The organism is Lactobacillus sp. ESL0791 (assembly GCF_029433255.1).
Classification (GTDB): Bacteria; Bacillota; Bacilli; order Lactobacillales; family Lactobacillaceae; genus Lactobacillus.
In genome coordinates this window covers 115343-346028 of sequence record NZ_JAQTHU010000001.1, presented here as the reverse complement: position 1 = coordinate 346028, position 230686 = coordinate 115343, and the positions used below count along the sequence as shown (strand labels likewise).

Here is a 230686-nt window from a genome sequence, read left to right as displayed (position 1 = left end):
GACAATTGTCCGCGCATCCTCAAAGACAAAAGCTGCATCGGTGTCACCATTTAAAACGTTCAAAACCGCCTGATCCTGCCCCGTTACCGTAACTAACTTACAGCTTTTAAGAACATTCAGGCCCTTTTCTTTTAATTCGGCAATCGGAAATACATATCCAGCACTAGAAGTCGGATTTTGAATGGAAATGCTCTTACCTTTTAAGTCTTTCCAGCTCTTAATTTTTGAACCCTTTTTGACTAAAATTTCTGAATGATAAAACTTAACCAAATTTTTCGTGCGTTTACCACCGGGCTGCTTAACACCGTAGCGTTCTGCCTGCAGCAGCAAATCAGCTGCTTTTTGCTTGTGAGCCAGAATATAGCCATCAGGCGGCAAAAAGCCAACATCAACTTTTTTAGATTTCATAGCTTCCACAACCGTGTTATAGTCGGTCGACATTGAAACATGAACCGGAATCCCCAGCCTTTTCGAAAGCATCTTTTCCAGCGGCTTGGCCCGGGATTCGAGCTTATCCGCTGCCTGACTAGGCACAAACTGCACATTCAGCGACTTGGGTGTGTAATCTTCCTTGCTTGAATTTTTATTGGCTGAACAAGCTGCCAAACTAAACGCAGCTAGGCCAACAGCAAGCCCTGCCAATATTTTCTTAAGTTTTTTCATACGTCCTCCTAAATGGCTTCAAAAAATAAAATCAGAAAAAAAGACTCAAGGCGAAACACAAAAGTGAAGCGCATCAAGTCTTTCAATATAAATAATTTTAATTAGCAAGCCAGCAAATACTAAACTTTCAAGGGATACAGCTGCCAGGGCCAAGAAAAAATTTACAGCAAATTTTACTTCTCTGTATACCTGCATAGCCCCTTACTGCCTCCATAAAATTCAATTATTATTTGCTACATAAATAATACCAGAAATCTGTGCTGAAACAAAGATTTATCTCTATTTTCCGGCTACTATTTTGTCGTATTTCCGAATAATATCGAAGTCACTATCTTTAGCGTAAACATAACCTTCATGATTATATACGCTCTCAATTACCTTCTTACCTTCCTTGGACTTACCAATAGCAATGAAAGCATCTGCCAATTTTTTGCGGAAAGCCTTCGACATTGATGGTGAAACTGAGATAGTATCGTTCGGAATTTTCTGTGTAAAGTAAATTGGAACAACTTCACTCATGATCTTAGGATTGTCCTTTTGTACGATTGTCCGTGCATCTTCAAAGACAAAGGCAGCATCAGTATCGCCGTTAAGAACGTTTAAAACTGCCTGATCATGGCCAGTGACGGTAACTAACTTACAGCTCTTAGGCACATTAAGACCCTTTTCCTTTAATTCAGCTACAGGAAAAATGTAGCCGGAAGTAGAGGTTGGGTTCTGAACTGAAATGCTCTTACCCTTAAGATCCTTCCAGCTTTTAATCTTTGAACCCTTTTTAACTAAAATCTCAGCACGATAATAATTAACAAGGCTCTTGGTTAATTTGCCGCCCGGCTGCTTAATACCGTAACGCTCCGCTTGCAGCAGCAAATCGGCAGCGTGCTGTTTGTGCGCTAAGATATAAGCATCTGAAGGCAAGAAACCGACATCAACTTTCTTCGACTTCATGGCTTCAACCACCGTATTGTAGTCAGTTGACATCGTCACATGAACTGGAATGCCCAATCGTTTTGAGAGCATTTTCTCCAGCGGCTTAGCCCGTGCTTCCAATTTGGTAGCAGCGTTACTAGGTACAAACTGAACATTTAAAGATTTGGGCGTAGAACTGTCCTTAGTTGAACTTTTGCTTGAACAAGCAGTTGCAACCAGGGCAGTCAACACAGCAACGAACCCTACTAATACTTTTTTAAATTTTTTCATTATGCCCTCCTACATGACATTGAAAAATAGCAACCCGAAAATGCAAAAAATAAGCTTAACGTCAAACACGAACGTGAACTACGTTAAGCCTATTTTCGACACCTTTAATTAAAAACTGAACAAGCATAAAATTGCTAAGAGAGTCGGCGGATCTCCTTACAAAAGCACTACTAACGAATATTGCTTTTCCACATGCATGCATAACCTAAACTCCCTTAAGCAATCAAATGATTAGTCCATAGCAATAATAGCAGAAAGTTTAAACTTATGAAAGAGGTATTTTGCTTTTTTGCGTATTTTTATATAAGGGCTAAAATTAAAGACATTAGGAGAAAACAAACATATGGAACAAATTAATAATGATTTACGCTGTCCGTGGGCACGAAGCCAAGACAAATTAATGCAGAACTACCATGATCATGAGTGGGGCAAGCTGAATTTGGCTGATAATTATCTCTACGAAATGCTGGTTCTTGAGGCATTTCAATCGGGGCTAAACTGGGCAATTGTTTTGCACAAACGCGAAAACTTCCGGCAGGCATTCAAAAATTTTGTCCCCGAAGAAGTCGCCCAAATGACCGCTGATGATCTGCAAATGCTGCTTGAAAACAAGGCGATCATCCGCAATAAGATGAAAATCACGGCAGCAATCAACAATGCCAAAACTGTGCTGATGATTCAAGCTAAGCACGGCAGTTTTACCAAATACTTGCAGAGTTTTATTGTTAATCCCATTATTCACCATCCAGAAACATTGGCAGATATTCCGCCAACTAGTGAATTAGCCACACGCATTGCCAAGCAAATGAAAAAAGATGGTTTTTCCTTCGTTGGCCCCGTGACCACCTATTCTTTTTTACAAGGAGTTGGCTTGATCAATGACCACCTTGAAAGCTGCCCGTTTAAATATAAAGGATAAAAAATAACGGATCTCCGGTTAAATAAACCAGAATTCGTTATTCAATGCATTTTCATTAAGCATTAATTATTTCGGCTTAATTGGGTTATTGTCAACATCAGTGCGCACGATCAAGACGTCCGCCAAGGCATGCTGGTTGACATATTCGGTCACCGAGCCCATCAGCATCCGTTCAACCGCGTTTAAGCCGGTTGCTCCAATAACAATCAGGCTATCGCCATGATCCTTGATGAAGTCATAAGAAATAACCGCCTTCGGGCTGCCATAACGAATGTGGTAATCAAGATCGTCAAAGTTAAAATTATCTTTGGCCCACTTTTGCAGACTTTTTAGATATTTTTCGGCGTCCTGTGTCATTTGGTAAACAGTGTCGCCTGAAATCAAAGTATCCTGCATCTCGCCTAAGAATTGCCGTGTATCAATCACATTAAGCACATCAACATGAGCATCATCCGTCATTGCAATTTTAATTGCCTTGTCAAAGGCACGTTCAGCTGATTCAGAGCCATCAACCGGCACTAAAATACTTTCTTTTCCCATACTCACGTTCCTCATTTCCTAAAAAACATTTTCAAAACTTCTTTCCCTTATTTTAGCATAATTTAGAGCGTTACTACTTTTTTATAATTGTTTACTTCCTTATTTGTTGCTAGAATAGATGATGTGCATTAAATGATAAAGGTGGAATTTATGACTAACGAAATTGATAAAAAATTAACCGGCGTTAACCATGGCCGCAACTTTCGTGAACTGGGCGGCTATCAAACTACCGACGGCAAGACAATTAAAAAGCACAAGCTGCTTAGGACCGGAAATTTAGCTGAATTAACTAAAGACGAATTAGCTTATCTCAGCCAATACGGTGTTAAGTATATTGTTGACTTTCGCAGCAAGGATGAAGTCGACGCGCAGCCAGATCCAATCCCTGAAGGCGCTGATTATGAGTATGATCCCGTATTCAGCGATGACTTAACCGATTCTTCCAAAAGTATGAGCGAAATAATCCGCCAGGCTAATCAAGACGAAGAATTTGGCTTTCAGCATATGCTGCTGGCTTATGAAGACATGATTACCAGCAAGGTTGCTAATGAGGCTTACCGGAAGTTTTTTGCTTTGCTGCTGGCAAATAAAGAACCGGAGCAGAGCGTGCTCTTTCACTGTACAGCGGGCAAAGATCGCACCGGGTTTGGTGCAATTCTTATCTTAAGTGCGCTGGGTGTTCCTTTTGAGACAATCAAAAATGACTACCTTTTAACCAATGTTATCACTAAGGATTATGTCGCCAACTTTTTGAAGCAGGCAAAACTCAGAGGAGCAAGTGATAGTTCCCTGCATGTGCTGCGTGATTTTCAGACCGTTCATCCTGAATACTTCAATCATATTATGGAGACGATCACTAAAAATTATGGCAGCATTGACAATTATTTGCATAAGGTAATGCAATTATCCGACCAGGATATTGCGGACTTACGCAGTATCTATCTTGAATAAGGCTTAACATTAGAGGAGAAAACAATGACAAAAAAGAGGAGAAAACAATGACAAAAACAAAAACCGTTTACTTTGGCGCCGGCTGGTTTAACGACAAGCAAAACAAAGCTTACCAAGCAGCAATGAAGGCTTTAGAAGAAAACCCAACAATTGACCTGAAAAACAGTTATGTTCCGCTGGATAACCAATACAAAAATATCCGGGTTGACGAACATCCGGAATATCTCCACGATATTGAATGGGCCAGCGCAACTTATCAAGGTGACTTAATTGGTATCAAGTCTGCCGACATTATGCTTGGTGTTTACCTGCCAGACGAAGAAGATGTTGGTCTAGGAATGGAACTGGGCTACGCGTTAAGCCAAGGCAAGTATATTTTGCTGGTGATTCCCGATGAAGATTACGGCAAACCAATCAACCTGATGAGCTGGGGCGTTTGTGACGGAGTAATTAAAATTAGCGAATTGAAGGATTTTAATTTTAATCAGCCGCGTTTCAACTTTTATGACGGTGCCGTTTATTAACAAAGTTAGCCCTACTAAAAAAGATTCTCTCACGAGAATCTTTTTGTTTACGTTTTATTAAATTATGCCTGATAACGTGATTCACCGTTCAAATACGTCTCCTGCAGGGTCATATCCGGATTCAGTACCAAGAAATCCGCGTCCTTATCCGGTGCAATCGAACCGCACTTGTCTAAAATGTGGGCACTCTTAGCTGGAACATATGATGCCATCATCACGGCCTCTTCCGGTGTTGCTGCGTTCCAGTCAACCACGTTCTTGACCGCATTCTTTAGTTGCAAGATACTGCCGGCTAAATTATCATTGTCCTTAAGCCGCGCCATGCCATCCTTAACATAAACCGGTAATTCACCCAGGCTATAATCGCCGTCCGGCATCATCCCGGCTTCCATACAGTCGGTAATCAGGGCAATATGCTCAGGACCCTTAACTTTAATCAAGGCACGCACCATTTCTTTTTTGACATGGTGACCATCACAAATCAATTCATCCGTGACATTATTTAGTGCCATGGCAGCATTGGAAATACTCGGTGCATGGTGCGATGGATCCGGCATCCCGTTAAAAGTATGGGTAAACATCGTGGCACCGGCTTCAACTCCGGCCGCAGCCTCGCGGTAAGTTGCACTTGAGTGTCCCAATGCCACAACTATGCCTTCATTTGTCGCTGCCCGAATAAATTCCTTTGCACCCTTTCTCTCCGGTGCAAGGGCAATCTTGTTGAGTAAACCAGCGGAAGCAGCACGCCATCCATTAAACTGGTTAATATCCGGATCAAGCAGGTACTTCGGGTTCTCGGCGCCAGCATGTTCCGCCGTGAAGTATGGTCCTTCAAAATGCAGGCCCTGAATCTTCGCTCCTGTTTCTTCGCCCTTATGGGCACCAAACATTTGACAGATTCTCGTTAAGGTATCAGCTCCGGCAGTATAAGTTGTCGGCAGCCAACTGGTTACCCCCGCACGTAAAAAGCCTTCAGACAAATGCTTTATTCCTTGCCAATCACTTTTCATGACATCTTCTTTCAAAGAGCCGTGAACGTGCGTGTCAACATAGCCGGGAGCAATCCATTTGCCAGGATAATTCACAATCTTACCCGTCGGTTTATTTTCTTCAGGGTAATAAAAACCAAACTTGCCGTTATCTTGAACTTCCAAATAGCCGCCAAGTTCGGTGGTATTTTCCAAGAAAAATTTATCTGCATGAATATAATAAGTCATCGTTTTTCTCCATTTCAAAAATAATTTTTTCAATTTATACTGCTATTTTAATCCGAATAATTGGTCTTTACCAGTTTTAATTCAAAAGCTAATAAAAATGTAACTTTTTTGGTTATAATAGACATAGTAAGTTGATAGGAAGAACAAATTATGACAAAAGACATGCAAGTAAATAACCAGCAATTAGGTCGACTTATCGGCGCAAACAAACGCAGCAATTACTATGAACTGCATTATTCTACCGGCGAAATTGCCCGGTTTTATATTATCGGCAACGGAATTTTTCGCTATTTTCTTGACCCTGACCAAACTTTTACACCGAAAAAAACTGCTCTTATTAATTTGCCCAAAATCAACCAGCAATTTTTTGATCAGTCGACGGTCCGCGCAACCAGTGATTCGTTGATCATCCATTCTGCTAATTTGCAAATTATTTTTAACCAAAATCCGGCAACAATCAGTGTCTTTGACGAAGAATTACACCGAACACGAATGGAGCAGAGCAGTCCACTGGAATTATCAGAAAACATGACCACTGAATTTCTAAAACAAAACAAGAACGAATATTATTTTGGCGGCGGTATGCAAAATGGGCATTTTAGCCATAAAGGTCAACAAATCGAAATCAGATGCGATCATCTTACCGGTAAGGGCGGCGTTCTGACGCAGGTACCGTTCTTTTGGTCTAATTCCGGTTTTGGCGAGCTGCGTAATACACTTCAACCTGGCAGATATAATTTTGGTAAAAATGCAGAAAATGTCACAAAACTCAGCCACGATAGTGGTATCTTTGATAATTTCTATCTAATTGGTAATTCAGCAGAAGACTTTTTGCGAAAACTTTATTTATTGAGCGGTCAGCCACTGATGCTGCCAAAATATGCGCTCGGATTGGGACATGTTGGTAATTTTGTAACGACAATGTGGCAGCCTAGCCAAGCAAAAGAACGCAATGCCAGCAAGTTTAACAATAATTATTTTGTTCGAACCACCAATCCTGAACAAGCAAGCGGAAAAGCTTCACTTAATGGTGAAGAAAAATATCAATTTTCGGCACGGGCAATGATTGATCGCTACCAAAAAGCACACTTCCCACTTTCCTGGTTTGTGCCTAACTACCAAGTTGCAGACGCTGATCAGAATTCTTTGACCACTTTTAATGATTACGCTGCTAAGCACAACATTCACGCTGGAATCTGGAGTCAAAAGGTTCCTGACAAATTACCCGCCAATACTTCTTTTATTTTTAGTGCTTCAAGCGAGCCTGCCACTTTAACTGCGGACGCTGAGCTTTTGCAAAGCAAATTAAGCAAGCAGCGGCCGTTAATTTTGGCAAACTATGGCATCGGAAAAAGCCAAGGCAAAACTGCTCTTGCCTTCGGCACTGCTGGCGGCAACTGGGATAACATTGCAACCCAAGTTGCCAGTTTTTTAGGTGCCAGTTTATCCGGCCAGCCTTTCATGGGGGCAGCCGTTGACGGCATCAGCGGTGGTGGCAATGCGCAAATCAGCGTTCGTGATTTTGAATGGAAGATCTTTACGCCGCTCCTTTTTTACATTGACGATCAAGGCAACTATGATAAGGAGCCATTTGCTTACAACAAAAAAATGACGCAAATTAATTGGGCTTACCTCCAATTGCGGCAACAGCTTAAAAGTTACCTCTATACTTTAACCTACTCCGCACAAAGCGGAAGTCCTATTTTGCGGCCCCTTTTTATTGAATTTCCCCACGAACAGGTCAATTACAGCGAACAATTTGGCAGCGAATTTATGCTGGGAGCAAATTTGTTAATTGCTCCCATCACCAACGGGCGTGAAGATGCTGAATGCAATTCACGCAAGGATAATTTGTACCTACCGGGGATACGGACGATCTGGATTGATCTATTTACCGGGCAAAAATTTATGGGCGGACAAGTTTTTAATAAATTATCATACCCCACTTGGCATCTGCCTGTTTTTGTGCGCGGCGGTGCAATCTTTGATTTAGGCGAACGCAATTTCTTATTTTACCCGCAAGGCACAAGCAGCAGCACAATATACAACGACAACAGCTCAACCGATTTTACTTACAATCACAGCGAAACAGTCATCAGCAGCAAACTTAGTACCAGCAATTTAGCAATCAAAATCGAACCGGTGCAGGGCAACTTTAACGGAATGAGAACTGAAGACACTACTAATTTAAATATTATGTGTGACTCTTATCCCGAAAAAATAAGTGTCAAAATCAATGACGAAATAATTGAACTGCCGGAATACGGCACAAATGATTCATTCGCACTTGCTAAAGAGGGCTTCTTTTATAATACCAACTACCGTCCTTTTCCTGCTTTTGCCCAATACACCAAACATGGGCAAACAGCGCTGCAAATCAAATTAGCTAAGCGTAATATTGCAAATGCCAAAATTGAAATCATTATTGCAAATTTTAATTACGGTAAAAAAGTCATGGTGCACGCAATCACGGATTCACTGCTGCGCGTACCCAAAATTCCAACAGTTGATCCCGCAAAAATCACCGCACATTCATTCTCACTCGCCTGGCCACGGGTTGCCCAGCGGGTTCAGGTAGAAATTAATGGTCTTTTATATGAAGGCATTGATGGCAATTCGTTTACTTTTCATGAATTGGCGCCAAGCTCGCGTTACATTATTCGCATGCGGTATGCACAAGGCAGCAAAGTTTCTCAGTGGTCAGAATATTTTGGCATTATTACTAAGCGGTCTGCAACAGACTATGCAATTAAAGACCTTCAGGTAGAAAGCAATTTTGACAGTAAGCCAAATTATCCTCTCAGCTATTTAACCGATCTAAAAGAAGCAAGCGAGTGGCAAAGCGTTAGCGGCATTAGCGAAGAAAAGCCGCTGCAGCTGATTTTTACATTTGCCAAGCCAGAACAGTTGAGCAGAATGACCTTCGTTCCGCGAAACATTGACCACGGTGGTGACCCAACCTCCATCAGCATTGATGTTTCCGCCGACGGCGAAAACTTTGCACCATACGGTGAAAAAATGCCTTGGAAAGCAGACAGCAAAAATAAAGTCATCGGTTTACGCGGTTTGACGGCGAAAGCAATTAGACTAAACATTTACCAAGCAGTTGGTAATTTTGCTGCAGGGAAAGAAATTATCTTCTTCAGAGCCAAAAGATAAAATTCATTCGGAACAAAAAATGCATCTCACAATTGAGATGCACTTTTTGTTTTAACTTTTATGTCTTATCAGATGTGCTTGGAGCTGCCTACTTTTTGCCCAATTGGTAAAAAACATTACCCCAAAAATCACAATCGAGGTCACAGCCAAAAAGATTGTCGAATCAGTATAACCGTTCAGGTTAATCACTTGCTCGTTCATAAGAAAATGATTTGATCTATCTAGTTGATTGCATAAACCAAAGAATAACATGACCAAACCGCTCAAAGTTAGCAAGCCACTGATAACTGTTAAAATTTTAATCTTGATTAACTTCAAAAAATCATGTCCTTTCTTTTCGCTATAAATACCGGTATTATATACCATCTATCAGGAAAAGCAAGGACTTTGCATGAATTTCTTATATTTTTTTACATACTTTCTGAAACATTAAAATACCTTCGTAATGATCTGAAAAGCAAGTTTTATTAGCATTCAATTGTTTACGAAAAACTCGAAATAATATGTTACCCTCTTTTTTAGCTAAAAGTATAATCAAAGATCTAAAATTAAATATTATTTACCCCATTCACTGTTCAGCCACTCAATTGCAAGATCGAACCAGTGGCCAGCGTGCGGATTGTCCTGAAACTCGCGGTCTTTGATAACCATATCGGTTCGCGCAAGGGAAAAGCCGTGGCCGCCCTTGTTAAAAATATGCACCTCACACGGAACTTCTTTGGCATGAAGCGCTTTAATATATTCCAAAGTGTTAGTCACCAGAACCATCGGGTCATCCCAAGCGTGAAAAATAAAAGTTGCCGGTGTTTCACGTGTTACACCCGTCGAACTATCCTTCAAAAATTGATCATCTGGAACTAGATCCTCTTCATCATCTGGAACATCAAAGCCAATTTTTTCAATATTAATCAATGGGTAGCCCAAAATGGTTTTATTGGGGCGAACCGCTGCTGCTTTAAAACCATATTTTTGTTGATAATCATGCGCATTCGCCATCGCATTGGCAATACTGGCCACATGACCGCCAGCGGAAAAGCCGATCGTAACGATCTTTTCAGGATCAATATTGTATTTTGCAGCACGTTCACGAAAATACTTCACGGTTGTCAAAACATCTAACCCCGCGTCGGGATAAATATCGCCCTCTTGAACCAAATTATATTCCATCACAACACTGTTAAATCCACGATTATTAAAGGCTAGGGCAACAGGTTCGCCCTCCCTTTTGGACAAATGATCAAAGCTGCCGCCCGGAATCACAATTGCCAGCGGATGCATTGGCGTCACCAAGTCACCAATATTAGCCAACATGTAATTATGAATCTTGAACTCTCGACCATTAAAGTTTGTTAACGTTAAATTTTCTACTTTCATTTTTTCACCTCATTTTTTCCTATTCCCCGTGCCAAGAAATGAGTTGACAGGGGTACCGTCAACAGCACACCAATTAGCGAATACATGATGATTAATGCCTCATTGACAAATAGTTTTTCGTTAAAAACTTCGCCCAAACTGTAATGTAGGCGGAAATACCATAAAAATAATGATAAAAAACTGCCAAACATCCCAAACAAAATAGTGTTCATTGCTGTTCCCAAAACATCGTTGCCAATCTTTGTCCCACTATTGATTAATTCATTGCGGCTGATTTCAGGATTATGTTTTTTAATTTCAAGCAGACCCGAACTCATTGCCACAGCCGCCTCGGCAACCGCACCCAAAGCCGAAAAAATTGCAACTGCAACCGCAATCATGGGGTAGCTTAAGCCTGGCATCTGTGACAGTCCAACGAGCACTTCCCCCGCTTCCGGGCCAAGTCCGGCAGCTTGGGCCAGCCATTCGCACCCTAAGATCAGTAAACTAACCAGCAAACAGACAATAAAAGCTGCGTAAAAGGAATTTTTGGCCACCTGATAATCATGTGTACCCAAAAAGATAATTGTAACTAACTTAAGCGGAATAAAAATTAAAATCAAAATAGGAATACTTATTCCCCAAGAAATTAGTAAAGCCACCAAAATCAGTAATGCTGTATTAATTAAAACACTAAAGAAACTGCGAATTCCAGTTTCACCACCTACAATTGTCATTAAAATTGCTAAAATAATAATTAAAGCAGTCAAAGTACTCATTTTATTTTACCCCACTTTAATTTTTTATCGTTTAGAAATACGAGGCTGCAGCCCGTTGCAAAAATCACCGTCAACACAATTCCGATAGCTGAAATCACGCTTTGGGTTGCACCAAGTGAGAGGGTAAAACCAAAGGCGGAACTGAGTGAATTATTATCTCGCAGGTAGATGATCGTCATCGGTAATTCGCCGGCCATAAAAATCAAAACCAAGACATTGATCAATGGACCCATAATTTCCTGACCCATCGTGCGGCCGCTGTTAATTAGCTGCTGTGCCGTTAGTCCCTTTTTGGTCTGTACCAATTCATACAGACTGGAAATAATATCTGTGGCTTCGTCCATCACCGCACCCAAAACTCCCAGTAAAGTTTGCGCCAAAAAAATGCCCCGCGGATCCTGAGTTGCGTAATCACCTGTTTCATACTTCATTTCTGTTTCACCTGTCAGTCGCATCACGAGATAGCAAAGCGCAAACGAAACAAAAACGCCAAGCAAGGTTGCCAGCCAAGTTGCCAGCATTTTTTTATTCAGACCTTGCACAAGCAGTAAACTGAAAAAAGAAAACACAATATCGGCTAAACTGAACAGCAAGATAATCTTGGCACCATTCATTTTTAGATTACAAGCAATTACCAGATAAAACAGCAGCCAGCTGATTGCCATCGAGATCGCCAAATTAACGGCATGTTTACCCGCAATGGCAATCATCAGTGTCAACGTAATCGTTAAGGTCAAAACCAAGACCCAATCCCGCTTGGGATTCTGCAAGGCCGGATCACCTTTTTTAATATTAACGAAAATTCGCTGCCGCGCCCGATACTTCTGTGTAACTAGCTGTGATGGGTAATAGATATTTTTGACAGTAAAATGCTGTCCGCGATAGCGACCCGACAAGACCTTAATATGCAAAATTTGCTGCCGTGTCTGATCGGCATTATTATAGACATCCTTATTTTTTTCAATTAAGCGGTCCGCAATAACATGATCCGTAATCACGGCTACATCATCCTTCTGGTAAATATCCGTTGCAAAATAAGTACACGCAGTCAAGACCAAGCCAATTATTGCTACTGCCGCAGCCCAAAGATAACGCCGTTTATTTTTGATTTTCATCTTTTACTAACCCCGCAAACTAACCATAATTTTAAAACAAAAAGGTGACTATTAAGCCACCTCAACATTTTAGTGATCCAACAACTTTTGCCACCAGTGTTTTTCTTTGGGCAACTGCATGTCGGCAAGTGTCCGGTATTCCACTCCCGGACCCCTTTTTTGTGCGTTTTCTTTTACTTTACTTAAAATTTCCGCATGAACTTCTTCACTGCTTTTTTCTATTTTCTGGGCAGGAGGGGTTTTTTTGCTTTTTTCTGACGGTTGATCAGCTTTCGACTTAGTTTTTGCAGCTGAGTCAAATATCTCCGGGACAGCAGTAGTACTCGTCGGTTTTACTTCATCTGGTAGAACTGCATCTGTAGTATTTTTTTGCTCAACTCGTTCAAGCTGCGCCTGCAGTGAAGCAATTACCTTACTTTGGGCTATAATTGTTTGCTGCAAGGATTGCAACAGCTGCATCATTTCTTGTATTTGTGCCGGCTTTCCCTGTGCAGCTTCACGATCCGGTGCTTCTGCTTTTTTGTTATTAACCAAATAAACTTGTCGTGCGGCCTCTTCTACAGTCAAATTATCCTTAACGATCAAGTCATGCAAAATCGCTAGATCAGTGAGATCTTTCTTGCTGTATAAACGCATCTCTTGTTTAGTCCGCTGATAATAATTTTTATTTGTCGTAACTTTTTCAATCATCAAGGAATATTTACGCAAGGCAGCAACACTAATGTGCAGTTTTTTAGCAGCAGCGGCCGGCGCCATTAATTCCTTGAAATCATGCCTATCGCTTGCCATTGAAATACTCCTTACAGCAATTATAAATCTATTTTATGAAGCAGCGTTTTCTTATGATTATAGCGCTCTATTCCAGCCTTAATTAAGCGTGTAATCAATTCCGTATAAGGGATTCCGGACTCTTCAAACAGCTTTGGATACATGCTGATATTGGTAAAACCCGGCAAAGCATTGACTTCTGTTAAAATCACCTTATTATCACTAGCACGCAGCGTCGAATCAATCCGAGCCATCCCGCTGCACTCAGTTACCTGGTAAACTTTTAATGCGTTGGCACGCACCTTGTCAACAATTTCTTTTGGCAAATCTGCCGGAATCTGCAATTTGGTTGTTGAATTGTCATCGTATTTATTTTGATAAGAATAAAAAGTACCAGCAGCATTAAAGATCTGACCGACGCCGGACACCAGCGGCTTGTCGTTGCCCAAAACGGCCGTTTCAACCTCTGTCCCTTGAATTGTCTGCTCAATCAAAACTTTATCATCATACCTAAAGGCGTCGGCTAATGCCGCAGTAAATTCGGCTTCATTGGTCACATGGTGGACCCCAACTGAAGAGCCCTGATTGGACGGCTTAACAAACAAATCTGGTCCCAATTTTTCACTAACTTTTCCATAGTCATGTTTAGCACTGGCAGCATCTTGATACTCAAATCGCTTAATCGCAATCCACGGGGCTACCGGCACACCAGCACGCTGTGCCAAAATCTTGGTAAATTCCTTGTCCATTGTCACGGCAGCGGCTAAAACATCGTCACCGACAAATGGCTTATCCAAAATTCTAAACAATCCCTGCATGCTACCGTCTTCACCCAAATTACCATGAACAATTGGAAAGAAAACATCAATTTCCGGCAGATGAGCCAATTCAGCCAGATTTGCAATATTGGCTATTTCATGCGGCGTTTTAATTTTGTATGATGGATTTTTTAAAACCTTAAAGGATTCTTCTTCATTAGCAAAGTAGCCATCATTGGTAACCCAAATGGGATGAACTTCAAATTTATCCTTATCAATTGCATTATAAATATTATGTCCAGACAAAATGGATACTTCATATTCTGAAGAATTACCACCAAAAATCAAGCCTACTTGCGTTTTCTTAGTCATTACTTTTTACCTCTTAATTATTATTATCAACTTTTAATTATACGTAATAAACTTTCCAAAAACTGTAAATTACGGTAAATTTAACAATATTTTTTAATAAAAAATCTGCCGCTGTTCTATAATTACTTTATCAAGCAAAGAAAGGTCGTATAAGCATGCCGCACAAATTTACACGAACACTGACCACACTGCTTTTGACAGTATCGATAGTATTAGGCAGCACCCAAGCGGCTCAAGCAGCCTATACCCCAAATGAACAGGAACAAATTCAGCACCTGCAAACAAAATATGCCGCTTTGGATAAAACCGAATACAATGCAAATAACATTTACCTTAAACAGCCCGTACTTAAAAATAAAATTAACGCGGGCAGGCTCGTTCCCGCTTACATTGACAGCCAGTTAAATTATTTAAACTTTTATCGCAGCCTTTTTAACTTGCAGCCAGTTAGCGAAAATTCGCTGACACAAAAAGAGGCCCAAAAAACCGCAGCTGTCATGGCCGCAATTGGTGCCAATCCATTTATTAACCAGCATGGGCTGCCTTACGAAAAAAGGCCTGCCTTTATCAGCGGGGGGTTGTGGCAGCTTGCTAAAAATACTTCTGCAGCAGCCAACCTGCATTTTATCAGCTGCCAGCAAACATCTGCCAGCATCATTAATGCCCTCTTAACCGACCAATATAATCTGACAGGCAGCGACACCGGCCACCGCGCGTGGCTTTTATCACCGCGGCTCTCCTCTGTTGGGATCGGTGCCACTTATGGCAGCAATAATTACTGCTATTATGTCCAAAAAGTCGTTAATCATGCGGACACTTATAGGCCGGCATCTGCCCCACTTGTAACTTATCCATCCAGCGAACTTTTTCCACTTGAATTATTAGACGGAGAAAATATCGCATGGTCAGTATATTTAGCAGACAAGCGCATCAACAATTGCCCCAAAATTACAATTACCGACAAAGATTCAGGAAAAACCTATCAAGCAACCGACATTAATAATTACAGCAGTGCCGGCTACGGTAATTTCAAAACGGTGATCACCTATTCACCCGGAAAAACCCCGCTGATTTTAGGTCACGAATACCAAGTTAATATTGCTGGAATCAGTTCTTACAAATTTAAATTATTCAGCCTAAAAGGAAATTAACTAAAATCGTTTGCCCAAGATATCTAAATCAATGACTTGACCAGCCATATCCGCTACTTGCGGCAAATGGCCATACTTTTGATAACCAGCTGCAGCAAATAGTTTTTGGCTGGCAGTATTTACACTAAAAATATAAGCGAGGATTGTCGTAATCCCCAGCTTTTTTGTTTGTCCAGCAGCAAATGCTAGGGCCTTACTGCCAAGTCCTCTGCCTTGAAAATGACGGTCGATATAAATGCTGATTTCAACTGTCGCATGGTAAGCCTGGCGGCCATAAAAAGATTCTAGACTCAGCCAGCCAACTTTTTCACCATCATTTTCAATTATCCACAGCGGCCTGTGGTCATTATGTGCGGCAAACCAAGCTTCTCTTTCTGCAATCGTTACCGGCTTAAGATCCGCTGTCACCTTTTTACTAGCAATGTTTTGGTTATAAACCGCGACAATGAATGGTAAATCTTCTTTTTGCGCCTGAACGTATTCAACTGCCATCAAATTAACTCTTTCTAGACATAAAAAGCCACAGCTCCTTGCGAGCCATGACTCAACTTTTAATTATCTTCTGCTGTAATCTTCCATGGAACTGCACAAATGACATATAGCAGTGCACCCACAATCACGTTATACAGAAACACGCTGCTGCTGATTTCCAGCAAAAAACCGAAAACAGCGATTGCTTCAACATTAAATGCCACAGGAATGAGTGCCAACAAACCAAAAATCAAAATCAGCCAAAAGCCGGCCCACATCCCAGCAGCAGTAACATCATGAACCAACATTCTCGTAGCCATTCGCGTCATCATATCCGTAATTAATGAATACAAACTAATGCCCGTACAAACTATAAGCACAAGATTCACCACTAACAGTACCACAGCAATATTGGCTCCAAGCATGATCGTGTTTAAATTAAAGGCCTCCACGATAAAATAAGGAGCGTTATTATGCTGTTTATTTAATTTATCATCTATTCGCTGTGCCACACTTGAAGAATCTTTATCAATATTTAAGTCAATATCATGCAGAATCTGCTTAGCTAGACCCAAACTATCGGATCTAAGCCAGTGAATCCCTAAAGAATAGTCGACAACGTGATCAGCAATCGGCTGTGTCTGCTTAACCGTCAACAAATTTGCATCTTCATCTTCGCTGGCACCGATAAGACCGGCTAAAATATTAAAATTAACATTGACTTTCCGCACCACTGTTGCTTGATTATTATCGGTTCTAATCTGTCTCTTCATAAAAAAGGGGTTGAGAAAAGTTCCGGTGAGCATCACCAACGCCGTAAGTAGAAAAATAATAAAAGTCAGTATTCGTTTGTATTGACTGTTTTGTTCGCTATTTACTCGCCTGGCAGCTGAGCGCGTGCCGTCAGCCATTCTTATCCCTCACTAACCGAAAAATTCTTTTCCTTTGTTAAACATTGTGTCAACTGCCTTATAAATTGCTTTTACATCAGCCTTTTTAACCATTTCATTGCCCAGCTTCAGCGCTTGGTCAACCTGCTTTGTAGAGCAATGCATAAAGCTATACATAAATGCTTTGGTTGTATAATCGGCAATTTGCTCAGGTGTAAGATTAAAATGCCGACGATTACAGTAAAGCCGAACCATTCCTGTTGTCACAAACGCAATGCCCGCATTCACTTCTCGTTCATTAGGATTAACTTCGTCAAAAAGGCCGGCCTCACTAACCCATTCACAAAGCATTCCGCACCATTTGTTCAATGTTTCATTTCTGGTGAATACGTCCGTGATAATTCTGTCAATCCCGTCGTCATATTCCCCCAAAAGAGCAACTGTATAAACAAAAGACTTGGTAAAAGCAAATGGTTGATTTTTAACGATATCGTTATAATCTTCAATTTGTGTACCTAAAGTATGAAATAAGTTATGGATGATATCGGAAATCAACTTTTCCTTATGCGGATAATATGATTGCAGTAATGATTTAGAAATACCCGTTTCCTCCGCAATCATTTGAAAAGAGACACCATCCATCCCGTATTCTCTAATCAACTGAAAAGTATTCCTTAAAATAACTCTTCGTCTTTCCATATTTTTTCGTCTTGCCATATTATCATCCTCTAATTACTTTCAAACAAATTTGTTATATTATATCAAGGGTTAGTGCCAAATGTACACAAAAAGCGAGCAAATTATAATAAAAAATCCTCCAGTTTAAAAGAGGATTAACTTTTTTGGGCAGAATTATTTTAATCTATCCTGCTCATCAAAAATTTTATGAATTGAACGGTCATTATAAACATAATCAATTCCGCGCGCTAAAAGAAGGTCAACAGACATGCGAACCATTCTGTCTGGATAATGACTATGCTTAATTGTATCGGTTACAACAATCTGCTCAATTGGCAGTTCATTAAGGACATCCGTTGCATTCTGTGAAAGCAGAGCGTGGGTTGCGGCCACATAAACTTTTTTAGCTCCAGCAGCCATCACCGACTTAGTTGAAGACGAAATTCTTGATCCTGTATCAATTAAATCATCAACAATAATACACTTCTTGTTCTTAACGTTGCCAATCATGTCATGAACTTCCGTATCATAACGCGCAGTACGCTGGTCAACAATCGCAATCGGCGCATTAAAATACTGGCCAAAATCACGCGCAATTTTAGCACCAGAATGGTCAGGGGAAACGACCACTAAGTCATCATCCTCACCAGCGGCAATTCCATTATCTAAAAAATATTGCGCCAGAAGCGGCATTGCGTGCAAGTGGTCAACCGGAATATTATAGAAGCCTTGGATTTGCGAAGCATGCAAATCAAGCACAATTAAATGATCCATTCCGGTAATCTGCAGCAAATTAGCAACCAATTTGGCCGTAATCGGCTCCCGTGAGCGTGTCTTGGTATCCGAGCGCGAATATGCCAAGTAGGGAATGACAACATTAATGCGGTGAGCCGATGCCCGATGCAGTGCATCCAACACAATTTCCAGTTCCATGAAGTTTTCATTTACCGGATCCTGAATTGATTGGATGACAAAAACATCGCAGCCCCGGACGCTTTCACCGATATTTACCTGAATTTCGCCGTCACTAAAATGGTGTACCGCAGTCTGAATCAGCGGTTTTTTCAAAATTCCGGCAATTTTTTCGTTTAATGCGGGATTGCCACCGAGCCCAATTAACTTCATTGGGTGTAATAACTGCAAGATTTCTTCCTTGTTCATTGTTACCTCTTATATTTAAAACTATCATTAAATATATTATAACTAAAAAAAGAATTTAATGTTGAAAAAGCACCCAAAAATAAGCTAATTTTTTTCAAATTTACCAAAAAATCATTTTTAACTCTAGCTAAACTATTAAATGCTGCAATATTATATTAATCTTAAATTTTTATGTAGTTTATAAATAGAATAACACAGTTGGAAAATAATATATTAGATTTTGGTAGTATTTCGGATAAATCAGCAACCAAAATAACAGACAAATATGTTATGTGTGTAATTAATAATTTTGGACGAGAAGTGCTTTCCGAAGATGAGACCGGCACAACAAACACTGCAAGGAAAAACCGCAAAACGTAATTTTAAGTCAGCCATGGCTTAACATATAAGCCTGAACTTTAGTCTGAACTTCTGCTTGGGTCTTAATTATGATTTCTGGTTTTTCTTCTGTATAATAACGCTCGGAAAAAACTACTTCGCCATCATTTAAGAAAATCTCAATTGAACTGGTATCAATAAAAATTTGCATTTTTAGTTTGGCGCTTGGCTTTAAGCTGCCAAACCTTTTTTTATCTTCTTTTTGCTTGTCGGCACGCTCAAGAACCACTTCATTCGCTGCATTATTCCAAGTTAGTGAAACTAGTTCATTGTTATCATTTTTTAAGATAAAACTTATTTTTTTACCTGACCAATTGCCAACGAAAAATTCAAGCAGAAGCTCAAGATGCTGCGAATCGGGCACAGCAAGTTGTTTTTTGCTAATTAGTTCTTCTTCATTAATAATTTCTTGTTGACGCAGGCTCTTCAGTTCAGCAACCGGCCTCATATACAAGTGATCGTCTTTCAAAATTAATTCACGTGGCAGCGTTAACGCTCCTGCCCAGCCGTCTGCTTGCTCCGGCATTTGCGCGTGCCACATATCAAGCCAGCCAATGACAATCCGGCGCTTGTCCGGAGCAAGCATTGTCTGTGCTGCATAAAAATCATGCCCGTGATCCAGCTCTTTAAAAGAGCCATGCGTAAATTTGTTTTTACGATAATCTAGACTGCCAATAAAATAACCAGTTTCATCTTTATTCAGGTATTCCTTAGCAGTTGCTTTAATTCCTTTGGGCGAGCACAGCAAGATATCTTTCCCATCCAAATTAAATAAATCTGGACACTCCCACATATTGCCCTCTTTTTCAGCATTGTCAGCCGCAGCAATTGGACCCAAGTATGACCAATGCAGTAAATTTGCAGACCGATAAAGCAAAGCCCGGCCTAAGCCCCTTTTATTCTGACTGCCCAAAACCATGTAATAATTATTTTCGTGTTGCCAGACTTTAGGATCACGAAAGTGCTCAGTGTTATCTTCTGGGGCTTGAGCAATTACGGGGTTATTCTCATACTTAGTGAAATGAATTCCGTCCCTGCTGCAAGCAATGTTTTGTGTCTGCCAAAAGCGACTAGGATTATTGGCATCGTAATAATGCTGTCCTGTATAAAATAAGTATAAACAATTATCTTTGACAATGGCACCTCCAGAATAGCAGCCATCCCGATCTTCAGCATCCCCCGGCGTGAGCGCAACCGGCAGCTCCTCCCAGTGAACCAGGTCTTTGCTGCGGTAATGTCCCCAATGCATCGTGCCCCATTCAGCAGAATAGGGATAATATTGGTAAAAAAGATGGTAATAACCTTTAAAATACGAAAAGCCATTGGGATCATTCATCCAGCCGGTTGGTGCCGCAACATGATAATTTAAGCGATAACGCTCGTTTGTGATCCCAGAACTTTTGGTTGTAGTTTCTTTCCCCATTATTTTTCCTCTCAGTCTTCTGCTGGTCTTTTTTTAAAATAATACAACGAACTACAAAAAAAAGCGCAAAGCTAATCTCTGCACCTCGCAATTATTTAAAAGAATTTTCAATTAAGTCCAGCATTTTCAAGCTCTTAACCGCATAACTGTTATGCGTCTGCCGCGGCATCAAGATCAGCTGGCCCTGCGGAATAATTTGGCTGTACCAGCGCACATGTTCCACCTTGACCCAATCTTTTTCACCAACCACACAATAAACGGGAATGGTAATTTTCTTCAGGTTGTCTTCAGACATAAAACTTTCGGTCAATTCAACCCGGCTGTCGCGGTCAAGCCGCAGGAAGCGCAAGCAACCTTCTGTCAAGTAATGGTAGGGGCGAATACCCGCACCGTTAACAAAAACACCAGCCACAATTATTTTTTTGAAAATATCCGTCTGCTGACTGGCAAGCATCATGGCTACCAGGCCGCCGGCATCAAAACCATAGCAATAACAGCCCTGGATGCCAACTTGCTTGATAAAAGCAGAAACATCTTCAACTTCTGTCTGGTAGTGCTCGGCAACGTCACCCTCGCTTAAACCATGGCCCCGCATGTCCAGCACATAAACCGTGTAATAAAGCGACAAGGGCGCCACCAGCTTATCAAACATCTCACCGTCAAGGTGATGGCCATGAAGCAGCAGCAGGGGCGTCCCCTTACCTAACTTATGATAATAAAGTCCAACACCGTTAACCTTTTCAATCATGATTGTTTCCTTTCACTAGCCTGAACCAACTTCTGCTTGTCAGTCCGTGCCTTTTTTCGCTCCCGCCAAAGGCTGTGTAAAATGATTTTAAGGATTAAATAATTCGCCTTAAAATCATCCGGGATCATCTTTAAGTTAAAATCGTGGACCATGCTGTCTTTACGTTGAAAATAATGATACAGCGGCCGACTCGTGCAATAAAAACCGGAAGTAAGCGCCAGATACTGCACGTTAAAAATTTGATCTTCCATAAAAGTTAGATTTTCAACAAAGCGCAGCTTGTTTTTACGTACAACGCTGGTCTTATAGCCTTTATTCCAGGTATAGCCTTTTACCGGGGTAGTCAAAAAGCGGCTGTTAAAAAAGGAGCCCAGCGGATTAGTCACCAGCTGGTAGGTCCGTAACCGGTTTTTCATCCCTGCCGCTACTTTTTTAGTACTAATAACAGATTGAGGTTTATTTTCATAATCAAGCCAAAAACCACACGAAACCATTGCGCTGTCGGGATAATCATGAAAGGCTTGAACAAAAAAAGCCGTATAACCGGGATCAACCCAGTCATCTCCGTCGTGAAAAGTAAAGTACGGTGTATCAACATTTGCCATCCCGACATTGCGGGCATCGGATAAGCCGCCATTGGGCTTATTAATAATTTTAAAATGATGAAACTGCTGGCGGTAACTTTCTGCTATCTGCCTAGTTTCATCAGTAGAACCATCGTTAACAATTAGCAATTTGAAATTGGGGTCTGTCTGGTTAGCTAGATGATCCAGCGCGCGGCCCAAATAAGCTTCAACATTGTAAACCGGCATAATGACGGTTAATTCAGGTTGCTTTAACATAGCATCCTCCCTATCTTGGTCTTATTATATCATCTAATGAAATTTGCGCATGGTCTAGACAAATTTTAAGCAGTTAATAAAATTATCTAAATTTACCTGTCCAATAATATTTCTAGGCAAATAGAACTATGGTACTGGCAAAATGATTTTACATTTGATCCATAAAAACATTCAGGGTGTGATCAACGAATTCATTTCCGCGATTATTAGCGTGGCCCTTCGTCCATTCAAACTGACTGTCCGGAAATTGTTTCAGCAGCTGCTCAAGCTGCTGCCATTCCAAAACATTGGCCAGCTTACCTTTGCCGCGTTTCCAGCCGCGCCTTTTCCATGATTTAAGCCATCCTTTATTGATTGCATTCAAGACATACTGTGAATCAAGCACAAACAGCAGGTGCTGTTTGTTAAAACCAAGTTCAAGCAACTTTTTCAGTGCCATAATCAGTGCTGTTTGTTCCATTTTATTGTTGGTCGCACCAAACTCACCGCCTGAACCATGAACTTCCTGGCCGTTCCACTCAATCAGATAGGCCCAGGCAGCCTTATCGGTTTTCCGCACATGACCGCCTTTGTAATTTCCGGTGTTGCGGGTGCCGCCATCGGTATAGGTCACAGCAAAATAATCGCCGGGGCTGCTATTTATTACCTTGCTTTTTTTATTGACACGCTTAGATGTTTCCGCAGCAGGTTGTTTTACTCGTTTACTTTCCGCCTGAATTTTTTTGATTGCGTTCTGCAATGTGTCCTCGCCCTTTTGTAAAATTTTCTTCTGAGTCTGTTCGTCCCAATCCAGATAGGCGGTGGCATCAGTAATCTTGCTAAATGACTTATATTCGGCCCCTGAAAAGCCGTCTACCTGTTTTTTAGCGGCATCCCAGCTGCGATAAATGCCGGGAATGCGACCCTTTTTTACTGCATAAAATTTCATATGTACCTCTCATTCACTAAAAGCAATGGTCAATGTTAGAATATAGTTATTGTTAATTTTAAGGTGGTGGCGTATGTTCTTCAATAGTAAAAAATATAAAGAAGAAGCGGAAAAAAACCGCAAGCATAATCTTTCTGAAGAGCCCAGCAAATTTAACATGATTTCCCTGGCAATTCTTGCCACATTCGCTCCCACCCGAATTTTCCTAAAAATGCATCATCGGCAAATTGAAGATGAAGCCGTAATTGAAAAAAAACACGGTTCCTTTGAACAGATACCGGTAATCTATTTTCACGGCTTTCGCGGCGGCGATTACACCACCGAAGTAATGGTCAAAACCGCGTGTAAAGATAAGAAAAATGGCAAATACTTAAAGATTACCGCCGACTTGCTCGGCAATTTCAAATTAGAGGGTACCTGGACCGGCGATCGCAACCCGATCGTTCAGGTTGTCTTCCGGCAGCGAATCATCGGTGTTTACGGTATTGATTATTATTTAAGTTTTGTTCTGCCTTTTTTAGCCCAAAAATACAATTTTTCACATTACAGTGCCGTGGCCCATTCACTTGGCTGTCCCTGCATTGTCCGAACAGAAATGAAATATTACCGCAAGGCTAAGTTCCCGCACCTAATCAAATGTGCATTTGTCGCGGGACCGTTCGATGGCGTAACTTTCTTGGGGGACATTCCGAATGTTAACGGTCTTAACCAAAATGGGCGGCCCAGCGTGATTAACCCGCACTACCTTTACTTGATGATGCGGCGCCGGCATTTTAATCCTAATATTTCCGTTTTAAACATTTATGGTAATGTTTTAAACAACACCAACACTGACAGGTTCGTTTCGGTTATTTCCGCCAAAAGCATCCGTTACATTTTAGCAGCTAACGCTCATTCTTACCACGAAGTTGAAATTCGCGGTGAAAAATACGCGGAACACAGCTGGATGCATGACAATCCGTTTGTCATCAACATGATTGATGAATTTATCGGTCTCAAAAATTCTCATAATTCGTAGTAATCACCAAAATTTATTTGGAGGGGTTCCGTGTCACTGCTACATAATATCTGGCGCATACTAGTTATCACCAACACAATCTTAGCTTTTTATATCGTCTTTCACCGGCGCCGGTCCGTTTCCACCACTTGGGCCTGGTTAATTATTTTACTTGTTTTTCCCGTAATCGGCATGATTGCCTACGGCTTTTTCGGCCGGGGAATTTCGCAGGAAAACCTCTTTGCCATCAACAGGCAGCACCATATCGGCCTGCGCAATGTGCAGAGATCGATCACGCAGGCGCCACGAAAAACCAGTCCGTCCGACACTTCTAACAAGGCGGATATGGTGATTCGCCTGCTTAACAAAAACGGCGAGTCACCTTTAAGCAAAAACAATCAAGTTAAGCTTTATACCGACGGTCGGCCAATGTTCAACGACATGATCAGGGATATTGAGCACGCTAAGCAGACAATCAACATTGAATTTTACACTTTCTATAATGATGATATCGGCAATGAATTTCTTAACCTGCTGATTAAAAAAGCCAAGGAGGGTTTGCAGGTACGTGTGCTTTACGATGCCTGGGGCTCATTAGGTGCAACCAAAGCTTGGTTCAACCAATTATGCAAAGTTGGCGGGCAGGTTTTGCCGTTCATTACCTCGCGCAACATGATTTCCAGATACCGGATCAATTACCATCTGCACCGCAAAATCGTTGTAATCGACGGTAAAACTTCATGGACCGGCGGTTTTAATATCGGCGACCAGTACCTCAGCCGCAAAAAGAAATTCGGTTACTGGCGCGACAGCCAGGTGCGGATTGTGGGTTCGGCTTCACTTCTTTTGCAGGAACGTTTTGTCATGGACTGGAATGCTTCCATCCAAAAAGACAATCAGGTGATCACTTTCAGCCAACTGTTCTTTCCCGATTTTGACGAAAGTGAAATTCATCCCGGCGATGTGGCAACGCAAATTGTGTCGGATGGTCCGGATCGCTATGAGCCGTACATGCGCAACAGTGTTTCCCGCTTGATGCTCTTAGCGAAAAAACGGCTGTGGATTCAAACCCCTTACTTGATTCCCGATGATTCAATGTTTGCTACCTGGCAGACAATTGCTATGTCAGGCGTTGATTTACGTATCATGATTCCCTGCATGCCCGACCATCCCTTCATTTACCGCGCAACGCAGTGGTATGCCAACGAATTATCACGTTACGGTGTCAAAATTTATATTTACAATAAGGGCTTTATTCACGCCAAGACGATAGTGGTCGATGATAAGTTTTCAACTGTCGGTTCAATGAACCAGGACTACCGCTCCTATGACCTCAATTTTGAAGATATTGCGGTTTTTTATGACAAAGAATTTACAAAAAAAGTGGCAGCGTCCTTTGAAGATGACATGAAAGATTCAACGCTTCTGACACAAGAAATGATCCAGAATCAGGGGCGCTGGCTTAAAACTCTGCAGAGTTTTTCCCGAATGCTATCGCCAATTCTATAGCAAACATTACTTAAAGGAGATTGATTTTTGATGAAAAAGAATTATCTAATTTCGCTGATGGCTGTATTAACGATCAGCGGTGCATTGCCGCTGACCACTATGCAGGCAAATACCGTAGTCGCGGCTAAAAAAACGAAAAAGCAAAAACGGAAAAAGAAGAAACAGCGTGCCGTCAAAAAACAAACGGAATTGTACGAAGATGAAACGACCGCAACAATCGCTGCTACACCGAAAATTAGCTACTTTACCCCTGAAATAATCAGTCAATACCATTTGTCTACACATGCTTTTGCTAAAACCACAATTACTTATGACGATACCGCCCTGCCGTCCGAGCAGCAAGAAGTTTTTGAACAAGTCATTAAACAAATTAACGACTTGGACTTGGTCAAACTGGTCGCAACAGTCGGTGATGCCGACATTACAGTTGTGGATACAACTAACAATGATGAAAATAACAGTCATTGTGCAGATACCAGTATTAGCTACAGCCACGAGCAATCTAAGGGGCTCTACCTCAACGAGCATGCCGCTATGAGTATCTACCTGAATTCAATCAATGCCATTTTCACTAAGGCAGGCAGCCATACACTGGGGCAGGAGCAGCATTATTACAAAATAATATTTGCCCACGAACTGGGACACGCACTAGGATTAGAGCATAACCCTGCTTCTAGCATCATGAATGCAGAGGCTACCTATGACGCCAATACTAAATACAAGGCAGATTCTACCAAGCCAATCTTAGATCAGGAATACATTCAAAGTTTGGCCATACTTTATAAATAAGTTAAAAAAAGCAAGCACCTGCAACAGTGCTTGCTTTTTCAACTGTCTAATACTTTATTTACTCTTACCCATGTCAATTAGATTAGCCGCCTTAATATAAAGATATTTATTAAAAGCTAAACTAGAATAACCATAGATCGTATTCGGAACTGCAGCATTAACCTTGTAATACTTTTTGCCTTTAATCTTAATCGGTGCACCAAAGGTGTAGAAATCATCACCATCCTTAGCCAATAACTTTTTGCCTATTCGTTGACCCTTCCTGTTATATTGATAAGCATTATGAATAAGATTCTGTCGTTCACCGTTAAATTCGGTTTGATTAATTCGGTAATCTGGGCTAAAAACATAGTCCTGCTCATCAACTACCACCATATTTTTAGCTGTATACAACTGGCCATTCATATAAAGCACATAGACATTTGAGCCATGATTCGAATTACCAGGAATAATTTCGGCTTTACGCAGGTTACGAAACTTGTCAAAATTTATCCCGCTAGTAGTTTTCTTGAGCTTGCGTGTGGTTTTATCAGCAACATCGGCCGCATCAAGATAAGTTTGATTACCAAAATCATAATATTTTTTGCCATTAATTGTTACTGGGCTGCCATAAGTCACAACCGCTGAACCAGCCAGCAAAACTATGTGTTTATCACGGCGCTGGCCATTTTCATCATATAAATAAGCATTATGCGTTAACTTTTTTGTAACTTGGGCAACAGGCGTCCGCGACATTACATAAGTTTTGCCATGGTCTGCAGGGACAGTTACATCCTTTTGCAGTTCGGCAGTCGTCAGCTCTGAAGAATTGGAACTATTAGCTATTTGGATATGATTCATATTAATACCAACCTGATTGTCGCTTGGTAGCGGGTACTTCCCCAGTATTAGCGTAAAACCGGCAAAGTCACCCGTATTATCAAGGAGCCCCGCCGTTTTCTGAGCCTTGCTGATATTAAATTTTGTCAAGTCCAGCTTAGACAACGAAAAACAATTTGCAAACATTCCTCGAACATCAGTCGCATTACTAAAATCAAGGTTAGACAGATCGATTGCTTTTAAGTTCTTGCAATTAGCAAACAGGTTCCAAGCAAAAGTGACCTTGCTTGTATCCCAACCAGACAGATTAACACTTTCTAAGTTACTGCAGCCATTAAAAACATAGCCCATTTCTGTCATGTTGTGCGTATCAAAGCTATGTAAATCAAGATTAGTCAAACTCGTACTATTCTGAAACATTCCATTAATTTCCGTAACCTTACTGGTATTTAATTTTGACACATCAATGCTGGACAGCTTAGGACACTCAGCAAACATGTTGCTCATGTTGGTAACATTTGCCGTATCAATATTACCAAGATTAATACTTTGCAAATGATAGCATTCAGAGAAAAGCTCCGACATATCCGTTACCTGACTAGTATTCAATTTAGATAGATCGGCCTGCTCCAACCCGGAATAGTTAAACATGTTGCTCATATCAAGAAGACCAGCGGTATTAAGACCGCCAAGGTCAAGCTGTTTCAGCTTGCCACATTCATAAAACATTCTCGCCATCGTCGTCACATGACTGGTATCAATACCGCCAAAATTCAAGTTTGCAAGCTGTTGACAATCGGCAAACATTTCACTCATGTCGGTAACATGACTGGTATCTAATCCCGTCAGATCAAGGCTCTTAATTCCGGTGTTAGAAAAAAGGCCGCTCATATTAGTTACTTGGCTAGTATCAAGGTTACTTAGCCCGGAAACATCCTGCAAGTCATCCAGCGGAGTTTTAATTTCATTGTCATCATCCCCGTCAATTTCTGGCACACTAAATTTACTTTTAGAATCTGGAGCTAACGCAACGCCCTTAGTGAAAACCAGGTGTTTAACGCCGACCAAATTCTTTCCAGTCGAAGCCCACTTATAAACTGGCGTTGAAGACATCATGCCGCCCTTAGTTCCAGGTTTAATCGTTAAAGTGGCCGTTTTCTTATTAAATATCCACATACACTGCCCATCTGTTCCTGTTAGATTAGAACTAATTGTAGTACGATGTGCAGCAGCAACCGGCTGATCGGTAAAAGTGAGGCTGACGCCACCAGCTAGCAAAGCAATTAGGCTCACTGCAACTAATTTAAAACGTTTTTTTGTTTTCATAATCTTCTCCTAATAGAAAACTAAATATACGATTTTTATTAATTGTAGCACAATTGTGACTAACCACACTGCTATCTATACGATTACAAATAATGCTAATGCGTATTTTAAAAACAAGCACCTGCAACAGTGCTTGCTTTTTCGTCATCTATTATTCTTACATGATGTTCTGAATCTCAATCTGAATATCATGTTTGACATACTTCTTTAAGACGGAAACAATCTTGCTCACGCCCTGAGAGAAGCGGATATAATACTGCCGGTTTTTCTTTGTCGTCACCAGACAAATTACGTTTTCTTTTTTCACACCGGGCATTGCGATCAAAGTTACAGTGACAACTTCGGAATAGCGAATCGTTCGCTTAAAATAGCCGGAAACAACAATCCGCTTAGGTGCAAAACCAGCGAAGCCATCGATAATGCTAGTCAGTAAAAACAGCGCTAAGAAAAAGTTAAGACTCTGATCACCCTTTTCCAGGTAATTCCACATAAACCCAATCCAGATGAAAATCAGCGCCCAAATAATTGACGAACTGCGATAAGTTCCCCGCAATTCGATATTTGCCTGCCAGTACCAACTGTAGCAGGCGTACGCAATCAATAAAGCATCAATAATAAGATAAAAAATTGCCGTTTCGGTCATGTGTATTCTCCTAAATAATTCTTGTTTTATTATAACAGACTTGTAATTCTTCGTTTGCTTAAGATTTTAAATTAGTTTTTACTTGCATTATGATTAAAAAAGTTGTTTAATATTTATTAAATTTAAATGCAATGAAAAAGAAGAGTAGATAATTTACCTCTTTCAAGTGAGTTAACGATAGTGAGAAGTTAGCAGACCCTGAATTATTGAAAAACACTTTTAGCAGCTCGCTGAAATAAAATTATTAGAGTAAGCAGAGACGTAGCCAGTACGTTACCTCGCTGGTAAAGCATGTTTGTGCTTTATTGAGTTGGCCCAAGTTTTGGGCAATTTAGGTGGTACCGCGGAAAAAGCCTTTCGTCCTTGATTAAGTTTAGGGGCAAAGGGCTTTTTCTTTGCCTCACGATTTCACGGAGGAAAAGAAAATGTCCCTAATTTTACCTAAAAGCTACCACCCAACTTTAAGCATTCGCGATACCGAAGCCGCAATCGTTTTTATCCGCGAACACTTTCAACAAATATTGGCCGACAAGCTTAACCTGCAAAGAATGTCTGCACCCATGTTCGTCGAAAAAAGCACGGGGATTAACGATAATCTCAACGGTGTTGAACGCCCAGTTGCCTTTGACATGAAAGCTTTGCCTAAGGAGGACACGATTGAAATTGTCCATTCTCTTGCCAAGTGGAAACGGTTGGCACTGAAAAGATACGGCTTTGGAATGCACGAAGGCCTTTACACTAACATGAACGCCGTTCGACGTGATGAAGACTTAGATAATTTCCATTCAATTTATGTTGACCAATGGGATTGGGAAAAAATCATCAAAAAAGAGGAGCGAACAACAGAAACCTTAAAGGCAACTGTCGAAAAAATTTTTGCCGCAATCAAAGAAATTGAAAAAGAGAGTACTAAACGCTATCCGGGCTCAATTTACCGCTTGCCTGATAAAATCCATTTTATCACCACTCAGGAATTGGAAGACAGGTGGCCGGAAATCAGTCCCGAAGAACGCGAAAACAAGATTGCCAAAGAAAAGAAGGCCGTCTTCTTAATGAAAATCGGCGACAAGTTAAGCCGCAGCGGTAAGCCGCACGATGGCCGGGCCCCCGATTACGATGATTGGCAATTAAACGGCGACATCATTTTTTGGTACGAACCGCTAGAACAAAAAATCGAAATTTCTTCGATGGGTATCCGCGTTAGTCCTGAAAGCCTTCGCACCCAGCTGAAAAAGGCGGGCTGCGAAGAGCGGGCCAAGCTGCCTTTCCACAAAATGCTGCTTGCTGGCGAACTGCCATACACAATCGGCGGCGGTATCGGTCAATCACGCTTGTGTATGCTTCTACTCGGCAAGGCTCACATTGGTGAGGTCCAGGCCAGCATCTGGCCAGAAGCCACACTTAAAGCCTGCAGTGAACACCATATTCCAATTTTATAAGAAACAAAAGGCAACGTCGTGCAGGCGTTGCTTTTCTATTGCACAAGAAGTTAGCCCTCAAGCAAACTCTTGTAGTAAACTTAACGATAGTAATTATTTTTTAGAAAGGCAGAAAATTATGATTGATTCTAAGCAAATTACCCAATTACAAACTGATATTAAGGATGCTAACCACATTACTTTTTTAACCGGTGCCGGCGTTTCCACCCACTCCGGCATCCCTGATTACCGCTCCAAAAACGGAATCTATGACGGTGTGTCCGAAAGTCCGGAAACAATTTTGAGTGACGAAACCCTTTACCACCGTCCAGAATTTTTCTATGATTTTGTCATGAAAAACATGTACTTTCCTGATGCCCAGCCCAATTTGATCCACAAAAAAATTGCCCAAATCTGCAACCAAAAAGGCGACTTGATTACCCAAAATGTTGATAACTTGGACCATAAGGCAGGTAACCAGCACATGACCGAATTTCACGGCAGCCTCTACAATATTTATTGCACCAAGTGCCAAAAGGCGGTTTCCTACGAAGAATATGCTCAAGGCTATGAACACAAGGATTGCGGCGGCATCATTCGTCCAGGAATTGTCCTTTATGGTGAAGCAATCAATCCCGACAATTTGTCCAGGTCGGTTAATGCCATGGAAAATTCCGACCTAATCATTATTTCCGGCACCAGTTTCGTAGTTTATCCCTTTGCCCAACTGCTGGCCTACAAGCAGGCAGGGGCCAAGGTCTGGGCTATCAACAAAACGGAAATTCCGGCTTCCGGCATCAATTCCATTATCGGTGATGCCTTGGATGTTTTCGCCAAGCTTTAATACCCGCAATGACCTTTTATTACGATTATTTACAAATCGGCAGCACACCATATTGCTTGGCAGCCGACACTTCCGGATTAGTCTATGTTGGCAAAAAGAATGATCCTAAATATGACATTGCCAATTTTTATCCTAACGAAGAAAAGTTACTGCACGATTCGCAAATGCTTGCACCTTATATTAGAGAATTAACCGAATATTTTTCTGGTAAACGGCAAAAATTCACCGTGCCAATTAATATCAGCAAGTTCGGCACGCCCTGGCAGCGTCAGGTGCTTGAACATGTTGCCAAAATTCCTTATGGTAAAACAATAAGTTATGGTAGCTTGGCACAAGCAGTAGGTAAGCCGCTGGCTGTGCGCGCAGTTGCCCACGCTGTCGCGCGCAATCCTGTTCCCTTCTTTATTCCCTGCCACCGTGTGATTCTTACCAGCGGTCAAATTGGTAATTATCGCTTAGGTCCGGAAGAAAAAAGACAGCTAATCAATTTAGAAAAGAGTTATTTGTAGATGGCAATTATTAAAATGTATGCCCCGTTTTTCAGTGGAAGCAACTGGCTGCACGTCTTAACCAGCGGCAAAGACTGGATGGTAATCCTAACTTTGATCCTGATGGAATGCTTGCTATCCGTTGACAATGCGGTCGTGTTAGCTGCACAAACCAAAGTTTTGCCCACGAAAAAGCAGCAGGAAAAGTCGCTGTTCTATGGTCTTTGGGGCGCATATCTTTTCCGCTTTATCGTGATTGGTATTGGCACCTATCTGATTAATTTTTGGGAAATCAAATTAGCCGGCAGCATCTACCTTTTTTATTTGGCCTGGAAATTCTTTTACGATGAGCGGCACCCACAAAAAGCGACAGCTAAAGCAAAAAACGCGCAAGTAAAAATTGCGCACGAGCAAAAAAAGAAGAAAAAGCACTGGCTTTCTCTCTTCTGGCGGACAGTTATTTCAATTGAAGCAATGGATATTGTCTTCTCCATTGACTCTGTTTTAGCCGCACTAGCTGTTTCCAACAATCCTGTTATTGTGCTGATTGGCGGCATGATTGGCATTCTGTGTATGCGGGGCGTTGCCGAAATTATTATTAAATTAATGGATATTATTCCAGAACTGCAGCCGATGGCCTATGTCTTAATCGCGATTATCGCTCTCAAGCTGCTGTTATCACTGCCGCCGCTGAATTTCGAACTGCCAAATACAGTTTTTGCCATAATTGTTTTCAGCATTTTGGGGATCACGATTATTTTTCATTTCTTGCGGGCAAAACACAAAAGCAGTAACTAATCAAAACTGACTTACAGTATATTCCTTAAGCACAACCGCCTGGTTGTGTTCTTTGTTTTTGGCACCAAACAAAAACAACACATCCTGCTTTTTTAATTGGACCTGTACCAACTGGATGAAGTCGGGTGTAAAATCATTGTTAGCAAGTTCAGCCAAGTAGCGCTTTTTAAATTCTGGATACTTTTCATCTTCATGATTGAACCATTGGCGCAGCTCTTTAGTTGGACCAATCTCTTTTGCCCACATGTCCAACTTAGCATTGACCTTACTAATGCCGCGCGGCCATAAACGATCAACTAAAATACGGTAACCCACCGGTTGATCATGGTCATAAATTCTGACTAATTTAATTTCATGCATAATTTTCACCTCAAATTAAAGTTTACTACGAGAAAGACAAAATGAATTATTCAACTTATTTTACTAACCGTTCAACAGCAGAAATCACAAGGGACCTGCTTGGCAGGCCGCTCACTTTTAACGATGGCAAAGAGATCTTAGGCGGCTACATCGTTGAAGCCGAAGCTTATTTAGGTAAAAATGACCGCGCGGCCCATTCTTATGGCGGCCGCCGCAGTCCGGCAAACGAAGGCTTGTACTGCGCGGGCGGTACGATTTATATTTATGCCCAGCGACAATATTTCTTTTTCGACGTTGCAACCCAGGCAAAAAATGAACCACAGGGAATTTTAATCAGAGCAATTGACCCCGTTTGGGGCATCGAGCAAATGATTGATAATCGCGGCGGTAAAAGCGGCGTTTTATTAACCAACGGACCAGCAAAAATGATGCAGGCTCTGGGCATTCACAACAAGATTTGGGATCAACACTTGTTAGTTGATTCCCCATTTACAATCGATCTTGATGATAAAAATAAGAAAATAGCCAAAAAAATCATCACAGATAAACGCATCGGTGTTAACCAAGATGATCCTGAGTGGGCCAACAAGCCGCTGCGCTATTTTGTTGGCGGCAATTCTTATGTTTCAAGAATGAAGAAACGGGATTATGCAGAAGATAACGGATGGCAGCAATTGTAATGTAATTTGCATTGCATAATGTTGACATTAACAACATAAAATCATATTATTAACCAAAAAGGAAGGCAATATTATGACATCAGCAAATTTAAATATTCGCACGGATAAAGAAGTTAAAAAGCAAGCTGAACATATTTTTAATGAATTAGGATTAAATATGTCAACAGCAATCAATATTTTCTTACGCCAAACTATTAGAGACAATGGACTTCCGTTCAAATTGACACTAAAACCAAATTATGAAACTGTAACAGCAATTAAGGATGCAGAAAAAATTGCAAAAGATGCAGATATAGTTGGTTATGACAATATGACAGATTTACGCAAAGCACTTGAAAAATGAAATATCAGGTTAAATTTACCAAGCAGTTTAAAAGAGACTTCAAACTTGCACGCAAACAAGACCAAGACATAGAAAAGTTATATCAAGTAATTGAGCAATTAGCAGAAGGCAAACAACTTAAGGAACAATTTAAAGATCATAGATTAACAGGCGAATATTCCGGCACGCGTGAATGTCATATTGCACCTGACTGGTTGTTGATTTATAAATTAGACGATGAAATTTTAGTCCTAATTTTAACCAGAACAGGTTCTCATTCTAATTTATTTAAATCATAAATGCTCAAAAGTATTAGTTCTTCAATATTTACCAAAACTCCTAAATGCTAGATGAAATTAGGCAATTAGGAGTTTTTCATAAATTAAACTATTTATGTAGAAAATCGCCATTTAAGAAATCTAAAAATAATAGGACAACTACTAATAACAGGGAAATAATAACATGTTGAATTTCTCTATAACATGAAAAATGCAGCCAACAATCAATAACAAGCCAGTAATAACATAAATTATGCTATAGGTCCGTAATTCAAAGTCAGGATTCCTAAGTCCGCCAATCTCATTAAAAAATAGCCATAATCCGAATAATGTTCCAAGCATTTCCAAAATAACTGAAAAAATTTTTATTACTTTTACAATTAAGTTTTCCTCCCTTTTATTCCATAAATATTAATTTAACTATACCAGATTAATGAGATTATTTATGATATTTTAAATATAAAGCTCTTATCGCAACACAAAAATTATCATAAGCCTATACTAGAAGTAAAAACAGGGAGGCAATCTAATGAGACAAATTAAAATTGGTGACACTAACTTTATAGGTTCGGCCATCGCTTTGGGTATCATGCGCATGAACGCCTTAACCGTTAACGAAGCGGTCAAAACTTTGGAAACTGCGCACGATGTTGGCATTAACTATATTGATTCGGCCGATGTTTATGGTCATGGCAAATCTGAAGAAATTTTTGGTCAGGCTTTCAAAAAATCTTTACTGACGCGTGACGATTTTTATATTCAATCTAAAACCGGCATTTACGAAAATCCCGACTTAAATTATAAAACCACGCGCTACGATTTTTCCCAAAAATATATTATTAATGCTGTTGACGACATTCTGAGCCGCATGGGAATTGATTATCTTGACAGCCTGCTTTTGCACCGGCCGGATGCCTTGATGGATCCTGCTGAAATTGCTGCCGCTTTTGATGAGTTACAAGCAGCAGGAAAAGTGCGCCACTTTGGCGTGTCCAACTTCAACCCCATGCAGGTTGAACTGTTGCAACAAGGTCTGAGCCAAAAATTATTAATCAACCAACTCCAGTTCAGCGTTATGCATACAGGACCGATTGATTTCAACATTCACACCAACATGACCGATGAGCGCAGCATTGATCACGATCGCGGCGTTCTTGATTATTCGCGCCTGCATAAGATGACCGTGCAGGCCTGGTCACCTTTCCAGTATGGGCAAATTGAAGGCAATTTTATCGGCAATCCAAAATTCCCCGAAGTTAACGCCGCCCTGCAAAAACTGGCTTACCAAAAAGGTGCATCCAAGAATGCAATTGCCGCCGCTTGGATTTTACGGCATCCTGCAAAAATCCAAGTCATTATCGGCACGATGAATCCTGAACATATTATTGATAGTGCCAAAGGCGCAGACATCGCATTGACTGCCCAAGAATGGTATGACATCTATTTAGCTGCAGGAAACGATTTACCGTAAAAATTGATCTAAAACAAATAGTCTTAACAGAGTTTTCCTTCTGCTAGGGCTATTTTAAATTACTTATTTTCTACGGCTTTAGTAAGAACAACAAAAAAACTTTTATATAAAGATAATATGTTCTGGTTAACATCACTTTTACCTTTACATTTATCCATTATCTAATATAACAATATCAGAGCAGCTAAATATTTTATATAATTTAACTTTCGCTAGATTCTACGTTCATTCTTGATAATAAAGCAATTTTTATATTAACTTTCTATTATAATAGTTCATCCGCGCAACACCATCACGCACCGAAAACTTGACTAAAGCACAGTTATCGATTGTCTCAAAATGATTCATGTCGCCATGCGTCAGGTAATGGGCCGCCATCATCCTAATTAATGTTCCGTGGCAGATAACCAAAACTTTATTTTCAGGATATTTCTGCGCCATATCGTCTAAAAATACTCCGCAGCGTTTATCAAAATCTGGAAAAGTTTCACCTTTTTTAGCGTACTTAATAAAATGCTTATTAACCTTGCCCCACGGATCGATCGCATCCGGATATTTTTTTCGGATTTCGGGCAGCGATTTCGCATCCCATTCGCCGAAATCAAATTCAGTCAGCCGCTCATCCAAAATAATATCTCGTTGTCCTTTAGTAAAAATCTTGGCCGTTTCTACAGCTCGTTTTAACGGGCTGGAATAAACAACATCAAACTCACTAGGATCAAAGTGGGCAGCAGCTTTTTCAGCGTACTTTCTCCCATCTTCATCCAAGCTGAGATTAACAGAAGCACCCTGCAAATAATTTTTCTTATTTAAAGCAGTTTGACCGTGGCGCACAAAAACTATCTCCATTAAATAAACCTCTATTCTTAACACAATACTTCTATTTTACTATTTACTAAAGCAGTTTTTAAGTCGAGATTTAATGTCTTTTAAAATCAAATTTAGTTCGAAAAATAAAATGATCGGCTGTGCTGATTTTCGGTTCAAATTGAAAACCAAAATCATGAAAATCTTGAAGTTCTTCAGGCCGTGTCAATTGTTTTTCCGCGATAAACTTGCTCATCTCGCCGCGAGCCATTTTGGCATGAACTCCGACTGTCTTCCAGGTACCATTTTTCTTTTCCTGAAAATCAATGGCTATCATTTGGCGTTTACCGTTTAAATACGGTGCAACTACTTTGGAATACTCTTTAGATGCCAAATTAATTATCACATTGTCATCCTTAAACAAAAGATCAGCAATACTGCTGCCCCAGAATTTATACAAACTTGGGTCAGTAAAGCCCATCAACTTGTTCTTCATTTCTAGCCGGTACGGACAAACTCCGTCAAAAGGCCGCAAAGCCCCGTAAAAGCCAGATAAAATCCAGAAATTTTTCTGCAGATAGGTAAGAGCTGGCTTAGTAAACAAATCCGGCATCATATATTGGTACTGAATGCCGGAAAAGGACAACACCGCTGGCGTCAATCCCTTGGTCAGATTCATCACTTCTAATTGCTGCTGACTTTCCCTTATAACCCGGTCACTTGCATGCCAAATTTTTTTCAGTTCATCATAACTGCGGTTTTTCAAGAATTCCTCTAGAATTTTCGTTTTTTCTAGAAAAACTGGTTGTGACTGTACTGGAAAAGTATCTTGGTTCACTTTCATTTTCATTGCCGGTGAGATAATAATTTTCATCTTTCGTATTTCCTGCCTTTTAAGGTAAAATTAGTTAGTAATCTATGTAAGGAGATAATTTTATGAATCCCGATTTTGCTATCGTCTTAAATTTTAAACTAAAAAACGCCAAGAACATAGACTTTGATTCTTTAGTCAAAACCGCCCGTGACATTGGTGCCCGCGCAATTAGCGCTGATACGAAAGCGGCAAATTTCAAGAAAGCATGCGCAAAATATACCATCCACTTGCTTAACAGCACCTATGGGACAAATTTAAATGCGGCAAATGTCATCGACACAATGATGGCGAGCCGTCAAAACGGTCAGCCGACAATTATCAATATTGAAATTGAAGAAGACGGAAAGATTGCCGCTGCCGCCAAAGAAACACTTAAAGTAGTCAACAGCTGGATGCACATGTTCGGTCATGCTTTTAACGAAGGCCAACTAAGCAGCTTAACGGTTGACCATGACGGCTTTATTTTAGAAAACCGCCACATGCCTTACCAAAAATACATCTTCTTGAAAAGCCCACTGCCAGAAAAAGTAATGGTTAATGGCTTAGAACAGGACCCCAACCTCATCGAAATGATTGAAAAGCGCATCGAACCAAAATTTACTTTTAAAAATGGACAGCTGGAAATTGTGCTAGATCAGCCTAATAATTCATTTTCGTGGCAGGTTGTCCGTATTCAGGCGCACCGTCCGGAAGATGATATTAAGGAAACAAAATTTTAGTCAAAAACAAAATGAAGTTCCAAAAATAGAGCTTCATTTTTCATTACATTCAAAATCAAAGTAAGTAGACATCGGCAACATCCGTACCATGTTTTAGTAAGAAATTAATATTCAGCCGGCATTTTACCAACTAAATCAGAATTAGCTTTTTCTGGAGTCATATTTAGCAAAGTCTGTTGAGCCTTATTTAAAAGCCACAGCGCCTGCTTAACCTCAACTCCACTTGCTGCCTTTGAGGCATAAACCTCTTTAGCTTTAGCAAGATAATTATCATACTCGTCAGCATACCCACTGTATTCTTCATTTTTATAATTAGCTGCAGCTTTAACTATAGCTTCCTGAGCAATTGCTTTTTGTAAGTCTTGTTTGTCAGCTTCAGTAGCCACTTTTATATCTTCTTTTGCTTCTTCAGCTGTATTAATTGGAGTAAGTTGTGGTCCTGAAACATATTTAACATTTTCAGCTTTGATATAGAAAAGATTATTGTCAATAGCATCAGTTACATCTACTGTGTCATGTATTGTAGCAGATCCTAAGCGATAAAATAGTTCAGCTTTATTATTTTGTGGTACCCAAATATAAAGTAATTCAATTACTTGTTTGTAATCAACCAAATCTTTATCAATTGTAACAACTTTACTGTTATTACTTGGGTTAAGAATATTTTGGAAATTATAAGCAATAGTTGGTTTAATGAATTCAATATAAGTATCTTCTGTTTGTGTAGCTAATCTTTGTCGCGGTTTAGTTTTAATATATCTAGCAACAATAAATGCATCCTTTGTATTTGATATATGGTAATAATTTGCTGTACCGTTACCACTGATATCTGAAGCAACGTAATCTACTTTAATTGATTGATTATTTTTAATAGTAACTTTATTATCTGTTCCAAGCGTAATTGGCTTGTTATCGGCTGCTTTTAAATCTGCCTTAACAGTCGTTTCAGAAATATATAGTGGTTGACCATTAACTTGCTTAACATTAGCCGCGTTAATATACCCTCCATGTCCAATGCTATAATAATAACTTCCTTTGACTTTTTTATAAGGTAGCCACGATTGATTGTAATTATCGTTGTCTAATAGATAAAAATGTTTACTATTGCGTTGAATAGGTTCAACTTTGCCTGTATATTTTACTACAGCTCCTTCGTGAAAGTGGGTTTTATATTTACTACCAAGGTAAGTTCTTAACCGCTTGCCTTTTTTGCTATAAACATACGCTCCATGAACTAACTTTATCGTATTTGTAGTTGCTGCAGACACAGTCTTTAGGTTGACTGGTACAGGTGTTGCCACTAAAGCACTAACAATTATCCCTAATATGAATTTTTTGCCAATTTTCATAATATCACCTCAAGTAATATAACTAAATAATTTGGTCATCTTTAGTATAGAAAAACAGCAATTCAAAGAAAACAGATAAATCTTATTGTTTGCAAATATAATTTGCTAAAAATAATACTAGTCCTTAAATACTGCCGAGATCAATTCAAAAGTTCTATTCCAAATTGGCATGCCGGGGAAACATACTTTCAGACGTTTCACCCGTTAATTCCATTAATTCCAAAATAATTGCATCATAAGTGAGCCAGCTCAGCTGCTCAAACAATGTTCCCATTGGCTGAATTGATTCAGCAGTATCATGATCAACGGATTCATTTTTAGGCGTTTCACCAGGGATAATGATTGATCCATCAGCTAATTTACCAATTGTCGCATCCGGATAAATTGTTAGTGTTGCAATTTGGGCACCACACTTTTTTGCCTTCTGGGCATCAACCACAAGGCTCCCCGTACTACCAGAACCAGAACCAATCACAAGCAAGTCACCCTTTTGAATCGAAGGGGTCGTTGTTTCACCGACAAAATATGCAGTTAATCCCAGCTGCATCAAACGGTTGGCAAAGCCCCTTGCAGCAAAACCTGATCTGCCTGCACCCGCAACAAAAATTCGCTTTGCCTGATGGCACAATTTTGCTACTTGTTTCAATTGTTCATCATCTATTTTTTGACTATATTTTGCGATTTCCTGCGAAATAACTGCTAATTTCTCTGATTTCATATTATTTAACCTCTATTGATGAATTGCTTCTGAAAGCTGTCTTGCTGCTTCAACCGGGTCTTCGGCATGATTAACTCCGCCGCCAACAATCACAATATCTGCACCCGCAGCAACATATTGATCTATGGTTGCCGGCTTAATCCCGCCAGCAACAGAAATTAATGATCCCTGACTGATTTCCTTAACTTCTTTTAAGGCATTTAATGGCGTTTGTCCTGCTGCCTGTTCATCAACCCCAACATGGACACTGATACTGTTTACGCCCAGTTCTTTTTCTAATTTCGGAATTCTGTTTTTTAAATCAGAAGCATTGATGGTATCCACAAAAACCTTTTTCCCATATTTATTCGCTGCATTAATGCAAGCCTTAATTGTTAAGTCATCGGTAATTGCGATGACGGTACAGTAATCTGCGCCGGCCGCAAAAGTCAAGCCTGCTTCATATTCACCAGCATCAGCAATTTTAGTATCCGCCAAAATCTCTTTTTCAGGAAACTTTTTTCTGAAGGCGCGCACCGCATGCATTCCTTCCTCAATAATAAACGGTGAGCCAATTTCAAAAATATCAACGTAATCTCTTACTTTTTCACCCAAACTCAACGCATCAGTCAAGCTAATGTCATCAAGTGCCAATTGCAATTTCATCTATCTTTCCTCCTTACAACTTGTTAAATTCTTTACAAGTTATAATAGCACTTTTGTGCTATTATGCAATTTTTTATTGCAATATTACACATTATTTTAAACGATTGCTTTTTTGGTATTCATTAGCTAGGATAACTTTAATAACTAATCGCTGTTTTGAGGAGAATAGCACATGTCAAACAAAATTGAGGAAAGAGAAAAAAAACTCCAAGAATACATTGCAGAAAATGGTGCAGTCAAAATAAGTTCACTGGCTGCTAAGTTTGCTGTTTCAAGAGAAACCATCCGAAGAGATATTTTAAGTCTCGAAAAAAAGGGAAAAATCACTAAGTGGTATGGAACAGTGATGCCCAAAAATGATTTTAATATTCCCGCCATCGAAAAAAGAATGGCGGTTAACCAACTGCAAAAAAAAGCAATTTGCAATAAAGCAATTGAATACATGCCAAAATCCTCAGTTATTTTTCTGGATGCCGGGAGCACTCTGCTGTGGTTAGCCAAAAAGCTAAAAAATATGACTGGCTATACTATTCTTACCTCTTCAATATCAATTGTGAACGAGCTTGTAGGCAGCAAAAATCGCATCATTATTCTTGGCGGGGTTGTCGATCCAGCCACAATGTCGATTATGGGAGCGCAAACTTTAGAATTTTTGGATGAAATTAAAATTGATACTGCTTTCTTAGGAACTTCCGGCTTTGCTGAGCATCAGGGGCCAACGGTTAACAGTTTTAATGACGGACAAATAAAGCAAAAAGTGATCAAAAATTGCCAAACAAGTATCGTTTTAGCTGATAGTTCAAAAGCTGTTTATGCGTCATTGAGTCAGTATTCTTCTTGGAATGATATTGATATTTTAATCACTGACAGAAGTCTTCCCAAAGATTCGTTGACTAAGTTAGAAAAGAGAGTAGCAGTAGTTATATCTAAGGCTTAGTACCTTAAAAATACAAACTTATGCATATTAAAACCTCTACATTTTATTGATCCAAATATAGAGGTTTTTAATTTATGCTATTTTTCAGTTTTTTGATTAAGATAATCTATTTTCTTTTGGTAATCATCAATTACCAGGTTGACATTCTGCCGGCCGCGCCATTGACCATAGCCAAAAATCAGCATGCCGATAATTCCAATAACCAGGAGGATGATTCCAAGGGCAAATAGCCAGACGGTTTTTGCATGAAAGTAGTAAATTAACACAACACCGATTGCACTGACTGTGAAGAAAAGCTGAAACCAATACTGAAGATTACGCAGCATGTGTTTTTGGTATTCCACTTCATTTTGGTAGCCTTTCGTTAACTCTTCAATTGTCATTTGCATCCTCCTTCTTCGTTTAGTATTTCAGACCTGGGTTGAATACGCCAAGGACAACACCAACTAAGGCAACACCGATTAGAATAATCATCGTCCAGATTGCTGAAACGTGCTTCTTGGCCATCAGCCACCAGCAGAACAATGTGACAATTACGGTTAAAATTCCCGGAAAAATTCCATCAAGCTGGTTTTGTAGGTTCAGGAAAACATGCCCGGTTGTGTCTTTTAGCTGCAGGGAGGTCGTAACGTTGACCCAAGTGGCCAAAACGCCGCCGACTACCATCCCGCCGACAATTCCGATTGCCCGGCGAACAGCCTTGCCTTGCTTACCAACTAAGAAGCCAACCGCTTGGTCGCCCAGCTTGTAGCCGCGGAAATAAAGGAAACGTTGTCCAAAGTAAGCAATTAAGTCCCAAACAATAATGTAGAAAATTGCCCCGACAGGTGACCCATTTCTGGACATTCCTAACGCAATTCCCAGCAAAATCGGAATCAAGGTACCATCAATCAGCGAGTCGCCGATACCGGCAATAGGCCCCATCAGACCGGCACGCATATCGTTAATCGTCTGCCCGTCAATTCCGGCACCGTTTGCCCGCGCTTCTTCCAAACTGGCAGTTGTGCCAATGATTACCGAACCCAGCATCGGGTTGGTGTTGAAGAAGGCCGTGTATGCTTGAATGTTTTTCTGCTGAGTTTCATTATCATTAGGATATAATTCCTTAATAATCGGCAGCATCGAACACAAATAACCAAATGTCTGCATGTGCTCCTGTGAGAAACAGGTTAGTGCGCCCCAGAACCATAAATTAAATGATTTGCTCAGGGTTTTATGACTTATTTTCTTCTTTTTTACATCCATTATTAAATGTCCTCCTCATCATCGTCATCAATTATTGTTTCCGAAGCAGAAACTGTCGCTGAGCCGCCATTATTTGAACCTTTTGCCATTTCAATTTCATACATAATTGCGGCAAATAATAAGGAAATAATCGTAATTGAAACCAAATTCAGATGCAGTGAAGCAGCCAGTGTAAAACCAACAAGGAACGGAATAAAGTCAAGTGCCTTATTGATAATCTGCCGCAGCAAGATCGCAATTCCGACACACGGAAGCATTGCTCCAACCGTGAACAAAGTCTTCATCGGGATACCATCCATCGGCAAAGCATCCCGCAGCGCAGTAACGGCTTGTGCACCAAAGTGTGTCATCAACAATGTCGGCAGAAATGAAAATACAAGGTGGGACAGCCATGGCCAGCCAAAATCAACCGCATAGAGCCGATCCAGTTTACCCTTTTGAATATCTTTCCAGCCAAAAGCCTGCCAGATCAAGTTCATGAAAGCAACTGCATAGAACAAAACCGAACCAACAGTTCCTACTAATGTAGCAAGAGATTTTGCCATATTAGCGGCATCTGTTCCCATCGGGTTCAGGCCCCGAGAAGTAATTGCCACCATTGCCAGCGGAATCCCAATATAGGAAATTGCCCGCACATCGGCAGCAACCGTACCGCCGGGGGTAACTAACGCAATGTAAACCAGCTGTGTGGCAACACCGCAGGCGATGCCCAGAGGAATATTCCCTAAAACAATCCCGCAGACAAGGCCACCAACTAATGGCCGCCCAATCGTATAATTACCGATTGCCTGCCCGGCCATACAGGAATTTGAACATAAACAGGCAAACAAACCCAAAATCGCAGCCTGTAACCAACTTATTTGCATTTTTTCTCCCTCTTTTTCTTAAAAAAAATTTAATAACCAAATTTTCCCTTGAACTTATCCCAATAGCCTAGCTGCTTGTCGGGAAGAAGTGCAAAGTGAACCTTATAACCTTTTTGACTAATTGCTTCAAAGGCATCACCTTCCTCTTGTGTAAAAGACTGATTGCTGCCCAATTTAATTGCACCGGGCCGGTCGTTACCGGGCCCGACAATCAATTCTTTTTGGTCGCTTGGCACAAAATTCATGTCGACTAGAATGTGTTTCATATCTAGTGGACTCTTGGTAATCAGGAAGTAACGTGTCTTAGAATTAAGCACCTTATCCTGAACTTGTGCAAAGTGCTCCATTGTCCACACAAAAGTTTTTTTACCCTGATCTTCACCAGCCGATTTGTAAGCAGATTTCAAAATCGGGTTGGTGGCAGCCTTATCATTAATCGCAATAATGCCGTCACATGGGCGTTCCTTGGCCCAGCGCGTGGTAATCAAGCCGTGGATAATTCGGTCATCCACTCTAATCAGTGAAATTGTCATTTCTTACCTCCTAAAAATTAAATATCATCTTCATCAGCAGTTGCAGTTGGTATTTGGTATTGCTTCAAAGCCGCCTTGGCCTCACTCAGTGCTGTTTTGGCCAGTTCATCTTTATCCATTGTGTCCAGTGAAACCGTGGCAGTTAGGGCCATTGTAAAGTTCATCCCGCCTAAGATAACTGCTTGCTCAAGGTAGCCTTGCGCAGCAAACACCTCCAAGAATGTTGTCAGCGGACTGCCGCCGATAATATCTGCTAAAACCACAAATTCATCGTCTTCTTTGAATTGTTGTTCTTTCAAAAATGTCTCAACGTCAGCCTTAAAATCTGCTGCCGACTTGCCGTTGTGCAAACATAAGGCAAAGACCCGTTCAGTAGCATTCCCTGCAAACATTTCCAAAGATGTTTTAACGCCTTCCGCAAATTGCCCGTGAGAAACCAAAATTATATATTTCACTTCCCCATCTCCTCCTTTTTAAGTTATGTTAAAACTATCACATTTTTAGCATGCGCTTACAGTGTCAAATGTAACCAAACCCGATATGACATTTGTCACTTCTTGGAAGCGATTACTATAAATCATGGTCCAACTTATTGCCCCTTCAGTCATTTTTAGCGATAATTAAGATAGTAGTAATCATCACGTTTAACTTTGTAGATAATTTAAAAATAGCCAGGTGCTAAAAATGAACGCTCAGCAAACAAAAAAACTGCAAATAAGAAAAAATTCGTGGCGTAATCATAAATTTATGATTCTTGAATTTCTTATTGCAGTTTTTTTCATTGCCGTGGTTTGGCTGCTGTTCATTGCTAATCCCGCACAAAAACGCCAAACCAAAATCGGTGCCAGCTACATGACAATGAACAACAGTTTTTATCCCGTGCTAAACGAACAGGTGGCCAACTACGTCAACGACCACCACGGACGCCTTTACAACCGCGATCCCGCATTAATTGTCAGCAAACAGGTAAAAGAGATTGACACGTTTATCGCACAAGGCGCTAACGCAATTATTTTAAATCCCGTCGATGGTAACAGCAGTCAAATCGAACACGCCTTGCACCGAGCTAAAAATAAGGGCATTAAAATTATAATCGTTGATTCACAGATGAAATCCACCCGCTACGTTGACTGCACAATTTTATCTGACAACTACCGCGCCGGACAATTATGTGCCAAACATCTATTAAAAACTAAAAGGCACGCCAAGATCCTGCTGCTTGAACATTATTCAGCTTTTTCCGCCAACAACCGCATTCAGGGCTTCACTGACACAATCAAGCGGGCACCCAATGCCAAGAATTACCGCTTTGTTGCCAAGATCAACACTTATGGTCAATCGGAAATCACCTTGCCGCTAGTTGAACAGGCGCTAACGCACGGTCAAAAATTCGACACAATTATGGCGTTGAACGACCAGGCGGCAGTCGGCGCCCTCGCTGCAATCGATGAAACCAAAATCAAGCGGCCAATCGCGGTTTACGGGGTTGATGGTTCCGAAAATATGAAAAAATTGCTCGGGGTCAATCCCAACGCCATCGCTACTGCAGCACAGTCACCGGTTAAAATGGGCAGAATTGCTGCTCAGACGGCTTACCAACTACTTGCAGACAAAAAAGTCCCCAAGAAAATCATTTTACCGGTTTACCTGCTCACCAATAAAAATATCAACCAATATAATGTTTTGGGGTGGCAATAATGGTTAATTCAAAAAATTTTACTATTTTACGGATTACAATTTTATGGTTGAACTTCTTTGCCGTTCTCTTTAATGCCAGCCTCTTTCTTTACACAACCAACTATGTCATCAAAAGTCAGCAAAGTTACCAGCTATTAGCGGCCCTGCAGCACGTGCCCGATTCGCCTAGCAAAATTTTTTGGCAGAGCATGTTCAGCTTCTTACTGCTAGCCGCCGTAATTTCCCTGCGCCACGATAACAACTACCTTAAAAATAATCCGCAGCTAGCTAATTTAGTCATTCTACTTGAGTTCATCTTGGCAGTCATCGTTTTCATCGCCTTGAGAATGACTTACAATGGCGTCTTTTTGCTGGTATTTGTCGACTTCCTGATCAGCAACCGCAATTACTATAACTTTCGCAATTATCCCATTTGGATTCTGGTTGCCGCCGCCCTGCTGATCATTTTTCTGGTAACCAATTATTCAATTTTGAGTTACTTTATTACCCTGCCCAACCTGACAACTTACCTCAACTTTCTGCCGGCAAAAATTGGTTCCCCATTAATTTTCCTAAAAAACTTCATCACCAGCTTAAATCTTGTGCTGTTTATTTTAATTCTGGTCTACTTTGCCGTTTACCAGCTGAATCAAGAAAACGAAATTCAGAAAAAACTTGCCCTCGCCGATAAGGCAAACGTCGAACTTAAAAACTATGCCGCACTTTCCGAGCATATTGCCCAAGACCGTGAACGCAAGCGCATTGCCCGCGATCTGCATGATACAGTCGGTCATGCCTTGACCGGAATTGCCGCGGGAATTGATGCCACGATGGTCCTGATTGATATCGATCCCGCAGCCACTAAAAAGCAATTAGCCAAAATCCAGGTGGCAGTTAAACAAGGTTTAAAGGACGTTCGCAAGGCCCTCAACCAAATTCGTCCCGGTGCACTCAAAAACTACACGCTGGAAGATGCCTTAAAAAAGATGTTGAAAGAATACGCCGATATTTCCCGGATTAAAATTAATTTTACTTATCAGTGGGGCGAAACCGATTTTGAAAAAACCACCGAAAATGTTATCTTTCGGATTATTGAAGAATCGATCACCAATTCGTTGCGGCACGGGCATGCAAGTGAAGTAACCATTACCTGCAGCCGCACTGCCAAGCAAAATTACCAGCTGCAAATTCAGGATAACGGCAAGGGGTGTGCCCAGATCAAGCCAGGTTACGGCATCACCCAAATGAAGGAAAGGGTGGCGATCATCAATGGCCAGATTAACCTTGACGGCAAAAAAGGTTTTATAACAACTGTAGAAATTCCTAAGGAAGGTGAAACAAATGATTAAAATTATGATTGCCGACGATCAAGAACTAATCAGGGATTCTTTAAAAATTATTCTGGATGCTAATCCTGACTTCACAGTTAGCGCGACGGTCGCTAATGGGCAAGAAGTGCTGGAAGAAATCAAAAAGAATGTGCCTGACATTATTTTAATGGATGTGCGTATGCCCAAAATGGACGGCACGGTCTGCACCAAGTATGTTAAAGAGAAATATCCTAACATCAAAGTAATTATTCTGACAACCTTTGATGATGACGATTTTATCTTCAGTGCCCTAAAATACGGTGCTTCCGGCTACTTGTTAAAAGGAGCTTCAACAAAAGAACTATACCAAGCAATTAACACGGTTTATCACGGCGGGGCGATGATCAATCCCGACATCACAGAAAAAGTATTCAAACTCTTTTCCAAAATGGCCCAGTCAAACTATGCAATCCAAGTTAATGACAAAGACACAAAAAACTTTTCCAAACATGAATGGGAAGTAATCCAGCAAGTGGGGCTAGGTTTATCAAATAAGGAAATCTCCGCCAAGTTGTTTTTATCGGAAGGAACCGTCCGTAATTACATCTCAAAAATCTTGGACAAATTGCAGCTGCGAGACCGTACCCAATTAGCAATTTGGGCTGTGCAAACTGGGGTAACCAGTGAAGCAATCGGTAGTGATAATGAATAAAAGCAGAAAGCGACTTTCACTAATCGGTCTTTTCTTGCTGCTCATAATTGGCCTGGGAATTTGGGACAGCCATATTCACCAGCAAAAAAAGACACTGACTATCGGCATTTATACCAGCAGCAGCTGGAATGTACCTAACGGACAGCAGTACCACATTATTGACTACGCCATCAAAAAATTTAAACGTAACCATCCCAATATCAAGGTAGAGTATGAAAGCGGGATTCAGCTTGATGATTATCGTAATTGGTTAAGTGAAAAAATCATCGAAAATAAGATGCCCGATCTGGTGATTGTCCCTAGCCACGACTTTAATTTGTTGGCCAGTGAGGGCGCCTTTAAAAATTTAACGCCGCTGATGAATCGGGATAAAATTGCTCCCAACACTTTTTACCAGAGTACGCTGCAAGCGGGCCAATATAACAACCAGCAACTGGCCCTGCCTTACGAAGCCAATCCGACTTTAATGGTGATGAACAAAACTTTACTCAAAAAGCTGCGGCTGACGCCGCCCAAAAGCAGCTGGACACCGCGTAAATTTTACCAGTTGTGCCACCAAGTCACGCACAAAAGAAAAAAAGGAAAATATTACGGGGTAACTTCGAGCTACAGCTGGCAGGATGCCCAATTGGCGTACGGCAGCAGTCTTTTCGCTAAAGGTGATAACAGTGTGCAGCTAACTTCTGCTAGAGCACACCGCGGCTTTGCCTTAAGTGAAGATTTGACCAACGATGCGTCATCTGATAACGTGACTTCCCAATTGTTTGACAAGGGCCAAGTAACTTTCATGCCGTTGGGCCTCGCCCAATACCGCACCTATACTTCATACCCTTTTTATGTGACACGTGACAACAACTTTTTATGGGAATGCACCAAAATGCCGGGCACTCCTGGAGTCAAATCCACCCCAATGGAAACCAGTATGTTTGCCATCTCCAGCAAAGCCAAAAATTCCGAAATGGCTTGGCAATTTATGAAATTACTTTGCACCAACAAGGACGTTCAGCGTGAACTGATGCAAACCAATATGGGAGCTTCGGTTTTGCCCAGCGTTATTAAAAGCAGACAGGCACAAAATATTCTTGATGATAAAGTGATCAATTACCATAATCTGACCGTCACAAAATTAGATGAAATTATGCGCAGCGGCGCGGTAAATCCCAAATTCAAGGATTACAATAATAAGTTGGAAACATTGGATTACAAAATCCAAAATGCACTAAAAGCGGGAAATTTGGAAACACAACTGTTCAACATTCAACTGCAGGTGAATCAAAGCCAAGAAAAATAAACACTTAGTTAATAAGTATTTTATTGTTTAAAGTATTTGAAAAACTTTTCTATAAATTATTATTTAACAAATTCAACTTATTTATGATAAAATATTTCCATAAAATATGAAATCTAATATTGTATTAGGAAGGCTCTGAAAATTTTAAGCAATTAATTAGTATTAAGCTTACTATTTCTTTACTATATGTAACCAGTATTAAACAAATTATAATCTTAGTTGTACTCAATCATAGATATAAACGATAATTTCGTAACATATATGGAATAATTATCTGAGCTTTAATAAAACCAATTCAATAATTTAAAAGATCTAAAAAGAAAAAATATTACACCGACAAATATAGAAGCATGTTTAAAACATAAATAGTAACTGTTATAAAGTCAAAGCGAAGAAAACTATTGCTATTACTTTTGCCAAAGGTTTAAAATGCTTTTTTGAAAACATTTATTGAATAATCAGATACAATTTTAAAAATTATTATAATTAAATATTACAAATAAGGAGCCTAAAATGACAACTGATACAAGTGGTGCAACCACACAAAGAGGATTTTCTTTTCAAGATCTTTCTGCACTTTACCTTTTTTTACAAAGCATCAAAACTTTAAATTCATTTAAAGTTGAAGGGAACGAAGATATCGATTTAAACTGGAAAGAAAACAAAATATCACTCATTCAGGCAAAAGAAACTGTAGATCCTCTTCAGAGTTTCAATACAGTATATATAAAAGACGCATTAAGTCTCCTTTCAAAAGATTTAAGCACTTATAAAAATAAACCTATTAAAAGTATAATTTTTTTGACTAATTCACATTTCCCATTTGGGAAAAAAATAGAAAGCAAAAATGGAAATCAATTTAATAATGAAAATTATTGTAAATATTCATATAAAAACTTATCAAGTGAAATAAAAGAAAAAATACAAAGTTGGCTTAAATCTGATAAAAAGTTAAAAAATATCACCATAGATTTGTCAAAATTGTATATTATTAAAATTCCATATCAAGGTGATGATACTAAAACAAGAGAAATTGAATTAGAAAAAGAAATTGAAAAATTTATGGGACAAGCTCATATAACACTTGATAAATATATTCCATTAAAAAGTCAATGGAATGAAATGATTTGTCAAAATAAAATAATAAAAGATCCAGATAAGGTTATAACAAAAGAGCAATTTATGGGAAATACGTCACTGATTTATCTGTATGACCAAACACCCATAAATGAATTTATCCAAGAATTTCAGCCTAGTATTTCAATAGAAAATTATATTAAAAGCAATTATATGCAACATTTACAAAGCCTGACCATGGATATGAGTATAGTTAATATTATAAATTCACTTATATGTGATTACAAACAGGAAAATCCTAATCCTACTAAAAATTCAAAAAGAGAAATACAAAAAGACTTTATAAATAAAAAATGTAATAAATTTGCATCATTAATAAAATTGAAAATTAACAATGAAAATTTATTTTTATCAAAACTCATAATGTGGATACTCATTTCTAATGAAATAAATTTTAACTTTATAAAGGATGCAATAAATTGAAAATTAAAAAACTTACAATAGGAGAAAAAACTTTTAAATTCACTAGTAAATATAATCTTATATATAGCCGAAAAAATAGTGCAGGCAAAACCTCATTAATCAGATTAATTCTATATTCCTTAGGATACCCTATTCCATCAACAAAAGGAATCAATTTTTCTGATCTTAATACTAATATAATAATAAATTCAGATAAAAAAGACATAAGCTTGCACAGAAAAGATAGATTAATAAAAATTAAACAAAATAACAATAAAGATTTGCTATATTCTCTACCTGATAAACAAATCGAAGTAATTTCATGCATTACTGGTGATATCACTGAACCTAAAGTTTTAGAAAATATATTAGGTATCACCTACTTTGATCAAGATAAGGGATGGTCATTGTTAAACAGAGGAATTGTTATAGGAAAATATCCCTTTAAAATTGAATCCCTAATAGACGGTTTAGCTAATAACAATTTATTAACTATGCAAAATAAATTATCAGAAGAAAAAGAAAAGCGAAAAGCTTATTTAGAAATGTCTAATCTTCTAAAGTTAAAAGAAGAGAGGAAAAGGAATCTTTCAAATATTAATTGGACTGACATTGATGACTTACAAAGTCAGGTTAGATCTATATCATTACAGTTTGACAGAAAAAAAGAAAAAATAGATAATTTGGAATATGTATATAATGGTAATATTGAGCTGGGAGAATTATTAAAAAGATTTAATTTTGTAATAGAAATAGGTAAGGAAAAAAAGAAATTAACTTCTAGTGACATTTATTCTTACGATACAACAAATGCAGTTCTAAGTGCACAAATTGCTAAAGAAAAAAAAGAACTTGATTCAATTCGAATTAAAAAAAATAATTTAGAAACTAAATTAAATAACCAACAAAAACTTATTAGTTATGATGATCAAATTGAAAAATTTAATCAAGAAATAGATAAAATAAGTATCACAAATGAAATGATTGATAACAAGCTAAAAGAAAACAGAAAAAATATATACGATATTAATAATAAAATCACCAACCTTTTATCTTCAACTTCTCAAACGCAAGAAATTTATAAAGTTTTAATAAGATTTGCACAAATTTTAGATATAACTGATATTATCAAGAATAATAAAAATGTTATTTTTACAAAGAATCTTAAGATATATAGTGGAGCAAAATTGCATCTTTTTGTGTTTGCTTTAAGATTATCTTTATTAAAAGTTGTACAAAGGCAATTTCATAAAACTTTCCCAATAATAATAGATTCACCAATGTCTGGAGAAGTGGACGACAGCAATATTAAAAAAATGTTTAAATTGTTAGATAACGAATTCTCTGATAATCAAATCATTGTGGCAAGTATTTATAAATTTAAAAGAAATTGGGAAAATATAATTTCATTAGCTCCTAATAATATTTTATAATGCCAAAATTATAATTGTGAACATCATCTAATTAAATAAAAACACGACTTTTAATTACAAGAAAATCGTGTAACATCGAAAACAAGTTACAGTAATTAAAGTGTAAGCACAAAATAACCACATGTACTTGAAAGCATACAAATAGCAGCACAAAAGCGTCAAGATTCTTCTTCTTTTCTTGACGCTTTCTGCTGCTCAAGCGACTTCTTGACTTGTGGACTTTTGTTCCCACGGCATATATGTATTCAATGCTTCTTCTTGGAGAAAGGCTCCTAATTTTTGCAGCTCTTCTAATAAAAGCTTTAGATATGTAAGTGCATCTATGCCATTTTCAGTCACACTTTTAATTAGCGTTAACCAAATTGCATTGGCTTCTGCACCTTTAAGACTTGTACTAAAAAGGAAATTCTTGCGGTCAATCACTAAAGTCTTAACTGCTTGTTCACAAGTATTGTTGCTTAAATCGACTTCACCATAATCTAAAACATGGTTTAAATACTCCTGTTGTCCATTTGCATAAGCAATGGCTTTACCTAAACGTGACTTAGGCAATACCCTGATTTCTGACACACATTTCCAAAATTCAGCTAGTAATGGTTGCAGTTCTTTTTGCCGCATCGCTAAACGCTCGGCTGCTGGTAATTCTTGTCACATTCGTTCTTTAGCGAACATTTTTTGAATAATGTCAAATGGCGCTTGAGCCTACTCGTCAGCTTTTAAAGCATCAAAGAATTTTCGTATCGTATGAGCCCAGCAGCCAACCCATGCCTTGCTAGCAACTTGATTGTAATCGGCGTAGCTGTCACACTGCAAAACGCCAGTGAATCCTTGATATAGTTCTTGAGCAAAGCTACTAGCACGCGTGGGGTTATAAGCATAATAAACTGCTGACTGCTTAGCTCTTTCAACCGTTCGCATCACCCAAGCATATGACTTGGACTGGGCTGGACGCTTTGCTTCACGCAAGACCTTGATAGTTGTTTCATCACCTTGAAGATATGGCTGTGTCAGCAAATGCTTATGAATTGCATCATAGACTGATTTGACAAGCTTAGCACCATTAATTACCCAGTTGGCTAGAGTTGCATTACTAGTCTGCCAGCCTAGGCACTGCCAGTTCCGTAGTTGCCGGTGTACCTAAACGCTAGGCTAGTTTATCATAAACTATCTCGGCTACTAAATCCGGTGTTGCTAAGCTATGGGCGAATAAGTCTGTAGCTGCTTGAGCTTGATAAAAGATAGTCTGCTCATCGTCTGAATCTTCAATCACCTCAAAAATCATTTCTTGAGATAATTATCACAAAACTAACAGATTAGCAGAAGACGGCCAGTTATTTTGTGCTTACATTAAAGTTACTAATTCATCTCTCTTAGCCATAATTCTATACTATAAATCAAGCGAAATGAAGCGACAATTTACTTCTTTAGGTATTGCAGTAATTCGTCAATCTCTTTTTTCTTCTCCAGCTCTGACAGCGTCTCGTCATCAATTATCGTAATTGCCTGCTGTGCCACGGAAAAGATGGGCTTATCGTTATCATTATCGTTGATCAAGTAACTAATTTTTAGATACGATTTCAAGTTGCTCGTACTGCCCGTCTCTAATGCTGCGTTAACCAGCGAACGTAAAACCAATTTTAGGTTGCGTGTTCTTTTCTTCTTTTCCTGCCTTTTTTCATAATATGGTAAAAACAGGGCAACACAGACGGCCGCAATTTCTGCGGCCGCCGTTACCCACTCTGATAGAGATCCGATTTCCATAATTTCACCTCAGTGTTTATTATACTAAGGAAATTAATGGAAAAACTAGTTTCAGCCTTTCTCTTGCTAGTTACTCAAATATCCCCTTCCTCAACAAAACTTGCCATTAAATCATTCAGCGTCAAATTTTTCTTTTCTTCGTTAGCGACATCCCGCACGATTTGTCCGTCATGCAGGGCAACCAGGCGGTTGCCGTATTTTAAAGCATCTTCCATGCTGTGCGTAATCATCAGGCAGGTCAATTTTCGTTCTGTCACAATTTGATTCGTTTTTGCCAATAAATCCTTGCTGGCCTTGGGATCCAAGGCTGCAGTATGTTCATCCAGCAATAAGATGTCGGGGTGGTTCAGCGTCGCCATTAAAAAGCTCAGGGTTTGCCGCTGCCCACCGGAGAGATGTTCCGTTGGGGTATCCAATTTTTTCGTCAAAGAATTTCCCATCAGGTCTGTCATCTTTTTTAATTCCGGTCTATGCGCCGCCAACCTACGGAAACGCAAACCACGCTTTTTACCACGTTTATTGGCCAGCAAAAGATTTTCCGCCACTGTCATTCTGGGTGAAGTGCCCATTTTCGGATCCTGGAAAACACGGCTGATAAACTGCGTTCTTTTTTCAACCGACAGGTGGGTTATCTCCTGGCCCTCATGGAAAAGTGCCCCGGAATCAGGCTCAATTATACCTGCAATCGTGTTAAAAAGGGTCGATTTACCGGCACCATTTGAGCCAACGACGGTGATAAAATCACCCTGATTAACAACCAGATTAAGATCACGCAAAATTTTCGTTTCATTAGGTGTATTGCGGTTAACCACTGTATTGACATTTTTTAATTCTAAAACTGCTTCGTTATTTTTCATGATTAGATAGTCCTTTATGCACAATCCTGTCTAGTTTCAACGCATGCCGCAAAGTCGGCAGCATCAGGCACAATGCCAAGATAATTGCTGAAATCAAATTCAAGTCGTTGGTCGAAAAACCAAGCTGCAAAACAATCAGCAAAACAAAACGGTAAATGATACTGCCCAAAATCACGGCCACTAGCCGCTCATTCAAAGTTAAGTAGCCAAACACCACTTCACCAATAATGATGGATGCAAGTGCAATCACGATTATCCCGATCCCCATATTGGCATCGGCATAGCCATTGCTCTGGGCAATCAAGGCTCCGTCTAGGCCAACCAACCCGTTGGAAAGCATCAGGCCGAGGATCGTCATCTTGTCAGTATGAATTCCCAGTGAACGCGCCATGATTTCGTTATCACCGGTAACGATGAAGGCTTGCCCCAGGTCCGTCTGTAAAAACAAGGCAATTAAAAGAGCAATAACAATGACGGCAATACCGCCGATAACCACACCGTCAAAATAGCGCGGCAGTGTTTGAAAGATTTTGGCAGAAAAGAAAGTCTTTTTGCCCAGCAGCGATACATTGGAACCACCCATAATACGTAAATTAACCGATAAACAAGCTGTCATCACTAAAATTCCGGCAAGTAAAATGGGAATTTTACCCTTGGTGTAAAGCAGGCCTGTGATCAGACCACCGGCTGCCCCGCCTAAAAAACTCAGAATAGTTGCCACAAGCGGGGAAACACCGTTAACAATTGCGGTCACAGCAATTGCCGCGCCCAAGGGAAAAGTGCCTTCCACCGTCATATCTGGAAAATTTAAAATCCGGAATGTCAGGAACAAGGCAATTCCCAAAATAGCCCATAATAAACCCTGACCAATACTTGATGTAATTAAGTTCATTTGATGATCCTCCCGCTTTTTTCTGCCTGTTGCATAATCTGCCGCGGAATCTTGATGTGCAATTTCCGCATTTCTTGCAGATTCACGATGTAGTAACCTTTCGTGACATGTTCCACCGGATAAGTTGCCGTTTTTCTCCCCCTCAAAACATTGGCCGCCATGATACCGGCAATCCGGCCCTGTTCACGCTGGTTAATCGCATAAGAGGCTAAGCCGCCATCAGGAACCATCGTTTCTGCACAAGGGAAAACGGGAATATTTTCTTTATTGGCAACATTAGCCAAGGTTTTCATTGCCGACGCCACATTATTGTCTTGCGGGGCGTAAACGGCATCTACTTGCGTCACCATCTGGCTGGCAACCTGCTGCAAGTCGTTGGTATTGGAAATTGTATACATTTTGGGAGTCAAACCCGCCTTTTTCACCACTTGATAAAAGGCACGGGCATTAGCCTGCCCACCATGATCCGATGAGGTATAAATAATCCCGATCTTCTTGGCATGGGGCATTACCAGCCGAATTAGTGCCAATTGTTTTTCCACCGGATTGATGCCCGACGAACCGGTGACATTGGCCCCCGGTCGTTGCTCGGTTTTAACCAGACCGCTGGTTGCCGGTGTGGAAATTCCCGCTAAAATTACCGGTGTGGTTTTCGTTGCACTGTTAACAAGTGACTGTGCTGCAGGAGTTGCAATCCCCACCAGTAATTTGTCCTTATTTGCCAGCTGCTGCGACATTGTCTTCAGGTTGCTCTGGTCGCCTTGGGCATTTAAAAAATCAATTTTCAGATTTTTGCCCTCAGTAAAGCCCCCTTCTTTAAGTCCATCAACTACTCCCTGATGAATTTGGTCTAAAGCAGGGTGAGTAATTAGTTGCAAAATTCCCACCCGAACAACTTTTTCCTTCTGCGTCTGTTGATTGTCGTTTTGCGGGTGCTCAGTGAACAAAGCAAAACCCAAAAATGCAACAATTGCGCTAATAAACGCGATCATTCGTTTCATTTTTCTCTCCTTAAAAAATATTTTTGGGCTAAGCTGCAACAAAAAAGGCAAACCAGCGAACTCTGGTCTGCCCAATTAGACGCAAAGCCTGCTGCATGTTTTCCATGCAAACAAACTTTGTCAATGAAAAAAGTAGTCAGCACGGACACAAACTGTTTGCCAGATCGTATCCGTCAATGACAAGATTACGATCAATCATGCTGGCTTTGCCAAGTTAAATTTAGTAAGTTTAACGATTGCATCATAATTTTCCTTTCTTTAACTAAATTTCATTTGTCTTACTTTAATATCATTTTTAATTAATGTCAAGCACAAATTTAAAAATTTTAACCAGCAAAGGCTTGAAACGTTCAAAAGACAAAGATAAAATTATCAAAAATAAAATGTTAGTTGCTTAATTTAAGAAGGTTAATCATGATCAGAACCGCAACAATTGCAGACTGTCCTGCTATCCAAAAAATTAATCAGGAGGAGCTTAGCTACGACTATCCGGTTGATAAAACCGAGGGCAGCCTCAAGCAGATTTTAAATGCGTCTACCCACTACCTGCTGGTTTACGTAAATGATCAAACTAGCCAAGTTGAAGGCTACGTGCATGCCGAGCTTTTCTTAGAAACATATTTTTCACCAATGTTTGATATTCTCGCTCTGGCTGTTGCTAAAGATGCGCAGCAAAAAGGCATCGGCAGCCAATTGATGACTCAAATTGAAGAAAAGGCAAAAAGTCTAGGCGTCGACAGCGTCAGGTTAAACTCAGGTGAGGAACGCACGGGTGCTCACCGTTTTTACGAAAAAATCGGTTATACATGCACCAAAAAGCAAAAACGCTTTTTCAAGAAATTAAGATAAAATTAATAAAAGCTTGAATTAAATTTCTAAAGCCCGTATACTTTCTTTATCATATTAAAATCATTTGAATGAATGGAGGTTTCAAGATGATTGGCTGTAGCAGTTTTACAATGGAAACAAAAGACAAAAAACATTTTTTGTCACGAACAATGGACTTTATGATGGAGATGGCCGAACAAGTCGTCTTCACACCAAAGAACAAGACTTTTGCAGTTTCGTATAATGATGCGCAAGAAATTACCAGCAAGCACGCCTTTATTGGCTTAGGCGTTATTCAGGATACCGACAACGCCCCCGTTACTTTTGACGGTGTCAACGATGCAGGTGTGATGGGTGCTACTCTGTATTTCCCACGCTATGCAAGTTACCACGAAAAGGCAGAGGCCGGAACCGTTGCCGTTTCACCTGATAAAATCATCTCCGTAATTTTGGCTCAAGCCGAATCGTTAGCCGAAATTGAAGAATTATTTACAAAACAAATCACAATTGTTAATGAAGCTAGTCCGTCGCTGAAGGTCGTTTCACCGCTGCACTTCATTTTTTCCGATGCTTCTGGTGCAAGCGTGATTGTTGAACCACAGGAAGACGGCGTGCACATCATCAAAAATTCCGTCGGCGTCATGACCAACAGTCCTGACTATCACTGGCACGAAACTAATTTGCGTAATTATTTATGTGTTACTCCGAAGCAGCATGATGATGTCGAATTCTTAGGCAAAACCTTAACACCCTTCAGTCAAGGATCAGGAACTTTCGGCCTGCCGGGTGACTATACACCGGTATCACGTTTTGTCAGAACCGCTTTCATGAAGAACAATGTTGAGCAAGCAAAAGACGAAATTGCCGGTGTGAGTCTTGCCCACCACATTTTGGAATCGGTCAGCATCCCGCGCGGAATTGTGGTTACGCCAGATAAAACTTTCGATTACACTTGTTACCAAGCTTATATGTGTGCCGAATCAAGAAGCTATTACTACTCAACTTACGGCAACCAGCGTATCAGATGTGTCCGGTTGACACCAGAACTAGAAAAAGAAACGGATTACCGTGAATTCAAGGTTAATCCGCAAGAAGATATTGAATACCAAAATTAAAATTTTTAAAAAATAAAGCGTAAAGAATCTATCCACCAAAAAGGCCATGTTGTGAAAAGCATGGTCTTTTTACGGGCAAAAAAGCTTGGCTATACTAGATATAAACTTGGATAAAGCTAATATTTATAAAACTAAAGATAAAAAATAAGCGTCGGCATCACCAACGCTTATTTTTGTCTTAATCATTAAGCTTCTGCAATATACTTCCCAGCTAACCGGCCAAAGGTCAGGGCATGACTAGCTGTTAAGCCCGGCACATGATCCGGATATGATCCCCAGAAGAAGCCACCAGAACAATTTCCTGCGGCATACAGGCCAGCAATTACCTCCCCTTGCTTATTAAGCACCTGCATCTTGCTGTTTACACGTAAACCATCAAGTGTCGCAAGCAGCCGGCCACCAACAATTGCTCCATAATACGGAGCCTCTGTAACTGGCTCTAAACGATAACTTTCCTTACCGAAATCATCGTCTTTATCAGCTGCAACCATTTCGTTATACCGTGTTACACTATTTTGTAAGTTTACAACAGGCAGGCCCAGCTTTTCGGCAAGTTCCTTAATTGTATCGGCTTTTTGCACCAAACCTTCGCTTAAGCGATCATTGACTTCCTTGCGCGCCTCATCACCGGTGAAAATTCCCGGAAAGCCTAAGCGTGAGCACCCAAGAGTATGGTACTTCCTGAGATTTTCATCGGACATCGTCTTTTCAGTCCAAATCATCGCACTCAGATAACCCGGCTGCTTGGAAGCGGCATTCATCTGGAACTGGTACGGGGCACTTTCATTAAAGAACCGTTCACCATTAAGATTTACTTTCAGCATTGGGTATGAGCCAAGCCACAAATAGCCAGGATCATCCGGCGGTGTCAGGTCAACCTCATAGAAATCATCTGTGTTAGTAGCCGTCGGCACAGCACCACGGTTAAACACGATTGATGCCGGTTCCTCATCTTTGGCAGCGCCAACTTCCATTGCTGCCACAATTCCCGAACCATCATCTCTTTGACTGTCAGTGTAAACATTCGTCTTTAGGCCTAACGGATTCCATTTTTGCATCAACGCTTTATTGGAACCGTAACCGCCAGTACACAAAATAACACCCTTTGTTGCCTTAACGGTCGTCATCTTATTGGTCTTCACATCTTTAACATTAACACCAACAACCCGGCCATTTTCAACAATTAGCTTCTCTAACTTAGTCCGCCAGGCAAATTCGGCGCCAAGTTCCTCGGCCTTGGCAATTACCCAATCACCATAGCCCATTTGCCAATATTTGCCATCCGGTGCCGTCACTTCATTTCCTGTAGGAAAAGCCCGATTGCGCTCAGTCTCATAATAAGCATCTGGGGTAGCTTGAATATAAGCACCATGAGGACGTAAGATTTCATCATCAAGCCAGTCCATCATCTCCGAACTATTATCAGCCCAAATATTTAACAGGTTTTGATCAACATTGCCCTGATTAAACGTTGACAAAAAATTAACCAGCTCATTACGGTCAACGCTAACCCCAGCCTTTGTTTGCGCCTTGCTATGAAGAGCCGCAATTGTCTCACGGTATAAATAGCCTGCACTTCCAGCCTTGTCAATCACTAATACCTTGGCGCCTTTTTCAGCAGCAGCAGCAGCGGCCATTCCACCGGCATTGCTTGCACCAACAACAATCACTTCATACTCGTTATTTTTCATTACGTTCCCCCTAATTACTCTTTACTTCAAAATGATGCTTGGAAATTACCACTATCAAAACAATAATTAAAACCGTAATAACCGCAAAAAAGATATAAACCGCATTAAAACCGCCAAACTTTTCAGCAATCATATTATTTACAGGCATTGCAAAGGCCCCGATCAAAAATGCAATTGAATTAACATAAGAAAAACCTTTGGCAAAGGCACGTTTACCCAAAACAGCCGTAGCAATAGTCGTAATGCCCGTTCCTAAATAAACATAGAAGATATCATTAACCCCTGCACTAAAAATTGCCAAATTAGCTGAATGAGTATTAGTTGCAACAATTAATAAAACATAAGAAACAACAGAAATTGCCATCCAGACCAAGCTTGCCTTTTCAGCACCGTACTTATCACAGGTGGATCCTACTAGCGGGTTCAAGAAAATATCAAATAGCATTGCGGCGGTAACCATAAAACCGCCAACCGCAGCATTAAACCCAGTAGTTGCAGCATAAGTTGGAAACATTTGATTCAAAACTGCCGGAAACTGTAACAAAATGACAATTGCCAGCAATAACCAAAATGTGGCTGACTTGAATAATTCATTATTGGAAACCTGCTTAACTTCTTCATCTTCTTGGGCCTGCTCCTGCACTTCGCCGTAGCCATATGGCTTGCGGCCCTCTTGTTCGGGTGAAAAATCAACCCCAAACAACGCACAGGGAATGCTTAATACAGCTACAATAATCGCCAAAATAGTCAGGCTTTGCTCCCAGCCGTACTTATTAATTAATACCGATAAAATTGGGCTCATGATCCCCTGAAAAACCGAGGTTATTGCCCAACACAATCCGATTGCAAAGCCAGCTTTCCTAGAAAACCAATTGTCTAGCAAAATTCCCACAGGGGTAAAAGACATAAATGAAATTGCAACCCCGATGACAATGGCAATCAAGAAAAACATCCAAACGTTCGTAAAATGCGGCATCAAAAATAGACTTGCGGCAACCGCCAAACTGGCTACAGCAAATAATATCCGATTATTAACCTTAGCCAAGATTTTAGGCACATTTGGTGTCATCACTGCCATCGCCAGTACCAAAACTGTATAGTAATAAGACAGCGTTGAGATCTCTGTATGCAGAGATTGACTCAATGGGGCCAAAAATGAGCCCATTAAAACCATGCTTGAGCCAAGACATGCTGCCGAAATCAATCCCATGCAGAACATAACTACCCAAGGCCTAATATTCCTTTTTTGCTTACTCATAACATAACTCCATTCTCAATTATTAAATTCATCTTGATAATACACTGTTAACAGCGGTAAGATTAACTAAATAGCGAATAGCATTATGCCAAAAAGGAATTATAAAATGAATTCTACCCAAATAAATTGTTTTTTATCTTTAGCTAAAACACTCAATTTCACCAAATCGGCCAACAACATGTATCTCTCACAATCCACGGTATCCAAAAATATCAAAAATCTGGAAAAAGAGTTGCACGTTACCCTATTTGAACGCAGGTACCACAAAATTTATCTAACAGAAAAAGGCAAAATTTTTTATAATCAGATGCTATTATCTGTTTCAGAAATCAATGATACAATCCAGAGCATTCAGCAAAATCGGAATATCGAGCGTCTTAAAATAAAAATGGGTTACACTGATTTACCATTTGAGAAGAAGTGGCTGCCAACGGCGCTACGGTTAATTAATACCAAAACTAAACTGGCATTAGTCCCAGCTTTTGTTGATCCGGGACATGAGAATAACATCAGCAAGCTGATCAGCGATGGGACAATTGACCTCATGATTATGCAAAAAGACATTATTAGCAAAAAAACGGAAACACAATATTTTGAAATTTTACAAAAAGGCTTTTCTGTCGTGGTTCTGCAAGGTGATGCTTTATATATTAAACGCAGCATCAATTTTGATGATCTTGTAGGAAGAAATATTTATTTATGGAACGGAAATGATAATTTTCCCGCAATTGAAAGTTTGAAATTCAGCATTAGGAGTAGTAATAAAGACATTAACTTTGAAGAAGTAACCGATTCTTCTATTTTAATTGCCTATGTTCGAGCAAAGATGGGCATTGGGATTGTGCCTAGCATTTTATACAATAAAGATGATTCCGATCTGCGTTACATTCCGTTAAGTACCTCGCAAAAGTTGTCTTACGGTATTCTTTCCTCAACCAAGTCAGATAAAAGAAAGGCAATCAATGTCATAAACAAGTACATTGCACAAGCAATCAACATTTCCAAAACGCAGTGGTAACATAAATAACAAAATAAGTGCTGGTATCACCAACGCTTATTTTGTTTTAATAAATCATGCTCTAATATATACTAAATACAATCCGTTAACCTTAATGTTTTTATAATTACACTGTTCTAAAACTTGTATTCTACACCAATCTTTTTAGCCTTAGCCTGATCAACAATCTTACCGGCAACCATAATATCCAGCGCAGCAGTGCCAACCGTTTTGAAAATTGTAATGTCATCTTCATTTTGGCGGCCTGCAATATCACCGTTAACCAACTGACCTAATTCACCCGTATACTGTGCCTTATCAACATAGCCAGACTTCAGCGGTGAAATAAAATCACCGGCTTCTGCAAGCACGCCATCCATCATATCAAAGATTATCGGCTTAGCAATCTTGATCAGCTCTTTAGGTATCTCACACATTTCCGGCGTGTAAGCACCGATCCCGTTAACATGCGCACCCGGTTTAATCCATTCTGCCGCAAAAGTTGGTTTTCGAGAAGTCGTTACCGTTGTGATAATATCCGCACCTTCAACACACTCTTTGCTTGTTTTCTTAGCCAAAACTTTGACAGCAAACTTCTTGGCCATGGCAGCAGCAAATTCAGTTGCCCGTTCAAAATTAATGTCAAAAATCCGCACTTCTTCGATTTTTCTAACCGTTAACATTGCTTCTAACTGTGAAGCGGCCTGGCCGCCAGTACCAATCAGTGCAGCAATTTTGGCATCTTTGCGGGCTAACAGATCGGTAGCAGCTCCTTGAACGGCTCCAGTGCGCAGCTGCGTCAAATATGTTCCGTCCAAACAAGCGGAAACAATTCCCGTTTCTGGATTCAAAACAACCATTGTTGCCGGCACACTCGGCAGACCATGCTTAATATTTTCGGGATAAACAGACACAATTTTTACGCCTAACGTTCCGTGCCTATCATCAACATAGGCCGGCATGTAGAGGCTCTGTCCATGATACTTAGGAATATCAATATTTGTCCGCAAAGGTACCGAAGCTGCGCCCATGGAATACAACGATAGGGCCTCTTTATCGGCAGCAATCGCATCCTTCATCGTAAAACTTTTTTCAATATCTTGTTTATTTAAAAGTAACATCTATTCTCTCCTGCTTCATTAACTTTGGTGCTTAAATTGGCCAGCAAGCATTGAATAAGCACTGTATAACAACACAAAAATAACCAGCCATTTTAGCATATAAACATTTAAGGCCTTAACAATAAACACCGCCACAAGTACACCTAATACCCCAAAAACAGAGGCAAACAGGGTAATTCTTCGACTGTAATCCCCGTATTTAATAAACTGCACACTGCCAATTGGAAGCGAAAAAGCACACGCGCCCATCATAATCGGAAAAGCAGCCGCCGGATTCAATCCTAAAAGATAAACTGTTACCATTGTTAACGAAAACGAGCCAATGCCAATATTATTCAACGCACCATACAAAAACATTAAAAAACCAGCCAAAATAAGTTTACCACCATAAAGTTCTGTGGCAGTGCCATTGGTAGGTATCCATTTCATTTGCCCCGCAAAAATTAAGAAAGCGGCAATAATCAGACCAATACCTACAAAAATTTTGATAGTTTTTTCCGGCAGCTTGACGACAAAGCGCGGTCCAATATATGCCCCAATGATCTGGCAAATGATGCACACCACTAATGTTTTTATCCCCACACTTATTGCGGTAATATAGAATAATGTCATTGCTGATACCGGAATCGCACACTGCGCATTCAAAGTCCCCGGCAATTTTTTTATGCTTACCCATTTAAAATGCGAGTATATTGCCGTTCCGATAGCAAAATCTGAAATGCCAAAGGTTGATAAAAAGAAAATCAGGAAAGACGTAAACGGTAAAGCATAATTATTTCCTGGATCTGCTTGAAATTCAGCTTTATTTTTGACTAAATCGCGTACAAAATAAAACAAAAAATACCCATCAATTAGCACAATTAGTGCCAAAATAATATTTTTGGTCATAAGATTTCCTCTCCAAATTATCAAATTCAAAACACTAAGTAATTTTAGTATTTATTTACCTCATTAGTTTTCAAATTTTTAAAGCAACTGTCTGTTACAAAAATTTGAATTGCCGGTTTTGTAGTTAGTTTTTTCATCGGTCCAGCAGTTTGTTTTGAATGAACTTAAAAATCCACCGCACATGAACACTCTTGCTCTCAGCTAATTCCAACTATGATATAGCAAATTCACATCAATCAATTATTACCTATCTATGCTGGGTACACAAATAAAAAAGCCTAGTTACACTATCTTAACTAGGCTCTCACATTTAAATCAATAATAACAATTTAATTCGGCTCAATAACTAAATTAAAATCTTTATGACTTCCAGCCGGAAGAATTGTATTCCCTAACTTTTTATACCAATCTACTGGCTTACCAGCTTTATCAGGTAACCCGGCAAATGGTTCTATACAAATAAATGGGGCACATTTCTTTTCAGGACTCCACAAAGTTAAATAAGGAAAATCAGCAATATTAAGTTTTAATATTTTTTCACCATTTTTCCGCTTAAGCACAGCGTACTTTACACCATGAGCATCTAAAATAACCAAACCATCATCTAAAAAGGAATAACTTAGAGGAATAGTCTGTCCCTGTGCACCATCAAGAATATCAATATTACCATTTCGCAGGGGAGCAGGATCAATACCATAATAAGCAATAGGAGTGTCATTTCCCACTAAAGTTAACTCATAATTACTAAGATCATCAGCAATATTCCATCCGGGATGGAAGCCGAATGCAAATGGCATACTATAAAAATCAACATTTTCAATTGTAAATTCAGCTTTTAAACCTATTTGTGTTAACTCATAAGTTACTTGAATCACATAATTAAAAGGAAAATTCTCCTTAGTTTTAGAAGTTGCATGTTGTTGCAATACAACTTTTGTATCGCCATATTTATGTATTTCATCAAATGGATAATCTCTAGCAAAACCATGCTGTTTCATACTATAACACTTGTCTTTGATAAAATACTTATCTTCGTTAGAACCGCCAATCGCAGGAAAAAGAAGTGGTGCATGACGTTTCCAAATAGTTCCATCTGGATCATTCCATATTAAATCTTGATTAGTTTCTTTATTGATAAAATGCGTTATCTCTGCACCAAGCTCATTTATTTCTACCATATATTTCTTATTTTCAATTTTAATCAACAATATCACCTATCTTTTAATAATTATTCATTCTTAACAAATTCATTAATGACAAAAGGCAGCAAATTTCTCATTCATCTGTGAAATTTGTTCAAACTTATTATACTAAAATTGTATCATTAAACATAATAAAACTTCGAAATTAATTTCCATAATTCGAAGTCTATATTAGTATTCAATTTCCAAATCTTGTTAATTAATATCCCTTACTCCAATTAAAGAACGTTAATTATTTTAAAGATCTGTAAAAGCCCTATGCAAATAATTACAATACCTAATATCAAATATAGCCAATCATAAACACCGCTTCTTTTTTTAGTCATTAAACTTGTAACAACCAATAAAATACCAACAGCCAAAGTAATGAAATTATTTACACTCATCTTTTTCAACTGCTTTCTATCTTAAAATACCTAGCCAGTATCCTAAAATACCAACACCGAATAAAACGAAGATCAGCAGAATTGGACTTACACGTTTCTTCAATAGGTACATCATTAATAAAGTCATACCTAATGCTGCCAGGCCCGGACATAATTGATCCAAAATATTTTGCACTGTCGTAATGGTTGTCTTTCCAGCAACAGTCGTCTTTGAGATAACAACCGGAATATTAATGGTTGTCCATTTGTTAACTAAAACTCCCATAACGAAAAGTCCCAGAATTGTTGCACCCTCTGTTAATTTTTTCAGTAAATTGCCGGAAAGATCTTGGACCAGCGACATCCCTCGATCAAGACCAATTTTTAATCCATACCATTTAAATGCTAAACGGATTAAGTTAAACACTACAAAAAAGACAATCGGACCCAGCCATGAACCCTGTAAAGCAAGCGTTGCACCCAATGCGGCTAAGATTGGTCTTAAAGTTCCCCACATTACGGGATCACCAACCCCGCAAAGAGGCCCCATTAACCCAACTTTTAAACTATTGATTGTTTCAACATTGATATCCTCACCCTGAGCCTTAGCCTGCTCCAACGCACTTGTCATTCCGACAACAGGGCCACAAAAACCAGGTGTAACATTAAAGAAAGTATTGTGTCTCTTCAAAGCAGCTGCTTGATCTTTTTTATTTTTATAAACTCGTCTAATAGTTGGTATCATGTCAACACAAAACGCTAAGGCATGAATTCTCTCATAATTAAACGAAGCCTGTTGAAAGTTTTCAAATACAAAAGTTTGAAAGATATCCTTTTTAGTTAACTTGTTTTCAATTTTTTTGTTACTCATCGCTCTCACCTAATCTCTAATCATCCAGTTCATCTTCAGCCAATTCGGCATCTGAACTCGTTTCAGTAACTGCAGCTTGTGTCTTCTTCTCGCTAAATTGAGGATCTAATTGTACGTACACTAAAGCTAGAATCAATCCGACAACACCAAATGCAAGCAGGCTGAGCTTCAGATAGCCACTAAGTACAAAACCTAAATAAAAGAATGGCATTAAATACTTTACGTACATCATATTTAAAATCATTGCATAACCAACAGTTACAATAAAGCCACCGGCTACTGCTAAACCACCAGTTACGACTTTAGGCAGAGCATTCAAAGCTGTTTGCACCATTGCAGGACTGACAAAAATTGCAACTAACGTTGTTGGGATTGATACACGGAATGCTTGAACAATTAAAGCAGAAAAATGCAGCCACTCAATTCCTCTAAAGTTAGCTTTCTCCACTTCCTTATCAGATGCATGCTGAAAGGCAACTGCAATCGTACGGGCAAAAACAGTTAAGACCTGACCGGCAGCGGCAACTGGTAAAGCAATCGCAATTCCTTTATCAATACTTTGGTGCCCAATAATTACCAAAATAGTAGAAATTGTGCTGGCAAGAGCCGAATCGGGTGACTGAGCCGCCCCAACATTCATCCATCCTAATGCAATTAACTCTAGCGTTCCTCCAAGAACAAGGCCTTTCACTGGATCCCCTAAAATTAATCCCATGACCGAACAAGCAATCAATGGCCTGTGTGTTTGCCATTCATCTAGAACACTTCCACAACCAACTATTGATGACCAAATAAATACTAATATAATTTGTAAAGTTGACATAATTTTACCTCTATCATTATTTACTAAATTTTTGATCTATTAGTTTTAGTATGTCTTTTTTAGAGTCATCAGCTAAAACCCGCAAATCAAGCTCAATTCCCAATTTATCAAGTTCTCTAAATGCCTGTGCGTCTTTTTCAGTCAGTGAAATTGCTTTGGTAATCTGCGTCTTACCTTCGCCAAAGCTCATTCCGCCAATGTTAATTGACTTTAGCGGGACCCCGCCCTTAACCAACTCCAAGACTTCTGTCGGATTAGTAAACAGGTAAAAAACTGTATCTTTTTCATATTTAGGATTGTTGTAAACTGCAATTGCTTTGGGAACATCAACAATATTAACTTTCATTCCTGCCGGTGCAGCCTGCTTAAGCAGCTTCTTACGAATATCGTCATGATAAACTTCTTCACTTACTACAATAATTCGTTTTGCATCAGCCATTTTTGACCATACGGTCGCAACCTGACCGTGGATTAAGCGGTCATCAATTCTTGCAAACTTAATAATCATTAAAAATCATCTTCCTTTTCTGCCTTATTCAATTCATCACTTAACACCTTGGTATAACTTGATGAATCCTGTAAAATCGTTGCAGCTATTTCTTCAACAGATTTAGTAGTCATATTAGTAACAATATCTAACAATATCGGCAATGACATACCGGCTATAACATCTTTGACTTCGCCTTTTAAAGCTAACTCAGCTGCCGCATTGTACGGTGTTCCCGAAAAAAGATCAGTAACTACTAATATTTCTTGTGGATCGACCCCTACAATTGCATTCTGAATTTTTTTATTTACGTCTTTAAGGCCTTCTCCGGGTAAAAACGTTAGCGGCAAAACATCATCAGCCTTGCCAAAAATCATTTCAATTGCCTCTTTGAAAGCAATCCCGGTTTTGCCATGTCCAATTAAAACTATCTTCATAACTAACCTCTGGATTTGCCACCGGCTACATTAATCGTTACACCAGTGATATAACTAGCCCTGTTCGATAATAGATAATTTACTAGATCAGCAACCTCAGATAGCTTGCCGCTGCGACCCATTGGTGTAGTTGATGTACTGGAATAACCTTTGCGTAATTCATCAACTGTAATATTTCTTGTGTATGCAAGAGCATTCTCATATGATGGTGTTCTAAGACCCGTTGCTTCCAAAATACCAGGCGCAACACCAACTACACGAATATTAAATTTGCCAAGCTCTTTTGCCCACGAACGTGTAAAGCCGTTAATTGCACCCTTCGTAGCAGAATAAACACTCTGGCCCTGTGAACCTTCAAGACCAGCTTCAGACGACATATTAACAATTACACCAACTTTATTTTTAACAAGTTCCTTAGCAACTGCCTGTGACATCAAATATACACTTTGAACGTTGACAGCAAACATTTTTTGAAATTCATTCAAATGAATTGTATATTGGCTATCAGGTTCCTTAACATCAACAAGTAACCTAGGTAAATTAATGCCTGCATTGTTAACTAACCCATCAATTTTTCCAAATTTGCTTTTAGCAGTATTGACTACATTTGCCACATCTTCAGGTGAAGATACGTCGCATTTTACAGAAAGCAAATTTTCATTTTCAATTGCTAACGGGTTCAAATCCGCATTTACAACTTGTGCACCGTTGTCAAGCAGCTCCTGAATAATTGCTTTTCCGATACCTGAAGAGCCCCCAGTTACAATGTAAGTTTTTCCATGTAATTTAATCCAATCCTGCATATTTCTTTCTCCTATTCTATTAAATAAATTTTGTGAATTATAATTTGTTGTTTTTTGCTAGCGCTTTCTTCACTTATTAAATATAATGATTTTAAGGAAATAGTCAATCCGTAAACACGTATTTTCACAAATGTGATTTGCTTGTTAAAAAATTAACGATGGAAACTTGAGGTACATATTATGGAAAAAAATTTAATCAATCAGCTAATTTCAGTTGCCGAATTATATTATTTAAACGGCAACACCCAAAAAGAAATTGCTGATAAAGTTCACATTCATCGAAGCGAAATTAGCCGAATGCTTAAGGAAGCCCGTAAATTAGGACTAGTAAAAATTTCAATTAATCGACCAAATAATAATTTGGAAGGATTACAAAAATTTTTTATTAAAAGATTTGGTTTGAAAGATGCACTGATCATTCCGGAAAACACAGATGATCTAAACTTAAAAACGCTAGGAAATTTTGCTGCTAACTATCTAGAAAAAAATATCCAAAGTAATTTCACGATCGGCATCTCATGGGGAAGAACACTAGCTCATACTTTTCAAGCGATGCCTTCCAAAAGCACCCGGCACGGAATTACAGTAGTGCCTTTGATTGGCGGCCCAACAGGAATCTTAAAAAATGACTACCAGTCAAATCATTTAGTATATACCTTAGGAGAAAAGTTAAATGCTAAGTGTGAGACATTAAACTGCCCTGCGATCGTCAGTTCTGAAAAAATAAAGAATGAGCTAACCGCCAATCCGAATAATCAGGTTGTTTTTAATTATTGGAAAAATCTTGATTGTGCAATTGTCGGTATCGGCAGCAGCCTTATCACCGACTTATCCCAATGGAAAGAATTCTACAAAAATTCAAATTTTAATAACATCTTTAAAAAGACTAACACAGTTGGCGACATACTTTCTCAGCCTTTTACAGCTGAAGGCAAAATTATTAATTCATCGCAATATCATGTTATTGGAATGAATTTAGCGGAAGTTAAAAAAGTACCACAAGTAATTGGAATTGCCTGCGGTAAGAACAAGATCAAATCCATATTGGGTGCTTTAAATACCGGTGTTTTAGACGTTTTGATCACAACAGATATTACTGCTCTAGGTGTTAAAGATCTCTGTAATTGAAATCACATATGTGAATATTGCACCGAAAGCATTGAAATCTAAGCCTATCTTTACTATTATCATTTGTGGAGCTAGCGTTTTCTCAAAACATTTAAAAGTAACAAGGAGTTCAAAAATGGTTTTAAGCAAAGCTTTACGAATCTATGGTAAAGAAAAGATGAAGATCGACGATGTGGAGTTGCCTGAAATTAAAGACAACGAAATTTTAGCCGAAGTAGTTTCTGATTCAATGTGTATGTCATCTTGGAAACTGGCAAAAGAAGGAGAAGACCACAAAAAAACACCAGATAATTTGGCTGAAAATCCCGTGATGATTGGTCATGAATTTTCAGGAAAAATTTTAAAAGTCGGTGCAAAATGGAGTGATAAATATCATGCTGGCCAAAACTTTGTTGTTCAGCCTAATCTGGCTCGTGACGATACCCCATTTGTCCCCGGCTACTCATACCCATATATCGGCGGTGATGCCACCAAAATTATCATCCCTGATGAGGTAATGGAATTAGGCTGTTTAATTCCGTTTGAGGGTGATTCTTATTATGAAGGTTCACTGTGCGAGCCGGTAAGCTGTGTCATTGCTGCATTCGATGCGCAATTCCACTTGATTCCACATACTTATGAACCAAAAATGGGAATCAAGGAAAACGGCAACATGTTAATTGTCGGTGGTACGGGGCCAATGGGACTTTTGGCTATTGACTATGCTATCCATGCTGATGTTAAGCCAAAGAAATTGGTTGTTACCGACATTGACCAAGAAAAACTTGCTCGGGCTAAAAAATTATATCCTTCAGATGAAGTGGACATTGAGTTTGTCAACACTAAAGGGCTATCAGTTGAAGAGCAAGAAAAATTATTAAGAGAAAAAACAAACGGCACAGGCTATGATGATTTATTCTTAATGATCAGTGTTGCCCCATTAGCAGAAATGGCTGGCCGCTTAATGAATCCTGACGGCTGCCTTAACCAATTTGCTGGACCGGTGAACAAGGATTTTTCTGCTAAGCTTAACTTGTACGACGTGCACTACAACTTTACTCATCTTGTTGGTACTTCAGGTGGTAATGCAAAGAACGAAATTAAAGCGGCAAAATTAATCGCTGAACACAGATTAAATGTTGCTAAAGTTATTACCCATGTTTTGGGATTAAATGCGGCAGCGGAAACCACGTTATCACAGCCAGAGATCGGTGGCGGTAAGAAAGTTATTTATACACACCAAAAATTTGACCGGATTGAATTGGCAAAAGTTGATCCTAAAACTGAGTTGGGCAAAATTTTAGCTAAACATGATGGTTTATGGTCACATGAAGCAGAACAATGGATTCTAAACAATGAGCCAAAGATCTAATTGAATCTTGCTGTTGATTAAAAATTGAATAAGTTAAAAGGCACTTTGACAATGAAGTGCCTTTTTTATTGCCAATCATCCCTTTCAAGCGACCATTTATCCAAAAATCATAGCAATTGCAGCGAAAAAAATTTATATTTAAATCATTCACAGAAAGAAGGAAACAAGATGATCGTCAACTTTAACTTGAGTGAAAAGTTTAAAATTCCGTTCATTTCCATCAATGCCGCAAAAAAGACGCCATCATTAGAAAAAATGGCGTCATCAATTAAGCAGATGGTCAACAATCAACAGATTAAGGCATACAGGAATGGTCGAGAGAAAATCATTCCTCTTTATCAAGTCAGCAGGTTTTACACGCAAGATAAATATGTCGTTTGTGAAGTGCAAGGAGAAATTTATCGCGTGCACAAGCGAATATACGAATTGAGCAAAAATTTGCCAGCAAAAAATTTCGTTCAAATCTCTAGTGCTGAGTTAGTCAACATGGCCGAAATCGCCAATTTGGCACTGACCAAAACCGGAATTTACCAAGTTAATCTCACTAATGGTGAAACAACCTATACGTCAAGAAGATACGTGAAAAAAATACGGGAGGCGTTTTTAAAATGAAAAACAGTAAAAAAATTTTAGTTCAAGGAGCTGCAGCCATGCCGATCGGTGTTACTGTCGGGATCATAATCGCATTATTCTTCGATTTACTCTACAAGTTACCGGACTTCTATCCGTCATCACCAAGATTTACGTCACATTTTCCCAGCCTAACAGTTGCTACTCTGGTTGCGGCAGTCTTATGGGCACTGATGGGCTTTGTCTTTGGGGCTACGGCAATTATTTTTGATCAAGAAAAGTGGAGCATTACCAAACAGACTGTAATTCATTTTCTAGTGACGTTCATTTGTTTTACCGCGCTGGCAATTTTGGCAGGCTGGTTTCCGTTAAATGCAGAATGGCTAACATTTTACACAATTATTTTTATCATCATTTATGTCATCATGTGGTCCATTTCGATGAAAAGTGCTAAAAGAAAAATCGCTAAAATCAACCAAGCAATTCAGGCAAGTAAAAAATAACTTTGCTCAGCAATTTTGTATTATCTAAGCTTTATTTATGACAACAAATTACTATGTAAAGTAAGCAAAAACTTTCAATAAAAAAAGTGTCTGGGAAAAAACTCAAATCAAAAAGGAATGTTAGAATAACAAACTAACATTCCTTTTTTGATACAATCTTTTGTCTAGATTACACAACAAAAAGTTACAAAATTTAAAGATATTTACAATAACATTCGACTTTAATAATTGCTCTTAAACAATATTTTTCAAAAGCATAGTTTTTTCCCAGACGCTAAAGATTTTAAATACGTTAAGCAATTCCCAAAAAGGCCAATCCTAAACTCAAAATGATTACTAATATCATTAAAAGTGTAAAGTTCATATTCTTTTTTGATAATAAGTAAAAACAGCCTAAGGTTAATAATAATGGAATTAAACCTTGAAAGATTTGGTCGAGAATACCTTGCAGTTTTAGAACTTGACCTCCACCTAAATGGAAGACCATTTTTGCTTTGAAAGATACTAAACTACTAGTCATTCCACCTAACATAATTAATCCTAGAGTACTAGCTGCTTTCGTTAAAACATTCATCATTCCAGATTCATACATTTCTTCAATGTATTGCGAGCCAACAGAGAAACCCAATTGTCCTAATTCCCATCTACACCAAATTGAAGGTATGTTATAAACCAACAAGAAAATAATCGGTGCTAAAAAATTGCCTTGAGCTCCTAAAGTCATTGCAATACCCGCTGCAACCACACGCAAGATCCCCCAGAATAATGTATCACCGATACCGGAGAATGGCCCCATCAAACTAGCTTTGGTAGCGTTAATGCTGTCGACGTCAAAATCTGGGTTTTTGCTTGCTTGCTTTTCCATTGAAGCAACTAGTCCCATAATAAAGGTGCCCACATTCTGTGTTGCATTATACCAGACTATACTTCTTTTTAAAGCATCTTTCTTTTTCTCTGGCTGATCTTTATAGTAATAATTAATAAATGGAAGAACAGAATAGCAAAAACCACTACCGCCTTGAATTCCATAATTAAATGGTGCAAAAACTGTAAAAGAATGCCAAAACATCGATTTTAAAAGTTTTTGATCGGTTTTTGAAATTTTTTTGTCACTCATGATAAAAAGTCCTCCTCTTCACTCTTACTTGAATTTACTTCTGTATCAGAATCTACCTGCTTATTCTTTTTTCCGAGCTTTAAAATGTCACTATCTAAAAAGGCAATTGACAGGGCAATTGTTAAGCCAATAATTGCAAGCGCAATTAAAGGTAATTTCATATATTCAACCATTACAAAGCCAAATAAATAGAAAATTGCTAATTTGTTCGACCAAACCATTTTTAATAGCATTGCAAATCCAACTGCTGGTAATAGACCGCCAGTCAGACCAAGGCCATTTTGAACAAAGGGTGGTAAGTTCTTGACAAAAATTGACACTGGCTTAACACCAATAACAATAGTTACAAAAACAGCAACTGCAAAAATTAAGTATTTAAAGAGCCACGCGAGATAATGGACTCGAACAATCTTTTTATCATTGCCTTCTTCAGCTGCCTTATTCCAAATTGGAACAAAGAATGAACATAAAGCATCTGCACCAACTTCAAGCAAACCGCCTAACAATCCCAATGGTATTGCTAAAGCTACAACTACTGAATTAGATGCTGAACCGCTAACAATTGCAAAAGTTACTGCTAATGTAGTTGCCATAGACGGATTTAACGAAACAGCACCACCAACATTTACTGCACCAATAAAAACAGCTTCTAGAGAAGTCCCTAAAATAATACCTGTTTGCAAATCTCCCAAAAGAAGACCAACGACAGGACCAACCACTATTGGCTGATCTGCCATATTTTGCCCTAACAGCCAGTCCCCGCCAAAACAAAGAAATTCTGCTAGTGCAGCTAACAATCCTGTAACAACAATTGACATGTAACTCAGATCCTTTCTAATCAGCAGCTTTCAAAATATCATCAAATTTTTTAGCCTGATCCTCAGGAACAACTTGATGAACAGTATTAATTCCTGAAGCAACGATATCTTTAGCAGCATTTAATTCGGCTTCACTCAAAACTAAACTAGAGCCTAACTTCTTTTTCTTTGAATTATCAATACCATCGAACCTTCCCGAATTTGCAATATTAACTCGAGAAATGAGTTTTCCTAAACTCTTAACTAATGTATTTGCATCAGCAACTGACGAAACAATAACCATCATATCTATCTGCTGTGCCTTTTCATTTGCGAACAATGAAATTGTATCTTCAACTGAACGAATCAGTACTTTAATGCCTGTTGGCACAGCCATTTTTAACGTCATCTGCTGCATTTTATTTGCGCTTGCTTTGTCGTTGGCAACTACAATATGCGAAACATGCAAAGCTTTTGGCCAGGTCAAAGCTATTTGCCCATGAATAAGTCTATCGTCTACTCTAACTTCTTTAATCATATTAATTTCCTTCTTTTTATAATATCTATTTAAGTATACTATTTATTCAAGAAAATCTTCCTCATTATTTTCTGAACTCTCCTGTAATTCGACCAAAGAAAGACTATTTTTAGCTTCATCAATCATTTTTAAAATTCTGTCCTTAGTAATCGGATTCGTTGACAACACACATTGCAAAACAATAGGTAAATTTACTCCGGTCACTAATAAAAAATCATACTTTGCCTTATATTGCGTTATTTTTTGGTTTACACTGCCACCGTAGATATCAGTAAAAACAACATAACTTTCTTTATTATCGAAATCTGAAAAGAATTCATCTACTTCTTTAGTCCAATCTGAATCGTCCACATAAGCATCAATGTAACGTATATCTTTTACATTACCCACCAAAAACTTGCAACTATTGACAATTCCTTGAGCCATTGTACTATGAGTAGCTATTAAAATTTTTGTCATTAAGAACCTCTTTCCAATCAGGCCTTATTTTCTGAACCAAAGATTGAAATCTTTTCCTTCAGATCATTTTTAACTAAGTCAATTATTTTCATATCAACATCGTAAAGAAATGTTTGGTCTGTTCTTTCATTTAAATATTTTTTTAAACCATTAACAACATTAAATGACATTACTGAATAATAATTGATTTTTGTAATACCATTTTCGACTGATTTACGATATTCTTCCGTTGACAGTCCAGAGGCGCCATGCATAACCAGTGGCACAGGTACTGCTTCAGAAATCTCCTTTAAGCGCTTAAAATTCAAATTAGGCTTTTCACGATAGACCCCGTGCACCGTACCGAATGAAACTGCCATTGCATCAACATTTGTACTTTCATAAAATTTTTTAGCATCGGCAACTGTTGTATAATTATCGTCTAAATGATTATAATCTGGCTTTCCCTCACCGGTATCTGTGGTCATTACACCTATTTCGCCTTCAACAGTTGCATTCACGTCATGTGCATACTCAACAACTTTGCGTGTTGCTTCAATATTTTCTTCAATTGGCTTTGTAGAGAAGTCCAACATAACTGATGAGAATCCCATATTCAATGCTCTAATTGCCGTCTTAATATCTACACCGTGATCTAAGTGAACCACAACTGGTACCTTGGCATTTTGGGCTAAATAAATAGCCTCTTTACCAGCTTGCTCTAATGAAATGTACGGAAAATGCGATTCTGCAACTTGTAATACAACAGGTGCATTTTCCTCTTCCGCAGCTGCAACTATTCCCCTTGCAGTACTGAAATCTGTATAATTAAATGCGCCAACCGCATACCGGTTCTTCTTAGCATCCCTCAACACTTCATTCAAATTTACCATGGTCATAATAAATTCCTCCTTAACCATTATCTTTATATTTGTTATCGCTTTCATGTTAAAATAAAGAAAACATCGTGTAAATACATGGCGCAAATTGCTGTCAATAATCTTTTTTTGACTTTTTTCAAGCAATTTTTGATTATTTTTGCGCAGGAGGTAAAAATGCTTAATTTACGACAAAAGAAAATTTTAGAAATTTTGAATGATAAAAAAGTAGCCCGAGTTAATTCTTTAGCTGAAAAACTACATTACAGCTCTAGCACAATCAGAAGAGATTTAAGTGAGTTGGGCAAAGAAAATTTAGTCCAAAGAATACCTGGTGGAGCAATATTAATTGATGAAGTTAAAAATGAAGCACCGCAAAGTTTTAAAGAAAACATTCATAAAAAAGAAAAAGAATATATTGGAAACCTAGCAATAAATTTCATTCAAGAGCATAATTCAATTTTTCTAGATGGCAGCAGCTCCAGTTATTTTTTCGCTAAATTATTATGCATATTTAAAAATTTAACAATCATTACCTCCAACCTACGAACTGCCTTATACCTAAAAGAAAATTCATCTAATACCATTTTCTCTCTCGGAGGAAAAGTCGAAGATGTCTTTTGTAATGGTACTTTTACACAAAAAAATGCTTTAAATTTTTATGTCGATCTTGCTGTGGTTTCATGCCGTGGTATAACGGAAAATGGCACATCTGATCATATTGAAGATGAAACTGTACTAAAGCAAGCTATGCAAAAAAATGCCAGAAAAACTATGGTTTTAGCAGACCATTTTAAATTCGACCAAAATTTTTTATATTTAGGGTTAGACTTAAGTCAAATCGATATTGTAGTCACTGATCAAAAACCAAGAGATGAATACATCAGCCTTTTTAAAGCCAACAATATTACTTTAGCTCATTAACTTAATATATAGTAATAGTATAAAATTATAAATTATCGTTACTATTCACGGAATCCTCATTTACCTGTAACTTATCCTGTTTTTAAGCTCGACTGCTTTCTTATAACAGATTTTGTCTTTAACCTTATTTAAAATTTCGATATAATGTTACTCAATAAATTCACGAGGACTTTACTAATGGCTGAAGAACTAAATTATCATGCTTTATTTAGTAAATATCACAAGGCACTGAAAAACATTGAAAAGTCTAGCTAAAACTAATGGCACCGACATTGGGATACCTACTAGTCAGACTAGGTATAATTAAGATAAAGTAATTTCTAATTCGCGAGTTAAAACTTGGCGAAAACGTGGTGGGCAATGCGGTCATGTCAAACATGGCCTAGCTCCATTTAAAGAAGCTGAAGTGACTGAAACTGTAGTTCATGAAAATCACAGGACAATTTTAAAATATTGGTAATGCACAAAATTATGCCACAATTCGAAGTTACAATGAAACCTGTTATCGTAATGGAAAGAATTCAACAGAAGCATTGCAACAATTAGCGATGACAGGCCATATAAATTAACTGAATTATTAAAAACTAAAGCGGAAAAAGCTCTAGCTTATTTGAGTTAGAAAAAGATGCAGATAAATTAGCTGCATCTTTTTTTGCATATAAAGGATTATACATAAGCACCACATTCAGCAAGATTGGCAGACAACAAAGCATAGTCTACAAAGAAATAATTTATACAGCACCTTTCCGTGAATAGTAACGCTGTTTTTGCTTTAAAAAGAGGCCTTTCACCCCTCTTCCATTCTTGGCTCTATGCCTATTTTCCTGCAGCTATAGATGCGTCTGCCTTCTTTACTCGGAAGAGTGGTTTTGACTTTTGCCTTGAAGTATTGCCAGTTGGGATTGTATTGGATCTGTCTTTGATGTCCACCTTTAGTCTTAGATAGTTTGATTAGTTCATCTGCTTCATATATTTTAAGATCAGATACTAACCCCGTACTCTTATTTTTACGTTTGCTATATCTTTTAAAATTGAAGCGAACGCCTTGCCAGCCAATGTAATAATCATCTTTTTCCTTATAGGTCCAATTAGGCAGCTTAGTGGGATCTTTACGGTACTTTCTAGTTTGTTCCTTGTCGTAAAGACCGTAAGGAATATAGTACCGCTTATCTTCATACTTATTTTCAAGCATGGAGTAATTATACTCGCTGCCATAATCATCATCGGCAGATTTTCTTCCAGCATTCTTTCAATCTTTCTGCCGGAGAAAGCACGTCTAAAATAGGCAAAGAGTAGAATCTTAAGCATCATTGCTGGGTGATAAACCGGTCTACCAGTATACGTTTTGTCAGGTTTATCTTCTAGCATAACGTCATCAGGAATAGAATCCACAAAGTTACTAATAACATAAGCAAGATGATTTTTAGGGATAGAAAAATCTAAATTGAGTGTCAAAGAAGTTTGACCTGTGATATAATTTTGATACATGAAAAGCCCACCTTTTTTATTTTTTGTGATGATTTAATAGTAACAAGGCTTGGCTAGAATGTATATAAAAAATCCGCTAGAATTTGAAGGTTCTAACGGATTTTTTGCTTTTTAGCGTCTAGTCTTCCCTCAGACACTTTTTGATTCAGAAGTGAATTTTTCCCAGACATCTAATTTTTAAATCATAATTTTTACAATTCGAGCAAAGCTTATTACATTTCTGGGGAAACCAAAATCTTTACCTGTGATTTATCTGACATCAATGTCTTAATTCCCGCAACTACATCATCTAAAGGAATTTTTTTCGTAATTGCCTTTCTAAACAAATCTTGGTTATTGTTAATAATATTAATTACGGTTTCAAAATTATTTTCATAACCAAGGGTCGTTAAAATATTATTGCCTTTACCTGTTGCCATTAGCATATTAACACTGACTTTTTTAGTAAACATTGCAATGACCTGGATTGTTCCGGCCATTGCTGTTACTGCGGCTGCCGTATCCAAAGTAGCTTGAACACCAGCACAGTCATAACTGATGTCCACCCCATGCGGTAAATCTTGAAAAATTTTCGTGACTGCATCTTCTTTAGCAGAGTTAATTGTATGGTCAATTCCCATTTCCCGCGCTTTAGCTAAACGGACATCAGAAACATCTGTAATATAAACCTTAGTTGCACCCGCAAGTTTAGCCAAGGTTGCTGTAAAGAGTCCAATTGGTCCAGCACCCATGACAGCAACCGTCTGCCCCTCGGTCAGGCCGCTACGTTTAATTCCTTGATAAGCAACCGCAACCGGCTCAGTCAGGGCGCCTAAATCATAGTCCATCCCTGCTGGTAATTTATAAGCAGCCTCAGCTGGGACACTACAGTATTCAGCCATACCGCCGTCTGCTGATTCGCCAATAAAGTTACCGCTCCCGTTACGGTCAATTGCGTTCAAGCAATAATTGTATAAGCCACGCCTGCAGTTGCGGCAGTGACCGCAGTATAAAATCGGTTCAATGGCAACATTGTCACCGACTTCGAGGCCCTTGACATTTTTGCCAATTTTAACAACTTTACCAGAAATTTCGTGACCTTCAATTATTGGTACAGTCTGACCAGATAAGGGATTCGGCTTATACGGTAAGAAAGCCCCTGCCCCATACATATGAATATCGCTGCCGCAAATCCCTACATATTTAACTTGAACCTGAACTTGATCATCACCAACTGAAGGGCGTGCAACTTCTTCTATGCGAATATCTTGTTTACCATAAATTCTTGCTGCTTTCATAGATATGTCTCCTCTACATAAACTTTAATCAAATATTCATGTCTCAACTAGTAATTTTTTCATTATAATTTACATATGCTTCAGTGGATCTTCAAACTTCGGCTGCTGCCGTTTGCTGCTGATTCCCATATAAATTTCATGGGTCTTAGGATCAGGGGTAAAGGTATCTTTAATTTGCACCATATGGTCAATGGCCTCTGCAAAACTGGCATATTGCTTGGTATAAACTGCCGCACAAATAGCTGCGCCCAAGCTAGCTGCTTCATTGATGACATTGCGTGAAACCGGCATGTTAAACACATCGGCAATCATCTGCAACAGTAAATCGCTATTAGACCCTCCGCCAGTTACAATTATCCGGTTAATCTTTCTATCCAATTCACCAATCATCCCGTCAACATTTTTCTTCATTTCCAGGGCAATCCCTTCAAGAATTGCCCTGTAAACTTCAGCCCGGCCATCTTTACGTTCAATCCCCAGAAGCACACCGCCACCTTGATACGGTGAGCCGGAATCAAGAAACATTGATAAACCATTGGCGCCAGGTGCTACTTTAACAGCTTCCTGGTTCAAAACTTCTTCTGGGATCATACCTTTTTCTTTTGCATACCTGGCAAAAGGCTCACCTAACAAATCCTTGAACCAACTAATTGTCGACATGCCGCGCCAAATGCCCATACTTTCATAAGCGTATTTATTCGGTTCGCAAAACAGGTTAACCCAGTAATTTTTCGGATTTTTATTATTCTTATCACCAATTACCATCGAGGCAATATAAGTCCCAAGTGAAATAACCAGCGTATCTTCTTTTTCTAGACCAGCCCCTAGGCCTTCAACCGCCTTATCATTAGCTGTTGCTACCACGGGAATGCCTTCAGGCAAACCCGTGGCTGCAGCCGCTTCGGCACTTACAGTACCCAAGCTTTCACCCGGTTTTACCAAGTCAAAAAGCATATCCCTAGTTAAATTAAACTTCTTAATTTGCTCATCCGTACCCCACGTAAAATTATCCTTATCGATTGGGAAGTTAAGGCAGTTAGCGATTGTATCCCTAAAATTACCCGTCAACCTAACAGCCATATACCCGGTTGCCGTTGACATATACCTAATATTAGTTTCTTTTTCATTCTGTGGTAGACCAACCCGATAATCCAGCCAACTAATAACTGGATGGGCCAGATGACCGTTTTCATCCAACAAGGTCCTGCAAAAACGGATACTGCCTAAGCCAATTGCAATAATATCTTTCTTCTCTCCAGGAAACTTTGCTAATAAATCTTTGCTTGCCTCAATTAAGGAAGTCCATAAGTCATCATCCTGATACTCCACTTGCCCAGGGGCTGGGGACAATGTCGGCCGTAGATTTACTTTGGTTTTGACAACAATATTGCCTGTCAAATCAAATAAAACCAATTTGGTACTCTGCGTACCGCCATCAATTCCTAAAATATATTTACCCATAAATAGCGCCTCCTTTTATAACAGCGCTTACATTAGCTTAAAAAATATATGCAGCCGCTGGCTGCTTATCGTACTTATATTGGTGCGTTACTTTTTAACGCCTAAATTCCCAGGGCTGAAAGTATGCTTAGGATCAATTACTTCTTCTAGACCCGCTAAAATTTCGTGTGATTCATGCCCAATCTCTTCTTCATACCACGGCAATCTTTGCTTACCAATACCATGATGATGCGCACCAGAACCGCCAATTTCGTAGACAGCTTTCATAATCGTATTCCAAATGTCGTCATACTTGGCTAGCACATCTTGATTATTTTCACCTTTAGCAACAACAATAAAGTAAATATTACCGCCGCTTGCATAAAAATGTGAGCCGTGAGCCCAAAGCATTGCTACTTTACCTTCTAACCGCTTAGAAACTAGAGCAAGCATTTTTGGTAACTGTGTCCAATTGCCTGATACTTCAATCGCATCACCAATATAATTACCTGAATTACCTGCTTTCATCCAATCAGCATTATAACGGGTCTTTTCCCAAATGTTGCCGATTTCTGGGCCAATATCTTCACCGCCACGCTCTTTGGCAGTTAGCAATACCTGTTTTAATACTTCTGGGACAACTGTTTCTGCGCCCACGATGCCAATAATCATCAACACCTTCCCCTCCGAAGCTTTATGGTTAATTTTGGAGAAAAAGTTTTGCGATTCGGCGGGATTGTTGATCCGGATTACTGCAGGGACAATGTCTCTGCGGTAAAATTCACGAGCGGTATAAATCGCATCTTCCCAGCTTGAAAATTCAATTCCCCTAAATTCCCTGCGCTCAGGCAGCTTGGACATCCGTAAAGTTACTTTAGTAATAATGCCTAAAGTTCCTTCTGAACCAATAAATAGCGTAGGGATATGCGGACCAGTAGATGAACGTGGGATATTGCGGTTACTTAAAATTTCACCATTAGGTAAAACTACTTCCAGCGCCTGCATTACATTTTCAATATTACCGTACTTGCTGCTAAAAGTACCAGCTGATTTAGTCGCTACTAGACCACCTATGCTAGCTAAATAAAGGGATTGCGGATAATGACCTATAGTATAGCCACGCTTATTTAGATAATCTTCCAGTTCACTGCCAATCATCCCAGCATTAACTGTGACTAAGTGATCATCTTCATCAAAATCGACTACGCCGGTAATTTGCCGCATATCAATCGTCAAAGTTGGCTTGATAGGTATAATCCCGCCCAAAACGCCGGATCCCCCACCGTAAGGAATTACCTTCAGGCCATGCTCATTAGCGTACTTAACCGCTGTTTGCACTTCTTCCACATTTTTAGGGATAGCGATCGCTGTTGGCAAATGTTTCTGGATTTCTTCTTCCGACCATTTATGGCTAACAGCCCACCAATCAATCGCATACTTTCTTCTTACTGCTTTGTCTTCAATAATTTCCATGACTAACCCTCCATCATATTTTAAAATTATAGATTTCAATGTAACTATACAGCCTATCTGCCTAAATGTAAATATATTTTTATAAATTTATTAACTTTAATTGTTGTGATTTATATAACTAATTTATATAAATAAATATATATATAAAAATTAATAATTAAGTGATGAAGCGCTTTCTTTTTAAGAGAAACTTTTCGCAGTAATATCATATTTTACGTTCTTTAGTAGTCAACTAGCTTTTCTTCAAAGCTGAGTACAAGCATAGCTAATTTAGTTATCTTTGTGAAGATTTTTGCAATTTACATTCCCAATAATAGCTTAATTATGGGCATTTTAATTCTATCCATGATTTATGATAATGTAATTTTATTAATATTAAAACTATGGCAGTAGTCTACTGCCATGTGCCCATTTGTCACTAGATCAATTTTTAGTTTTTAAAGTTTTTTAAATTAAAAAATATTAACATGTTGCTTAATAATAATTTATCTATATATTTACTTAAAACCTAGAAATAGGAAAACTAATTAGTTTCATTGTAGGATCCAACTTTTAACCCTCTAAGCATAGTTGCCTAAAGTGCTTCAAATTAAATATTATTTTCAATCAACAGCATTTTACTTTGGGTCACTAAAATTTTTGACTATCAAATGATAATTTCAGAATATGATTGCAAATTGCACGCTCTAGACCTTCTAATTAATTTTCAAATTGCCTGATTTTTATCCACAAGCAATAAGCATTGATATAGCAGTGCTTTAAACTTAAAATTAGCACTCTAAAAATAAAAGTGCTAATTTCTTTCATTCTAAAAAGCAGCGGCCTATAATAATAATTGTAAGGAATGAAGAAGACAAAAACATCCCCTACCAAATAATGAAAACAATTTTTGAAAGGAAGCTTTTTTACTATGGCACATGACATTATGAATCGGCACAATGATATTTTTGACGCAATGAATGATTGGTTCGATCTTCCAAGAAACTTTTTCGATGATCGGGAATTGGCAAAGGTAATGCAGGCTGATGTCGCTGAAAACGACCACGAGTATGTTGTCAAAGTAGATATGCCCGGCATGGACAAGGATAAAATCGAATTAAACTACAATGATGGTATTTTAAGTGTTGCCGGCTCAAGAAAGTCCTTTAAAGACACTAGCGACAAAGATAAAAATATTATTCATAAGGAAAGAAGCGAGGGTCATATTTCCCGGAGCTTTAGATTACCAAATGTAGTTGCAAGTGACATTCATGCAAAGTATGATAATGGTGTATTGACGATCACATTGCCAAAGCAAAGTGCGGACAGCAATGATAATTCGATTTCAATCGATTAACTTATTTAGACAAATGCAAGAAGTCCCAAATTAAGCTGTCAATACAAAATAATTCTCTAGGAGCGAGTTCAACATTGAACTCGCTTCTTTTTTGGCCTAAAATATATCTTAATTTAAAATTAAATTAAAAAAGGAGCATTAAAAAATGAATCATGAAATAACCAGCCAAGAAATCGAGAAATTTTCTTCGGCTTTTAACAGTAATCCGCAGAACCAAACAATTGCCCGGGCTGTCCAGCGCAGCGGGATTCTTGAAGCTTCATATAATGAACGGGCGCAAACAGATCTGAATCGCGTTTTTTCAACCGAATTGGACACCGAAAATGTCACCGCGCAAAAGCATTCCGGCCGCTGCTGGGAATTTGCCACACTGAACTTTTTGCGCCATCTGTTCGGCAAAAAATACCATATTAAGAATTTCACCTTCTCACAAGCCTACAACTTTTTCTGGGATAAGATTGAACGGGCCAATATTTTTTACAATAAAATCATTCAAACTGCAGATCAGCCGCTGGATGCGCGCTATGTCAGAAATTTCTTGGATAATGCTGGGCAAGACGGCGGCCACTTCCAGCTGGCCACAGCCTTAATTAAAAAATACGGCGTTGTACCGTCTTCAGCCATGCCCGAAACTTTCAACACCAACGACACCGACGGCCTGCAGATTGTTCTGGGCAAGAAGCTCAGAAAAGATGCGTTGGTTTTGCGGCAGTTAAAACAAGAAGGCAAAGAAAAAGAAGTAGCCGCTGCGCAAGAAGAATTCTTAGGCGAAATTTACCGCATTGTTGCAACTGCGATTGGTGAACCGCCAACCAAGTTTGACTTTGAGTACCGCGATGATGATAAAAAATATCATCTGGACAAAGATTTAACACCGCTGTCCTTCTTACACAAATACTTAGGTGATGCTGACCTCGATGATTACGTTGTCTTGACCAATTCGCCTAACCATGAATATAACAAGCTGTACGGCTATTCCGCTGACAACAATGTCGAAGGCCTGTGCGAAATTCGGTTGCTGAACGTACCAATGGAATATTTGACTAACGCTGCCGTCAGCCAGTTAAAAGACGGTGAACCCGTTTGGTTTGGCAACGACGTTCTGCAGCAAATGCACCGCAAGAACGGTTATCTAGATTCTAAGCTCTATCAATTCAGCGACCTGTTCGGCGTTGACCTAGAAATGTCAAAGGCCGACCGCTTGCGTACGGGCGAGGCCCTCTATTCACACGCTATGACTTTGGTCGGCGTTGATGAAGATCAAGGCCATATCCGCCGTTGGAAAGTCGAAAATTCTTGGGGCGATCAAGTCGGTGACAAGGGCTATTTCGTCATGGACAATAGCTGGTTTAACGATTACGTATATGAAGTGGCTGTCCACAAGAAGTACCTGACAGAGGAACAAAGAAAACTTGCTGAAGGTCCAGTAGCGGAAGATTTGCCGGTATGGGATCCGCTGGGTTAGTTTTTAACATTAATTTACAGATAAGCAGCCGCGAATTTTATGTGGAATATTTTTCAAGAGTTAAGTGACAACTTAACCCTTTTTCTTTATAAATAATTGAAAAGATATTTGGCGTGACAGGTTAAATTGCTAAATTTGATTAATTTTCAACCTTATCCATTTGGTATAATACCTAAATAGGCAAGTTGTGCTTTTCTACCTAATATTTTTATTTAGAGATAGGCATAATGAGAAACAATTACTTAATATTATTAAAGGTACGGAAATTCAGATGGAAATAACAATTTTAAATAAAGGACTCTCTCCTTTGGTTGAGTTAACTTTAGCTAACGGCGAAACGGCCAAAATTCAGCGTGGCAGCATGGTTTACATGCAGAATGTCGAACTTCATGCTGAAATGAATTCAAATAATCATAACGGATTAGGCGGTTTAGTTCGGTCGGTTGCACGCAGTAAAGCAACGGGTGAAAGTATAATTATCAATGAGGTTAAAGCAACCGGCAGCAAGGCCTTGGTAGGAATTGCTCCTAATACAATTGGTGCAATCGAAACCCTAGCCCTTGATCAAGACCAGCAATATTATTTAAATACTGGCGCTTTTTTAGCAGCAGATGCAAATACAAGCTATGAAGCTGTGAGACAAAAGGGGCTTGACAAGGTTTTCTTTGGTGGAACTGGTGGTTTCTTTATCCTGCATACCACAGGAACCGGAAAATTATTAATCAATGGCACGGGTAATATTGTTAAAATGGAATTGACAGAAGACAACAATCTGCAAATTGACAATACCAATGTGTTGGCGTGGGCTGATTCGCTAGATTATAAAATCGAATCGGCCAGCGGCAGTATGGGTTTTATGTCAGGCGAAGGTTTCGTGGACAGCTTTTCCGGCCGTGGCATTGTTTATCTTCAGACCAGTAATCTTGAAGGATTAGCTCACTCTTTAAAACCATTTTTGCCAAGCAATTAGATAAGTTACCTACCAATACAGTAATTTTATTTTAAAACGCAAATAGGATATAATTTAAGAATATATTAGTACAGATAGGAGAATTTTATTAATGGCTCATAAATTAAGTATTCAAGAGCTTGAACAATTTCAAGCGAATTTTGCTAAAAATCCGAAAAATCAGGTAGTTGCCCGGGCTGCAATGCGCAGCGGCGTGCTGGAAGCATCCCGTAACGACCAGGTTCAGAGCGAACTAACCCGTGTCTTTTCCACCGAACTGGACACCGACAACGTCACCAACCAGAAACAATCCGGCCGTTGCTGGGAATTTGCCACACTGAACATTTTGCGTCATTTGTTTGGTAAAAAGTACAAGGCAAAGGATTTCACATTTTCCCAAGCCTACAACTTTTTCTGGGATAAAATCGAACGGGCAAATATTTTTTATGACAATATTATTGCTTCGGCCGATCAGCCAATTGATTCACGTGATGTCCGCAGCTATTTAGGCGGTGCCGGTGAAGACGGCGGCCATTTTCACATGGCAGCAGCGCTAATCGAAAAATACGGTGTTGTTCCATCATACGCAATGCCGGAGACTTTTAACACTAACAACACCAATGGTTTTGGCACGGCCCTGGCGGCAAAGCTGAAAAAGGATGCCTTGGTTTTACGGCAATTAAAACAAGATGGTAAAGACGGCGAACTGGAAAAGACCCGGGAAAAATTCCTTGGCGAGGTCTACCAAATGACCGCCATTGCTGTTGGTGAGCCGCCAAAGAAGTTTGACCTGGAATACCGCGATGATGACAAAAAATACCACCTTGACAAGGATTTAACGCCGCTGGAATTTTTGCATAAGTACTTGGGTAATGTTGACTTTAATGATTATGTGGTCATTACCAACGCTCCTAACCGCGACTACAACAAGCTGTATGCCGAGCCGGCTTCAGACAATATTGAAGGTTCATATCATGTTCAATTTTTGAACCTGCCGATTGAATTTCTTGAGCAGGATGCTGTCAGCCAGTTAAAAGACGGTGAAGCAGTTTGGTTCGGCAACGATGTCGGTAAACAATCCGACAGGAAAAAAGGTTACCTTGATACCAACCTCTACAAGTTAAACGAATTATTCGGTGTTGACCTCGACTTATCAAAAGCTGACAGGTTAGCCACTGGTGCCGGGTACGCTTCCCACGCCATGGCCTTAGTCGGTGTCGATGAAGATGAAGGCACAATCCGCCAATGGAAAGTTGAAAATTCCTGGGGTGAAAAGAACGGTGAAAAAGGCTACTTCGTGATGACCAATGACTGGTTCAAGGAGCACACTTATGAAGTTGTTGTCCACAAGAAGTACCTGACCGCTGAGCAAAGAAAGATCGCCGAAGGTCCAGCAGAAAAACTTGCTGCTTGGGACTCACTCTGTTAATTTTAATCAAAAGGAGAATTTAATTAATGACTCATCAATTAAGCAGCGAAGAATTAGCCAAATTTTCAGCTGCTTTTAACAAGAACCCGCAAAATCAGGTAATCGCCCGAGCTGCGCAAAACAAGGGTATTTTGGAAGCATCTTATAACGATCGTGTTCAGGCTGACTTGACCCAGGTCTTTTCCACCGAGCTTGATACCCAAAATGTAACCGATCAGAAAAAATCAGGCCGCTGCTGGGAATTTGCCACACTAAATATTTTGCGGCACATTTTTGGTAAAAAATATCACGTTAAGAATTTTACCTTCTCACAAGCCTACAACTTTTTCTGGGATAAGATCGAACGGGCAAATATTTTTTATGACAACATTATTGCCACGGCGGACAGGCCAATTAAAGATCGCGAAGTTCAAGCATATTTAGAAGAAGCTGGTGAAGACGGCGGCCAATTCCATATGGCTGCTGCATTAATCGCTAAATACGGCGTTGTACCGACCTATGCGATGCCTGAAACCTTCAATACCAATAATACAGATGGATTTGCCACCGCTTTAGGTGATAAGCTCAAAAAAGACGCGCTCGTTTTACGGCAATTAAAGCAAGACGGCAAAGATGCAGAACTTGAACAGGCACACAAAACTTTTCTAAACGAGGTCTACCAAATGACCGCCATTGCAGTCGGTGAGCCGCCAAAGAAATTTGACTTGGAATACCGTGATGATGACAAAAAATATCACCTCGACAAGGACCTAACGCCGCTGGCATTTTTACATAAATACTTAGGCGAGGTGGACTTTAATGACTATGTCGTTTTGGAAAACGCACCCGATCATGAATACGGCAAACTGTACGGCCTGCCCTTTGAGGACAATGTCGAGGGTTCTTACAGAATCAAGCTGCTTAATGTGCCGATGGAATACCTAGAGACGGCTGCTGTCAGTCAATTAAAGGACGGTGAAGCTGTTTGGTTTGGTAACGATGTCGGTCAGCAATCCGAGAATAAGACGGGCTACCTTGACACCGAACTTTACCAGTTAAACGATTTGTTCGGCGTTAATCTCAGCATGTCCAAGGCTGATCGCTGGCGCACCGGTGTCAGTTGTTCAACTCACGCAATGGCCTTAGTCGGCGTTGACGAAGACAACGGCGAAATCCGCCAGTGGAAAGTCGAAAACTCTTGGGGCAGCAAGTACGGCAAGAACGGCTTCTTCACCATGAACAATGACTGGTTCAAGGAATATGTTGATTCTGTAGTTGTCCACAAGAAATACTTGACCAAGGAACTGGTTGCTTTAGCCGAAGGACCAATCATTGATCTTCCTGCATGGGACACATTGGCTTAATTATCTTTAATCAAAAAAGGATCTGCGCTTTTTGACAGCAGATCCTTTTTTTCATTTATTTATTTTCTAAAGCCAGCAAAATTTTGTCCGTTGCTTCAGGCGGCATCAAATTAACCTTTTTTAAGTCAGAAACTTTAACAAAAGCCGGACGATAAATGTTGTCTTTATTTGAGCGCCCCACTTCCTCACCACTGATTTTGGGTGCGACTGTCACGGTGGTTTCCGCCCAAAATACCGGTTGCACTTCATCTTCTTCAAGCGTAAAAATCTGCTTAAGCTGTTCTGGCCGATACTTAAGCTGCAGTTCCTCATCAATTTCCCTAATTGCCGTTTCCACCGGTGTTTCGGTTCCTTTGGCACCGCCGCCGGGAATAACCCAGTAATTGCGATCCTTTTTTATTCTGTTAATCAGCAATATTGCTTTTAATTGTTCGTTATAAATTACAACTCTTGCACGCATTTTTTCACCTCATAGCTAAAAGATTCTCCTGCCCAAAGACAGGAGAATTTATTTTACTTATAATTAGGAGCTTCCTTGGTTATCTGCACATCGTGTGGATGCGATTCACGCAGACCCGCATTGGTAATCTGCACAAACTGAGCCTTGGCAATCAATTCGGAAACGGTAGCCGCACCGACATAGCCCATGCCGGAACGCAGGCCGCCGTCAATTTGGAAGATAATATCAGACACATCGCCCTTATATTCAACCCGCGCTTCAATCCCCTCAGGAACCAGCTTGTTGGCTTCATTAACACCGCCTTGAAAATAACGATCCGATGAGCCGTGTGCCTGCGCCATTGCACCCACAGAACCCATCCCGCGGTAAGCCTTAAACTTCTTGCCGTCAGCGGTAAAAATTTCGCCCGGCGCTTCTGTGGTTCCCGATAACATGCTGCCCAGCATCACGGCATTGCCGCCAGCTGCCAGTGCCTTAACCACATCCCCGGAATATTTGATTCCGCCATCCGCAATGATTGGTTTGTGGTATTCATGGGCTGCGGTTGCCGCATCATAAATTGCCGTGATTTGCGGCACACCAACACCGGCAACAATCCTAGTTGTACAAATCGAACCCGGCCCGATGCCAACTTTGACAACATCAACTCCAGCATCAAACAGAGCCCGCGTGGCATCACCCGTAGCAACATTACCTGCAATCAAGGTCACGGCTGGAAAATGCTCGCGAATTTCCTTGATTTTACGTAAAACACCTGCCGAATGACCATGAGCCGTATCGATCACAATTGCATCAGCACCCTTTTCAAGTAATGCCTCGGTCCGTTCAAATGTGTCACTGGTAACACCGACGGCGGCTGCAACCAGCAAGCGGTTTTCATCATCAACTGCTGCTTTGGTCGCATTCGATGGAACTACGACACTTTTCACATTAGCAACCTCACCGGCTTGAGCAGCAATCGACATGTTCTTATGCACAACTCCTAGTCCGCCCTGAAGAGCCATTGCAATCGCCATCGCTCCTTCAGTTACGGTGTCCATTCCTGCACTGATTAACGGAATATTCAATTTAAGATTATCCGCAAGACGTGTGCTTAAATCTACTTCATTAGGTAGGACGTGGCTTTCCGCCGGAATCAATAAAACATCATCAAAAGTTAAACCTTTTTTGGCAAATTTCGTATTCCAATCTGACATAAATGAACTCCTTCTATTACTAAAAATAATTAAATTAGTTCTACTTTACTAGTCAGAGCAATGCAGGTCAAGAATATTTCGACTAAACGTCCCATTCCTGCATAAATTCGTTAACAAAATCCTTCATGTAATTGGTCCGGCGCTTGGCTTCAGCCTCACCGCCAACAGTGTTCATCGTTGCTTCCAATTTAAACAGCTTTTCATAAAAATGATTAATTGTCGTTTCCTCATGATTGCGGTACTGGTCGTGGTTAACAATTTCTTGGGGTTTAATCTGCGGATCATAAATAACATTGTCATGCTTACCGCCATAGGTAAAGGCACGGGCAATACCGATTGCACCTAAACTCTCAATCCGGTCGGCATCCTGCACATATTGTCCGCTCACAGGCAGCTGATAATGCTGCTCAATATTTTTCGAAAAGGACATATGCTGCATCGTAAACAAAATATCTTTAATTTCTAGATCCGTAAAACCAACCTCAGGCAGCAGCTGCTTAATCTTGGCAATCACCGTCTTAGGAGCCGCACAAATTTTTTCGTCAATCGTATCGTGCAAATAACCAGCGGTCATAATGATGGCAACCATGCGGCTGTCTTCATGGGCAGATTGGTGATCAGCCAAATACATTTTTTTAGCTAGATGCGCTACCCGTTGCCCATGATAAAAATCATGCCCGGTCTTTTCACCCTGCAGCTGCTGTTTAACAAAATCTTTTACCTTGCTGATATCCATGAATTTTGCTCCTTATAAAATCTATTTTATGGCTTTTAGAGGTTATCTAAATAAATTTTAGCATCTCTTATTTTTATGAAAAACTATATTACTTTTCAACTTTATTCGACAACAAGGCTGCGGACATTTAAAATAAAAGACAAACAGCAGATTATTTGGGGAATGATTATAAATGAAAAAAGATAAAAAATTAATATTAAGTTTGGCGGCAGCTTTAGCACTTATCCCAACTGGGGCCATCACAATTAATGCTAATAAAGCTTACGCAGTGCAAACTGATGACCAAACTACAAAGAGAACATTAACATTAAATCATAATACCCGTATTTATAATAAGAAGGGGCAAAAATTATCTTCTTATCAAAGAAGTAATGGCTTGCTTAAAAAGGGTAAAACAGTCAAATATGCGGCCAAAGCACAAGCAATTATTGATCCAAGCACCCAAAGATACTCTTTCCATGATGATGAGTGGAATTGGTTTTATCTGCCATATAAAACAATTAAAGGAAAAGAATATTATAGTATTGGCAATGGTGGCTATATTAAGGCAGCAAATGTTGATAGTGTTGATAATAACGAATTATTTATTAATCAAGTTACTGCTACAGTTAAAGATAAATTTAAAGGTAAGCTTACCGTATTAAATAATGACGAACGGGCAATAAACTCAGATATTAAAATTGGCAATAAATTTATTATAAACAGAGAAATAGACCCTTCAGATTTACTTACGCGGTCTGATGGTGACACTTCTTTATATGGTATTAAGTCTAATACAGACAGTTATATACCATCATATGAAGTTAAAATAAAGAGAAGACACCCTTTGCTTCCTTATAGTAATTGTATGAAATTATTGATTACTAACCCTACAAATTATTATACAGAAGATGGCACAGTATTTACCCGTGAAGTCGATCCTTCCAAGGAAGCAATTATTGGAGATGCCTCTAAAGAAAAGTTTACGACCACACCCGCACTTGCCAAAGGCAATCAAATAGCAGCAGACAAAGAAGTATATATTTATGTGCCTGAAGATCAGAAAAAAGAAAAGTTTTACGAAGTTTACAACAATGCAAAAACTTTGAATGACAACACTACTTTATTTGTTAAAGTCGCAGATACTAAATATATTTACGGTTTGCAAATAAAAAATATCGATAGCAAAAACTAAAACTATAGATAAAAAAGCCTTCTGCAATAACTTTTTCTAAAGCCGCTTCCCAGATTTGAACTGGGGACCTCCTCCTTACCACGGCGGTGCTCTACCTCCTGAGCTAAAGCGGCAAACTTATTGTATCAATTGTACCAAAAAAGCATCCCTCCATATCGAAGAATGCCATTTCTAATCTAAATTATTCAGCCGTCACATACCTCACCGCCGTGCCATAAGCAACAACAGATTGCATATCGCCGCCAATTGAACCGGAATCAAAGCGCATCATAACAACGGCATCGGCGTCCATGTCCTGTGCAGATTGCCGCAAGCGTTCCAAGGCCTGAACCCGCGAGTCCTCTAACATCTTGGTGTAACTGCGGATTTCGCCGCCGACCATTGATTTTAAACCAGCTCCCATGTCTTTAAACATATTTTTGGATTGTGTCGTCAAGCCAAATACTTCGCCAATAATTTCGTAACTTTTACCAGGAATCTGCTCCGTCGTTGTTACCAAAATCTGTTCTCCCGCCATCTAAAAGTTCCTCCTTAGTTAATTTAACTTAATCATAGATAATTAAACCCAAATCAGCAACAAAATGTGCAATAATTAACTATTTTTTACCAATCAATGCGATTTTTTGGTCGTAACAAATCGCAGGTAATCTTCTTGCTCGCCCGTTTCTGTGACGGTGATTTCTTTGCGGTCAAATTCTGCCTCATGCAGCTGCTCTTCCGGTATTTGAATCTGGTGGGTAACGGTGGCATTACCAATTAATTCCAACCAATAGCCTTTTTTTTGTGGGTGAATTTTTGTTTGCACGAGACCGCCAGGATTATAGACCGTGATTAACTTATCAACATCTACTTGGTCAGGATAATTCAAATAAAAGGCTAGACTTGTAGCCGACATCCCCGTCCCGCAAGCATTGGTAAAACCAACGCCGCGTTCATAAGTTTCAACAAACAACTTATTTGGTCCTAGTATTTGGGCAAAACTGACATTGACACCATCCGGAAAATAAGGATTAGCCTGATTCAGTTTCTTTCCTAGCCGTCCTAATTCAGCATGTGCCTTCTTGATATCAGGCACAAAACTGATCAAGTGCGGGTTAGGCACCGCAATCGCCGTAAAAGTTAATTCAGAACTCAATTCTGGCAATCGCCGGTTAATTATCTTTTCTGTGTGCAAATTCTGAAACAGCAAGTCTTCCTTAGCAAAACTCACAGGTCCAATTTCTACACTGAATGCAGGCACACCCGGTGCTAGTTCGGGATATTTCTTTACCTGCAAACTGGCCTCAGCCGTCTGCACCCGAAAAGCATTCTGATGATATTTTTCCGCTAGATAACGGGCCACCGTCCGTAACCCGTTTCCGCACATCAGTGCCTGCGACCCGTCACGGTTAAAGATCAGCATGCGTGCCAAAGCCCCCTCGCATGTCGACGGCTGAACAACCAACAAGCCGTCGCTGCCGCCCAGCAAGCCCTTATGTGCATCCGTCAAACTGACAGCTAAACACTGCAACTCGGGCACTGTCAGCGGCGTTTGTAAAAGTGTCTGATCTAATAGAAAAAAACTGTTCTGTGAACCGTGGACCTTTTCTATGTTAACCATTGACTGTTTCTCTCCTTTTAAAAAAATTTTGATAAATCTGCTTTACTGCTTCCGGCGCATCTGCCCGTTTCATCCCAAGCATAATTGAAATTCTGGAAGCACCCTGATTAATCATGTGCAGGCCAATATTTTTTTGCGCCAAGGCATCAATAATCCGCTTGGTTACGCCCACCTTGTTGCGCATCCCCTCACCAACAACCATGATAATGGCATAATCATCAATCCAGGCCAAATCGTCTGGCTGAAGTGCCTCACGGATATCTTGACACATCTTCTGCTTAATTTCCGGGGTAAATTGCCGCTTATCAAAAATAATGGTCAAGTCATCAATTCCGGAAGGCATATGTTCATAGGAAATATGGTATTTATAAAAAATCTCTAACAGTTTTAATGTAAAACCAACCTCTTTGTTCAGTAAATATTTGTGAATATATAGCGCTGAAAAATGATTATCACTGGCGACACCCGTAATCAAGTGATCGGCGTGAAAGCCCTTGGCGGAAACAATCATTGTACCCGCAAGCTGGGGATTATTGGTGTTTTTGACGTTAATGGGAATATTGGCAGCAATCGCCGGTAGAATGGCCTCATCATGGAAAACGGAGAAGCCCGCATAAGACAATTCCCGCATCTCCCGGTATGTCATCTTGGCAATCGGCTGCGGATGAGCCACGATTCTGGGATCAACCGCATAAATCGCATCAACATCGGTAAAGTTTTCGTAAACGTCTGCCTTGAACCCGCGGGCCAAAATCGCTCCCGTGATATCAGAGCCGCCCCGAGAAAAAGTTGCAATCTGCCCGGCAGCCGTAAGACCGTAAAAACCGGGAACAACCAGACAGCCTTCTGGCAGCTGATAATTTGCCAAATTGCGGTAGGTATCGTCTAAGACTGCCGCATCACTGGGAACAGGCGTGACTCTAATCCCTAGTTCACCGCAGCTGGCAAAATGTGCCTTCACCCCTAATTTTTGTAAAACCAGACTCAACAGTTTTGCATTCAAAATCTCGCCGTGCGCCTTAAAAGCAGCCAGTAAATATTCCGCATCAGGATATTCATTTTCCGCCAATTGCCATAAAACCTGTTTTAACGGTGCCAGTTCCTCTGCACCAACAGAAAAATAATCAGCAATTGCTTGATAACGCCACCAAATCTGCTGGCGGATTTCTGCCACATCCTGTTTTTGCAGAACCATTTTCGCATATGTAATTAACAGATCGGTCACTTTATTGTCGGAAGCAGACCTTTTGCCCGGTGCCGATGTCACAATTATCTGCCTGGCGGGATCAGCCTGAATAATATCAATTATTTTTTCAAAATGCGGCCCATCCGCCAGCGAGCTGCCACCAAACTTAACTACTTTCATTTTGTCAATTCCTTTTACAAAACTTATTATTTTTCAAAACCTGAAAAGTTAAGTTGCATTTTAGCATTAATTTTATAATCTGCAACTCAATTATTTTTTATTTTTAACAAATGGCAAAGTTTTTTCTTAATATTATTGACAGTGATGTAAAAATAATATAATATTTATGCAATCGAAGAGGTCGCAACGATCATCAGTAAGTTAGCGGAGCTTTGCTTGGCCGAGAAGCTAACTGAAAGGGAGAGCTGCCGAAGCGTTAATTCACAAGCTTGGATTAGCAGCTGGGTCATAGGTGAATAAGCTATGGACTGTCGTAGAATTCTACGGAGCGCTTCCGACAAATTGATACCAGATAAATTAATCAGGTTCTTTTGTTTCAGCGCAAACAAAAGAACCTTTTTTATTAGCTAATTTCGGAGGGACAAAACTTGGTCAAAGTAAATTCACAGGGACACTTAACAATCGGCGGCTGCGATGCGCTTACCCTAGCAAAAGAATTTGGGACACCGCTATATGTATACGATGTCGGCCAAATTCGCAAACAATTTCGGCAGCTGCATCGCGCTTTTGCCCAAACCGGGTTAAAATATGCCATCAGCTATGCCAGTAAAGCCTTCTCCGTCAAGGCAATCGATCAGGTTGTCGCCCAAGAACACGGTCACCTTGATGTTGTTTCCGCCGGTGAATTAATGACCGCGGTAGCGGCTGGCTTCCCGATGAAAAATATCAGCTTTCACGGCAACAACAAAACCCCCGCGGAACTGGAATTGGCACTTAAGCAGCACGTGGGGACTATTATCATCGATAATTTTTATGAATTAGAATTACTTGCCCAATTGCTGGACAATAAAAACACGCGAGTAAATGTCATGCTGCGGCTAGCCCCCGGCATCTCGGCTCATACCCATGAATACATCCAAACCGGACAGGTGGACAGCAAATTTGGCTTTGACCTTGCCTCCGGTCAAGCGGAAAAAGCCCTGCAACTGGTTCTGGCTAATCCACATCTTAATTTGCTTGGCTACCACGCACACATCGGTTCACAGATCATGGCAGTGGACGGCTTCACCGCACTGGTCAAAAAAATGGTCCAGCTAGCCAATACCTGGTACGAAAAATACGGCTACCAGCCACAAGTTTTAAACTTCGGCGGCGGCTTCGGCATCAAGTACACTGCGGAAGACAAGCCGCTTGAACCCGCAGCTTTCGTTTCCAGCATGGCGAAAACCTTAAAAGACGAAATTGCCAATACTTCGTTGAAACTGCCGGCAGTCTGGATTGAACCCGGACGGTCAATTGTCGGCGAAGCCGGCTACAGCCTCTACACGATTGGAGCACGCAAAGAAATTCCTGGTGTACGCACTTACTTGAGTGTCGATGGCGGAATGGGCGACAATATCCGCCCCGCGCTCTACCAGGCGCAGTACCGGGCTGTTTTAGCCAACAATCCCTTGGGCAAGATCCATGAAACGGTAACTATTGCCGGCCGTTATTGCGAATCGGGCGATATTTTAATAGAAAAACAGGAACTGCCGGTCAATGCCCCGGGCGATATCTTAGCCGTCCTGGCGACTGGAGCTTACGGTTATTCAATGGCCTCCAATTATAACCGGGTGGGCCGACCGGCCGTGGTTTTTGCCGAAGATGGTCAAGCCAAATTGGTAGTCAAACGAGAAAACAGCAGCGATTTAACTAGGTTAGACCTAGATTATGAATAAGGAGTTAACAATGGGACAAAATGCACAGGAAATTATTGATTTTATCGGCAATGCAAGCAAAAAAACACCCGTTAAGGTTTACCTCAAGGGGGATTTACAGAATCTATCCGTTCCCGACAGCATTCAGGCCTTTTTAGACGAGCGGGTCGGAATCTTATTTGGGGATTGGCATGAAGTTGAACCCTTTTTGAAAAGCAATGCAGACTTGATCAGTGCTTATCACATCGAAAATGAAGCCCGCAATTCGGCGGTTCCTCTGCTTGATTTTAAAAAAATCAATGCCCGGATTGAACCCGGTGCCATCATCCGCGACCAGGTAAAAATCGGAACCCAGGCCGTGATCATGATGGGCGCAGTCATCAATATTGGCGCTGAAATTGGTGCTAATTCAATGATCGATATGGGCGCCGTCGTCGGCGGCAGAGCCATTGTCGGGCAAAATGTTCACCTTGGCGCCAACGCTGTTTTAGCTGGCGTGATTGAACCGGCTTCTGCTAAGCCCGTTACCATTGGCGATAACGTCCTAATTGGGGCCAACGCCGTTGTGCTTGAAGGTGTTCAGGTTGGTAACAATGCCGTGATCGGGGCCGGAGCCGTCGTCACTGAAGATGTGGCTCCTAATACCGTCGTCGCGGGTGTGCCGGCCAAGGTTATCAAGCAGGTGGATGCTGAAACAAAAAGCAAGACCGGCCTAGAGTCTAAGCTGCGGAAATTGTGAAAATGACCCAGCTTACAGAAAAAGATCTGATTCAGATTCGGCGCAAATTACACCAAATTCCGGAACTGGCTCTGAAAGAAAAGCAAACGCAAAAATTATTGTTGACCGCAATCCAGGACATGCCGCAAGACTATCTGACAGTTAAGACCTTTCCTGAACTGCCAACCGCAATTATGGTTCACGTAGAGGGAAAGCAGCCGCAAAAAACCATTGGCTACCGGGCAGATATTGACGGACTGCCAATCACGGAAGACACCGGGCTTCCCTATTCGTCAACTCATCCCGGTGTCATGCATGCATGCGGGCATGACCTGCACATGACGGTTGCAGTTGGGGCTTTGAGCTACTTTGCAGCCAACCAGCCCCGTGATAACCTTGTATTCTTTTTTCAACCGGCCGAAGAAAGCGAAAGCGGTGCAAAACTGGCATACGACAAGCAGCTTTTTAGCAAAGAATTTGCCGTAGACGAAATCTATGCCCTGCACGACACGCCCGAGCTTGACACCGGCACAATTGGCACTAGACTGGGCACACTCTTTGCTGGGACAACCGAAATCGACGTTGATTTTTACGGACAGGATGGTCATGCAGCCTATCCCCAAAATGCTAATGACATGATCGTGGCCGCGGGCCAATTCATCGGCCAGGTGCAAACCATTATTTCCCGCAGCATTGATCCGCTCAAGGCCGGGGTAATTACCCTCGGCAAGATCCGGGCTGGCAGCGTGCGCAACGCGATTGCCGGTTATGCGCACATCGAAGGAACCATCCGCGGATTAACCCAGACAGTCATTGAACAGATCAAACAACGCTTGGATGAAGTAGCCCAGGGAATCGCCACCAGCTACCAGGCCCAAGTTAAGATCAAGTTTAATCAGGGAGGTTACTTTCCCGTTGAAAATGATCAGCACTTAACTAAAAAACTGATCTCTTTCTTAAAAAAGCAGCCGGAAATTACTTATGTTGAAACCGCACCAGCCATGACCGGAGAAGACTTCGGCTATCTGTTAAGCAAAATTCCCGGTGCCATGTTTTGGCTGGGTGTCGGCAAACACGGTGCACTTCATTCGGCAACTTTTGCCCCAGACGAGGCAGCAATCATGCCCGGAATGAATACCGTGATCAGTTTTTTAAAGACAAGAATGCAAGATTGATTAATTTAGATGTAGAAAGGCAAAAATATGTTATTACAAGACGCCGAAATTTTAACGGCAATCATTACCCCTTTTAATGAAGACGGAACAATTAATTATGCTGGTTTATCCGAGCTGGTCAACCACCTGATTGACCACAGCAGCCAGGGCTTTATCGTTGGCGGAACAACCGGTGAAGTTGCGACCTTGACCAACGATGAAAAAGTGGCCCTTTACCAAAAATTTGTCGAGATCGTTGACGGACGCGTTCCGATCGTGGCAGGAACCGGCTCAAACAATACCCAGGCAACAATTGATCTAAGCAGGCGGGTCAATCAGATTGACGGAATCACCGCACTGCTGGTGGTTGTTCCTTACTATAACAAACCTAATCAGCGCGGGATGCTGGCTCATTACACGGCAGTTGCTGATAATTCGGCGCTGCCAATCATCATTTATAATATTCCCGGCCGCACTGGTGTAACTATGGCTAACGAGACGATTTTAGAATTAGCTAAAAATCCGAAAATTATCGGCGTTAAGCAGTGTACGACAATTGAAGACCTGGAATATTTGGTTGAACATGCACCTAAAGGTTTCTTAGTTTACAGCGGCGAAGATGATCAATCGTTAGCCGCCAAGGCAATCGGGGCGCAGGGAATTATTTCGGTTGCTTCACATGTTTACGGCGACCAGATGCGGCAGATGTATGACGCTCTCGAGGCAGGAAATGTTGCCGAAGCAGGCGCATGGCAGCGCAAGTTGACCCCTAAGATGGATGCCTTGTTCATGTTCCCGTCCCCATCTGGAGTTAAAGCACTGTTAAATGCGCAAGGCTTCCATACAGGCGGCTGCCGCCTACCGATTGTTGACCTAACTGCCAAAGAAGAACAGCAATTAGCACATCGACTGGGGATGCCGCACGACGACTTACACCAGCCAATAGTTTTAGAATTAGGAGAAAGCAATGATTAAGGTTTTAGTTGCCGGTTTTAATGGTGCCATGGGTAAGCAGGCAGTCGAATTAGTGCAGTCAATGCCCGGTTACCAAGTAACTGCTGTCTTTGCTCCCAAACTGGCAAGCACCAAGCCAAGTGATTATCACTTAAACCAAGACGTTAAAATTTTTCAAACTCTAGCGGCCATTAGCGGCCAATATGATGTTTGGATTGACTTTACGGTGCCAAGTGCGGTTTATGAAAATACCAAGTTTGCCCTTGAACATAAAATTCGCCCCGTGATTGGGACCTCGGGCCTAACCGATGATCAGGTAGCAGAATTGACTGCCCTGGCTAAGCAAAACAAGGTCGGCGGGCTCATTGCCCCTAACTTCGGGCTATCTGCAGTTTTATTAATGAAATTTGCCCAAATCGCGGCGGCCTACTTTCCCGATGCCGAAGTTATTGAGATGCACCACGCAGATAAACAGGATGCACCTTCGGGAACCGCACTCAAAACTGCACAAGTAATTGCCCAAAGCCGTGATCCCAAGGTCAAGGCCAATTTTAACGATAACGCTGCCCGCGGCAAAGACTGCTACGGCGTTCCCGTCCACTCTGTGCGTCTGCCCGGCTATATCGCCCACGAACAGGTGCTGTTTGGCGGCGACGGCGAGGCTTTAACCATCAGGCAAGATTCATTTGACCGCCATTCCTTTATGCACGGAGTTGAACTTGCGTTAAAAAATGTTATGCAACTAACGGGATTAGTCATTGGCTTAGAAAATATCCTTTAGTAATCAATAAGGAGGCTTATCATGCCAGAATTAGCAATAGATTTAGAAGAAATACAAAGCCGGCTATTAGCCGGAACAGAACCATCAGGTATCCGTAAGTTTGACCAAGAAATTTCCGATATTCCGGGAATCATTAAACTAACCTTGGGCGAACCGGATTTAAATACACCGGAACATGTCAAACAGGCGGCAATTGCCAGCATTGCCAACAACGAATCGCATTACGGCAAACCTACCGGCAATCCCAAACTGCGGGCAGCAATCAGCGCTTTTTTAAAACGGAAACAAAACCTGGATTATGACCCTGATTCAGAAATTATCGTTACGGTTGGGGCAACGGAAGCCTTGGCAGCAACCTTTTTCTCCCTCTTTAATCCAGGCGATGAGGTCTTAGTGCCAGCACCGTCATATGCCCTATACTTTTCCCTGTTAGATTTATTGGGAGCAAAAACGGTGGTGCTTGATACCTCTGGCAGCGATTTCTTGCTGCAGCCGGAAGACCTGAAGCGGGCCTTGGCAGAACATCCCCAGGCAAAAGGCATCATCTTAAATTACCCGAACAATCCTACCGGCCGGGAATATCCGGCTAAGCTGCTCAAAGAATTGGCTGCCATTCTCAAGCAGCACCAACTCTATGTAATTGCGGACGAAATTTACTGCGAGCTAGTCTACGGAATGGAACACTATTCTATTGCCCGAGACATTCCGGAACGAACAATTTTAATTAACGGCTTGTCCAAGTCGCACGCAATGACCGGCTATCGTGTGGGCTACATTGCAGCACCGCAGGCAATTGCGAAATCATTTGCTAAAATTCACGGCTTGCTGGTAACGACTTCACCTAATGCAACCCAGGCAGCCGCAACCGAAGCATTGTCAGTTAAGGGCGATCAGGATCCTAAAGAGTCAGTCAAAATTTACCGCAAGCGGCAGGAACTAATGAGTACGGGTCTAACTGACTTAGGTTTCAAGGTCATCCCTCCAGAAGGCGCATTTTATCTTTTTGCTAAAATTCCGCAGCAATATCATGATGATGACATGGAATTCGCCAGACAACTGGCACACAAAGCACTTGTCGGCTGCGTGCCCGGCAGTGTTTTCGGCAACGGCGGCGAAGGTTATATCCGCTTTTCTTATGCAGCCAGTCCAGAAAATATTCAACTGGCATTAAGCCGCATCAAGAATTTTTTAAATAAATAATAAGGAAGTAATTACAATGAATGGTTATAATGTTGCGATTCTAGGAGCGACCGGCGCAGTGGGCGGCAGGCTCATCAGTCAATTGGCCCAATCAGACATTCCCGTAAAAAATCTGCGACTACTGGCTTCAAAACGATCGGCCGGAAAAACATTGAAATTCAAGGATCAGGAGCTGACGGTTGAAGAAACGACCCCCAATTCATTCAAGAATGTTGATCTAGTGTTGGCCTCTGCCGGCGGCAGTGTCTCACAAAAATTTCTGCCAATTGCTGTTAAAAACGGGGCGGTCTGCGTTGATAACACTAGCGCTTTCCGCATGGATCCCGAAGTGCCATTGGTCATTCCTGAAGTTAACCGCCAGGCACTAAAAAAGCATCACGGCATCATTGCCAATCCTAATTGTTCAACTATTCAAATGGTATTGGCATTGGAACCGATCCGGCAGGCTTATGGCTTAAAACAGATAATCGTTTCAACTTACCAAGCTGTTTCCGGAGCGGGCCAGGCAGCGTGGAATGAACTGCTGCACCAGGCGCAGCAGCGCTTAAATAATGAACCAATGACTGCCGAAATCACCCCGGTCAAAGGTGAGGCACACCACTATCCTTTGGCATTTAATTTATTACCGCAAATTGATGTGTTTGAACCAGATGGTTATACTCATGAAGAATGGAAAATGATTCACGAAACCAAGAAAATCATGTTGGATGATATGGACAGCCCAGAAATCAAGGTCACTGCCACCTGTGTGCGGGTACCCGTTGAACTGGGTCACGGCGAATCTGTTTACTTCACGGTTGACGACAAGACGGCCAAGCCAAGCGACTTGCGCCGCGTTTTAGAAGGTTTCCCAGGAATTGTCGTTCAGGATGATCCCGACGAGCAGCTTTATCCGCAGCCGTTAACTGCTGCTGGCAAGCGGGAAACTTTTGTTGGCCGCCTGCGTGCTGACGCGGAAAATCCGGGCGCCTTTAATATGTGGGTTGTTTCCGACAATCTGCTAAAAGGTGCAGCCTGGAACACGGTCGAAATCGCGGAATGTTTGGTCAAGGACGGATTGATTTAAAGATAATATAGCAAAATAGGATGAATTGAAAAAACAACCACTAATTATGTAACGTTAGTGGTTGTTTTGTTGCATCAAAAAACGATCCCTAAGGACCGCTTTTTGCACCTGTGACTGATCAGATCTCACTAGTACGCTTACGTGTTTCTGTACATGATCTGTGAACTGCTTAAACAAGCTACAACTGGTATAGCTAGTTTTTATTAATTTTATCCATTACTTTATTTGACTGTTTTTGCAACACAACTTCTTTATGCCATATATTTATTAGATCTTTTATAAAGTCGTATGTGGCTACAATGACTAGTATTGTTGTCCAACATATCAGCGTCTTGTTTTGCGAATTAATGCCATCAATAAAGCAAAAGATTGATCCAAGCAAAACCCAAAATGATAGTGTCTTCAAACTATCTATTACAATCCATTTAGCTTTTTCCATAATACTTGCTCCTATTGTTATATCTAAAAATTTCAACTCAATCTGAATTATACTTTGAATCAAAATCTTTATTTCGTTTTATTTTCTTATAATCGAAGGGAATTTCAACTATTGCAACTATAAATACTATTACTAGAAAGATTGCAAACAATAAAAGAAAAACTTTAAAAGCAAGGACAAAAGTGTAAGTTAATGCAGTTATGTAAATTACCTCTACTATCAGTAATTTTTTATCTAATTCCCTTTGATGTATATAATTACTTATAGTAACAACCTTGTTGATAAAACAGGCGCTCACTTGAGCGAATATCACGTATTCGCTTCTGTAAATTTTTGAAATAATCCAAATTATCTATCAATTTAGCAGTATTTAAAGCCGCTCCTGTGATTAAATAATCCTTTAGGACAGTAGATGCATATCGCCTAAATTGTGCCCCCCGCGCTGAACGCACACGATAGCCTATTGCCAAAATCATATCTAAATTATAAAATGCAATACTTCTAGAGATTTGTCTGTTACCTTCATTTTGAACTGTCAACTGATAGTTGACAGTTGCCTTTTCATCCAGTTCACCATCATCCAAAATTACTTTAATATGTTTACTAATATTTTGCTTTGAAGTCTGGAACAACTCGGCAATTTCCAATTGCGACAACCAGACTGTCTTATTTCGAAGATGAAGCTCAATTTGTGTTTCACCATCTTCAGTATTGTACATAATTACATCGTTTGACATACCGACCCTCTTTTAAAACCTATCAATTTTCTATGCTAATCATAAAATATTTTTAATGTACTGCAAGCAAATTTTTTCTATCCTTCCCCCTGAAAAATTTGATATTTTCTTGACTAGAACATTATAATTTGACATTTTTATATATTATTTTATCACATATAATCAGTATATATAGTTTTTTATTAGAAGTAAATCACTACGACAACTTCTCACGCGCCTTTTTAACCAGTCGTGGATTCACCATGATTTCGGTAATAAGAGCACAACCAAAATTGGCAATTGCAAAGACGAAAAATACGCCTGCGGTTCCTAGTGCATTCATCAACACTGGGAAAATTAGGCTAATAACAAAATTGGTAATCCACATCACCGCGGTTCCAATCGAATTAAAAGCCGTTTTTAAATGCTGCGGAAAAATTTCTGCTAATAACAGATATGTCACCGGACTGACAATGCCTTGCTGGGTAGATAAAAACAAGGCCAAAAGCAGCAAAACCAAAACATTGATCTCACTTTGCGGCAATGATTTTGACCGCATCACCAAAGTCAGCACCGTTAAAGTAACAACATTGGCGCACAATCCAACAACCAGCAAACGCTGATGCGAAAAATTGGCTAAAATTCTTGTTCCCAGGGTTATCGCCAGTGACGAAACAAGACCAATCAAAATATTACCGTAAAGAGATGCACCGGCACCCATGCCGACTTTTTCCAGCAAAACTGTGCCGTAATACATGACCGTGTTGATTCCCGATGCCTGTTGAACAAAACCAATGGCAATCCCTGCAAGCAGCAAGTACAACATATAGCGGTTTTTAAGGACTTTTTTCCATGAAAAAGTCTTTTCTTTAGCACGAATCGCTTGCTTGGCCTCACTGATTGCCTCGTGCACATCCAGTTTAGGAAAGCCTAGCTTAGCAAAAGTTTTCTTAGCAGAATTACGTGCCCCTTCAAGCAACTGCCAGAAGGGACTATTGGGCAGATTGAAGGATAATACCCATAACAAGAACGCTGGAATTGCCGCAACCGCCATCATGATCCGCCAAACCGGATGCCATGTTGGAAAAATCGTGGCCAAAATTGCGTTAACTGTAAAAGCCGTCAACTGGCCAAAAACGATTGCCTTGGAATTTTTATTAACATTTTCTTCCTTTAGTTTATCTGGAGAAACTTCATTTAAATACAAGGGCGACAGACTTGAAGCACAGCCAACCGATAATCCCAAGATAAAGCGTGAACCGATTAACATCCAAGAATTAACCGCAAGCGAACAGACCAAGGTGGCAACTGTAAAAATCACCGCAATCCACTGCAGCAATTTCTTCCGGCCAACATTATCAGCCAATTTCCCCACAGCCATGGCACCAAAAGCGCATCCCAATACAAGTGAACTGGAAACAAGTCCTTGCTGCGATGATGTCAGATTTAACTGGTCAGGCGCACTCAAAAAGGTGAGCGCACCGTTAATCACCCCCGTATCATAGCCGAAAAGAAACCCGCCTAATGCAATAACAAAGGCCGTATATCGTAAAAACCAACTACTTTTTTGCTTTTCTTTGTGCAAATTTTTCAACTCCCTATTCTCAAAACAGCATGCACAAATAACCCTTACCCGCGATCCAGAGATCGTGTTTAAGAGTCAGTGCAATATATCTATTATAGGAGTTTTGCTTAAAGAAGTTGCAGTAAATGCTTTTTATAAGAAGTTCACATTTTCGTTTCTTGGCAATTTATTATTTCACTGCGTTAGATTTTTTGAACGATTTTGAACGAAAATGAATGAATTTGAACGATTTTGAATCATTTTGAACAATTTTAATTTACTACATCAGCAAGCCCTGAATTTTCCGTAAAAGAATAATCAAGGCCGCGAATGCGCACAACCGGAATACTCGTTCCACGCTGTCCCATGATTAAACCAGCCGCAGCCGCCAGCATGTCACACAAAGTTTCAATATTTTTCTTTTTTCCGTCATTAGAAACACGCAAGCCCTTTATTCCATAGAGACCAACCGCAATTTGCGTCGCACCTTTTTTATCAATCCGCCCATCGCTATCTGTGATGATGACCGCAACTCTTTTACCTGTCGCTGTAAAAAATGCTGTGCCGATTTCCTTGGCAGCAGCGTCGCAATCCTTAGGCAAAGTAATCGCTGTTTTATTTTCACCCTTATCCACACCGCCGCTAGTTAAAAACAAGCCGTTCGGCAGCCAAGCGCCAAGATAATTATCCGCAAGATCTAAGCGTTTGCCCGTCGCATCTTGGGTCTGTTCTAAAATCACCTGGATCAGCCTGGCATCCTTTCTTGGCATTTGCTGATGAATTTTTTCTGCTAATTTACTTGGCTTAATCTTTTTTAAATCAACTATATTACCTTGTGCCTTTGAACAAATTTTGGAAGCAACACACAGAATATCGCCATCCTGAATAGAAAAATTTTCTTTTTGTGCTGTTTTCACCAATACTTTTCCCAAATTACAAGGTGCAGCAATCTTGGGAACATTTCGTAAACCAGCTAGTTCAAGCATTTGTTTTCTCCAAACAAAGAACCCTTCCCAATTAATTTAACTTAACATGGTCCTTTTTCGATAAAACCAATTCCGTGAAGCAGAGGTAGGAAGCTAACTCCAAGGCAGCAATCACAAACATTAAGCCGCTATCATAATTAATCCCCAGCAAAAACTTGGTATAGCCAGCCAAACTCGCTAAAACTGAAATTACCGCAAGCGGCCGGACTTTACGATTATTAATTGCTAGTAAAACCAGCAGCAGATCAGCAAAGTAACCGTAGCGCTCATGCATGGACGGCAAAAACATTGTGCAGGTCCAAAAAGTCCAGGCAGCAAGAACAACAAATTTTTCGCCATACATGTCACCGGTATTCATTTTAGTTAAAATTATCAGATAACCGCAAAGCAAAATAATAAAGGTCAACAGAATCATAAAATTCCGCAGCATCCCGTAATTGTCTAACCCCAATGCATACTTTGAATTATAGAAAAAGGTTGAAAAATTGAACAGGTTGAAAAAAAGCCCCTTAAATTCCACCGTCTGAGTTTGATAAACCTTAAACGGTGTCAGAATGCTCCTGCCAAAAATAAAGCCCGGAAGGTTGCAAAGATAAAGGGAAAGCAGCGAGATAAGGAAATTAAAAATACTGAAATCTTTGCGTATTAAATAAACCAATAAATAAAATGGCACCAGAAGCACTGCCTGCAGCTTAAAAGCAATTGCAACTCCTAAAAAAGCAAAAGAAAGGCCGTACCTGCTGATAAATAATAACCAAAGCGCAATCATCAAAAAGCCGGCATAAATTGAGTCGGCTTGAGCCCACATTGCCGAATTCAGGATGACAGTCGGCAGCAGCAGCACTAATGAATAAGGAACTAAGAAGTTAATTTTATTATTAACGCTTGTGACCAGTTTAGCAGCGAAAAACGCCAAAACAAAGTCAAACACGACGGAAAGCAGCTTGTACAAATATAAATCATTGACATGCAAATACGTAAACAGGGCTATCACAAATTGGTACGGCACGCTGTAATCACCGATTTGTGTGCGCAGTGCTCCCAGCCCGCCTAAACCACTGATAGCTTTGTACCAGGGTTTCAAATAGAAAATATAGTCACCTGATTTAAAATTAAACAGCGTCAGCCTAATTATTACAAACAACAAAGTAATTATAATTCCAAAAATAAGCTGCTTTTTCTGCAGCAACGCATCAATAAACTTCTTTTCTGCTTTAGTAATCATTCAAAATCCCTTTCACTCCTACTTTCAACCAAGAATTACAATCTTTTTATTTAGTTAATTATAGCTTATTTAAACCGAGATTTATATCGAATTTATTTTGTTGCTAGTCAATTTGTACAGATAAAAAGGACTAATTATTCTTTTTTTTGCAAAAGTTAAAGAGTAAGATTGTTATTAGTTATTGATAAAGGAATTAGCAAAACGGGATAAATGAAAATCATAAATCTAATCAAAAAATATTGGCAAATATTTTCTTACCTATTATCTGGCGGATTAACCACCCTAATTAACCTGCTGGTTTTTAATTACCTATACACATGGCAGCATCTAATTGGTTACCAGCTGGCAACTTTCATTGCCTGGCTCCTATCCGTTATTTTTGCCTACGTCACAAACAAATTATACGTATTTGACTCCCATCAGAAAACAAGTAAGGATGTCTGGAAAGAAGCCGGTTCGTTTTTCTTTTGGCGCATCCTAAGTCTCCTGATGGATTTTGCCATTTTAAAGGTGGGCATCGGCATCATGCATAAAAATGCGTTCTGGGTAAAACTGATTGACAATGTCATCGTTGTCATCGCCAACTACCTTTTCAGCAAAATCTTTATTTTTAAAAGCAAATCTTCAAATAAATAAACTTTAAGGAGCGAAATAAAATGGGACAAAAAATTACATTCTGGGTCAGCAAAATTCTTCAAATCTGCCTAGTGCTTTTCAGTGGAATAATCATTATCGGCATTGGAAATTACTGGATTAAATTTATCCAAGAGCAAGGTCTGCACCTTAGCTCACGCTCACTAATCATCTTCCTGATTTGTTTAATTGGCGGCTTCATCGCGATCAGCGGCTGCTGCTATCTCTTAGCAAAAATTCCCGATCAGCCTAACTACAACCGTTGTGTTTTACTGGGATTACTTCTTTTATTTGCTCTTATTTTCATTTTCTGGCTTCACATCACACCAACCGTGCAGTATAGTGACTACGGCGAATTTTGGCAGTCCAGTATCAAAGTACTAAAAGGGCAGCCGCTTTATCAGACAGACAATGATTACTTTGCCAAGTGGGCCTACCAAACAGGTTTTTTGTCTTATGTTATGCTGATTGTGAAATTATTTGGGGCACATATCCGGATTGTGCAGCTGTTAAATGTGTTCTATCAGTTAATTATTTTGCTGCTGACATATTGCTTATCCCAAAAACTGTTTCACAAAGTAACCGTCAGCCGCTGGAGCGTTTTTCTATTAGGGATTAACCTCGAATGGTTTGTTCTGAACAACCGTGTGACCGACCAGTATATTGGGTTGATTTTTTTCTTATTGACTTTAATCCTGATTATTGACGATCACCGTTTCAGTTGGCCAGCTGCCGGAATCACTCTCGCTCTAGCCAACTACCTGCGGCCCTTAGGAATAATTTTTATTGCCGGAATTGTCGTTTTCGGTGTGGTTTACCGCTTGCTTGCACTTCCAAAAAATAAATTGCGTAGTTGCGGCCGCATCATTGCCTTCGCTGCCGTCTACTTTCTGCTGACAACCTGCCTAGCCGGTGCAGTTAAACACTCCGGATTAAATGAGTATGGCCTCAGTAACCGCGATCCCGAATGGAAACTAGTAATGGGACTAAATTACCGTTCCAACGGCACCAACAAGGCTTTCATCAGCAAGCAGTTTAACCAGCACAGCCGCCGCCGTACAATGCAGACAAAAGAGCGGGATGTGGTTAAGAAAAACGTGCAGCAGCTAAATCGGCAGCACCAGTGGCTTAGTTTACTGATCAACAAGTTTTATTTGCTGTGGGCCTATCCATCAAACAGCCTTGACTACACATTATTCAGGAAGAATCACAGCCAGCAGCTTTACCAATTGCTGATCGATGTCGCGTTTGCAGTTAATGCCATTGAAATGCTGCTGCTTTTTATTGCTGCGATAGCGGGACTGCGTAAAAAAATGCCAGTCCAATCCTACCTACTGTTGCTAACTCTTTTTGCCTATGCCGCAGCACAACTGATAATTGAGGTGCAGGGCAGATACCGCATCGAATTCACACCAATTTTAATCATCTTCGCTTCACTGGGAGTGCAAGTAGTTCTATCTAAAATACATGAAAGAAGGGTAAAAGGGTGTCACTAAAAAAGTTAAGTATTGTTGTCCCCTGTTACAACGAACAGGAAGTCTTACCCAAGTCTGAACCAGTTTTAAAAGAGGTTGTTGAGCAATTAATTACCGACAAACAAATTGCCGATAGCAGTCAAGTCGTCTTTGTTGATGACGGCAGCCGCGATAATACCTGGCAACTAATCACGCAGTTCTGTACCAGCGAACATATTTCTGGTGTTAAACTCAGCCGTAATTTTGGCCACCAAGGAGCGCTGCTCGCCGGATTAACAACCACCAGCGACTCGGACATGGTCGTCACAATCGATTCTGACCTGCAGGATGATCCGCAAGTAATTAAACAAATGGTTGCAAAATATTACGAAGGCGCTGACGTTGTTTACGGTGTGCGCAATAACCGTAAAAGCGATAGCCATTTTAAGCGGGCATCAGCAGAATTATTTTATAAACTAATGAATTGGTTGGGCGTAAAAATGATTCCGGATGCAGCAGACTTCCGATTATTAAGTAAGCGCGCTGTAGCCACCCTCTTGTCGTATCAAGAACGCAATCTCTTCCTGCGCGGCCTGGTTCCGCTAGTTGGTTTTCCATCAGCCAAGGTCTACTACCGGCGTGAGGAACGGGCTGCCGGTAAATCAAAATATCCGCTGCGTAAAATGTTGGGGTTGGCCTTAGACGGCATCACCTCGTTTTCAATTGTTCCGATCAAGTTAATCATGGGGCTGGGCTTCATCATCGTTTTAATCGCTTTGTTCTTATTAATCTATACCATTATTCAAAAAATAACGGGCAACACGGTGTCGGGCTGGTCATCACTCATGATTTCAATCTGGGGCCTAGGCGGTATTCAATTAATCTGTATCAGCGTGATTGGCGAATACGTCGGCAAAATATTTAATGAAGTTAAAAAACGACCGCGCTTTACAATTGAACAAGATCTATATCACAAAAAGCAGCATTAATAAAAGGCATTCTCTGTTGCGAGAACGCCTTTTATTTTACTTAATTGTCACTAATGTATAATTACGTTTACCCTTGCGGACAATGACATATTGCCCGGAAAAAGCTGCACTAGGATCAACCGCAAAGTCGACTGACTGCTGCCTGTCACCATTAATATAAATTGCCCCATTTTGCACGTCTTCACGGGCCTGCCGCTTTGATGGCTCAATCTTGGTATCAACCAGAAAGTCAACAATGTTTTTACTTTCCGACCCGGATTCCGCACTCGGAGCACTCTTCAAACCTTCGGCAATTTGCTTGACCGACAAGTTTTTAATATCGCCAGAGAATAATGCATCAGTGATCATTTGCGCTTCTGCTAAGCCGGCTTCACCATGGACAAACTTAGTAACTTCTTCCGCCAATTTCTTCTGTGCAGCCCGTTTCCACGGTTCTTTCTTCACCTGTTCAGCCAACGCATCAATTTCCTCATGACTGAGGAAAGTAAAGTACTTCAGGTACTTCACAACGTCACGGTCATCCTGGTTAATCCAGAACTGGTAGAATTCATACGGACTCGTCTTTTCGGGATCAAGCCAGACCGCACCGCCGGCAGACTTGCCAAACTTGGTACCATCGGCCTTAAGCATTAACGGAATCGTCAAGCCGAAGACTTGCCGCTCGGGCCCCTGAAGTTTGTGAATCAGGTCAATGCCGGCAGTGATGTTGCCCCACTGATCGCTGCCGCCAATCTGCATTTCTACACCATAATCCTTATTCAGCTCATAAAAATCAATTGCCTGTAAAATTTGGTAAGAAAATTCGGTAAAGGAAATACCATTCTCAAGCCGACTGGCAACAACATCCTTATTTAACATATTGTTGACTTGAAAATGCTTGCCAAACTCACGCAAAAATTCAATTAAGGTTAATTTGTCAAGCCACTCAGCATTGTTGACGATTTCAAAGTTTTCTGTACCAAACAATTTTTCCATCTGTTTGGTTAAGGCAATCTCATTTTCGTGCAGCTTTTCCGCACTGAGCAGCTGTCTTTCGGATTTTCGACCCGAGGGATCGCCAATTGTCCCCGTGCCGCCGCCGATAACAATTACAGGATGGTAACCAGCTAGCTGAAATCTCTTCAAAATCATAAACGGAATCAAGTGCCCAATATGCAGCGAATCACCCGTTGGGTCGGTACCGCAGTATAAAGCCAGATTATCATGATCCGTCAAATACTTGCGCAGGCCTTCTTCATCCGTCTGCTGGTTAATCGCACCCCGCCATTTTAAATCTTCTAAAATATCAAAATTAGCCATTTTTTCCTCCGTCAAAACAAAAACGTCCCTAGATTCCGAAGAATCTAGGGACGACCAAATTATTTTCTCTTAGCCGTGGTACCACCCACGTTTGCACCAAATGGTGCCTCATAATAGTTTTTACGGGAACAACCCCACAGTATTTCATTAACTTAACCTGCCTAGTTTCCAGCAACCACTAGTTTTCTTTAACACTGAGTTAAGCAACTACTCATTTATGATAATGATTATAGTATAACTAATCAAAGTTAGCAATCACAAATTGCAATCAGTAGTAATTAAAAATTACTTGTAAAAGCCCTTAGCCTTTAATCCATAAGCTTTCCCGGCAGTCATATCATACTGGATTAACTCATAATCTTTCAGAATCGCTTGTTGCTTCTTGGACAAACTCTTCGGATCGACAATCTCGCCCCGTTTATTAACCAGTTCAAAGCCCTTGCCGCCGTCAAAGTTAATTGTGATAGCTGGAAGCTTTTGGTGAATTTCCGTCAGCAAAGCTTGGTATGGCGTAACTTTCGAATTAGTCTGCTCAAGCATCATGGCAATGAAATCACTGGAATTAACGAACTCATTCTCTTTTGTTCCTAGTTTTTCCTTGGCACCATGTTCCCGTGCGTACTTGTTCGAATAAATAAAGTAACGCGTTGAGTGCATTTGTACCGGATATTCCGTGGTATAGCTCTGTGACAAAATACTTGGATAATGGTCGCCGTAAAAGACAAGCGTGATTGGTTTCTGAATTTTATCAATTTGTCCAATAAATTTCTTGACCGCCTGATCCGTGTACTGAGTTCCCTTCACATAGGTTTCCATCTGTGCCCGAACCGCTGCTGAATTAAACAATTTACCAGAGATCTTGCCCAGATATTCATTCTTCGGATACCAATCATTATATGGCATATGGTTCTGAATCGAGATCAGGTTGATAAACTGCCCGCCTTGACGCGCATTGATTTGCCGCAAACCGTTAGCATAAGTTGTAAAGTCGGAATTATACTCATTCTTTCCTAACTTCTTTTGGTCAATTATTTGATATTTTGAACCAACATAGACAAACTTATTAAACTTAAAGCGGTGATAGTCTTCCACCCGCGAGTAATAAGTCCCAATAAACGGGTGAATTGCTGACTTGTAATTAAAGTTCATTCCAATAGTTGGGTAAAAATCATAATTCGGAACAACTTGAACATAAGGTGTCAGGCTGGACTTAAACATCCCCATGTTAAAGCCTGTCAGAGTTTCCCACTCCATGTCGGCCGTGCCGCCGCCATAACCGGCACTGAGCATCGTTCCGTAAGTTGAACGTGGCTTCATCGACTGGATAAACTTAACCGGATTTGGCGCAGTTTTATCAATCCGAATCTCCGGGAAGGTGCTAGGATCAACAAAACTCTCACTCAAGTTAAAAATCACGGTCTGTTTAGCAACGTCATTGCTTCTCGTCTTATTAATCTGGGCAGCAACCCCCTGATATTTTTTATCCAAGCGATTAATTGCTGCCTTCGAATAATTGGTCGGCTTATCCATGACCTGTAGGTCTATATAATTCAAGAAGTTTAAAATTGGTCCGTTAACCTGAATGTCACGTTCCGGGTTTCTGAAGATCTGCTTATTGTCAAAGCCCCGGTTGATCCGGTAAATAATTCCGCTGTCATGGTTAAAGCGCAACGGCGTCATAAACAGCAGCAGGCTCAAAAGTGCCCAAATACCGCGTTTTTTCCACGAACCTTTCTTTGGAATTTTAACTTTCAACTCAAGGAAAACATCAATAGCAACCACAACCACTAGCGCCACTAAAATGATGATGACTAGTTTCTTGCCCACCATCGGCAAGAGCGTGCGCCAATTGACAATTTCACTGAGTTCTGAAGGATAGATTGGTTCTGCTCGCAGCGTCAGCTTAATTTTATTGGCAACGGCCCAGCCAATAGCCAAAATGCTGACAATGGTAGTAGAGGTCCAGTAGCGTGTCGTCACGAAGTACAGAATTGAGAACAAGGCATCAAGGAAAATTGCTGTTAAAATAATGGCAAAGAAGTGCGTGCCCAGCAGGTATACAATCGCGTTAATATTCTTATCCGTGCCGATCTGAATTCTAAAATTGTCCGATTCAATTAAGAACGAGGCAAAACTCAGAATGTAAAACCAGGCCCATGTGTAAAGATTAATTCGATGAGCTACCAGCCATTTCCAGACTTTGTTGGCAGCGACCTGTAAATCCTCAACCAGATTGTCATGGTGCTCTAAATAAGTCACAATCTGCGCAAACGGCTGCAGTTTAAACAAGTACTGGTGGCACAACAGCCCCCAGGCAATTGCAACAATCAGCAGCAGGATCATCATCAGCATTTTGTTGACAAGCGATGAACCTGTGAAGCGGAATGAGTTCATGAATGACGCTGAAATCGGCGCATCCATAAAGATAATTACTGGAATAAGGTAACGCAGCTGAACCTGATTAAAGCTGACGATAACTTTCTTGAAAACAAGAAAAACCGCAATAACCAGCAGCAACATAAATGGTGAAGACGGGTTATTCAAGAATTGATTATTCCAGTTACCGCCACTACCGGCAATAACTTGCGACCAATAGACGGCATCAAAACCCGATACCCCAATTACAACCACAACAAAGGAAATTAATCCGGCCAAAATTGAATATCTGACCAGCTTGCCGCTAACCTTAACATTTGCTAAAAACATGCCCCAAGCAAAGAACAAAATCAAATAGAAGCCATAAATTGAGTAAATAAAGGGAAGCGTGCCAGCACTGAGAGCAAAACCCAGCAGGCTGAGAGTGCTAAGTACCAATAAATTCTGCTTGGTTGTCAGCTTATGCTGCAGTTCAAGCAAAGACGGCTGCACCAACAGACTAAAAATCAAGCCTGACAAGAGAACCGAAGTGCTGGTGATAATCGGAAACAATGCCCCAAAAACACGCCACATATTAAAGTGCCACGGAGATTTCAAGAAAAAGAGCAGGTAATAGACAATTAACGTGACAAAGGCAATTGCCCAATACCTAAAGCTTTCACTTGGATGGACTTTTTTCTTGCTGAAAACCGCACCAAAGACCATGGGTACCAGAATTAAGGTCGCATTATGGGCCATCTGCGGCAAAAAGCGCAAAAACGCAAAATGTGCCTTACCTGCTGCTCCCCGAAAACTATACATTTGCAGCAGCATAAAGAAAGCCGCAGCGAGCAAACAAATAATTTGAATGACTGTTGATGATTTCTTATTTTTATTCATTTTCCTAGTTTATATCCCTACTAAAAATTGCTGTTTCACGATTGAGTCTTGCTGCCCCATCGTTTTTTGATTGTGGACAAAATATCAACTTTTTTGCCATGACCCGTAAAGAAAGCCACAAGGTCATGCCGAAATTGCCAGGCCATGATGATGGCAATCAAAGAAAAGACCACACCTGCTTCCTGCATCTTTACCAGTTCATAGCCACTAAACAAAATAATAAAGACCAGCGGCGGAATCGTCAAATTTTTCATAATAATTATTAAAAATAAAGCGATCAGCAAGGTGATAATTCCGGCCGGTAAATCATAAATCAGGGCGAGGAGGGCAGCAACCGCAACGCCCTTTCCGCCCTTAAAATCGTTTAAGACGGGAAAGCAGTGCCCAAGAACTACACCTAAGCCAGCATATGCTAAATTAATTTTCCCTGGCAAAAGGAAAAAGACAAGCAGCAAGGCCAGAAAGGTTTTTAAAAAATCGCCCAGACAGGTGATGACCCCCCATTTCTTGCCGTAAACGGCACCAATATTAGCGGTTCCAGGATTACCCGAACCCACTTTGGTCGGATCGCTGTGAAAAACAAACCGGCCAATAATCATTGCAAACAGGATATTGCCGAATAAGTAACCAATTAAAATTGACCACACCCGTGCCATTAATTATCACCCTCTTCAACATAATCATCGTAAATATTATAATTTTGTGCAGTTGGATTTTTAAAACTAAAGCCATTAGCAATATTGCGCTGATTTTGGTAAGTTTCATTATTATTCAGCAACTGCTTCTTAAGTCCTAATTCACCGCGTAAATAATCCGAAACACGCTGCAGCTCTGTAGTGGACTGAACTTGGTATGCACTTCCGTCAATTGTCACATTGCTGCCATGGAGATAGTCATTTTTAACTGTCCGGGCACAGCCGCGGTAATTAAGAACAATCTGCCGCAGCGCATCAAATGTTAGGTTGGTTTTCACGTTGCCGGCAATGGCTTCTAAAATTGCATCAATCTTGGACAGCGAATTCAGTGAGATGGTTTTTTCTACCAAAGTAGTAATTACCTGCCGCTGGCGCGCTTGCCGGCCATAATCACCATCAGGATCATCATAACGCATGCGGGAATAGGCCAAGGCGCTTGCGCCGCTCATATGGGTGAGCTGTCCCTTTTGAAAAGAATATCCGCCGTAGGCAAAAGTCAAAGTCGGTCTGATATCAATTCCGCCAACATAGTGGATAATCTTCATAATCCCCTCCATGTTGACAATCGCATAATATTTAACCGGTACTGCAAGCAGTTTGGAAACACTGGTCATTGCCATCTTGGCGCCGCCAATTGGGTATGCCGCGTTGATCTTTTCAGCCTGAAAATTTTTGGTTCCAACCATCTGCGCCATCGTGTCGCGCGGAACTGACATTAATGTGTAGCGTTTCTTCTGAGGATTGACTGCCGTTAAAATTATCGTATCGGTGTTGCCGATTTTTTCTTTGCGGTCAAACGCACCCGTATCCGTGCCCATTAATAACACTGCAAACTTATTTTTACCGTTAAATTCGCCGTCCCTTATTTCAACGCGATTGTTATTGTCATACACGCTGTCGGCTGTCTTTTTTGTTTTAAAATAAATATAAGCTGAATAAACAGCAGTCGCAGTAACAAGTGCTACCAGTACTGCCAGAATGCGAATTAAAACCCGATGCTTTACGCGGTAATCTTTCGCATGCAATTCAACTCGAGATTTCCCCGGATGGTTATCGTTATTCTTCATATTATTACCTGTGTGTCAATTGACAATGAACGTATTATAACAAAAAAAGCAAATCACTGCTGATTTGCTTTCGATATCTTATTAAAATCATTACATTCTTCAACTTAACATTAGGGTCAAAGTAAAACGCTGGTTGCTGTCGGCAGCCAAAGTCAAATTATCAGCCGCAGCAATTACACTTTTGTCTTTTACAGCCAAAGCAAAGTCTACGGATGCGAGCTTCAGCTGGTAGTCCTTCTTTTTGGTTAACGTAACCCCATTAATTTCGCCACTGCTGGTCCAGCCAGCAATAATTGGAACAATTGCTGTCAGCGAAAACGGCATCTCCTTATGTGAATTATTTCGTAAAAAGAAACCGACTTTCAGCTGATTGCCCTCAAGCTCATACGTAATCACAACTTCAAAATGATACGGAAAAACCTGATAGCTTTCTTTGGTATCAATCAAAGTAAGGCTGACATGGGTATCGCCCTTATCAACAACCGTCCATGGTAATAAAGCCGCCCAATCTTTTTCGCTGCTGATTGCTGGAAAAGCAATTGTTATTTTTTGCTGCGCATTATTATCCTTAAAATAATCAAATTGGGCGTTTTTTAAAACAAGATCTGTTATTTGTGCGCCATTTTCGGCAACAGATGCTTGCAGAAAGGAATTTTCAATTGTTTGCATATTTCACCCCAAACTTTCTCCCTCTATAAAAATAGCACTTTATAAGGGTGAGTGTCAATTTTTCTTAGCAATTCCATCACTTAACATCATGTTATATAACAAATAATTGCTAAAATTGGACTAAATCATTTAAACAGAATTATTGTAAATTTCCCTTTGTTATAATATACTTAACTTGTTCCTTAAGTATAATTGCTCTTGGAACAAGTTAATAAAAAATGGCATCCTAATGTTTAGGGTGTCTTTTTTTATTAAATTTGGTAATCCATGCGGTCACGTGATGCCTCTGTGAGGTCGGCAGAAACCGAAACCACAAACGAGCCATCATCAGCAAGTTCAATTTCATCAGGTACACTGCTTTTGGGCAGAGTCACCTTATTATATAATCTGCTTGCAAGGGTGTCTGCAGCCATTTTTAACGCATCTTTTAACCCTTGTCCCTCAGTAATCGCACCCTTAACATCTGGAAAACTAATAACATAAATATCATCTTCCAGCGGTTTAAAGATTGCTGGATAAGTTACAATTTTATGATTCAAGTTACTTCCCCCTTATTGTCACAAGTCTCAATATTAATGATACCGCTAAAATTCACAAAAAGAATATCAAATATCCTAAAATTTTACTTGCTTATTTTTCTGTAAGCGTTATACTATAGCTATAAACGAATAGGGATAGTTACAGGTAAAGCTGGCGTGGCCTACTAAATCATGATGGTTTGGTGGGCCTTTTTTCGTTTTTATTGTGAAAGGAGTAAGCAAATGACAGAAGGAGCTTGAAATGATTATCAAGAAAAAGTTAAACAATAATGCAGTTATTGCCTATGGTCAAGACGGGATTGATCAGATTCTAACTGGCAAGGGCATCGGTTTTAAAAAGAACAGAGGCGATAAAGTAGCAGAAGAAAAGCTGGAAAAAGTGTACAAGTTGAGTTCCGCGGAAAGACAAAATAAATTGATCAGCATAGTAGGAACTATTCCACTGCAATATTTGGATTTTACCGACCGCATAGTTAAAGAATTGACTATCAATTTAAACGAAAAGTTTGACGACAATATTTATATTGCTTTAACTGATCATATTTATTTTACGATTTCCCGCTATCGCAATAAGGAAAATGTAAATACTTCTCTTTTATGGGAAGTCAAAGATATTTATCCTAAAATTTACAAGGAATCACTGCGGATTGTCCACGAAATAAACGCGACATTTAACGTTAATCTTCCGCTGGAGGAAGCCCGTCTTTTAACATTTCATATTGCAGATAATCTAAAAACAAACCTGCAGAACTTCGACGTTGGTGAATCCATCCGGATGGTAACGGATATGCTCAATATTGTTAAATATTATTTCAACCTCGATTATGACGAAAATTCACTTGAGTACACTCGTTTTGTAATTCATTTGAAGTTTTTAACTAAACGGATATTAAGCAAGGAGAAGCAAACTTCGGAAGCAGTCTTTTTCTACTCCGAGTTACCGGAAAAAATGCCACAAGCATTCAAGTGTATGCAAAAAATAAAAGAATACATTCTCAAAACGCAGAATTTCTCATTGTCGATTGGCGAACAATCATATTTAACAATTCATATCCAACGAATAATTTTAAAGCAAAAGTAAAGAAGGAAATAAATTGAATAATCAAGAAATTGCCCAAAATCTATTAAATGATTTAGGCGGTGAAAGCAATGTCTTAACTTACACACATTGTGCAACTAGATTGCGTTTCACTTTGAAAGATGACAGTAAAGCTAAGACAGCAGAAATAGAAAAAATTCCTAGTGTGATTTCTGTTGTCCAAGCTGCCGGCCAATACCAAATTGTTTTTGGTCCCAAAGTAATTGATGTCTACAATGCAATGAAGGAAATATTGAATACAGATGCTGCCCCTAAAACAGAGGCCGAGCCTAAGCATAAAAATATTTTCAATGCATTAATTGACTTAGTATCCAGCATTTTTACGCCAATTTTGTATGTGTTAATTGGCTCAGGAATCATCAAAGGATTGTTGTCCATTTTTACTTCATTAAAATGGATGAGCACAACTTCAGGTACTTATGAAATATTTAATGCTGCAGGCGACAGTCTATACTACTTCCTGCCGATGATTCTAGCCATCACCTGTTCTAAAAAATTCAAAACCAATATCTTTGTTTCAGTCACCATTGGTGGTGCATTAGTTTACCCTAATATCGCTGCCCTCTATGGCAAGACCGTTCAATTCATGCACATTCCAATTGGTATTGCTACTTTTAAGAGCAGCGTTTTCCCAATTATCTTTGCAATTTTTACTCTGTCGTACTTGGAAAAGTTTCTAAAAAAGGTCATCCCCGCTTCGGTTGAAAGCATCTTTGAACCATTAATCTCACTCTTAATCCTAGTGCCTCTGACAATTATTGTCTTTGGTCCAATTGGTTCAGCACTCGCTGATTGGATTGCCAGCTTCTACATGTATCTTTACGGCTTAAGCAAAGTGATCGCCGGCGGCTTCATTGGTTTCTTTGCCCAGGCAATGGTTGTTTTCGGCATCCACTGGGGCTTATTCCCAATTATTTTTTCCAATATTCAAAAGTACGGCTTTGACACAATCCTGGCAGTTTTTGGCCCAAGTATTATTTCCCAATCGGGAGCCGCTTTAGGTATTTTCCTGAGAACCAAAGATGCCAATATGAAGAAAATTTCCTCTTCTGCTACCCTAATGGGTTTCTTCGGTATCTCCGAACCCGCAATTTACGGTGTAACATTAAAATATAAGCGGGCCTTCTTAATGGCTATGATCGGTGGCGGAGTTGGTGGTGCCATTGCTGGTGCTGCCGGCTCACGTGCTACTGCCGTCGCCGTTGCCAGTGTGCCAAGCTTCCCCGTTTACTTCGGACACGGCTTTTTGCAATTCGTAATTGGTTACTTTGCTGCCTTCTTTATTGCCGCAATTTTAACCTATCTTTTCGGTTATGACCCAAGTGTTGAAGCCAGTGCGCAATCTGCTACCACAAAGACAAGCAAGCAGACTGCAGTTCCTGCCAGCACTTCAAATACATCTAACGTTGAAGCTTGGAGCGACCAAGACATCATTGCACCGGTCACTGGAAAAGCTATTTCTTTAAAAAAAGTCGGCGATGAAGTATTTTCATCAGAATCACTCGGAAAAGGCATGGCTTTTTCTCCTGAATTAACTAAGCAAAATGTTATTGCACCAGTTGCAGGTGTTGTCACCGCAACCTATCCCACCAAACACGCATACGGAATTACCGGCAAGGATGGGCGGCAGTACCTTATCCACATTGGCATCAATACTGTTGATTTAAAAGGAAAATATTTTACCGACGCAATTGCCAAAGATAGTGCAGTAAATCAAGGTGATACACTCTGCAAAGTTGATTTTGCCGGTATTTCTTCTGAAGGCTACGACCCGACCGTGATCGTAACGTTAATTAATTCAACGGCAAACACCAGAGCTATAATTAATGAAAAAGACCAACTGCAGTCTGGGCAGCCGGCCCTAACCTTTTCTGAAAATTAGTTACGGAGATTAACAATGATTATTAAAGATTCAGCTTACGGCAACATTTGGGGGCGACTTGACCCGCAGGTTTTAGCGCGGACAAAGAAAAAGAAGGCTTTTTCCGACGGTGAAGCAAACCAGGTAATTGATGTGACACAAGTTGATTTTGCTCAAGCAAGAAAGGGGATGGGCTCTCCTAATAAAGACATGACCAGCACGCCAATCGATGTGAAAAGTATCCTGATTAAGTGTAAAAACAGGTACATTCCTGCACTAGTTTGTCATCCACATGACCTAAAAATGGTAACTAATGCCTGTCTTTATTTGCATGGCGGGGGCTTTATCGGTGGTGACAGTACAATTATGCTCAATCAATGCCGCTTAATTGCCGAAAAAGCAAACTGTACGGTGATCTCGCTTGATTACCGTTTGGCACCGGAAACACCTTTTCCAGGCGCATTAAACGACACAATTGAGACAATTACCTGGATTATTGAGCACCAACAATCTTTAGGTTTTACTAATTCAAAAATATTTGTTGCTGGCGATAGTGCAGGTGGGAACCTAGCTGTAGCCTGCGGCCTATTAGACAAACTCCACCAAATCAAGCAGGTCATTTCAATCTATGGTGCTCTTGATCTGCAAGAAGTAGACAAGACCATCTATCACTGGAATTATGAACTTTATCAGATGGCTAATGAGGAGCAAGAATACATTCATACTAGGCTAAACAAAATCATGTACATTACTAATTTGATGCGTCCCCTTTATAGCGAGAATGAAGATGTTACCAACCCTTTGATCAGCCCCGTCTACGCAACTGATTTCACCAACATCCCTCCTGTAATAATGATCGAAGCGGAGTTTGATTATTTTCTGCAGAGTAATAAATACTTTGCTAAATTGCTAAACGACAATGGAAAAGAAGCACAGGAAATTTTGTACAAGGGCCTTGACCATGGCTTCTTTGACCGTCTAGGCTATTTAAAGCAAACCGAACAGGTCTGCGATGATATTGCCAAAATAATTAATAAATAATATTTTCAACTCAGTCATACTGAGCAGATCAAAAAAGATTATCCCAAGCGATAATCTTTTTCTTTACACTAATTTACTTTAAAATTTGGCAACATCATAATGATACATGTCACCTGATTGAACAAATGTACAATTAATTTTATTATCAAAAATTTCAGGCAAATACTCAACCATATATTTCATGCCAAATTCTTCTAGATTAAAATGTCCAATTGTAACTAATGCTTTGTTTAATCCTAACATACTACTATCTCTTATATATTCACTTAAAGTAAAATCAATTGTTTCCATTTCTAAAACCAAATCGATATTCTCTTTATCAACTTTAGTAATAATATCTTTTGCATCTCCCAAATTATGTCCAGGTATAATTATATTTTTAACTTTTGTTTTGGGATTACCATAGATCTTTGTTCCATTTAAATTACCTACTTTTATTAATTTTTGAGATATATCAAAAGCAGTAGTTTCTGGGATAGTAAATTGTCGATATCTTGTTAACCCATATCTAGGACTGCTATCTTTTCCTTCAACAACATATTTATCCCAGCCAAGTAATTTAGCGACACCATAAAATATACCGTCAACCATTTTGCCATTGACTGGTATTCCCGCATAATGAACATGATCATGATCTCGCCAAACCGTTATTTTATGCTCGTTCAATAATTTTTTCTTTAATAAATAAGTCGCATTATCTTTATATTGAAGCCAATCAGTATGATCACCGTGATTCCAAAATAATGCTTCATGAGAAACTATCAGATTAGCTCCAAGCTTAATTGCTTTTTTTATAACATCAATACTAGCCCAGGTAGTTATAACAATTCCTGTACATTCCTCTTCAACATGGTTAAAAAGAACTTTATCTCTAGTAGTATTTTTATTTATATTGTTTTCAGTATGATATTCTTTTATTTTTTTAATTACTTCTGATACTTTCATTTGTTTACTTCCCTTTTTAAACTATTTGCTTAGTTATCTGCTGTAAATGCATAATCAAATACAATTTTTCAGAATTAGTCAACTTATATCCAAATTTTTTATTTAAATATTCTATAATTACAGCAATACAATTTTTTAATTTAGGATATAGTTTAGCCATCTCGAAATATAAAATTTTATCTTCATCAGAATCACTAAAATGTTCTTTTTTTTGAATCCTATCAATTAAAAATCTTAAATGAGTTGTTAATCTTCTACTATTGATTTTCCTATTATTTAAATCTATTCTTAGTTCTCGAGAAATTATTTGCTTAATTCTTATAATAGCTTGATCTTCTTGATCTAAAATAATCCTGTTATCATTTTTATCATCTTTTTTTTGATACTCATTTTCAATAAAATGGATAGTTAAAAAGCCTATTTCACTATCATTTAATTTGATATTAAATTCACGCTCAATCATCAATTTACTCACAATCGCTTGATTATATTCTTTCGGATATGCTTCTTTAATATCTTTCAAAGCAATATTATTATTTTCATTAGAACGTTGAACTGCAAAATAAATATGATCAGTCAAAGAAATCAATAAAAATGGATTGAATTTTACGTTTAATTTATTTTCTGCTTTTTTAACAATTTCTTTAGTTAACTCAAAATATGAAAGAGGAATTTCATCACTAAGCGAAATAAATGATCTTACCCATTCAGACTCAGATTCTTTAACAAACAGTGAATCTCCTTTATTTATCTCTATGTTTTCACCTTTAGATTTTTGAAACCCAACTCCTTTGCCCCAGAGAATACTTTCCTTGTCAGTTTCCTCATTTTTTACAAGAATTATATTATTATTGAAGATTCTTAATATTTTCATAAACATTCTCCAACAAAAAGCATTTCTTACTCATCATCATAATCGGCTTTATTTTGTTTTAAATAATTATTTACAAATACCAACTGCTTTCTTGCTTCTTTAACCATTTCTTCTATTTTTTTGTTAGAGACTTTTTCTTCAGGAAGTAATACTATCTCCAAAGCAATAGACAAGTTAATCCCAGTAATTAAATAAATATTTTTATCGATATATCTAGACGCATGTTGATTGACACTACCACCTAACATATCTGTTAAGATTATAATTTTATCTTCTGGTTTACTATTTTTTAATTCATCTGCTAACTGTTTTTCTGGAAAAACATTATTATCTTCATAAGCTGATATAGCAACAATTTGATCGTTTACTCCTGTAAAGAAATTAAGTGAGTCCTTAAATCCTTCTGCTAATGATTTATGCGTTACAATAATTACCTTTTTCAAAACAACTTTCCACCTTATTAAACTGTAAACAATCCAATTGCGGCTCCTAACATTGAAACCAAAATAACTAAAATAATTAAGGCTGACATCTTAACTTTCTTTTTTAATAAAACATATAAAGTAGCAACAAGTACAGCGGGCAACAAAGACGGACATATCTTATCAAGAATACTTTGTAAACTAATTTTCACACCGCCATTGCTAAAAACCCAACCGGTTTTAATGCTAACAGTTGATGAAACTATTGATCCAATCACCATTATTCCAAGTACAGAAATGGAATCAGTAAATGCTTCCATTTTATTTCCTAATTTATCAATTAAACTAGTTCCTGAATTATAGCCAAGAATATATACATAAGGTCTTAATAAGAAAAACATAAAGTAAACTAATAAGAATAACCACATTCCCAGTGGATTACCTTGTTTTCCCATTGACCCGGCAATTGATCCAAAGATAGTTGGCATCATTACCCAAATAATAGTATCACCTATTCCTGACAAAGGGCCCATTAATCCAGTTTTCAGGCTTTGAACTGCTTCGAGTGAATCAGTTCCATCTTTTTCCTCCATTGCAAGAGTAGCACCGGTAATTAATGGTGATAACCATGGATTACAATTATAATATTTAAAATGGTTATTCAATGAAGCAATTAAATCATCATCATTACTATAAATTTTTCTTAGTACAGGAAACATTTCCCAAACAAGGCTAGAAGCTATTCCCGTGTCATAATTAAACGTTCCCACACCTATAAAATGTCTAAAAGCAGTTCTTAAAAGATCTTTTTTTGTGATTTTATATTTATTATTCATCTTCCATATCCTCTTCTGTTAAAGAATTATTATTTCCATTGATAGCAACATTCTTGGAATTATTGTCAGAATTTTTATATTGATGAATAGCTGCAGCTATTCCAAGCAAGGCAACCCCTAATACAGGGACACTTAAAAACGCCGTAGCCACAAAACCAACTATTAACCAATATCCATATTTTTTCATTGGCATATAAACTAATAACATTGCAAATCCAACTGCTGGTAACATACCTCCAGCTACGTTTAATCCAACAGTAAACCACGCTGGCATAAAATTCAAAACGGCTTCAACAACTGCTTTTCCAAACACTACAGCTAGAAATACTGGTAAAGCAGCTTCTAAAGGAATTAAAAATGTTGAAATAGGAATGGTTCTTCGCATTTTCTTAAATTGACTTTTATTAGCATAATTTTGTGCTTTTTTAGCTATAGCTGAATTCAAAATTTGAAACATAACATCTAAATTCATTACTAACATTCCAACTGGAATTCCAATTGCTAGTCCAGCAGCCATACCCTTGCCAGTTGCAACAGCTATTGCGGCAGAAATAATTGCAGCTACTGGATAATCAGGCATAGAAGCACCACCTAAATTGGCTACACCTAATGACATTAATTGTAAAGTTGCACCAACTTCCAAACCTGTTTTAAAATCCCCTAATATCCAGCCAGTTAAGGCTCCATATAAAATAGTAATCTTACCTGCAATTTGTGTCGATTTTCTATCTAACTCATAAACATATGCTAGTAACGTAATTAAAATAGCTTGTGGAAATGTTAATCCCATTACAGTTCACGCTCCTTTTTATTTAATATTGTTGATACACTTATTGGCTTATCTTTAGTTGTATACATTGAATTGATTTGAACATTATTTTTTATTAATTCTTTATATACATTGATTTCTTCTTTTTTTATGTACGCACGCTTAGTTACTTGAATAGAATCTTCATAAGTTAAAGTCCCACCCAAAACTAATTCTTTAATTAAAACTCCCGCCTTAACCAAATCTAAAAATATTTTTGGTGTCTTAGCTAAAATATAGACTTTCTGTCGATCATATTTTCCGTTTTTAAAATTTTGTAATGCTACATCCTCCGTAATGACTGAAACTGCCATGCCAGCCGGCCTCCCAAGTTTCATAGCATTTTTTAACGCTGGATTTGTCGCAACCTCATTATCAATAATCATTACTCTTGTTGCCCCAGACTGAGGAGCCCAAGACGTTGCAACAACACCATGCAGTAATCGATTATCAATTCTTGCACCTACAACTGTCATAATCTTTCCTCCTATTTCAAATAATTAATTAGGATCATAACAAACAAAAAAACCAAAACTAATATAGTTCTCTATTGACTATATCAATTTTGGTTTTGCTCACATTACTTTTTATGTATGCGATTACAATCCTTAATTTAGATTTATCATAATCCTATGTTATAAGCTTGTCAAATTTTTTTATACTAATTTACTTTATGACTTTTGCAACTGCTTCATTAACAGCGTCTTTTTCTTCTCTAATCAAATCGACCTTGGTCGCAATCACCTTAGTATCCATTTGAATTTCACGACCCAAACCTGGCTGGTTAATTTTTGGTTCAAAGAAAGCCTTAAATTCGGCTAATCTTTCCGGCGTATGGAAAACGTTCGCGATCACCTTAATATAACTGGTGAATTCCATGTCGCCACCGACTGTTTTTTCAAGCCAGGACCATTCATCCCTGATCCAGTTCCAAGCAGCCTGCTCACCTTTTCTGTTTAACAAAACATTGTAGTACCAGGAAGTTAAATCTTGCGGCTTAATAAGATTGGCATTCTTAAAGTTAGCAATAATTTCGTTCAACTCAGCGGCATTTTCTGTATCGGTGATTGCCGCCAACAAATCATTTTTATAAGCTGGATCAACTGCTGTCTGATACTCGCCAACTAATTTAACCTGCAAATCATGACTACCAAAATGTTTAACCTCGTTCATTAAAACATAAGCACGAATATCTGCACTCAAACCATGAAGATCAGCTTCATTCTTCGTAAACAATTCATGCAGTGCTTTAATTGTTGCGGGATTTTCTGCATACAAACTAGCGGAAACTTCATTTGGTCTAATTTGTGTGTCCTCAATGTTTTCTCCTGCTTTGACTTGGAAACCTAAGCGTACAAGTTGCTTTTGTGACAGTTTATCAAACAAGTCCTTTAAATTCTTCTCCGCAGCAGAACCAGGTTCAACAAATTTCCGTAGTTTCCGCGCACTGCCAAACAAAGATTTAATGACAATATTTGATCTGGAATCAGCAAATTTCGGCAGCAATGGCACAATTTCGGCATAAGAAATCTGCTTACTGTCTGCCAAAAAGCCAAGATCTTGGAGCAGCTGCAAATGATCAACTGGCTTTAATTCGTTTAATTCATTCATAATATCAGTCATTAAAGTATCATCATACTTAACAATGAAGTGTGAATCGTTGCCAACATTCAAGCGCAAGGCATGACCAGCTTTAGCCCGCAATTCTTGATATGAACCTAAATCCACTTTCTTTTCGGACATAATCTGCGGTGCGTCAAAGTTGGCATTCAGCGGAATTGCCCAAGTTCTGCCAATATCTTTACCTTCACCAACAAAGAATTGCTTTTGACTTAAAATTAGATGTCCATTTTCAACCACTTTGGCACTAACAACGGGGTACCCCGGTTGATCAAGCCAAGTGTGCATAATTTTACCAATATCCAAATCCGTTGCTGTCGATAAAGCATTCCACAGGTCATCGCCAGTGGCATTGCTATAACTGTGCTGCTCAAAGTAGTATTTGAGACCCTTTCTTAGAGCGTCATCACCGAGCAAAGTCCGTACCATGACCAGCATCCGTGCACCCTTAGCATAAACTATTGAACTGTCAAAAATCGAATCGATGTCTGCCGGATCCTCAACTTGAACGTGAACTGGCTGGACGCCATCGGTTGCATCTCGGTTCAAGGCAGCCGGCACCTCACTGATTTGGAACATGTTATCCCAAATATGCCAATCTGGTTCCATCGCATCAACTGATAGATACATCATCATATTGGCAAAACTTTCGTTCAACCACAGATCGTCCCACCATTTCATCGTGACCAAATCGCCAAACCACTGGTGGGCTAATTCATGAGTAATAACTGTTGCAACATAAGCCTTTTGTTCGACTGTTGAGTTATCTGGATCAATCAAAATTGCTGCTTCACGGTAAGTTACAAGGCCCCAATTTTCCATTGCGCCGGCAGAAAAATCAGGTAAAGCCAATTGCCATGAATGCGGCAGCGGGTATTTAGTTTGATAAAAGTCTTCGTAAAATTCAATTGCCCGTTTAGCAATATCTAAAGCAAAATCTAATTCTTTGGCCTTATGAGCTTTAGTCGCAAAGACGCCAACTTTTACGCCATCTTTAGTTTCTGTCATCTTTGACTGCAAATCACCGAAGCCAAAAGCAATCAAGTAGCTGGACATCCGCACTGTTTTTTCAAAATAGTGCACACCATTTTCGACCTTAATTTCCGGCATATTGGCAATAGTGGTTTCACCTTCATGCTCATCATATTTAAGAGCTAACGAAAAAGTGGCTTTTGCTTCTGGCTCATCGACACACGGAAAAGCTTGACGCGCAGCGGTTGTCTCAAACTGGGTACCAATAATCTCTTTTTTGACCCCGTTAACTTGATAATACGAAGGGTAAATTCCCATCATGGTATCGGTCAGCGGTGCCTCGTAAGCAATCTTTAGTGTCACCTGTCCGGTCTTACCAAGGTTAATCTCAATTGCCTCATTTTTGTCATCAACTGTAAACGGCACATCGCTGCCATCACAAGTAACGGAAGAAATCTTCATGTATTTTTGATGAATTAAAACCGTCTTTTCCTGGGCCACACCAGTAATAGTCGACGTTCCCTTAATTGTTTTATTCTCACGATTCACATCAATGAACAAGTCGTAATGCTCTGGGTGAAAAGTTTCATAAAAATGCTTTTTTGTCATAGTTACCTCCTAATAATCTGTCGTTAACATAAATTTTAGCAAAGATAATCTTGATTAGGAAAAGAAATACTTTAAACGCGATTGTAAGAAGCACGTGTCACTTCTGTAACATCGCTGTCATATTTTTCATGTATTATAAAACCATAGCATTAGGAATTAATTAATGAGGAATGAATAAATTGAAAAAAATTAAATCTATTATTATCAAGTTAATCGCAGCTGCAGCCCTGGCGTTTGTCGCTATCTCTACAGCTCATACCTTTACTAATACCGATTCAACTACACAAACTGTTCAAGCTGCTAGAAGATTATCAAGCAGTGAGCGTGCCGCTAAAAATTGGGTGGCAATGCACGAATCGGGCGGCAATTATTACGCACGCAATGGTGTTTGTTACGGTAAGTACCAATTAAACATTGCTTACTTGCATGGTGACTATTCAAAGAGCAACCAAGATCGTGTTGCAGATAATTATGCGTACGGTCGTTACGGCTCATGGGCTAACGCCAAGAACTTTTGGCTTATTCATCACTGGTACTAAAAATAATTTTCAATTTTAATCTCTAACAAGAATAGACAGCTTAGTTAATCAACTAAGCTGTCTATTTGCTTTTGCTTTTAGTTAAAAAACTTATTCAAACTTATCCCGTTTAATAACGCGATAAATAGAAATTAGCAAGACCATGACGGCACAAGCCATTGCTACATAGGCCATTCCGCCGACAGAAACAGCATTTTGCGCATTCTGTTGTGTCATCTGATTTTCCACCGCATATTCAATCACCCACTTGCGCATCAAGTGCGGCGTCGAGATGAAGCTGACAGTAGAAATAATTGCCGCAATTAAGGTTGAATTTCGTGAATAAGGCTCGCGGAAAAACTGCGCCAAAACACAAAAGGCCGGAGCAATCATCAACAGTAAGACCCACATCACGATTAGCCTGCCGGAATTGCTATTCATCATCTGGGCACTATTAGCGGCGTAACGGTATGAGCCCCAAAGCTGTCCACCTGTTAAAGTATTAAGCAGACCTAAAATATAGGAACCCTGCTGCCCATAAACACCGCCGTGACTGGACAAAATTCCTTGAACAACCTGCAGACCATCGGTCGAGCCGGCGGAAGGAAAATTAACTGTCACAACCTGCTTCATATAGGTCGCCAAAAACATCACAATTGCCCCGCCAAATTCCAAGGCGCGTAACATACTCAGCTTTCTAGAAGCCTTCATCTTGAATTCAATGCTCAAAATGCGGTCAGGATGATGGCTGTGGGCAATAACAAAGATGCCAACAGCAACAATCACCGCTAGGACAAGTAACAGCCACCATAATTTTGCCATAATGAAAAAGAGTGCCAAAACTACAATGGCAACCGAAATATAGGGCCGATCAGAAAAAATTTTCCAAAAGTTTAACCTAACATGGGTATAGTCGGAGCGTGATTCCGAAACAGAATTTGCATCACTAAGAGCTGTTCGTTTAACCGTACGTTGCTTTGTGGGGGGATTAACCGGTTTCCCTTTTTGCTTAAGGTACCTTTGACGATAATCATGTCGCGAGATATGCGATTTTTTAGCCATAAATAGTCCTCCTCCAAGTTTACTATCCTACCATGTTTACCTTACTTGAACACCAATAAATAAAATCTTGATAGAATTTTTAGCAATTATAATATGTGCTAAAATAAAAAAGATGTTGTTTTAATTAAAAGGAAGTTTAAATTGATACAATCTAATAAATTACCTGCCGGCTGGCACAAGGCCTTCTACACTTTATGGCTAGGATCCTTTATTACTGGTATGGGCTATTCAATGACGATGCCCTTCATCTCATTATTTATTGCTGATTTAGGTCATTACAGTAAACTGCAAATCAACTTTTATTCTGGACTGGCATTCGCCGTTACTTTTATTGCCCAAGCGATTGTTTCTCCATACTGGGGCAATCTGGCTGACAGAAAAGGACGCAAATTAATGTGTATGCGGGCTTCCGGAGTCATGGCCCTGACAATTACCGCTACCGGTTTTGCCCCCAACGCAATCTATATTATCGTGATGCGATTTATTCAAGGCGCATTTTCTGGTTATATCAACAACGCTACTGCATTAATTGCTGGTGAGACACCTCATCAGCGCAGCGGCTGGGTCATGAGCCAAATGATGACCGCGGGAACCGCCGGCAACTTAGTTGGCCCGCTCCTGGGCGGCCTTCTTTCCAGTTTTTTCGGTAACTGGTTAGGCGGAGCCTGGGGTTATCGTATCCCCTTCTTTATCACCGGTTTCCTAATGTTCCTTGTCTTTTTAGGAACAACCCTTCTGGTTCACGAAAACTTTACACCAATTTCGCGTGCAGAAATGAAACCAATGAAAGAAATTATGCACGAGCTGCCCAATGTCAAATTGATTGTCGTCATGTTTGTCACAACTATGTTAGTTCAGGCCGCCAACATGTCAATTGACCCGATTGTTTCTTTATATGTCAAATCCATGATGCCGGGTAGCAAAAATATCGCGTTTGTTGCCGGAATTGTTGCCGCCACACCCGGCCTAGGCACCTTAATTGCCGCTTCCAAAATTGGTCATGAGATGGATGATATTGGTCCGCTGCGGGTACTGCGTGTCGGCCTGATTGTCGGTGCAATTTTATTTGTGCCCATGGCACTGACACATTCGCCGTGGATCTTGGCTGGTTTGCGTTTCTTACTCGGTATCGCTAGTGCCGCAATGCTACCGGCAGCCCAAACTGTTCTTACTTTGAATACACCAGCGGAAAGTTTTGGTCGTATCTTCAGTTACAACCAGTCTTTTCAAGCAGTCGGTTCTGTCCTTGGTTCGATGATGGGCTCAACAATTTCTGGCCTATATAACTACGCAACTGTTTTCTGGACCACTGGTACCACGTTATTAATTAATTTCATCATTGTGATCATCTTCGCCTGGGGTATTTCCTACCGGCGTAATCGGTAAAACATGGTCTCAACAACTAACCGTTCGGAAATGAACAGCCGCATTGCAAAATATTATTGTCAAAAAAAGCAATCTTCTCCTATCCACATGACCAAGAGGATTGCTTTTATCGTATGTTATACGCCTAATTAGAACCATTTTTCGTTTGGTACAAAAAGCTCTTGAGCTTACTGCATTTAGCTTTATACAAAACTAATTTTTATTGACTTACCAAAAGCTAAGCCTATTTTAGACATAGTGTCTATGCTAGTATTAGCACCACTTTCAATTCTAGCAACAGTTGATTGTGGTATACCAGCTTTATCGGCTAATTCTCTTTGTGTCCAACCGTACTCTTCTCTTTCCAGTCTGACGGCTAAAGCACTTTCCAATTTATTTGATTCAGATTCATATGCTTCTAAGAATTCAGGATCTTTCATATCTTTCGCAAAAATTTTATCTACGTCTACTAATGCATCTTTTCTCATAATTATCTTTCTCCCCTTTCTTGCCAGAACTCTGCTCTAATTACTTTAGCATGTTCAATTTCACGTTTAGGAGTTTTATTTGTTTTTTTGGTAAACCCATGAGTAATAATGTATTGTTCATCTTCAACATGAAAATATATAACTCTTTGAATGTTAGAACTAGTTTTAGTTCTAATTTCATAAAGATTTTTATCTATTTTTTTAATCCATTCCATTCTTGCAGCTATAGCTAATCCATATCTTTGAATTTTATCAATTAAAATGGCTAATTTCCCTCTATCCTTTTCAGACAACTTTTGATAAAACTCAATGAACTCATTATGTCCATTTAATCGCTTATAACTTTTAAATTTTGGATTTTTCATGCATCTACTATATCATATTATGAGCAAAAATCAATATATGCTATCAAAACTTTTGATGTCTTTTTTCATTCATGATCCAACTAACATATAATAAATATAAAAACATAATATCTAAATTTTACTAAGCACTAAAAAATCATTCTCGTTAATAAGAATGATTTTTTGCTTAATTATTTATTTTTATCCTAAGTCTTGACCATTTGAAGCAATCACCTGCTTGTACCAGTCAAAAGACTTCTTCTTGTAGCGCTTGAAACTGCCCTGTCCGTTATTGTCTTCATCAACATAGATAAAGCCATAACGCTTGGACATTTCTCCTGTTGATGCACTGACTAGGTCAATACAGCCCCAAGGAGTGTAACCCATCACATCAGCACCATCATCAATTGCCCCTGCAATTGCCTTAATATGCTCACGCAGGTAATCAATCCGGTAATCATCAGCAACATAGTGATTAGCATCAGGTCGGTCAACCGCGCCCAAACCATTCTCAACAATAAAAAGCGGCTTTTCATAACGGTCAGACAGCTGGTTCAACGCAATCCGCAAACCAGTCGGATCAATTTGCCAGCCCCAATCACTGGACTTCAGGAATGGATTCTTGACGCCGCCCATCAGATTGCCGTTAACCGTTTCGTGTTTTTCATGAGTCACATCAACAACCGATGACATGTAGTAACTAAAGCCAATATAGTCAACCGGATATTTAGCAAGCAGGTCTAATTCTTCTTGGGTGTAATCAAGATCGCTTAGTTGCACACCGTTGCGTGCAAGCAAGCTCTTGGTGTAAACCGGGTAATGTCCCCGCACTTGCACATCCGCACAGAAGAAGTTATTAGCTTGATTATCCTGCAATGCTGCCAATTGATTTTTAGGATCACAATCATAACTATACGTCGTCGCATACAAAATCATGCAGCCGATCTTCAGATGAGGATCTAATTCATGCCCAATTTTAACCGCCTTGGCGCTCCCAACAAACTGATTATGCCAAGCCTGATAAACATTCTTCTTATCATCAGCACCGTTGGCAGTAACAAGTCCCTGCCCCATTACTGGGAAATGCGCAGCACTGTTGATTTCATTGAAAGTCATCCAGTACTTAACTTTTTTGTAATAGCGCGTCAAGACAGTCCGGGCAAAGCGCTCATAAAAATCAATCAACTGCTTATTCTTCCAGCCGCCATATTTCTTAGCCAAAGTTAATGGCAATTCATAGTGCGAAATTGTAATAACCGGCTCAATCTGATACTTCAAACATTCATCGATTAATGCATCGTAGAATTTCAGGCCCTCTTCATTAGGCTCAGTTTCATCCCCGTTAGGATAAATACGTGACCAAGCAATTGAGAAACGATAGCACTTGAAGCCCATTTCGGCAAACAAGGCAATATCTTCTTTAAAATGATGATAATGGTCAATTCCAATATGATTCGGATAAAATTTTTTCGGATCAATTGAAAAATCAAAATCAGGTTTATTAACCAAATCAATCCGGTCACGGCCTTCAGGCAAAACATCGGCAATCGATAAACCTTTGCCGCCTTCTCGATATGCACCTTCTAATTGGTTGGCAGCCGTTGCGCCACCCCATAAAAAGCCATCAGGAAAGTCTATTGAACTCATTCTTATCTTCCGTCCCTTCTCAAAACGTTTACTGTAAATCTAAGAATTTATCACTTATCTTTATTTTACCAGAAGTCAGTACTTTTACATCATGGTAGTTCTTCATATTAGTGACAATTACCGGCGTGGTAACTTCATAGCCGGCTTCTTTAATTGCATCTAAATCAAATTCAATCAGCGGTTCGCCAGCTTTGACGGTCTGATCTTTTTTAACCAGCGTCTTGAAGCCTTTGCCGTCAAGTTCCACAGTATCCATCCCAATATGAATCATGATTTCAGCACCATTAACGGATCTCAAACCAATTGCGTGTCCGGTTGGGAAGACCATTGCAATCTGCCCATCAACCGGCGAGCAAACCTTGCCTTCGCTAGGTTCAATTGCAGCTCCTTTACCCATGGCGCCACTTGAGAAAACTTCATCTTTTACTTCACTTAAAGGAACAACTGTCCCAGATAATGGGGCAAGAACAACTTCTGCTTCATTGTATGAATCTGCAGCAGCATTTGACTTTTTAGAATCAGCAATCTCGGTAACTTCCGCATTGGCATTATTTTCAGCCGCAGCAACTGCGGGTGCTACTTCGCCCTCAAGCGGAGCATCAACACTATTCTTGCCAAAAATCATTTGAAAAGCAAAACCTAAAACAGTGGCAACAGCCATTGCAATAATCAAGCCGTATACGCGCATATCGATACCAGATTTACTAATAGCATCAGGAATGGAGAAAATACCCATGCCGGCCATGATATAAACCTTAGTACCAAAACCACCAATCAATGCACCACCAATTGCGGAAGCAATACAACTGAGAATAAACGGCTTTTTACGCGGTAACGTTACACCATAAATCGCTGGCTCAGTAACACCGAAGATTCCTGAAACAAATGCAGGAATCGCAATGCTGCGGGTCTTTTCATCTTTGGTTTGTAAAATAATAGCAGCAACAACACCAGTTTGCGCAAATGATGCAGCAAGGGATAAACCTAAAATCGGGTCATAACCCATTGCGGCAATATTGGTCATCATGACGGCAACAAAGCCCCAGTGAACACCAAAAATAACAAATACTTGCCAGAAGGCCCCCATTAATGCACCAGCTAAGATTGGACTGAAGTTGTAAACAGCAGAAACACCTGCAGCAATTGCATCACCAAGCCAAGTAGCGATTGGCCCAATAACGATAAAAGTTACTGGAATGGTAATTAATAAGACCATAAACGGTACTAAGAATGTCTTAACGACGTCCGGAATAATCTTGCGGGCTAATTTATTAACCTTTGAAGCAAACCAGATTGCCAAAATAATCGGGATAACCGATGAAGTATAATTCATCGAAATTACCGGAATCCCTAAGAAGGTCATGTGGATCGGTGCTTGGAAGATTGTTCCCTTAAACAAAGTATACAAAACGGTCTTACTGCTAGTCATTCCGACAATTGTTGGATAACAAAGCGCTGCACCAATTGTGGCACCAAGATAACCATTAATGCCGAATTTCTTGGCAGAAGAAATCCCCAAAATAACCGGCAAGAAGTAGAACAAACTGTCACCAATTGCATTTAAAACGATATAGGTACCTGAGGTTTGTGTTTCCCAGTTCAAAGCAACAAACATTGCATTGAAACCCTTGATCATTCCGGCGGCACACATTGGTCCTAAAATCGGGTTGAAAATGCCAGAGATCAGATCAATAAACCGGTCCATCAAACTCATATTGCTGGTATCAACGTAATCATCAGCAACTTCGCCGCCGTCTTGAAAGCCACCAACTTTCACCAGTGTATCGTAAACATCGGCCACATTATTGCCAATAACTACCTGATACTGTCCACCTGATTTAACAAGTGAAATAACGCCATCAGTTGCCTTCATGGCATCATCGTTAGCCTTCTTTTGGTCCTTCAACTTAAAGCGCAGCCGCGTCGTACAATGCACAACACTGGCTACATTATCCTTACCGCCGACATTGGCGATAATTGCCTTACTTAAATCTTCGTAAGCCACTTTGCTTCTCCCTCAATTTTTCAAAATAAAAACCCGCAAAGTACTAAAGGACGAGTAAAAACGTCCTTTATACTTCCGGGTTAATGCCTGCTTTACCAGTAACACGCCACTAGCATAAATAAACTAATAACTGTTAAACTTTATCAACTTTGTGTGTATTGTTATCACTCTGCCTGTGCGTTACCCGCCAAACATGCAGTGTCAAATACACTTCATCATCCGGCTGCAATTGCCAGCCGGCCTGTTCATGTAAATAAGTCCCGATCTTCAAAACCGTATCATAGGCTTTAGCATACTTGGATTTCATTAATTCCAGCAATGCCGAATCTAGTTCACTGCCCTTCTCATCTTCTTGGCCAATGATATGGCGTACCATGAAGGCCCGCAAATGGGTCATGAAACGGTTAAAATTAAATGATTCCGTGTCCAGCTGCAGACCGTATTGATACTCAATAATCGCAATTACGCCGCGGATTAATTTGGTAATCTTAATCGTATCCTGCAGCTTGGTCTGACCAGAACCAGCATTGATAAAGTGATAGGTCAAATAGACCGCTTCACCATTCGCTAAAGGCAGACCGCTTTTTTTCCTCATTAATCCCAGGGCTTCTTTTGCTACTGCAAATTCTTTCGGAAAAAGTTTTTTCATCTCCCAGCGAACGGTATCCTCACCAAGCTCAATCTGTTCATTGGCCCGTTTCAGCATAAAATCAATATGGTCTGCTAAAACTAAATACTGGTAATCAGAAAATTTAATTTGCAGCTCAGTCGAAGCCAGATCGATTACATCCGTCGTCAGCGATAACGTGCGCGCGTCAATATCCCTGACACTGTCAACCATCTTGATATTTTTCTCAACGGCAACAAAACGGTGTGTAATTTTTTCTTCATCAACGAGGTCGCCCGGCTTTTTGCCAAAACTGACACCATTACCAACGACCACCCACTTATGACCGGTTTCATCGGAGACTAAGGCAGCATTATTGTTAAAATTCTTGATAAATTTCACTCAGGCTGCCTCCTTAAATAAAAAAACCTACAAATAGCTAACAGCAAATATACCGTTATTGTCATTTATAGGTTTATGCCTGATCGAATCAGTAACACACTTATTTACATTTTATATTATAAATCAGTGCTAAAGCGATTTCAATCTTTATTTACAGAAATTTGGGCAGTAATTCACTAAATCTTTTTTATCAAAAATAAAACGCAACTCGGCAAATCGTGGTAAACTACTCTTAATTAAATATCTAAAAACTAGGGGTGCTGTCAAAAGCTGAGACTGGTGCAAAAGCCTAACCCTTGAACCTGTTAAGTTAGAACTTGCGTAGGGAAGTTTTTAAAGCTCTTTTATGGAAATCTTTTACTCATGCTAATTTAATGGGTAAAAGATTTTTTTCTGAAAGAGGTTTCTAATGAAAAATACCAAATTAAGCAGTTTATTTCTTTTGTGGTTCGGCACGGCGATTTCCATTGCCGAAATTGTTACTGGAACCTTAATGGCGCCGCTGGGCTGGGGCAAGGGGATCACCGCAGTCATTATCGGACACGTAATTGGCTGCTTTTTATTTTTGCTGCCAGCTGCTTATCTGTCAGCTATTCAAAAAAAGACGGCCATTACCGTTACCGGAAATATTTTTGGTAAAACCGGGGTTATTTTGTTTTCACTGCTAAATGCAATTCAGCTAATCGGCTGGACGGCGGTAATGATCGTTACCGCGCAGGTTGCCCTCAACAGCATGACCGGCAAACTTTTTCATTTTCAAAACTCGGTTTTAATGGCAATTATTGTTGCAGCCTTAATCATTGTGTGGCTGCTTTTCAACCATGATTGGCTTTTCAAAATCAACAATACGGTTGTCATATTATTAACCATTGGGGTAATAATTATTGCCTGGATTTTTACAACTAAACACTTTCCTATGGCTGGGACCTTCAGAGGCCATATCAGCTTTGGTAGCGCCGTTGAACTAAACGTGACGATGGCGCTTTCTTGGCTGCCAGTAATCGGTGATTACACGTGTCAGGAAAAGCAGCCTTTCAAAAGCAGTTTGGTCAGTGTCAGCGGTTATTTTCTTGGCAGCAGTGCAATGTTTATTTTAGGTTTGCTAACAGTAGTTAAAACCGGGCAAAGTAACTTTACAACTGCCTTAGCACAAACTAATTTAGGACTAGTTACATTATTGATTATTATTTTTTCAACTGTCACCACGACTTTTATGGATGCTTATTCCGCAGCGACCAGCCTTGACAATATCCTGCACCGCGGGCACGTTAATCTGCTGGCCATTCTAGCAACGATTATTGGTCTAGTTATCTCGCTAGCCGTCTCCCTTAATTACTACCAAAATTTTCTAAATGCGATTGGTGCTGTCTTTACCCCGCTCTTTGCCATTCTTTTTGTCAGTATCTTCATTATTAAGCGGAATTTGGGAACAATTATCAATTTTGGCTGGTGGTTAATCGGGGTAATCGCGTACTCCTTTTTACAGCGGTTAGATTTTGTTTGGGGAACAACCTTCCTATTGCTACTCTTTCTATTGATTGGCCTGCTCGTTACCAGCCTCTTTGTTCAGCGGCAAGTGAAGTAGTCACTGAAAAATTTGATAAAAATAAATAGGAAGCTTTTTGGAAAAAGCTCCCTATTTATTTTGCGCCGCAAGTGTATCTTTAAAAAGACGCGCCGTCTGATGGTCGTAGGCGCACATGGTAACCTGCATTTCATAGTCAGCATTATCAGTTAACCATTGCTTGATTGTCTCAAAGGCGATTCGACTGGCTGCCTTAGCCGGAAAACCATAGGCACCCGTCGAAATTGCTGGAAAAACAATACTATGCAAATTTCTTTGCTTAGCTAACTCCAAACAATTATGGTAACAAGCAGCAAGCAGCTCATTATCCTGCTTTATTCCCGAATAAACCGGTCCCACTGTGTGAATCACATATTTAGCGGGCAAATTATAGCCCTTAGTAATTTTAGCTTGACCTGTAGCACAGCCGTGAAGTGTGCGGCACTCTTCTAACAATTTTGGTCCTGCTGCCTGGTGAATTGCACCATCAACGCCTAAACCGCCTAACAGCGACTTATTAGCCGCATTGACAATTGCGTCCGCCTTTATTTTGGTGATGTCAGCTTGAATAATTGTTATTTTTGTCATTTCAAATACATCTGCCTTAAATGTGCTAAATCTTCTTGACTAAAGCCCAATTCCTTAACAAAAAAGCGGTCAAAATCACCCCAGCCGGCACGAATGGTCTCGGTAATCCCACGAATCGCAGTTCCCTCACCCTTGGTGACATTCATTTTTGCAACCATCTGGGTAATTTCATCGTTACTCGGCAGCTGCCGCGAAGCCGCAAAATCGTACAATTTATTGGTCAATAAATAATCACGTGCAATCGTATCATCGCTGACACCCAGCGCCAGTAAAATTAGGGCTGATACCATGCCTGTCCGGTCCTTGCCGGCACTGCAATGATAGACCAGTGCCTCATTTTCAGGCAAAACGAGCAGCTGAGCAAAAATTTTGGTAAATATTTCCTGGCTATGCGAATTAAGCAAAGTTTCCTGGTAAATTTGCCCAATAAAATTATTTTTCAGATCAGGAATGTGGTGAAGAAAACGGTAAATTTTATTACTGTGGTTGCCATCCCTGCTATCAGCATAAACTGGAACGTCAACATACTCAGCCTTGGGCCAAAGCAAATCCGGTGAAGCATTCTTTTCATAGGCCGAACGCAAATCGCAATCTACTGTAATCCTCAGCTTGGTCAATTTAACTTGATCCCTTGCTGACAAAGAACTCAGTGAATCTGAGCGGTAAATCTTATTCCATTTTACTGTTTGCCCAGACTCGTTCTGGTAACCGCCAACATCACGAAAATTTAACGGCCCATCTAGGCTGACAATGCGATCATGTGCCATTTTATTACCCTCCTGTTTAACAACAAGCTTTATTCCCCGTGAGCATAAACTTGTGTTGCCTTTACAGCACGCTTCCAGCCAGCGTATAATTTTTCACGCTCATTTTTAGCCATTTTGGCCTCAAAAGACTGCCCGATCAGTGAAATACTTTTCAACTCATCTATATCCTTCCAAAAGCCCACTGCCAGTCCAGCCAGAAAAGCCGCACCCATCGCCGTTGTTTCCAAGACTTTGGCTCGTTCAATTTTGGTACCCAAGATATCTGCCTGAAACTGCATCAAATAATTATTATTGGATGCACCGCCGTCAACACGCAATGTAGGAATTTCAATGCCAGAATCAATCTGCATCGTGTCAACAACATCCCGTGTTTGGTAAGCAAGCGACTGCAGGGTTGCCTTGATAAAATCATTCTTATTTGTGCCCCGTGTAAGACCATAAATTGCGCCCCGGGCTTCGGAATCCCAGTACGGTGCACCCAATCCGGTAAAGGCTGGTACGACATAAACTTCATTTTCAGAGTTTGATGCAAAAGCATCAGCTTCGGTTTCGGGCGCCGTTTTAATCATTTTCATTGAATCGCGCAGCCACTGAATAGCGCTGCCGGCAACAAAAATCGAACCCTCAAGGGCATAATTAATCTTCCCGTCCAGGCCGTAAGCAATTGTTGTCAACAGATTGTTATTAGATGTCGTCGGCTTTTCACCGGTATTCATCACGATAAAGGAACCCGTGCCATAGGTATTTTTAACCATGCCTTCCTTCAAAGCCAGCTGGCCAATCAAGGCTGCCTGCTGGTCACCGGCCATCCCGGCCAGCGGAATTTCGCCACCAAAAAAATTGTAAGGCTTGGTATAGCCGTAGACTTCAGAATTTGCCTTTACCTGGGGCAACATTTTTTCCGGAATATTCAATAATTTTAAAATATCCTGGTCCCATTTTAGATCGTGAATGTTAAACAGCATTGTCCGTGAGGCATTGGTATAATCCGTCACGTGCACCTCACCATCAGTCAGCTTCCAAACTAGCCAGCTGTCAATCGTGCCAAAAAGCAGTTCGCCTTTTTCAGCACGCTCCTGACTACCCGGAACATGATCAAGAATCCAGCGAATTTTGGTTGCGCTAAAATAAGGATCAATAATCAAGCCGGTTTTTGCCCGAATTGAATCACTGTACCCTTGCTTGATTAACTTTTCTGCTAGAGGCGTTGTCTGCCGTGACTGCCAAACAATTGCGTTATAGATTGGCTTCCCTGTTTCCTTATCCCAAATAACGGTCGTTTCCCGCTGATTTGTAATACCAATTCCAGCAATTTGGTCAGGGCGAATTCCCGAATCAATTAATGCGGTTGCCATCGTTGTCTGAACATTGTGCCAAATTTCTTCGGCATTATGCTCAACCCAGCCTGGCTGCGGGAAATATTGCGGAAATTCTTTCTGCGACGAAGCAACGGTTTTGCCTTGATGATCAATGATCATCGCACGCGTTGAGGTAGTTCCTTCATCAATTGCCATGATATATTTTTTAGTCATTATTTTTCCTTTCTTTGTGAAAGCGATTTATTATTTAAGATAATGATATTAATAAATGATACCCTTTACAAGCGGTAAATGTAACATTTAAACTATCTGTAAGTTATACTCTATTGTATAAATAAAGCTAACAGAAAGAAACAATTAATGAAAAAACAAATTATTGCCCTAATGGAAAAAGAACAATGACTACAGAAATGGGCCTGAATCACGAGCAATTATTATTGATCAAAGGTCATACCAAAACAATTGAAATCCGCTTAAATGATGAAAAACGGCGAAAGTTATGCGTCGCGGACACAATTAATTTTATTGATACAGAAACTGGTGAAACCCTTGCAGTTAAAATAAAGCAGCTGGAAACTTTCACTACTTTTGCTGCTCTTTTTACAAAATATAAGGGTGCAGAGGTCGGCAGTGCTCCGACTGACAGCCTGGACAAAATGGTTTCTGATATGTACAAAATATATTCTCCGGAACAAGAACACAAATACGGCGCTATGGCAATCACGGTTGCACCAATTTAATTCAGTTTACTTAAAAGGCAGGCACACAATGGCAGACACAACAATAAAAATCGCATATTTATACGAAGATTTGATGAACACCTACGGTGATTCCGGGGATGTCAAAATTTTACGTTTTTTCCTAAAAAAAGAGGGCTACACTACACAAATCGATAATGTTTCTCTGGGCGATCCCTTTAATGCTTTTGACTATGATTTTGTCTTTTTTGGCGGCGGGCAAGACTTTGAGCAAACCGTGGTTGCCAAAGATTTGCCGCGGCACAAAGAAACCCTGACAGAATACATCAATGCCGGCCACCCTATGCTCGGCGTCTGCGGCGGCTACCAGCTTGTCGGCACTTATTACAAAACCAATTCCGGTATCACGATCAAAGGCCTGGGTATTTTGCCTTTTCACACCGTCTTCAAGGCTGACAAACGAATGATTGGCAACACACATTACACGACGCAGTGGGGCGAGGTGCGCGCTTTTGAAAATCATTCGGGACAAACTTATTTTGATGATCAAGAAATGCTACAGCCCTTGGGTGACATGATTGAAGGCTACGGCAATAATCCGCAGGATAAAAAAGAAGGTCTGCGCTACCGCAATTTTATCGGCACCTATTCCCATGGGCCACTACTGCGCAATATCAATGTTGCCAAGGCAATCATGCAAATGATTTTGGAATGGCATGAAAAGCGGGTAACAGCGTAAATATAAAAAATGAGGTTCGATAATGAACTTCATTTTTTTCTTTATAGTTCCAAAATTGCGTTAAACACACTCTGCGGCAACTTGATATTATTTTGTGTTGCCCGCCGCTTATTCATGCTCTGCCGTCTTAATAAGGAAGCCTTTTTCGAAATACTCTTTTTTTCACCTGAAACTGCTGCATTCTTACGCAGTGGCGGTACGTCGACCCGGGCTAGGGCCTTGCCCTCAACAATTGCCTGCACCGGTGTTGGATAAAGCTGCCGCGGTACCGTCATCTTTAATTCACGCACCAGCTTTTGCGTCATCTGTGGCGCGTCCTGCCGGTGCACCACAAAGGCTAGTGAATCAACCGGTGCGTAGTTAATATCCACTTCTACTTTTACCAGGTCGCTTACTTCATAATCCGAAAACTCCGTGTTCAGGCTGGCATAGCCATGCGAAACTGACTTCAATTCCGAAAAGAAATGGTAGGCCACTTCCGACAACGGCATTTTACTAGTTACCAGAATCAGTTCGCCATTATTATCCATGTCTAACAGGCTGCCCTTATGTTGCTCAATCAGTTTTAAGACTGCGTTCAAATTATCGCTGGGAACCGTAATTTCTGCTTCGACAAATGGTTCCTCAACATAGTCAATTAAACCAAAAGCCGGAAATTGGGCCGGATTATTGATCTGCATCTTTTGCCCATTTTTCAGATAAACATAATAAGTTACGTTAGGTGCCGTCGTTAAGACATCTAGGCCGTATTCGTCATGCAGCCGCTCTCGGATAATCTGCAAGTGAAAGGCACCTAAGAAGCCGCAGCGGAAACCCACACCTAATGCCTCTGACCGCTCTTCGGTATACGAAAATGAAGTATCATTCAGACTCAACTTAGTAATTGCCTCTTTTAAGGCTGGAAAATCATTGTTCTTGGGATAAAGTCCAGCATAGACCATCTGCTTAGCCGTTTGGTAACCAGGCAAAGCTTCAGCAGTGGGGTTCTTCTTAGCGGTTAACGTGTCACCAACCCGCACTTCTTTAGGATCTTTAATGCCAGTCACCACATAGCCAACTTCCCCCGCTGACAGTTCTTTTTGTTCGTGCATGTTGGGACTAAAAATACCGATACTTTTTGCCAAAAAATCAAAATTTGTCTGCATAAACTGCAAGTTTTTGTCCTGACCGAGGTGTCCATCAAGCAGCCGCACATAGGCAACAACCCCTTGGTAGGGATCGTACAGAGAATCAAACACCAGGGCTTTTAACGGTTTAGCCGCATCCCCCTGAGGAGCGGGAATTCGCTCCTTAATCGCTTCCAGTACCTCTGGCACACCTTTGCCCGTTTTAGCTGAAATCATTAGAGTATTTTCCTTGGTAAAACTCTCATCCAGTTCATGCAGCTGCACTAGGGTCTGTTCAACATCGGCTGAAGCCACATCAATTTTATTGATTACCGGAATTAGAACCAGGTGATTTTTCTTAGCAATCCGATAATTAGCAATTGTCTGTGCCTGTACGCCTTGAGTTGCATCAACCAATAAGAGTGCACCCTCCGTGGCCGTTAAGCTTTTGGCAACCTCATAGCTGAAATCAACGTGACCCGGGGTGTCGATTAAATTATATTCGTATTCTTGCCCGTCACGTGCCTGATAATAGTTGCGGACCGTTCGCGCCTTAACTGTAACGCCGTGCTCCTGCTCCACTTCCATGTCATCAAGCAGTTGGTTGCTCTTCTCACGCTCACTCACGGTTTTAGTTAACTCCATTATCCGGTCGGCCAAGGTCGATTTGCCGTGATCAATGTGGGCAATAATTGCAAAATTACGAATTCTTGCTTGTTCCATTATTTTCATGCTCCTTTAAAAATTCGGTTAAATAATAACGCATCTGCCGCTGTGCCTCTGGTATTAAATCAATTTCAAAATCGGGATAAATAGTATTGATCTTCTGATGATTAAAACTCGACAATGATGACATATTCATTAAGCCGCTAATAATGCCACTCTGAATAATAAACAGGTGGCTGAACTGTCCCTGTGACAATAAATTTCCAGTTTTCTCTGTTAAATGCTGCCCTAAATCTTTACTAACTTGATACAGTTGGTTCCGTCGCAGTAGTGTTTCGTGCATATTGGCCTTACCTTCTAGCACAGGGCCGCGAATTGCGTTCAACCGTACCAAAACCGAATGACTCTTAATTAAATTTTTGGTCTGCTCTACCATTAACTGAACAAAATCATCTTTACTAATTAATTTCTGCTCGCTGACCCAGCTGCTAATCTTGCCTAAATAAACCTGATAATCTTCCAGCAGAATGCACATGAAGAGGTCCTCTTTAGTTGCAAAATAATTAAAAAGCGTGCCCTTGGAGCTGCCCGCCGCAGTAGCAATTTGCTGCATGGTGATATCCGCATAACTCTGCTTCGCAAATAAAGTAATTGCAGCCTGCATAATTTGCTGACGTTTAGCATTTTTCTGCTCGCTAGTATGAATATTAACCATTCTTGGCCTTCCTCTCACATAAGTTATAAAAATCATATAGCAAAATTGACTATCGGTCAATTTTAAAAGTAAAAAAACAAGTCACCTAAATTTTAGATGACTTATTTTTTATATTTTCGTTTTAACTTAAATTCAGTATTGAATCTTGCTAACCCAATTTGGTCTTTTGCAGTCAAATGCCCTATTTTCTTTACCTGCAAATTCTTATTCTTAAATTCATAAATATTTCCGATATCTATCCAAGATTGCTGCTTCAAGCCCGCTTCTGCCCAATCATGAACAGAATAATACTGCTGCTTAATGTATTCAGACTTATTTGCGTATTTAGTCGTCACTTTAAAAGCCATCAAACCTTGATTACTAATTTTTCTAACTATAACAGGTCGCCGTTTTCCGCCCTTTCCTTCTATGTAGCCAACATACAATGTAATTACATCATTAGTCTTCATCCGGATCGTCCAGCCAATCTTGCACCTCTTCATCGGTTGTAAAGGTAGTTACAGGTGTGTCTTCAGTTTCTTTTAAAAATTGTAAGGTAGCTTTTTCACTTGCACTCAAAGCTGGACGAAAAGGAAAAGCTCCATCTGCAGCTATCTGTTTATAAAGTAAGGTTATTGCGGTTGTAGGCGTCATCCCTAATTCATTTAAGATTTTTTCTGTATCATTTGCTAAATCCTTATCAACTTGTACTTGAATTCTCTTTTTCTCTTTAATCGGCATCATTTTCCTCCTTACTACTATTTTTATACTTATAATTATACTATCTTATAACCGAGGCAAAAAATAGAACACTTTTAGTTTCAGATGCTCTATTACTTAAATTTATTCAATTAAAGCATTACTACATTGAGTCAATCTTAGATTTCTTCTTGCGCGGCATAATATTTAACGCCATCGCCGCTAAAACCACCAAGATTGAGCCAACCCAGTCTAGCGGCTTCAACACCAAACCAAAACACAATACCGAACCAATTGTAGCTGAAAATGGTTCAAAGGCATCAAGCAAACTAGCAGTTGTTGGTTTAATAAAGCGCAATGAATTGGTCATCAATTGAAAAGGAATTAAGGTGCCGATAATAACAACCATGCTGACCGGAAAAATAATTTGACTGGGATGAGCTAAGTGCGGCATTTGCGGATGAACAATAATTAGACAGATGCCTGACGCTAACAAGCCCCAGCCAGTCACTACTAAGCTGGAAACCCGGTGCAAAATATTAATGGGGATCAGAGTATTAGTAGCAACACCCATTGCTGCTAACAAGCCCCACATCAACACCTCTGGCGTAATCGCCAAGTGACTGAAATCACCATGCGTTGCCAGCAAAACCACACCTATAAAAGCAGCAAAAGCGGCAATTAAATCCAGCCGCCGCAAAGTTTGCTTATGCGTCAGTGTCATGTAGGCCATCACAAAAAAGGGGCCAATAAATTGCAAGATGGTTGCAATCGACGCATTAGCCTTTTGCACGGTGATGAAATAAAAGAGCTGTACCGGCAGCAAGCCAAAAATGCCATAGGCAACAAGTGTCAGTGCATCATGCTTATTTTTCAGCGTTGCTAGCGGTTTTTGTCCCATAATTCCCGCAGAAATCAACAAGATAATGCCAGAAGTGACCATTCTCACCTGTGACAGCCAAATCGGTGTAATTTCCGAGCTATAATTAAACAAAGATTTAGCAAATAAGCCGGAAATCCCCCACATCACGCAGGCTAATCCTGCCAAAAATGCCCATAATTGTCTCTGCTTTTGCGTTACCATCAAACCGTTCTCCCTCTTAAAATTTTACCCTATCTATAATAACAAAAAGAAGCAATGAAATTCCAGATGGGAAAACACAATTTTATCTATTGCCTTTATTTGTTTTTGTTCCATAAAATAGATATAATATAGCTGATAACAATAACACGAGGGGTGCCTTTAAGCTGAGATGAAACAAAAGTTTCAGACCCTTTGAACCTGTGAGTTAGAACTCGCGTAGGAACGTGTCAAACAAATTGAACTTTGACACTTTTTATGTGGCAAAGTTTTTTATTTGTCTTCAATAAGTAAAGGTACACTTCTAATTTTTTAGGAGGTTTATATGCAATTAAAATTATTAGATCAGCTGCGGCAACAAAACCCGGTAGTTTTAAATATTTCCAATTTTGTCACCGTGCAAGATGTGGCCAACGGGCTAAACGCAATCGGCGCTTCACCAATTATGAGCCAGGAAATTGCCGAGGCAGAGCCAATGGTCAAAATGGCCGGTGCCGTACAATTAAATCTGGGTACTTTAACTAAAGTACAGATTGCGCAAACGCTGAAAGCGGGAGAATTAGCCAATCAGTTTCATAAGCCTATCGTTCTTGATCCGGTGGCAGTTGGTGCTGTTAACTACCGGTTAGAAGTTGCGCAAAAATGTTTAACTGCATTTCATGCCGATATTATTCGCGGTAATGCTGGCGAGGTTGCTGCTTTAGGCGGGTTTACCTGGAATGCCAAGGGAATTGACGCAGGTGAAGGCAGCGGTAATATTGATGAAATTGCTAAAGCTACGGCCCAGAAATATCACTGTGTGGTCATTTCCAGCGGAGCAACTGATACAATTACTGATGGCAAAAAAGTTGTTCATGTTAACAACGGCACACCGCTATTTCAAGTTCACGTTGGTTCCGGCGATATGCTTTCAAGTATCACGGCCGCTTTTGCCGCCATCAGTCCAGACAATTTATTCGAAGCAGCGCAAACTGCCACTTTAGTTTTCGGTGCGGTTGGTGAATTAGTTGCCCAAGAGCATCCTGAAGCTGGTCCTGGAACTTTTGCTGTCTATTTAATGGATTACTTAGCCAAAGCACAGGTTGCTGATTTAGAAAAAATCGTTTCTTACGATTAAGAGGAGCGCAAAAATGACTGAAGAAATTAATTCATTTCCGCAAGTTTTAACAATTGCGGGTACCGATTCCGGCGGCGGTGCCGGTATCATGGCGGACCTCAAGACTTTTCAGATGCAGCATGTTTTTGGCACAGCTGTGGTTGTGGCAGTAACCGCGCAAAACACACTGGGAGTTCAGGCCTCATATTTATTGCCACTCAAAATGATTGATCAGCAATGTTCATCCCTAGCCGCTGATTTCCATATCCGAGCATGTAAGACGGGCATGTTGGGCGATGCTGCTCACGTTCACCAAGTCGCATTAAATTTGCAAAAGTACGATTTTGGTTTCACAACAATTGATCCGGTTATGGTGGCAAAAGGCGGTGCCCCCCTTTTAAGTGAAGATGCAGTTACAGTTGTCAAAAAGGAACTTTTGCCTCTGGCAGATTTGGTCACTCCCAACCTGCCTGAAGCAGAAAAATTAACCGGACAAAAAGTGACCAAGCAAGAGCAATATCCAGACTTGGCAGCGCAATTGCAAAATTATGGCGTTAAAAATGTCATGATTAAGGGCGGCCACTTTCCTGATGAACAGGCAAAAGACTATATTTTGCTAGAAGACGGCAATTCGTTTTGGGTAAGCAGTCCGCGAACACATACCAAGCGAACTCATGGCACGGGCGATACGCTTGCATCATGCATTACAGCCCAAATTGCCTTAGGTAAAGATCTGCCAACAGCAATTAAACTAGCTAAAAAATACGTCACGGCAACAATCAAAGATACGATCCAAGTCGGTCACGGTCACGGGCCCCTGAACCACTGGGCAAAGGCAAGGTAATTACCAAATGAAAAAATTCAATGCAAAATTACTAGAAGCATATTTCATCTGCGGCACACAAGATTTGCAGCCAAAGGAAAATTTGCCAACAGTTCTTGAACAGGCTCTGAAAGCCGGAATTACCGCTTTTCAATTTCGTGATAAGGGGCAAAATTCTACTTTAGCCGTAAGTGAGCGCGTGCCAATGGCGCAAAAATTGCACCAGCTTTGTCAAAAACATCATGTACCATTCTTCGTTGATGACGACGTTGCGCTAGCCAAGGCTGTTGACGCAGAAGGAATTCATGTTGGTCAAAGCGACGAAGCCATCACTCAGGTGGTAACTGAGGTCGGACAAAAAATGATCGTTGGCTATTCTTGTTCTAATTTAGCAGAAATAGTCAAGGCTAACACAATTTCCGGCATTGACTATTACGGCTGTGGCCCCATTTTTGCCACGCAGTCAAAAGATGATGCGTCGCCAGTGATCGGCATTCCCGGTTTGCGGCAATTAGTGCAAAATAGTAATCGGCCCATCGTTGCAATCGGCGGTATTAAAGAAGAGGACCTGCCGGCTATCGCCCAAACCCAAGCGGCAGGCGCGGCAGTAATTTCCTTAATCGCTCAAAGCAGCAATTATCAACAAACCATTCAAGCGATACGCAATGCACCGTGGATAAATTAATTTTAATGACTTAAAGTCATACGTATTTCCTTAAACAAAACGATTCATACCTGCTATGTGCAAGCATGAATCGTTTTTATTTTAAGCAATTTTCTTTTCTTAATTTCACAAACGAAATTCAATAGGGAGAATTAAGATAGTATTTTTTATAACTTCTTAAAAAATTACCATGTTAAAATTCTTTGCGGATTATCCTTAACCATCTTTATAAAATCTTCTTCTGATATATACTTCAACAGCTCCTCTTTTAGTGTTGTAAGAATATATTTAAGGCCTGGCTTCCCGCCATATGATACGAAATATTTTTTCCGTCCCATGTCACCAGATAAGCATATCTGATCAGCATATCCATTCTGTACAAGTTTAACTATCATCTGTACTTTTAATTCATCATGATTGTCCAAATCTCTTCCAATGTGATCAAAACATACGGAAGCGCCAGTCTGACAAATTTGCTCAATGTATTTTTCATTTTCCATTAGGTCCACATGACTCAAACATATATGTGATAGATCAGCATTATTTTTTTCAAATAATGCTAACTGTTCTAACCCCATTGTTCCTTGGTCACAATGAGTTATTATAGGAATATGTAAGTCGTTTTGAACTTTAGATTCTATAATAATAATTCTTTTTTCATCATCTGTTATATTATTATAGCTTGTACCACATTTCATGCCAGCTGGTAAAAGATGCTGTGAAGTTACACCTGCAGTGATTTCATTAGTCAAAAAATTATAGATATCCGCATCAGTCATATCCTTAATCCAACTTGGTTGAAACTCTTGCTTATGAAAACCTGTTACAAACGCCACATTTATTCCAGCACTGCTTGCGATTTTCTTTAACAGCAATGGGCTACGCCCATAATTAATCGGTGTTAAATCAACAATCGTATTGCCACCAGCATCCTTAAAAGAAACTGCTTCAGCAATATTTTTATCTATATCATCCAATGTATAATCATAATACTTAGGCAACTCATTAGGTACTACATATAAATGTTCGTGAATATAAGTTATTCCCATAGAATTAACAGATATTTTACCATTAACCGTATTAATTTTTTTATTAGTATTTACCATTCAGCAATTGTCCCATCATAGTTTTCCCATGCAGGATTATTCCATATTAATCCTTCTTGAGCAACTTCCTTAATTTTATCTTCATCCATTTCAATTCCCAAGCCTGGCCCTTTAGGAATATCCACGAAGCTATCTTTATATTGAAAAATTTCTTTGTTTTTAACAAAGTCCAATAAGTCAAATCCTTGATTATAATGAATTCCTAAACTTTGTTCTTGAATGAACACATTTGGCGTGCAGGCATCAACTTGAAATGTGGCTGCTAATGCAACCGGACCATATGGTGCATGAGGTGCAACCGCCATATCATATGCTTCCGCCATTGCAGCTATCTTTCTTTCTTCTAAAAGACCGCCACAGAGGGAAATATCTGGTTGAACAATATCAACTGCACCTTGTTTAAAAATGTTTTTAAAACCCCAACGAGTATATACGCGCTCACCAGTAGCTATCGGTGTAGAAACTTCATTTGCAATTTGAGCAAAATATTCTTCATTCTCAGGTAAAACCGGTTCCTCAATAAACATCGGATGATATGGTTCCAAAGCCTTAGCTAAAACTTTAGCCATGGGCTTATGAACTCGGCCATGAAAATCGATTCCGATTGCCATTTCATTACCAAATTTTTCACGAATTGACGCTACACGTTTAACAGCGGCATCAACTTTATCAAGTGAATCAACATAATGCATTTCCGATGTGGCATTCATTTTAACTGCACGAAAGCCTTTATCCCAACGTTCTTGTGCCATTGCAACTACATCGGAGGGGCGGTCTCCTCCAATCCATGAATACACCTTAATACGATCCCGTGCGGCACCACCGAGTAATTCATATACCGGTAAGTTTAGCGCCTTACCTTTAATGTCCCATAGTGCCATCTCAATTCCAGAAACAACAGTACCATTAATAGGACCACCTCGGAAGAAAGAACGATGCAGCCTTTGCCAAATTCGCTCGATTTCAAACGGATTTTTACCAATTATTTTTTGGGCCATTTCTTTAGCACCGGCAACGACAGTTTCGGTTTTGGTTCCAGAAACCATCTCACCCCAGCCTGAAACACCTTCATCTGTATTAATTTTAATAAAAACCCAACGCGGCTTAACCTTATAAATAACAAAATTTGAAATTCTCATAAATTTCTCCTACATCCTACTAAAAAATAGCTTTTATAAGTGCAATTACCTTATAAATTAAGAACCCAATAATATGTGTACCTGCATCTTCAGTAGAAATGTAGTGCATACCTTGAGCTAACTTAAAGCCACCTGCTAAAGCCAATTGAGTATGAATCGGTGCTAAGTTAGTAGCAATTAATAATACACAACATGTAATAACAAAGGTCGACAACAACCCTCTAAAAATATTGCCTTTACCAAATGCTACTGGCCAAGCAGACAACCACATGGCTTGATAAGCTATATCTGAAATAGGTAGAAGTTTATTTCCTGGCAAAATTGCAGCTAAAATTAATGTAATAGGAACCATGATAATACCACATGCAATAACTGATGAATCTGCTACTGTTAAAGCCGCATCAACACCAATAGTAAATTTGTTACCTGGAAATTTCTTATTCAATAACTCTTTAATTGAATTCGCAAATGGAATAAGGCCTTCCATCAATATTTGCATCATTTTTGGTGTTAGCACCATGGTAGCTGCTGTACTCATACCAACTATTAAAATATTGCCCACTTTGTCTTCAGCTAAGATACCTATTAAAACACCGATCACAAAACCCATGAACAGTGGCTCACCAACAAAACCAAACTTTTTTTGAATTTTTTCAGGACGGGCATCAATATTTTTGATACCTGGAATAACACTCCATAACTTATTTAATAACCATGCAATCGGTGCCCAACCAACTGAGTTAGCAGTTGGAAAAGAAATGCCTTCTAATCCAAAATATTTTTGCGCAAGCGGAGCTGTCCAGTCTGCTAATTTAAAGCTAATTGCTGCATCTAAAGCAGCTGCCAATAAAGAAATACCTGCACTTTTTGTCAAATACCAAACAAGCGCACCGGTAAAAATGTAGTGATTATAACTCCAAAAATCCACCATTACCGTATTAGTCATTTTGGTAATTAGCATAAGTGCATTAATACCCAAAACTATAAAAACGACTACAGCTGCTAAAGGAAATGCCCAAGTTGCAGCAGCTCTTGCCGGCCAACCTACATCCATAATACTAGTTTGAATACCCCAATGAGAAACCATCGAATGAACAGAAGGACCAACTTGAGCCACAAACCAATTAATAACTATAGTTACTCCAGCAAAACCTACACCAATAGTCAATGATGATTTGATTAGTGTTGCAAACTTAACCCTAAATATTAGACCTAAAATAAAAATAATTATGGGCATCATTACCATAGGCCCTAATTGACTAATCCAATTTAATGCATTTATTACATATTGCATAACTATTACCTCCTCACATTAATTTTTTAATATTTCTGCAATTTTTTGTTCTGCCCCATCAACATTAACTCCAGTAATAAATGGTGTACCTAAAACCATAGGGACATTGCCCGTTACGTTTTCATTTAATCTACCTGTCGGGACAATCAAATCTACCTCATTCGTTTCTATGTTGCCTTGCACCTCAGAAAATTTGCATTGAATAATTCGAGGTTCTGGTGCCCCTATTTTTTTTGCAATATCTCTCACTTTACCGGCTGCAATAGTTGAAGTAATCATTGACGATGCACAACATACAATTACTGTTTTCTTTTTCATGATAAATTCTCCTCTTTATTATTAAAAAGTGATATTACCTCACTCGTTGAATTCTGTTTAAGTAAGTTTTTTAGAAAAACTTGATCTTGAATAATGTTCATAATTTGTTTAAGCATTAAAAGCTGTTTTTCAGGTTTATTAAATAAAATTAAAAAAATTATAGAAACTTCTATTTCATCAACTGGATTATCCATTTTTTTAAACTTTATTGGCTTACTCAATGTGGTTATAACCAACTGCGTAACATTTGATTGATTATAATCAGTATGTGGTATTGCCACTTTGATTTCTCCAGTATCTAAACCTGTAGGAAATTTAGATTCTCTTACTAAAATACTGTTTTTATATGTATCTTTAATTTTCCCCTCTTCAAGTAAAATATTAGTTATAAAATCATAAAATTGCTTTCTTGAACTAAATTCTTTATTTAAAAATATATCTTTTTTATCTATATTAATATTATTCATCCCATATTCTTTCCTATTCATAATCTTACAAATAAATATTTGAAATTTTAGATATAGGTAATTCGTTAGTATTCATCTATTTATTTTTTGTGAACTATATCGATTAAAGATGCATGCAGTCTTTCAATGTCTAGATTTTCAACATCTTTAGGTTTAAAAGCACCTGATCCTATTCCAATATAATCTGCTTTATTAGTTAAAAACTCATGGATATTAGAGCTGGAAATACCACCAACAGCCATCAATCGAAGATTGCCTAAAGGTGCTTTTATTGCTTTAAAGAATGCTGGGCCAACAGTAACTGCAGGAAAAATTTTAATAATATCAGCTCCATACTGATGCATTTTCCAGGCTTCACTTGGTGTCATTACACCTGGAACTGTAATCACTTTCTTCTTTTTAGCAAAAGACATCATTTCTTTAGTAAAAACACAAGAACTCAATAAAAACTGTGCTCCATTCTCAACCGCTTTTTTTTCACTTTCAAAATCAAGTACTGTACCAGCACCAATGATCAACTTTTCTCCAAATTCATCATTAAAGTTTTTAATCATATTAAACGCATTCGGAGTGTTCAATGTTATTTCTACTGCAAATTCATTTTCTAAACCCTTTAATGCTAATAAAATTGCATGAGCTTGTATTTGCGAATAATTACGCAAAATTATTGTAAATTTGGGATAATCTTCAACTTTCACCTTTATTTTTCCTTTCTATATATATTCTAATAACTTGATATGTTTGATCTGAAGACCGTGTATTAAGAATTTTTTGAATAATCGCTTTATTAGTAGCTAGGTCTGCCAATTGATTAATTGCTTTTAAATAACGATCTCTGTAAAAAAAAGCTATCGGTGCTAAAATTCTCACTTCTTTTCCATAAGGCAATTTAATAGGCCACCGAGATATTAAAAAACCAATTCCATCACCCTCTACACCATTTTCCGGTGAGGAATGTGGTATAGCCATATCTGTTCCCAAAAAGCTATAATTATTTCTATTGGATAGCTGTTTTATTAATTCAGTGTAATAATCATCGTTAACTATTTTTTCTCTAACTAAAGGTTGCAAAGCTTGAAATAAAGCGTCCTTCCAATTAATATTTTTTTGATTTATCACTTGAATATAATTAGGTTTTATATAATCTAATAGATCCGGAAACTTATTAATTTTTGTATTTTCATCATCAGTTATGTTTTGTTCTGATAGAAGGACTTTGGTTATACCTTGACGCAATTTACCAGCATCATTAATTTTTGCATATTTAGAGACAGTATTAATTAGGTTCTCAACTTGCTGATCAGTTTTTTCCAATCCTAAATCATTCAAGACACGATATTTTAAAGCAATTTTTTCTGAATAATTCATATTAGGTTTAACAACATAATTAGGTAAATTTGTTTCTAAAGGTATAGTTGAAAATACTACATCAAAGTTTTTTTCTGATTCTTTAAATTCCCTGTCTGACATCGAAAAAAGAAAATTTATTTCTGGAAAAATATTTTTCAGAATTCGTAATAAAATATTTGACATAATAATTCCGTTAGAGCAAACCACTACAGCTTTATATTGAATAATTTTTTTCTTATCTGTATTATTCCCTTTAACAAGCAAATACCCAAAATAATAAGTTAAAAGCTGTACCTCTTCATCCGAAAAATTTGTACCCAACCAACTTTCTAAAGGAGTAATTAACTCTCTAATAATATTTTCTAAAATTCGATGATTTGAAAACTTACCAATTGTAGAAAACTCAATACTAGGAAGATGATATCTCACACGAAAGCAAGCTGGTCTGAGATGATTTAATAACCTTTTTTCAAAATGTGATTGATCGTCTATATTAACTAAAGTTTTGCTTTTAAAGCCTTCCACAATCTGGTGAACAAAACCAAATAAAGCAATTTCATCAGAACTAATTTCAGAACCAGTTTTATCAAAAACATTAGCTGATAATATTTCTAATGCTATCCATTTAACGTGAGCATTATCTAGTTCTTTTAAAATTGGCATTTTGCGCAAATACTGATATTCTTTTGTCTGACCAATAAATGAATCAACATAATCATCTGTATTACTACCCCTCATACCTCGAGAAATGATAATCTGAATCATCATTTTTAAATTATTAAAATATTTATCAGAAAAAGATGCTTGAAATTTTTCTTCAACATTCATAATTAATAATATTGCTTGCTTAGAAACTTTTTGTTGCAATTTATCGGCATCTGCAGCTCGCTGAAATAGATTACTTGAATTGTTTTGAACCAAATTAGTTGCCAACCTAAAGACTTGCTCCTCATCTCCTTTTATAATATATCCATGCTTTCGATCATAATTTAGTTTTAAATTATATTCTCTAAGCATTCGAGATACTTCTTTTAAATTATTTACAATTGTCGTTTTGCTATAATCGAGAAGTAAAGCTAAATGATCCAGTGATGTATAATTTGGATAAAAAAGCAAATACATTACTATGATTACAGACCTATCTTTTACATTATATTCACCATTTTCTGACTCATAATTTGACAACAACTCTTTTATCCTTGATGAAAATGTAAAACTACCATCAGAATTTCGCTTTATTTTTTCAATTCCTTTATCAATTAACTTGTTGTTAATTAGGCTTATAGCGTAATTGACTTGCCGCCTTGTTAGTGTGAGTCTCTTCATCATCTCCCTTACTTTAATATCAGGATTTTCTAACAAAATGAAAATTATTTCTTGGATTCTAGTATTCATTTCTTCCACCTTGTAGCTTTATATTATTCCAAATTTTCTTAAGAAGTATTTGCTATTAAAGCAAAATTTGTACAGGATAATTGATCAGATATACATTTTATATACTTAAAAATACGAAAAGGCCGCAAGGTTTTGCCTAACGGTCTTTTACATATTTTTTAAAAGCAATTTTTCTAATATTGCTTGATCTTTTACAATTTTTATTATTTAGCATATTAAAAATATGAAACAAGCAGCCATGTTCAGCTCTAGACAAAAATATAATTAATAGCATTTCTTCCTTTGAATATCTATACAAATATTGCTTTAAACAATATTATATATTATTAGTAGCACAACATTTTAAAAATTTTTTTGTTTAACAAATTTTTATACTTATATAGCCTAAAAAATTTACAAATAAAAAGCAGTGAATCAATATTCTATCGAGTATCAGCCACTGCATGATTAGTATGTTTATTTATTTAAAAATTTAATTTATTAGCTCTTACATTAAACTCATAAGTTAAGACAGAAGTCTAGCCTTTATGCAACTTAAGTTATCAAGTGTTTGTAATATTTACTCATAACTGATTATAGTGATTTAAATATGATTTGTAGCAGCATTAAGCAAGATATAACAGCAATCACCGTGTTTCTGATTCATAGCTGCAAAAAATGATGCAAATAATTTATAAAAATCAATTTTTTAGCTGAATTGTTTTTTTATTGCACTAATCAGTCAATTCCTTTTTAAAGGTTTCGTAAACTGGGCACAAATCAAATGGTAGCAGACGGTAAAAGCGGGCAGCCAACTTGTCGGTTGAATCAAACTCACCGGCGAATTTGCTAAACCTGGTACGGCCCCAATTCAGCTGCACTTTCTGCAAAAGATCAAGATATTCCGGTTTGCCACCCATCCAGACAACAGAAAGTGTCTCTTTTTTATCTGCAAACAAAAAATTATAAGCTAAGATTTTAGCATTTCTAAGTATGAGCAGCGGCGCATCTTTCAAAAAATCAGTGAAAGTGATTGCATCCCACTTAGCAGCAGAATATGGCATTACAGGATTGGCCAAGTGATTTTGCCGGTAAACTTCATAATTTAGCCGTGAAAACTTTTTTAGCATGGCAGAATCGTCTGCAATTTCGTCAAAAGTCGCAATTCTGCAACCATCAGGAACAACTACTTGCTGCTGCGGAATTAAAGCAAAAGGCATTTCCGGCTCAATTGTCTTGCGAATCAATTTGAAACCGTGTTTTTGCGCTAAGTTGTTAAAAACCAGCTGTGGTGCATAATCTTTAGTTAACAAGGCACTGACTCCCTGTTTTGTAGCCGCTTGTTCCAGCTCTGTCAAAATCTGCGCAAAGATTTCTTCCTGCTTGGCTTCATTAAGCTCAGGTGTAATCCCAGCAGCAAATTCTAGCGCATACGGATGATAAGGATTCAGCCCGCAGGTACTGGCAGCCACTTTTTTGCCAGCTAAGTAATAGTAACGCTGCTGTTCATTATGATATTGCCACTGTGTCGGCAGCTGCCGCTCAGCTGGTAATTTTGTTAGATCAAACATATTTTTCCTCTAAAATTTAATTCTTATGATTTTCCACTAAAACAAAAACTATTTCCAAAATGAAGCAAAGATTCCAGTAGCCCAGTGAAACAACCGCAATGATGCCCCACACCATGTTTTTGCCGTAAAAAGCGTACACGATAAGACAAACAATCCCTATCAAAAAGATAAAGTTACGCAGCCATTTTAACGTCCGAGCGTCTGCTAAATGTTCAACTAAGTTATCGCGCTCATCGTCTTCAATAACTTTTTTGCCCTTTTTAAGATCTCGCCGGTCACTATCAAGACCAAAGGCAAGGAAAAAACTGACGAGGCAGGAAATAAAATCACCGATACTGCGCATCAGATCAGGCCAATTCCAAGCTGCAGAAGCAATGAAAGACACTCCCATCAGCAAAAAGCAGATTTCTGCAACACTCTTTTTCAAGTATTTCTTGTTCATTCCTTTTCTCCCGTATAATCTTTTAAGCAAAATAATGTTTCAATATCAGTGTCAAAAACGCAGGCGAGTTTATAAGCCAGCAGTAATGACGGTTTATATTTCTCTTTTTCAATTGAAATAATCGTCCGCTGCGTTACCCCAACCAGTTCTGCCAATTTTTCCTGAGTATACCCCTTTTGCTTGCGCAATTTTTTTACTAAATTCGGCATTTTTGCTCCTATAAAAATATGAAGTCGGCTTCACATGAAGTTAGCTTCATAATATCTAAAAAAACAAGTTTGTGCAAGCCCCATTTTGTTTGCTATTAATAATAATTATGATTATTTTGGAGAAAAATATGACTAAATTTGTTTCCTGCCAAACAGAATTGCAAAATTTAAATAAGCAAGCAATCTAAAGCATGAGGTAATCCCTACTTTAATTGAGCGTGCAAAATTAATTTCCAAAATCAAACAAACATACCTTTACTTTTTTGTTAAAGATGCCACAATTGAATTTATCAAGATGGCTAACAACTACAACATAACTGTGGTCAAATACGCTGACTTTTTTGATTAAAATAAGAAATAATCTAATGAATGCTAGCATTACTGAGAAAATATTTATTAACATGAAGAAAGGAACTAATTATGAAAAAATTTTACATAATAGGCGCAATCTTTGCCGCTGCTATATTAAACACTGCCGCACCATTTAACACTAAGCAAGTCTTTGCAGCCGGTCATTCTGCGGTTACGCCAAAGAAGAAAGCCAATAGATCTAAACGCTTTTTTGATCCACAACATCCAGATATTAACAAATCTGCTGCTGATATTAATACCAAAATAAACAGCAGTGTAAGCAAGCTATTTCCCAACACAAACAAAAATAAGCAGGTTCAATTAGCTGCTGACCTATACAGTGAAAAACCATACTATGATGGAATAACTGATAATGGCAATAAAACTTATACCTACACGGAACCTGATCTTCTTGGCGCTAGCAACGATCAAAATATTATTAAACTTGTTAATGATCAAAAATACTCTGGGAAAGCAAAGCAATTATTGAATTTTGAAAAAAAACAGATTACCAAAGAACTAGCTAAACAAGGTAAAAAATTTACTGATTTTAGTAATTACCAGATAGGTAGCTATGTGGTGCCTAAAACAAATAAGAAAAACTATGGAAAAGCGGTTATCTATCTGCTGCCTCCTAAAGCAACCTTGCCTGACCAGCAATTCGTTTATTTTGACCCCGTACAAACCAAGCTGTTTTATTGCATAAGCAGTTCTGCTGTTAACACTGAATTAAACAATGACGTAACTAGGCTCTTTCCAAAAACTATCAAAAATAAGCAAGTACAATTAGCTACAAATTTGGAATTTGGTAATTCAAGTTATACTACTGGAAATAACAATGATGAAGACGATGAGGGCCATCTTGATATTATTAACGATCTTTTAGGAATAAAGAAGCCTAACGATAAAAATTTAGTAGAGATATTTGCTTCCGATTTTTACAAAGGTGATATTAAAACTGACAGTACTAAAAGTGAATTATTTAATAGTATACAGCAGGCTTTAACGAAGGAACTAGCCAAAAAACATAAATCGTTTACTGACTTTAACAACTATAAAATTGGTGCTTCCGTCACATTAGATCCTGATAGTAACCGATTCTATTTATATATGTATTTAGTATCACCAAAGAAGAAACTACCAAAAATCAGCAAGTATACTTTTAGTGTTGACGATGTTCCTATAAATTAATTGAAACTGCAAAAATTATTTCTAAACCCACGATTTTTGATTAAATTGTGGTTTTTTTGTCCTGCATAACAAAAAGCCTAGTTATCACTTTGAAATATTCCATAATTGTTAGACATAGAACTAACAGTTAGGAGCACTTCATCTATCAACTAGACTTTTGCATTAAACCTGACATTATTAAATATTACTGGACACTTTATCCAGCATTACCTTTTTTTACACGAAACGCACACTGCTTAAACGTACTTAACCTCGATATCACCCAGCTTGCTGCTGCCCTGCAGGAGCAAAGTCGGGCCACCACCATTAGAAGTGCCGCTAATCTCCACCTCACCAAACATGGCCTGCAAGTTTTGATCATCAACTGTCCAAGACAGCGGCACATAAATGGTTACGCCGCTCATCGAAGAATTGAGCGTCACGGTCACAGTATCACCGGCTGGCTTTGCCTCATCAAGGTAAACGTTGACCTCACCCATCAGCGAATTAATGGTCACACTGCGTAGATTTTGCGAGTGAATATACCTTGATGCTTCCGACATTTTCTGACTAATCACAATATCTTCTGCGTCCTCATTTTTACTATTACTGGAAAAAATGGTATCGGCATGAAATTTCTTTTCCGTACCTAAATCGGACCAATCAGCATCGACCTTTTTATTATTAATATATACCTTAGGCCGCCATCTTTTCTTAAAAATTAGGTGCAAGCCTGCATCAACCAAAACTGCCGCAATCAAAATCGTCCATGGCACCAGTTTGGTAATTTTTAACGGTCCCGCGTAAATAATTAGTAGGAACGCAACTGCAAAAATTATTTCATCCAAACTGAAATCGAAAATTCCGTCAGCCAAAATAGCTATAAAAATAATGCTCCAGAATACTGTCCAAAATCCTAAATGAAAAGAGAGCATGTTCAACTGATTCAGCACTAAAAAGATTGCTGCAGCGAGTAACCCGATTCCCCAAAATATTTGCTTAATTTTATGCCTTCTCATTATGACAACCTTCTTTCATCTAACCTGTCACACAAATCGTGATAATAATGCCGCGAAACGTAAACCGTTTTATAAGAATCGTGAAATTGAACCTTGCAGTTGGAAATTGACCGCGATAGCGAATAGATCTGTCCAACATTCAGTAAAGTCGACTTCGATACCCGCATGAACTGTCCGCTTAACAAGTTCTCTAGTTCATACAACTTATATTCCACGGTGAACGCATCCTTGGCCGTATGTGCGACCACTTGCTTTTCTTCCGTTTCAAAAAATAAAATATCATTTAAATTCAAATAATAGGAGGCCTCGTCTTTTTCACCTTCAATTTGATCCGGATGCTTGCTGCTTTTTTGAATCTGCCGGTAGATCTGCTCAATCTCCGATGACATTTCCTTAGCATGGATTGTTATTACCGTTTCCGCTAAATCTGGGTCAATCTCAAGTTTTACTTTCACGACTCTCACCTGCCTCTCACATTTGTTAATTGTATTAAACTCTAATTTACTTTTCAAATCTAGTCTATTTGACTAAGTGGTCGATAACTGGAACCAAGTGGTCAAAAAAGACGCCCCATCTGGAGCGCCTTTAATCAACCAAAAGCTGAAATTAAAATTTTACGGCCGATATTTATAGCGTAAATAAGATGCAAGCAACATTAAAGCCACGCCTAGCACAAGAACTAAACCGCCAAGTGCAAAAATCAGAAGTGGAGCGTAAGACATTACCTTCATTGCTTGATCAGTAGGTGTACGTAAATTGCGAATGGCAAAATATGTTCCTAAAATGCAGTCAGTGACAAGAAGCAGCGCTGCTAGCAGTAACTGAAACTGCATCCCGTTTGTATAAAAATTAGCACTAACAAAAAATACAGCAACCAGATCCAATACACATTGAATGCCCAAATAGACCCAAGTCAAACCTTTGTAACGCATCATTCTACCCTCCGGGATTAACAAATACGAGCAAATTGGGCCAGCAGCTCCTGAAAGAAATTAAGCTGCGGATTGACCTTCAACTGACTATAAAGAGGATTGACAAAAACAACTGGTATTTGACCAGCAAAAGCATCAAAGCGAATATAATCACCTGCCGCAACTTTCGCTGTGTACTCACACTTATCAGCTAACGTTTCATAAATACATTGACCGTTTTTAATTACGTGCCACGTAACTGGCCGTTCGCCAAGTGCTTGAAAATGAACTAAGCCATTATATTCGCTTCCAGGCAGAACAGTCTGACCCCGTTCGTCCATGAGCGAGATTTTTGCCTGATAATTGCTTGCAACAATGACATGTCCGTGCCGCATACTTTCTAAAACAGCAGCGATTGAGCGCTGTTCAACATAAATTTTGTTTTGCGGAATTGCCATCGGATATTCCTGCTGGTAACTATTTTTATGAGCATCGCTGCCGCCAATACCAAACAGATAATGCCCTTCTTGCCATAAAAAGTCGAAAAAGCGAATTGCCTTTTTGTTATCAATGATATCTTCGGTAGCATACGGCGCAGAATTAATCACTTCCAGCAGATTGAAGTTTCTTATGTCAAAATCATGCTGTAAAGTCATGCCGTCAGCAAATGGATGATTAATTGACAAAAGATACTTTGCTTTTTTTAAATCCGCAAACATCGCGTTAATATTTTCATTTTTGGTTTGATGATTGTCAAAGTATTTCGGATAATCAATAAACTTGTTCAGACCATAAACGTTGTAATGAACTTCATTGTCTAAAGTCAATTCCGTTCCTGGCAAAAATAATTGGTTAATTTTAGGAAATTTAGTTGTGACAACCGAATGATCCGTTAAAGCAACTAAGTCAAGCTGTCTTTGTGTGGCCCAATTAGAAATATCAGCCAGGTTCACCCGGCCATCAGAATAATAACTGTGGCAGTGTAATTCGGCAGTCAACCAACCAGTCTTCCCTGGAGTTTCTTGTGTAAAATTCTGAGATAAAACGGCAAAAGTTTCCTCTTGGTCATTTATTTGCCGGTCAAAGCGAATTTCTAATTGAATTTTGCCCGTTACTCTTAAAGATGGCTTTAAAATCTCTAACGACCATATTCCCTTAGGAAACGGTCCCGGCAGTCCGCCATTTGTCGTTTCTTTCCAAGTAGGTCCAATAAAGTGGCTTTTAATGCGTGTTTTTAAACTGTACAATCCCCGAATTTGACCATGGGGATCACGGATAATAATCGGCGCGTGCTCGAAACAGCCATCAATAATATTCAGCTGCAGAACTTTTTGCCCAGAAATAACAAACTGGTACTTGAGTACTTCAACTTCCTTTTGGTCAATAAAAGTGTGAAAGAAAAGCATTAATAGCCACCTAATTTATCACGAACATCGACCGCAATTCCGGCAACCTTGGCACCATAAACAATCTGAATACCCTTATCAAGGTGGATTACTCCTAATGCTTCTAAATCGCGCTTCCAAACGGCATCATCGACCACTTTAGTCGGATCCTTCACAACTACTCTCAAACGCGAGATGCAGTTATCCAAATCTTCAATATTATCGGCACCACCTAGTCCGGCAATAATCCGTGCAGCCAAACTATTGTCAGCATCAGCACTTACCGTTTGCCCATTTTTAGCAGCTTTTTCTTGGTTAACTTTTTCATTGTATTCTTCTTTAGAATACAGCTTAACAGTTGCTTCATCTTCTTCACGACCTGGAGTTTTCACGTCAAACTTCAAAATCAAAAATTTAAATAAGAAAAAGACCACAACAAAGAAAATCGGCATTATGTAGAGATATGGCCACATATTTAATTTTTCCGGCCGCAAGAAGAACGGAATCCAGTCCTTCAGGTTACCCTGATAAATCGAAACCTTACAAAATTCTGTGACCACTTCTGCTAAACCGGCAATTGGTGCATAAACTAAGAAATACATCCACGGTGCAATAAATAAGAAAGTAAATAAAATTGGTTCAGTAATGCCAAAGAGCATTGTTGAAACTATCGTTGGAATCAGTAACCCGGCAACTTTCTTCTTATTTTGTGGCAGCGAAGTTTTGTACATAGCTAACGCAATTGCTGGGAAAATAGCGAAATCGATGACGCCCATCCCGGCCATAAAAGCACGAACCAGCAGCTTGCCAGAGCCTGGTGAAGCAAGCTGAGCCAGCTGAATTGCCGCATTACCAACAACTAACTTGCCGTCAACTACCATACGGCCGCCTAGATCCGACCATTCAATCGGCAGACCCAGCATCGGGTGCATTCCAAACGGTACTAATATTTCATAAACTGTCCGGTAAACGAATGTACCAAAGAGCCCTGACTGTTTGACAAATTCAGAGAACCCGCTGAACAGCATTCCGATTGTCGGCCAAACAAAGGAAAAGATAACTCCGACAACACCCCCAGAAAGCAGGGTTAAGATCGGCACCGTTCTTGTTCCTGAGAAGAAGGCCAGCGCTGTTGGCAGCTTAGTCTTATAAAAACGATTGTGCAGCCAAGCAGCAATTACGCCCATCAAAATACCACCAAAAATACCTGTGCGGTAGGTGAAAAAGCCCAGCTCTGTCGTATACAAAGCCGCTTCTTTAGAAGCAGCCAACGGACTCAGTCCACTTTTAATCAGCGCCTGAACAGTCGTGTTAGCGGCTGTTAGTCCGCGTGATGTTAATAAAGATGACATTGTGGCCAGCAAGGCCAAAAAGCCAACCAGCGAAGAAAAGGCAGCCCAACCCTTTTCTCGTTTAGCTAAGGAGAAAGCCACTCCGACAGCATATAGAACAGACAAATTGCCAAAAATTGCATCCCCTAGGGCCTTAATAACTTCAAAAAGTTTAAATATAAATGTAGTTGAGTAACTCGCCCAATTAATTCCCAGAGCCGCTACTGTTGCCTCATTAGTGAAGGCACCACCAACACCGAGGAGTAAGCCTCCTAAGGCAACCAGCGAAATGGGAACCAACATGGCTTTCCCAAATGTTTGCATTTTTTCTTTCATAATTCTTCACTCCCTCATTTCATAAAAAGTTTTTAGAGTTCAGATAACAAATTTTAAACAACTTACCTGCTAACGAAATTAGCAATTAATGCAGTTTCGGCCAATAATTCTTGTTGGCGACAATCAAAGCATCAAGCACCTGCTTGGCTTTATCAGCCGATGGTACAGCCAAATTCAAGGTGAAAGCTTGCAGCGCCTTTTGGTAGGAATGCTCAAAATAAGCATCAACCAGCAGTTTTTCAGCGGCGTCTTGTGCCTCCATCAAGCCTTTATGAAAGTTATTAATTGGCTCTTTCAGGGCAACGGGTTCGGCACCAATGCGGCCAACATAAGCCGGAACCTCAACTACCGCATCATGGCGCAAGTTGGAAATTGAACCCGTGTTTGGCAAAATCAACATGAACCGTTCATGGCTGTCATTCAAAATTGACGCAGCCATGTCGACAATATAATTACCGTGTTCACCGAAATCAAAGTCAAAATCAGCTCTTTGCCCTGCACGCAGCTCTTCAGCTAATTGGTGATTTTCTTTAACCCGCGTGTCCAGCACATAATTGGCCCGCGTATAATTGGAATCGCTAGACTTAACCACGACGTCTGGAAACAGGTAGTATTCGAGGTAATTATTAGGCAGATAATCGGGAAACAAGCGTAAATTTTCACTCAGCATATTCCAGGCATTCTGCCACGATTGATCATTGGCATTAAACGAGGCGACCTTCATTGGTTGCTTTTGCAATTTCTCAATGATTTCTGGCATTACTTCCCGTTTCAGCGACTTGTCATAAATTGAGGTGTACCAGCCAAAATGATTCAAACCATAATACTGGGCAATCCAATTTTTCCGGTCATAGCCAAAATTGCGGCAGATCGTTTCCTCAATTGAAATGGTCATGTCACAAGCATTAAGCATTTTGGCATGCGGGAACTTGCGTCTAACCGCCTCAGCAATCAAGCTTTCCGGATTGGTATAATTCAGAATCCATGCATCCGGTGCGTACTCTTGCACATATTCAACGATTTCTAACAAGCCCTTGATCGAACGTAAACCATAAGCAAAACCACCCGCACCACAGGTTTCCTGTCCGACCAAGCCATACTTGAGCGGAATCTTTTCATCTTTCTCCCGCATAGCTAAGTCACCGACACGAATCTGTGAGAACACAAAATCAACCTGCTTGAAACCTTCCTCAGGATCGGTTGTCTGTATTAGCTTAATGTTTTCCAATTTAAACGCCTTGAGCATTCCCTTAATAATGACGTACATATCATCGTTTTTCTGTTCGTCAATATCGTAAAGCCGAATTTCGGCTACCGGAAATTTTGCTTGACTCTCCAGCAGTGCCTGAATAATCCCCGGGGTGTGCGACGCACCACCGCCGGCAATTGTTACCTTAACTGCGTTTTCGTTCATTGATACCGCCTCCCAAAATATTTACTAACTATAGATAAGATAAAATATTTTTTATTATTTGTATATAAGCGCTTACATTAATGATAAAATAATAGTAAATAGAAAATATTTTCATTCATTAAAAATATTTTTACTTTTCATGGTGGCCTTAAATAATGAAAATCGAAGAATTAATTAATCAATATGCCGACGATCTAACAACAACAGATACACAAATTTTAGATTTTATGCTTAACAACAAAAAATTGGTTCGTTCCTTAACGATCACGGAACTGGCGAAAAAAACCTATACTTCACCTTCGAGCTTGACGAGGTTAGCAAAAAGATTACATTTTTCCGGTTTTTCCGAAATGAAATTTTGTTTTGAAAATGAAAAGCCTCAAGAAAAGGTGCTGTCGACGAATACTTACCAGATGCTGACACAAGATATTAACGCCACAATCAAGTCACTTGAACAAAAAAATTGGCAGCCAATCCTAAGCAAAATTCATGATGCACAAAATATCTACGTTTACGGCACTGACTGGGGTGAAAAAATTGCGGCACAGTTACTGGTCCGTAACTTTTTTGCCCAAAGACAAAATATGATTTTTATTCCTTCGATTACCGAATTAAAGTGGAAAGTACAGACAATTACTAAACAGGATCTAGTGTTTCTAATTTCTTACAGTGGCAAAAACGCTGAACTTAAAGGAATAATCCAGCTGCTGCAACTATCTAAGGCTTTTTCTGTTTCGATCACGCCAATTTCGCAAAATTGGTTGTCGTCCGCAACTGATTACAATATCTACTACTACATTCGCAACTTAAACCTCAACCGGGATAATACTTTAGAATTCAACCATTTTTCACCCCTCTACCTAACAATTGATCTTTTGTTCAGAAAATTTATTGACAGCCCCTACGCCAGTTAGACAAAAACGGCGCCTCCGATGCTCTTGCATGAGGTGCCGCTTTTATTTTCTATTAAAACTAATTATTTATATTCCAGTGTGCCAATCTTTTGTGAATGCTCACTTTCACCCAATTCAGGTTCAGGCAAAACCTTAATCTTATCCATATTAGTATAAACAATCACAACTGTTGGATCATATCCTGCTTCCCTAATCGCTACTACATCCATTGTCGAAATTTTAGTGTTTTGGTCAACTCTCTGTCCTACTTCAACCAAATTTTCAAACGAAGCGCCCTTTAATTCGACCGTATCTAGGCCCATATGGACTAATACCTCTAAGCCAGCCGCGGTGGTTATTCCCAAAGCATGTTTAGTAGGAAAAACGGTTGAAATTTCACCGGCAACAGGCGCATAAATTGCTATTTCTTCAGGTTCAACAGCAAATCCGTCGCCCATCATTTTTTCAGAAAAGACCGCATCTTTGACCTCTGTAATCGGAATTATCTTTCCCGTCACAGGTGTATAAATATCTTCTGTTTTTTTCTTCTTGCCAAATCCAAACATTATTTAATCATCTCCTTTTTCATAATCATACAATACCATCTCGGTCTAGTAAACGATTGCAAAAAAATAAACGTTCCGTTGGAAACGTCCATTTTATTCAAGTCCAACTTTTTTGAAAATTTCGTCAACATGCCGTAAATGATAATGATAGTCAAAGGCATCAGCCACATCTTCGTCAGACAAATAGTTCATAATCTCACTGTCTTCCACTAATTTTCTAAAAGATACCTGCTCGGTCCAGGCCTTGGCAGTTAATTTTTGCACTAAGTCATAGGCCGTTTCCCGGGCTAATCCCGCCTCGTCAATCAATTTTAATAGTAACCTTTGCGAATAGATCAAGCCATAGGTCTTGTCCATGTTCTTCAGCATTGTTTCCGGAAAAACATCTAAATTAGTTAAAATGCGGTTGAAGCGATCCAACATGTAGTCAATGCCAATCGTCGTATCCGGCAAAATAATCCGCTCGGCACTAGAATGCGAAATATCCCGTTCATGCCACAAAGTCACATCTTCATAGGCCGTAATGATATGACCGCGCAGCACCCGGGCCATCCCGCAAAGATTTTCCGAACCAATTGGGTTACGCTTGTGCGGCATTGCCGACGAGCCTTTTTGGCCTGCACGGAAATGCTCTTCAACCTCGTGAATTTCGGAACGCTGCAAGCTACGGATCTCCGTTGCCCAATTTTCAATGCTGGTGGCAATCAGCGCCAAAACCGCAATGTATTCCGCATGCAAGTCTCGCGGCAATACTTGACTGGTAATCGGCTGTTGCGTCAAGCCCAGCTGTTTCAGGACACTAGTCTCAACAGCTGGCGGCACATTGGCAAAAGTACCCACAGCACCGGAAATCTTACCGGATTCTACACCCTTAGCAGCGTGCTCAAAGCGGTCAATATCACGGTTAAGCTCGGCATACCAGCGGGCCAGTTTTAAGCCGAAAGTCGTTGGCTCCGCCTGTACCCCGTGTGTCCGACCCATTTCAACCGTATTTTTATATTTTAAGGCCTTTTGTCTGATCGTTTGTTTTAAATTTTTCAAATCTTGGCGAATAATTTTATCGGCCTGCTTCAAGATGTAGCCCTGGGCCGTGTCTACCACATCTGTTGATGTTAAGCCAAAGTGCACCCACTTCTTTTCGGAGCCAAGACTTTCCGACACCGCCCTAGTGAAGGCCACCACATCATGGTGCGTTACCTCTTCAAGCTCAGCAACTCGGTCAGCCGAAAAACTGGCATTACGAGCAATTTTAGCCGCATCATCTGTCGGGATCGCACCTAATTCTGCCCAGGCATTGGTTGCCGCAATCTCGACCTTAAGCCAAGCAGCATACTTATTTTCATCTGTCCAAATTTTGTCCATTTCGGGGCGTGTATAACGTTCTAACATTTACATTTTCCACGGATCTTGTAACACAATTGTTTGCTCACGGTCTGGCCCTACCGAAACTGTTACCAGTGGCACACCGACAATTTCTTCAACACGTTTTAAGAACTTTTGCGCGTTTTCTGGTAGATCCTGCCAAGTTTTTGCAGCGGTAATATCCTCTTGCCAGGCTGGCAATTCTTCATAGACCGGCTTACAGCGGTAAAGTTCCTTCAGGCTGGCCGGGTAATAATCAATTTTTTGACCATCTAATTCATATGCAGTTGCGATTTTTACTGTATCAAAGCCGCTAAAAATATCTAGCAGGTTCAGGCTTAAAGCGTTAATTCCGGCAACCCGTTTCGCGTGACGCAGGGCGACCGAATCAAACCACCCAATACGACGCGGGCGGCCTGTAACCGTGCCGTATTCATGCGCGATCTCGCGAATGCGGTCACCGGTTGCATCTAACAGCTCTGTTGGGAATGGACCCTCACCTACCCGCGTTGTATAAGCCTTGCAGACACCGATCACGGTCTTCAGGCGGTTGGCACCCACACCGATACCACTGGCAATACCTCCGGAAATAGTATTGGACGAAGTAACATAAGGATAAGTTCCCTCATCAATATCCAGCATCACACCCTGAGCGCCTTCAAACAAAACCTTTTCTTCATTATCAAGTGCGTCATTAACTAAAACCGAAGTATCAGTGACATACTGCCTCAGCTTTTGACCATATTCATAATATTTAGTAAAAATTTCGTCAAATTCAAGTGCCGGTTTACCATAAACCTTGGTAAACAACGCATTCTTTTCCTGTAAGTTAGTTCGTAATTTTTCTTCGAAAGTATCTTTTTCCAACAGATCACAGACCCGGATCCCAATTCTTGAAGCCTTATCCATGTAGGTAGGCCCAATTCCGTTCTTAGTCGTGCCTATCTTATTGGCACCTTTAAATTCTTCTTGGTATTCATCCTGATTGATGTCGTAAGGCATAATGATGTGCGCGCGGTTGGAAATCTTCAGATTGCTGGTATTAATCCCATTTTCTTCAAGATTTGCTAGTTCAGCCAGCAAAACTTCAGGATTAATTACTACGCCGTTGCCAATCACGGCGGCCTTATCTGCCGCAAAAATTCCGGACGGGATTAGGCGCATCTTAAACGCTTTGCCATCAATTTCGATAGTATGCCCTGCATTATTACCACCATTGGATCGGACCGCATAAGCGGCATCCCTACTCAAAAAGTCGGTAATCTTCCCTTTGCCTTCATCGCCCCATTGACTGCCAACAACTGCAACTGCTGTCATTATCTTTCACCTCATCAAAAATTTACAAATCTCACAATCATTAGTCTAGCAGTTTCTTTCCTAGTGGTCAATTAAAAAACGAATTATAAAAGTTTTATAACTATTTATAGTTCGACTTTTATATTGACAAAAAGTATTTTCTCTTTTATAGTAAATTCTGTTTGATAAATTAAAACAAATTAGGAGTTAAGCTACATGAGTAATTATTTTAGTATGGAAGCCTTTGATTATGATGACATCCAGCTTGTCCCCAATAAAGGGATTATTAAAAGTCGGCATGATGCAGATACCAACGTCAAGTTCGGAACCCGAACATTTAAAATTCCCGTTGTCCCAGCAAACATGGAAAGCGTGATTGATGATAATTTGGCAGTTTGGCTCGCCCAAAATGACTACTACTATGTAATGCATCGGTTTCATCCAGAAAATCGGATTGCCTTTATTAAAATGATGCATGAAAAAGGTCTTTTTGCTTCCATTTCGGTTGGTATTAAAGACAACGAATATGCTTTTATTGACCAGCTGGCGGAAGAAAAAATCATTCCGGAATACATCACAATCGATGTGGCTCATGGTCATTCGATTTTCGTCATTAAAATGATCCAGTACATTAAGAAAAAATTACCAAACACTTTTTTGACAGCCGGCAACATCGCAACACCGGAAGCAGTCCGGGAATTGGAAAATGCTGGGGCCGATGCAACCAAGGTCGGTGTCGGTCCTGGTAAAGCCTGCATTACCAAACTGAAAACCGGTTTTGGCACCGGTGGTTGGCAGCTGGCAGCGTTAAGAATGTGCAGCAAGGCGGCAAGCAAACCGATTATTGCTGACGGCGGCATCCGGCACAACGGCGACATTGCTAAGTCGATCCGTTTTGGCGCCACAATTGTGATGATCGGCTCAATGCTGGCGGGGCATGAGGAGTCCCCCGGGAATATTATCAAAATCAACGGCAAAACCTACAAGCAGTATTGGGGCTCAGCCTCCGAGGTGCAAAAGGGGGCCTATCATAACGTTGAGGGCAAGCAGATGCTGGTGCCTTACCGCGGTTCAATTAAAGATACACTGAAAGAAATGCAGGAAGACTTGCAGTCAGCAATTTCTTATGCGGGCGGAAAAACCGTTAATTCAATCAAATTAGTTGATTACGTTATTGTTAAAAGTTCCATTTTAAGCGGCGATAAATAACTTTTTCTTATAAATGTTTAAATCTATATGGAAACAAGGGCGTTTTTTCGCTAAAATAAAGTAGCCCCAGTATTGTTAGGTAGTCAGTACTGGGGTTTTTATTATGCCGTTTTTTAAATTAACAAATAAATTAAAAATTTTATCTATAGCAAAAAAGTGTTTCTCAGCACCAGATCACATCTATCTAGTAAGTGCGGAACACTTTTTGCTTGAATAACTATTTTTTAGGCTACTTTACAAAATTTAGTTGTTATCAGAGCAGGAATTGAGCAAACTAATTCCTTTGATAAACAAAGCCAGAATAGCGTTTTTGTTTATATTGCTGCGCTAATTCAGGAGTACGATATGCATGATAAACCACCCAGAATCCCGCACCTTCAGCGGTAGTCAAAACCTGATTGCCATTTATCCTGGAAACATTATAAGATATTCCATCACCTGCACCTTGATTCCATCCCATAATATTTAAGTAGTATCTACCTTTAATCCGGACCTTAGCCGAAATAAAATCCCAGTTACTGGTTCTCTTTTGATAAGCCTTACTCTCCTTTTCAGGATCATGTTTGATATACTTATGCAAAAAGTCCCCTACTTTTCTCCGACCATGTTCATAACTGCCGTCAATGTTATTATCAAAAAATATTACTTGGATTTTTTTCGAATATTGATCGTAATAATACCAGTTGCCTTGCATTAAGCTTGGATAAGTCGCTTGGGTAATTTGCACATTTGTAAATTCATCCATATTTTCTGCAACACGATCCTTCTTAGTATCCTTAGAATTAGAAGCGGCAGCACTTTTTCTAGCCTTGTCGTGCTTAGATGGTGTCCTCATAGATGACGAAGAAACTACGCGTGACTTATTTAAATGATGTGTAGGTGTACTATTAGTCTTTTTTTGATCGTTAGCGCACCCAACTAGTAAACAGGCAACAATACCAATTAATGAGCTGGCCAATGTTCTTTTGAATTTCATTTTTACTTCCCCCAAAAATTTCAATGCTTTTTATTTAACAAATTCTATTCGACCTGCTGCCCAGAATAAATATACAAACAATATCATGCAGACAACTAAATCAAGCAGATAACCCCACAGCAAGGCAGCAATTCTGCCAATGTGCAGCTTAGTCTGTAACAACGCAGCAAAATAATCGCCCGCATCTAGGAAGAAGAAGCACAGAACACCGACGCTCCAGTCAAACTTTTTAAACCAAGGTAGAATTAGTAAGATCAGCAGACCAATACCGCATACAGTTTTAACAAAGTTATACTCTGTATGCGTCATCCAAGGCAGATTATTTCTTTTTTTAAATTCTGTTTTAACTTCTTCCATATTTTGTCTCTCCTCAAATTAATTTGCGATAACAAGAATTAAAAATATTATCCTTACTATATTATGATCTACCAAATAACGCAATCAATATTATATTTTAAGATGTTTTTTAGCAAAAGTATAAAATAAAAAATATAAGTATATAGGAGTGCCCGACTTTGGCAAAAAACTATCTTTCTGTTTACCGTGACCGACTAAAAGACAAGCAGTTAATTGACACGCACATAAAGAGGCATTGTGACATTTATTTGCCATTTTTCAAAGACTTTATTTTCTGGTTTAGAGAAAATCATCTGCTGTAGATTAATCAGCAAACTTCTTTCGCATCTCTAAAAACGGGTAAACAGAATTGTTCGTTTCTTGTTGGTGCTCCTTAATTACTTTAAAGCCCAATTTTTGATAAACTTTCTGAGCCCGCACATTGAAAGCTGCAACGTCTAAAATAATTTCCTTAACAGAAAATTTATTTAATGTATATTCAATGATCGCTTCTAAAAATTTTTGCCCGCGACCGTGGCCTGTCAGTTCCGGCTTCATCCCTAAGCCAATTTCATAGAGTCCCTTATCTTCGGCAACTTTTTCTACCATAAAAAAGCCAACTAATTTTCCATTATCAAGTACCTGGTAATAATTAGTCCCACGCAAACTTGGTGTGCTTATTTCCTTGTAATCCTCCGGATCGGCTGTCATATCATAGAAAGAATATTTACCCGGATAATGCCATTCATCAGCAATGATCATGGCATTTTCTTGCGTTAACTGCGCAATCTTATATGTCATTTCCTTATTTCCTTTATACGCTAATATTAAAAACAAAATAATGATTATTTAAAAGTATACGCTAAAAGCTATTGACAAACTATTGCTTTTGCCCTATCGTTATAAACAAGTTAATAAATTCCAATGCAATAGAGGTCGCGACAAGCACGAATTTAGTCTGAGCACACGTAATCGCTATGATGACTAATGTAAGGATTGCCGCCGAAATCGAATTTTATACGTGTGAAATTTTGGTTGGGCTGCAGGAAAATATCCTGTAGACTGTCCTGGTTTTCCCCAGGGAGCGCTATACGATTAATTAAACCTCGTTGTAATCGCAGCGAGGTTTTTTATTTACGCTTTTATTGTATTGGCTTTGTTTGAAACATATTTATGGAGGTTTTCAAAATGAAGTCAAGATGTAAATGGATGGTGACTGCAGTAATTGCAGTGTTGCTCAGTTTAATCGTTGGTTTTACCGCCAACCAAAAAACTGAAGCCGCTAAAAAGGATCCTGGTGTATTAAAAATTGCGATGGAGGCCAATTATCAGCCCTACAACTGGACCCAGACAGACAGTTCAAACGGGGCCGTACCAATCGACGGCTCGAACACTTTTGCCAATGGTTACGATGTTAAAATCGCTAAAATTATCGGACAAAAATTGCACCGCAAAGTTGTGGTTGTCAAGACCGAATGGGACGGCCTGCTGCCAGCCTTAACCAGCGGCAAGGCCGACCTGATCATTGCCGGGATGAGCCCAACCCCCGAAAGAGAAAAGGCGATTAACTTTTCTAAACCATACCGGCACAGCACTTTTGTTGTTATAAGCAAAATCAATGGCAAGTATGCCAATGCCAAGACTTTAAAGGATTTTAAAGGGGCAAAATTAACGGCACAGCAAGGCACGTTCCACTACCAATTAATTAGCCAATTGACTGGGGCTCACCGTGAACCGGCAATGCGCGATTTCGCAGCAATGCGGCAAAGTTTGATTTCCGGAACAATCGATGGTTATGTTGCCGAAGACACGGAGGCCACTTCCTTCAAGTTAGTTGATCCCGACATTAAGGCTATTTCAATCAGCAAGATGCCCGGTTTTAAAGCTTCTAAGGAAGAATCAGTTACTTCCATTGGGATTGCCAAGCCTAATAAGAAGCTGTTAAAAGAAGTCAACCAAGTTTTAGCAACAATTCCTAATTCCGAACGTGCAAAGCTAATGACTGAGGCAGTTAAACAGCAGCCCAAGACTGACAACAAAGACAGCAAAGGCAAGCAGGAAAACTGGTTCGTTTCCATGTTCAAGCAATACGGCGGAATGATTGTCAGCGGAATCGGCATGACACTGCTTCTTGCTTTCGTCGGCACCGTTGCCGGATTTTTCATCGGCCTATTTGTCGGAATTATCAGAACAATTCCTACCCCAACGACTCGCGGCAAGAGATGGGTACTTAATTTTGTAAAATGGTTGCTATCTGTTTATATTGAAGTTTTCCGAGGCACACCAATGATGGTTCAAGCCGCCGTTATCTACTATGGTATTGCCCAGTTCTGGCACTTAAACATGGATCGAACACTCGCCGCCTTAATCATCGTGTCCATTAACACCGGGGCTTACCTAGCCGAAATTATCCGGGGCGGAATTATTTCAACACCGCAAGGACAATTTGAGGCAGCTAGTGCCTTAGGAATGACTCATAACCAAAGAATGTGGCACATCATTTTACCGCAGGCGATCAGAAATTGCCTGCCGTCAATTACCAACGAATTTATCGTGAACATCAAGGATACCTCGGTTTTAAGTATTATTTCCGTATCCGAGCTGTTCTTCGTCGGAACAACAATTGCCAGTCAGACGTTCAAGTTCTTCCCAACCTACCTGACAATTTCAGCTATTTACCTGATTTTAACTTTTACCATCACCCGGATTTTCAACTTAATTGAAAGACACCTCAATGGTAGTAAGAACTACAATCTCATGGCAAACCAAGTTCAAGTTGGAATAAAAAAAGATGTGGAGGCAAATAACTAATGACTGAAGCAAATAACACGATTTTATCGTTAAAGCATATAAAAAAATCATTTGGTGATCACCAAGTTCTGCGTGACATTTCCTTTGATATCAACAAAGGGGAAATTGCCACAATTATTGGTCCTTCCGGCGGTGGTAAATCAACCACTCTGCGTTGCATCAACTTGCTTGAAGAGCCGTCGGGCGGCAGCGTTGAATTTCATGGCAAAAATGTTTTGGATCCAAAATTCAACCGCAATATTTACCGGGCAAAAGTCGGCATGGTGTTCCAGCAGTTTGATCTTTTTACCAATAAAAACGTCTTGGGCAACTGCATGGTTGGTCAGCAATTGATTCTTAAACGCTCCAAAGAAGAAGCACATAGGATTGCCATGGAAAACTTGACTAAGGTCGGCATGGAACAATACATCAATGCCCGTCCCAACCAGTTATCTGGTGGTCAGCAGCAACGGGTGGCGATTGCCCGAGCAATCTGCATGGATCCTGAAATCCTCCTCTTTGATGAGCCAACAAGTGCACTTGACCCCGAAATGGTTGGTGAGGTATTAGACGTTATGAAGCAGCTGGCAACCACTGGATTAACAATGATTATCGTTACCCATGAAATGTCTTTTGCCAATGATGTTTCCGATCAGGTCTTCTTTATTGATGACGGTGTGGTCGCAGAACAAGGCACACCTAACGAGATTTTCAACCATACTAAAGAAGAAAAAACGAAGAAGTTCTTGCGCAACTTCCAGAAATAGTTACACAAGTCTATTTAGCTTAGAATGCGTTCCTAGATCAATTAAAACTAAGATTAATTCTTTAGCGTTCACGTCAAAATTGTAGATCAATAGCCAATCGTCATTATATTGTCTATCAATATGCATTTCGCGGAAATTTGCAAATAATTTATGATCTTTGTGCTTATGCAAAAAAATTTGGTCATTAGTTTGAATAGCTTGCAGACAATAACTTATTTTATCCATCGGATAATGCTTTTTAGAATAATATTTATATGATTTTTTAAAGCGTCTGGTCGGTTCAATTTTCATCGTTCATTGCTTTTGTGAAATCTTCAATTGAATCATAGCTGCCAACAAAATCATGATTCTGAGCTTCTTGAATTGCTTCATCAAGCTCAGTTACTGGACGTAATCTGAGAGGAATGCTTTTAGTATGTTGTACTTCCTTAAGGTACATTTTTATTCCGGTACTCAAATCTAGACCGTAATACTTGAAAATAGCTGTAACTTCCTTTTTATCTTTTTCAGCAATTTTAAAATTCACTTGACTAATTTTTTCCATGATAAAATCATCTCCATTTTTAATTTATTATAGATGGTTGATATATAAGAAGTAAAGCAAAATATATATTACTTAAATATTAGCCAATAAAAATGTGTCTGGGAAAAAACTCAAATCAAAAAGGAATGTTAGAATAAAAAAACTAACATTCCTTTTTTATACAATCTTTTGTCTAGATTACACAACAAAAAGTTACAAAATTTAAAGATATTTACAATAATATTCGACTTTAATAATTGCTCTTAAATAATATTTTTAAAAAGCATGGTTTTTCCCAGACACATTTTTTCTTATTCATCATTCTCCTGGTGCCACTGCTTGATCTGCTCCAGCCGTTTTTTAAAGCGGTCTTCATGGCCCTCAGTTGTTGGGTGATAATATTCGTGACCCGCAAGATTGGATGGCATTGTTTTCATATTAGTCAGCTTATCCTTAGCAGAATGGGCCAACTGGTAATCCTTGCCGTAACCTAAATTCTTCATCAGTTTGGTCGGAGCATTACGAATCTGCAGCGGCACGGGTTCATCACTAGTTTTTTTAACATCTTCCGCTGCAGCCAGCCGGGCCTTATAAACTGCGTTAGACTTGGGCGCAAGCGACAGATAGATCACAGCTTCAGTCAAATGAACGTCACATTCGGGCATCCCCAGAAACTGGCAGGCCTGAAAAACATTGACAGCAACGTTCAGAGCATTGGTGTCAGCAAGGCCGATATCCTCACTGGCAAAACGCACAAGCCGACGCGCAATGTACAGCGGATCTTCCCCGCCCTCAAGCATCCGGGAAAGCCAGTAAATTGCCGCATCAACATCGCTGTTGCGCATTGATTTATGCAGGGCGGAGATGATGTTATAGTGCTCCTCACCATTCTTATCATATAAAACCGACTTGCGTGTGATCAGCTGCGATAAATTTGCCAGCGTGACCTTGACCACGTTGTCTTTTTTAACACCATTCAAAACCGCCATTTCCAGTGTGTTCAAAGCTGTCCGGGCATCGCCGTTGGCAAACTTGGCAATAGCCTTAATTTCCTGGTCACCAATCTCAACTTTTAACTTGCCAAAACCGTTGGGATTGCGCAAGGCATTCTGGAGCAATTTAACAATATCCTTGACCTCAAGGGCCTTTAAGACAAAAACTTTGCAGCGCGACAATAAAGCCGAATTAACTTCAAAGGATAGATTTTCCGTTGTTGCCCCAATTAAGGTTATGCTGCCGGCTTCAACGTACGGCAAAAATGCATCCTGTTGAGCCTTATTGAAGCGGTGAATTTCGTCAACAAATACCAAGGTCTTCTGCCCGATTTCACGTTCTTCTTCGGCCTCTTTCATAATTTTGCGGATTTTGCTGATGCTGCTGTCAACAGCGCTGAAATTATAAAAACTAGCCTGTGTTTGCCTAGCAATAATCTTTGCCAGCGTGGTTTTACCGACACCGGGCGGGCCCCAAAAGATCATCGAAGAGACTTGATCGTTATCAATCATCTCCCGCAAAATTTTACCGGGGCCCAGTAACTGTTCTTGACCGACAAATTCTTTTAAACTAGTGGGCCGAACTCGGCTCGCAAGCGGCATGTTCTTCTCATTATCAGCAAACAGTGATTCTTGTTTCATTGTCCCATCTTCTTTTTTATCACTCTGAATCTCATTAAACCTTATTATAGTTTAATTTTAGTAACTTAGCCTAGTCAGCCAAAAACAAATGATTTTTAAATGAAAGGGAAATTGTAAAAGAACCATAAGCAGAGTAGAATAATTGATATAGTAACCAGAAATAAAAGGAGGCAAAAATGATTAGAACAGAATTGAAGCAAAATGCCAAAAATCAGCTGCGCGGTAACTGGACTTGGGCAATAGGTGTTACGCTGATTATCAGCATTGTTAACCTAGTTATTTCAATTGGTTATTTCCAGAAAGCAATTCACGGCACTTTACCTGGTGTTAATTATCAAATTGAAATACGAGCCATCTTACAAACGATTCTTTCAATATTTACCAATTTTTTTGCGCTAAGCTTTGCTATTAGTTTTTTAAACTTAACTGAAGGCAAGAAAGACAGTATTGGTAAGGCAGCTTTTTCAATGTTTTACAATAACTTATTTACCCCCGAGCTTTTAAATTATATAATGCAGCTTCTATTTGAATTCTTCTGGAGCCTGCTACTGATTATTCCCGGAATTATCAAATCCTATTCTTATGCGCTGACGCCGTATATTGTCAAAGACATGGTTGAAAGTGGGCAAAAAGTGACTTATACAACAGGAGTAACCGCCAGCAAAGAACTAATGCAGGGACACAAATGGGAGCTGTTTGTATTAGACTTGAGTTTCGCCGGTTGGTACTTGCTGCTAATTTTTTTAGGCGCAATTATTGGCGTAGTTATCGGTTCTGCTGTTCATTTTAACTTAACTTACATCGCAACTTGTTCAATTGTTGCCGGCATAGCTGCGGGAATTGGCAACCTATGGCTCACTCCATATGTCCAAACAACCAAGGCCAACTTTTATCGTCAACTGGCTGGGGACCAATTTCAGCACTAAAACAGAAAATTTATCTAAAAACAGAACTGATGCAAAATGATGCGTCAGTTCTATTTTTTGCTATTCAATTAATTGCCAACGTCCGCGGCCCCTTGAAAAAGAAAAACCGGAAAGTCATATAAACAGTGGTAAATCATTCCCACAAGAAGGGAATCGGTGTAAAGATAAATTGCAGCTAAAAACAGAGCTGAGCTACCAACCCCAAACATTTGGTACAAGGTTGCCGGCAGCGATTGAAATGATATATTAGATAAATGCCACATGCCGAAAATTAAGCCATCAAAAAATACGGCTAAAACAAGTTGCCACTTATTATTTTGAAAAATCTTCAGCAGTAGATTTAAAACACAATACCGCATTAACCATTCTTCAGCAATTCCTGCCTCCAACACCGTAAAAATCATTTTGAGGTTCAAATTAAACTCAAGGTTAAAACTATAAGTTTGCCACGTTGAATAAAGATAATCCCATGTAGGATTAGCCAAGATTCTCGGAAAAATTTGATAAAAAATATTCAATACCAGCAAACAAATTATTAAAAAAATAATGCCGACTGAAACTTTAGACCCAAATTTAAAATGCGGCGCGTGAAAGCCCCATTCATGCATTGCAAGCAAAGTAATAATAATCAGAGCAAAACAGCCGGCAAAACCTGAATCATAAGCAGCTTCAAGTGCGGCTGTATAGCCTAAATCGGCGGCAGCAATCTGTGCCGCCCCAACCGTATTATTAAAAATAATCAAAGCAAGAAGAATGATCCGGCCCCAGTTATTTTGCACTTTTGCTAACGCAAGTTTAGCCATCGGAATATACATAACTAATGTGTAGATTCCAACAATAATCATCCAAAAAGTTGGATTTAAAAAATTAAAACGCAGGATCAATTTGGAAATCAGGCGTAAGGATTCGGGCAAAGTATAAGTAATGGCAAGCACTTCAAGATAATGATTGATTTTTTGCCATCTTGTCGCCTGTTCACTTTCTGATTTTACCAAGGTAAATTCAAGCAAGCAAAAAACAAAGCAAATTAATAAACTCCATAATCCCCGCTTGTTGATGTTAGGTAATGTCAACAAGCTGTAAACAAGCAGAACAATAAGTTGAATTACGACTTGTCCTAAATGCCATAGGCGTAATCTTTTATCAGCAAACATTTTTTACCCTTCCATACTTAAGTTTAATTTTCGACATTATAACTCTCTTTGAAATATTATGTTAAAATTTTATTAATAATTAATTTTAATCGATTTAAACAAAGGAGGAACTTATTATGCAATCTATTATTTATCTATTCATTAAAGGGGAATTTTATGAGTTTATTCAATTATTTCAAAAGGACAAAGTTCCAATTCATTCTTGTTATTGTTTTAACAGTTATTAACGCTGGCTGGCAGACACTCGGCGGTATTTCCAGTGCCAACGCATTAAGTGCGGTTGCCCAAATGAACGGCAAACAGTTTTTTATCTGGGTAGGAATTATGACCCTTGCATATACCTTTTATGCAGTTTTCGGCAATTGGATTACGGTTAGCACGGCCTATCTCACACAGAATATCGACACACTAATCAGAACCGATGTCGCTAAACGGCTGGCAGCGGCCGATTATCATTATTTTCATGAACAAACAACGGCCACCTATACTTCCTGGCTGACCAACGATATCAACACGATTAATGAATTTGGCATCGGCGATTTGATGATGATTATCCAGCAAATCAGCGAAATCAGCATGAGCGCCGTCACTCTGGCTTACTTTCATTACAGCCTGCTGATTACTACCGCCATTTTGACAATCATTATGGCAATCGTGCCCAACCTGTTCACCAAGTTAATGGCCAAGCGTTCACTTTCCTTCACACATGCCAACGAACGGCTGGTTAATACCATTAATGATCTTTTGGACGGCTTCAACACATTATTCTTGGCAAATGCCGCCCAGGTAATCGTCAACAAAATTAATGATGCTTGCGGTGACGTTAAAAAGCATGCGGTTGCCTATAAAAAGGCAGCCGGTGCCAGCGCGTGGACAACCAACCTGATTTCTTTTGCCTGCCAGAGCATCCTGCCAGAGCATCCTGCTCGCCCAAGCCGGTTGGCTGATCCTGCAGCATCTGACACCGGTTGGGACAATCAGCGGCGCGCAATTTTTTGCCGGAACAATTTTCGCTGAACTCAGCGGTATCAGTTTTAACTGGCAGGAATTCAGATCGCTCAAGCCGATTATGGCAAAATTAGCCAGTGTCAAAACGATGCCATCTAAAAAAGAAATTCCATTTACTGCTAATAGCGACATTTCTTTAAATCATATTTCTTACACTTATCCGCAGAAAGACAAGACAACGCTTAACAATCTCGCTTTCAGCTTTAAGAATAAAGGCAAATATATCTTAACCGGGGATTCTGCCGCAGGTAAAAGTACGCTGCTAAACATCATCAGCGGCCTAATTAAAAATTATCACGGGAAAATTTTTCTTGGCAAGCAGGATTATCACGACTTATCCGACCGGCAGTTTCATCAGCAAATATCTTATGTGCTGCAAAATCCGTATATTTTCAACGCTTCTTTAAGGTGGAACCTGACATTAGGCGAAGATTTTTCTATTGCAGAACTTGATCGGGTGATCAAAAAATGCGACTTAACTGCAACCGTTGCTAAACTGCCGCAAGGTCTAAACACCATGCTCGACAGTAAAGGTTATTCTCTATCCGGTGGGCAAAAGCAGTGCATCGCGTTTGCCAGGGCACTGCTGCGCAAGACACCGATTTATCTGTTGGATGAGGCGACTTCATCATTAGATAAAGAAGCAAGCACACAATTAGAAAAACAAATTTTAACCGATCCCGGAAAAACCGTCATCATGGTTACCCATCATTTACAAAAAGATATAGCAAACTTGGCTGACCAAGTTGTCGATCTTCAAAAAATCAATTCATAAAATAAATAGGCTGGAAAAGAATCACCTCTTTTCCAACCTATTATTTTTTCGCTGTTTTACCCATCTTGGCCCAAAAATAATGGACCAAATAGCAAACTGCAACAAACGGCAGTGTGCAGTACAACGCAATCCGCTGCTTCGGGTCAAACCAAATTAACAGACAAGATAACGCGCTCATCAAGAAAGCAAAGTACGGTACTAATGGCCAGCATGGTGTCTTAAACTTTAATTCACTGAGACTATGACCTTCCTTTAAAAAGCGTTTGCGAAAGTTAATCTCACTCAGTGCAATCGCCATCCACACAAATACTACGGCTAGTCCCGAAATCGAAACCAGCACCAAGTAGACCGTATCCGCAGCTACGACACTGGAAATCAGGGCAAAAATCCCGCCAAGCATGCTGAAAGTCAACGCAACAATCGGCGAACCCTCGTGATTTGTTTTCGCAAAGAACTTCGGAATAGTGCCTTCATTTCCTAATGACCACAACATCCGCGCCGATGCGTATAAGCCAGAATTGGCCGCCGAAACGATTGCCGTCAGCACAACAAAATTCATTATGTCACCGGCAAACGGAATATTCATCTGCTTTAGCACGTAAACAAAAGGACTCTGGGTCACCCCCGCCACCTTATATGGTATTAATGCTGACAAAACTACGATACTGCCAACAAAGAAAATAATTAACCGCCACAAGGTAGTATGAATTGCCTGGGGAATTGTTTTCTCTGGATCCTTGGCCTCTCCAGCAGTAACCCCGATTAATTCTGTTCCGGAAAAAGCAAAGTTTACCGTCAGCATTGTTGTGAAAACACCGTGCCAGCCGTTCGGAAAGAGGCCATTCTTATATAAATTAGTCAGCCCCGGCGCATGATGCATCCCACGCAACGGGATAATCCCCACAATCGCTAAAACGCCAAGAATAATGAAGGCAACAATCGCAAACACCTTAATCGCCGCCAGCCAAAATTCGCTTTCGGCAAAAGTTTTGACGGAGAAATAGTTAACCGCAAAAATTAAAATCATGAAAACAAGACTCCAGCACCAAACCGGAATGGTGGGAAACCATTGCTGCATAATCAAACCAGCAGCCGTAAATTCAGACCCCAAAGCAATGGTCCAGGTCAGCCAGTATAAAATCGCGACAACAAAACCGGTAGCGGGACCAATATAGTTTTTGGCATAAACATGAAAAGAGCCGGTATAAGGCATGGCCACGGCTAATTCTCCAAGGCACAGCATGACTGTATAAACCAAAACCGCACCAATCAAATATGCGATTATTGTCCCAATTGGTCCTGCCTGGTGGATGGTATAGCCCGAGCTTAGAAATAGCCCTGTCCCAATTACACCGCCTAATGAAATCATCCGGATATGGCGCGATTCCATTTTACGGTTTAAATGCATCTTTTTTTCCATAAATTATGCCCCTTGTTTAGCTTGTAAATTATATTATAATTAAAATAATATTACTACAAGAAAAAATTAGCAACGTTAATTTAGGAGAAAAGTATGAATTTAATAGAAGCAATCAAAAACAGGGGCTTGGTTTTAGACGGTGCAATGTCTGACGAATTAGAAAGACAGGGGATCAAAACCAATAATCATCTGTGGACGGCATCCGCTTTAATTACCGATCCGAAAACCGTCTACCAGGCACATATGAATTATTTTCAAGCCGGGGCTCAACTGGTAATTACCGATACCTACCAAGCAAATGTCCCTGCTTTTACAGAATTAGGTTATTCGAATGCACAAGCACAGAATTTTATCGCTTCTGCTGTCAAAATTGCCAAGCAAGCTCGGGAAGATTACGAAAAGCAAACTGGTAAGCATAATTTCGTCGCTGGGACAATTGGCGCTTACGGTGCCTATCTCGCAGACGGTAATGAATATCGGGGCGACTACCATTTATCTTCAAAAGAGTATCTTGACTTTCATCTTCCGCGTCTAACAACGATCATCGCTGAAAAGCCAGATTGTCTGGCAATTGAGACTCAGCCTAAACTTGAAGAAGTTATTTGTTTATTGACTTGGCTCAAAGAACAGCAGCCACAAATCCCAGTTTATGTAAGTTTCACCTTGCAAGACAGCCAAACAATCAGTGACGGCACCAGTCTCAAGACCGCAGTTAATGCTGTCAATAACTTCCCGCAGGTTTTTGCTGTTGGTGTCAACTGTGTCAATCCGCACCTTGTTAGTTCAGCAATTACCTGTATTCAACAAGAAACTAGCAAAGAAATTGTCGTTTATCCTAATCAAGGTGCTTCCTATGATCCCGCCAGTAAAACCTGGCAGAAAATCGCACACCCAATTGATTTTTATCAGGCCACTAAAAAATGGTACAAGTTAGGCGCGCATTTAATCGGCAGTTGCTGCACTACAGGTCCTGCCCAAACCAAAGAAATTGCTCAGGCCTTTGAAGAAATAGTGAAATAGAACTGGCTTTTTTCTAAAAATTTAATGTATCTAACTTGTATGCAAAAAGAAAGAAAGTTAAAAATGCTGCAAAAGTAACGTAATTATCATGTTACATAGCTTAAATACTTAATTAACCTAGTATCAACCATTTTAATAATCTAAAATAAATAATTACATATTAAATATGCGCTATAATTAACTGGAGAATAAACATTTTTTGAGGTGTCATAATGAAATTATTTACCAAGTTAGGAGTTGGACTGACGGCAATCATACTTTCCGTCAGTCTAGTTTTACCCAATACTAACTATCTACAAACAGTTCAAGCAGCAAAAAAGAAAAAAAATACAATTCGCTTGTGGCAAGATGCCTATGTCTACAACAAACACGGTCATAAGATAAAAGAAAAAAAGCATTCAGCTGTATACACTCCCTCAAAACTTGAATCTATCGCTCAAGTTGACACTAATGGCTATCTTTATCTTGAAAACTCTGACCTTGATGATTGGACTTATTCTTGGACAAAGATTGCTACGATTAACGGACAAAAATATTATTATTTAGGAAACGGCGCTTATATAAATGCCGCATATGTCAGTCAAGTCAATGGTAGAAACAGCAAAAAAGGCAAACTAGTGCTCGACCATGCAGCACGTGTTTACCAAAAAAATGGTAAGAAAACCAATACCGTTCTGACTAAAAATACCATTATCAAGTACACTGGCAAAGTTAAATACACCAGTCGTTTGCCCAAATATTTTTACTATACAAAGAAAAATAAACAGGCATATTTGCCAACCCATAAGATTAAAGGTAAAAATTTCTATTCCTTAGGGCACAATCGTTATATCAATGCTTACAACGTTGGCAATATTAATGGTGAAATTGCCCGCTACAATGGTGTTACTTATGCAATTGTTAACAAAACTGCGTTCACACAAGATATTTCTAATGGTATAACCAAGCATAAACTCAAGAAAGGACAAAAAATCAAAATTGACCTTGCCGTTATACCTTGGTCAGAAGATTTTTATGATTATATTTTTCGTCTTCATGATTATCCTGACGAATACATTGAGGAATATCTAATTACCCCAAGAAAGCAGCTGCCTATAAGTGATTATGATAAGCTGTCTTACACTCATGTCAAAGCTCAACCGAATACTAATATTCAACTCTATGACGTTAATGGCAAAGCAAGTAATTATAGCATTAAGGGTACTAAAGAAAACGACAATATTACAGTTGATGGACTCTTCTATATCTACTTGCCCAATGAAAACAAAGCTGAACTATTTTACCACTATTTATATGATTCAGATGAGGAGCAAATTATTGATAAAACTGAACCAGCAACCACTAACGGTATTAACAAAAGTGATAAAATCGACCAAGATATTTTTTCAAACAGTTTCATTAAAGCTAGTGACGTTAAATACGACCGCGGTATTAAATTAGACCCACTTAATACTATCCAAAATGCACAAACAGATCAAAAGGTAGCGACAGCAGCTGACAAAAAAGAACTAAAAGATCTTTTTGCTAAAAGTCAAAACATTGCTGGTGCAGGATCAAGTTTAGCTTCACTTGAGCAAAATTATCATAATGCGATCATTAATGCCGCAACAATAATCAGAGATAAAACTGCAACCATAAATCAGGTAAATGAAGCAGTTTGGCTACTAAAATTAACTGAAAAGCAGCTCAGTACCCTTGATTTTGAACCTTGGAGCTAAAACAACAAAAGAGCAACTCAATCATGAGCTGCTCTTTTGCTACTTAAAAGTAAATTTAGCTTCTTTAGCAAATTGTGGCTTCTTGCCATTATACATTACATAAACTTCCTTAGGACTCTTTTTAGCTGAATGCCTATAAAGTTTAAGCAGTTGCTTAGCTGTATACTTTTTGCCTTGAGGATGTCTAATCGTGCCCTTACCTATTGCCTGAATGTGTTTATAGCCTTGCCCGATTCCACAGCTCTTGCGTAAGATATAATGTCCCAGTTTAACCGCAAATCCGTTAAAATTACCAGCATTATCAAAGATAGAACTGTTGTGGATATTAAAATGACTTAAATCCACCCCGCTAAGGTTAGGAGTATGCTTAAACATCATTGTTGTATCTTTAACTTTGGGCAACCTTAACTGACTTAAATTCAAATTAACAAGTTTTGAACAATTACGAAACATGCAACTAGCATTCACCACTTTTTTAGTATTCCAACCAGCAAGATTTAGTTCCTTCAAATTAGTATCATGATCAAACATATTATTTAACAAAGTGACATTGCTCATGTCGAAACCGCTTAAATCTAAGCTGGTTAAATTAATATCACCTTTAAACATTGCCCACATGTTAGTTACACTTTGTGTATTCCAGTTTTTTAAGTTAAGCTTTACCAATTTGGGATCAGCTTCAAACATATAATGCATGTCCTTAACTGCTTTAGTATTTAACTTGCTTACATTAAGCTCTACCAATTCAGGATCCATTTCAAACATATAGCTCATATTGGTAACTTTTGGAGTCTTAAAACCTGACAAATCAAACTTGGTTAATTTTTTATTTCTAGAAAATATTCCTTCCATATTTGTTACATTTTGTGTGTCCAATTTACTTAAATCTAACTTATCTAAATTATTAAATCCACTAAACATGTCTGACATATTAGTCACATGACTTGTATCTAATTGGGATAAGTCAATTTGTGCAATTTGTGCATCACCAAATAAGTCTGACATATCTGTCACGTGACTAGAGGCAAAATGATTCAACTTTACCTCTGCATATTTGGTGCCAGCAAACATTGCTCGCATATTAGTTACCTTATTTGCATCAAAATTAGTCAAATCTAATTTAGCACCGTTAACACCAGCACCTGTAAACATGTTTTGCATATTGATAACATTGCCCGTATCAAAATGACTCAAATCTAAACTAGCAAGATTTGTATTATCAAACATTGCTGACATATTCGTTACATGACTTGTAACAAAGTTGCTCAAGTCTAAGCTAGATACGTGCGTTAGGCCATCAAACATTGCTGACATATCAGTTACGTTGTGTGTATCTAAATTTTTCAAATCCAAGTTAGTTAAGCTTTCTGCACCACCAAACATACCGGCCATATTAGTAACGTTACTCGTATTAAAATTACTTAAATCTACCTGTTTCAGTGACTTTAAAGCAAATAATCCCCTCATATCAGTAACCTTGGCCGTGTCAAAATGACTAGTATCTAACTGTGCCAATTTTTCAGCATCAACAAAAAGATAACTCATATTAGTGACGTTACTCGTATCAACTTTATCTAACCCTTTAATATCAACCAAATTACTAAAACCACTAAATTTTCGGGCTGAATTTGCAGCCAGCGTAACCGGAGTAGTAAATACAAGATGCCTAATATCACTGGCCCATGGCAATTCTTTGTTGACGGGTGTACTTGAGAGCTGCGCACCAGTTTGACCACTAATTGTTAAGGTTTTAGACAAAACATCATAGCTCCAAGTGCAATCACCGTCCGCACCTGTCCACATTGCATTATCCCAAGCCCATGAATTTGCTGGTTCTGGAACAGTATTAGCTGCATATACATGCGAACTACCCTTTAAACACAGTAAGCCCAAACAAGCTATTAAACTTATACCCAATTTTTTAGTTTTTAAATTATTCAATTTCATTATTACCGCCTCTTTTACCTATATATAATAATTATAAATATTTTCTCAGCTAACAGGTTAAACTTCATTAAATAATATCAACTTTCTTTTGTTGTTGATCTAACTTCCAGCCAGTATTAAAATAATTTTCACGCAAGGCGCGCAATTTATCATAATCACTCTGCAATCTAACAATCTCATCATCTCTTGCTCGTCATGTGCTTGCAAGGTGTTACTAAATTAGCCTGAGCAATTTCTTTCAGAGATTGTGGTGGATTAACGAATATTAGGGAAGACAGTTTTAACTGTCCTCTTTTTTACCCTTTAAGCAAAAAATATCCTGTTAATAAGATACTCATCAACAGGATAAATTATACAGCCTATTTTTCTAACTAACTCGCGCTGGCCACTGATTGCGATTTCGGCGGCAAATGCTTTGGCCCGTCAGTCATCACATAAGTTGCCACTGGCCGTTTCTTATTATTCTTACGGTAAAGGTGTAACAGCTGTTTAACTGTATATTTTTTACCCTTAGGGTGGTTGATTGTTCCCTTGCCGACTGCCTGAATGTGCTTGTAGCCATACCCGATAAATGAATATTTATTCAGCGGATAATTGCCGAGCTTCACACTAAAACGTTTAGGACTGCCGGCTTGTGCTAATATACTATTATTATTTTTATTAAAATGGCTCAAATCAATCCTAGTTAATTGATAATCATACTGAAACATATTCATCGTATCTGTAACTCTAGGCAAATAAATTTTGCTTAAGTCCAGATTCGTCAAATTATTGCAATTTCTAAACATTTCAACTGTGCTAGTGACATTTTTGGTGTTCCAGCCCTGCAAATTTATTTTTTTCAGTTTAGTATCACCGTCAAACATCTGTCGCATATAAGTCACATGACTGGTATCAAAATTATGTAAATCTAAACTAGTCAGCTTGGAATCAAATTCGAACATATCACCCATATTCGTGACGTTTTCCGTATTAAAATGACTTAAATTCAAACCGGTTAGTTGATCATTCCACGAAAACATGCCGCTCATGTCGGTAACATGACTAGTATCTAGCTTTGAAAGATCAAGATTATTTAAATGAGCAAAATTAGTGAACATGCGCGCCATTGTGGTCACGTGACTGGTATTCAGCTTACTCAAATCAAGCTGCTCTAATGCGGCCCCTTCAAACATACTATGCATATCAGTGACATGGCTAGTATCCAAATTAGTAAAATCAAGTGACTTCACTTTACTAGTAGAAAACATGTCAGACATGTTAGTTACTTTACTGGTATTAAAGCTGCTTAAATCTAACGCACTAGCACTAGCTCCGTAAAACATGTATTTCATATCCGTCACATTTTTCGTGTCAAAATGACTCAGATCTAACTTGCCCTCTAGTTTCTTAGCATTCCAGAACATCCCATTCATATTGGTAACATGACTGGTATCAAAATTGTGTAAATCTAGCGTTTTAGCCGCAACACCAGAAAACATATTGTTCATATCGGTTACGTTGCTGGTATCAAAGTGACCCAAATCGAGGCTCGTCATGTTGCTTGATTCAAACATTCGAGACATGTTGGTCACCCTATTAGTATCAAAATGACTCAGATCGAGGCTCGTCATGCCGCTTGATTCAAACATCTGGGACATGTTGGTTACTTTACTGGTGTTAAAATTATGCAAATTCAAATCGGTCAAATTCTTATCACCAGAAAACATGCTGGACATGTTAACAACATTACCGGTATCAAGGCTGCTTAGATCTAGACTTGTTAAAGCAGGATTTTCAGAAAATAGGCCAGTCATATTGACGACCTTAGCAGAATTAACTTTATCAAAACCCGTAATTGTTTTCAGGCTCTCAAAATCGCTAAATTTACCACCGGAATTAATGGCTAATGTTACCGGTGTTGCAAAATTTATGTGCTCAACATTTCTGAAAGGAATCAACCGCGCCAGCGGCGTTGAGCTTAATTGCTGGCCCTTCGGGCCACTGCTGATTGTTAAAGTTCTGGTCAAAATGTCATAACTCCAGCTGCAATCACCGTCACTGCCTGTCCACAAGGCAGGAAAAGTATTGTCACTTGCCGCCGGAGCATCAGCAGAAGCCGCCGTGACCGCTTGGTTGTTAACCGCTAACATTGCTGACCCCAAAATGACTAGTACAAGGCCTACTTTTAATTGAAATTTGAAATTCTGATTTATTTTTTTCATCGTTATTGCCTCTTTTTACTTACTATCATTATATGCAATATCCTGATTTTAAAAACTAAATGATATCTCCTTTTTGCTTTTCCTGCGTCAGCTTCCAGCCAGTATTAAAATAATTTTCACGCAAGGAACGCAATTCATCATAATCACTCTGCAAGCTATCAATTGCATCCTGCAGCTTCTTATTCTGTTTGCGCATTTGGTTTAATTCCGGATCATTGACGATGCCCTTTAAGTGCGCTTTAGCCGCTAGTTCCCGTCTTTTCTGTTCAAACTCACCTTTCAAAGTTGCCAATGCATTTTCGTACTTAACCAGTTTGTGATTAACCTCTGGAATTTGCTTGTTTAACTTCATGAATAAAGCAAAGGGCATGTTGGACTTGATTCGGTTACATTCTTTACAAGATAAAATCAAGTTATCGAAATCATTATTGTGCGAAAGTGACACCGGATCTTTATGATCAACACTGCGACCACGGCGGCCGCAATACTGGCAGCGATATTGGTATTTAGCACGGATGCGTTCACGATCAATGTAGTCAACCTCATTTAATTGAAAATCGACATTCAAGCCCATGTTTTCCAGGTTTTCAGCAAAAGTTAGCTCTAGTTTAGGAACAAAAGCAATTTTGCCTGTTTCACTGGCAATTACAGCTTCATTAAAATCTTGGCGGTTCAGTTGCGCTTGGGCCAATTCATTGCCATCATAATCTTGGATAAAAGCCTCATAGCGTTTGCGCGCATCTTTATTTTTAATTAAAAAAGTAGTGTTATCAGCACCATTTTTTTGTCCAACAAAAGTATAGAGCAGGCTCTGCGCAAAGATATTGACCGCAATATTGGCAAAATTTTCTGCTTGTTCACCGCGCTGCTGGCACAGGTCACAAATGCTGGTCAGCTTAGGATTCATTAACCCCTCTTGTTTAAAATGTAGAGAATTCATGCGTAAACCGCAACTGCTGCACTGAAATTTCACTTTTATCTCCTTTGATTCACTAATTGTTACTTTAATTTTACTCAAATCAGAGCAAGAAAAAAAGGCAGATCGCCTTGACAATCTACCCTTTAATTTTATTAGAAACAGACTATTTGTTTTCGTCTGCCTTGGCCTTATTCAAGAAAGCAACAACTGCTGCTACATGGGCAACACGTCTCTTACCATTTTTCTTGTTCTTAGGTCTTTGGTTTGGCTCACAACCAGTGTTGTAGTTTTCACCTTTACGCATAGTACTATACTTCCTTTCAAGATTTTCGAAAATCTTATTTAGTTTACCACGCAAAGCCTTATGAATCAAGGCCGATCCTTGCCCTTGCTACTTGTGCTCGTTTTCTTGATGCCGGAAAGCAAATTCAAAAGCTTGAAGAAAAGAAAGCCTAGAATCGATCCTAAAGTGTTCAGCAAGATATCATTTACATCAAAAATTCTGTTTCCCAGATAAAAAATATTAAAAATCAGCTGCAGACTTTCGATTAAGAGCGAACTTAAAAACATTAATCGAAGATTATTGCCAAACTTTCTGTACCTTGTCTTAAAAATAGCTGCAAAAAACGATAGTGGGGCCAGTAGAATAAGATTACCGATTAGTTGCCGGGGTCTGTACATTGGAAAAACATAAAATATTAAATTGATAAAAAACTGCCGTCCTAAACCCAACTTAAATGGTCCTGAATTGGGCGGAAATAATAGAATTGGAAATAGTGTGATATCTAACAGCAGCCACAGATAAAGTAAAAAAAGAATAAGCAATAGGATGCGCTTCAGGCTAAAATGCTGCTGCTTTCGATATTGCTTGATCATTATGATAAGAAAGACTACTAGAAACACTGGAAGCATAATTGTTCCGTTAAGCTCAGTCGGAGCAACATACCATTTCCCAGAAATTAAAATCATGTTATTTAACCCTTACCTGCATTATTGAAAAACTGTCTGCAACTTTAGCAGGTACGATTTAGCATCCCGTTAACTACACCAGTTCAAAGCAATATTAATTTTTTAAAAATACATACATTGATCATAACATTATTAGGCCTTTTTTCATATTTAATCTGCGTAAGATTGCTAAAATTAAATAAAAAAACTAGTACCGACAGAATATCGGAAACTAGTCCTAAGTTAATAATTTAATAATCTATTTCTAAATTATGAAATTTAGATCATTTTAATAACGGCTTAATCTTATCTCATCAAAAATGCAGCTAACGGGTAGCCAATGACAGAAATAACAACAATTGCCATAATCATAAAAATAAAACCATACTTCATCATTTCTTTAGCATCTGTCCATCCTGAAGCACCAGCTATTGCAACATAAGGCATTGATGATGGCGCAGCTGAACCTGTTGCTGCAATTAAGCCAATTGTAGCTGTAATGGCAGCTGCACTAAGACTTCCAGAAGCTAAAGCTACTGGAACAGCAATTGAAGCTACCAATTGTTCAGTAACCATATGTGAAGATAAACTAGATTCAAGCGCTGCCCATGAAATAAACAGCAAGATTAATAAAACTGGTGATAATCCCTTAGTAATCGGTGCAATAGCTGAGGTCAGGAATTTTGTCAGTCCTACATTTTTATCAGTCATAGCTGCACCCAAAGATAAAGTTGCTGAAGCCATAATTAGAGCCGGCCAACTTACTCCTTTAACCATTGCTTCATTAATATTAATTAATGGTTTATGATCAATTTTGACTATAGCCATAATAATTACACCGATTAAAGGAGGCATTACTGTGCCATACTTACTAATTGCAAGTGCTATATTAGGCAACAAATTACTAATCAGTCCTGGAAGAACCCATAAAAGTACAACTGCAATGAAAATTATAACAGTTGTTTTTTCTCTTTTATCAGCTTTTTTAATTCCAAGATTAGAAAAATCTTGTTTGTTCATTGCTTTAAATTGAGTAAGATCAGGATTTAAAATAAATTTAAAAATCAGCATAGTCAAAATAAAGATAATTAATCCCGTTGGAATTGCGAATCCCATATATTGTGCATAACTAATTTCTTGGTGAGTTATAGATTGAAAGACTCCCATAGCTAAAACAGGAAAAACATGTGCAATAGGTGTCATACCTGATGACAAGCTAGTACATATAGCAAGACCAATCATTAATACTTTGGCAAAAGATTCGCCTTTCTTTAATCCTAATACTATATATATTTCTTCCAAAATGGGTAACATAATGAAAAATAAAACTGTTGGCGACATAATTAAACCAATAATCAAATCTGCTAACAAAAACGCAATAATTAAATGCCACGGCCCTTTTTGCGAAATCTTGCTAGTTACAAATGTAATAGCAATTCTTTTAATAAAGTTAGTTTGACTTAAAGCATACGTACACATAAATGTAAAAAGTAAAAAGGCAAAAGTACTATTCCCAAATGAATTTTTTAAAACATTATCAAAGCCAATTTCAGGTATAAATCCCAAGGCAGCAACACACAATAAACTTGGCCAGTCTATTCCTGTAGTAACCCACAAAAGTAGAACACCAATAAAAATACCAATAACTTGCATACCAGCTCGATTTAATCCCGTAGGCGTCGGAATAAACCAAGACACCAAAATAATTAAAGCGGCTATGCACAAATATATATACTTTTTTTGATCTTTTGTCATATTAATGCTCCTTGCCTTACTAATTCATTTTGTATTTTTTTAATATCGTAATGTTTCTGTCCTGAAGTTAAAGCGGCAGCTACACCTGCTGCATGTCCAGTTGCAAAACCAGTGCCCATTACTCGCACAGACCCTAATGCTAAAGAATCACACGAAATCATTCTTCCAGCAGCCCAAATATTGTCATAATCTTTTAGTTTTAATGTACCTAAAGGAATTGAAAAATATTCATAGTCAGCAATATGAGTAAATTCTAATTGAGTAGAATTTTTATGAATTTCAGGACTCCATCCTCCACGAGCGATACTGTCTGAGGTCTTAGGCGCTTCAATAATTTTAGTACCATATAATGTCTTTTCACCTTTAATTCTTCTCGCTTCACGAATTCCAAATGCAGGAGCAATGGCCATAATTTTAATATTTTCACAACCGGCTAAATTCCGTTGAAAAGTTGTCGTATATGCTTGACATTGTTGTCTAAGTTTAATTTCCGCAAAAGTCATTTCTTGAGCAGTTAAATTCTTAATTATCAAGCTAGGAATAGTACAGTAACCAAATGTTTCATTAGGCTTTTTTATAATCATTCCTTTTTCTGTTTCTAAATTCTTAATTCCTTGCTTTTTTCCAGCGATAATTGCCTGTGAAATGTCATCCGTGGATATTAACCTTTTAGGTAAATTCTCAAGTCTAAATGATAGAGAACTTTGCTGTACTTTACCATTTTCATTACCCCATAATGTTTCAATATGTGCTAAATTAATTAAATTCGCATTACCAGATGCATCTACAACAGACTTAGCCACAATATTGAAATGTCCTTCATCATCACAACAAGTAAGCTCAGTTATCCTTTTTTCTTCTAATGTAACATCTATTAAGGATGTATGTAAAAATAGGTCAACTTCACTATTTGCCATTAATTCATCTAATACTAGCTTCAATATTTCCGGATCAAATCTAATTGACGCATTACCTGTAGAAGGCGAAATCGTAGGTTTTGTATCTTGCCCATAAGCTTGCAGACCATCTAAAACCTTCTGACCAATCCCTTTAACTACTTGAATAGGCTTTGAACCTCTTGTATAAAATCCACAATATGAAGTAACAAAAGAATTAGTTGCCTGGCCTCCAAAGAAGCCATTTCGTTCAATTATTGCAGTCTTAGCCCCTGCTTGCGCCGCACCGAGTGCAGCAGCGACCCCCGCGGATCCACCACCAACTACAACAATATCGTATCTGTATTTCCTCATTAATATTCTCCTAAAATTTACAAGATTATATTGTCTTCATTTTTGATTTTACAAAAACCGCTTACATATGTACAATAGATATTAAGTTGTCTGCTTATAGGCGTAGGCTATTTCAGATAGGATTATTTGCCCCATGAGTATTAATCAAATATATTATGTAATCAAATTGTCAGAAACCAGAAACTTTACTAAAGCTGCAAACGAGCTTTTTATTGCTCAGCCTACCCTTTCTCAGCAAATAAAAAAGCTCGAAGACGAACTTAATGTAAAATTATTTATTCGTACCAAGAGCGAAGTAACTATAACTGAAGCAGGGAAATCTTTCGTATATTATGCTAAAAAAATTTTAAATAATATAGACGAGCTGAAAATATCATTAAACAAGTTTCGTTTACCAAAATCTAAATCAATAAAAGTAGGTCTTTTATGGCCTTTTGGTTATACGAAAGTTTTAGATTATATTAAATTATTCCAAAAAACTTATCCTAATATAGAAATTAAAGTTTTAATCGATGGCTCTGTATCGTTAATGACAAAACTTCAAAACCATAAAATTGATTTAGCATTCATAGTCGAGCCTCCTAAATATCAACGAAACTTAAATTTACTTTCTGTTGACACAAGCAGGATTGTTTGCGTAATGAATAATAATCATCCATTAGCAACATCAGAAAAAATTTTCCCTAAAGATCTTGATGGACAAAAAATTTTAATGATCTCTCATAATTCAAACGTATATTTGCCATTATATACTCTACTAGTTAAAAATAATGTTAAGCCAATAATAATAGGCGAAAGCTCTGAAGCAGATGTAGTTATTCAAATTGCACAAAGCAATATGGCAATTTCATTTTTATCAGAAGAAGTATTCAAAAAAATACGTCCAGAAAATGTTGTAGCAATTCCCCTATTTCCTAAAATTTATCGTAATATTTACTTGGCTTCAGTTGCTAATTTTCCACAGACTAATGTTATTAAAACTTTTATCAATTTCATTAAAAATGAAGAAAAAACAAGATAATTTGATTCAACTTATCAAGTAAGGTATAAAAGAATATATAAGCACAAGGTATAAATAGCATCATAAAATTTTAGATTATTTTACTATCTGTGAGCACCATGTAGGTTGATCATGAACTAAATCTAAAGTTTTCTTGATAATCTCAATAATAATGAAAACTAGTTAATCGAAATTTTACTCATTCTAGTAGTAACTTTGAGTGAATTTTTACTGCCAACATGCTTAGCAAATTTTCTTCCCTTTTGACTGCCCAAATATTTAATACTACCCATAACAGTAGAAAGATCATAATTGATTGTTGGTGCTTGACGCATTGTAAAATTACCTATGTTAGAGGAAAAGCGGTTGCTGCCAAATAATCGACTATTGTTAACTGCCACTGCCCACGCGACTTTTATAAGTAAAATTATTCAACTCTGAACGGGAAATAGATAATTTGCTAACATTGGCATTTATCTTACCCTGCTGCTTTATTTGAACATTGGTTAATTTGCAGCTGCCCGCATTAGTTTTAACATCAAGTTTTTGTAAAGACAGATTAGCCAGTTTAAATCTGCCTGTATTTTTCTCACCAGTAATTTCAGATAATGAATCCTTGGTTGGAATGGTAACTTCAATGGCAAACTTATGACCTCTATTGGCCCAACCATTTTTTCCAAAAGCCTGACCAATTCCATGTTCACCAATTTCTAACTCATCATGCTTAACTTTTGCCGTGATAGTTGCATCTTTGTTATCCGTGATTTTTACTTGGTATTTACTGCCAGTGTGAATACAGACATCGGCTGCCTTAATATTGTTTAACCTAACCTGATTAAACCTAACTGTATCAACAGTGCGTGATTTTGAAGTGGATTTTGTATAGCTACTAGCTTTGCTGTCATAATGATCAGGCAATCCATGATTAATACCACCAACAATAAGAAAAATTATGCCAATGATTACGGCCGTGATGCCGATTTTAAAAGATTTTTTTATTGTGAACTCCTGTTTTCTTGGTTGACTAGCGATTTACTTTTTTTCATAGCTTAGGATCTTCAAATGCTCTATAATCGCTAGATATTTTACTTGTTAGTCACTGCTACTTTTTCGTTTAAACAAATATGCCAAACCAAACAGTAGTATTCCAACTACAGCTAGACTTATCCAAGCAGTACCAATTCCGTAATGATCCGACAAATACCCGTTAATTGCCAAAATTACTACTGAAACTGCTGCTTCTAATGCGTTACTAACAGAAATAAGCGTAGCTCGCCTAGTTTCCGTTTCAATTGTCACTTGCAAAAAAGTATCTTGCGCGATCTGTTCAATCTTACCAAAGAAGTCATGAAGCAAGAATAACGCCAATGACAAATAATAAGCCTTTCTGGTAACAACAGTCAGACAAATTGTACCTGTCATCAATAAAACACAAATACTAATCAATCTCAATTCATGCTGTGGTTTTTGACTAAGCTTACGATAAACCAGTGAACCCAGCATTCCAACTAAACCCATTGCGAGCAAAATAATACCGCTCTTAATCTGCTTACCCTGCTGGAAATATAACTGCCATTGGTCTAACGGTCCAGCCGAAATAAAAGTAATCGGTAGTAATAGTAAAATCAACTTAAAAGTCGTCAATTCATGCTTAATAACTGTCTTTACATCGCTTACCAAATGAAATTGTACTTTAGGGTGCTTTTGCATTAAATTCTGACTATCATATTTCAACAAAGGCCACACTATCACCCCTGTAATAACTAATAAACCTGCACCGACTATTAATGGCAGCTTCAAATCAATATTTCCAAGTAACTGAGCGCCAATGAAGCCAAATACCATATTAATGGGTGTTGATAGCAAATTATAAAAAGAGTAAATTGCTCCCAATTTGTTTTTTTCTTTATTAACGACTGCTTTGTTGGCAATCCATGACGGTAATGTGCCCGACTGCAACGAGTCACCTAAAGCCGTCAAAATCCCACTAATTACTAAAACCCATAGGTGACACGCATTAAATGCCAAGACCAATAAACCAGCGGCTCGGATAAATCCACTGATTTGAATCGTTTTAAGATAACCTAGCCGATCAGCAATATAGCCAGAAGGGATTTCAGTGAAGAAAGTAATCAACCAAAATATGCTTAAAAAAAGATTGATTTGGCCATAAGTATAGCCAATTTGATGCATGAAGAGATAAATCGTGCCGCTCCATACGGCAAGACTTATGTCATATAGAGAGCTAATAAAATAAAAAATCCGTTTATACTTTTGCATTAGTATGCTCCCCGTAATATTAACTTTGATTTTTCAGTTAAACTATTTGCTATATTTAATTGATACCAACATTACCATAAGAAGCTGTAACTTTAAGTGTATTCTTATTACACGGAGCCGCTTCAGTAAGATGTACTTTCTTAAGACAATCGCCATCTTTTTTGTGATCAAATAATTTTAGTTTTCCACGAGTTGCTAACCGATAATTGATTTTTCTAGACGCTTGATGCATGGTGAAATTACCAAGATTAATCTTAACTAAATTGCTCCCCGCTAGCTTGCTATGATTAATAGTAATATTGCCATCCTTACTTTTGAAATTAAGATTATTTAGTTGTGAACTGGAAATTTTAATATCTCCATCATTGGTACTTACCCTGCCTTGCCGCTTTATTTGCATATTTAGCAATTTACAATCCCCTGCATCAGTATCAATAGCTAATTTTCGAAGCTGCAAATTTTCTACTTTAAAATTACCGGCATTATTCTTACTAGTAATTGCAATTAGAGAATCTTTATCAGGAACTGTAATATCAATTGCTAATGCACAATGGCGATTTGCCCAGCCCCTTTTTCCAAAAGGACGGCCTTGCCCGTGATCGCGAATTTTTAATGTTCCTTGATTATTTTCGGCTGAAATAGTTGCATATTTATTATCTGTTATCTTAACTTGGTACCTATCACCGGTATGGATGTGAACATCAGTCGCAGCCACATTGATGTCAATTTTATTAAACTTAGCTAGGGGAACAGTTCTGACCGGATTCTGCAGACTAGCTTTTTCTGCCCGGGCATGAACCTCATTTATACTGTTATGATTAGGTAAATACTCCACTAGCACCAAAGTTAAGCTGGTCATAATAATTGTGAACCAAAATTTAAAAGATTTTTTCATATCAAATATACTCCTAATAAAAATAATTATTCTCAATTGAATTATAATAATTATTTTATATACATTATACTCTTAATTCATCTATATATTACATAGATGAAAAAGTAGATAAAAGTAACAATAGACCTTTATCTACAACACAATTATAAAATTTTTCAAAGAAATTCTCTCACCTCTTAAACTTTCTAACAATAATTGTTAATTAATTTTCCTAAGCTTTTATTTGTAAACTCAAAATTTAATTTTCCACATTCATCAACTTCTTTAAAAACTTTTGAAGTATTTTATCTACAAACAATACTCTTATTGCTTTTCACATAATAGCAATGATGACTTATGCTACTTTTGTGGCGCTTGGCCGACCCATTATGTCTTGCTTTACGCTTTTGCAAAGCCAAAATTCGATTTCTCATCTTTTTCACCACCTTTAAAATATTTTTGCTGATAGCGGAATCGGTAAAAATGAATACCACTTGTCCGTGTCTATTCCTAGTAAAGCCAAAATTAAGCCGCTAGCACCAGTAGCTACATCCATCGAACATTTTAATCCCCGTTCACCAGACAAATAAATTTCATCTAAGCCATTAGAAAATAAATACATATTCATACCGTCCAATGTGTAGTTCAATAACCGATCATCCTTAAAGCTTAAGTTAATAAGATTGCCTAATATCAAAAATCCAGCATAACCATCAAATATTCCAGCTTCTACTGTTGAAGCCGAAAAAGTAGCACTGATTAAATCACGTAAAACTTTTTCTCTATTATTAGTAAGAAAAGATTCCTGATCCTGATAAATAATCAGCATAACAATCGCTATTCCTGCTGAACCATCGTTTAAATAAGGAATTAATCTATGAACCTTTCTACTAGTATCATTCACAAACAAATTACCATCCTGATCGTACTTGAGCTGATGTTTAATTATGTAATCAATGATATTAATAGCTAATTTTTTAAACTTTTGTGCTTGTGTCTTTTCTCCCAATTTATACAGAAATAATGCTTCTCCTGCCAACCCATTTAATAAACCAGTATCTTTTAATTCAGGCTTAACATCTGTTCTTTTTTCAAAATTAGCCTTTACTATGTCAGCAGCTTGATAACAGCTCTGCAAAAGTTCAGTATTACCTGTTATGAGATAACCTCCTAGAAATGCCAGCCCTATTCCCGAAACACCATTTAATAAAGAAACATTTCCAACATCTGCTAAATTAATTTTTTGCAAAAGTTTAGTCGCTTTATCCGCCTGTCCCAGATCATACAAGACAGAACTAATACCCGCTAGGCCATCAAACAGTCCGTAAGACGAGGATTTAACGAAATCATTTGATGAAATAATTGAATAATTCGGTAAAAACCAATTTTCTATGCTACTGACTATTTCATCATTAATCCCACCAGACCGCATTAGTGTCATTATGCCACCAAATGCACCATACTCAACAGAATATCTTGACGTAGTATCTTGATACTGTTTAACGTTACCCTTAATCAGACCTGAACTAGTGAAATCCAAATGGTTAGCAATTCCGTTTCTCAATTCCGTAATAAAGTACTGCTTATTTTTCTTGGTTAGTCTTTTACCAGGAAGCTTTAAAAATTTCTCCATAAATAAAGGAGCACCATCAACGTTCGTATGCCTAGATATCTCCAACATGACTTTTTTTAGAAATTTAATTGCCTTTTCACCAAATACTAGACTTATTCTTTCATCGTAAATCGATTTTATATCGGGAGAAAGGCTGCTATTAGCTGCTGATATAGGAATAAATAAATGATAAGCAATCTTACCAATAGCAAACCAATCTGCCTCTCCAAAAGTTTGTGCTTCACGACTAGCAAAGCCATCAGTTATCAAGCCTGAAGCAAACTTAGACTTGGGATTGGCAGCTTCTTCAAAGTCAATTAGGGTTATTTTTCGATCTGCTTCCGAAAAAATCACATTTCCCGGTTGTAAATCACCCATCGCAATCCCTTGTGCATGAATTGATTTAATCGCCTTGATTAATTCTTCAATAATCAAAATTGCATTATCTAAATACTTATTGCTTGTTTCGGGCTTACAAGTTATATTATTAAACGGAAAATTCGTTGCAATAAATTCATCTAAAGTTACTCCTGTAGCAAAATCTTCTACCAGATAGTTGTGCTTCCAAGCTGTAAAGTAATTACTAACATTTACCACATAAGTATTGTCCTTTAATCTAACTAAAGTGCGATATTCCAACAAGATCCGGTAAAAGCCATCATTATTATTACCATCTAGGCCGGCCTTGGGCCGCCCCTCTTTCAAAACACATTGTTTATCGGCAATCCTTGCTTTATAAATACCGCCAGCATTGCTAAAGGTAATGGGATAAGTTATTTGATACTTGTCAAATTCACTTAGTTCCGTATCATTCAATGCTTGATCCTGTTCCTCAGCCTGAATAATTGCCGGTTCTGTGACAAACTCAGGTAAATAATAATATGGCACCCTTTTATCTGGAATTAGCTTACCATTGGGATCCTTGATCGCATCAATTTTCTCACCATTCTGTTTTAATATCATTTCTTTAAAGCCACCATAGCGAAAGAAAACGTTGCCTTCTTTCCATTGCTTATCATTCAATATATATGGCCCAGAAGTAAAGAAATGCGTTAACTTATCTAACTTATCCAGTAATTGTACAAATGTGGTTTCATCATGTGGGTAAATTGTTATAAATTTGCCTGAAGAACTTCTATCGGCAGTTTTAGAATTTTTTTCAATTAGTTTAACAACCGTTGGCACAAATTTAAATGAAACTCCCCGTGTCAGCAAATAATCAGCTACCACGTATAATAATTCCTGTGCTTCTTCAGGAACTGCGGTTAAGTGAATTTTCCATCCTTGATCTGGTGAATCTTTCTCATCTTTATTCATCACATATATCCAATCATTACTAACCGAATAAAACCAATGTTTGAACGAAAAATCGGGAATTACAAATCTGTCAGCTTTTTTATCTATTTGGTTTGGATCTTGATCAAATAAACCACTATCATTTTTATTAAATTCTATATATTTGCTCTCCAACACTCATGCTCCTTTCCTGTTCAACTATCAACTCCATTTATCCGATGACTATTCGACGGTAAAATTTGTTCTTTAACAAAACGCCGATATTTAGGCACCTTTTTCAGTAATTCTTCGTGATTTCCTGAACCAACGATCGTCTTATTATCCAAAAAATAAATTCGATCGGAATCGGTAATTGTGGCTAAGCGATGGGCAATCGTTATGATTGTCCTGCCCTGCATAACGTGCTTTAGAGCCTGCGAAACTTCTGCTTCAGAATTTGCATCTAGATTGGAAGTAGCCTCATCAAGGATTAAAAAACGTGGATTCCTCAAGTAAGCTTGGGCAATTTGGATTTTTTGCCGCTGCCCACCTGAGAGCTTAATGCCCTGTTCACCAACAACTTCGGCTATACCGTGTTTTAAACCAGCAATAAATTCTGCTAGATTCGCGATGGCAATAGCTTCATTAAGGCTACTAGCCGATGGCTGCTGTTGCAGCCCAAAAACTAAATTATCGTAAATAGTTCCCGAAATAATATAATTTTCCTGTGAAACTACGCCAAACAGACTGCGCCAATCTTCCAAAGCAAATTCATTACTATTAATTTCATTAAGCTTAATCGCTCCCGATGTCGGATTATACAGCCTAGTAATCAAATTAATTAATGTCGATTTACCTGCACCTGTAGGACCAACAATTGCAATTTTCTTTTCAGTCGGAAACTGCATGTTGATCCTTTCTAAAACCTTTTTTTGACCATAAGCAAAGGAAAGATTGCTAATAGTTAAATTATATGGTTCATTTACTTTTACATTAAGGCTACGACAATGATATTTTTCAGTACTTTTACCAAGAATGTCACTGATTTTTGAAACTGCACCCTTCATTTGTTTACAATCCGTGTAAAACGAGGCAAGAACGTTAATTGGATTAACGATTTGAAAAAAGTAAATCAAAAATGATGTCAAAGCACCAACAGTCAAAGTGCTAGTTTGTACACGATAGCCACCATAAAACAGAACCGAAACGATTAACACAAAGGAAACCATATCTTGAATTGGTGACAAAACTGCAAACACTGCATCATTTTTAATTGACAGTTTATATAATCTTTTTAGCTTAGCAACGAACTTGGCCAAAATGCCTGTTTCTGCGCCATTTAACTTAACTGCTCGAATATTACGTAAACTTTCAGTAGTAATACCCGATAAATCACTCAGACTCTTTTGCGTATCAATTGTTAGTTTCTCCTCAAAGTTTCCCAATGGAATAGTAAACGCCGCATCCAATGGGAAAATCGTAAAGATTACCAGCGTTAACTTCCAATCTAAGGTAAATAAAACTGCAAAAGTCCCGACAACTGTAATCAAACTGGTAATAAAACTAGGAATGGTTTCCGTAATAAAGTCCTTCACCAAAATCGAATCATTAATAATCCGACTTGCAAGCTTGCCGCTATCTTGCTCATCAAAAAAGCTAACTGGCAGTTCAAGAAGATGTGACTCTAATAACTGTCTAATATTAACTATTTGCCGTTCTCCTTCACGACTAATTAAAAAATCTCCTCCTGAACTGAGAATAGTTTGCACAACTAGCACAACAGCCAACTTAGCTATAAAAGATAAAGACAATGCCGATTTAAATATATTTTTTAAATCAATTAAATCTTTTATATACAGAGGAACAACTATACCTAAAGCACTACCAGCCATCACACAAAGTAAGCCTAGCCAGAAAAACTTGTTTAATTTAACAAGTTTTAGTATTTTTGAATTATTTTTAAAAATTACTTCTACCCCTTTCTGGTTTACTTACCATATATTAAAATTTGTATAATTAACTTCTTCTACCTACAAGAATTGGCCTATCACCTCTTACGTATATATCCAAGTAAGTTGATATTTGCTAAAATATTCATATTAGCTTCTTATTTACGAATTATACAAGAATGATTACTGATTTTTTAAAGAGTTTCTAACTTAGAACATCAAAGGTTATGTATATGAAACACATTGGAGAAAATATTAAAGACATTAGACTTTCTCGTAAACTTAAACAGACTGATTTAGCAGATCACTTATTTACCAGAACCGCTATTTCTAAAATTGAACATAATAGTCAAAAACCATCTTATGAAGACTGTATTCAACTGATTACTCGACTTGGTGTCTCACCTACAGAATTTGAATACATTAGAAATAATTATTCTTTTACCCCTAAGCAAGAGATTATTTATTGCTTTATTAATGTTGCTTATAGCACACAAACCACTATTATTAATAAACTTCTTGAAAAATGTTCATTGCTTGATCGCGATCCTGACATTGCAAGAATTGAAAAAATTTTACTAGCATTTAAAACCGGAAAAGAACAAATAGGTCTAACTAAAGCTAAAAAAATAATCATGCCACTTTGGCACGACTATTATTCTAAAATTGACACTTGGACAATCTTGGATCTATACACGCTTAACATGATTTTCTTTATCTTTGATAATGAAACAATGAACCAAATATCAAACAAAGCAATCAAAATGATTGAAACTGATTATCCCTTCCTAAAATCATTAGAAACCAGCTTTTTATTGAACAAAGCGATTATATTCATACGTGCAAAGGACTTTACTGAGGCGCTTGCAGCACTGAACAAAGCTCTGCCCCTGTGCAATGAAACTCTCCGATATGACAAGCTGGCAATTACCAAATTCAGAATTGCAATCTGTAACAAGGATAAAAAGGAAGCCCTGCATTATTTAAAAGTCCTAGAAGAAATGGGTGCTACAGAATTAGTAGAAAATTTTGCGCTTGAACTGAAAATGTTTGATTATTTATTTGCATGAGGAAACAATAACTATGAATGAGAAAAAACAAGATGACCTAATTCATTTTATGAAGAAAGGCATCAAGGATAGGAAAGCAGTTTGCCTTGAGCAAACTGAAAAGTCTACCTCGCGATGATATCTTCACCATTAGCTAGTAGTTCCATTACGATTTAGTACAACGGATTTGCTGTTCCACTAGTTATTCCCCATGCCAAACGCACCCAAAAACAAAAACCCGAGAAATCGGGCTTTTTAATGCTATACGGTCAATCTTTCACAAGCAACTGATTTTACTAGCGGCCAAATGCTTGTCTAGCAGCAATTCTTGTTAAACTTTGGATTATGTTAAGTTGACATTGGCATAATTTGATTTTTATTATCTAAAAATTTTAAATATTGCTCGTATAAAAAATTATCTTTACTAATAATATCTAATGCAAGTATCTGTTTTATTTCAATTTTATCATTTTGCTTAATTGATATCTCATCCATGTCCCAATCTGTATAGTATTTAATTTGATCTAAAATTACATAGTCATCATTAGCGCTTATTACTTGACCTCCTCTAGAAGATTCATAGGCAGTACAGCTAAGCATAACTACGTTTTTATGTTGACAACAAAATTTAAGCATACTTGAAATATCTTTTTTAGGTATAAAATCGTATTGCTTTTTTAAATTAAAAAGATCATAACTATTTCTTGCTTTTTGTTGCTTAACATAGTTCTTGTAAATATTTGTATAACTGAAACTTGAAAGCTAGAAATTACGCAAAAAGAGCGTGATTTCTAGCTTTTTTAGTACAAAAATAAAAACGCAAGACCTCCCTGCGTTATACTTTAAGTGTCAAAATCAAAGTTAAAGGAGATCTCACGCTATGAAAAGTATATCGCAAATCAATCAAGAAAAGGATACTTGTTCTTTAATTTCTGCTTTTGCTAAACTAATTGGTCTAGCTGATCTGAGCAAGAAAGTTAACTTTAAACGTCATTCCTTAGTTAGCCTGCTCATGGTGATTAATTGGATGATCCAATCACGCTTTGCCAGAAAGTCTCTGTATCGTTTCGATCAACCTGCAGAATTTACTTCTAAAACTGGCAGAAATGTTCTCAATGATGGTCGCATCAACTGGCAAAAACTGCTTTGCTTAGCTGCTGTCAATTTGATTACTGCGCTCAAACCCGCAATTGATAAGCGTAGAAGATTAGCCTTGATCGTTGATGATACTTTGATGTCACGTTCCTATTCTAAGAAAACGGAATTGCTTGCTAGAGTTTATGATCATAATGAGCATGAATATGTTAATGGTTACCGTGGCCTAACTGTTGGCTGGAGTGATGGCAATACTTTTTGCCAGTAAATTTTGCTTTAATGTCAACTAAGAACAAACAAAACATGATTGGCAGTAAAGCCATTACTACTGATAAACGTTCCATTGCAGGCAGAAGAAGAAATCAAGCTCAAAGACAGATGAATGATGTTACAGTTGAATTAATCAAACAAGCTTTAAACGAAGGCATTCCAGCGGACTATGTGCTGTTTGACAGTTGGTTTGCATCACCCAAAATGTTCTGGCGGTTAAAACAACTAGGATTAAACAGCGTATCTATGCTTAAATTAAGCAAAAAAGTATACTATCGATATCGTGGCCGGCTCTATGATGTAAAAAGTCTGTACGAAAGATTGACGGCATCAAAGATAAAGTTGAAAGACGATTACCTTTATAGCTGCGTGGTAGAAGCTGAATATCAAGGACATAGCTTTCCGCTCAGATTAGTATACGTTACTAAGCGCGGTAACAAGAGAAAATACTTGGTTTTGGCTACTACAAGATACCAGTTGCAGCCAAAAGAGATTATTCAGCTTTATGGCCGTAGATGGCAGATAGAGACTTTCTTTAAAGCAACCAAGCAGTATCTGGCTTTAGATAAATCACAGATCCAAAACTATGACGGACAAAGTGGCTATTTTGCCATCACTGCCTTAACTTATGAGCTGCTAGCTTGGCAGGAAAGACAAGCAGTTGATGAGCGAACAATTGGAGATTTGTTTTACTTAATGAATGACGCGTTGCCAGATTTAGCTTTCGAAAAAGCATTGGTCTACCTGTTATCGGCATTGAAAGAAGTCAAGGAGCAAATTACAGAAGAGGTAGACCAAATAATAAGCAAATTTATTAAGCTATTACCTAGCTTCATTCAAAAATATTTGGCGTGAACCAAATAAAACACAAGTGGGCATTAAAAAAGTCAGAGCCCACAAGGAATCTGACTAGTTTTATTGCTTTCAAGTTTCAGTTGTATAATTTGTATCGGTAATAATATCTGCAATATCTGATTTAGCTAGGAGGGTATATCCATCTAGTGCACCATATTCGTCAATACTTTGAAATATTAAATATGAACCCATAGTTTCCATAAAGTATCCTAATAAGAAAGTATCATCATTACGATATTTTGAATAAACTTGTAATAAATTTTCTGTATTTAGATATTTATTTGCTGTAGTTAATGTCGACTTTTCCATCCTGATTTCCCCTTCTTCTTTTCATAGCCTCTGGAACGATGCCCGGTATGTTTGTCCCAATGGCTTTTACTCTTATTGCTTGCATATGGCTTGGCATTATTAAATTTATCTTTTATAGTGCTGTAAAGCCAAGAACCAACTTCTACAACAACGTTACCTACTAAAAAAACACCAGCGATTGTTAATATAACTTCGCCAATTCCTGGAATGAAACCTATTGCTACAATTGCTGAGGCAAACCTTGTCATAAGACCAATTTTACTAGTATTATTGAGGATATCATCTAAATTATCATCCTCATAGGAAATTGTCATGTCGTTTAACTTATCAAGTAGTTCAGCTTGATTACAATCTTGACATGACAAGAATTGAAAAAATTTTAACAGCATTCAAAATCGGAAAGGAACAAGTAAACTTACCTGAAGTAAAAAAAATCAGGCTGCTTTGGCACGATTATTATTCTAAAATTGATACTTGGACAATCTTGGATCTATACACGCTCAATATGATTTTCTTTATCTTTGATAATGAAACAATGAACCAAATATCAAACCAGGCAATCCATACGATTGAAACCAACTATTCTTTTCTTAAAATCACTAAAAACCAGCTTCTTATTGAACTGCTCATGCGTACGCAAAGCTTTCCTAAAGCACTTACCCTTACCGCATTGAACAATTCCTTAATTCTTTGCAATGAAATCCTTCAATATGATAAACTGCAAATTACCAAATTCAAAATTGCAATCTGTAACAAGGACAAAAATAAAGCCCTGCATTATTTAAAAGTCCTAGAAGAAATGGGTGCTACAGAATTGGCAAAAAATTTCGCACTTGAACTGAAAATGTTTGATTATTTATTTGCATGAGGAAACAATAACTATGAATGAGAAAAAACAAGATGACCTAATACAATTTATGAAGGAAGGTATCAAAGACATGTACGAATACAAGTGCGAAAAGCAGCCAAAATTTGGATGTTTGTACATTGTTACGTTTTCTAAAAAAGGTGTTTATGATATTATCGTTAATTTATTTGGTACTATTGGCGCATATTTCACACTTGGCAAGACTGAAGATTATGATGATCAGCATAAAGTTGCCTATGAAATTACCGTTACCGATTACGGCCTTGATCTGAGTAAATATATTTAACAATGACAAAAAGGCTGACGAAAAATTTTTTCATCAGCCTTTTTTATTACCATATTAAGCTTTAAAACTTAGCAGGTTTTGCCTTCCTGCATATCCTTCGCAGTTACGCTTGATGGTTCATAGTCGCTGATTGTGACACCACCATCGATCACGCCGCTGTCATCAGACAAACTCAGGGTTGCATTTCTCGAATTAACAACCAAATTGCTGCTCAAAAAGCCCATCTCCGGTTCAGCCGTGTAAAGAGCAAGTCCTGCATTATTGGCAATTTTGATATTATATTTGGGATCTTTTTGCCCCAAAACAACAAACTGGAAATTTGCACCGATTGTACATGTTCCGCCCATTTTCGAATATTTATTTGAGCCATCATTTAACGCTAATAGAACGACCTGACCATCATGAACACGGCTCTTAATCTTTTCTGCTGCTTCTGGCTTAATATTCATTACAACTTTTTCTGTATCAACCATTGGAAATCTCCTCTTTGTTGCTCATCTAACTTACTAAAGTATAGTATACTGCCTGAAAGTAATGCAAAATTTACGCCTACTAGCCTAACTTTTAACTAACTGATAAATTTATCATTGCGTATAACGGAAAAAAAGCACAGAATAGAATAAAACACTTTAGATGATTGTAATATGTGGGGGGGAACATTTTATGACCGTCTTAAAAAAGATTTTTAAAGACAAAATTTTGCAGATTACTATCTTTGTGACAATAATCAGCCTTTTTTTTGCGAGGCCGCGATTCGAAGACATCAACTTTCACACCTTGGGATCGGTTGCTTCAATGCTCACAATTATTCAAATTTATGCCTACCTGCATATTCTGGATGTGCTGGCATACAAGCTGACAAGTGTCGCTAGCAATACCCGCAAACTAAATATTGTATTTACATTATTGGCAATTATTTCGGGAATGTTTTTGGGCAACGACATTACGGTTTTAACCCTGATACCCTTATACCTAAATATTGCTAAAAAATACGATCTACCGCAAATCCTGCCAGTGACCTTAATTGGCATGGGAGCCAATGTGGGCGCGGCTTTCACGCCTTGGGGCAATCCGCACAACATTTTCTTAGTAAGCAAGTACGACGTCGACTTTTTCAAATTTTTCTCTTGGGCAATTCCGTTTTTGCTGATTTCCTTACTAATTTTGCTGGTCGTGTTCTACTTTATTCCGCGCAAAGAAATTCCTGTACAAAAAACTGAGAATATTCAAATAAATGTTCGACTGACTGTAATCACAACCGCTGTTTTTATTTTCTTCTTTCTCGGTGTCTTTAGAGTTGTTAATATTATCTGGCCGCTGCTAGCTTCATTGGCCTTGGCAATTCTGATTAATCCGCGGATTTTATTAAAAATTGACTATGCATTGTTACTGACTTTCACCTGCTTCTTCATTTTTATCAGTGACATTCAGCAAATTCCAGCAGTTGTTGCTGTCATCCACACGATGGTCAACTCCGAAACTTCGACCTACTTTACATCAATTCTTTCTAGCCAGGTAATGAGTAATGTTCCGTCAACCATTTTGGTTGGTAAGTTTACGGTCTACGCCCAGGCACTTTATCTTGGCTCCAATATTGGTGGTTTCGGCTCACCGATTGGTTCAATGGCCAACATGCTGGTGCTTAAGACTTTTACCGAGAATGCCAGCGTCAGCAAGGCTAAGTTTTTCAAGAAATGGACAGTTATGCAGTTTATCGGCTTAATCATTCTCACCCTTGTGGGTTGGGCACTTTTAATTTTTAAATTATAAATCTTTAGGGATACGCACAGTATCTTTTTTTTATTGCCGTTGACTAGCAGAATCAGTTATAATTAAACAAACGCATTAGGAGGTTAACCAATGTCACCATTACTATGGATAATTTTAATTATTGTCATTTTACTTGTAGTGATTTACATTTCACTCTATAACGGCTTGCAAAAAGCCAAGGTTTACACCGACGAATCCTGGAGCCAAATTGACGTGCAGCTAAAGCGGCGCAACGATCTGATTCCTAATTTGGTAGAAACCACTAAGGGCTATGCCAAACATGAAAAAAGTACTTTGGAAGAAGTGGTTAAATTGCGCAACCAATTAACCACAATTCCGGCTGGCGATCATCAAGAAACAATTAAGGTTTCCAACCAAATTTCCGATGCCTTGAAGTCAATCTTTGCCTTATCGGAAAATTATCCTGATTTAAAGGCCAACCAGACCTTCATGAAATTGCAGGAGGAATTGACTAATACGGAAAACAAGATTGCCTATTCACGGCAGCTCTATAACTCATCGGCAGCCTTGTTTGACCAAAAACTACTCACTTTCCCTTCCAATCTTGTTGCTAAAATTCATGGTTTCAAGAAGGTCGACTATTTAGAAACACCTGAAGCCGAAAAAGAAGTTCCAAAAGTTAAATTTTAAGGTCTAAATTATGTTATTTGAACAAATTGCCCGCAATAAGCGGAAAACTGTCGTTGTGATGGTGCTTTTTGTCGTCATTTTAACTTTAGTTGGAGCGGGCTTAGGCTACATTTTTGATAATGAACCATGGTCCGGAATTATTATCGCCTTGATTGGCAGTCTAATCTACATGCTGATTGTGCTCAGCAATCCTGCCAACATGGTCATGAGCCTCAACCATGGGCAAGAAATTCACGAGCAGGACAATCCTGAACTGTGGCACATCGTGCAGGATATGGCCATGGTCGCCCGCGTTCCCATGCCGCGGGTTTTCATCATCCCTGATAAAAGTCCCAACGCATTTGCAACGGGACGCGATCCTAAACACAGCGCGGTTGCTGTTACTCAAGGATTATTAGACATGATGAATCGTGAGGAACTAGAAGGCGTTTTAGGCCACGAAATTTCGCACATCAAAAATTATGATATTTTGCTTTCAACTGTTGCGGCTGTTTTAGTCGGCGTTATTTCCTATCTTTCAGGGATCGCCAGCCGCTATATTTGGTGGTTTGATGATGATCACGATGATGACCATGACAGCAATAATGCCGTCGTCATGGTCATCAAATTAATCGCAATCATTTTCGTTTTGATTCTGGGCCCCATCTGTGCCAGTTTAGCTCAAATGGCGTTGTCCCGAAACCGAGAATACCTTGCTGATGCCTCTTCGGTCGACCTAACCAGAAATCCTCAGGGGTTAATTTCTGCTTTGGAAAAAATTGACGGCAGTCAGCCAATGAAAAAAGCCGATCCCAGTAGTGCCGGCATGTATATTGAGGATCCATTTCATAAGAAACGCGGCCTGACGCACTTATTTGACACCCACCCGGCAACGGCAGACCGGATTGTTCGTTTAGAAAAAATGTAAACAAAAAAAGAGGAACATTGTCACCTGATGATGTTTCTCTTTTATTTACATTGGATTTACAAAACAGCCAAAATTGCCTTGCGTAATTCTTTCGTCGTTTTCACCGGATCTTCTGCCTGCATAATTTCTGAAACCACTGCGACTCCAGCGACATGGGCCGGTTTAATCGTCGCAACATTATGAGTTTTGAGGCCACCGATAGCATAAACAGGAATTGCAACTTCCTGCCTAATTTGTGTTAGCGTTGCAACGCTGGTGTGAACAGTTTTAACATGAGTTTGAGTTGGAAAAATGGCACCAACTCCCAGATAATCGGCACTCGCAGTTTCAGCAATTCGCGCTTGCTCCAGTGTCTTAGTTGTCGCGCCAATAATCTTATCTGGGCCTAAAATCTGCCGCGCCGCACTCACAGGTAAGTCGCTTTGACCCAGGTGCACACCAGAAGCATCTACTGCCAAAGCAATATCTACTCGGTCATCAATTAACAACGGCAAATGATAGCGATCCGTTATTTGTTTAACTCGCTGTGCCAGCCGGTAATATTCACGACTACTAATCTCCTTTTCTCTAAGCTGGACCATGTCAACACCAGATTGACACGCTTTTTCAATCACTGCAAAAAACTGCTTTTCCGTTAGATTCTTGCGGTCTGTAACTAAATATAACGGCCTATTTTTAACTAACATTTTTAGTCCCCTTGTAATTTTGATAAACTTGCCGATTTAAGCCATTTGTGGACGCAGCTACCCCGACCGCAGTGACTGTATCGCCGACAACATTGGCAACCGCGCGAAACATCCCAACAAACCAGTCAATCCCTGCAAACAGGGCTATCGCACTGGTCGGAAAACCCAAAGCAGGAACAACAATGCTTAAAGCAACCAACCCGCCGCCTGGAACAACCACGGTTCCCAAACAAGACAAAACTGCCAGCAAAATTATTTTTAATAACATAATTGGTGTCGCTGTCAGCCCGTAAAGCTGCATCAAGGTAACGCAAACTAAGGCTAAGTAGAGAGCCAAGCCATTGCTGTTTAATGCCATTCCCAGTGGTAAAACCAACTGGCTAACCGATTTAGCCACCCCCAGTTTTTCTTCCGCGTCAACCATTTCAATTGGCAGCGTCACAGCCGAAGAGGTGGTCGTAAACGCAACAAGAATAATTCTGCTTAAGCCCTTGAGTAGACTCAAAAATGATACCCGTGCATACAGGCTGACAAACACAAACAATAAAGTCAAAAAGGCAACTGTGGTTGCTGCGTACAACAATAAAAAGTACAGTAAAGGTAGAAAAATTTGCTTGCCGTTAGCGGCAATTGTGCCCGCAAACAAGCAGGCAATGCCCAGCGGTGCCGCCTTGATTACCAGCATAACCAGCTTAACCACTAATTGATTGAGCTGCTTTATCAGCTGTAGGATCTGCTTAAATTGCCCCTGTTCATTTGCTTGACTCAGCACAATACCAAAGAAAATCGCAAAGACAATTACCTGAATATCGTCTCCTTTGGCCAGCGCTGCAAAAATATTATCAGGGAAAAAATTTAAAATCGTTTGGTGCCAATTGATACCAGTACCCACATGAACGTTATTGAGCAGCTTGGCTGGATGAATTATTTTACCCGGCTTAAATATCAGACCACAAATTAGGCCGACAATTGCCGCAATAATTGTTGTCAGACTAAACCAAATTCCTGTTTTTAATCCTAAACGACCTAGTTCCTGAATTTTCAGACTGCCTAGGGCTTCGATGACTGAACCCAAAATCAGCAGAACCACCGCCATTTGCAGTAAACGTAGAAAAACATCGCCAACAATTTTACCAGCATGTGCCCAATCCTTGAAAAAAATGCCAACAATGGCACCGATAAACATGCCGATAGTAATTTGCACTGTTAAGCTGAGTTTATGCATGTTCTAGTAAGCCTCCCGGTGTAATGCAGCAGCCAGGAAGCGCACGCCGCGGGCCAGGTCCTCTTTTTTCGTTGCCTCTGCTGGCGCATGACTGATGCCTTTAATGCTGGGTACAAAAATCATCGTCGTTGGTACACGCTGACTCATGATGGCACTATCGTGGCCGGCACCCGAGACCATGGTCATTGTTTGGTAGCCCATTTTCTGTGCTAACCGCTGATTGGCTGCAAGCAGCTTTTGATCAAGAATAACTGGCTGGTCGTGCACCCAGTTTTCAATTCGCACTTTAATTTCCGGATCAGCAATCTCAGTGGCTGCATTACGCATTAATTTTTCAAATATATTCAAAACCTGCTCATCTGGATAACGACAATCAAGCGAAAACTCAACTTTTCCCGGAATAACATTCGAGGTATTGGGCCAAACCGCAAAACTGCCGATTGTAAAGGTAAGATTAGGATTAACTGCCTGAGCCAGCTGCTGTAGCCGGCTAATCAGCTGTATTGCGTTCAACAAGGCATCATGACGCTCACTCATTAATGTTGTGCCCGCATGATTGGTAATTCCCGTTACGAGCAGTTGATAACGCCGCTGACCAGTGATTCCAGACACTAGGCCTAAAGATAGGCCCTGTTTTTCGAGACGCATCCCCTGTTCAATGTGCAGTTCAGTAAAACTTTCCGGTAACTGCGGCAGCTTTCTAATAACGCCGCTAAGCTGTTGCAGTTTCGTTACTGCCTGCGCCCGCGCTTCTTCGATTCTTATGCCATAGTCATCAACCAAGTCCGTGGTTTCACTCACACCCGTATAATGTTTTGAGCCGCTAAAAGTTGCATTGAACCGGCTGCCTTCTTCTTCGCAAAAGGAAATCAGACGCAGGGTTTTAACCGGCTGACCATATTTTTGCTGCAAATCAAGAATGGCTTGCAAGCCGCCCAAGACGCCGTATAAACCATCTAAGCGGCCGCCATTTTTCACCGTATCCATATGCGAACCAGTCGCAATAACTTGGTCAGCTTGTGTGCCAACCAGGTCTAAATAAACACTGCCATAGTCATCAACAGCAACTTGCAAATTTGCCTGCAGGGCAAACTTAATCAATAATTCCTGTCCTTTAAGCCAAGCAGCCGAATACACTAAACGATTTTGCCCTGACTTGGTACTAGGAAAATTGGTAATCTGTTGAAACAAATCGGCAACGGTATTTTGTTCTTGGATCATTATTACTTGCTGACGCCGGTTAACGGTGATGAAGCAACGGCGCCATGTTCGATTACCCGCCCCGGGCCGGCAAGATAAGCTTTCCGGCCACCTTCAACTGCTAAACGAAATGCCTCAGCCATCAGCGGAATATTTTTGGCGGTGGCCATTGATGTATTAGCCATGATTGCATCAGCCCCCATCTCCATTGCTTCAGCAGCCTGGCTCGGACGACCAATTCCGGCATCGACGATAATCGGCACGTCAATTTCATCAATCAAAATTTGAATCAGTTCTTTGGTTGCCAAGCCTTTGTTGGTTCCAATCGGAGCAGCAAGCGGCATAACAGTTGCTGCTCCCGCAGCTACTAACTGGTGAGCGGTATTTAGGTCTGGTAAAATATACGGCATAACAATAAAGCCTTCTCCAGCCAAAACTTTTGTTGCCTTGACCGTTTCAGCGTTGTCCGGCAGCAAATATTTTTTATCGGGAACGACTTCCAGCTTGATAAAATCGCTGCCGCTTAATTCTCGGGCCAGCCTGGCAGTCCGAATTGCTTCTTCGGCGTTTGTTGATCCCGAGGTATTCGGCAGAATCGTCACACCTTTAGGAATATAATTTAAAATATTTTCTTTAGCTGTGCTGGTCCGCCGCAGGGCCATTGTGATAATCTGTGCCTTAGCATGTTTAACGGCGGCGTCGATTAAATCATAAGAATACTTTCCCGAACCTAAAATAAAACGGGACGAAAAAGTATGTCCGGCAATTGTCAATAAATCTTCTTTTTTCTCATCTGTCATAATTTTTTCTCCAAATTCTTTTTAAAATTATTAAAGTTCAGCTACACCTAAAAGCAGCTGCACAATCACATTGGCTTCATGTCCCGCACAAATCATGACGCGCGGAGCCATCAACCCCTCACTACCTAACGATACCCGATCACCAGCTAAATAAACGTTGGGAGCAATTTTGCTTGTTTTAATCGCATTGGCGCTGTGGATTCCAGCCATACCCGAGCCCATTACTAGGGGTTTATGCGGAAAAATTGTCTGGGCAGTTTCTAAAAGCATCGCCTTAGCTGCGGGATCGTCAAAGGCCTCACAGATAATATCGGCATTTTCAAACAGCCGCTGTACATTATCCTGCATAATTTTTTCCTGCACTGCCATGACATCCACAAACGGATTGACTTCCTGCAAATTTTGCTTCATTGCCGCTACTTTGGGCATCCCCACCTGGCTAAACTTAAACTGTTGACGATTGAGGTTGCTTAATTCAACCGTATCAAAATCAATCAATGTCAAATGCCCGACACCAATACGGGTTAATGCAAGTGCAATATTGGTGCCCAAACCGCCGCAACCTGCAATCACAACATGAGCTTGCGCGAGCTTGGCCGTTGACCCTGCAACGTTTCTGTCTTTCATCTCCGCATACACATCTTCAAGCGGGATTCCCTGCAGCGTAATTTCTGTTATTTTCTTCATCGCCTAACCACCACCAACAAAGGAAATTACCTCAACCTTATCATTTTCACGCAAAAAAACTTGGTCAAAACTAGCTCGGTGAACAATTTTGCCATTGAGTTCAACAACCAAATTATCAATCGGTGCTTTGCGGTCAGATAAAAAAGCAGCAACTGATTTGCCAGCCAAATTTTTTTCCTGCTTACCATTAACAGTAACCAAAAAATAACCCCCTTCTTCGCTTACTGAAGAAAGAGGCTATTACGTTTTTATCTTTTAACTAAAATAGGCTATCCTTAGTTAAAGGATAGCCCGAAATTAAAATCAATTAACAGTCGCTCTTCCTTCGGTAGTACAAACTACATCAGGTTCGATGGGTATAATCTCAGTCAATTATGACACCCCAGACGAACTTTAAATATTTAACTAAAGTAGGTATAACAAATTATTTATCAACTGTCAACAACAAAATAAGCGATTTCTTTGATAGCGGTATTTACTCTTTTGACTAAAATACAGAAACAGTTTGTTAAAACTGCTTGCAAACAGTAACTATATATCAAGTTATTGATAGTAATTCCTTTACACAGTTACTTTCTGTCATTGCAAATAGTGAGACTTTTTCGCTATAATTAACTTGCAGAAGTTTAGAGGGCGGTGGCTGTTTTCTAGAAAGGAAGAGATGCTTATGGCACGAAATCTGTTTAGAAAGAGTCCCCTGCTTGTCTGTTTACCAGGCCATCAGCTTAATGCTGGATTTTGGCACGTTGCTTATAGCCCTTGTCGTTTTGTTCGACAAGCACAACAAGAAGTAGACATGAAAAGACCGTCCCACTTTATAACTTTGGCGAGTTATAGGACGGCCTTTTCAGTCTAATATAATTGCCACCGCCTTTTAAGCGGCTGCTAAAGAGGTTGCGGCTTTTATATTGCCGGACCTCTTTTCATTTACAAGTATAACATGATTGTGAAGAAAACCAAGCAAAACTTCCTTCTTAACATCAGAATAACTAATATTGATCTTATCATCACCAACAGTTAAAAAACAAATATTTTTATAAAGTGAATTCTTAGTAATTTTGCTATTAAGTATATTAACATTAAGCTGACCTGCTATCTCATACAGATAACTTTCGAACTTTACTCTGTAAAAAATTATTTTTTGTAAATGTAACACTAGCAATGCAAAAATTTTACTTCAAATTAATATTAGCCTGACGAAACAGTTCTCGCCGCATCTCTGCCGGAGTTTGGTGGTAGTATTCATTGAATTTTTTATAAAAAAACGATTTGCTTGAATATCCTACCCGGCTGATAATTTCCTTCAAAGAAATATTGGGCTGAGCCAATAGATTGCGTGCTTCCTGCATCCGGCGTTCATCAACGTGTTCGACAAAACTTTTTCCCGTTTTCTGCTTAACCAGATTGGAAAAATAGTTAGGATTAAGCGCAAAATAATTAGCCGCCTGCGTCAGCGTCACGTCTCTAAAATGCACATCAAGATAGTGATCAAGGGCAGTTCCGGCAAATTTATTATGGCTGAGAGCAATTGAACTAAGCAGGCTCTGTTCCTGCAACGAAAGAATCACCACAGTCGTAACTTCGGCAACAATCAAGCTGCGAACAAACACTTCGTCATTCAAATAATCGTTAAGCAGTTTCTGCATTAATTGGGATGGCTGTGAAACCTGCGTATTTTTAAACAGCAACAAGCCATCCTGATTTAACTTGGTCAGCAGTTTGGCAATAATTTCATCTTCGCGTGCACTTTGATAAACTAAATTTTCCAAAAAACTCTGATAATTAAAACTGGGCTTAAACTTTATTTTGGCTAAAATTGTTGCCGCCGGTTGCTTAACCACCTCATATTCTTGGCGCGGATTAAACAGCAGCAAATTGCCCGCCCCTAAAGTGAGAATTTTGCCATTTACCTTAATATTAGCAGTCCCCTGCACCTGATAGAAAAGGGTGGCAGTATTAGCACGATACCGATGAATCCCAGCGTTATGATTTTCAAGGTAGACGCTGAACCAGTCAAAGGCTCGCGTTCCAGCGAGCAGGCGCAGCTCATTGACATCATTACTTGCCTTTAAAACGCTTGTCAGATATTGGTTCAGATTTGTCATCGGTTTGGGCCATCTCCCTATTTTTCGTCAATTCTATTTTCCTTATTATATTACAAATTAGGCGATGCGTACGCTTTCTTCATAAATAGACAAACTAAAATGTTTCATGTAGAATTAAGGCAACATAGCGGGGTGCTGATACGGCTGAGAGATACCCATTGAACCTGATTTTGGGCAATGCCAAACGAAGGGAAAAATGATTGAACTTCTACGCCGTCAAGCAGCCCTTGACGGTTTTTTATTTGGTAAAGAAAATGGCAGTAATAACTAGTAAGAACTTAACTTTTTCGTATGATGACAAAACTAACATTTTAGACAACCTGACCCTCAGCATCCCCAGCGGCAAGTTTTCCCTTTTAATTGGGCCGACCGGCTGCGGCAAATCGACCTTTTTAAAATTGCTAGCAGGACTTTACCCCAAATACGCCGGGAAGGTTAGCGGCAAGATCGATGTTGGTGGTCTAACACACGCGATGATGTTTCAAAATGCTGGCGAACAGTTTACGATGCGGACGCCGCGTGAAGAAATAATTTTTGCATTAGAAAATTTACGGGTTTCTAAAGAAGATTATCAAAAACGCCTTATCCAAGCCGTTTCTTTCGCCCAGATTGACGACCTGCTTGATCAAGCAATTGTCACCCTTTCCGGCGGGCAGCAGCAAAAGGTTGCCTTAGCGGTTTTAATGGCAATGGATGTCGACCTTTTTTTACTGGACGAACCCTTTGCCAGCTGTGATAATGCATCAAGAAAATTTTTAATCAGTAAACTCGCGAAACTGCGTGATCAAGGCAAAACGATCATCATCAGCGATCATATTCTCAGCGATTACCAGAACGTCTGCGATGCAATTTTTAAATTTACCGGACAAAAAATTGTACCGGTAGACGCGAAAGAACAGCAGCACCTGCTTCAATCGAGTACTGCAAAAGTTACTGGCACTTTTGCTCTGCCGACCGTAAATCTGCCTGCTGCTTTCAGCTTCACCAATACCGCAATCAGGCAAAATCATCTTCTGCTGCAGCAAGAAAAGCTGACAATCGTTCAAGGGAAGGCTATCTTGCTGACGGGACCAAACGGTGTTGGCAAAACTTCTCTATTTAAAGCCTTAACTAAGATGCTGCCCTACACCGGCAGCCTGACATACCAGGATAAAGAAATCAGCAAATTGTCCGACCGCAAGTACCTGCTGCACGTTGCCCAGATTTTTCAAAATGCCACCGATCAATTTCTCAGTGTAACCGTGGAAGATGAACTCAATTTAAGCAAAAAAAACTGTAAGAATTCTTTTTTTACCGACAAAAAAATCACGCAGGCATTAGAATATCTGGATTTAGACCGCTGTCTTGACCAAATAGTCTACTCTCTTTCCGGTGGCCAGAAAAAGAAGCTGCAAATTTTGCTGATGCTGCTTTCGGATCAAGACGTGCTCTTAATTGATGAACCCCTGAGTGGGTTAGACCACGAATCGAGCAAGAAAATTATTCACCTGCTGCAGGAAAGTCAAAAGGAGCGCGGGCAAACAATCCTGCTTATCAGTCATGAATTAACACCCGAACTCTGTGACTGGTGCGACTACCACCTTGAATTTAACCAGCAAAAATTAACGTATACAAAGGAGGCCGCAGAATGAATCCCAGCCTAAAATTTCTGTTGGCATTTATTATTTCCTTAGAAGTATCATTGAAAACCAGCCTGACAACGAACATTCTGATCATTCTGTTTTCAATCAGCTACCTAATTTTCAAACGGATCAAATTGAAAACTTTGCTGCTGCTTTTAGTCGTGCCCTTCATTGCAGCCTTCACAATTTTTGCCACCCTGTTCTGGTTTGCACCCACACCCAATCTTTATTATGCCCTGAGTTTGTCTAGCCGGGTCTATGTGTACACTTTGACCATCTCCTGTGTCACAATCAACACGGATGCCACCACTTTTGCTCGCTCACTGGAACAGAACCTCCACTTGCCGAGCAAATTCGCTTACGGTGTCCTTGCTGCACTCAATATTGTGCCCCACATGAAATTAGCCATCAAGCAAATTAGAACGGCTGGAATGATGCGCGGCGTCTACCTCAGCTTCTGGTCGCCTGTACTCTATTTTAAGGCAATAATAGTTGCCCTTAATTCTGCTGAAAATCTGGCTCAAGGCATGGAATCACATGGCTACGTTGAAGACCAGCCGCGATTTACAATCATTACAATCCCGCTAAAAAAGAGCGATTGGTTTGTTACAATTGGTCTGCTGCTTGTCGTCACAACCTGCTTATTCATCTTCAAGTAAAAAACGCTGTTTCCAACTGGAAGCGCGTTTTTTATTTATGATAAGGACTGCCGCTGTTAATCATAAAAGCGCGATAAATTTGTTCAAGCAGCACTACCCGCATCAACTGATGAGGCATGGTTAACTTGCCAAAACTAATAAGGTCATCGGCCCGCTTGTTAACAGCCGGACTTGTTCCCAGACTGCCGCCAATCACAAAGGTAATATCCGAATGGCCATAGGTCGTCAGTTCTTTGATTTCCTGTGCAAACTCTTCACTGCTTCTTTCCTTGCCCAAAATTGCCGTAACGTAAACATATTCCTTTTCTTTGATTTTGCTCAAAATGCGCTGGCCTTCAATTTCTTTGACCTGCTCCTGCTGGGCCCTGCTAAACTTTTCCGGTGCTTTTTCATCTGGAACCTGAATTATCTGAACCTTGGCAAAACGACCTAATCTTTTCTCATATTCGGCAATGGCATCCCTGAAATACTTTTCCTTCAGCTTGCCGACACATACAATCTTGATCTTCATACTTTTATTTTATCCCCTGCTGTCCACCGTTTCCACCCCACTTTTCCACATCTGTGTAAAAGCAAAGCCCATATTTTGGGGCGAATAAACATTCTACCCATACAAAATGTGGTTGCTCTTTTTATTCAATTTTTTCTCAAAAACTTAAACACAATTAGCTTCTAGATCCGATAATTTCACAAACTTTTTACCACAAATGCTGTTATACCAACTTGAACAGTTGTTTGCTCACGAAAATCTTCACTAGTATTTACACACAATTAACAGGTTATCCACAAATGATTCTTCTGATTTTATTTAGTTTATGCACAATCCACAAAGTTATCCACAGTTATCAACATCCTAGCGGCTTTTAGCAAAAACTTGACAAACATTATTTACGAACTATTTAGTGTTACTCAGTTATAAAGTTAAGAAAAAGGCGATACTTGCAAGTTAAATTGCATAATATCGCCTTTTTTAGTTGTTAACAATGAATATTCCCCAAGTTAATCACCTTGAAGTGTAACCCGGATGTCCATAATCTTACCATTACGATTAACCGTTAACTCGACGGTATCACCGATTTTATGATTATACAAAATGCTGTGTAACGAAGCAACATCCGAGACTGACTTCTTGTCAACCTTAATTATGACATCGCCGGTTTTGATTCCGGCCTTAGCCGCTGCATCGCCTCTAACTACCGAAGCAACGTAGATTCCATCTTTCAGTGTAGACTTAATGCCAAGCCGCTTACGGTAGCTTGCCGGAATTCCTTGAAGCGCAATAACCTTAACCCCCAGCTGCGGCCGCGTAATCTTACCGTTTTTGACCAATTGGTTAACAATTGTTACCACCTCGTTAGACGGAATGGCAAAGCCCATCCCTTCAACCGAAGTTCCATCACTCGATTGTGCCAGCTTCATCGAATTAATTCCGATTACTTGGCCAGCAGAATTGACTAGGGCACCACCAGAGTTGCCCGGATTAATGGCCGCGTCAGTCTGAATAACGGTTTGTTCATTGGCAGCCGACGTGGTGATATTTCTGCTTGGTGCTGAAATAATTCCCTGTGTGACCGTTGAGGCGTAGGCACTGCCTAAGGGCGAACCAACCGCAATCACAGTTTGTCCGGCCTGCAGGCTCTTAGAATCGCCAAATTCGGCGGTTTGGGTAACGTACTTGGAATCAATTGCTAAAACAGCCAGGTCAGTTGTGCTGTCGGTGCCGATTGTCTTAGCATTGACTGTTTTGCCATTAGCCAGCATTACTTGAACCTTATCGCTGCCGGTAACAACGTGATTGTTGGTCACTATGTAACCCTTGCTGCCCGACTTCATGTAAATAACACCGGATCCCTCACTGTAAGTCTGCAATTTACCCTTTTTACTATTGCTGCCATTATCATCGCCGTTATCGCCAAAAATATCGTAAAGCGAATTACCGCTGGTCGTTTCACGTTTCATGTTGATCACCGACACAACAGCACCCTTAACATCATTATAGGCAGGTGTCATTGCTCCACTGTTTTTGGCACTGTCTTTAGAGGTCTTGGCGCTAGTGGAGCTGATACTTGTTTGCGCGTTGCTGTTATTATTTGCGTTATTCACCTGATCAAGCGCGGCATAAGAAACGCCGCCGCCGAGTAAACCGGCAACCACGCCAATAACTGCAGTTTTGACAAAAATACCTTTATTAGAAGTTTGTTTTTCTACCATACTTTAATTTTTCTCCTTTGGTTTTTAATATACTAAGAAAATTTGAAAAAATCATGAACAGTGTTGTTAAATTTTAATTAAGTTTGTCGGCTCTCCAGCGCTGGTGCTGATAATCTGCACATCACTGTCTAAGTTGGCGTCCCCATCAACCAGCATCTGATGGGCCGTTTGGTAGGCCAGCAGCTTGGTGTTATTGTGCTCGCTGCGGTGAGCCAAAAAAATATGCTTGGTCCTTGGTGAAACCACGTCAAGCAAAGCCTGCCCCGCTTCCTCATTAGACAGATGGCCGACATCCGACAATATCCGTTCCTTCAGCGGCCAAGAATACGGGCCGTTACGCAGCATCATTGTGTCGTAATTAAACTCCATCAAATAGGCATCTGCATCCTTAATTGTGCCACGAACAACTTCCGAAACATAGCCAGTATCTGTTAGAAAAGCCATCCGCTTGCCGCTGCTGGTAAAAACATAGTACTGCGGTTCGGCTGCATCATGACTGGTAGCAAAAGCAGTGACGTCAAGATCGCCAAAAGTTTTGGTCTGGCCCGGCTCAATTAGATTGACCTGGTCTGGCGGGATCTTACCAATCTTATCCGTATCACGCAGATACTGCCAGGTCCCGCTGTTGGCAAAGGCATTGAGCTGGGGATAACGCCGCATCAAAACACCAAGCCCGCCGCTGTGGTCAGTATGGTCGTGACTTAAAAATACCATATCAATATCGGTGATCGCCACACCTACCTGTTCCAACAGCTTTTTTGTTTTTTTACCGGATAAGCCGGCATCCATTAATATTTTGTGTTCATTAGTCTCAAGCAGACTGGTATTGCCACTTGATCCGCTTGCCAACACCGAAACCCGCATTAGCCATAACCTTTCTAATCGTTTCCCATATCATACGAATTATTCGTCTGCAGCACCTGCGCTGTAAAGGCGTTAACCCGCTTCAGTGTAATATTCTTGGTTGTCTTATTCTCAACCCAGATCAGCCAGCTCGGCAGCAAGATTGTGTTACCGCGTACCTGCGTTAATTTTGAATAACCCAATTTGATCTGCATTACCTTGGAATTATTACCAATCTCCCGATCAGTGTACATCGCGCTGACCGCACGCCAAGCACTAATGATCAACTGCGGCTCGCGCACGGAATTGACCGGCCCCATGTAGGAAATTGTATAATTGTCGATTTGCTTGTTATGAACCGTAACAAGCAATTGGGCGCCATTATCGTAAACCGCGCCATAGTTAGAATTCTGCACAAAACAATAGCTATCATTGCCTGACATGCTCGCTTCATACTTAAATTTTTTCCCATAAGGCACGTTCTTGGGATCATTCTTGAAGTCAATAATCTGCTGCAGAATGTCCTTGCTATTGCCATTTAATAAAACCGCCGTCTTAGGCGTAGCGGTTAAGTTGTTATTGCTTTTTGAATAATGGGCATTCACCTGGCTCAAACTGCTGATTTTCCCGGAAAGATAGTCACGATTCTTGGCAGCCAAATAGTAGCCCGATTGCTGCTTATGGGAAATCTTACCCGGTAAGTCAATGCCATCAGCCCGCATCTCAATCCGAATATTTGTCGCACTGCTGGTGTTAGTATCGGCGTTGCTCAGGCTGACTGGTGAACGCAAAATTTCCAGTGCCAGATAAATATCAATTAGGGCAAAAATAATTAAGAAAAGCCATTCAATTCGTTTTCGATCCATGATTATTTCACCCCATTTACTCGCTGCGGACTTTTTTCTAATAGCGAAAAGTCCTGCTTTTCCCATTCGGCAAGACTACGCCACTGGCCGGCGATTTTTAAGTAGTAAGTCGGCAGCAGATTAACTAAGTCGCTGCGGCTGCTGTCTTTCTCAACACCACAGCCCACGATAATCCGCTGAATATCCGATCGTTTCAAGCCCTTGGCAGTCAACTGATCCACCACGCTTTCGGTTGACGGCAGCGTTCTAGTCTGGCCGTCGAAAGGAATGGGAATCTGCAGGTTGACACTGTTAAAGGCTACAAGCACAGACTCGGCTGAAAAGTCAGTCCGTACCTGCACATCGTGCCGGTTCAAAAAAACGGGAATACCCTCAACATAGTTGGTATAACTGACAACCCCGCTGTCAGCATCGAAAAAGCGCAGATCCTGCTCACTTAAGCCAATACGGTGAACATAATAGACACTATTCACCAGATAATCAGCAGGCGCAAGCGATCGTACCTTTTCATAACGTGTGTATAAAAAATTATTACTGTCATTATTAGCAGCAGGAACCCGCAGCTTATTGTAATAATTTAGGGAATAGGTTGTCCATTTATTCTTAGTCGTCCGGCCGGCCACCTTGGCCGTACCCAGCAGCCGCGAAACAAAGTAAGAATCTGATTGTGTATTGGTCAGATAACTGTAAATATGCCAGTGCGTTGGTTCAAGGTAAAATTCGGAATAGCCGCTTTTCAGACGAACAAATTTGATCGGTGTTTTATTTTTGGCATTCTTAGCATACCGCCGCAGAGTTGAAAAATCAGCCTTCTTTAAGCCAATCCGGTAAATTGTATTGGTTTTATCATTAGCGGCGTAAAACCATTTATTGCTCGCTGAAATAAAAATACGGCGAAACTCATGGTTTTTATTTTTGGTATTTTCACTGTTAAACAGGTCGACGGTAATCTCATCAGGATAGGCCAGCTGCAAAAAGTTGGGATTATTCAGCAGACGATCATATTTTGCTGGACTCGTACTGACCTTTTTAAAAGAAGAAAACTTGACGTTTCTTATCTCTCTAGTAAATTCCAGCGACAAGTTATTCTTGGAATCATAGAGCCGGCACAGCTGGCCCTTTTCAAATTGATAAGAACTTGTTGGCATGTAAAGATCATACACGGACTTGTTGCGCCGGCCACGGATCTGGTGCTGGGTGACATTATTGGCCTGGTTAATATGACTAAAGTATTGGTCATTGCTCATGACGAACACCCAGAGAACAATTGACAAAATGAAGACCGAGAGTGTGGCAACAAGCAGCAGTGCATCCCTGAATTTAAATTTAAACTTCATCCCAGTCATCCTCCTCACTCATTGGCTCATACGGCAGCGAAATATAAAAGACCGACCCTTTGCCTTCCTTGCTGCTGGCCCAAATTTTACCATGATGAGCGGTCACGATTTCCTTAGCGATCGCTAAACCCAAGCCGGTACCGCCCTGAGCACGCGAGCGTGCCTTATCAACCCGGTAAAAGCGGTCAAAGATTTTATTTAAATCCTCGTGCGGAATGCCTAAACCTTGGTCGGCAATGCTCAACACCACACTCCGCTGTTCCTGCTCCAGCTTCACCGTAATCACGCCGCCATCTGGGGAGTACTTGATAGCATTGTTCATAATATTATCGATTACCTGAATCATTTTATCGGTATCGATTTCCACCCACAAGGCCTGTGGGCTCAATTTGCGCCTGATCGTGTATTTCTTCTTGCCCTGTTTTTCGTCATTTTTCACAATCATGTCAAAGCGGTCCAAAATATGGGTGACAAAATCATTGAGGTTGACCCATTCAAAGTCAATCTTGGAAACACCGCGGTCCATGCGTGACAGGCTGAGCAGATCATTAATCATGCGGATCATCCGCTCAGTTTCCTCCTGGGTTACCTCCAAAAACTCCGGAGCAACATTGGGATCCTTCCACGCCCCCTCGTTCAAAGTTTCAATGTAGGCATGCATACTAGTCAGCGGGGTTCGCAATTCGTGCGACACATTGGAAACAAACTGCTTCTGCGAATTCTCATTTTTCTGCTGTTCAGTAATATCGTGCAGAACACAAACACTACCGGAAACAAAGCCGGTCACCCGCTTAATGAGCGAAAAGCTGGCATGCAAAATCACTTCATCGCGACTGTTCTTATTAAGGGTTAAAACAATCCCTTTTTGACTGGAAAGCAGATCTTGCGAGCTTTCTTTTAATCCCAAAACCTCGGCAATCGGCTT

226 protein-coding genes, 1 tRNA gene, 5 pseudogenes, 6 riboswitches and 1 other annotated feature (2 of these 239 cut by a window edge) are annotated in these 230686 nt (G+C 39.4%); of the genes and pseudogenes, 81 read left to right on the top strand and 151 right to left on the bottom strand.

Annotation, left to right across the window (positions count from 1 at the left end):
- Positions 1 to 663, bottom strand: partial view of a phosphate/phosphite/phosphonate ABC transporter substrate-binding protein gene (locus PT285_RS01750; RefSeq protein ID WP_277147396.1) — the 5' portion only. The gene continues 267 nt to the left of window position 1, outside the view; only the first 663 of its 930 coding nucleotides appear in the window; its start codon is at positions 661 to 663; its stop codon lies off the left edge, out of view.
- A 279-nt stretch (positions 664 to 942) separates the two neighbouring features.
- Complete coding sequence (locus tag PT285_RS01745; protein WP_277147394.1) at positions 943 to 1863, bottom strand: phosphate/phosphite/phosphonate ABC transporter substrate-binding protein; 921 nt, start codon at positions 1861 to 1863, stop codon at positions 943 to 945.
- 343 nt (positions 1864 to 2206) lie between these two features.
- On the opposite strand from PT285_RS01745, the gene PT285_RS01740 reads away from it, so the two are divergent.
- Positions 2207 to 2782 (top strand): DNA-3-methyladenine glycosylase I, encoded by a 576-nt coding sequence (locus tag PT285_RS01740; RefSeq protein WP_277147392.1) that lies wholly within the window; start codon positions 2207 to 2209, stop codon positions 2780 to 2782.
- Between the two features lie 66 nt (positions 2783 to 2848).
- Here the strand turns inward: PT285_RS01740 and PT285_RS01735 are convergent, their stop codons facing one another.
- Positions 2849 to 3322 (bottom strand): universal stress protein, encoded by a 474-nt coding sequence (locus PT285_RS01735; RefSeq protein WP_277147390.1) that lies wholly within the window; start codon positions 3320 to 3322, stop codon positions 2849 to 2851.
- A gap of 150 nt (positions 3323 to 3472) precedes the next feature.
- On the opposite strand from PT285_RS01735, the gene PT285_RS01730 reads away from it, so the two are divergent.
- Both PT285_RS01730 and PT285_RS01725 read left to right on the top strand, forming a co-directional pair.
- Entirely contained in the window at positions 3473 to 4273 is an 801-nt protein-coding gene (locus PT285_RS01730; protein WP_277147388.1) for a tyrosine-protein phosphatase, read from the top strand.
- 47 nt (positions 4274 to 4320) lie between these two features.
- Positions 4321 to 4797, top strand: coding sequence for a nucleoside 2-deoxyribosyltransferase (locus PT285_RS01725; protein ID WP_277147386.1), 477 nt, complete (start codon positions 4321 to 4323; stop codon positions 4795 to 4797).
- A 62-nt stretch (positions 4798 to 4859) separates the two neighbouring features.
- Here PT285_RS01725 and nagA read toward each other — a convergent pair whose 3' ends face one another.
- Positions 4860 to 6014 (bottom strand): N-acetylglucosamine-6-phosphate deacetylase, encoded by a 1155-nt coding sequence (nagA, locus tag PT285_RS01720; protein ID WP_277147384.1) that lies wholly within the window; start codon positions 6012 to 6014, stop codon positions 4860 to 4862.
- A 150-nt stretch (positions 6015 to 6164) separates the two neighbouring features.
- Here nagA and PT285_RS01715 point away from each other — a divergent pair, with 150 nt between their 5' ends.
- Positions 6165 to 9173, top strand: a complete 3009-nt coding sequence (locus PT285_RS01715) for a TIM-barrel domain-containing protein (protein ID WP_277147382.1) — start codon at positions 6165 to 6167, stop codon at positions 9171 to 9173.
- Positions 9174 to 9224: 51 nt separating this feature from the next.
- On the opposite strand, the gene PT285_RS01710 is transcribed toward PT285_RS01715, so the two are convergent.
- The 6 genes and pseudogenes from PT285_RS01710 to PT285_RS01685 form a co-directional block, all read right to left on the bottom strand.
- Positions 9225 to 9491, bottom strand: coding sequence for a hypothetical protein (locus PT285_RS01710; RefSeq protein WP_277147380.1), 267 nt, complete (start codon positions 9489 to 9491; stop codon positions 9225 to 9227).
- A gap of 237 nt (positions 9492 to 9728) precedes the next feature.
- A complete protein-coding gene (locus tag PT285_RS01705) occupies positions 9729 to 10547 on the bottom strand; it encodes an alpha/beta hydrolase (protein ID WP_277147378.1) in 819 nt (272 codons plus the stop codon).
- Positions 10513 to 11305, bottom strand: a pseudogene (locus PT285_RS01700) (YibE/F family protein). Before PT285_RS01700 ends, PT285_RS01705 begins: the two are co-directional and overlap by 35 nt.
- Positions 11302 to 12420, bottom strand: coding sequence for a YibE/F family protein (locus PT285_RS01695; RefSeq protein ID WP_277147376.1), 1119 nt, complete (start codon positions 12418 to 12420; stop codon positions 11302 to 11304). Before PT285_RS01695 ends, PT285_RS01700 begins: the two are co-directional and overlap by 4 nt.
- Positions 12421 to 12489: 69 nt before the next feature.
- Positions 12490 to 13209, bottom strand: a complete 720-nt coding sequence (locus PT285_RS01690; RefSeq protein WP_277147374.1) for a transcriptional regulator — start codon at positions 13207 to 13209, stop codon at positions 12490 to 12492.
- A 20-nt stretch (positions 13210 to 13229) separates the two neighbouring features.
- A complete protein-coding gene (locus tag PT285_RS01685; RefSeq protein WP_277147372.1) occupies positions 13230 to 14318 on the bottom strand; it encodes a D-alanine--D-alanine ligase family protein in 1089 nt (362 codons plus the stop codon).
- A gap of 155 nt (positions 14319 to 14473) precedes the next feature.
- Here PT285_RS01685 and PT285_RS01680 point away from each other — a divergent pair, with 155 nt between their 5' ends.
- A complete protein-coding gene (locus PT285_RS01680; protein WP_277147370.1) occupies positions 14474 to 15469 on the top strand; it encodes a CAP domain-containing protein in 996 nt (331 codons plus the stop codon).
- Here PT285_RS01680 and PT285_RS01675 read toward each other — a convergent pair whose 3' ends face one another.
- From PT285_RS01675 to PT285_RS01640, 8 genes are all read right to left on the bottom strand, one after another.
- A complete protein-coding gene (locus PT285_RS01675; RefSeq protein WP_277147368.1) occupies positions 15470 to 15961 on the bottom strand; it encodes a GNAT family N-acetyltransferase in 492 nt (163 codons plus the stop codon).
- Between the two features lie 59 nt (positions 15962 to 16020).
- Entirely contained in the window at positions 16021 to 16851 is an 831-nt protein-coding gene (locus tag PT285_RS01670; RefSeq protein ID WP_277147366.1) for a hypothetical protein, read from the bottom strand.
- A 12-nt stretch (positions 16852 to 16863) separates the two neighbouring features.
- Complete coding sequence (locus tag PT285_RS01665) at positions 16864 to 17547, bottom strand: TetR/AcrR family transcriptional regulator (RefSeq protein WP_277147364.1); 684 nt, start codon at positions 17545 to 17547, stop codon at positions 16864 to 16866.
- A 135-nt stretch (positions 17548 to 17682) separates the two neighbouring features.
- A complete protein-coding gene (locus PT285_RS01660; protein WP_277147362.1) occupies positions 17683 to 18669 on the bottom strand; it encodes a ribose-phosphate pyrophosphokinase in 987 nt (328 codons plus the stop codon).
- A 367-nt stretch (positions 18670 to 19036) separates the two neighbouring features.
- Positions 19037 to 20470 carry a sucrose-6-phosphate hydrolase gene (locus PT285_RS01655; protein WP_277147360.1) on the bottom strand — a complete coding sequence of 478 codons (1434 nt, stop codon included), beginning with the start codon at positions 20468 to 20470 and terminating at the stop codon, positions 19037 to 19039.
- 91 nt (positions 20471 to 20561) lie between these two features.
- Complete coding sequence (locus tag PT285_RS01650) at positions 20562 to 21218, bottom strand: alpha/beta fold hydrolase (RefSeq protein ID WP_277147358.1); 657 nt, start codon at positions 21216 to 21218, stop codon at positions 20562 to 20564.
- Positions 21215 to 22060: a glycosyltransferase family 2 protein gene (locus PT285_RS01645; RefSeq protein ID WP_277147356.1), complete on the bottom strand. Its 846-nt coding sequence runs from the start codon at positions 22058 to 22060 to the stop codon at positions 21215 to 21217. Before PT285_RS01645 ends, PT285_RS01650 begins: the two co-directional genes overlap by 4 nt.
- A 148-nt stretch (positions 22061 to 22208) precedes the next feature.
- Positions 22209 to 22988 (bottom strand): ribonuclease H family protein, encoded by a 780-nt coding sequence (locus tag PT285_RS01640; protein WP_277147354.1) that lies wholly within the window; start codon positions 22986 to 22988, stop codon positions 22209 to 22211.
- 73 nt (positions 22989 to 23061) lie between these two features.
- Between PT285_RS01640 and PT285_RS01635 the strand changes: the two genes are divergently transcribed.
- Genes PT285_RS01635 through PT285_RS01625 form a run of 3 tightly spaced genes read left to right on the top strand, consistent with a single transcriptional unit; the run spans position 23062 to position 26283 of the window.
- The gene (locus PT285_RS01635; protein WP_277147352.1) at positions 23062 to 24006 is read left to right on the top strand and encodes an alpha/beta hydrolase; all 945 of its coding nucleotides are present in this window, start codon (positions 23062 to 23064) and stop codon (positions 24004 to 24006) included.
- Positions 24007 to 24036: 30 nt separating this feature from the next.
- Entirely contained in the window at positions 24037 to 25494 is a 1458-nt protein-coding gene (cls, locus tag PT285_RS01630; RefSeq protein WP_277147351.1) for a cardiolipin synthase, read from the top strand.
- 30 nt (positions 25495 to 25524) lie between these two features.
- A complete protein-coding gene (locus PT285_RS01625) occupies positions 25525 to 26283 on the top strand; it encodes a matrixin family metalloprotease (protein ID WP_277147348.1) in 759 nt (252 codons plus the stop codon).
- A 54-nt stretch (positions 26284 to 26337) separates the two neighbouring features.
- Here the strand turns inward: PT285_RS01625 and PT285_RS01620 are convergent, their stop codons facing one another.
- The gene (locus PT285_RS01620; protein ID WP_277147346.1) at positions 26338 to 28428 is read right to left on the bottom strand and encodes a BspA family leucine-rich repeat surface protein; all 2091 of its coding nucleotides are present in this window, start codon (positions 28426 to 28428) and stop codon (positions 26338 to 26340) included.
- Between the two features lie 157 nt (positions 28429 to 28585).
- Positions 28586 to 29071, bottom strand: coding sequence for a hypothetical protein (locus tag PT285_RS01615; protein ID WP_277147344.1), 486 nt, complete (start codon positions 29069 to 29071; stop codon positions 28586 to 28588).
- 122 nt (positions 29072 to 29193) lie between these two features.
- Positions 29194 to 29439: a binding site (T-box leader), on the top strand.
- 57 nt (positions 29440 to 29496) lie between these two features.
- On the opposite strand from PT285_RS01615, the gene asnA reads away from it, so the two are divergent.
- The 4 genes from asnA to PT285_RS01595 all read left to right on the top strand — a co-directional run bounded on the left by asnA (position 29497) and on the right by PT285_RS01595 (position 32619).
- Positions 29497 to 30510 (top strand): aspartate--ammonia ligase, encoded by a 1014-nt coding sequence (asnA, locus tag PT285_RS01610; RefSeq protein WP_277147343.1) that lies wholly within the window; start codon positions 29497 to 29499, stop codon positions 30508 to 30510.
- Between the two features lie 118 nt (positions 30511 to 30628).
- Entirely contained in the window at positions 30629 to 31333 is a 705-nt protein-coding gene (locus PT285_RS01605) for an NAD-dependent protein deacylase (protein WP_277147341.1), read from the top strand.
- Between the two features lie 8 nt (positions 31334 to 31341).
- Positions 31342 to 31842, top strand: coding sequence for a methylated-DNA--[protein]-cysteine S-methyltransferase (locus PT285_RS01600; RefSeq protein WP_277147339.1), 501 nt, complete (start codon positions 31342 to 31344; stop codon positions 31840 to 31842).
- Positions 31843 to 32619: a TerC family protein gene (locus tag PT285_RS01595; RefSeq protein ID WP_277147337.1), complete on the top strand. Its 777-nt coding sequence runs from the start codon at positions 31843 to 31845 to the stop codon at positions 32617 to 32619.
- On the opposite strand, the gene PT285_RS01590 is transcribed toward PT285_RS01595, so the two are convergent.
- Complete coding sequence (locus PT285_RS01590; RefSeq protein WP_277147335.1) at positions 32620 to 32979, bottom strand: DUF488 domain-containing protein; 360 nt, start codon at positions 32977 to 32979, stop codon at positions 32620 to 32622.
- A gap of 41 nt (positions 32980 to 33020) precedes the next feature.
- Between PT285_RS01590 and PT285_RS01585 the strand changes: the two genes are divergently transcribed.
- From PT285_RS01585 to PT285_RS01570, 4 genes are all read left to right on the top strand, one after another.
- Positions 33021 to 33659 carry a DNA-3-methyladenine glycosylase gene (locus PT285_RS01585; protein WP_277147333.1) on the top strand — a complete coding sequence of 213 codons (639 nt, stop codon included), beginning with the start codon at positions 33021 to 33023 and terminating at the stop codon, positions 33657 to 33659.
- A 73-nt stretch (positions 33660 to 33732) separates the two neighbouring features.
- Positions 33733 to 34002 (top strand): type II toxin-antitoxin system RelB/DinJ family antitoxin, encoded by a 270-nt coding sequence (locus PT285_RS01580; protein WP_277147331.1) that lies wholly within the window; start codon positions 33733 to 33735, stop codon positions 34000 to 34002.
- Positions 33999 to 34280, top strand: coding sequence for a type II toxin-antitoxin system YafQ family toxin (locus PT285_RS01575; protein WP_277147329.1), 282 nt, complete (start codon positions 33999 to 34001; stop codon positions 34278 to 34280). Before PT285_RS01580 ends, PT285_RS01575 begins: the two co-directional genes overlap by 4 nt.
- 508 nt (positions 34281 to 34788) lie before the next feature.
- Entirely contained in the window at positions 34789 to 35730 is a 942-nt protein-coding gene (locus tag PT285_RS01570) for an aldo/keto reductase family oxidoreductase (RefSeq protein WP_277147327.1), read from the top strand.
- A 249-nt stretch (positions 35731 to 35979) separates the two neighbouring features.
- Here PT285_RS01570 and PT285_RS01565 read toward each other — a convergent pair whose 3' ends face one another.
- Both PT285_RS01565 and yaaA read right to left on the bottom strand, forming a co-directional pair.
- Positions 35980 to 36579 carry a histidine phosphatase family protein gene (locus PT285_RS01565; protein ID WP_277147326.1) on the bottom strand — a complete coding sequence of 200 codons (600 nt, stop codon included), beginning with the start codon at positions 36577 to 36579 and terminating at the stop codon, positions 35980 to 35982.
- A 70-nt stretch (positions 36580 to 36649) separates the two neighbouring features.
- The gene (yaaA, locus tag PT285_RS01560) at positions 36650 to 37411 is read right to left on the bottom strand and encodes a peroxide stress protein YaaA (protein ID WP_277147324.1); all 762 of its coding nucleotides are present in this window, start codon (positions 37409 to 37411) and stop codon (positions 36650 to 36652) included.
- A gap of 62 nt (positions 37412 to 37473) precedes the next feature.
- Between yaaA and PT285_RS01555 the strand changes: the two genes are divergently transcribed.
- The gene (locus tag PT285_RS01555) at positions 37474 to 38130 is read left to right on the top strand and encodes a hypothetical protein (protein ID WP_277147322.1); all 657 of its coding nucleotides are present in this window, start codon (positions 37474 to 37476) and stop codon (positions 38128 to 38130) included.
- 104 nt (positions 38131 to 38234) lie between these two features.
- Here the strand turns inward: PT285_RS01555 and PT285_RS01550 are convergent, their stop codons facing one another.
- The 3 genes from PT285_RS01550 to hxlA all read right to left on the bottom strand — a co-directional run bounded on the left by PT285_RS01550 (position 38235) and on the right by hxlA (position 40842).
- On the bottom strand, positions 38235 to 39479 hold the full coding sequence (locus tag PT285_RS01550) for an SLAP domain-containing protein (protein WP_277147321.1): 1245 nt from the start codon (positions 39477 to 39479) through the stop codon (positions 38235 to 38237).
- 154 nt (positions 39480 to 39633) lie between these two features.
- On the bottom strand, positions 39634 to 40197 hold the full coding sequence (gene hxlB, locus PT285_RS01545) for a 6-phospho-3-hexuloisomerase (protein ID WP_277147319.1): 564 nt from the start codon (positions 40195 to 40197) through the stop codon (positions 39634 to 39636).
- Positions 40198 to 40209: 12 nt separating this feature from the next.
- Positions 40210 to 40842: a 3-hexulose-6-phosphate synthase gene (hxlA, locus tag PT285_RS01540; protein ID WP_277147316.1), complete on the bottom strand. Its 633-nt coding sequence runs from the start codon at positions 40840 to 40842 to the stop codon at positions 40210 to 40212.
- Positions 40843 to 41014: 172 nt separating this feature from the next.
- On the opposite strand from hxlA, the gene PT285_RS01535 reads away from it, so the two are divergent.
- Positions 41015 to 41779, top strand: coding sequence for a DeoR/GlpR family DNA-binding transcription regulator (locus PT285_RS01535; protein WP_277147314.1), 765 nt, complete (start codon positions 41015 to 41017; stop codon positions 41777 to 41779).
- A 77-nt stretch (positions 41780 to 41856) separates the two neighbouring features.
- On the opposite strand, the gene PT285_RS01530 is transcribed toward PT285_RS01535, so the two are convergent.
- Genes PT285_RS01530 through PT285_RS01510 form a run of 5 tightly spaced genes read right to left on the bottom strand, consistent with a single transcriptional unit; the run spans position 41857 to position 44878 of the window.
- Entirely contained in the window at positions 41857 to 42162 is a 306-nt protein-coding gene (locus tag PT285_RS01530; RefSeq protein WP_277147312.1) for a DUF202 domain-containing protein, read from the bottom strand.
- 19 nt (positions 42163 to 42181) lie between these two features.
- Positions 42182 to 43024, bottom strand: a complete 843-nt coding sequence (locus PT285_RS01525; protein ID WP_277147310.1) for a PTS system mannose/fructose/sorbose family transporter subunit IID — start codon at positions 43022 to 43024, stop codon at positions 42182 to 42184.
- Between the two features lie 2 nt (positions 43025 to 43026).
- On the bottom strand, positions 43027 to 43890 hold the full coding sequence (locus tag PT285_RS01520) for a PTS sugar transporter subunit IIC (protein ID WP_277147308.1): 864 nt from the start codon (positions 43888 to 43890) through the stop codon (positions 43027 to 43029).
- A gap of 29 nt (positions 43891 to 43919) precedes the next feature.
- A complete protein-coding gene (locus PT285_RS01515; protein ID WP_277147306.1) occupies positions 43920 to 44423 on the bottom strand; it encodes a PTS sugar transporter subunit IIB in 504 nt (167 codons plus the stop codon).
- A gap of 17 nt (positions 44424 to 44440) precedes the next feature.
- Complete coding sequence (locus PT285_RS01510; RefSeq protein WP_277147304.1) at positions 44441 to 44878, bottom strand: PTS sugar transporter subunit IIA; 438 nt, start codon at positions 44876 to 44878, stop codon at positions 44441 to 44443.
- A gap of 229 nt (positions 44879 to 45107) precedes the next feature.
- On the opposite strand from PT285_RS01510, the gene PT285_RS01505 reads away from it, so the two are divergent.
- The 6 genes from PT285_RS01505 (at position 45108) to PT285_RS01480 (ending at position 52385) form a co-directional block, all read left to right on the top strand.
- The gene (locus tag PT285_RS01505; protein ID WP_277147302.1) at positions 45108 to 46121 is read left to right on the top strand and encodes a substrate-binding domain-containing protein; all 1014 of its coding nucleotides are present in this window, start codon (positions 45108 to 45110) and stop codon (positions 46119 to 46121) included.
- Positions 46121 to 47449, top strand: a complete 1329-nt coding sequence (locus PT285_RS01500; protein WP_277147300.1) for a sensor histidine kinase — start codon at positions 46121 to 46123, stop codon at positions 47447 to 47449. Before PT285_RS01505 ends, PT285_RS01500 begins: the two co-directional genes overlap by 1 nt.
- Complete coding sequence (locus PT285_RS01495) at positions 47442 to 48122, top strand: response regulator transcription factor (RefSeq protein ID WP_277147298.1); 681 nt, start codon at positions 47442 to 47444, stop codon at positions 48120 to 48122. The genes PT285_RS01500 and PT285_RS01495 overlap by 8 nt, the downstream gene beginning before the upstream one ends.
- On the top strand, positions 48115 to 49413 hold the full coding sequence (locus tag PT285_RS01490; RefSeq protein ID WP_277147296.1) for an ABC transporter substrate-binding protein: 1299 nt from the start codon (positions 48115 to 48117) through the stop codon (positions 49411 to 49413). Before PT285_RS01495 ends, PT285_RS01490 begins: the two co-directional genes overlap by 8 nt.
- 513 nt (positions 49414 to 49926) lie before the next feature.
- A complete protein-coding gene (locus PT285_RS01485; protein ID WP_277147294.1) occupies positions 49927 to 50973 on the top strand; it encodes a dsDNA nuclease domain-containing protein in 1047 nt (348 codons plus the stop codon).
- On the top strand, positions 50970 to 52385 hold the full coding sequence (locus tag PT285_RS01480) for a hypothetical protein (protein ID WP_277147293.1): 1416 nt from the start codon (positions 50970 to 50972) through the stop codon (positions 52383 to 52385). The genes PT285_RS01485 and PT285_RS01480 overlap by 4 nt, the downstream gene beginning before the upstream one ends.
- A 195-nt stretch (positions 52386 to 52580) precedes the next feature.
- Here the strand turns inward: PT285_RS01480 and PT285_RS01475 are convergent.
- The 5 genes and pseudogenes from PT285_RS01475 to trpX form a co-directional block, all read right to left on the bottom strand.
- A pseudogene (locus PT285_RS01475) lies at positions 52581 to 53507 on the bottom strand (IS66 family transposase); the annotation flags it as partial.
- Between the two features lie 294 nt (positions 53508 to 53801).
- Positions 53802 to 54146 (bottom strand): hypothetical protein, encoded by a 345-nt coding sequence (locus PT285_RS01470; RefSeq protein WP_277147291.1) that lies wholly within the window; start codon positions 54144 to 54146, stop codon positions 53802 to 53804.
- A 74-nt stretch (positions 54147 to 54220) separates the two neighbouring features.
- Entirely contained in the window at positions 54221 to 55003 is a 783-nt protein-coding gene (locus PT285_RS01465) for an ABC transporter ATP-binding protein (protein ID WP_277147289.1), read from the bottom strand.
- A complete protein-coding gene (locus tag PT285_RS01460; protein ID WP_277147287.1) occupies positions 54993 to 55895 on the bottom strand; it encodes an ABC transporter permease in 903 nt (300 codons plus the stop codon). Before PT285_RS01460 ends, PT285_RS01465 begins: the two co-directional genes overlap by 11 nt.
- Positions 55892 to 56896: a tryptophan ABC transporter substrate-binding protein gene (gene trpX, locus PT285_RS01455; protein ID WP_277147286.1), complete on the bottom strand. Its 1005-nt coding sequence runs from the start codon at positions 56894 to 56896 to the stop codon at positions 55892 to 55894. The genes PT285_RS01460 and trpX overlap by 4 nt, the downstream gene beginning before the upstream one ends.
- A 414-nt stretch (positions 56897 to 57310) precedes the next feature.
- On the opposite strand from trpX, the gene PT285_RS01450 reads away from it, so the two are divergent.
- The gene (locus PT285_RS01450) at positions 57311 to 57745 is read left to right on the top strand and encodes a GNAT family N-acetyltransferase (protein WP_277147284.1); all 435 of its coding nucleotides are present in this window, start codon (positions 57311 to 57313) and stop codon (positions 57743 to 57745) included.
- 68 nt (positions 57746 to 57813) lie between these two features.
- Entirely contained in the window at positions 57814 to 58839 is a 1026-nt protein-coding gene (locus PT285_RS01445; protein WP_308203009.1) for a choloylglycine hydrolase family protein, read from the top strand.
- 185 nt (positions 58840 to 59024) lie between these two features.
- Here PT285_RS01445 and PT285_RS01440 read toward each other — a convergent pair whose 3' ends face one another.
- The gene (locus PT285_RS01440) at positions 59025 to 60530 is read right to left on the bottom strand and encodes an FAD-binding protein (RefSeq protein WP_277147280.1); all 1506 of its coding nucleotides are present in this window, start codon (positions 60528 to 60530) and stop codon (positions 59025 to 59027) included.
- 10 nt (positions 60531 to 60540) lie between these two features.
- Positions 60541 to 61788 carry an MFS transporter gene (locus PT285_RS01435; protein WP_277147277.1) on the bottom strand — a complete coding sequence of 416 codons (1248 nt, stop codon included), beginning with the start codon at positions 61786 to 61788 and terminating at the stop codon, positions 60541 to 60543.
- A gap of 106 nt (positions 61789 to 61894) precedes the next feature.
- Here PT285_RS01435 and PT285_RS01430 point away from each other — a divergent pair, with 106 nt between their 5' ends.
- Positions 61895 to 62806, top strand: coding sequence for a LysR family transcriptional regulator (locus tag PT285_RS01430; RefSeq protein WP_277147276.1), 912 nt, complete (start codon positions 61895 to 61897; stop codon positions 62804 to 62806).
- Positions 62807 to 62922: 116 nt separating this feature from the next.
- Here the strand turns inward: PT285_RS01430 and PT285_RS01425 are convergent, their stop codons facing one another.
- The 8 genes from PT285_RS01425 to PT285_RS01390 form a co-directional block, all read right to left on the bottom strand.
- A complete protein-coding gene (locus PT285_RS01425; RefSeq protein ID WP_277147274.1) occupies positions 62923 to 63906 on the bottom strand; it encodes an ornithine cyclodeaminase family protein in 984 nt (327 codons plus the stop codon).
- Positions 63907 to 63924: 18 nt separating this feature from the next.
- On the bottom strand, positions 63925 to 64794 hold the full coding sequence (locus tag PT285_RS01420) for a sulfite exporter TauE/SafE family protein (protein WP_277147272.1): 870 nt from the start codon (positions 64792 to 64794) through the stop codon (positions 63925 to 63927).
- A gap of 329 nt (positions 64795 to 65123) precedes the next feature.
- Positions 65124 to 65999 (bottom strand): aldose 1-epimerase family protein, encoded by an 876-nt coding sequence (locus PT285_RS01415; protein WP_277147270.1) that lies wholly within the window; start codon positions 65997 to 65999, stop codon positions 65124 to 65126.
- Positions 66000 to 66398: 399 nt separating this feature from the next.
- Positions 66399 to 67232 (bottom strand): PTS system mannose/fructose/sorbose family transporter subunit IID, encoded by an 834-nt coding sequence (locus PT285_RS01410; protein WP_277147268.1) that lies wholly within the window; start codon positions 67230 to 67232, stop codon positions 66399 to 66401.
- A gap of 16 nt (positions 67233 to 67248) precedes the next feature.
- A complete protein-coding gene (locus PT285_RS01405) occupies positions 67249 to 68055 on the bottom strand; it encodes a PTS mannose/fructose/sorbose transporter subunit IIC (protein ID WP_277147266.1) in 807 nt (268 codons plus the stop codon).
- 16 nt (positions 68056 to 68071) lie between these two features.
- Entirely contained in the window at positions 68072 to 68563 is a 492-nt protein-coding gene (locus PT285_RS01400) for a mannose/fructose/sorbose PTS transporter subunit IIB (RefSeq protein ID WP_277147264.1), read from the bottom strand.
- A complete protein-coding gene (locus tag PT285_RS01395) occupies positions 68563 to 68979 on the bottom strand; it encodes a PTS sugar transporter subunit IIA (RefSeq protein WP_277147262.1) in 417 nt (138 codons plus the stop codon). The genes PT285_RS01400 and PT285_RS01395 overlap by 1 nt, the downstream gene beginning before the upstream one ends.
- Before the next feature lie 2 nt (positions 68980 to 68981).
- The gene (locus PT285_RS01390) at positions 68982 to 69782 is read right to left on the bottom strand and encodes an SDR family oxidoreductase (RefSeq protein WP_277147260.1); all 801 of its coding nucleotides are present in this window, start codon (positions 69780 to 69782) and stop codon (positions 68982 to 68984) included.
- A gap of 180 nt (positions 69783 to 69962) precedes the next feature.
- On the opposite strand from PT285_RS01390, the gene PT285_RS01385 reads away from it, so the two are divergent.
- The 4 genes from PT285_RS01385 to PT285_RS01370 all read left to right on the top strand — a co-directional run bounded on the left by PT285_RS01385 (position 69963) and on the right by PT285_RS01370 (position 73334).
- The gene (locus PT285_RS01385) at positions 69963 to 70910 is read left to right on the top strand and encodes a sugar-binding transcriptional regulator (protein ID WP_277147258.1); all 948 of its coding nucleotides are present in this window, start codon (positions 69963 to 69965) and stop codon (positions 70908 to 70910) included.
- Positions 70911 to 71025: 115 nt separating this feature from the next.
- Positions 71026 to 72261 (top strand): zinc-binding dehydrogenase, encoded by a 1236-nt coding sequence (locus PT285_RS01380; protein ID WP_277147256.1) that lies wholly within the window; start codon positions 71026 to 71028, stop codon positions 72259 to 72261.
- 168 nt (positions 72262 to 72429) lie between these two features.
- A complete protein-coding gene (locus PT285_RS01375) occupies positions 72430 to 72873 on the top strand; it encodes a LytTR family DNA-binding domain-containing protein (RefSeq protein ID WP_277147254.1) in 444 nt (147 codons plus the stop codon).
- Complete coding sequence (locus PT285_RS01370; RefSeq protein ID WP_277147252.1) at positions 72870 to 73334, top strand: DUF3021 domain-containing protein; 465 nt, start codon at positions 72870 to 72872, stop codon at positions 73332 to 73334. The genes PT285_RS01375 and PT285_RS01370 overlap by 4 nt, the downstream gene beginning before the upstream one ends.
- Positions 73335 to 73626: 292 nt before the next feature.
- On the opposite strand, the gene PT285_RS01365 is transcribed toward PT285_RS01370, so the two are convergent.
- Genes PT285_RS01365 through PT285_RS01345 form a run of 5 tightly spaced genes read right to left on the bottom strand, consistent with a single transcriptional unit; the run spans position 73627 to position 77123 of the window.
- Positions 73627 to 74454: a PTS system mannose/fructose/sorbose family transporter subunit IID gene (locus tag PT285_RS01365; RefSeq protein WP_277150570.1), complete on the bottom strand. Its 828-nt coding sequence runs from the start codon at positions 74452 to 74454 to the stop codon at positions 73627 to 73629.
- Positions 74448 to 75269 carry a PTS sugar transporter subunit IIC gene (locus PT285_RS01360; protein ID WP_277147249.1) on the bottom strand — a complete coding sequence of 274 codons (822 nt, stop codon included), beginning with the start codon at positions 75267 to 75269 and terminating at the stop codon, positions 74448 to 74450. Before PT285_RS01360 ends, PT285_RS01365 begins: the two co-directional genes overlap by 7 nt.
- A gap of 16 nt (positions 75270 to 75285) precedes the next feature.
- Positions 75286 to 75786 carry a PTS sugar transporter subunit IIB gene (locus tag PT285_RS01355; RefSeq protein WP_277147248.1) on the bottom strand — a complete coding sequence of 167 codons (501 nt, stop codon included), beginning with the start codon at positions 75784 to 75786 and terminating at the stop codon, positions 75286 to 75288.
- A gap of 42 nt (positions 75787 to 75828) precedes the next feature.
- Positions 75829 to 76245 (bottom strand): PTS sugar transporter subunit IIA, encoded by a 417-nt coding sequence (locus PT285_RS01350; protein ID WP_277147246.1) that lies wholly within the window; start codon positions 76243 to 76245, stop codon positions 75829 to 75831.
- Between the two features lie 17 nt (positions 76246 to 76262).
- Positions 76263 to 77123, bottom strand: a complete 861-nt coding sequence (locus PT285_RS01345) for a class II fructose-bisphosphate aldolase (RefSeq protein ID WP_277147244.1) — start codon at positions 77121 to 77123, stop codon at positions 76263 to 76265.
- Between the two features lie 156 nt (positions 77124 to 77279).
- Between PT285_RS01345 and PT285_RS01340 the strand changes: the two genes are divergently transcribed.
- On the top strand, positions 77280 to 78026 hold the full coding sequence (locus PT285_RS01340; RefSeq protein WP_277147242.1) for a DeoR/GlpR family DNA-binding transcription regulator: 747 nt from the start codon (positions 77280 to 77282) through the stop codon (positions 78024 to 78026).
- Positions 78027 to 78831: 805 nt separating this feature from the next.
- Here PT285_RS01340 and PT285_RS01335 read toward each other — a convergent pair.
- The 4 genes and pseudogenes from PT285_RS01335 to PT285_RS01320 all read right to left on the bottom strand — a co-directional run.
- Positions 78832 to 79514: pseudogene (locus PT285_RS01335) on the bottom strand (transposase); the annotation flags it as partial.
- Between the two features lie 212 nt (positions 79515 to 79726).
- Positions 79727 to 80791: a 2,3-butanediol dehydrogenase gene (locus PT285_RS01330; protein ID WP_277147240.1), complete on the bottom strand. Its 1065-nt coding sequence runs from the start codon at positions 80789 to 80791 to the stop codon at positions 79727 to 79729.
- Between the two features lie 69 nt (positions 80792 to 80860).
- Complete coding sequence (locus PT285_RS01325; protein ID WP_277147238.1) at positions 80861 to 82252, bottom strand: FGGY-family carbohydrate kinase; 1392 nt, start codon at positions 82250 to 82252, stop codon at positions 80861 to 80863.
- A gap of 87 nt (positions 82253 to 82339) precedes the next feature.
- Positions 82340 to 83704 carry an FAD-binding oxidoreductase gene (locus PT285_RS01320; RefSeq protein ID WP_277147236.1) on the bottom strand — a complete coding sequence of 455 codons (1365 nt, stop codon included), beginning with the start codon at positions 83702 to 83704 and terminating at the stop codon, positions 82340 to 82342.
- 910 nt (positions 83705 to 84614) lie between these two features.
- On the opposite strand from PT285_RS01320, the gene PT285_RS01315 reads away from it, so the two are divergent.
- The 5 genes from PT285_RS01315 to PT285_RS01295 all read left to right on the top strand — a co-directional run bounded on the left by PT285_RS01315 (position 84615) and on the right by PT285_RS01295 (position 90226).
- On the top strand, positions 84615 to 85040 hold the full coding sequence (locus PT285_RS01315) for an Hsp20/alpha crystallin family protein (RefSeq protein WP_277147234.1): 426 nt from the start codon (positions 84615 to 84617) through the stop codon (positions 85038 to 85040).
- Positions 85041 to 85185: 145 nt separating this feature from the next.
- On the top strand, positions 85186 to 86505 hold the full coding sequence (locus PT285_RS01310; protein WP_277147232.1) for a C1 family peptidase: 1320 nt from the start codon (positions 85186 to 85188) through the stop codon (positions 86503 to 86505).
- A 271-nt stretch (positions 86506 to 86776) separates the two neighbouring features.
- Positions 86777 to 87475 (top strand): TIGR00266 family protein, encoded by a 699-nt coding sequence (locus tag PT285_RS01305; protein WP_277147230.1) that lies wholly within the window; start codon positions 86777 to 86779, stop codon positions 87473 to 87475.
- 91 nt (positions 87476 to 87566) lie between these two features.
- Positions 87567 to 88883 carry a C1 family peptidase gene (locus PT285_RS01300; RefSeq protein ID WP_277147228.1) on the top strand — a complete coding sequence of 439 codons (1317 nt, stop codon included), beginning with the start codon at positions 87567 to 87569 and terminating at the stop codon, positions 88881 to 88883.
- A 26-nt stretch (positions 88884 to 88909) separates the two neighbouring features.
- Positions 88910 to 90226, top strand: coding sequence for a C1 family peptidase (locus PT285_RS01295; RefSeq protein WP_277147226.1), 1317 nt, complete (start codon positions 88910 to 88912; stop codon positions 90224 to 90226).
- A 55-nt stretch (positions 90227 to 90281) separates the two neighbouring features.
- Here PT285_RS01295 and PT285_RS01290 read toward each other — a convergent pair whose 3' ends face one another.
- The 3 genes from PT285_RS01290 to PT285_RS01280 form a co-directional block, all read right to left on the bottom strand.
- A complete protein-coding gene (locus PT285_RS01290; protein WP_277147224.1) occupies positions 90282 to 90686 on the bottom strand; it encodes an NUDIX domain-containing protein in 405 nt (134 codons plus the stop codon).
- Positions 90687 to 90739: 53 nt separating this feature from the next.
- Entirely contained in the window at positions 90740 to 91882 is a 1143-nt protein-coding gene (locus PT285_RS01285; protein WP_277147222.1) for an IMP dehydrogenase, read from the bottom strand.
- A gap of 82 nt (positions 91883 to 91964) precedes the next feature.
- Positions 91965 to 92618 carry an HD domain-containing protein gene (locus PT285_RS01280; protein ID WP_277147220.1) on the bottom strand — a complete coding sequence of 218 codons (654 nt, stop codon included), beginning with the start codon at positions 92616 to 92618 and terminating at the stop codon, positions 91965 to 91967.
- Positions 92619 to 92790: 172 nt separating this feature from the next.
- Between PT285_RS01280 and PT285_RS01275 the strand changes: the two genes are divergently transcribed.
- Positions 92791 to 93792 (top strand): SLAP domain-containing protein, encoded by a 1002-nt coding sequence (locus tag PT285_RS01275; RefSeq protein WP_277147218.1) that lies wholly within the window; start codon positions 92791 to 92793, stop codon positions 93790 to 93792.
- A gap of 40 nt (positions 93793 to 93832) precedes the next feature.
- On the opposite strand, the gene PT285_RS01270 is transcribed toward PT285_RS01275, so the two are convergent.
- From PT285_RS01270 to PT285_RS01255, 4 genes are all read right to left on the bottom strand, one after another.
- Positions 93833 to 93905: transfer RNA gene (locus tag PT285_RS01270), tRNA-Thr, on the bottom strand.
- A 68-nt stretch (positions 93906 to 93973) separates the two neighbouring features.
- Complete coding sequence (locus PT285_RS01265) at positions 93974 to 94309, bottom strand: heavy metal-binding domain-containing protein (protein ID WP_277147216.1); 336 nt, start codon at positions 94307 to 94309, stop codon at positions 93974 to 93976.
- 93 nt (positions 94310 to 94402) lie between these two features.
- The gene (gene dapF, locus PT285_RS01260; protein WP_277147214.1) at positions 94403 to 95392 is read right to left on the bottom strand and encodes a diaminopimelate epimerase; all 990 of its coding nucleotides are present in this window, start codon (positions 95390 to 95392) and stop codon (positions 94403 to 94405) included.
- Positions 95385 to 96758: an aspartate kinase gene (locus tag PT285_RS01255; RefSeq protein ID WP_277147213.1), complete on the bottom strand. Its 1374-nt coding sequence runs from the start codon at positions 96756 to 96758 to the stop codon at positions 95385 to 95387. Before PT285_RS01255 ends, dapF begins: the two co-directional genes overlap by 8 nt.
- A 167-nt stretch (positions 96759 to 96925) precedes the next feature.
- Positions 96926 to 97100: riboswitch (Lysine riboswitch) on the top strand.
- 86 nt (positions 97101 to 97186) lie between these two features.
- Here PT285_RS01255 and lysA point away from each other — a divergent pair.
- From lysA to PT285_RS01220, 7 genes are read left to right on the top strand one after another with little or no spacing between them, the layout of a single operon-like run.
- The gene (lysA, locus tag PT285_RS01250) at positions 97187 to 98476 is read left to right on the top strand and encodes a diaminopimelate decarboxylase (protein ID WP_277147211.1); all 1290 of its coding nucleotides are present in this window, start codon (positions 97187 to 97189) and stop codon (positions 98474 to 98476) included.
- A 10-nt stretch (positions 98477 to 98486) separates the two neighbouring features.
- Positions 98487 to 99194 (top strand): 2,3,4,5-tetrahydropyridine-2,6-dicarboxylate N-acetyltransferase, encoded by a 708-nt coding sequence (dapD, locus tag PT285_RS01245; RefSeq protein WP_277147209.1) that lies wholly within the window; start codon positions 98487 to 98489, stop codon positions 99192 to 99194.
- Between the two features lie 2 nt (positions 99195 to 99196).
- Entirely contained in the window at positions 99197 to 100348 is a 1152-nt protein-coding gene (locus PT285_RS01240) for an N-acetyldiaminopimelate deacetylase (protein ID WP_277147207.1), read from the top strand.
- Positions 100349 to 100375: 27 nt separating this feature from the next.
- The gene (gene dapA / locus PT285_RS01235; protein ID WP_277147205.1) at positions 100376 to 101302 is read left to right on the top strand and encodes a 4-hydroxy-tetrahydrodipicolinate synthase; all 927 of its coding nucleotides are present in this window, start codon (positions 100376 to 100378) and stop codon (positions 101300 to 101302) included.
- On the top strand, positions 101295 to 102062 hold the full coding sequence (gene dapB / locus PT285_RS01230; protein WP_277147203.1) for a 4-hydroxy-tetrahydrodipicolinate reductase: 768 nt from the start codon (positions 101295 to 101297) through the stop codon (positions 102060 to 102062). Before dapA ends, dapB begins: the two co-directional genes overlap by 8 nt.
- Before the next feature lie 21 nt (positions 102063 to 102083).
- Positions 102084 to 103262 carry an aminotransferase class I/II-fold pyridoxal phosphate-dependent enzyme gene (locus PT285_RS01225; RefSeq protein ID WP_277147201.1) on the top strand — a complete coding sequence of 393 codons (1179 nt, stop codon included), beginning with the start codon at positions 102084 to 102086 and terminating at the stop codon, positions 103260 to 103262.
- Between the two features lie 16 nt (positions 103263 to 103278).
- Entirely contained in the window at positions 103279 to 104328 is a 1050-nt protein-coding gene (locus PT285_RS01220) for an aspartate-semialdehyde dehydrogenase (RefSeq protein ID WP_277147199.1), read from the top strand.
- A gap of 193 nt (positions 104329 to 104521) precedes the next feature.
- Here PT285_RS01220 and PT285_RS01215 read toward each other — a convergent pair whose 3' ends face one another.
- From PT285_RS01215 to PT285_RS01195, 5 genes and pseudogenes are all read right to left on the bottom strand, one after another.
- Entirely contained in the window at positions 104522 to 104767 is a 246-nt protein-coding gene (locus PT285_RS01215) for a hypothetical protein (protein ID WP_277147197.1), read from the bottom strand.
- Between the two features lie 275 nt (positions 104768 to 105042).
- Positions 105043 to 105504: pseudogene (locus tag PT285_RS01210) on the bottom strand (virulence RhuM family protein); the annotation flags it as partial.
- A gap of 196 nt (positions 105505 to 105700) precedes the next feature.
- Positions 105701 to 107068: a sugar porter family MFS transporter gene (locus tag PT285_RS01205; protein WP_277147195.1), complete on the bottom strand. Its 1368-nt coding sequence runs from the start codon at positions 107066 to 107068 to the stop codon at positions 105701 to 105703.
- 251 nt (positions 107069 to 107319) lie between these two features.
- Positions 107320 to 108033, bottom strand: a complete 714-nt coding sequence (locus PT285_RS01200; RefSeq protein ID WP_277147193.1) for a coenzyme F420-0:L-glutamate ligase — start codon at positions 108031 to 108033, stop codon at positions 107320 to 107322.
- A gap of 31 nt (positions 108034 to 108064) precedes the next feature.
- The gene (locus tag PT285_RS01195; RefSeq protein WP_277147191.1) at positions 108065 to 109258 is read right to left on the bottom strand and encodes a hypothetical protein; all 1194 of its coding nucleotides are present in this window, start codon (positions 109256 to 109258) and stop codon (positions 108065 to 108067) included.
- 210 nt (positions 109259 to 109468) lie between these two features.
- On the opposite strand from PT285_RS01195, the gene PT285_RS01190 reads away from it, so the two are divergent.
- The 3 genes from PT285_RS01190 to PT285_RS01180 are packed head-to-tail and all read left to right on the top strand — an operon-like array spanning position 109469 to position 112334.
- On the top strand, positions 109469 to 109894 hold the full coding sequence (locus tag PT285_RS01190; RefSeq protein ID WP_280927870.1) for a GtrA family protein: 426 nt from the start codon (positions 109469 to 109471) through the stop codon (positions 109892 to 109894).
- Positions 109895 to 109914: 20 nt separating this feature from the next.
- Positions 109915 to 111387, top strand: a complete 1473-nt coding sequence (locus PT285_RS01185; protein WP_277147189.1) for a hypothetical protein — start codon at positions 109915 to 109917, stop codon at positions 111385 to 111387.
- A complete protein-coding gene (locus PT285_RS01180) occupies positions 111378 to 112334 on the top strand; it encodes a glycosyltransferase family 2 protein (protein WP_277147187.1) in 957 nt (318 codons plus the stop codon). The genes PT285_RS01185 and PT285_RS01180 overlap by 10 nt, the downstream gene beginning before the upstream one ends.
- Before the next feature lie 36 nt (positions 112335 to 112370).
- On the opposite strand, the gene tyrS is transcribed toward PT285_RS01180, so the two are convergent.
- The 6 genes from tyrS to PT285_RS01150 form a co-directional block, all read right to left on the bottom strand.
- Complete coding sequence (tyrS, locus tag PT285_RS01175) at positions 112371 to 113633, bottom strand: tyrosine--tRNA ligase (protein WP_277147184.1); 1263 nt, start codon at positions 113631 to 113633, stop codon at positions 112371 to 112373.
- Positions 113634 to 113918: 285 nt separating this feature from the next.
- Complete coding sequence (locus PT285_RS01170; protein ID WP_277147182.1) at positions 113919 to 116888, bottom strand: LTA synthase family protein; 2970 nt, start codon at positions 116886 to 116888, stop codon at positions 113919 to 113921.
- 35 nt (positions 116889 to 116923) lie between these two features.
- Complete coding sequence (locus PT285_RS01165; RefSeq protein ID WP_277147180.1) at positions 116924 to 117544, bottom strand: glycerol-3-phosphate acyltransferase; 621 nt, start codon at positions 117542 to 117544, stop codon at positions 116924 to 116926.
- The gene (locus PT285_RS01160; RefSeq protein WP_277147178.1) at positions 117544 to 118650 is read right to left on the bottom strand and encodes an LCP family protein; all 1107 of its coding nucleotides are present in this window, start codon (positions 118648 to 118650) and stop codon (positions 117544 to 117546) included. Before PT285_RS01160 ends, PT285_RS01165 begins: the two co-directional genes overlap by 1 nt.
- Positions 118651 to 118749: 99 nt before the next feature.
- A complete protein-coding gene (locus PT285_RS01155; RefSeq protein WP_277147176.1) occupies positions 118750 to 119319 on the bottom strand; it encodes an aldose epimerase in 570 nt (189 codons plus the stop codon).
- A gap of 251 nt (positions 119320 to 119570) precedes the next feature.
- Positions 119571 to 119858: a type II toxin-antitoxin system HicB family antitoxin gene (locus PT285_RS01150; RefSeq protein ID WP_277147174.1), complete on the bottom strand. Its 288-nt coding sequence runs from the start codon at positions 119856 to 119858 to the stop codon at positions 119571 to 119573.
- 241 nt (positions 119859 to 120099) lie between these two features.
- Between PT285_RS01150 and PT285_RS01145 the strand changes: the two genes are divergently transcribed.
- Genes PT285_RS01145 through PT285_RS01135 form a run of 3 tightly spaced genes read left to right on the top strand, consistent with a single transcriptional unit; the run spans position 120100 to position 123859 of the window.
- Positions 120100 to 120939: a PRD domain-containing protein gene (locus tag PT285_RS01145; RefSeq protein ID WP_277147172.1), complete on the top strand. Its 840-nt coding sequence runs from the start codon at positions 120100 to 120102 to the stop codon at positions 120937 to 120939.
- A gap of 13 nt (positions 120940 to 120952) precedes the next feature.
- Positions 120953 to 122839, top strand: coding sequence for a beta-glucoside-specific PTS transporter subunit IIABC (locus PT285_RS01140; RefSeq protein ID WP_277147170.1), 1887 nt, complete (start codon positions 120953 to 120955; stop codon positions 122837 to 122839).
- A 15-nt stretch (positions 122840 to 122854) separates the two neighbouring features.
- Positions 122855 to 123859 carry an alpha/beta hydrolase gene (locus tag PT285_RS01135; RefSeq protein ID WP_277147168.1) on the top strand — a complete coding sequence of 335 codons (1005 nt, stop codon included), beginning with the start codon at positions 122855 to 122857 and terminating at the stop codon, positions 123857 to 123859.
- Between the two features lie 78 nt (positions 123860 to 123937).
- Here PT285_RS01135 and PT285_RS01130 read toward each other — a convergent pair whose 3' ends face one another.
- From PT285_RS01130 to PT285_RS01100, 7 genes are all read right to left on the bottom strand, one after another.
- Positions 123938 to 124804, bottom strand: a complete 867-nt coding sequence (locus PT285_RS01130; protein WP_277147166.1) for a Nif3-like dinuclear metal center hexameric protein — start codon at positions 124802 to 124804, stop codon at positions 123938 to 123940.
- 16 nt (positions 124805 to 124820) lie between these two features.
- Positions 124821 to 125678, bottom strand: a complete 858-nt coding sequence (locus PT285_RS01125; RefSeq protein WP_277147164.1) for a PRD domain-containing protein — start codon at positions 125676 to 125678, stop codon at positions 124821 to 124823.
- A gap of 26 nt (positions 125679 to 125704) precedes the next feature.
- Positions 125705 to 126121, bottom strand: a complete 417-nt coding sequence (locus PT285_RS01120; protein WP_277147162.1) for a PTS sugar transporter subunit IIA — start codon at positions 126119 to 126121, stop codon at positions 125705 to 125707.
- 17 nt (positions 126122 to 126138) lie between these two features.
- Complete coding sequence (locus PT285_RS01115; protein ID WP_277147160.1) at positions 126139 to 126936, bottom strand: PTS system mannose/fructose/sorbose family transporter subunit IID; 798 nt, start codon at positions 126934 to 126936, stop codon at positions 126139 to 126141.
- Positions 126929 to 127726 (bottom strand): PTS sugar transporter subunit IIC, encoded by a 798-nt coding sequence (locus tag PT285_RS01110; RefSeq protein WP_277147158.1) that lies wholly within the window; start codon positions 127724 to 127726, stop codon positions 126929 to 126931. The genes PT285_RS01115 and PT285_RS01110 overlap by 8 nt, the downstream gene beginning before the upstream one ends.
- Positions 127726 to 128220 (bottom strand): PTS sugar transporter subunit IIB, encoded by a 495-nt coding sequence (locus PT285_RS01105; protein ID WP_277147156.1) that lies wholly within the window; start codon positions 128218 to 128220, stop codon positions 127726 to 127728. Before PT285_RS01105 ends, PT285_RS01110 begins: the two co-directional genes overlap by 1 nt.
- A 190-nt stretch (positions 128221 to 128410) precedes the next feature.
- Positions 128411 to 130945, bottom strand: a complete 2535-nt coding sequence (locus PT285_RS01100; RefSeq protein WP_277147154.1) for a M1 family metallopeptidase — start codon at positions 130943 to 130945, stop codon at positions 128411 to 128413.
- Between the two features lie 170 nt (positions 130946 to 131115).
- Between PT285_RS01100 and PT285_RS01095 the strand changes: the two genes are divergently transcribed.
- Positions 131116 to 131484, top strand: a complete 369-nt coding sequence (locus tag PT285_RS01095; RefSeq protein WP_277147152.1) for an aggregation promoting factor surface protein — start codon at positions 131116 to 131118, stop codon at positions 131482 to 131484.
- A gap of 90 nt (positions 131485 to 131574) precedes the next feature.
- Here the strand turns inward: PT285_RS01095 and PT285_RS01090 are convergent, their stop codons facing one another.
- Positions 131575 to 132525, bottom strand: coding sequence for a cytochrome C5 (locus tag PT285_RS01090; RefSeq protein WP_277147150.1), 951 nt, complete (start codon positions 132523 to 132525; stop codon positions 131575 to 131577).
- Between the two features lie 144 nt (positions 132526 to 132669).
- Here PT285_RS01090 and PT285_RS01085 point away from each other — a divergent pair, with 144 nt between their 5' ends.
- On the top strand, positions 132670 to 133911 hold the full coding sequence (locus tag PT285_RS01085) for an MFS transporter (RefSeq protein WP_277150567.1): 1242 nt from the start codon (positions 132670 to 132672) through the stop codon (positions 133909 to 133911).
- A gap of 182 nt (positions 133912 to 134093) precedes the next feature.
- Here PT285_RS01085 and PT285_RS01080 read toward each other — a convergent pair whose 3' ends face one another.
- The 5 genes from PT285_RS01080 to PT285_RS01060 form a co-directional block, all read right to left on the bottom strand.
- On the bottom strand, positions 134094 to 134378 hold the full coding sequence (locus PT285_RS01080; RefSeq protein WP_277147148.1) for a helix-turn-helix transcriptional regulator: 285 nt from the start codon (positions 134376 to 134378) through the stop codon (positions 134094 to 134096).
- A gap of 2 nt (positions 134379 to 134380) precedes the next feature.
- Positions 134381 to 134743: a type II toxin-antitoxin system RelE/ParE family toxin gene (locus PT285_RS01075; RefSeq protein WP_277147146.1), complete on the bottom strand. Its 363-nt coding sequence runs from the start codon at positions 134741 to 134743 to the stop codon at positions 134381 to 134383.
- A 180-nt stretch (positions 134744 to 134923) separates the two neighbouring features.
- Positions 134924 to 136369: a glycoside hydrolase family 1 protein gene (locus PT285_RS01070; protein ID WP_277147144.1), complete on the bottom strand. Its 1446-nt coding sequence runs from the start codon at positions 136367 to 136369 to the stop codon at positions 134924 to 134926.
- Between the two features lie 28 nt (positions 136370 to 136397).
- Positions 136398 to 138374 carry a beta-glucoside-specific PTS transporter subunit IIABC gene (locus tag PT285_RS01065; protein ID WP_277147142.1) on the bottom strand — a complete coding sequence of 659 codons (1977 nt, stop codon included), beginning with the start codon at positions 138372 to 138374 and terminating at the stop codon, positions 136398 to 136400.
- A 133-nt stretch (positions 138375 to 138507) separates the two neighbouring features.
- Entirely contained in the window at positions 138508 to 139383 is an 876-nt protein-coding gene (locus PT285_RS01060) for a PRD domain-containing protein (RefSeq protein ID WP_277147140.1), read from the bottom strand.
- 243 nt (positions 139384 to 139626) lie between these two features.
- Positions 139627 to 139728, top strand: a riboswitch (TPP riboswitch).
- A 64-nt stretch (positions 139729 to 139792) separates the two neighbouring features.
- On the opposite strand from PT285_RS01060, the gene cytX reads away from it, so the two are divergent.
- Positions 139793 to 140968, top strand: coding sequence for a putative hydroxymethylpyrimidine transporter CytX (cytX, locus tag PT285_RS01055; RefSeq protein WP_277147138.1), 1176 nt, complete (start codon positions 139793 to 139795; stop codon positions 140966 to 140968).
- 51 nt (positions 140969 to 141019) lie between these two features.
- On the opposite strand, the gene PT285_RS01050 is transcribed toward cytX, so the two are convergent.
- From PT285_RS01050 to glpK, 3 genes are read right to left on the bottom strand one after another with little or no spacing between them, the layout of a single operon-like run.
- Complete coding sequence (locus tag PT285_RS01050) at positions 141020 to 141535, bottom strand: O-acetyl-ADP-ribose deacetylase (RefSeq protein ID WP_277147136.1); 516 nt, start codon at positions 141533 to 141535, stop codon at positions 141020 to 141022.
- On the bottom strand, positions 141532 to 142302 hold the full coding sequence (locus PT285_RS01045; protein ID WP_277147134.1) for a tyrosine-protein phosphatase: 771 nt from the start codon (positions 142300 to 142302) through the stop codon (positions 141532 to 141534). Before PT285_RS01045 ends, PT285_RS01050 begins: the two co-directional genes overlap by 4 nt.
- A 29-nt stretch (positions 142303 to 142331) precedes the next feature.
- Complete coding sequence (gene glpK / locus PT285_RS01040) at positions 142332 to 143834, bottom strand: glycerol kinase GlpK (RefSeq protein ID WP_277147132.1); 1503 nt, start codon at positions 143832 to 143834, stop codon at positions 142332 to 142334.
- Between the two features lie 185 nt (positions 143835 to 144019).
- Here glpK and PT285_RS01035 point away from each other — a divergent pair, with 185 nt between their 5' ends.
- Both PT285_RS01035 and PT285_RS01030 read left to right on the top strand, forming a co-directional pair.
- Complete coding sequence (locus PT285_RS01035) at positions 144020 to 144361, top strand: ASCH domain-containing protein (protein WP_277147130.1); 342 nt, start codon at positions 144020 to 144022, stop codon at positions 144359 to 144361.
- 28 nt (positions 144362 to 144389) lie between these two features.
- On the top strand, positions 144390 to 145058 hold the full coding sequence (locus tag PT285_RS01030; RefSeq protein ID WP_277147128.1) for a type 1 glutamine amidotransferase: 669 nt from the start codon (positions 144390 to 144392) through the stop codon (positions 145056 to 145058).
- A gap of 41 nt (positions 145059 to 145099) precedes the next feature.
- Here PT285_RS01030 and lepA read toward each other — a convergent pair whose 3' ends face one another.
- From lepA to PT285_RS01005, 5 genes are all read right to left on the bottom strand, one after another.
- Positions 145100 to 146887, bottom strand: a complete 1788-nt coding sequence (lepA, locus tag PT285_RS01025) for a translation elongation factor 4 (protein WP_277147125.1) — start codon at positions 146885 to 146887, stop codon at positions 145100 to 145102.
- Positions 146865 to 147545 (bottom strand): TetR/AcrR family transcriptional regulator, encoded by a 681-nt coding sequence (locus PT285_RS01020; RefSeq protein WP_277147123.1) that lies wholly within the window; start codon positions 147543 to 147545, stop codon positions 146865 to 146867. The genes lepA and PT285_RS01020 overlap by 23 nt, the downstream gene beginning before the upstream one ends.
- A gap of 101 nt (positions 147546 to 147646) precedes the next feature.
- Positions 147647 to 147994 (bottom strand): hypothetical protein, encoded by a 348-nt coding sequence (locus PT285_RS01015; protein WP_277147121.1) that lies wholly within the window; start codon positions 147992 to 147994, stop codon positions 147647 to 147649.
- Positions 147984 to 148265, bottom strand: coding sequence for a type II toxin-antitoxin system RelB/DinJ family antitoxin (locus tag PT285_RS01010; protein WP_277147120.1), 282 nt, complete (start codon positions 148263 to 148265; stop codon positions 147984 to 147986). Before PT285_RS01010 ends, PT285_RS01015 begins: the two co-directional genes overlap by 11 nt.
- Before the next feature lie 121 nt (positions 148266 to 148386).
- Positions 148387 to 149307, bottom strand: coding sequence for a DMT family transporter (locus tag PT285_RS01005; RefSeq protein ID WP_277147118.1), 921 nt, complete (start codon positions 149305 to 149307; stop codon positions 148387 to 148389).
- Positions 149308 to 149446: 139 nt separating this feature from the next.
- Positions 149447 to 149547, top strand: a riboswitch (TPP riboswitch).
- Between the two features lie 82 nt (positions 149548 to 149629).
- On the opposite strand from PT285_RS01005, the gene thiM reads away from it, so the two are divergent.
- The 3 genes from thiM to thiE (PT285_RS00990) are packed head-to-tail and all read left to right on the top strand — an operon-like array spanning position 149630 to position 151908.
- Positions 149630 to 150421, top strand: a complete 792-nt coding sequence (thiM, locus tag PT285_RS01000) for a hydroxyethylthiazole kinase (RefSeq protein ID WP_277147116.1) — start codon at positions 149630 to 149632, stop codon at positions 150419 to 150421.
- A gap of 13 nt (positions 150422 to 150434) precedes the next feature.
- Positions 150435 to 151244, top strand: a complete 810-nt coding sequence (gene thiD, locus PT285_RS00995; protein WP_277147114.1) for a bifunctional hydroxymethylpyrimidine kinase/phosphomethylpyrimidine kinase — start codon at positions 150435 to 150437, stop codon at positions 151242 to 151244.
- Between the two features lie 7 nt (positions 151245 to 151251).
- A complete protein-coding gene (gene thiE, locus PT285_RS00990) occupies positions 151252 to 151908 on the top strand; it encodes a thiamine phosphate synthase (protein ID WP_277147112.1) in 657 nt (218 codons plus the stop codon).
- A gap of 164 nt (positions 151909 to 152072) precedes the next feature.
- Here thiE (PT285_RS00990) and PT285_RS00985 read toward each other — a convergent pair whose 3' ends face one another.
- From PT285_RS00985 to PT285_RS00940, 10 genes are all read right to left on the bottom strand, one after another.
- Complete coding sequence (locus PT285_RS00985; protein WP_277147110.1) at positions 152073 to 152993, bottom strand: phosphotriesterase; 921 nt, start codon at positions 152991 to 152993, stop codon at positions 152073 to 152075.
- Entirely contained in the window at positions 152987 to 154132 is a 1146-nt protein-coding gene (dgoD, locus tag PT285_RS00980) for a galactonate dehydratase (RefSeq protein WP_277147108.1), read from the bottom strand. Before dgoD ends, PT285_RS00985 begins: the two co-directional genes overlap by 7 nt.
- Before the next feature lie 19 nt (positions 154133 to 154151).
- Positions 154152 to 155426 (bottom strand): PTS galactitol transporter subunit IIC, encoded by a 1275-nt coding sequence (locus PT285_RS00975; protein ID WP_277147106.1) that lies wholly within the window; start codon positions 155424 to 155426, stop codon positions 154152 to 154154.
- An 18-nt stretch (positions 155427 to 155444) separates the two neighbouring features.
- Positions 155445 to 155744: a PTS lactose transporter subunit IIB gene (locus PT285_RS00970; protein WP_277147105.1), complete on the bottom strand. Its 300-nt coding sequence runs from the start codon at positions 155742 to 155744 to the stop codon at positions 155445 to 155447.
- Positions 155741 to 156211, bottom strand: coding sequence for a PTS sugar transporter subunit IIA (locus tag PT285_RS00965; protein ID WP_277147103.1), 471 nt, complete (start codon positions 156209 to 156211; stop codon positions 155741 to 155743). Before PT285_RS00965 ends, PT285_RS00970 begins: the two co-directional genes overlap by 4 nt.
- An 80-nt stretch (positions 156212 to 156291) precedes the next feature.
- Positions 156292 to 156909: a bifunctional 4-hydroxy-2-oxoglutarate aldolase/2-dehydro-3-deoxy-phosphogluconate aldolase gene (locus PT285_RS00960; RefSeq protein ID WP_277147101.1), complete on the bottom strand. Its 618-nt coding sequence runs from the start codon at positions 156907 to 156909 to the stop codon at positions 156292 to 156294.
- The gene (locus PT285_RS00955; RefSeq protein WP_277147099.1) at positions 156899 to 158956 is read right to left on the bottom strand and encodes a BglG family transcription antiterminator; all 2058 of its coding nucleotides are present in this window, start codon (positions 158954 to 158956) and stop codon (positions 156899 to 156901) included. The genes PT285_RS00960 and PT285_RS00955 overlap by 11 nt, the downstream gene beginning before the upstream one ends.
- A 713-nt stretch (positions 158957 to 159669) precedes the next feature.
- Positions 159670 to 160506: a hypothetical protein gene (locus PT285_RS00950; RefSeq protein WP_277147097.1), complete on the bottom strand. Its 837-nt coding sequence runs from the start codon at positions 160504 to 160506 to the stop codon at positions 159670 to 159672.
- Positions 160507 to 160522: 16 nt separating this feature from the next.
- The gene (locus PT285_RS00945; protein WP_277147095.1) at positions 160523 to 160948 is read right to left on the bottom strand and encodes a hypothetical protein; all 426 of its coding nucleotides are present in this window, start codon (positions 160946 to 160948) and stop codon (positions 160523 to 160525) included.
- A complete protein-coding gene (locus tag PT285_RS00940; RefSeq protein ID WP_277147093.1) occupies positions 160945 to 161157 on the bottom strand; it encodes a helix-turn-helix transcriptional regulator in 213 nt (70 codons plus the stop codon). Before PT285_RS00940 ends, PT285_RS00945 begins: the two co-directional genes overlap by 4 nt.
- Positions 161158 to 161577: 420 nt before the next feature.
- On the opposite strand from PT285_RS00940, the gene PT285_RS00935 reads away from it, so the two are divergent.
- The gene (locus tag PT285_RS00935) at positions 161578 to 162699 is read left to right on the top strand and encodes a hypothetical protein (protein WP_277147091.1); all 1122 of its coding nucleotides are present in this window, start codon (positions 161578 to 161580) and stop codon (positions 162697 to 162699) included.
- A 236-nt stretch (positions 162700 to 162935) separates the two neighbouring features.
- Here PT285_RS00935 and PT285_RS00930 read toward each other — a convergent pair whose 3' ends face one another.
- The 6 genes from PT285_RS00930 to PT285_RS00905 form a co-directional block, all read right to left on the bottom strand.
- The gene (locus PT285_RS00930; protein ID WP_277147090.1) at positions 162936 to 163697 is read right to left on the bottom strand and encodes a hypothetical protein; all 762 of its coding nucleotides are present in this window, start codon (positions 163695 to 163697) and stop codon (positions 162936 to 162938) included.
- On the bottom strand, positions 163697 to 164152 hold the full coding sequence (locus PT285_RS00925; protein ID WP_277147088.1) for a LytTR family DNA-binding domain-containing protein: 456 nt from the start codon (positions 164150 to 164152) through the stop codon (positions 163697 to 163699). Before PT285_RS00925 ends, PT285_RS00930 begins: the two co-directional genes overlap by 1 nt.
- 159 nt (positions 164153 to 164311) lie before the next feature.
- Positions 164312 to 164632, bottom strand: a complete 321-nt coding sequence (locus tag PT285_RS00920; protein WP_277147086.1) for a hypothetical protein — start codon at positions 164630 to 164632, stop codon at positions 164312 to 164314.
- A 14-nt stretch (positions 164633 to 164646) separates the two neighbouring features.
- On the bottom strand, positions 164647 to 166014 hold the full coding sequence (locus PT285_RS00915; RefSeq protein WP_277147084.1) for a CehA/McbA family metallohydrolase: 1368 nt from the start codon (positions 166012 to 166014) through the stop codon (positions 164647 to 164649).
- A complete protein-coding gene (locus PT285_RS00910; protein WP_277147082.1) occupies positions 166014 to 167660 on the bottom strand; it encodes a PTS transporter subunit EIIC in 1647 nt (548 codons plus the stop codon). The genes PT285_RS00915 and PT285_RS00910 overlap by 1 nt, the downstream gene beginning before the upstream one ends.
- Before the next feature lie 85 nt (positions 167661 to 167745).
- Entirely contained in the window at positions 167746 to 169074 is a 1329-nt protein-coding gene (locus PT285_RS00905) for a 6-phospho-alpha-glucosidase (RefSeq protein WP_277147080.1), read from the bottom strand.
- A 155-nt stretch (positions 169075 to 169229) separates the two neighbouring features.
- Here PT285_RS00905 and PT285_RS00900 point away from each other — a divergent pair, with 155 nt between their 5' ends.
- Positions 169230 to 169988, top strand: a complete 759-nt coding sequence (locus PT285_RS00900) for a MurR/RpiR family transcriptional regulator (RefSeq protein WP_277147078.1) — start codon at positions 169230 to 169232, stop codon at positions 169986 to 169988.
- A gap of 62 nt (positions 169989 to 170050) precedes the next feature.
- Here PT285_RS00900 and PT285_RS00895 read toward each other — a convergent pair whose 3' ends face one another.
- From PT285_RS00895 to PT285_RS00885, 3 genes are all read right to left on the bottom strand, one after another.
- Complete coding sequence (locus PT285_RS00895) at positions 170051 to 170533, bottom strand: PTS glucose transporter subunit IIA (RefSeq protein WP_277147076.1); 483 nt, start codon at positions 170531 to 170533, stop codon at positions 170051 to 170053.
- Positions 170534 to 170626: 93 nt separating this feature from the next.
- Positions 170627 to 171922, bottom strand: a complete 1296-nt coding sequence (gene purB / locus PT285_RS00890; protein ID WP_277147074.1) for an adenylosuccinate lyase — start codon at positions 171920 to 171922, stop codon at positions 170627 to 170629.
- On the bottom strand, positions 171923 to 173212 hold the full coding sequence (locus PT285_RS00885) for an adenylosuccinate synthase (RefSeq protein ID WP_277147072.1): 1290 nt from the start codon (positions 173210 to 173212) through the stop codon (positions 171923 to 171925). It abuts the gene before it with no gap.
- Positions 173213 to 173407: 195 nt separating this feature from the next.
- On the opposite strand from PT285_RS00885, the gene PT285_RS00880 reads away from it, so the two are divergent.
- Positions 173408 to 174400: a GMP reductase gene (locus tag PT285_RS00880; RefSeq protein ID WP_277147070.1), complete on the top strand. Its 993-nt coding sequence runs from the start codon at positions 173408 to 173410 to the stop codon at positions 174398 to 174400.
- A gap of 274 nt (positions 174401 to 174674) precedes the next feature.
- On the opposite strand, the gene PT285_RS00875 is transcribed toward PT285_RS00880, so the two are convergent.
- Positions 174675 to 175376, bottom strand: a complete 702-nt coding sequence (locus PT285_RS00875) for a hypothetical protein (RefSeq protein ID WP_277147068.1) — start codon at positions 175374 to 175376, stop codon at positions 174675 to 174677.
- Positions 175377 to 175406: 30 nt separating this feature from the next.
- Positions 175407 to 175733: a hypothetical protein gene (locus PT285_RS00870; protein WP_277147066.1), complete on the bottom strand. Its 327-nt coding sequence runs from the start codon at positions 175731 to 175733 to the stop codon at positions 175407 to 175409.
- A gap of 158 nt (positions 175734 to 175891) precedes the next feature.
- On the opposite strand from PT285_RS00870, the gene PT285_RS00865 reads away from it, so the two are divergent.
- On the top strand, positions 175892 to 176035 hold the full coding sequence (locus PT285_RS00865) for a hypothetical protein (RefSeq protein ID WP_277147064.1): 144 nt from the start codon (positions 175892 to 175894) through the stop codon (positions 176033 to 176035).
- Between the two features lies 1 nt (position 176036).
- On the opposite strand, the gene PT285_RS00860 is transcribed toward PT285_RS00865, so the two are convergent.
- Positions 176037 to 176513 carry a GNAT family N-acetyltransferase gene (locus PT285_RS00860; protein WP_277147062.1) on the bottom strand — a complete coding sequence of 159 codons (477 nt, stop codon included), beginning with the start codon at positions 176511 to 176513 and terminating at the stop codon, positions 176037 to 176039.
- Positions 176514 to 176634: 121 nt separating this feature from the next.
- Positions 176635 to 176810: riboswitch (Lysine riboswitch) on the top strand.
- Between the two features lie 90 nt (positions 176811 to 176900).
- On the opposite strand from PT285_RS00860, the gene PT285_RS00855 reads away from it, so the two are divergent.
- The gene (locus tag PT285_RS00855; RefSeq protein ID WP_277147060.1) at positions 176901 to 178523 is read left to right on the top strand and encodes an ABC transporter substrate-binding protein/permease; all 1623 of its coding nucleotides are present in this window, start codon (positions 176901 to 176903) and stop codon (positions 178521 to 178523) included.
- Positions 178523 to 179269 (top strand): amino acid ABC transporter ATP-binding protein, encoded by a 747-nt coding sequence (locus PT285_RS00850; RefSeq protein ID WP_277147058.1) that lies wholly within the window; start codon positions 178523 to 178525, stop codon positions 179267 to 179269. The genes PT285_RS00855 and PT285_RS00850 overlap by 1 nt, the downstream gene beginning before the upstream one ends.
- Here the strand turns inward: PT285_RS00850 and PT285_RS00845 are convergent, their stop codons facing one another.
- The 3 genes from PT285_RS00845 to PT285_RS00835 form a co-directional block, all read right to left on the bottom strand.
- The gene (locus tag PT285_RS00845; RefSeq protein WP_277147057.1) at positions 179270 to 179560 is read right to left on the bottom strand and encodes a type II toxin-antitoxin system mRNA interferase toxin, RelE/StbE family; all 291 of its coding nucleotides are present in this window, start codon (positions 179558 to 179560) and stop codon (positions 179270 to 179272) included.
- Positions 179550 to 179813, bottom strand: a complete 264-nt coding sequence (locus PT285_RS00840) for a type II toxin-antitoxin system RelB/DinJ family antitoxin (RefSeq protein ID WP_277147055.1) — start codon at positions 179811 to 179813, stop codon at positions 179550 to 179552. The genes PT285_RS00845 and PT285_RS00840 overlap by 11 nt, the downstream gene beginning before the upstream one ends.
- Positions 179814 to 180103: 290 nt before the next feature.
- Entirely contained in the window at positions 180104 to 181426 is a 1323-nt protein-coding gene (locus tag PT285_RS00835; RefSeq protein WP_277147053.1) for a replication-associated recombination protein A, read from the bottom strand.
- Between the two features lie 176 nt (positions 181427 to 181602).
- On the opposite strand from PT285_RS00835, the gene PT285_RS00830 reads away from it, so the two are divergent.
- Positions 181603 to 182352, top strand: a complete 750-nt coding sequence (locus tag PT285_RS00830; protein WP_277147051.1) for a DUF975 family protein — start codon at positions 181603 to 181605, stop codon at positions 182350 to 182352.
- A gap of 68 nt (positions 182353 to 182420) precedes the next feature.
- Here PT285_RS00830 and PT285_RS00825 read toward each other — a convergent pair whose 3' ends face one another.
- Positions 182421 to 183506: a CPBP family intramembrane glutamic endopeptidase gene (locus tag PT285_RS00825; protein WP_277147049.1), complete on the bottom strand. Its 1086-nt coding sequence runs from the start codon at positions 183504 to 183506 to the stop codon at positions 182421 to 182423.
- A 156-nt stretch (positions 183507 to 183662) separates the two neighbouring features.
- Between PT285_RS00825 and PT285_RS00820 the strand changes: the two genes are divergently transcribed.
- Positions 183663 to 184523: an ABC transporter transmembrane domain-containing protein gene (locus tag PT285_RS00820; RefSeq protein ID WP_277147047.1), complete on the top strand. Its 861-nt coding sequence runs from the start codon at positions 183663 to 183665 to the stop codon at positions 184521 to 184523.
- A 52-nt stretch (positions 184524 to 184575) separates the two neighbouring features.
- On the top strand, positions 184576 to 185289 hold the full coding sequence (locus PT285_RS00815) for an ATP-binding cassette domain-containing protein (protein ID WP_308203024.1): 714 nt from the start codon (positions 184576 to 184578) through the stop codon (positions 185287 to 185289).
- 40 nt (positions 185290 to 185329) lie between these two features.
- Here the strand turns inward: PT285_RS00815 and PT285_RS00810 are convergent, their stop codons facing one another.
- Positions 185330 to 186709: an amino acid permease gene (locus tag PT285_RS00810; RefSeq protein WP_277147045.1), complete on the bottom strand. Its 1380-nt coding sequence runs from the start codon at positions 186707 to 186709 to the stop codon at positions 185330 to 185332.
- Between the two features lie 93 nt (positions 186710 to 186802).
- Here PT285_RS00810 and mmuM point away from each other — a divergent pair, with 93 nt between their 5' ends.
- On the top strand, positions 186803 to 187729 hold the full coding sequence (mmuM, locus tag PT285_RS00805; protein ID WP_277147043.1) for a homocysteine S-methyltransferase: 927 nt from the start codon (positions 186803 to 186805) through the stop codon (positions 187727 to 187729).
- 212 nt (positions 187730 to 187941) lie between these two features.
- Positions 187942 to 189447, top strand: a complete 1506-nt coding sequence (locus PT285_RS00800; protein ID WP_277147041.1) for an SLAP domain-containing protein — start codon at positions 187942 to 187944, stop codon at positions 189445 to 189447.
- Positions 189448 to 189486: 39 nt separating this feature from the next.
- Here the strand turns inward: PT285_RS00800 and PT285_RS00795 are convergent, their stop codons facing one another.
- The 7 genes from PT285_RS00795 to PT285_RS00770 all read right to left on the bottom strand — a co-directional run bounded on the left by PT285_RS00795 (position 189487) and on the right by PT285_RS00770 (position 198470).
- On the bottom strand, positions 189487 to 191394 hold the full coding sequence (locus PT285_RS00795) for a BspA family leucine-rich repeat surface protein (RefSeq protein WP_277147039.1): 1908 nt from the start codon (positions 191392 to 191394) through the stop codon (positions 189487 to 189489).
- Between the two features lie 371 nt (positions 191395 to 191765).
- The gene (locus PT285_RS00790) at positions 191766 to 193598 is read right to left on the bottom strand and encodes a BspA family leucine-rich repeat surface protein (protein ID WP_277147037.1); all 1833 of its coding nucleotides are present in this window, start codon (positions 193596 to 193598) and stop codon (positions 191766 to 191768) included.
- A gap of 55 nt (positions 193599 to 193653) precedes the next feature.
- Complete coding sequence (locus PT285_RS00785) at positions 193654 to 194571, bottom strand: HNH endonuclease (RefSeq protein ID WP_277147035.1); 918 nt, start codon at positions 194569 to 194571, stop codon at positions 193654 to 193656.
- Between the two features lie 109 nt (positions 194572 to 194680).
- On the bottom strand, positions 194681 to 194821 hold the full coding sequence (locus PT285_RS00780; RefSeq protein WP_277147033.1) for a hypothetical protein: 141 nt from the start codon (positions 194819 to 194821) through the stop codon (positions 194681 to 194683).
- Between the two features lie 65 nt (positions 194822 to 194886).
- On the bottom strand, positions 194887 to 195393 hold the full coding sequence (locus PT285_RS11400) for a VanZ family protein (RefSeq protein ID WP_374211485.1): 507 nt from the start codon (positions 195391 to 195393) through the stop codon (positions 194887 to 194889).
- Positions 195394 to 195771: 378 nt separating this feature from the next.
- A complete protein-coding gene (locus PT285_RS00775; protein WP_277147031.1) occupies positions 195772 to 197220 on the bottom strand; it encodes an SLC13 family permease in 1449 nt (482 codons plus the stop codon).
- Positions 197217 to 198470, bottom strand: coding sequence for an FAD-dependent oxidoreductase (locus PT285_RS00770; protein WP_277147029.1), 1254 nt, complete (start codon positions 198468 to 198470; stop codon positions 197217 to 197219). Before PT285_RS00770 ends, PT285_RS00775 begins: the two co-directional genes overlap by 4 nt.
- Before the next feature lie 133 nt (positions 198471 to 198603).
- Here PT285_RS00770 and PT285_RS00765 point away from each other — a divergent pair, with 133 nt between their 5' ends.
- Positions 198604 to 199491, top strand: coding sequence for a LysR family transcriptional regulator (locus PT285_RS00765; RefSeq protein WP_277147027.1), 888 nt, complete (start codon positions 198604 to 198606; stop codon positions 199489 to 199491).
- 158 nt (positions 199492 to 199649) lie between these two features.
- Here PT285_RS00765 and PT285_RS00760 read toward each other — a convergent pair whose 3' ends face one another.
- The 6 genes from PT285_RS00760 to PT285_RS11370 form a co-directional block, all read right to left on the bottom strand.
- Positions 199650 to 199871 (bottom strand): hypothetical protein, encoded by a 222-nt coding sequence (locus PT285_RS00760; protein ID WP_277147025.1) that lies wholly within the window; start codon positions 199869 to 199871, stop codon positions 199650 to 199652.
- Positions 199861 to 200388, bottom strand: coding sequence for a DUF4097 family beta strand repeat-containing protein (locus PT285_RS00755; RefSeq protein ID WP_277147023.1), 528 nt, complete (start codon positions 200386 to 200388; stop codon positions 199861 to 199863). The genes PT285_RS00760 and PT285_RS00755 overlap by 11 nt, the downstream gene beginning before the upstream one ends.
- 174 nt (positions 200389 to 200562) lie before the next feature.
- On the bottom strand, positions 200563 to 201750 hold the full coding sequence (locus PT285_RS00750) for an MFS transporter (protein ID WP_277147021.1): 1188 nt from the start codon (positions 201748 to 201750) through the stop codon (positions 200563 to 200565).
- A gap of 55 nt (positions 201751 to 201805) precedes the next feature.
- On the bottom strand, positions 201806 to 202645 hold the full coding sequence (locus PT285_RS00745) for a DUF4097 family beta strand repeat-containing protein (protein WP_277147019.1): 840 nt from the start codon (positions 202643 to 202645) through the stop codon (positions 201806 to 201808).
- Positions 202646 to 203072: 427 nt separating this feature from the next.
- Positions 203073 to 205706, bottom strand: coding sequence for a class III lanthionine synthetase LanKC (gene lanKC / locus PT285_RS00740; RefSeq protein ID WP_277147017.1), 2634 nt, complete (start codon positions 205704 to 205706; stop codon positions 203073 to 203075).
- Between the two features lie 20 nt (positions 205707 to 205726).
- Positions 205727 to 207457, bottom strand: coding sequence for an ABC transporter ATP-binding protein (locus PT285_RS11370; protein ID WP_277150564.1), 1731 nt, complete (start codon positions 207455 to 207457; stop codon positions 205727 to 205729).
- 236 nt (positions 207458 to 207693) lie between these two features.
- Here PT285_RS11370 and PT285_RS00730 point away from each other — a divergent pair, with 236 nt between their 5' ends.
- Positions 207694 to 208530, top strand: a complete 837-nt coding sequence (locus PT285_RS00730; RefSeq protein WP_277147015.1) for a helix-turn-helix domain-containing protein — start codon at positions 207694 to 207696, stop codon at positions 208528 to 208530.
- Positions 208531 to 208857: 327 nt separating this feature from the next.
- On the opposite strand, the gene PT285_RS00725 is transcribed toward PT285_RS00730, so the two are convergent.
- Positions 208858 to 209145, bottom strand: coding sequence for a hypothetical protein (locus tag PT285_RS00725; protein WP_277147013.1), 288 nt, complete (start codon positions 209143 to 209145; stop codon positions 208858 to 208860).
- Positions 209146 to 209389: 244 nt separating this feature from the next.
- On the opposite strand from PT285_RS00725, the pseudogene PT285_RS00720 reads away from it, so the two are divergent.
- Positions 209390 to 210729, top strand: a pseudogene (locus tag PT285_RS00720) (transposase).
- A 69-nt stretch (positions 210730 to 210798) separates the two neighbouring features.
- On the opposite strand, the gene PT285_RS00715 reads toward PT285_RS00720, so the two are convergent.
- Together PT285_RS00715 and PT285_RS00710 are read right to left on the bottom strand one after the other, a co-directional pair.
- Positions 210799 to 211038, bottom strand: coding sequence for a hypothetical protein (locus PT285_RS00715; protein ID WP_277147011.1), 240 nt, complete (start codon positions 211036 to 211038; stop codon positions 210799 to 210801).
- A complete protein-coding gene (locus tag PT285_RS00710; protein WP_277147009.1) occupies positions 211020 to 211352 on the bottom strand; it encodes a hypothetical protein in 333 nt (110 codons plus the stop codon). Before PT285_RS00710 ends, PT285_RS00715 begins: the two co-directional genes overlap by 19 nt.
- Here PT285_RS00710 and PT285_RS00705 point away from each other — a divergent pair.
- Complete coding sequence (locus PT285_RS00705) at positions 211346 to 211906, top strand: hypothetical protein (RefSeq protein WP_277147007.1); 561 nt, start codon at positions 211346 to 211348, stop codon at positions 211904 to 211906. The two genes, PT285_RS00710 and PT285_RS00705, sit on opposite strands and share 7 nt — an antisense overlap.
- A gap of 13 nt (positions 211907 to 211919) precedes the next feature.
- A complete protein-coding gene (locus PT285_RS00700; protein ID WP_277147005.1) occupies positions 211920 to 212192 on the top strand; it encodes a hypothetical protein in 273 nt (90 codons plus the stop codon).
- A gap of 68 nt (positions 212193 to 212260) precedes the next feature.
- Here the strand turns inward: PT285_RS00700 and PT285_RS00695 are convergent, their stop codons facing one another.
- Complete coding sequence (locus PT285_RS00695; RefSeq protein ID WP_277147004.1) at positions 212261 to 212665, bottom strand: iron-sulfur cluster biosynthesis family protein; 405 nt, start codon at positions 212663 to 212665, stop codon at positions 212261 to 212263.
- Positions 212666 to 212855: 190 nt separating this feature from the next.
- Between PT285_RS00695 and PT285_RS00690 the strand changes: the two genes are divergently transcribed.
- The 3 genes from PT285_RS00690 (at position 212856) to htpX (ending at position 215520) form a co-directional block, all read left to right on the top strand.
- Complete coding sequence (locus tag PT285_RS00690; RefSeq protein ID WP_277147002.1) at positions 212856 to 213962, top strand: SLC13 family permease; 1107 nt, start codon at positions 212856 to 212858, stop codon at positions 213960 to 213962.
- Positions 213963 to 214052: 90 nt separating this feature from the next.
- Positions 214053 to 214613 carry a LemA family protein gene (locus PT285_RS00685; protein ID WP_277147000.1) on the top strand — a complete coding sequence of 187 codons (561 nt, stop codon included), beginning with the start codon at positions 214053 to 214055 and terminating at the stop codon, positions 214611 to 214613.
- A gap of 10 nt (positions 214614 to 214623) precedes the next feature.
- The gene (htpX, locus tag PT285_RS00680) at positions 214624 to 215520 is read left to right on the top strand and encodes a zinc metalloprotease HtpX (protein WP_277146998.1); all 897 of its coding nucleotides are present in this window, start codon (positions 214624 to 214626) and stop codon (positions 215518 to 215520) included.
- Between the two features lie 56 nt (positions 215521 to 215576).
- On the opposite strand, the gene thiE (PT285_RS00675) is transcribed toward htpX, so the two are convergent.
- Genes thiE (PT285_RS00675) through thiS form a run of 6 tightly spaced genes read right to left on the bottom strand, consistent with a single transcriptional unit; the run spans position 215577 to position 220319 of the window.
- The gene (gene thiE / locus PT285_RS00675; RefSeq protein WP_277146996.1) at positions 215577 to 216206 is read right to left on the bottom strand and encodes a thiamine phosphate synthase; all 630 of its coding nucleotides are present in this window, start codon (positions 216204 to 216206) and stop codon (positions 215577 to 215579) included.
- Positions 216196 to 217431: a dicarboxylate/amino acid:cation symporter gene (locus PT285_RS00670; protein ID WP_277146994.1), complete on the bottom strand. Its 1236-nt coding sequence runs from the start codon at positions 217429 to 217431 to the stop codon at positions 216196 to 216198. The genes thiE (PT285_RS00675) and PT285_RS00670 overlap by 11 nt, the downstream gene beginning before the upstream one ends.
- 3 nt (positions 217432 to 217434) lie before the next feature.
- The gene (locus PT285_RS00665) at positions 217435 to 218652 is read right to left on the bottom strand and encodes a M20 family metallo-hydrolase (RefSeq protein WP_277146992.1); all 1218 of its coding nucleotides are present in this window, start codon (positions 218650 to 218652) and stop codon (positions 217435 to 217437) included.
- 2 nt (positions 218653 to 218654) lie between these two features.
- On the bottom strand, positions 218655 to 219431 hold the full coding sequence (locus PT285_RS00660) for a thiazole synthase (protein WP_277146990.1): 777 nt from the start codon (positions 219429 to 219431) through the stop codon (positions 218655 to 218657).
- A 30-nt stretch (positions 219432 to 219461) separates the two neighbouring features.
- A complete protein-coding gene (thiF, locus tag PT285_RS00655; RefSeq protein WP_277146988.1) occupies positions 219462 to 220118 on the bottom strand; it encodes a sulfur carrier protein ThiS adenylyltransferase ThiF in 657 nt (218 codons plus the stop codon).
- 3 nt (positions 220119 to 220121) lie between these two features.
- The gene (gene thiS, locus PT285_RS00650; RefSeq protein ID WP_277146986.1) at positions 220122 to 220319 is read right to left on the bottom strand and encodes a sulfur carrier protein ThiS; all 198 of its coding nucleotides are present in this window, start codon (positions 220317 to 220319) and stop codon (positions 220122 to 220124) included.
- A gap of 101 nt (positions 220320 to 220420) precedes the next feature.
- A riboswitch (TPP riboswitch) is annotated at positions 220421 to 220513 on the bottom strand.
- A gap of 333 nt (positions 220514 to 220846) precedes the next feature.
- Between thiS and PT285_RS11395 the strand changes: the two genes are divergently transcribed.
- Positions 220847 to 220912, top strand: a complete 66-nt coding sequence (locus PT285_RS11395) for a hypothetical protein (protein WP_374211484.1) — start codon at positions 220847 to 220849, stop codon at positions 220910 to 220912.
- Positions 220913 to 221290: 378 nt separating this feature from the next.
- Here the strand turns inward: PT285_RS11395 and PT285_RS00640 are convergent, their stop codons facing one another.
- Entirely contained in the window at positions 221291 to 222223 is a 933-nt protein-coding gene (locus PT285_RS00640) for an AraC family transcriptional regulator (RefSeq protein ID WP_277146983.1), read from the bottom strand.
- A gap of 118 nt (positions 222224 to 222341) precedes the next feature.
- Positions 222342 to 222434: riboswitch (TPP riboswitch) on the top strand.
- Positions 222435 to 222477: 43 nt separating this feature from the next.
- Here PT285_RS00640 and PT285_RS00635 point away from each other — a divergent pair.
- A complete protein-coding gene (locus PT285_RS00635) occupies positions 222478 to 223854 on the top strand; it encodes an ATP-binding cassette domain-containing protein (protein ID WP_277150555.1) in 1377 nt (458 codons plus the stop codon).
- The gene (locus tag PT285_RS00630) at positions 223851 to 224504 is read left to right on the top strand and encodes an energy-coupling factor transporter transmembrane protein EcfT (RefSeq protein WP_277146981.1); all 654 of its coding nucleotides are present in this window, start codon (positions 223851 to 223853) and stop codon (positions 224502 to 224504) included. Before PT285_RS00635 ends, PT285_RS00630 begins: the two co-directional genes overlap by 4 nt.
- Before the next feature lie 31 nt (positions 224505 to 224535).
- Here the strand turns inward: PT285_RS00630 and rlmH are convergent, their stop codons facing one another.
- The 6 genes from rlmH to walK all read right to left on the bottom strand — a co-directional run.
- Positions 224536 to 225015 (bottom strand): 23S rRNA (pseudouridine(1915)-N(3))-methyltransferase RlmH, encoded by a 480-nt coding sequence (rlmH, locus tag PT285_RS00625; RefSeq protein ID WP_277146979.1) that lies wholly within the window; start codon positions 225013 to 225015, stop codon positions 224536 to 224538.
- 488 nt (positions 225016 to 225503) lie between these two features.
- A complete protein-coding gene (locus PT285_RS00620; protein WP_277146977.1) occupies positions 225504 to 226715 on the bottom strand; it encodes a S1C family serine protease in 1212 nt (403 codons plus the stop codon).
- A gap of 66 nt (positions 226716 to 226781) precedes the next feature.
- The gene (locus PT285_RS00615; RefSeq protein ID WP_277146976.1) at positions 226782 to 227579 is read right to left on the bottom strand and encodes an MBL fold metallo-hydrolase; all 798 of its coding nucleotides are present in this window, start codon (positions 227577 to 227579) and stop codon (positions 226782 to 226784) included.
- Positions 227580 to 227593: 14 nt separating this feature from the next.
- Positions 227594 to 228424, bottom strand: a complete 831-nt coding sequence (locus PT285_RS00610; RefSeq protein ID WP_277146974.1) for a two-component system regulatory protein YycI — start codon at positions 228422 to 228424, stop codon at positions 227594 to 227596.
- A gap of 2 nt (positions 228425 to 228426) precedes the next feature.
- A complete protein-coding gene (locus PT285_RS00605; protein WP_277146971.1) occupies positions 228427 to 229770 on the bottom strand; it encodes a hypothetical protein in 1344 nt (447 codons plus the stop codon).
- Positions 229751 to 230686 carry the 3' portion of a cell wall metabolism sensor histidine kinase WalK gene (gene walK / locus PT285_RS00600; protein WP_280927856.1) on the bottom strand. 924 nt of this gene lie beyond the right edge of the window, so the window shows 936 of its 1860 coding nt (coding positions 925-1860); its start codon lies off the right edge, out of view; it ends in the stop codon at positions 229751 to 229753. Before walK ends, PT285_RS00605 begins: the two co-directional genes overlap by 20 nt.

Excerpts from the sequence above, each read along its gene's own strand:
- PT285_RS01735 (WP_277147390.1), bottom strand. The coding sequence starts at position 3,322 with ATGGGAAAAGAAAGTATTTTAGTGCCGGTTGATGGCTCTGAATCAGCT.
- PT285_RS01130 (WP_277147166.1), bottom strand. The coding sequence starts at position 124,804 with ATGAAAGTATCAGAAGTAATTAAAAAAATAAAAGAATATCATACTGAA.
- PT285_RS00935 (WP_277147091.1), top strand. The coding sequence starts at position 161,578 with ATGAAAAAATTTTACATAATAGGCGCAATCTTTGCCGCTGCTATATTA.
- PT285_RS01485 (WP_277147294.1), top strand. The coding sequence starts at position 49,927 with ATGACAACTGATACAAGTGGTGCAACCACACAAAGAGGATTTTCTTTT.
- PT285_RS00795 (WP_277147039.1), bottom strand. The coding sequence starts at position 191,394 with ATGAAATTGAATAATTTAAAAACTAAAAAATTGGGTATAAGTTTAATA.
- PT285_RS01680 (WP_277147370.1), top strand. The coding sequence starts at position 14,474 with ATGCCGCACAAATTTACACGAACACTGACCACACTGCTTTTGACAGTA.
- PT285_RS01320 (WP_277147236.1), bottom strand. The coding sequence starts at position 83,704 with ATGGAAATTATTGAAGACAAAGCAGTAAGAAGAAAGTATGCGATTGAT.
- PT285_RS01400 (WP_277147264.1), bottom strand. The coding sequence starts at position 68,563 with ATGATTATTAAGTTTGCAAGAATTGATGACCGCTTAATCCACGGTCAG.
- PT285_RS01465 (WP_277147289.1), bottom strand. The coding sequence starts at position 55,003 with ATGAAAAATAACGAAGCAGTTTTAGAATTAAAAAATGTCAATACAGTG.
- rlmH (WP_277146979.1), bottom strand. The coding sequence starts at position 225,015 with ATGAAGATCAAGATTGTATGTGTCGGCAAGCTGAAGGAAAAGTATTTC.
- PT285_RS01520 (WP_277147308.1), bottom strand. The coding sequence starts at position 43,890 with ATGCAAATAAGTTGGTTACAGGCTGCGATTTTGGGTTTGTTTGCCTGT.
- PT285_RS00885 (WP_277147072.1), bottom strand. The coding sequence starts at position 173,212 with ATGACAGCAGTTGCAGTTGTTGGCAGTCAATGGGGCGATGAAGGCAAA.
- hxlB (WP_277147319.1), bottom strand. The coding sequence starts at position 40,197 with ATGAAATCAGAGAAATTAGCAGTTATTTCGCAGGAAATCGCAAAATAT.
- PT285_RS01190 (WP_280927870.1), top strand. The coding sequence starts at position 109,469 with ATGAAAATCATAAATCTAATCAAAAAATATTGGCAAATATTTTCTTAC.
- PT285_RS01595 (WP_277147337.1), top strand. The coding sequence starts at position 31,843 with ATGGCAATTATTAAAATGTATGCCCCGTTTTTCAGTGGAAGCAACTGG.
- PT285_RS00910 (WP_277147082.1), bottom strand. The coding sequence starts at position 167,660 with ATGAAAGAAAAAATGCAAACATTTGGGAAAGCCATGTTGGTTCCCATT.
- PT285_RS00700 (WP_277147005.1), top strand. The coding sequence starts at position 211,920 with ATGAATGAGAAAAAACAAGATGACCTAATACAATTTATGAAGGAAGGT.
- thiE (WP_277146996.1), bottom strand. The coding sequence starts at position 216,206 with ATGTTAGTTAAAAATAGGCCGTTATATTTAGTTACAGACCGCAAGAAT.
- PT285_RS01705 (WP_277147378.1), bottom strand. The coding sequence starts at position 10,547 with ATGAAAGTAGAAAATTTAACGTTAACAAACTTTAATGGTCGAGAGTTC.
- PT285_RS01405 (WP_277147266.1), bottom strand. The coding sequence starts at position 68,055 with ATGTCAACTTTACAAATTATATTAGTATTTATTTGGTCATCAATAGTT.
- thiM (WP_277147116.1), top strand. The coding sequence starts at position 149,630 with ATGCAATTAAAATTATTAGATCAGCTGCGGCAACAAAACCCGGTAGTT.
- PT285_RS00715 (WP_277147011.1), bottom strand. The coding sequence starts at position 211,038 with ATGGAAAAGTCGACATTAACTACAGCAAATAAATATCTAAATACAGAA.
- htpX (WP_277146998.1), top strand. The coding sequence starts at position 214,624 with ATGTTATTTGAACAAATTGCCCGCAATAAGCGGAAAACTGTCGTTGTG.
- PT285_RS01240 (WP_277147207.1), top strand. The coding sequence starts at position 99,197 with ATGACCCAGCTTACAGAAAAAGATCTGATTCAGATTCGGCGCAAATTA.
- purB (WP_277147074.1), bottom strand. The coding sequence starts at position 171,922 with ATGTTAGAACGTTATACACGCCCCGAAATGGACAAAATTTGGACAGAT.
- PT285_RS00695 (WP_277147004.1), bottom strand. The coding sequence starts at position 212,665 with ATGGTTGATACAGAAAAAGTTGTAATGAATATTAAGCCAGAAGCAGCA.
- PT285_RS01215 (WP_277147197.1), bottom strand. The coding sequence starts at position 104,767 with ATGGAAAAAGCTAAATGGATTGTAATAGATAGTTTGAAGACACTATCA.
- trpX (WP_277147286.1), bottom strand. The coding sequence starts at position 56,896 with ATGAAACGAATGATCGCGTTTATTAGCGCAATTGTTGCATTTTTGGGT.
- PT285_RS00855 (WP_277147060.1), top strand. The coding sequence starts at position 176,901 with ATGAAGTCAAGATGTAAATGGATGGTGACTGCAGTAATTGCAGTGTTG.
- PT285_RS01690 (WP_277147374.1), bottom strand. The coding sequence starts at position 13,209 with ATGGCAAGCGATAGGCATGATTTCAAGGAATTAATGGCGCCGGCCGCT.
- PT285_RS00765 (WP_277147027.1), top strand. The coding sequence starts at position 198,604 with ATGAGTATTAATCAAATATATTATGTAATCAAATTGTCAGAAACCAGA.
- PT285_RS01075 (WP_277147146.1), bottom strand. The coding sequence starts at position 134,743 with ATGAAAAATCCAAAATTTAAAAGTTATAAGCGATTAAATGGACATAAT.
- PT285_RS01015 (WP_277147121.1), bottom strand. The coding sequence starts at position 147,994 with ATGAAGACTAATGATGTAATTACATTGTATGTTGGCTACATAGAAGGA.
- PT285_RS01605 (WP_277147341.1), top strand. The coding sequence starts at position 30,629 with ATGATTGATTCTAAGCAAATTACCCAATTACAAACTGATATTAAGGAT.
- PT285_RS01730 (WP_277147388.1), top strand. The coding sequence starts at position 3,473 with ATGACTAACGAAATTGATAAAAAATTAACCGGCGTTAACCATGGCCGC.
- PT285_RS01160 (WP_277147178.1), bottom strand. The coding sequence starts at position 118,650 with ATGAAGAATAACGATAACCATCCGGGGAAATCTCGAGTTGAATTGCAT.
- PT285_RS01045 (WP_277147134.1), bottom strand. The coding sequence starts at position 142,302 with ATGGCACATGATCGCATTGTCAGCCTAGATGGGCCGTTAAATTTTCGT.
- PT285_RS01385 (WP_277147258.1), top strand. The coding sequence starts at position 69,963 with ATGGAAAAAAATTTAATCAATCAGCTAATTTCAGTTGCCGAATTATAT.
- PT285_RS00770 (WP_277147029.1), bottom strand. The coding sequence starts at position 198,470 with ATGAGGAAATACAGATACGATATTGTTGTAGTTGGTGGTGGATCCGCG.
- PT285_RS00725 (WP_277147013.1), bottom strand. The coding sequence starts at position 209,145 with ATGCTTAAATTTTGTTGTCAACATAAAAACGTAGTTATGCTTAGCTGT.
- PT285_RS00985 (WP_277147110.1), bottom strand. The coding sequence starts at position 152,993 with ATGGTAAATACTAATAAAAAAATTAATACGGTTAATGGTAAAATATCT.
- PT285_RS00835 (WP_277147053.1), bottom strand. The coding sequence starts at position 181,426 with ATGAAACAAGAATCACTGTTTGCTGATAATGAGAAGAACATGCCGCTT.
- PT285_RS00920 (WP_277147086.1), bottom strand. The coding sequence starts at position 164,632 with ATGATGCGTTACAAAGGTTTGACTTGGGTCTATTTGGGCATTCAATGT.
- PT285_RS00620 (WP_277146977.1), bottom strand. The coding sequence starts at position 226,715 with ATGGTAGAAAAACAAACTTCTAATAAAGGTATTTTTGTCAAAACTGCA.
- PT285_RS00965 (WP_277147103.1), bottom strand. The coding sequence starts at position 156,211 with ATGAATAATATTAATATAGATAAAAAAGATATATTTTTAAATAAAGAA.
- PT285_RS01615 (WP_277147344.1), bottom strand. The coding sequence starts at position 29,071 with ATGACCGAAACGGCAATTTTTTATCTTATTATTGATGCTTTATTGATT.
- PT285_RS01305 (WP_277147230.1), top strand. The coding sequence starts at position 86,777 with ATGGAAATAACAATTTTAAATAAAGGACTCTCTCCTTTGGTTGAGTTA.
- PT285_RS01295 (WP_277147226.1), top strand. The coding sequence starts at position 88,910 with ATGACTCATCAATTAAGCAGCGAAGAATTAGCCAAATTTTCAGCTGCT.
- PT285_RS01420 (WP_277147272.1), bottom strand. The coding sequence starts at position 64,794 with ATGACCAAAAATATTATTTTGGCACTAATTGTGCTAATTGATGGGTAT.
- PT285_RS01530 (WP_277147312.1), bottom strand. The coding sequence starts at position 42,162 with ATGACAATTGAAGAGTTAACGAAAGGCTACCAAAATGAAGTGGAATAC.
- PT285_RS01355 (WP_277147248.1), bottom strand. The coding sequence starts at position 75,786 with ATGATTAAAGAAGTTAGAGTAGACGATAGACTTATTCATGGGCAAATA.
- PT285_RS01290 (WP_277147224.1), bottom strand. The coding sequence starts at position 90,686 with ATGCGTGCAAGAGTTGTAATTTATAACGAACAATTAAAAGCAATATTG.
- PT285_RS00615 (WP_277146976.1), bottom strand. The coding sequence starts at position 227,579 with ATGCGGGTTTCGGTGTTGGCAAGCGGATCAAGTGGCAATACCAGTCTG.
- PT285_RS00790 (WP_277147037.1), bottom strand. The coding sequence starts at position 193,598 with ATGAAAAAAATAAATCAGAATTTCAAATTTCAATTAAAAGTAGGCCTT.
- PT285_RS01265 (WP_277147216.1), bottom strand. The coding sequence starts at position 94,309 with ATGGCGGGAGAACAGATTTTGGTAACAACGACGGAGCAGATTCCTGGT.
- PT285_RS01535 (WP_277147314.1), top strand. The coding sequence starts at position 41,015 with ATGTCAAACAAAATTGAGGAAAGAGAAAAAAAACTCCAAGAATACATT.
- PT285_RS01105 (WP_277147156.1), bottom strand. The coding sequence starts at position 128,220 with ATGACAGTTGTAGGTGCAAGAATTGATAATCGATTACTGCATGGTGTT.
- PT285_RS00830 (WP_277147051.1), top strand. The coding sequence starts at position 181,603 with ATGATTAGAACAGAATTGAAGCAAAATGCCAAAAATCAGCTGCGCGGT.
- PT285_RS01645 (WP_277147356.1), bottom strand. The coding sequence starts at position 22,060 with ATGTTAAAGCAACCTGAATTAACCGTCATTATGCCGGTTTACAATGTT.
- PT285_RS00640 (WP_277146983.1), bottom strand. The coding sequence starts at position 222,223 with ATGACAAATCTGAACCAATATCTGACAAGCGTTTTAAAGGCAAGTAAT.
- PT285_RS00800 (WP_277147041.1), top strand. The coding sequence starts at position 187,942 with ATGAAATTATTTACCAAGTTAGGAGTTGGACTGACGGCAATCATACTT.
- PT285_RS00825 (WP_277147049.1), bottom strand. The coding sequence starts at position 183,506 with ATGTTTGCTGATAAAAGATTACGCCTATGGCATTTAGGACAAGTCGTA.
- PT285_RS00915 (WP_277147084.1), bottom strand. The coding sequence starts at position 166,014 with ATGCTTTTCTTTCACACTTTTATTGACCAAAAGGAAGTTGAAGTACTC.
- PT285_RS01135 (WP_277147168.1), top strand. The coding sequence starts at position 122,855 with ATGATTATTAAAGATTCAGCTTACGGCAACATTTGGGGGCGACTTGAC.
- PT285_RS01225 (WP_277147201.1), top strand. The coding sequence starts at position 102,084 with ATGCCAGAATTAGCAATAGATTTAGAAGAAATACAAAGCCGGCTATTA.
- PT285_RS00975 (WP_277147106.1), bottom strand. The coding sequence starts at position 155,426 with ATGCAATATGTAATAAATGCATTAAATTGGATTAGTCAATTAGGGCCT.
- PT285_RS01695 (WP_277147376.1), bottom strand. The coding sequence starts at position 12,420 with ATGAAAATCAAAAATAAACGGCGTTATCTTTGGGCTGCGGCAGTAGCA.
- PT285_RS00880 (WP_277147070.1), top strand. The coding sequence starts at position 173,408 with ATGAGTAATTATTTTAGTATGGAAGCCTTTGATTATGATGACATCCAG.
- PT285_RS01675 (WP_277147368.1), bottom strand. The coding sequence starts at position 15,961 with ATGGCAGTTGAATACGTTCAGGCGCAAAAAGAAGATTTACCATTCATT.
- PT285_RS00860 (WP_277147062.1), bottom strand. The coding sequence starts at position 176,513 with ATGACATATAAGATTGCGCAGTTAACGCAAGAAAATGCCATGATCATT.
- PT285_RS00850 (WP_277147058.1), top strand. The coding sequence starts at position 178,523 with ATGACTGAAGCAAATAACACGATTTTATCGTTAAAGCATATAAAAAAA.
- PT285_RS01715 (WP_277147382.1), top strand. The coding sequence starts at position 6,165 with ATGACAAAAGACATGCAAGTAAATAACCAGCAATTAGGTCGACTTATC.
- PT285_RS01490 (WP_277147296.1), top strand. The coding sequence starts at position 48,115 with ATGAATAAAAGCAGAAAGCGACTTTCACTAATCGGTCTTTTCTTGCTG.
- PT285_RS00670 (WP_277146994.1), bottom strand. The coding sequence starts at position 217,431 with ATGCATAAACTCAGCTTAACAGTGCAAATTACTATCGGCATGTTTATC.
- PT285_RS01275 (WP_277147218.1), top strand. The coding sequence starts at position 92,791 with ATGAAAAAAGATAAAAAATTAATATTAAGTTTGGCGGCAGCTTTAGCA.
- PT285_RS01555 (WP_277147322.1), top strand. The coding sequence starts at position 37,474 with ATGAATCCCGATTTTGCTATCGTCTTAAATTTTAAACTAAAAAACGCC.
- PT285_RS01370 (WP_277147252.1), top strand. The coding sequence starts at position 72,870 with ATGAAAAACAGTAAAAAAATTTTAGTTCAAGGAGCTGCAGCCATGCCG.
- PT285_RS00950 (WP_277147097.1), bottom strand. The coding sequence starts at position 160,506 with ATGTTTGATCTAACAAAATTACCAGCTGAGCGGCAGCTGCCGACACAG.
- PT285_RS00690 (WP_277147002.1), top strand. The coding sequence starts at position 212,856 with ATGACCGTCTTAAAAAAGATTTTTAAAGACAAAATTTTGCAGATTACT.
- PT285_RS01005 (WP_277147118.1), bottom strand. The coding sequence starts at position 149,307 with ATGGTAACGCAAAAGCAGAGACAATTATGGGCATTTTTGGCAGGATTA.
- PT285_RS00930 (WP_277147090.1), bottom strand. The coding sequence starts at position 163,697 with ATGAGAAGGCATAAAATTAAGCAAATATTTTGGGGAATCGGGTTACTC.
- PT285_RS00635 (WP_277150555.1), top strand. The coding sequence starts at position 222,478 with ATGGCAGTAATAACTAGTAAGAACTTAACTTTTTCGTATGATGACAAA.
- PT285_RS01445 (WP_308203009.1), top strand. The coding sequence starts at position 57,814 with ATGAATGGAGGTTTCAAGATGATTGGCTGTAGCAGTTTTACAATGGAA.
- PT285_RS00905 (WP_277147080.1), bottom strand. The coding sequence starts at position 169,074 with ATGAACGAAAACGCAGTTAAGGTAACAATTGCCGGCGGTGGTGCGTCG.
- PT285_RS00745 (WP_277147019.1), bottom strand. The coding sequence starts at position 202,645 with ATGAAAAAATCTTTTAAATTTTGGTTCACAATTATTATGACCAGCTTA.
- PT285_RS01090 (WP_277147150.1), bottom strand. The coding sequence starts at position 132,525 with ATGGCTAAAAAATCGCATATCTCGCGACATGATTATCGTCAAAGGTAC.
- PT285_RS00970 (WP_277147105.1), bottom strand. The coding sequence starts at position 155,744 with ATGAAAAAGAAAACAGTAATTGTATGTTGTGCATCGTCAATGATTACT.
- dapD (WP_277147209.1), top strand. The coding sequence starts at position 98,487 with ATGGGACAAAATGCACAGGAAATTATTGATTTTATCGGCAATGCAAGC.
- PT285_RS00610 (WP_277146974.1), bottom strand. The coding sequence starts at position 228,424 with ATGGATCGAAAACGAATTGAATGGCTTTTCTTAATTATTTTTGCCCTA.
- PT285_RS01660 (WP_277147362.1), bottom strand. The coding sequence starts at position 18,669 with ATGAACAAGGAAGAAATCTTGCAGTTATTACACCCAATGAAGTTAATT.
- PT285_RS01170 (WP_277147182.1), bottom strand. The coding sequence starts at position 116,888 with ATGAATAAAAATAAGAAATCATCAACAGTCATTCAAATTATTTGTTTG.
- PT285_RS00605 (WP_277146971.1), bottom strand. The coding sequence starts at position 229,770 with ATGACTGGGATGAAGTTTAAATTTAAATTCAGGGATGCACTGCTGCTT.
- PT285_RS01525 (WP_277147310.1), bottom strand. The coding sequence starts at position 43,024 with ATGGATGTAAAAAAGAAGAAAATAAGTCATAAAACCCTGAGCAAATCA.
- PT285_RS01575 (WP_277147329.1), top strand. The coding sequence starts at position 33,999 with ATGAAATATCAGGTTAAATTTACCAAGCAGTTTAAAAGAGACTTCAAA.
- thiF (WP_277146988.1), bottom strand. The coding sequence starts at position 220,118 with ATGAAGAAAATAACAGAAATTACGCTGCAGGGAATCCCGCTTGAAGAT.
- PT285_RS01310 (WP_277147232.1), top strand. The coding sequence starts at position 85,186 with ATGAATCATGAAATAACCAGCCAAGAAATCGAGAAATTTTCTTCGGCT.
- PT285_RS01315 (WP_277147234.1), top strand. The coding sequence starts at position 84,615 with ATGGCACATGACATTATGAATCGGCACAATGATATTTTTGACGCAATG.
- PT285_RS00895 (WP_277147076.1), bottom strand. The coding sequence starts at position 170,533 with ATGTTTGGATTTGGCAAGAAGAAAAAAACAGAAGATATTTATACACCT.
- PT285_RS00955 (WP_277147099.1), bottom strand. The coding sequence starts at position 158,956 with ATGAATACTAGAATCCAAGAAATAATTTTCATTTTGTTAGAAAATCCT.
- PT285_RS00750 (WP_277147021.1), bottom strand. The coding sequence starts at position 201,750 with ATGCAAAAGTATAAACGGATTTTTTATTTTATTAGCTCTCTATATGAC.
- PT285_RS01035 (WP_277147130.1), top strand. The coding sequence starts at position 144,020 with ATGACTACAGAAATGGGCCTGAATCACGAGCAATTATTATTGATCAAA.
- PT285_RS01350 (WP_277147246.1), bottom strand. The coding sequence starts at position 76,245 with ATGACAAAAATTTTAATAGCTACTCATAGTACAATGGCTCAAGGAATT.
- PT285_RS00815 (WP_308203024.1), top strand. The coding sequence starts at position 184,576 with ATGGCAAAATTAGCCAGTGTCAAAACGATGCCATCTAAAAAAGAAATT.
- PT285_RS01745 (WP_277147394.1), bottom strand. The coding sequence starts at position 1,863 with ATGAAAAAATTTAAAAAAGTATTAGTAGGGTTCGTTGCTGTGTTGACT.
- PT285_RS00660 (WP_277146990.1), bottom strand. The coding sequence starts at position 219,431 with ATGACAGATGAGAAAAAAGAAGATTTATTGACAATTGCCGGACATACT.
- PT285_RS00775 (WP_277147031.1), bottom strand. The coding sequence starts at position 197,220 with ATGACAAAAGATCAAAAAAAGTATATATATTTGTGCATAGCCGCTTTA.
- PT285_RS01550 (WP_277147321.1), bottom strand. The coding sequence starts at position 39,479 with ATGAAAATTGGCAAAAAATTCATATTAGGGATAATTGTTAGTGCTTTA.
- PT285_RS01495 (WP_277147298.1), top strand. The coding sequence starts at position 47,442 with ATGATTAAAATTATGATTGCCGACGATCAAGAACTAATCAGGGATTCT.
- dapF (WP_277147214.1), bottom strand. The coding sequence starts at position 95,392 with ATGGTTAACATAGAAAAGGTCCACGGTTCACAGAACAGTTTTTTTCTA.
- PT285_RS00810 (WP_277147045.1), bottom strand. The coding sequence starts at position 186,709 with ATGGAAAAAAAGATGCATTTAAACCGTAAAATGGAATCGCGCCATATC.
- PT285_RS00875 (WP_277147068.1), bottom strand. The coding sequence starts at position 175,376 with ATGAAATTCAAAAGAACATTGGCCAGCTCATTAATTGGTATTGTTGCC.
- PT285_RS01625 (WP_277147348.1), top strand. The coding sequence starts at position 25,525 with ATGAAAAAGAATTATCTAATTTCGCTGATGGCTGTATTAACGATCAGC.
- PT285_RS00730 (WP_277147015.1), top strand. The coding sequence starts at position 207,694 with ATGAAACACATTGGAGAAAATATTAAAGACATTAGACTTTCTCGTAAA.
- PT285_RS00710 (WP_277147009.1), bottom strand. The coding sequence starts at position 211,352 with ATGACAATTTCCTATGAGGATGATAATTTAGATGATATCCTCAATAAT.
- PT285_RS01685 (WP_277147372.1), bottom strand. The coding sequence starts at position 14,318 with ATGACTAAGAAAACGCAAGTAGGCTTGATTTTTGGTGGTAATTCTTCA.
- PT285_RS00630 (WP_277146981.1), top strand. The coding sequence starts at position 223,851 with ATGAATCCCAGCCTAAAATTTCTGTTGGCATTTATTATTTCCTTAGAA.
- cytX (WP_277147138.1), top strand. The coding sequence starts at position 139,793 with ATGAAAAATACCAAATTAAGCAGTTTATTTCTTTTGTGGTTCGGCACG.
- PT285_RS01580 (WP_277147331.1), top strand. The coding sequence starts at position 33,733 with ATGACATCAGCAAATTTAAATATTCGCACGGATAAAGAAGTTAAAAAG.
- PT285_RS01435 (WP_277147277.1), bottom strand. The coding sequence starts at position 61,788 with ATGAGTAAGCAAAAAAGGAATATTAGGCCTTGGGTAGTTATGTTCTGC.
- PT285_RS01390 (WP_277147260.1), bottom strand. The coding sequence starts at position 69,782 with ATGCAGGATTGGATTAAATTACATGGAAAAACTTACATTGTAACTGGG.
- PT285_RS01450 (WP_277147284.1), top strand. The coding sequence starts at position 57,311 with ATGATCAGAACCGCAACAATTGCAGACTGTCCTGCTATCCAAAAAATT.
- PT285_RS01110 (WP_277147158.1), bottom strand. The coding sequence starts at position 127,726 with ATGGGATTAACATTTCCACAAGCTATTTTAATTACGTTACTAGCATAT.
- tyrS (WP_277147184.1), bottom strand. The coding sequence starts at position 113,633 with ATGGCTAATTTTGATATTTTAGAAGATTTAAAATGGCGGGGTGCGATT.
- PT285_RS01430 (WP_277147276.1), top strand. The coding sequence starts at position 61,895 with ATGAATTCTACCCAAATAAATTGTTTTTTATCTTTAGCTAAAACACTC.
- PT285_RS01620 (WP_277147346.1), bottom strand. The coding sequence starts at position 28,428 with ATGAAAACAAAAAAACGTTTTAAATTAGTTGCAGTGAGCCTAATTGCT.
- hxlA (WP_277147316.1), bottom strand. The coding sequence starts at position 40,842 with ATGAAATTGCAATTGGCACTTGATGACATTAGCTTGACTGATGCGTTG.
- PT285_RS01080 (WP_277147148.1), bottom strand. The coding sequence starts at position 134,378 with ATGAGAAAAGATGCATTAGTAGACGTAGATAAAATTTTTGCGAAAGAT.
- PT285_RS00820 (WP_277147047.1), top strand. The coding sequence starts at position 183,663 with ATGAGTTTATTCAATTATTTCAAAAGGACAAAGTTCCAATTCATTCTT.
- PT285_RS01515 (WP_277147306.1), bottom strand. The coding sequence starts at position 44,423 with ATGACAATTTCACTGATTAGAGTGGATGACCGAATTATCCACGGCTTG.
- glpK (WP_277147132.1), bottom strand. The coding sequence starts at position 143,834 with ATGACTAAAAAATATATCATGGCAATTGATGAAGGAACTACCTCAACG.
- PT285_RS01165 (WP_277147180.1), bottom strand. The coding sequence starts at position 117,544 with ATGGCACGGGTGTGGTCAATTTTAATTGGTTACTTATTCGGCAATATC.
- PT285_RS00685 (WP_277147000.1), top strand. The coding sequence starts at position 214,053 with ATGTCACCATTACTATGGATAATTTTAATTATTGTCATTTTACTTGTA.
- PT285_RS01460 (WP_277147287.1), bottom strand. The coding sequence starts at position 55,895 with ATGAACTTAATTACATCAAGTATTGGTCAGGGTTTATTATGGGCTATT.
- PT285_RS01655 (WP_277147360.1), bottom strand. The coding sequence starts at position 20,470 with ATGGGGAAAGAAACTACAACCAAAAGTTCTGGGATCACAAACGAGCGT.
- PT285_RS01195 (WP_277147191.1), bottom strand. The coding sequence starts at position 109,258 with ATGATTACTAAAGCAGAAAAGAAGTTTATTGATGCGTTGCTGCAGAAA.
- PT285_RS01360 (WP_277147249.1), bottom strand. The coding sequence starts at position 75,269 with ATGTCAATTGTTGTTACAGGATTGTTAGCTGCACTAGCAGAATTTCTT.
- PT285_RS01590 (WP_277147335.1), bottom strand. The coding sequence starts at position 32,979 with ATGCATGAAATTAAATTAGTCAGAATTTATGACCATGATCAACCGGTG.
- PT285_RS01070 (WP_277147144.1), bottom strand. The coding sequence starts at position 136,369 with ATGAGTTCAATAGACTTTCCTGATGGCTTTTTATGGGGTGGCGCAACG.
- thiD (WP_277147114.1), top strand. The coding sequence starts at position 150,435 with ATGACTGAAGAAATTAATTCATTTCCGCAAGTTTTAACAATTGCGGGT.
- PT285_RS01155 (WP_277147176.1), bottom strand. The coding sequence starts at position 119,319 with ATGCAAACAATTGAAAATTCCTTTCTGCAAGCATCTGTTGCCGAAAAT.
- PT285_RS01220 (WP_277147199.1), top strand. The coding sequence starts at position 103,279 with ATGAATGGTTATAATGTTGCGATTCTAGGAGCGACCGGCGCAGTGGGC.
- PT285_RS01115 (WP_277147160.1), bottom strand. The coding sequence starts at position 126,936 with ATGAATAATAAATATAAAATCACAAAAAAAGATCTTTTAAGAACTGCT.
- PT285_RS01145 (WP_277147172.1), top strand. The coding sequence starts at position 120,100 with ATGATTATCAAGAAAAAGTTAAACAATAATGCAGTTATTGCCTATGGT.
- PT285_RS01300 (WP_277147228.1), top strand. The coding sequence starts at position 87,567 with ATGGCTCATAAATTAAGTATTCAAGAGCTTGAACAATTTCAAGCGAAT.
- PT285_RS01640 (WP_277147354.1), bottom strand. The coding sequence starts at position 22,988 with ATGAAATTTTATGCAGTAAAAAAGGGTCGCATTCCCGGCATTTATCGC.
- PT285_RS01010 (WP_277147120.1), bottom strand. The coding sequence starts at position 148,265 with ATGCCGATTAAAGAGAAAAAGAGAATTCAAGTACAAGTTGATAAGGAT.
- PT285_RS00840 (WP_277147055.1), bottom strand. The coding sequence starts at position 179,813 with ATGGAAAAAATTAGTCAAGTGAATTTTAAAATTGCTGAAAAAGATAAA.
- dgoD (WP_277147108.1), bottom strand. The coding sequence starts at position 154,132 with ATGAGAATTTCAAATTTTGTTATTTATAAGGTTAAGCCGCGTTGGGTT.
- PT285_RS01425 (WP_277147274.1), bottom strand. The coding sequence starts at position 63,906 with ATGTTACTTTTAAATAAACAAGATATTGAAAAAAGTTTTACGATGAAG.
- PT285_RS01030 (WP_277147128.1), top strand. The coding sequence starts at position 144,390 with ATGGCAGACACAACAATAAAAATCGCATATTTATACGAAGATTTGATG.
- asnA (WP_277147343.1), top strand. The coding sequence starts at position 29,497 with ATGTCCCTAATTTTACCTAAAAGCTACCACCCAACTTTAAGCATTCGC.
- nagA (WP_277147384.1), bottom strand. The coding sequence starts at position 6,014 with ATGACTTATTATATTCATGCAGATAAATTTTTCTTGGAAAATACCACC.
- PT285_RS01410 (WP_277147268.1), bottom strand. The coding sequence starts at position 67,232 with ATGAGTAACAAAAAAATTGAAAACAAGTTAACTAAAAAGGATATCTTT.
- mmuM (WP_277147043.1), top strand. The coding sequence starts at position 186,803 with ATGAATTTAATAGAAGCAATCAAAAACAGGGGCTTGGTTTTAGACGGT.
- PT285_RS01600 (WP_277147339.1), top strand. The coding sequence starts at position 31,342 with ATGACCTTTTATTACGATTATTTACAAATCGGCAGCACACCATATTGC.
- PT285_RS01020 (WP_277147123.1), bottom strand. The coding sequence starts at position 147,545 with ATGGTTAATATTCATACTAGCGAGCAGAAAAATGCTAAACGTCAGCAA.
- PT285_RS01725 (WP_277147386.1), top strand. The coding sequence starts at position 4,321 with ATGACAAAAACAAAAACCGTTTACTTTGGCGCCGGCTGGTTTAACGAC.
- PT285_RS01565 (WP_277147326.1), bottom strand. The coding sequence starts at position 36,579 with ATGGAGATAGTTTTTGTGCGCCACGGTCAAACTGCTTTAAATAAGAAA.
- PT285_RS01395 (WP_277147262.1), bottom strand. The coding sequence starts at position 68,979 with ATGAAGATAGTTTTAATTGGACATGGCAAAACCGGGATTGCTTTCAAA.
- yaaA (WP_277147324.1), bottom strand. The coding sequence starts at position 37,411 with ATGAAAATTATTATCTCACCGGCAATGAAAATGAAAGTGAACCAAGAT.
- PT285_RS01340 (WP_277147242.1), top strand. The coding sequence starts at position 77,280 with ATGCTTAATTTACGACAAAAGAAAATTTTAGAAATTTTGAATGATAAA.
- PT285_RS01200 (WP_277147193.1), bottom strand. The coding sequence starts at position 108,033 with ATGCTTGAACTAGCTGGTTTACGAAATGTTCCCAAGATTGCTGCACCT.
- PT285_RS01470 (WP_277147291.1), bottom strand. The coding sequence starts at position 54,146 with ATGGAAATCGGATCTCTATCAGAGTGGGTAACGGCGGCCGCAGAAATT.
- PT285_RS01330 (WP_277147240.1), bottom strand. The coding sequence starts at position 80,791 with ATGAAAGCAGCAAGAATTTATGGTAAACAAGATATTCGCATAGAAGAA.
- PT285_RS00845 (WP_277147057.1), bottom strand. The coding sequence starts at position 179,560 with ATGAAAATTGAACCGACCAGACGCTTTAAAAAATCATATAAATATTAT.
- PT285_RS01440 (WP_277147280.1), bottom strand. The coding sequence starts at position 60,530 with ATGAAAAATAACGAGTATGAAGTGATTGTTGTTGGTGCAAGCAATGCC.
- PT285_RS00665 (WP_277146992.1), bottom strand. The coding sequence starts at position 218,652 with ATGATCCAAGAACAAAATACCGTTGCCGATTTGTTTCAACAGATTACC.
- PT285_RS01280 (WP_277147220.1), bottom strand. The coding sequence starts at position 92,618 with ATGGATATCAGCAAGGTAAAAGATTTTGTTAAACAGCAGCTGCAGGGT.
- PT285_RS01665 (WP_277147364.1), bottom strand. The coding sequence starts at position 17,547 with ATGGCAAGACGAAAAAATATGGAAAGACGAAGAGTTATTTTAAGGAAT.
- PT285_RS01570 (WP_277147327.1), top strand. The coding sequence starts at position 34,789 with ATGAGACAAATTAAAATTGGTGACACTAACTTTATAGGTTCGGCCATC.
- dapA (WP_277147205.1), top strand. The coding sequence starts at position 100,376 with ATGTTATTACAAGACGCCGAAATTTTAACGGCAATCATTACCCCTTTT.
- PT285_RS01505 (WP_277147302.1), top strand. The coding sequence starts at position 45,108 with ATGAACGCTCAGCAAACAAAAAAACTGCAAATAAGAAAAAATTCGTGG.
- PT285_RS01670 (WP_277147366.1), bottom strand. The coding sequence starts at position 16,851 with ATGGCTGACGGCACGCGCTCAGCTGCCAGGCGAGTAAATAGCGAACAA.
- PT285_RS11400 (WP_374211485.1), bottom strand. The coding sequence starts at position 195,393 with ATGATCAAGCAATATCGAAAGCAGCAGCATTTTAGCCTGAAGCGCATC.
- dapB (WP_277147203.1), top strand. The coding sequence starts at position 101,295 with ATGATTAAGGTTTTAGTTGCCGGTTTTAATGGTGCCATGGGTAAGCAG.
- lepA (WP_277147125.1), bottom strand. The coding sequence starts at position 146,887 with ATGGAACAAGCAAGAATTCGTAATTTTGCAATTATTGCCCACATTGAT.
- PT285_RS01185 (WP_277147189.1), top strand. The coding sequence starts at position 109,915 with ATGGGACAAAAAATTACATTCTGGGTCAGCAAAATTCTTCAAATCTGC.
- PT285_RS01375 (WP_277147254.1), top strand. The coding sequence starts at position 72,430 with ATGATCGTCAACTTTAACTTGAGTGAAAAGTTTAAAATTCCGTTCATT.
- PT285_RS01285 (WP_277147222.1), bottom strand. The coding sequence starts at position 91,882 with ATGTCAGATTGGAATACGAAATTTGCCAAAAAAGGTTTAACTTTTGAT.
- PT285_RS01650 (WP_277147358.1), bottom strand. The coding sequence starts at position 21,218 with ATGATTGAAAAGGTTAACGGTGTTGGACTTTATTATCATAAGTTAGGT.
- PT285_RS01325 (WP_277147238.1), bottom strand. The coding sequence starts at position 82,252 with ATGGGTAAATATATTTTAGGAATTGATGGCGGTACGCAGAGTACCAAA.
- PT285_RS01095 (WP_277147152.1), top strand. The coding sequence starts at position 131,116 with ATGAATAAATTGAAAAAAATTAAATCTATTATTATCAAGTTAATCGCA.
- PT285_RS01100 (WP_277147154.1), bottom strand. The coding sequence starts at position 130,945 with ATGACAAAAAAGCATTTTTATGAAACTTTTCACCCAGAGCATTACGAC.
- PT285_RS01255 (WP_277147213.1), bottom strand. The coding sequence starts at position 96,758 with ATGAAAGTAGTTAAGTTTGGTGGCAGCTCGCTGGCGGATGGGCCGCAT.
- PT285_RS01740 (WP_277147392.1), top strand. The coding sequence starts at position 2,207 with ATGGAACAAATTAATAATGATTTACGCTGTCCGTGGGCACGAAGCCAA.
- PT285_RS00870 (WP_277147066.1), bottom strand. The coding sequence starts at position 175,733 with ATGGAAGAAGTTAAAACAGAATTTAAAAAAAGAAATAATCTGCCTTGG.
- PT285_RS01345 (WP_277147244.1), bottom strand. The coding sequence starts at position 77,123 with ATGACCATGGTAAATTTGAATGAAGTGTTGAGGGATGCTAAGAAGAAC.
- PT285_RS00900 (WP_277147078.1), top strand. The coding sequence starts at position 169,230 with ATGAAAATCGAAGAATTAATTAATCAATATGCCGACGATCTAACAACA.
- PT285_RS00940 (WP_277147093.1), bottom strand. The coding sequence starts at position 161,157 with ATGCCGAATTTAGTAAAAAAATTGCGCAAGCAAAAGGGGTATACTCAG.
- PT285_RS01380 (WP_277147256.1), top strand. The coding sequence starts at position 71,026 with ATGGTTTTAAGCAAAGCTTTACGAATCTATGGTAAAGAAAAGATGAAG.
- PT285_RS01125 (WP_277147164.1), bottom strand. The coding sequence starts at position 125,678 with ATGAAAATATTAAGAATCTTCAATAATAATATAATTCTTGTAAAAAAT.
- PT285_RS00945 (WP_277147095.1), bottom strand. The coding sequence starts at position 160,948 with ATGAACAAGAAATACTTGAAAAAGAGTGTTGCAGAAATCTGCTTTTTG.
- PT285_RS00780 (WP_277147033.1), bottom strand. The coding sequence starts at position 194,821 with ATGCGTAAAGGTGAAAACTACAACACTGGTTGTGAGCCAAACCAAAGA.
- PT285_RS01500 (WP_277147300.1), top strand. The coding sequence starts at position 46,121 with ATGGTTAATTCAAAAAATTTTACTATTTTACGGATTACAATTTTATGG.
- PT285_RS01050 (WP_277147136.1), bottom strand. The coding sequence starts at position 141,535 with ATGACAAAAATAACAATTATTCAAGCTGACATCACCAAAATAAAGGCG.
- PT285_RS01635 (WP_277147352.1), top strand. The coding sequence starts at position 23,062 with ATGTTCTTCAATAGTAAAAAATATAAAGAAGAAGCGGAAAAAAACCGC.
- thiE (WP_277147112.1), top strand. The coding sequence starts at position 151,252 with ATGAAAAAATTCAATGCAAAATTACTAGAAGCATATTTCATCTGCGGC.
- PT285_RS01585 (WP_277147333.1), top strand. The coding sequence starts at position 33,021 with ATGAATTATTCAACTTATTTTACTAACCGTTCAACAGCAGAAATCACA.